Below are 230686 nucleotides of genomic sequence, written 5' to 3'. Positions count from 1 at the left end.
GTGTCTAATTTTTTTACCAACTCTTCATCATTATTAAATAAATTCATAAAGCTTGCCTGAGTTCCAGTAGTTCCTTTTACTCCTCTAAACTTTAGTGAATCTATTACATATTGTAAGCTTTCTAAATCTATCATAAGATCTTGAATCCACAAAGTCGCCCTTTTTCCTACTGTTGTAAGTTGAGCTGGTTGAAAATGTGTAAATCCAAGAGTAGGAAGCTCTTTATATTCTATTGCAAATTTAGACAAAGAATTTATTATATTTAAAATCTTCTTTTTAATAAGATTAAGTGCCTCCTTCATTATTATAAGATCCGTATTATCTCCAACAAAACAACTGGTAGCCCCTAAATGTATTATTGCTTTTGACTCTGGACATTGCAGTCCATAAGCATAAATATGGCTCATAACGTCATGTCTTATTTCTTTTTCCTTAATTATAGCATCTTCATAATTTATATTATGTATATTTTCTTCTAATTTTGAAACTTGATCTTCAGTTATCTCAAGTCCGAGTGCCCTCTCGCTTCTTGCTAATGCCACCCATAACTTTCTCCAAGTAGTAAACTTATACTCTTCAGAAAATAAATAGCTCATTTCCTTAGAAGAATACCTGCTATTAAGTGGTGTAGAATATTGGTTTCTCATAATTACCTCCATACGAACGTATTTGTTTTTAATTATATCATTATTCGTATTATATCATATTTATTTAAATAGTTCTATTTTAGTTTTTAATTAATAAACTAATATTAGATATTATAAGGAGGATGCTATGTATAAATTAAATGTTTTTGATAAGATATCATTCATATTAGTTATAATAGGATCAATAAACATGGGTTTAATCGGTGTTACCAATACTAATATATTTTATTTGCTTTTTAGTTCTTTTGACTTTATAGAAAGGTTTTTATATATTATCATAGGAATTTCAGGCTTGAATCTTTTAGTTTTTATTTTTAAAACTAGATTGATAAGTTTTAAAGAAAAATAAAAAGATACTCCTTTATGGAGTATCTTTTTATTCTTTTCTTCTTATTCTTCTAATGATTTAATTAGCTTAGCTATTTCTTCTACTGCATGAGTTTCGTCGTCCCCTGACGCCATAACTGTAATTGTAGAATCCTTTGTTACGCCAAGAGATAAAACTCCTATTAAACTTTTAACATTAGCTTTTTTCCCATTAAACTCTATGCTCACGTCTGATTTAAATGAAGACGCCTTTTTAACAAGCAATGTAGCAGGTCTCGCATGAAGTCCAGTGCCATTTTTAACGATTACCTCTTTTGAAATCATTATATTCACCTCTTTAATTCAAATTTTAATTAGCTACTATATTATATCATGTTTATTTCATAGTTCAAGGTTTTAAAGTAATATCCATAATTACATCCCCTACTTTATAGGCTTTATAATTAAATGATATGTTGGAAATAAGTTCTGAATTCGTTATTACCACAGGTGTTGTAGTTGATGCATACTTTTCTATATATTCTCTATCAAAAAATAAAATTTTATCTCCTACATCGACATGGTCTCCTTTATTTACATAATAGGCAAACCCTTTACCGTTTAACTTAACAGAATCTATTCCTACATGTATTAATACTTGAAGTCCCGAATCTGTTTTTATAGATAAAGCATGCCGTCCTTCATAAATCAAAGTTATTTCTCCTGATACAGGAGCGTATAAAAAATTTCCTTTTGGTTCTATGGCGATGCCTTCACCCATTATCTTTTTATTAAATAAATAGTCGTTCACCTCAGATATTGGTTTTACTACACCCTCAACTGGTAGATATAATTTCAAATTCTTTTCCATAATAACACTCCTTATCTAAAGTTCATACTATCAATATAACACTAAATCATCTTTTTAAAACAAACTGTTTAAATTATCTTAGCTATAAATGCTTCTATTCTATCTAAACCCTTATTTATATTATCTAAAGAGGTAGCGTAAGATAGTCTTATGTAATTACTAACTCCAAAAGCGTCCCCTGGTATAACAGCTACTCTTTCTTGTTCTAGAAGTAATCTTGAAAAATCTAATGAATCCTTTATAACCTCATTATTAATCTTTTTATTTAGTAAATCTTCTATATTTATCATTACATAAAATGCGCCATCTGGATTTATTGCAGATATACCTTTTATCTTTTCAATTCTATTAACCATATAATCTTTTCTATTGCTAAATTCCTTTACCATAAAATCCATAGTATCTTGATTCCCAGAAATAGCTTCAACGGCCGCATATTGAGCTATGGAGTTAGGGTTAGAGGTTGTATGGCTTTGTATGTTAGACATAAGCTTGATTATCTCTTTTGGGCCAGCAGCATATCCAATTCTCCATCCAGTCATTGCATAGGATTTAGACACACCATTTATAACTATAGTTCTATTGTAAGCATCTTCAGATACACTAGCTATGCTTATATGCTTTTTGTCTCCATATATTAATTTTTCATATATCTCATCAGAGATTATTATTATATCATTTTCTTTACAAAAGTTAGCTATAAAAACCAATTCTTCTTTACTATACAAAGTTCCTGTAGGATTATTAGGACTATTAATTATAATTGCCTTTGTTTTGCTTGTTACTGCACCTTTCAATGATTCTAAAGTGTACTTAAAATTGTTTCCTTTTCCACTATTTACGTATACCGGTACCCCGTCTGCAAGCCTTATTAGTTCAGGGTAGCTCACCCAGTATGGTGTAGACACAATAACTTCATCACAAGGGTTTAATATAGCTTGAAATACATTAGCTAAACATTGCTTTGCACCTGTAGATATGATTATTTGTGATGAATCATAAGAAAGGTTATTATCTTTTTTAAACTTCTCAACAATAACATCCTTAAGTTCAATAATTCCTGATGCTGGTGTATATCTTGTTAATCCTTTTTTCATAGCTTCTATAGCGGCATTTTGAATATTTTCTGGAGTATCAAAATCAGGTTCTCCTGCTCCAAAGCCAATGACATCTATACCTTCTGATTTCATTTTTTTAGCTTTAGCCGTAATGGCTAAAGTTAAAGATGGTTCTATTTGTTTTGCTTTTAAAGAAAGTTTCATTTATGTTTCCCCCGTTTTAAATATATTTTGTGTTTATAATTTTATATCTATAAAAAATCTAATACAATTTGAAACCCTTTACTAAACTCATTATAGCAAAAAACAAAATGATTTCGTAGTTGCAAGTCCTTTTATAATTACCTACATTGGATAATTAATTTGATTGCAGTTCTCTCTTCTCCATCAATTTCAATATCTGTAAATGCAGGCACACAAATAAGGTCTTTACCACTAGGAGCCACAAACCCTCTCGCTATTGCTATAGCTTTGATTGATTGATTAACAGCTCCAGCTCCTATAGCTTGAATTTCTACGGTATCTTTTTCTTTTAATATGGCCGCTAAGGCCCCTGCTACAGAGTTAGGATTAGATTTAGTAGATACTTTTAATATTTCCATTAATTTTACCCCCTAAATATAAAATCATCTATTGCATTTAAACAATAATAGTTAATACATCTCTATAACTACTATAATTCTACACATATGTAAAAAGTCCTTTCTATATAGCAATATATTTAAAAATAAAATACACCTTGCTAAAGCAAAGTGTATTTTATTTTTGTGTAACTATTTAGCATAATCGATAGCTCTAGTTTCTCTTATTACATTAATTTTTATTTGACCTGGATATTCTAATTCGCTTTCTATGGTTTTGACTATATCTCTTGCCATTTCAATAGCTCCAGCGTCATCAACTTGATCAGGCTTTACAATTATACGTATTTCTCTTCCCGCCTGTATAGCATAAGATTTTTCTACTCCCTCATGACTATTTGAAATCTCTTCAAGCTTTTCAAGACGTTTAATATAAGTTTCTAATGTCTCTCTTCTAGCTCCTGGTCTAGCAGCAGATATAGCATCTGAAGCTTGAACCAATACTGCTTCAAGAGATTGCATTTCTACATCACCATGATGAGCTGCAATAGCATTAACTATTATAGCAGATTCATGATACTTTTTAGCCATATCTGCTCCTATTAGAGCGTGTGGCCCTTCTATTTCATGATCCAAAGCTTTCCCAATATCATGTAATAATCCTGCTCTTTTAGCAATAGTAGGATCAAGTCCTAGTTCTGATGCCATAAGCGCAGCTAAATAGGAAACCTCTATAGAGTGTTTAAGTACATTCTGACCATAACTAGTTCTGTATTTTAGTCTTCCTAAAAGTTTAATCAATTCAGGATGTAATCCGTGAACAGCTGTCTCAAAAGTAGCTTGCTCACCTTCTTCTTTTATGTCATTTTCTACATCTTTTTTAGCTCGTTCAACCATCTCTTCGATTCTAGCTGGATGAATTCTTCCATCAACAATTAGTTTTTCTAGTGCTATCCTTGCAACTTCCCTTCTTATAGGGTCAAAGCAAGATAATATAACTGCTTCTGGTGTATCATCGATAATTAAATCTACACCTGTCAATGTCTCAAGAGTTCTTATGTTCCTACCTTCTCTGCCTATAATTCTACCCTTCATTTCATCGTTAGGTAAAGCTACTACATGTACAGTTGATTCAGATACATGATCTGCAGCACATCTTTGTATAGCACAAGTTATTACCTCTCTTGCTCTTTTATCTGCTTCATCTTTAGCCTTCAATTCAATATCTTTAATCATTAATGCAGTCTCATGTTTAATTTCTCTACGCACTTCTTCAAGTAATATCTGCTTTGCCTCTTCTGCAGATAATCCTGAAATTCTTTCAAGTTCTTGTCTTTGTTGTGAATATAAATCTTTCACTCCGCTTTCAAGTTCTTCCACTTGTTGAGCCTTTTTACTTAAGTTCTCTTCTTTTTTCTCTAATGAATCACTTTTTTTGTCTAAAGTTTCTTCCCTTTGGATTAGTCTTCTTTCAAATCTTTGTACTTCATTTCTTCTTTCACGAGACTCTTTTTCAAAATCACTTCTTAATTTGTGAACCTCTTCTTTAGCTTCTAAAATTGCTTCTTTTTTTAAGTTCTCTGATTCTTTTTTACTGCTAACAAGTATTGCTTCAGCCTCTTTTTCCATATCTAGAAGTTTACTTTTAGATTCTTTTATTTTATTATGGAATAGAATATATATAGCAATGCCAGCTAATGCTAGTATAACAATAGTTATTAGTAAAATTTTAAAAGTTGAATCCATGTCACAACACCTCCTTAATTTCTATGTGAATTTAAGCTTTAGTCAACCTATCTCATAGAAAAGGTGTTTAATTCTTTTTTATAAATACTATTTGATTATATCAAACCAGTATTTGTCTATATTATATTTTAAATTCAAATCTATGTCAAGATGAATTGATGCATAAAAACTGCAAGAACTATTCTTGCAGTTTTTAAAAGTACCTTTATTTTTTCTGTTTTACATTTTTTGATTCATCATCTTTATTTGAATCCACTGTTTTTGAATCCACTGTTTTAGATTCTTTGTTTACTGATTTAGCTTTTTCCGCGTCCACCTTACTCAATGGCAAATTAAACTTTTCTCTTATAAGAACTTCTATTTCTTTCATAAGTTCAGAATTTTCTTTTAGGTATTGCTTGGCATTTTCTCTACCTTGACCAAGTCTAACATCCTTATAAGAAAACCAAGATCCACTTTTTTGAACAATATCTTCTTTTGAGCCTATATCTAGAACGCTACCTTCTTTTGAAATTCCACCATTATACATGATATCAAATTCAGCTTGTTTAAAAGGAGGCGCTACTTTGTTTTTTGTAACCTTTACTCTAGTTCTATTTCCAACCACATCATCGCCTTGTTTAATTGAATCAATTCTTCTTATATCAAGTCTTACAGATGAATAGAACTTAAGAGCTCTTCCACCTGGAGTAACTTCTGGACTACCAAACATTACTCCAACCTTTTCTCTTAGTTGATTAATAAATATAGCTACACATTTTGATTTATTAATACTTCCAGAAAGTTTTCTTAATGCTTGAGACATAAGTCTTGCTTGTAAACCTACATGAGAATCTCCCATTTCGCCTTCTATTTCTGCCCTTGGAACTAAGGCAGCTACAGAATCCACTACAATTACATCAATAGCTCCTGATCTAACTAAAGCTTCAGTTATTTCCAGTGCCTGTTCACCAGTATCTGGTTGAGACACAATTAAATTATCTATATCTACTCCTAGTCTTTTAGCATAAGCTGGGTCTAATGCATTTTCAGCATCTATATAAGCTGCCGTTCCTCCATTTTTTTGTGATTCTGCAACTATATGAAGGGCAACAGTAGTCTTACCAGAAGATTCTGGGCCATATATCTCAACAACCCTTCCCTTAGGTACCCCACCTATTCCTAGTGCAATATCAATATCTAAACATCCTGTAGAAATAGAGTCTACAGTTAGTAAGCTTCCGCCACCTAGTTTCATTATAGATCCTTTACCAAATTGTTTTTCAATTTGAGTCATAGCAGTTTCAATTGCTTTTAATTTTTCATTATCCACATTACCCATTAGGGTCACCAGCCTTCCCGAACATTAGTTCTATTATATTATAAGATAGAATATTCCAATAGTCAACATCTATTAATTAATAAATTTAAAGATATGTATATATTTAATTATTACCATATTTTACTTTCTTAATCAATATATTATTTATCTATGCTTATAGCATTCTTATTTTTTATAAAATAATCTAAGCCTGATATTATAGTTATAATTACTGCAAGATATAAAAATATCTCAGGTGCCCAGTTAAAAAATCCTTTAAGTAAATTGCTATTATAAACTTTATCTGTAAGTTCTGGTTGAGCTGCAATATTTACTTTTAATAACAATAATATTATTGCTATTATTTGAATAACAGTTTTAAGCTTACCCCAATAACTAGCTGCAATTACATTTCCATCCGAAGCTGCAATGGTTCTAAGTCCCGTTACTGCAAATTCTCTTGCGATTATAACTATTGCAGCCCATGCAGGTACTATTTGATATTCAACTAAGGATATTAGAGCTGCGGTAACCAAAAGTTTATCAGCTAAGGGATCCATAAATTTTCCAAACTTGGTTATCTGATTCCTACTTCGTGCTATATATCCATCTAATTTGTCGGTCAGTGCAGCTATTATAAATATAACTGTTGCTATTATTGTGCCATAAGGTATATCTTGTGCAGTTATAAATATAAGAAATATGGGTACTAAAAATATTCTTACTATTGTTAATTTATTTGCAAGATTCATTTAAAACAACTCCCATTAAATCATATTCAAGACAACTTTTTATTTTAACTTTAACTATATGTCCATTTTCTAGTGGAATATCACTTTCGATGATTATAGCTCCATCAACATCTGGAGCCATTTCGGTACTACGGCCGTAATAAATTCCATTGTCGAATCCTTCAATAATAACATCATATACGTTGTTTAGCTTCTTAGAGTTAATATAATTAGACACATCTTTTTGTATTAGCATTAACTCCTCCTCCCTTAAAAGTTTAACCTCCTCTTCAATTTGTTCTTCCATAATAGCAGCAGGAGTACCTTCTTCTTGGGAATAGGTAAATACACCTAATTTATCCAATTTATATTCTTTTACAAAAGTTTTTAATTCTTCGAAGTTTTCTTTGGTTTCACCAGGAAATCCCACTATAATTGAAGTTCTTAAAATAATTTCTGGGATATTAGATCTTAACTTTTCTATAACATTAATTACCTGCTCTTTATTAGTTTTTCTACCCATACGTTTCAAAATATCACTACTTATATGTTGAAGTGGTATGTCTAAATAATTACAAACCTTTTTATTGTTTTTAATTTCCAATATAAGCTCATCAGTAATTTGTTCTGGGTAACAGTAAAGAACTCTTATCCACTCTATTTCTTCAATTAAACTAAGCTTTTGCAATAATTTTGGTAACATCTTTTCATTATAAAGATCCTCACCATAGCGAGTGGTATCTTGCGCTACTAATATAATTTCTTTAACACCACTTTTAGCTAATCTTTCTGCTTCATCAAGAATATTTTCTAGCTTTCTACTTCTAAAACTTCCTCTTATTTTAGGTATTATACAATAAGTACAAAAGTTATCACAGCCTTCTGCTATTCTTATATAAGCAGTATGACCTTGTGTTGTTATTATTCTTTCACCTTCGTTTATATTTTGGTTACTAAAATTAAAGCTTGTTATTTTTTTATTGTCTTCCATAAAATCCTGTATATATGAGATAAGCTTATCGTAATCATTAACACCCATTAAAATATCTATTTCAGGTATTAATTCTGTTATGTCTTTTCCGTACCTTTGAGTTAAGCACCCTGTTGCAATTAATAACTTGCAATTGTGCTTTTTCTTAAATTCTGCCATCTCTAGTATAGTATCAATAGACTCTTGTTTTGACTTTTCAATAAATCCACAGGTATTTACCACTATAATATCTGCTTTTTTAGGATCATTTGTAATCTCATATTGGTCATTTAATTTGCTTAAAATTATTTCGGAATCAATTCTATTCTTATCGCAACCTAGACTAACCAATCCTACCTTATATTTGTTCAAAATTCTTCCTCCTAGTCGTTTAGATATACACATTAATTTTAAATCTTCTTTAACTATTAAACAAGGGCTTTTATATATTTTATAGTATGTCTTCTCTTGATAATAATACTTCTCTTGGTTTACTACCATCTTTAAGCGAAATTACATTTTTGGCCTCTAATTGTTCCATGATTCTAGCTGCTCTATTATATCCTATCCTTAATCTTCTTTGAAGTAAAGATGTAGATGCTTGTCTTGATTCAACTACAATTCTTATAGCTTCTTCTAAAAGTTCATCTTCATCTGTAGATGTTCCATTACTTATTTCTTCATTAATATGGTCTAATATCTTCGCTTCATAACTTTCTTTATTTAATTCTTGATCTTTTATAAAACTTACAACTCTTTCTACCTCTTCTTCAGATATAAAAGCACCTTGAATCCTGATTGGTTTTGATTCACCTACAGGATAAAATAACATATCACCTTTACCAAGTAGCTTTTCTGCTCCAGCTGAATCTAGGATTGTTCTAGAATCAATTTGACTTGACACAGAAAAAGATATTCTAGAAGGTATATTAGCCTTTATAACCCCTGTTATAACATCTACAGATGGTCTTTGAGTTGCTATAACTAAATGCATACCTGCAGCTCTTGCCATCTGTGATAACCTTGCAATATAGTCTTCTACATCATGTGGACAAACCATCATAAGGTCTGCAAGCTCGTCTACAATAATAACTATCCAAGGAAGTTTTGTATCAATCTTTTTCTTATTAAATAACTCATTGTAAGTTTCTATATTACGAACTCCACACTCTGCAAATAGCTTATACCTTCTAGTCATTTCATTAACTGCCCAGTTTAAAGCCGCAGCTGCCTTTTTAGGATCTGTAACTACAGGTATCAAAAGATGTGGTATGCCGTTATATACATTAAGTTCTACCATTTTAGGGTCTACCATAAGTATTTTTACTTCTTCTGGTGAATATTTATATAATAAGCTTATTATAAGTGCATTTATGCAAACACTTTTACCAGAACCAGTAGCTCCTGCAATTAGTAAATGTGGCATTTTGGTCAAATCAGCTACAACGCAATTTCCACCAATATCTTTACCTAAAGAAAAGGCTAAGTTTTTGGTGCTCTTTGTAAATTCTTCTGATTCTACAACTTCTTTTAAAAATACAGATGTTACATCCTTATTTGGCACTTCAATACCTACAGCTGACTTACCTGGAATAGGAGCTTCTATTCTTACTCCACTTGCAGCAAGACTTAATGCTATATCATCTGATAAATTAACAATCTTACTTACCTTTACGCCAGGGCTTGGTTGAAGTTCATATCTTGTTACAGATGGACCCTTTGTAACCTGAATTACCTTTGCCTCTACACCAAAACTATTTAAAGTTTCTTCTAATTTAGACGCACTTGTAAGTAAATCTTTTTTATCATCTTTATTAAGCTTTAAATTAGCATTTATATTAAGAAGATCTATTGATGGAGCTTTATACTTCACATCTTTTTTATTATTTTCTATTTTTGATGATATTTCTTTATTAATAACATCCTTAACATCATTATCTAATTTAGGTTTAGAACTTGTTTCTTCATATGTATCAATAAGTATGTCTTTGTTTTTATCTTCTACTATAGGCTCGGAATCTACAGAAGAGTTTTTCATAAAATCTAATATCTTAATTTTATTGTTTATACCTTTAATAAACTCTTCCTTATCTTTCATTGCTTCTGGTGCGGTTTCTTGTTTATATATCTTTGATGTATTATCTTTATCAATAGATTGTAAGTTTTTAGTTTTAGTTTTAGTTTTAGTTTTATGTTTAAAATTATTTGCAAAGGTATAAAAGGAAAAATTAAAAATTATTATTATACTTATAATATAAAGAGATATAAATACCAATATAGACCCTGTTTTACCTATTAACTTGTATAAAGGTACATCTATTGCATAAGCAATAATACCACCATGAAACTTATTGCTAGTATTAATTATTGTTTTAATACCTTCATAAAAGCTTTCTTTGTAATACTCTTCTATGTAAATAATTTGCACAAATAATATGGAATTAATTATAAATAGATAACAACCCACAAGCCTTCTATTTAGAGAATCTTTCCTTAAGATTATGCTTATTCCATAAAATATAAAAATTAAGGGTACACAATAAGTCCCAATACCTATCAAGGCCCAAGATACTTTATTTAAAGCTTGTCCTAGGATCCCTAGAGAAGAAGTTAAAGCATTTATAAATAAAAATATTCCTATGGTTATAAATACTATACCTATGATCTCTTTTCTAAATTCCTCATCATATTCTTTATCTTTAGTTTTCTTTTTATTTGCCATACTTTTCACCCCATAGTTATATTCTACGAAACAAATAAATATCCCTCTAATAGTACTTAGATAATAATAAACCATAGGAATAAGCCTATGGTTTATTATTACTCTTTACTATCAATTAAGGATCTTAATTTTCCAATAGAATCTTTTATTCCACCGACTTCCTTTATAAGACCATACTTTACAGCCTCATCTCCAACTAGTATTGTTCCCATGTCATTTAATAATTCGTTGGTTTCCATCATAAGTTTTTTTAGTGTTTCTAATTCCATGTTTGAAGTCCTTAAGATAAAATCATTTACTCTTTCTTGCATCTTATTAAAATAATTAAAAGTTTGCGGTGCACCAATAACTAATCCATTCATTCTTATAGGATGAATTATCATAGTAGCAGAGGGTGATATAAAAGAATAGTCCGCAGCAGTAGCTAAAGGAACACCAATTGAATGTCCGCCACCTATAACTAATGATACTGTAGGTTTACTTAATGTGTTTATCATCTCTGCTATAGCAAGGCCTGCTTCAATATCACCACCTACAGTGTTTAACACTATCAAAACTCCCTTAACCTTATCACTTTGTTCCATTGCTATAAGTTGGGGTATTACATGTTCGTATTTAGTGGTTTTACTTTGAGGTGGTAATACTCCATGACCTTCTATTTGACCTATTATAGGTAACACTTGAATTTCTTCGTTGAAATCTGAAACCTCAACTTTACCTAATTCTTTAATCTTACTCATTTCACTTTGTACACCATTTCGTTCTATATCTTCGTCTTCTTCATACTCTTCTTCATCATTATTTTTAATAATCATCTACATACCTCCATATATGAATATCTTGTTCATATATGGAGTGTTTTATACTTGTTATTTTAAAAAGTTTTTATGAAGTAAGTTAATAGCTCTCTCTAGGTCCTTATCATATATTAAACACCATATAGTAGTGTGTGAGTCTGCTGTTTGTAATACTTCAATATTAGAATCCTTAAGTATCCTTAATATTTTAGCCATTACACCTGGTACACCTTTTATTCTATTACCTATAATAGCAATTTTACTACAACCTTCTATAAAGGAATATTTTAAATCTGATTTATCCATTATATCTTTTAGCTTTAATAAGTCTTTAGCATCAATAGTAAATATTTTTTCATTTGGAAAAACATTAATTAAATCAATACTTATATGATTTTCCGCTAATACTTCTAGTACATTGCCATAATCCATATTATCTTTGTTTTCGCTTAACATCAATTGAACTTGAATTCTATTTGTCATATGCGTTATGCCTGTAACTATTGTACCTTCAGTCTTTTCTCCTAAATTGTTTATTAAAGTTCCCTTACACTTACTTAAAGTATTTTTAATTTTTATAGGAATATTACCCTGCATAGCTATTTCTACAGCCCGAGGATGTATTACGTTAGCACCTTGATCTGCAAGTTGAAATACTTCATTATAGCTTATACAGTGTATTAGGTTAGGATCCATGACTATTCTAGGGTCAGCAGTCATTATACCGTCTACATCTGTATAAATTTCTATTTCTTCAGATTTTAGAGCAACTCCAAGTAAAGATGCTGTAATATCGCTTCCTCCCCTACCAAGAGTAGTAAAAAAGCCATCCTCATTATATCCTTGAAATCCTGTAATAACGGGAACTGTATCATTTTTTAGTAGATCTAATATATTTTTCGTATCAACTTTAATCATAGAGGCATCATTATATATATCATTAGTAATGATCCCTGCCTGACCTCCTGTTAAAGGTGACGCTTTTATTCCCACTTTATGAAATTCATCACACATAACAACGGAACTTATTATCTCCCCACAAGACATAAGTAAATCTGTTGCTAAATGATTTTCACTTTTAAATGTATCTGTAACTAAAAAGCGGAGACTATCTGTTGCATAAGGCTCACCCTTCCTACCCATAGCAGAAACCACTACCACAGGGCTATAACCTTTTTGTTTTGCCTCCATAACCTTTTGAACAACTAACTTTCTTCTATCTATAGTTGATACAGAGGTACCACCAAATTTTTGAACTAGTATTTTCATAAACTCATCCTCTCAAAAGGGTATTTAGATATTAAATAAATATTAACCTATATTTTAGTCTTTTTAATAATCTTTTCTTCAATATCTATTATTATAGTTTTAGCACCTATTTTTTTAACATAATCCCAGGGTATTTCATAAAATTCTTCATTATTAAAGAAATTAAATTTCCCCTTAGAATTATGTATTATTAAAACTTTAAACTCACCATTGGTATCAATAATTATATCATTATTACCTAAATAATTGTACTTTTCTCCGTCATTAATATTTATAATTTCATATCTTTCCATCTCACTATAAAGCTTAATATTATCTCCCATAATAATAACCCTCCAATAATTTTATAAATTGTGCTTTTATAATTTATGAAATTATTTATATCTTTATTACTATAAGAAAAATAGATTATAATACCTCTTTAATATTAAGTCCTGTACCTTTAGCTAATTTATCTATGTCTATATTCCCTACAAAAGCAGAATTCAATATACCGCCTTTAAAACAATTATCAAAAACATCTTGTATTGTATTGTTATTTATTGAATCTATTTTTTTTATTATATCCTCTGGAGTATTTACTTTATTCAAAAATAGAACTGATTTACCATTACTAAACATTCTACTACTAGTACTCTCCAGTCCCAGCATATAACTTGCTTTTATTTGAATCTTACTTTTAGATAACTTTTCTTTTGTGATTCCAGTTAAAATAAACTTTTTAAGTTCTTCATTTATAACTTGAATGGCCTCTACACCTTGCTTTGGATTTACTCCTGTGTAAATATTTAGCGCCCCAGTATTATTATATGATGAAGTATAGGAATAGACACTATAACATAATCCTAATTCTTCTCTTACTTTTTGAAATAATAAGGAAGACACCCCACCACCAAAAATATTATTTAAAAGAAGTAATGTATATATATTATCTTCTCCTAAAGGTATTCCTTGAAGTCCTAAATTTATATGTAGTTGTTCTATTGGCTTTTTCTTACACCAGTGATGTTTTAATATATCAGGAGAGGAATAAGATACCTTTTTTGTATTCTTAAAATTCCAATTCCCGAAATACTTTTCAACCAAATCTTCAATTGAATCAATTTCAAAATTACCACATATGGATATAACTGCATTTAAAGGTGTGTAGTAGTCTTCCATATATTCTCTAAGCATATTGCTATCAAAAGAGTTAACGGTGTCTACGTTCCCTAGAATAGGGTAGGATAATGGGTCTTTCCCCCAAGTAGAAATACTATGAATATCAGAAAGCACATCTTCTGGTGAATCTTCACTCATATTTATCTCTTCAATAATCACTTTCTTTTCTTTTTCGATATCTTTATCCTCTAACTTACTATTTAAAATCATATCTGATAATATATCAAGACTTAATTCTAAATTAGAGTCTAAAGTTTTAGTATAAAAGCAAGTAGCTTCTTTACCTGTAAAAGCATTCATTTGTCCCCCGATGTCTTCAATTTCTTCTGCAATTTCTTTAGCGGTTCTTTTATATGTTCCTTTGAACAGCATATGTTCTATAAAATGAGAGATCCCGTTATTGTTTAAGGTTTCATTTCTTGATCCATTTTCTACCCAAAGACCTACACTTACGGATCTCACATAATCTATCTTTTCTACAACGATTCTAAGACCATTATTAAGTTTAAATAACTTATACATAAAAAAACCTCCGTAAAAAATAAAAAGGCTTTAAGCCCTTCTATTTTTATTTATCATCATTATTTTCATTATTCTTTTTATCTTCAGTATCTTTTATTGCATCTCTTCTAGATAAATTTACCCGTCCTTGGTTATCAACTTCTGTAACCTTTACTAGTATCTCATCGCCTACAGATACAACATCTTCTACTTTATTTACTCTATTTACATCTAGTTTAGATATATGAACCAGACCTTCTTTGTTAGGAAGGATTTCAACAAAGGCTCCAAATGCAGTTATCTTAGTTACTTTTCCAAGATAAATTTCGCCAACTTTGATTTCTTTTGTTAAGTCCTCAATAATCTTCATAGCCTGCTTACCACTAGCCGCATCATTAGATGTTATAAATATTGTTCCGTCTTCCTTTATGTCAATCTTAACACCGGTTTCAGCTATTATCTTATTAATAGTTTTACCACCAGCACCTATTACGTCTCTTATCTTATCTGGATGTATACTCATATTGTATGCCTTAGGTGCATACTCAGAAACTTCATCTCTTGATTCAGATATACAATCATTCATAACACTTAAAATATGTGTCCTTGCTTTTTTAGCAGCATCAATACTGTTTTTGATACACATTTGTGATATACCTTTTAGCTTAGTATCAATTTGTATAGCTGTAATACCAACTTCTGTTCCTGCAACTTTAAAGTCCATATCGCCAAAGAAATCTTCTATACCTTGGATATCTGTAAGAATTTCTTCTTGTGACAAATCATCGCTTGTAACAAGCCCTATAGCTATTCCAGCTGCTGGTCTTTTTATTGGAACTCCTGCATCAAGTAGTGCAAGTGTGCTAGCACATACGCTTGCTTGTGATGTAGATCCATTAGAGCTTAATACTTCTGATACAACTCTTATTGCATACGGGAATTCTTCTTCTGATGGAATTAGAGGCTCTAATGCCTTTTCTGCCAAAGCACCGTGACCAATTTCTCTTCTTCCAGGTCCCCTTAAAGGTCTAACTTCTCCTACACTGTATGATGGGAAGTTGTAATGATGCATATATCTTTTACTTTCTTCTTCACCAATACCATCAAGTATTTGAACGTCACCTAATGCTCCAAGTGTTGCAACACTCATAACCTGGGTAAGTCCTCTAGTGAAAAGTCCAGTTCCATGAGTTCTTGGAAGTATATTTACTTCTGCGCTTAAAGGTCTTACTTCGGTAAATGCTCTTCCATCAGGTCTTTTCTTTTCTAAAAGAATCATATTTCTAACTGATTTCTTTTGTATCTTATATATTATATCAGCAATATCTGAGCTGCTTTCAGGATATTTTTCACCAAACTCAACATTGATTTTATCCTTTATTTCAGATATACTTTTATTTCTAATGTCTTTATCTGTTATATGCATAGCTTCATTTATCATATCAGTGCTAAAGCTTCTTATTTCGTTTTCCATATCCTCGTTTACTTTATGTAAAGTAGGCATAATCTTTTCTTTACCAAACTTTTCTCTAGCTTCTTCCTGGAATTTAACCATTTCTTTGCACTTTTCAAATCCAAATATTATTGCATTATACATAACATCTTCTTCAATTTCTTCTGCTCCAGCTTCAATCATTATAACCTTATCTTTAGTTGCGCATACTGTTAAATTTAAGGTACTAGATTCTCTTTGTTTAGATGTTGGATTTAATATGAATTCTCCGTCAACAAGACCAACAGATACTGCACCTACTGGATCTACGAAGGGAATGCTAGATATGCTTAATGCTGTAGACGCAGCATTAATTGCTAATATTTCTGGAATATTATCTTTTTCTACAGACATAACTGTACATATTATCTGTACATCATTTCTATATCCTTCTGGAAATAATGGCCTTAAAGGTCTATCTATAGCTCTACCATGTAGGATAGCTTTTTCTGAAGGTCTTCCTTCTCTTTTTATAAATCCTCCTGGTATCTTTCCTGCAGCATATAACCTCTCTTCATATTCAACGCTTAAAGGGAAAAAATCTATACCCTCTCTAGGTTTTTCTGAGGCATTTACATTTACTAATACAACTGTATCTCCATAACTCATCAATATTGCAGCATTTGATAACATTCCAACTTTTCCATACTGAAGTTTTAATGTTCTTCCTGCAACTGATGTTTCAAGTATATGGTTCATACAAGTACCTCCTTTCGATTAAACATATTTTATTTTACTTTTTAATTTAATATTTTAAAATAATAGAGCGGTTAAACCGCTCTAAGATTACTTTCTTAATCCAAGTTTTAAAATTAAATTAAGATTACTTTCTTAATCCAAGTTTTGCAATTAAATCACGATATCTTTGGATATCTTGTGATTGCAAGTAATTTAAAAGGCCTCTTCTTTGACCAACCATCATAAGTAATCCTCTTCTTGAGTGATGATCTTTTTTGTGAACCTTTAAATGTTCTGTTAATGAGTTTATTCTTTCAGTTAAAAGCGCTATTTGTACTTCTGGAGAACCAGTATCTCCTTCATGTCTTGCGTGTTCTTTAATTATTTCTTCTTTTCTTGCCTTTTCCATGTTTACACCTCCAAGTATTTATCCCCTATATCCAAGATTTAAGTTGGCGTTCTATAATCGTAGATATAGGTTCCCAACAGTCATTATAACAAAGATTTTAACTGTTGTAAATTATTTTCTATTTATATTATATATTTTTTTGGCTCTAGCATTATCCTCATCTTTTTTCAATTGTATCTTTAATTCTTCTAAAGATGAAAATTTTATTTCTTCTCTTGTTTTTTCTATAAAATACAATTCAATTTCTTCATCATAAATCTCTTTATTAAAATCTAAAATATAAGTTTCTATAGTTAGTTTTTCACCCTTTACTGTAGGGTTATTACCAACACTTGTGATACCCTTATATATTTTATTATCATATATAACATTTGTATAATATATTCCTATGGCTGGAATTACATAATTATAATCAACTTTAAGGTTTGCCGTAGGATATCCTATTTTCTTTCCTACCTTTTTACCATGCTCTATTGTGCCTCTTAACATAAAGGGAGCTATTAAAAGCATGTTTGCTTTTTCCACATTACCATCTTTAATAAGTGATCTTATACTAGAACTACTTATTATATTTTCTTCTGTGGTTTGTGGCTCTATAATTACGAGCTCTACTTTATACTCTTTACATAGTTTTTTCAAAAGTTCTACATCCCCAGCATTTTTATGCCCGAATCTGTAGTTAAACCCAATTACCATACCTCGAACATTATACCTTTTATAAAGATCTTTAAAAAAGTCTTCAGGTGATATTTTCATAAAATCTTCATCAAATTTAACTAAACAAGTTATATCAACGCCCATGCTTTCTAGTAATTGAAGTTTTTTCTTGTTATCCATAATAAGTTTAGGCGCTATTGCTTTATTTACCACTGTAAGTGGATGATTTTCAAATGTATAAACCATACTTTTGATATTCATTTCTTTTGCTTTTTTAATAGCTGAATCTATTAGCCTTATATGACCATTATGTAAACCATCAAAGCTTCCGAGAGCTATAACTGTTTCTTCTTTTAAATCATTATTAAAAAAATCAATTATTTTCATAATAAATACCTCTTATATCAATAACTTAACTATTTTAAATCCACTAGTAAATTTACTTCCGATACCTATAAAAATTAAATTGTTATAAACCTTATAAAGCTTGTTTTCTATTAGCACTTCTTTAGTTAATGATGGATCTTTTATTGAAACACCATTTATAAGAAGACTTGAAAATTTATCACTTACCTCTATAGTAGGATAATCCAATACAGCTTCCATAGGTAATAGATATTCCTTAATATTTTCCTCTGTTAATTCTAACACATTTATAGATTTAGATTTCACAAAGTTCCCCGTAGATTCTCTCTCTAATTTAGACATCATAGCACCACAATTTAATAGGCTTCCAATATCTTTACATAAGCTTCTAATATATGTTCCTTTTGAACAAACAACTTTAAATGTTACAAAAGGTCTATTAATTTCTTCTATCTCAATACACTCTATGTTTATCTTTCTTTTTTCTCTTTCTATCTCTATTCCTTCACGAGCTAAATCGTAAAGTTTTTTACCATTTACTTTAAGAGCAGAGTACATAGGTGGTTCTTGATAGCTTTCTCCTATAAATGATTCTATAACAGTTCTAATATCTTCTTCTTTAATATGTTCTGTAGATTTCCTAGAAGTAATTTTACCTTCTCTATCGTAGGTATCAGTTTCTAATCCTAATTCTAATTCCACATTATAAACCTTAGACTCGCTCATAAGATATTCAACAATTTTCGTTGCTTTTCCTACACATATTGGTAGTACACCTTTAGCTAAAGGGTCCAAAGTTCCGATATGCCCCACCTTTTTTTCTTTACTTATATGCCTAACTTTTCTTACCGCATCAAAGGAGGTCATTCCTTCTGGCTTGTAAATATTAATAACCCCATTCATTATATCAACTCTTTTTCTAAAATGTTTATTAAAGTCTTTTTAGCCTTTTCTATATCATGAACATCTCTTAACAAAAGTCCAGATGCCTTTTCATGTCCGCCACCGCCAAAAACTTCAGCTATAGCTCGTACATCAACTTTATCTTTAGATCTTAAACTTATCTTTATACCATCCTCTACTTCTTTTAAAAATGCTCCAACTTCAATAGTATCTATTTGCATTTGAAGAGATATTATCTCAGAATTATCTTCTAATAAAGTAGATTGCTCCTTATTCATGGCAATAATTGCTAATTTGTCATTTAAAAACAGTTCAACCTTCTCTAATAGCTGACCATAGAGTTTTAACTTCCTAAGTGGCTTATTTTCAAATATAGTTCTATGAATTAGTGGAAAATCAATACCAGTTTTTATAAGCTTACCTGCAATTTCATGTGTACTCGCAGTTGTACTTGAATACTTAAAAGAACCAGTATCGGTTATTATTGCTGTATATAAACATTTTGCAATATCTGTATCAATAACTACATCTAAGCTTTTTAAAAGAGTATAAACTATTTCGCCTGTAGCAGATGCCGTAGTATCAACATAATTAATATCACCATATTTACTGTTTGAAAGATGATGATCTATGTTAATGACAGGATTAATTTTAGATTTATCTATTTTTCCAGAAATTCTTTCTACATTTCCACAATCTAACACTATTACACAATGAGTATTCTTCTTAGGGCAACTAACATTATCTTTTATTTCTTCGGTATTAGGCAGAAACCTATATATACCAGGAACTTTGTCCCTTGATATAATATAGGCTTCTTTACCAATTTTTCTTAGTCCAAGCATCAATCCAAGAGCACTACCTAAAGCATCTCCATCTGGTGACTGATGATAAGTTATTGCAATAGAATCTGAATTTAAGATACTTTCAACAATTTTATTCATTTTTATTTTCCTTTATCTTTTGTAGTAAGGATTCTATATGCATTCCATGTTCTATACTTGTGTCTAGTTCAATCAAAATTTCTGGGTTATGTCTAAGGTTAATCCTCTTACCTATTTCTCTTCTTATAAATCCAGAAGAGCTTTTTAGTGCCTCTAAAGTTTCCTTTTCTTCCGTCTCATTCCCGAAGATACTAATATAAACTTTAGCATATTGTAAATCTTTGGTGACATTAACACCTGTAACACTTACCATAGCATTTATTCTAGGATCTTTAAGATGATTTCGGATTATATCACTAATTTCCTTTTTCATCTCTTCGTTAATTCTTCCACCTCTGTAATTAGCCAATACAATCCCTCCTCTTATAATTTATCTTTTTTTATTTCTTGCATAGTAAAGGCTTCTATTATGTCGCCTTCTTTAAGGTCATTATATTTTTCAATACTAAGTCCACATTCATATCCTGTATTCACTTCTTTTGCATCGTCTTTAAATCTTTTTAATGATGCTAATTTAGATTCAAATATAACTATTCCGTCTCTTATTATTCTTACATCACTACTTCTTGTTATTTTACCCTCTGTTACATAACAACCAGCTATAGTACCAAGATTAGATACTTTATAAATCTGTCTAATTTCAGCTTTCCCAAGTACAACCTCTTTATATTCTGGTTCAAGCATTCCAATCATTGCTGTTCTTATATCTTCAATAGCATCGTAGATGATTCTATAAGTCTTTATATCCACATCTTCTTTTTCTGCTAGAGTAATTGCATTTCCATCTGGTCTTACATTAAATCCAATTACCAATGCATTTGAAGCTGCTGCAAGACTTATATCAGTTTCTGTAATAGCACCTACTGCTCCATGAAGAACTCTTACTTTAACAGTTTCTGAAGATAATTTCTCTAAGGATTGTTTTATGGCTTCTACAGAACCTTGCATATCTGCTTTTACTATAACTCCTAGTTCTTTTATTTTTCCTTCTTGAATTTGACTATATAAGTCTTCTAAAGATACCCTATGATTTGCTTGAAGGTATTTTTCTTTATCCTTATCTTTTCTTGTTTGAGCCATATTTCTAGCTGTCTTTTCATCTTTTACTTCATGGAACCTATCTCCTGCTGATGGTACTTCAGAAAGTCCTAAGATTTCTACTGGAATTGAAGGTCCTGCTGATTTAATGTTTTTACCCTTATCATCAAACATAGCTCTTATTCTTCCATAAGTACTACCAACTAATATAGCATCTCCTACATTTAAAGTACCATTTTGAACTAACAATGTAGCAACTGGTCCTCTTCCTTTATCTAATTGGCCTTCTATAACTGTACCTATAGCTTTTCTCTTAGAATTTGCTTTTAATTCTAAAATTTCAGAAGAAAGTAATACCATTTCAAGTAATGTATCTATACCTTCCTTTGAACGAGCCGATACAGGAACACATATAGTATCTCCACCCCATTCTTCTGGAACTAAACCATGATCTGAAAGTTCTTGTTTTACTTTGTCAAGATTTGCTGAAGGTTTATCCATTTTGTTTATAGCAACTACCATAGGAACATTAGCTGCTTTACAGTGATTTATAGCTTCTTTTGTTTGAGGCATTATTCCATCATCTGCTGCTACTACTAATATTACAACATCTGTAACCTGTGCTCCACGAGATCTCATTGCTGTAAAAGCTTCATGACCTGGGGTATCTAGAAATGTTATCTTTTCTCCACTTACCTCTACAGTATAAGCTCCTATGTGCTGAGTTATTCCACCTGCTTCATTTTCAGTTACCTTTGCTTTTCTTATAGCATCTAATAAAGAAGTCTTACCATGATCAACGTGTCCCATTACAGTAACTATAGGAGGTCTTTTTTCTGCTTCTGTATCTTCTTCTATATTTACTTCCTCTAATTTTTCTAATTCCTCTTCTTTTAATACTAGTGTTATATCAAGCTTTTCAGCTGCCTTTTCTGCAGTTTTAAAATCAATTTCTTGATTTATTGCCGCCATTACCCCACTAAATATTAAAGCTTTTATAACCTCCACTATAGGTTTATCAATCTTCTCTGCAAAATCTTTAACCGTGATATTGTTTCCTATTTCTATTATAATCTTATCTTCAACTGAATTTTCTTCCATATTTGAGCCTTCCTCTTCCGAATATTGAGGACTCTTATCGCCTCTTTTATTCTTAAATTTAGATTTTTTAACTTGTTTATTTATTTCTTCTGAAACTATTTCTTCATATTCTTCTACTATATTCTTTGACTTATTTTCTTCACTAGCTTTATTAGTTTCTTTATCTTTTTCAGCCGTTGCTCTTTCTTCAATCAACTCTTTTATTAAATTAGCCTCTTCATCCTCAATGACACTCATATGATTTTTAACTTCTACGCTAAATTCATCCATTAATAACTTTATAAGCTCTTTACTTGTAATTTTCAATTCCTTTGCTAATTCATAAATTCTTATCTTTGACAATTCATTCACCCCCGAAATTAATTTTTTAAAAGATTACGCATAATTTATTATTTATAAGAGTCCATTAATTTATCACTCATGTTTTTATTCAATACTGCTAGAATATTTATTTCTTGCCTTCCAACACTACTTCCAAGCTCTTCTTTTGAGTAACATTCAATACACTTTATACCTTTTTCATGGCAATATTTTAAAAACTCTTTTCTACTTTTAGGAGAAAGATCCATTGACAATATAATCAGATATATCTTCTTGTTTTTTTGTATAGCTTCTTCACATCTATTATATCCTTCTAGTAAATTTCCTGACCTTTTTACTAGACCTAGAAACTGTAAAAAACTATCTGCCATTTGTTACTTCTTGTTTTAAAGTTTCATATATATTTTCATCAATATTAGTTTCGAGATTTTTATTTAATCTTTTGTTTTTAAAGGCTTTTTCTAAGCATGATGAACTTTTACAAATATATGCGCCTCTACCGGATTTTTTGCCAGTTAAATCTACAGAAACTTCTCCTTCAGGACTCTTAACAATTCTAATCATTTCTTTTTTGGGGTTCATCTCCATACACCCGTTACACATTCTTAGTGGTATCTTTTTAACTTTCATATCACAACACCTCTTTATGATTATTGTGAAACACTTGATATGCTTTTAATATCTATTTTCCAGCCTGTAAGCTTAGCTGCGAGTCTTACATTTTGACCTTCTTTACCTATAGCTAAAGACAATTGATTATCTTCTACTACAACTTGAGCACATTTAGTGTCTTCTTCTATTTTAACATCTACTACCTTAGCAGGACTTAATGAATTAGAAATATATTCTTCTGGAATCTTACTCCATTTAATTATATCTATCTTTTCATTTTTTAATTCATTTACTATTTTTTGAACCCTTATACCTTTAGGACCAACGCATGCTCCCATGGCGTCTATTGCTTCATCTTTAGAGTAAACTGCAATTTTAGTACGTGCACCTGCTTCTCTTGCAATACTTTTAACTTCTACTATGCCTTCATATATTTCTGGCACTTCCAGTTCAAACAATCTTTTTATAAGTCCTGGGTGAGTTCTAGATACAATAACTTGGGCCCCTTTAGTAGTATTTTTAACTTCAACTATATATAGCTTTAATTTTTCATTAAAGATATACTCTTCACCTGGCATCTGCTCATTAGGTCCTAGTACTGCTTCTATTTTTCCAAGGTCTACAAAAACATTACCCTTATCTTTTCTAATTACAGATCCTGTTATTATGTCAAATTCTTTTTCTATAAACTCATTATACACTATATTTCTTTCGGCTTCTTTTATTCTTTGTACTACTACTTGTTTCGCTAGTTGAGCCGCCACCCTACCAAAAGTTTTAGGTGTAACTTCTATTTCTACTGTATCACCAATTTCATAGCGCGCACTTAATTCTTTTGCATCTTCTACTGAAATTTCTATTACTTCATCTTCGGTAATTTCCACTACAACCTTTTGAGCATAAACATGGATTTCTCCTGTTTCTCTATTCATAGTAACCCTAACATTTTGTGATGATACACCCGAGTTCGCATAATTCTTCTTGTAAGCAGCAACTAAGGCATCCTCAATTGTAGTAAAAAGCATATCTGAACTTATACCCTTTTCTTTAACTATTTCTTTTAATGCATCTATAAATTCATCATTCATCTTAATAGACACCCTATATCTCCCCTTCTATATTCATAGCTTTAATTATATCTCTTGGTATACTTAAAGCTTCATCTTCTATTGATAAAACTATATTTTCATTATCAAAACTTACTAAAGTACCCTTATATAATTTATTATCATTTAACTTTTTATTTAATCTAACTAGAACTTCTTTATTAATACTATCCCCATAATGTTTTTCTGTATGTAAACTCCTATTTAGTCCTGGTGAAGATACTTCTAGATAATAAGATTCTGCGATTGGATCCTTTTCATCAAGCATAGTGCTAATAGGTCTACTTACCTTTTCACAATCTTCCAAAGATATGCCATTTTCACTTTCAATATATACTCTTAAATAATTTTCTCCATCATCTTTTACGAATTCTAAATAATACATTTCATAACCTTTATCTTCTACTATTGGTCTTATTAATAAATCTAAGTTTTCAATTAAAGGATTAAGTTTCATTTTACCCCTCCTTTTGTTTTGGTACATTAATCTTTATTTTATGTACTTATACTAACTTTATTCAATATAGTAGTCTATATTGTAGTAAAAACGCAACAGACGTTGCGTTTTACCCATACACAAATATAAAGAGCGGGTTTTCTGACCCACTCTGTTTGAAGCTAATATATTAAGTAAACTTTACAATAATATATTATCATAATAAAAAGTTTATTACAAGCAGTTTTTTCAAATATGGTGGTTTTATAAGGTAAATAGACTTAACTGATTAGTTTCAGGAAGTCCCCTTAAACATCCATGCACACTTAAAGTCTCTATAACTGTTTTTGAAACCTTTGTTCGAGTCCTAAGATCTTCTTTAGAAATAAACTCCCCATCATTTCTAAATGTAGCTATGCTTTTAGCTGCATTATCACCTACACCTTGAAGTCCATTTAAAGGTGGCCTTATACCATCTTCTTCAATTAAAAATTTAGTTGGATGTGATTTATAAAGATCTACCTTTAAAAAGGTTATATTTCTTTTATACATTTCATAAGAAAGCTCTAATATGGTTAAAAGTCCTTTATCTTTTTGAGTTAGGTTATTTCCAAGCTTACCAATTTCAGAAATCTTAGCTTTTATAACTTCTTCTCCTTTTATAATAAGATCTGCATCAAAGTCGTCAGCTCTAACAGTAAAGTAAGTGGCATAATAAGCTTCAGGATAATATACTTTAAAATAAGCAATTCTAACTGCCATCATTACATAAGCTGCAGCATGGCCTTTAGGAAACATATACTTAATTTTTTCACAAGATTCTATATACCAATCAGGAACATTGTTTTCCTTCATAACCTTTATATCCTCTTCTTTAAGCCCCTTACCCTTTCTAACCTTTTCCATTATAGTAAAAGCTATTTTAGGAGGTACGTTTTTATGCATTAAATATATCATTATGTCATCTCTAGTAGATATACAATCCTTAAGCGTTGTAAAGCCTTCTTTTATATAGTATTGTGCATTATTAACCCATACATCAGTACCATGAGAAAGGCCAGATATTCTAACCAAATCAGCAAAGGTTTGTGGCTGAGTATCAATTAACATCTGCCGTACAAATTTAGTACCAAATTCCGGCAGTCCATAAGTTCCAACCTCGCATCCTAACTGCTCTTTTGTTAACCCCAAAGCTTCTGTAGATGTAAATAAGCTCATAACCTTTTTATCGTTTAAAGGGACGCTTTTAGGGTCTATTCCTGTAAGATCTTGAAGCATCCTTAAAACTGTAGGATCATCATGACCTAAAATATCTAATTTAAGCAGCCTTCCACTAATAGAATGATAATCAAAATGCGTAGTTATTATATCTGTACTATTATCATCTGCTGGATGTTGTATTGGAGTAAAGTTAAATATCTCATTATCCCTTGGAACAACCATTATTCCACCAGGATGTTGCCCTGTAGTTCTTTTTATTCCGGTACACCCAAGTGTAAGCCTATCTATTTCAGCTTGAGTTACCATAATATCTTTTTCTGCTAAATATTTTCTTACAAAGCCATAAGCAGTTTTTTCTGCTATAGTTCCAATAGTTCCCGCTTTAAATACATAACCCTTACCAAATAATACTTCTGTATACTTATGGACTACAGCTTGATATTCCCCAGAAAAATTTAAGTCAATATCTGGTTCCTTGTCTCCTTCAAATCCTAGAAAGGTTTCAAAAGGAATATCGTGGCCATCTTTTATGTATAGACTTTCACATATCTCACAATTCTTGTCTGGTAGGTCTACTCCCGAACTTATAGATCCATCTAAAATAAATTCACTATGTTTACATTTAGGGCATACATAATGAGGAGGCAATCCATTAACTTCTGTTATATCACACATAGTAGCAACTAGTGATGAACCTACAGACCCCCTAGACCCTACAAGATATCCATCTTCTAAAGATTTAGCTACTAATTTATGAGCAATTAAATAAAGCACAGCATACCCGTTACTTATTATAGAGTTTAATTCTTTATCTAATCTTTTTTGAACAACTTCTGGTAACTCATCACCATATAAATCATGAGCTCTTTTAAGAGTCATGGTTTTAACCTCTTCCTCAGCACCATCTATTTTAGGTGGAAAAGTTTCATCCGGAATAGGTTTTACATATTCAATAATATCTGAAATCTTTTGGGTATTATATATAACTACTTCTTTCGATTTTTCTTCCCCTAAATATGAAAATTCTCTTAACATCTCTGTCGTTGTTCTAAAATATAATGGTGGCTGGTTATCCGCATCACTAAAACCTTGCCCTGCCATTATTATTCTTCTAAAGACTTCATCTCTTGGTTCAAGAAAATGTACATCTCCAGTAGCAACCACAATTTTTCCTTTTTTCTTTGCAAGCTCGCATATTTTTTTATTTATTTGAATTAATTCTTCTTTATCTTTTACTCTTCCATTTCTTATTAAAAACTCATTATTTTCTAAGGGCTGAATTTCTAAATAATCATAAAAATCTGCGATACGCTCTAATTCTTCATCATTTTTACCCTCTAGGATTGCTCTATAAATTTCTCCAGCTTCACAGGCTGATCCCACAATTAAGCCTTCCCTATATTTGGATATTAAGGTTTTAGGAAGCCTTGGATGCTTAAAAAAGTTATCTAAATGAGCTTCTGATATAAGTTTATATAAATTTTTAATACCTACCTGGTTTTTAGCTAATAAAATTATGTGGTATGTAGGTTGTTTTTTTATATTTACGTTTTTTAAAAACTCATCATTTAAATCATTCAAATTAAAAATCCCTTTTTCTTCTAAGTCTTCTATACCTTTTATAAGAATATCCGCTGTAGCCTTTGCATCATCTATAGCCCTATGATGATTATCAAGGGCTATTCCTAGATGTTTTGCAACTACATTTAATTTATATCTTTTTAATTCTGGATATAAAAACCTTGCAAGAGGTATTGTATCTAGAACAGAATTATTTAATTTTATATTCATATCTCCACAATTTTTTCTTATAAAAGATATATCAAAAGGTGCATTATGTGCTACTAGTACAGCATCGCCGGCAAAGTTCATAAACCTTGGCAAAACATCTTCTATATAATCACTATCCCTAACCATATCATCAGTTATACTTGTTAATTCAACAATTTTTGAAGGTATTATTCTTTTAGGATTTACAAATTCACTAAACCTGTCTATTATTTTACCTTCTTTAATTTTAACCGCACCAATTTCAATTATACTATCATTTTTACTAGAGAATCCTGTGGTTTCAAGGTCAAATACCACAAAAATATCTTTGGAATTTTGTCCTTTTTCTTTTTCAACTATTGGTATACCATTGTCTACTAAGTATCCTTCAACACCATAGATGATTTTTATACCATGTTTTTTACCTGCTTCCATAGCTTCAGGATAAGCTTGAACTACACCATGATCTGTAATGGCAATTGCCTTATGTCCCCACTTTGCAGCTCTTTCTACCAATTTACCAATAGGTGTTATAGCATCCATAGCACTCATAGTAGAATGCAGGTGTAATTCCACCCGTTTTTCATCATTAGTATCCATTCTCTCTATCTTAGGAACCTTAACAATATTTCTTACCATTATAACTATTTCTTTTGCATAAGGATCATTTGTAACTTCACCTTTTATCTTACAATGTAATCCTGTTTTTATATTTTCCAATACTCTTTCTGTATCCTTTGGTCTTAGAAAACACTTAACCGTAATAGAACTCGTATAATCTGTTAAAGCAAATGTTACTATTTTTTTACCCGTTTTAGTTTCAATTACCTCACTTTTAAAAATGTCGCCTAAAACAGTCACCACTCCAGAAGTTTGATCTAAAGATTCAATAGGCACACTATCTTCAGTAATATTTCTTCCAAGTATTACATTTTCATTTGAATAATCATTACTATTTTCATTATACCTAGTACTTTTATTAGCAGTACTTTGTTTAGATGGTTTTTTTGTTATATCCACATTTTTAAATGCTTTTTCTATCATAGTTATATTTTCTTTTTGAGTTGATTTTATATAATCCTTCTCTTTTAGACTTTCATCATAAATTATATCTATTCCACATTGTATTCCAAAAAGACCTTCTATACTATTTTTCATAAATTCATTAAATTTACGTCTTTTAATCATTTTGCACATAAATTCATTACCATAATGTATTTCTATTTTGTTACCATTTACACTTTTTTTACCTGAAATTAATATATCTTTAAATACCGGCATCTTGTCTACCACATCTGTCATTAAATCAACCCAATGTGTTGTTATTACATCTTCTAATGAAGCATTCTTAATATCTTTATAACAAACTAATTCTATATTAAAATTTAATCCTAATTCTTTTTGTATTATTGACTTAATTTCTTTTTCTTTTGATACATCTAATTCATAAGGTGATTTTAATATAATCTTTAAATTATTGCTTTTTTTATAAAATTGAATCTTTAATAATTCCATGTCTTCAAATATTTCTTTATCGAATAATCCTTTTTTTAAAACAGGAGTATCTTGAGTTATATCTATACTCATTTTTCTTCCGTTACCAAAATCTTATAATAATCTATAAAGTAGTTATGAATTTAATATTAATTATAAATTTTGGAACAGTTCACCTCCTTTAATATGATAGTAGTTAATAGAAAGTATGTAGGATTTAACCTACATACTTTCTATTTCTTTTATTAGTGCTTCTACGAGTTCATTTTCTTTTACTTTTTTTATTATTTCACCTTTTTTAAATATTAAACCTTCGCCATTACCTCCAGCAATGCCTATGTCTGCTTCCCTTGCTTCTCCAGGTCCATTAACTACGCAGCCCATAACAGCAACTTTAATGTTTTTATCTAAATTAGAAATCCTGTCCTCAACCTGTTTTGCTATATTTATAAGGTCTATTTGAGTCCTACCACAAGTAGGGCAAGATATAAATTCAATTCCACCTTTAATTAGTCCAAGTGATTTCAAAATTTCTTTACCTACCTTTATTTCTTCTAAAGGATCACCAGTAAGTGATACTCTTATAGTATCTCCAATACCTTCCGATAACAGTGCACCTATTCCTACAGAGGACTTTATGCTGCCTCTCCATATAGTCCCTGCCTCTGTAACACCTAAATGAAGAGGGTAATCTGTGGCTTTTGACATTAATCTATAACTATCTATCATCATAGGTACATCAGAAGACTTAATAGATATAACAATATCATTAAAATTAACCTTTTCTAATATACTTATATGACTAAGAGCACTTTCTACTAATGCCTCCGATGTAACTTTCCCATATTTAGCTAAAAGTGTTTTATCTAAAGATCCACTATTTACACCTATTCGTATGGGTATGTCTTTTTCCTTAGCCTTTTTTGCTAATAATTCTACCCTATCTAAACTTCCAATATTGCCAGGATTTATTCTTAGGGCTGATATACCATTATTTATAGATTCTAAAGCTAATCTATAATCAAAATGTATGTCTGCAACTAGAGGAATATCAATTTGTTTTACTATTTCCTTTATAGCTATTGCAGCTTCCATATCTGGAACTGCACATCTTATTATGTCACATCCTGCTTTCGTTAATTCATTAATTTGAGCTACTGTGGCTTTTATATCTCGAGTATCTGTATTAGTCATAGATTGAATAGTTATAGGAGCATCTCCTCCTACATATATATTTCCAACCTTAACTTTACGAGTAGTTTTTCTATCCATTTTATTCATCTCCTAAAAACTTATAGGGCGTAATATGTCCTTTATAGTTACTAATATCATTATCACTATAAGACATGAGAACCCAATATAATTTAATGTGCCTATTATTTTATCACTTATCTTTTTACGAGTTATAAGTTCTATAAACAATAAGAAAATCCATCCTCCGTCTAAAGCTGGGAATGGTAGCAGATTAAATATACCTAATTGTATACTTAAAAACCCAGCAAAAAGCAACAAATTCCATATTCCAGATTTAGCTGCTGCACCGGTTGCCTTGATTATAGTAACAGGTCCTCCTACATCATTTAATGTAGCCTTTCCTGTGAATATAGTTTTTAAAGCTCCAAATGTTTGATTAATTAATGACTTACTTTGTAACACTCCATAATTAACAGATTGAATGAAATTCGGTTTTTCCATTATGGCAGGTGATATACCTACAGCATATTTATTTAATTCTTCATTAAATCTAGGGGTTATAATAAGATCTTTAATTTCTCCACTTCTTTCAATTTGTAAGTTTATATTTTCGCCCTTTCCTAAAGATACACCCATAGCAAAATCTTCCCATGTTGAAATCTTTTTTCCGTTAAGACTTTTTATATTATCTCCAGAAATAAGTCCTGATTCCATAGCAGGTGAGTTATCAATAACTTCATTTATCTTAGGTAACACAAAGCCATTATTCATAGCTATAATTGCAAATAAAAGTAAAGCTAGTATAAAATTCATTATAGGTCCTGCTGCTATTACACTTATTCTTCTTAAAGGAGATTTAGATGAAAATGCTCTTTCATCATTTACATTATCCTCTTCTCCAAGCATTTTTACATAACCACCAATAGGCAAGGCCTTTATAAGATATTCTGTTTCTTTACCCTTAAACCCAAAAATTTTAGGACCCATTCCTAGTGAAAATTCTTCAACCTTTATTCCATTAAGCTTTGCAAGGGTAAAATGTCCTAATTCGTGTCCAACTATAAGCATACTAAATGCTAATACAGCCCAAACTATATACATATATTATATTCCTCCTAATTATATTTTAAGTTTATATATGACCTTACTTCTTTATCTGCATCTTTTATGTTTTTTAAATTTAATTCTACATTAAAATTAAATTTTCTCATGCATTCTTCTATTATAACAGGTATCTCTAAGAAGTTTATTTTCTTACTTATAAAAAGACTAACGCATACTTCATTTGCAGCATTTAATATAGTTGGCATAATTCCTCCCATTTTACCTACTTCAAAAGCTAAACTTAAACATCTAAATGTGTTCATATCAGGCTTTTCAAAGGTTAAAGGTTTTAAAGAAAAAAAGTCTAGTGTATCTACTACAGCTTCCTTTCTCTTTGGATAATTTAAAGCATATTGTATAGGCAGCCTCATATCTGGATTACCCATCTGTGTAATAACAGATCTATCTTTAAACTCTACCCCAGAATGTATTATACTTTGTGGATGCACTACCACATTTATGTCTTCATAGTCCACATTAAATAAATGATGTGCTTCTATTACTTCTAAACCTTTATTCATAAGTGTTGCTGAATCAATAGTTATTTTGCTTCCCATTTTCCAATTAGGATGATTTAATGCTTCTTCCAATGTAACCTTTTTTAAATCTTCTATGCTTTTCCCTCTAAAAGGACCTCCAGATGCAGTTAAAATTATTTTATTTATTCTATTCTCTTTATTTCCTTGGATACATTGAAAAATCGCACTATGTTCTGAATCTACAGGCAGTATACTAACATTATTTATTCTAGCCTCTTCCATTATAAGGTCCCCAGCTACTACTAGAGTTTCTTTATTTGCAAGTGCTATATTTTTACCAGATCTAATAGCTTTAAGTGTAGGTTCTAGCCCTATCATTCCAACTATAGATGTAACTACTGTATCAATTTCATCTAAAGATGCAATATAATTTAATCCTTCTATATCATTTAATAATAAAGTTTTCTTTTTTTCTTTATCTACAAATTGATTAATTGCTTTATAAGTTTCATAATTATTCACTACCATATATTTAGGCTGGAATTCTTCTATTATTTCAATAGCTTTTTCATAGCTTTTATTTAAAGATACTGCTACAAGATTAAAATTGTCCCTGTCTTTTCTAATTACATCTAAGGTTTGCATACCTATAGATCCTGTAGCTCCAATTATAGTGATATTTTTCATTAACCTTCCTCCTAAGTTTTAACTAAATCTTAGTATATAATTCTTATAAAATTTAATATACCATATTTATTCTTTTATATAAAGTAAGTTTGTTAAACAGAGTAATTATTATTATTTTATTAATATATCTTTTTAATTATTCCTTTTGGTAATTTTTATAATTTTAATTTTAGTTTACGTTTAAATTTAGGTTACATAATAATTGTTATGTAACCTTTATCTTTGAATAAAAGAAATTTATCAAAAAAAAGCTGCCTTTTAATAAATTTCTTTTATTATTCTTTGTTTTAATATTCATCTATTTCATTTTCTGTTATTACATCTATTCCATTATTTATAAGCAATTGTGCAGTTACGCCATTACCTTTAACTAAGGTTTTATCAAAATCTCCGTTATAAATTGTATTAAGCCCACAAGATGGACTTTTAGATTTTAAAATAGCTTTTTTAACATCAAAAGTTTTTGCTATCTTTAAAGTCTCTTCTGCACCTTTTATAAAGTAGCTTGTGAAATCTTCACCCTTTGATGACTTAACTTTACACAAACCATTCAACACCTCTTTACCCGTCCCCTTATATATCTCACAAGGGGTTCTTGGTGTCTTAAGCCCACCCAATTCTTCCGGACACACTAAAATAATTTGGTCTTCTTTAAAAGCATTAATTATTTTAGCATTTTCGCTAGATTTTCCATCATATCTACAATTTACGCCATAAAGGCATGCACTTACTATAATCAAAAAACTCACCCTTTACTACTTTAATTGTACCATGGTTACCCCATCGCCACCTTCTCCATATTCACCAAGCCTAAAGTTTTTAACATGAGGATGCCTTTTGAGCATGTCATTTATAGCCTTTCTGAGTACTCCTGTACCCTTTCCATGTATAAGAGAGACTAATCCAAGACCTCCTAAGTACGCCTCATCTAAGTACTTATCAGCATTATAACAAGCCTCTTCAGAATCTTGTCCCCTAAGGTCTACAGATGCACCTACACTTTTTAAATTTAAATTAACTTGTTTTTTACTATTCCGTCTTTCTTTTGAGCTTTTATTATTATTTATTTTTCTAAGGTCTTCGAGTTTAAGATTTATCTTCATTATACCTGCTTCAACTTGGACCTCTCCCTTATTATCTGGATTTGTAAGCACTATAACATTTTGATTTAAAGATGGTACAAATACTTCTTCTCCAAGTTTAACACTTACTAATTTTTCACCCTTATGTTCTTTTGGTATAAGTGTGGTGCTTTGTTTATCTAATTCCTTAGCTAATTTATTTCTATGTTCCTCTATATCTTGTCTTGCCTTAGAGGAATACCCCATTTTTTCAAGTTCCCTAATGTTTTTTAATATAGCATCTGCTTCTTCTTTGGCATCTTTAAGAGCAATTTTAGCCTTTCTTTTGGATTCTTCTAATATCTTTTCCTTTGAAGTTTCTAAAGCTTGAAGCTTTTGTTCATATTTTTCCTTTAGCTTTTCGCTTTCTTCTTTTAATAACCTAGCTTCTCTCTCAAATTTATCTGCATCAACACTTTTAGATTGTAAGCTTTCAATTAAATCCTCAAATTCTAAACTATCTTTTGATATAAGCTCTTTAGAGCTTTGAATAATATAATCAGGAAGCCCAAGTTTTCTTGATATCTCAAAGGCATTAGACTTTCCTGGTATTCCAATAAGTAACCTATAGGTGGGTCTTAATGTTTTAACATCAAATTCTACAGATGCATTCTCGACGCCCTTAGTATTAATAGCATAAACTTTTAGCTCGCTATAATGAGTAGTTGCAATTATTTTTACATCCTTAGATTTAAGATGCTCTAATATAGACATAGCTAAAGCTGCTCCCTCTGTAGGGTCTGTACCAGCACCAAGTTCATCCAAAAGCACCAAAGAGCCTTTATTAGCTTCCTTTATTATGCTTACTATATTAGTCATATGAGATGAGAATGTAGATAAACTTTGTTCAATGCTTTGTTCATCTCCTATATCTGCAAATACTTCATCAAAAAAGTTAATAGAAGAATTATATGCAGCTGGTATCATAACACCACTCATAGCCATTACATGCAAAAGGCCAACTGTCTTTAAAGTTACAGTTTTCCCTCCAGTATTAGGTCCTGTTATAACAATTGAAGTGAAATCTTTACCTAAATATATATCTGAGGGTACAACTACCTTTGGATCTATAAGCGGATGTCTTCCTTGTATTATATTGAAGCTTCCATCTTCGTTTACCTTTGGCTTTATAGCATTTATTTCACTTGCATACTTAGCCTTTGAAAAAATGAAATCTATTTCCCAAATAATTTGTGCATTAACTTTTATAACTTCAATCTTTTCATAAATTTTAAAACATAATTCATCTAGTATTCTTTCAATTTCTGCTTCTTCTTTTAACATAAGCTCTTTTATATCATTATTTAAATTTACAAGCCCCATAGGCTCTATAAACAAGGTGGCTCCTGATGAACTCTGATCATGTACAAGCCCTGGGACCATACCCTTATGCTCTGCCTTTACTGGTATTACGTATCTATCCCCTCTTACTGTATAAAGATTTTCTTGTAAATATTTAGAGTATGTTTTTATTAAAGAATTAACCTTATCTTTTAATGAACTATTTTTATCTTTTAAACTTCTCCTTATGGTGTATAAAGTATCACTTGCCCTATCTGAAATTTCTTCATCACTAACTATAATTCGAAATATTTCTTCTTCTAAATATTTTAATGGGACTATACCCTCACATATATTTTCAAGCATAGGAAAAGATTCTTCTTCCACCTTCCTATTTACATAATCCTTAATACCTCTGCTACATCTTAGCATTTGAGCTATTTTCAATAAATTAGTGGCTAAAACTCCACCACCTTTTTCAATCCTTATTAAATAATCTCTAACATCATATAAACCATAAAATGGTGGTGGCCCTTTTTTTACCATGCTATTGAAGGCCTCTTCAGTTTCTTTTAAGCTTCTATTTACTTCATATACATTGGTATATGGTACTAAATCATCTATAATATCTTTTGCAGCTTTAGTAGATGCATATCTTTTAATTTCATCTTTTACTTTGCTAAATTCTAATATCTTTAGCGCTCTGTTATTCATAAGTAATCAACTCCTCTTTATCTACAAACTATTTTACTTAACCTTTAAAATAGCCTAAACTTATTATTCTACTCCCCTTTTATAATGCCCTCTAGTATAATCTGCCATGCCCTCTAATAGCTCTTTATTTTTTAATGTGGATAATACTGAAATTACTTTTTCATAATCTTCATCAATAAAATCCAGCCTAAAAGAATCTGCTCCAAACCCTTTTAACTCTTCTATTTTATCTATTAGATTTATAGGCACTGTATTATATATATGACTTCTACAAAACTTATCAGTCTTAACTAAAAAGTCCATGTTCTTCCTGTCCCTTAGTACATACTCACCCTCTAAACATTTTGGTTTATTATTAGAGGATATGTTTCCTAAAAGCCCACATTGATTTACACTTCCTATGGGACAATATTCACTTACCATAAGCTCAGGCTTTCCATAAACAAATACTTGACAATTATTTCTCTTCTTCTTAAGCACTTCTTTTATTTCTTTTCTATTAAGTTCTATGCTTATACAATTTAAATCTGTAAATTCATCCATTACGTTTAAAGCTAAATTATTATATAAATTTAATTTGTAACTTCCAATTATATTAATACTATTTTTAAATCTGTTTATTATTCCAAGATTTGATGTAACAATTCCTGCTATATTTTCTTTATTATTTTCAATAAAGCTTACTATAGAATTAAATTCTTTTCTTACTATAGTAGGAATCTCTATATATACTTTTGTATCCTTAGCTATTTTAGAAAAATCTATCGATGTTATACACTTAATTCCTCTAAAATAAGGATTTATAATTATATCTTTAACATTGCTATCCATTGCAGCTTTTAACTGAATAAGAGTATTTACACCTACCATTATTTCTGGTGCTTGTTCTATCTTTTTCTCTTTTAAAATATAATTGTTTTCCGCTACCTTATCTCTTCTATAGCCTTTTATTATTTCCTCTTCTAATTCCCTTAAAATATTTCTTCTAATTTCATTTATTGCAGAAATAGGAATAAACCCTTCTTCATAAACTTCAAACTTTATATCAGATATTTTTAATACGTTATCTGAAGACTTTTGAAGGTTTTCTACTATCTTTTCCTTAGTTAAAGGTCTATTTTTAGCTTTTTCTACAATGGCGCCTTGTAATGTTTGTACCTTATCTTTATAGGTAATCTCTAAGGAAAAAGGCTTCCCTATTTCAAATGTCACCTTAGCTTTTATTGAAATATTTGTCTTTTCCTTGTAATATTCTTCGTAGCCTTTCATTAATTCTATATCTAAAGTTTTAAATAATTCCGTTGACTTTTTATATTCTGAAGGATAAAGCATAACCTTTTCCCCAATTTTAGCTCCTAAGACCTCTTTACCCTTTAAAATTATTTTAGATATAGTAAATCCTTTATCATCATATCTTATTCCATCTTTTAAATTTATATTTTCTTTTAATGTTATATACCCTTCTTTATCAACAATACCTATGGATATGCCTGTATTTTTAGGATAATTATAAGACATCATATCTTTTCCCTTATTTCCATAAAGATATGACTTTGAAAATCCTTCTCTGTTAAATAATTGTAATAGCTTTTTCTTTTCTTTTTCTAAACTCACTCTTGCCTTATGTTTTAATATATCATCTATAGCATTTTTATAAGTTTCTACGACTCCAGCCACATATTCTGGCCTTTTCATTCTTCCTTCAATTTTTAAAGAAGATGTTTTGGTATTTATTATGTCTTCTAAATCTTCTATGGTACACATATCTTTTGGGCTTAATAAGAATGCACTCTTTTCTTCTTTAGTATCTTTATTAATTAAAGTATAGGGCATTCTACAAGGCTGAGCACATCTTCCTCTATTTCCACTTCTACCACCAATAATGCTACTCATTAAACACTGACCTGAATAACATATACATAAGGCGCCATGGATAAACACTTCAGTTTCTATATCTAAAGTATCTGATATATACTTTATCTCTTCTAAAGATAATTCTCTTGATAGTACTACTCTTTTAAAGCCTAAATCCTTAAGACATATTGCACCATCGCCATTGTGTATTGTCATTTGAGTAGATGCGTGAATTTCAAAATCTTTGAATCTATCTTTAACTATATAAGGTATGGATAGATCCTGAGTTATAAGTGCATCCACACCTATTTCATATAAAAACCCTATATATTCTATCACTTCTTTTAATTCACATTGTTTTATTAATGTATTTAATGTTATATAAACCTTCTTTTCATTTAAGTGTATATAATCTACGGCTTTTATCAATTCTTCGTTATCAAAATTAGTTGCGTATGCTCTTGCTGAAAATTTGCTTCCTCCCATGTATATAGCATCAGCACCACTTTTTATAGCAGCATATATGCTTTCCATACTACCTGCTGGAGCTAAAAGTTCCACTTTTTGCATTTTTATCCTCCTAGTTTAGCTCATTTACGAAATTAGAGTGCTGACATGGTCAACACTCTAATCTTGTATAGGCTTATGTTTTTACTTGACTTTATCTGCTATTAATGGATTCTTTTCTTTTTTTATTTTTACTAAATCAATTTGATTTTCTAAAAGTCTATGTTGCATATCTATAAGTTTATACTTAGCAGATTGTAGTTGAAACTTTAATTCCTTGTTATTTACCTTAAGTTCACGGTTTTCTTTTAAATAGCCTTTACTATTTTCTTCCAAAGTCTTGTTTTGATTCTTTAATTCAATTACTTCTTCCTCATCAATTTTATCATGAGTTTCAGATTCTAATAAAATTATCTTATTTTTAAGTTCATAATTATAATTTTCCATATGAATCAACTGTTTCTTAAGAACTTCTAGTTGTTCTGTAAGCTCTAGCTCTCTTTGTTCAAGTTTTGATATGTTTTCTGTGAGACTTAAAAGTTTAGATTGAGTTTTAAAAACATCATCTACTACATTCATTGCTGTTAAAATAGATGCAGATGAAACGCTTAACTTTTTATTATTATCCATTAAAGCTTTTAACCTTTTATCTACATAACTTGCAATCTCATTTAAGTATTCTTCATTTTCTTCGCCTTTTAAGTTATAATCTATTCCATTTATTTTTATAGTGATCACATTCATGCAAAACACCCTCTTAGATAAATTCATATTTTAATTAATATATATTTATATTCTATCACATAATTTACTTTCAGGAAATACGAAATTTTACCTTAATTTACACCCTAACTTATATTCTAATGCTCTAACTATCTTATCATGTACTTTATTTACTTCATTATCTGTAAGGGTTTTTGTTTCAGATCTATAGGATATAGCATATGCAACACTTTTTTTGCCATCCTCTATTTGTTTTCCTTTGTATACATCAAAAAGATTAATGCTTTCTACTAAATTCCCTCCAGTATTTTTTATTACTGATTGAATTTCTTGAACAAAAGTATTTTCATCTACTATTAAAGCAATATCCCTCGTAACTGCTGGAAACTTTGGTAACGCTTTATATCTTTTAATTATATTAGCATTTTTATATAGTATATCTAAATTTATTTCAGCTATATAACATTCAGTATCAATACCGTACTTTTCAGTAATATTAGGATGTACTTCTCCTAATATTCCAGCGCATTCTTTACCTATAAATAAGTTAGCTGTTTTACCAGGGTGAAATGTTGGATTTTCACTTTGTCTTTCATAATGTGTTTTTTCTATTCCTAAAGCTTCCACTAAATTTTCTATAGCACCTTTTAAATTAAGATATTCTACTTCACCATATAGGCCTATCACCAAGGTATTTCTTTCTTCTGGTAAATCCTTATTAGTTTTTATATATACATTTCCTATTTCAAACAAAGAAACTTCTTCATTGTTTCTGGAATAATTTCTAGCCAAAGATTCCATCATAGATGGAATACAAGTAGTTCTCATAATACTATAATTTTCACCTAAAGGATTTTTAATTGATATTGTATCTCTTAAAACATTTTCTTTAGATACATTAATCTTATCAAAAACCTTAGGGCTAACAAAAGAATAGCTTATAGATTGATTTAACCCACTATTAAGAAGTACTGATATAGTTTTATCATCTAATTTTTGCTTTAGATTTTTGCCATCCTTTAGGGTTACAGTTTTATTGAATGTAGAAGGTATATTATTGTAACCATAAATCCTTGCAACTTCTTCAGCTACATCTTCTTTTATGTTTATATCTCTTCTAAATGTGGGCACATTTATTATTAACATATCTTCTTTTACTAAAGTCTTTAACTCTAGCCTATCTAAATATCCTTTTATATCTTCTTTGCTTAAAGATGTTCCTAAAAACTTATTAATCCATTTATAATCTACAGCTAGTTCTTTTTCCAATACTTTATCTTCGTAGTAATCTATAGTTCCACTTATAATTTCGCCAACCTCTAGCTCTTCTATTAAGCTACAAGCTCTATCTAATGCTATTTTTGTTAGATTAGGATCTAAATCCTTTTCGAATAAAGAAGAAGACTCTGTTCTAACCCCTAACTTTTTAGCATTTACCCTTATATTAGTTCCATCAAAGTTTGCACATTCAAGTAATACTACCTTTGTATCTTCTTTTATTTGTGAATTTAACCCCCCAATGATTCCTGCAAGAGCAATTGCTCTTTCCTCGTCTCTTATAGTTAAAACATTTTCGTTTAAATCTCTTTCAACTTCATCTAAAGAAATAAACTTTTCTTCTGATGTAGCTCTTTCAACTATTATAGAATTTCCTTTTATATACCTCATATCAAAAGCATGCATCGGCTGACCTAACTCTACCATTACAAAATTTGTTATATCCACCACGTTATTTATAGGTCTAATTCCAGCCTCTAATAATCTTTCTTGCATCCAAGATGGTGATGATTTTATCTTTACATTTTTAATAGACCTTGCCATATATCTTTTACATAATGAATCCTTTACTTCAACCTTTATCATATCTTTAATATTTTCTTCCTCTGAAACCTTATAATTTGTATTAGGCATTTTGTATTTTACATCAAGAGTGGCTGCTGTTTCTCTTGCTATACCGACTACACTCATACAATCCGTTCTATTGGAGGTTATTTCAAAATCTATAATTGAAGTATTTAAACCTAATACCTCTTTAATATCTTCTCCAACTGGTGTATCTGTAGGTAATATCATTAACCCAAGAGCAGTGCCTTCTTCTGCAAGTCCTAGTTCTTCTTCTGAACACATCATTCCATTAGAAGGTATTCCTCTTAATTTACCCTTTTTTATCTTAAGTCCATTAGCTAAAGAAGCGCCGTGAAGGGCCGATGGAACAATATCTCCCTCTTTCATATTTTTAGCCCCAGTAACTATTTGCAAATACTCATCCTTTTTTATATCAAGCTGACAAATAACAAGTTTATCTGCATCTGGATGTGGTTCAATTTTAACTATCTTTGCTGTTACTACATTTTTAATTTCATCTCCAGTTGTTATAACCTCTTCAACTTTTGATCCCGAAAGAGTCAACCTATCTGCTAATTCATTAACATTTATATCTATATCTACATAATCCTTAAGCCACGTAAATGGTACTTTCATCCACTATTCCTCCTCGATTAATTTTTTTAATATGTTTTTATTAAAATCTTTTAAATTAAAATTCTTTTAAGAACCTTATATCACTTTCATATAACAACCTTATATCATCTATTCCATACTTTAACATAACCATTCTATCTACTCCAAAACCAAAGGCAAATCCACTATAAACCTCAGGATCTATACCACAGTTTCTAAGCACATCTGGATGTACCATTCCACCGCCTAAAAGTTCAATCCAGCCACTATTTTTACAAACATTACATCCCTTACCCTCACATACAAAACATGTAGCATCCATCTCTGCTGAAGGTTCTGTAAATGGAAAGTGATGTGGTCTAAATTTAGTTTTAACATTACTTCCGAACATCTTTTTAGCAAATATATCTAAGGTACCTTTTAGATCTGCAAAGGTTACACCCTTATCTATAACTAGCCCCTCCATTTGATAAAATATAGGTGAGTGAGTAGCATCTACAGCATCAGACCTATAAACCTTTCCTGGAGAAATCATTTTTATAGGTGGTTTTTGATTTTCCATAACTCTTACTTGAACTGGTGATGTCTGAGTTCTTAAAACCACCTTTTCATTTATGTAAAAAGTATCTTGTTCACTTCTAGCAGGATGATTTTTAGGTATATTAAGAGCCTCAAAATTATAGTAGTCAAGCTCCACTTCTGGACCTTCCTCTATTGAAAATCCCATAGACATAAATATTTCTTTCATGCTTTCTAATGTAAGGTCTAAAGGATGCCTTTTACCAATTATCTGTTTCTTTCCTGGAAGTGATATATCTATAGTTTCTTCACTTAATTTTTCTAATCTTTCTGTTTCTTTTATGTTTTTTGCCACATTGTTTATATAAAGTTCTATTGATTCTCTAACTTCGTTTGCTAGCTTTCCTATTATGGGTCTTTCTTCGTTAGGTAAGCCTCCCATTCCCCTTAATATACCAGTAAGTTCACCTTTTTTACCTAAATACTTAATTTTTATTGATTCAATATCATTAGTAGAATTAACTTTCTTTAATTCTTCTATTGCTCTTTCCTTTATTAGCTTTAAATTTTCTTTCATCTTATTTTCTCCTTTCTATCTTTGATAATTATGGGTAAATAAAAAACCGTCCCAAAAAAGGGACGGAATATCCGCGTTACCACCCTAATTAGTAGTTTGCAACACTACTACCTTAGTTAAATTTAACGGTTTTATCCGCTAACTACTACTTATATTTCACAGTTAGTGCTCCGGAGTGAACTTCAATATAATTATATTTAAAGAGGCTTTCAGTCTTTGACCCCTTCTCCCTGAAAATATATTCATGAATATCTAACATCATATTTTATATTTACTTTCTCTTTCATTGCCATTATTTATTTAGTTAAAATCATTATACATACTAATTTAAATAAATTCAATACTAGAATTTATTTGTCTTATAACTTCAAACATCATTATAGAGGCTGCTATAGATACATTTAAAGATTCTGCGCCACCTGGCATAGGTATTTTAACTTTAATATCACTTAATTTATAAATATCTTCACTAATTCCATTACCTTCATTTCCAACGCATATAACTAGATTTTTAGTTAGTTCTATATCATAAAAGTTTTCTTCTGTATCTAAACTACTAACTAAAAATTTAAACCCTTTAGCCTTTAGTTCATTTATATATTCAGACCTCTCATCTTCTATTATTGGTATATAGAAAATAGAACCCATAGTAGATCTAAGCACCTTAGGATTATATAAGTCTACTGTTCCTTTAGTTAATATAACTGCTTTTGCACCACTTGCATGGGCAGATCTTATTATAGTTCCTAAGTTACCAGGGTCTTGTACCTTGTCTACAAGAATATAAAACCCATCTGTAATATTAAATTTTTCTTTAGTTATATTACAAACCGCTATTATTCCTTGGGGACTTTCTGTATAACACAAGGATTTAAAAATATTATCCTCAACTACAAAAACTTTTTTTTCATTTATTAGATTATTATCTAATAAATAATTATATTTATCCACATAATTTTTACTTATAAATAAGGAGTCTGTTAAATAACTTTTATTTAAAGCTTCCTCTACAAATCTAAGACCTTCTACTATGAATTTTCCCATTAAGAGTCTATATTTTTTTTCATGAAGTTTTTTTACTTCTTTAATTAGCGGGTTATTTTTACTTTCAATTAGGTTCAAAGCTCTTATACCCCCTACCTTAATCTACAGATATAGTACTTTCTAGTCTTGACAGATCATCCTCTGCACCTATAACAATTAATACGTCCGTAGGCTCAATTATATCTTCTGCCATTGGAGAAATATTGATTTCATTTTTCTTTCTTACAGCCATTATATTAATGCCATGATTAGCTCTAACATTTAATTCTGATAATGTTTTACCTGCCCACTGTTTAGGACATTTAACCTCAATTATACTGTAATCTGGTGAAAGTTCAATATAATCCAATATATTAGAAGAAACTAGGTTATGGGCAACTCTCATCCCCATATCCTTTTCTGGTAATACTACTCTATCTGCACCAATCTTATATAGTACCTTTGCATGTAATTCACTTTGACCTTTAGCTATTATATATTTTATTCCTAGCTCTTTCATCAAAAGAGTAACCATTACACTAGCTTGAATGTTAGATCCTATAGTTATAACAGCTACATCAAAGTTTCTTACACCTAAAGTTCTTAATGCATGTTCGTCTGTAGCATCCATTTGAATAGCGTGGGTAACATCATCTGATATTTCCTGTACAACATCTTCATTCATATCTATTGCTAAAACATCATGCCCCATTTCATAAAGAGTTTTAGCAACAGATGTTCCAAATCTTCCAAGCCCAATAACTACATATTGTTTATTATTCATAACTCTCACTCCTATCCAACCATTATCTTTTCTTCAGGATATCTAATTGCATTATTTCCTTTTTTATTCGTCAAAGCTAAAACTACAGTCATAGGACCTACTCTTCCAAGATACATAGTTAATGCTATAAGCACCTTCCCTATTGACGTAAGCTTAGTTGTAAGCCCAAGAGTTAGCCCCACCGTTGCAAATGCTGAAGTTACTTCATATAGTAAGTGTTCAAAACTAGCTCCAACTTCTGTTATAGAAAGTATCATAGTCACAACAGTAACTAATGCAAGTCCAAGAGTAGTGACAGCAAAAGCTCTATAAACTATTTCTTTAGAAATCCTTTTATGGAAAACCTCTGTATCATTTCTTCCTCTAATTACAGAAATTACTGTCATAAGCAAGATTCCGGCTGTAGTAGTTTTTATACCTCCTGCTGTAGATCCAGGGGAACCTCCTATAAACATCAAAATTATAGTTAAAAATTTACCTGCTGTACTCATAGCATCTGTTGGTATAGAATTAAGCCCAGCGGTTCTAGGTGAAATTGATGCAAATATAGAAGATAATACCTTTCCTTTAAATGACATACCCTTCATAGTTCCAGGATTATTAAATTCAAATATAAACATTAATATACTACCAGCTATTATTAAAAATAATGTCATTGAAACTACTACCTTTGTATGCAAAGATAGCCTTTTAGACTTCTTATAATTATATAACTCTGCCCAAACAGCAAAACCTAATCCTCCTATGGCTATTAATCCTGCTATAGTAAGTATTATAACAGAGTTATTAGCATAACCTGTTAAACTCGAAAAGTTACCGATCAAATCAAAACCAGCATTACAAAAGGCTGATACAGCATGAAATACACTATAATATATTCCCTTTCCAACACCAAACTCTGGTATAAACTGTGTGGATAATAAAAGGGCTCCAGAAAATTGAACTGATAAAGTAAATATAAGTAAATATTTAGCAAGCTTTACTAGTCCTTGAATATTAGAAGCGTTAAGTGCCTCTTGTAATAATAATCTTTCTTTTAATGTTATCTTTTTGCCCATAAGTAATGCTATTAAAGTAGCAAAAGACATAAATCCAAGACCACCTATTTCAATTAATAACATTATAACAGTTTTTCCAAAATAACTCCAATGTGTTCCAGTATCCACAGTAATTAGCCCTGTTACACAAACTGCTGATGTAGATGTAAATAAAGAATCCAGGAAATTAGTAACCGTACCATTTGAAGATGATATTGGTAATGTAAGCATTACAGCACCTATAAATATAACTATTGCAAACCCTATTGCTAATATCTGTACTGCATTTAGACTTATCCTTTTTAAAAAGCTTATTTGCATTGTTATCACCTCAAAAGAATTTTTATATTATCATCCAACATATAGTAGCATTATCTTATAAGATAATGCTACTATATGTTGGATTTAATATAAATAAAAATGCGACTATAGTCGCATTAATATAATTATTTATTATGCATTTATATGTTGTTTAGCTACTGCTACTAAATCTGAAAAAGACTCAGGATCATTTATAGCTATTTCTGATAACATTTTTCTATTTATATCAATTCCAGCTAATTTGATTCCATTCATAAATTTTGAATATGAAAGTCCATTCATTCTAGTACCCGCATTTATTCTTGCGATCCAAAGTTTTCTATAGTCTCTCTTCTTAAGTTTTCTTCCTACATAAGCATTTCTTTGTGCTCTTATAACTGTTTCATTAGCAGTTTTAAATAACTTACTCTTACCACCGTAATATCCTTTTGCAAGCTTTAATACTTTCTTGTGGTTTTTGCGAGAATTTACTGCTCTCTTTACTCTTGCCATGTTATAAACCTCCTATCGTGTGATGTATATTATAAATATGGTAATAATTTTTTCATTGTTTTCTCTTGAGTATTTGATACATATCCTGTTTTTCTTAAGTTTCTTTTTCTCTTAGGTGATTTTTTAGTTAATATGTGGCTTTTGAAAGCCTTAGCTCTCTTTAGTCTTCCACTTCCTGTTAACTTAAATCTTTTTGCTGCTCCTCTATGAGTTTTCATTTTTGGCATTATAAGATCCTCCCTCCAGAATTACGCTTTTTTAGGTGCCAAAACCATAGCCATGTTTCTTCCTTCTAGTTTGGCAGGCTTCTCCACTACGCATATATCTTCCATTTTTTCCAAAAAACTTTTTAATATCTTATTTCCTACATGAGCATAATCAGCTTCTCTGCCTCTAAATCTTACGGTTACTTTTACCTTATCCCCATCCATTAAGAAACCTCTAGCTCTTTTAGCCTTTATAGAAATATCATGTTCTTCTATAGTAGGGCTAAATCTTATCTCTTTAACATTAACAATCTTTTGCTTTTTCCTAGCTTCTTTTTCTTTTCTGGTTTGTTCATAAAGATACTTGCCATAGTCCATAATTTTACAAACAGGTGGGTTTGCATTAGGAGATATCATAACTAAATCAAGTTCTCTTTCTTCAGCTATTTCTAATGCTTCTTTAGATGACATAATACCTAATGGGCCATTATCATCATTTACCCTTATTTCTTTTTCTCTGATTTTTTCATTCATAATTAAGTTTTTATTAATACTTTTCACCTCCATGTAATTCAAAATATATAAGATCTAAAAAAGACGGCATAAATGCCGTCTCAATTAACAAATCAACTTTATATATTAAAGTTAAGCTTAATTACCTTACTAGCAATGCTGTAAGGTGAGAAACGGCTGTTTCTTCTTTACTACGTTATTCTAACATTATATTTTTATGATGTCAATAAAAATATAATGTTAGACATTAAAATTTATATTTTTAAATATTATGTGGAAAATATAAGTGGTTTTCCCTTACATTCATTGCATCCATCACATATTTCCACCCTATAGGTAAATACTTTATTTATAGTTTCAATAAATTCTTTATTTAAGCAGTAAGAAATTCCATGAATTATTATAGAATTTGGCACATTTGTTATTAGCCCGCTTATTATAATATCTTCAGTATTAATTGAGGGGTCATTAAATTCATTTTCTAATACATCAGCTACAAAGGTGTTTAATATACTATTACCTTTATCATCTTTTACATCATAAGTGCCCTCTTTTGATATTATTATATTAACCTTATCTATCTTACTTTCTTGAATATCTACAAAGTATTTAAGAAGCCTTATAAATTCATTATATTCTCTTTCTATCATATAATTCTCTACAACCTTATTGGATATATCCTCTATATCTACCATTAAGTCCTTAACCCTAAATGTAATATATCCATCTATATTAATCTGCCTATTTTCTTCTAGGCAGGATTTAATTTTTAGTAATATATGATTTTTTCTGTTTTCATAGTAAATACTTGTTTCTTCCTTTAGGGAGTTATTATATTTTAATATATCAATTATTTGTTTTTCTATATCCTTTATTTCTTCTTCATTTAAAAAGAAATAATTATCTAGAATAAAATTATAAATATCTTCTTCACATATAAGCCTTATTATTATATCATATATACAATCGCTTATATAATAATTAACCTTTTCCACTAGCGATTCACTGTATATTTTATCATCACACATTATTTTAATGAAGTGAGTATTGTTATTTTGACTTTCACAAATACCAAGATTAATGTCTTTATTTTTAAAGATTTCAACTACATCTTGTATATTTGGTGCAATATCTAAACCACTTTCATAAATTATAGTAAGTAGAACCATGATATCACTCCCTTCTTAAACATAGTATGTGTTTTAAACTAATGTATATACAAAAATTTTATAACAAATATCGACATATCTATAAACTACATAAATATATCTTTAAACACATTACATTGTATCCAAAATAACAATTTTAAAATACATAATAGAAAGTAGGTCCAAAATGAAGGTTGCTATAGTAGATTTTAGGATTTCCAAAGAGGAGATTAAAAGTTTGGAAGGTTTAAATATAAAAGTTTTAAAATGTCCTTATTACAGTGGGGTTTATGAGTCCATATGTGGTCATCCTGATATACAAATTAATATATTATCTAAATCTGATATAATGGTCCATCCTAAAATTAATGAAAACTTTATAAAAGAGCTTTCTAAATTAGGATACAATGTACATTTTTCATCTAAAGACATTGGATTTAATTACCCTGAAAACATAATATTAAATGCCCTAAATACAGAAAGATTCTTTTTGCACAATCTAACTTATACAGATAAAAACTTATTGAATTATATAGATGATAAAAAGCTTTTAAATGTATCTCAAGGTTATACTAAGTGTTCTACTGCTATAATTTCCAAAGAAGCTTTTTTAACTAATGATATTAAAATAAAAGAATCCTTAGAATCCTTAGGTGCAGACGTATTATTATTGCCACCTGGAGACATAGAGCTTCACCCATTGAATTATGGCTTTATAGGTGGCGCTTGTGGTCTTATAGACAAAAACACACTGGCCTTCTTTGGAAGCTTAGATAAGTATATTTATGGTGATAAAGTTAAAAGCTTTTTAAAAAAGCATAATATAACTCCATTTTATTTAAAAGAAAGCGGTTTAACCGATAGAGGTAGCTTATTTATACTAGAAAGTAAATAGCTATAACTTCATTTGACTTTTTAGTCTACTTTCATTTAAATATAACTATGACTATAATTAAATAAAAAAGATATCTATAAATATAGATATCTTTTTTAGATTTATGGAAGACTTAATAAGTTTTATCTTTTAGTTCCTCTATTATCTTTAATAACATTTCTTGATCCTTTTTATACTGCTCTTGCTGGCAGATAAGAAGATCAATTTTATTATGTAAGTCTTCTACTATTATCTCTGATTTTAAATTAACAAGATAGTCATTGGAAGCTGTTAATCTATCTTTTTCTGTTTGACGATTTTGTGACATCATAATTACGGGGGCCTGTATCGCTGCAAGACAAGATAAAATCAGATTTAAAAATACGAAAGGGTAGGCATGAAAAGAATTGTTCCTTTAAAAATTAAAAGACCTTAGATAGATAACTATCTAAGGTCTAAAACATTTATTAACTAGATAATAGTAATGTTTTCTGCTTGTGGTCCTTTAGGTCCTTCAACTACATCGTAAGAAACTTTTTGTCCTTCTTCAAGAGCTTTGTAACCTTCTACATTTATTTGAGAAAAGTGTGCAAAAACATCTACTCCGTCGTCTCCTGTGATAAATCCAAATCCTTTTTCTGTGTTAAACCATTTAACTGTTCCGTTCATATATTGTGTACCTCCGAAATTTTATTTTTCTTAAACTCTTTGTATTCGTATTTTACTACTTACTATTAAATTTAAGCTATTAATTAATCATAGGCTAGTTTGCTACATAAATCAAGCTATTTTTAATTATTTTTTCAATTATTTAAAAATTAGTTGAAATTGCATCCTATATCAGTCCATATCTTACATAATATGTTTTCATTTTATGTTTAAAATTCATTTTATCTTTTTATTTATTCAATTTCATTTTACAACTAGGCTAAAATATATCTAACAGTTTTTCTTTTTTATATCTTACTTCTAAAGAAACTACTCCTATTAAAACCATAGCTGATATAAATCTAAATACTAAAAATTTAGGTATATCTATGGAACCAATTCCAAGCATTATGGTATTACTAGTTATTATTTTACTTGAAATTATTACTAGTAAAAGTGATATTCCTGTGAAAGTTATATATCTATGCGATTTTCTTGATACGTAAGAAATTATAAGGGCTAAGGCAAAAGCTAAGATATATACAATAATAATTGATAAAATAATATATTGAATTAGTGTTAAATCAAACCAATTAGCCCCATATTTAAAACAGGAATTTATGTTTGAATTATAAAAAAGCTCTACAGTATTTTTTCTTGTTAAAAACAAAGTAAATAGTATGCTTAATTCTAAAGTAACTATTATAAACGCAGATATTAATACTGCAGCCATTTTATCCTTATATAATCTTCTTCCTCTTCTCGTAGTATACTGAAGCACCTCCATATTCACCACTTCATCTTTAGTAAATATAGGTCCGAAAATAAATATTATAGATACTATTACAAGTAAAGTACTATTAATTATAAAACTGTTATAATTTTCAAATATAAACCAAGGTAGAATGTCATTATTTACTTTAGTTTTATTTATTTCTGTTAATCTATCTTTTTGTGCTCCGCTTTCAATATATGAATTATTGTTTTTATTTTCAAAGTTATCAATAAGATATTCCATAGATCGGATCTTTGAAAGTGACTCTTCTATCTCTTTAAAAGATATGTTATTAGATAACTCATCCAGCTTTTTAACTTCCCCTTTTAGATTTGAATTAAATTTTTGGAATTTGTCATAACTATCAGCCCCCAAATCCTTAGCATATTCATTTTCCTTAAGATAATTATCAGCTTCTTTTTTAAAATTCAGTTCTAAATTTTTAAGATATCCTAAGTCCTCATCCTCTAAATGATTACCTTTTTGCTTTATCATCTCTTTAGCTATTGTATAAATCTCTTCGTCTCCACGACTAGGAAATAGATTTATTTCAGAACTTATAAACATGTAATACATAACAAAACTTATGATACATAGAACAAATATACTTTTTATATTTAAAATCTTTTTAACTTCATTAAAAATAATTCTCATGGTTCCCCCTAACTTATACATTGCTTTTTAAAGCTTTTTATTGAATACCACATAACTATTATCATTATAATGCTCCAATTGATTATAGTTATTAGTTCATAATGTTTAAAAATAGTTAATCCCCCGCTTTCCATAAACCTAAGTTCTAGATTGAAAATCAAGGTAAAAGGTGTAAATGCAGAATAAATCCTAAATCTACTACTACCACTTATAAAAGACGGTAGCATAAATCCAATACCACTTATAATAAAAAAACTAACGAATCCTATAAAGCTATTTTTTATAAATCTTCCAATTACAAAAGCTATACTAGTAAAAAGCAAAAAACAACTGTAGGTTAATAATATCATCAACATTAAATACTGTTTAACTGTTAAGTTAAACCAACTCATATAAAGGTTCTTGCCTCCCGAGTAAAAAAAACTGCTTATAGATGTATTCCAAACCCTACTATAATCATATACAAAGAAAAATGTTATCAAAACAATAGTTAAAAGCACCGTGCCTAAAATCAAAACAGCTACTGTAATAGCTTTTAATTTATCGCAAATTAAATTTCTTCCTCGCTTTGAGCTATAGGCTACTAAGCTAGTATCATTCTCAAATTCATAATTCATAAAAAAGGTGGCTATCAGTGGTATCAATATCATAATCTGAATAATAATGTTTCTAAGTATGTCCTTATACAAAAATCCGTGCATATCATAGTTCTTACCATTAAAAAATAGGTACATTTGCTCTTCATTTTCTTTGATTTGTGTAAATCTATTATTAAACTTTTCAAACCCTTGTTTAGACATCTCTTCGGCTTCACCGGATAAATTAAGAAATTCAATAGATTTTCCAGCGATCTTAGTGATATCAATATTATTATAACTTTCAATAAGGTTTGGTATTGCCATATAATAATCTTCTATTTCAGCAGTAGCTTTTATTATTTGCTCTTCATCTTTATTATATTTCCCTTTATAAAAAGCAGCTTTATCCTCATTTAAATAATCTGAAATAGAATTATAGTTTTTTCCTTCCTTTTTATTTATTATTGTCATAGCTTCATCTAGGTTTTGCTTATAATACACTTTAAATTTAGCCATCATTTCATCATCAATTTTATATCCTACTTCATCTACAATATTATTTAAAACACCTAGATTATTTCTAAGTTTATATCCATTAAAAACTGTAAATAAATCAAATGCTAAAAAAACTAAAAAAACCACTATTACTATTGGAGATTTGAAGATCTTTTTTATTTCGTGTTTAAAGATTTCACTGCAGTCTAACATCTATATGCCATCATTGTATTGATACAAAAATACGTCTTCTAGGTTAGGACTAACAGACTTCCAATCTTCATTTCTATCTGACTCTTCTATAAATCTAAGCTTCATCCTGCCATTTTCCTGTTTTTCCGATAATGAAATATGGCATTCTCTAAACCTTCTAACTTCTGAAAAATCTATTTCCGTTTCATATACCTTACCTTCAAGAGTTCTACAAATGTTCTCTACAGTATCCTTATATAATATCTTCTTATCTTTAAGCATAACAACTTCGTTCGCAATAAATTCTATGTCACTAACTATATGAGTGGATATAATCACTATTCTATCCCTACTTAAGTCTGTTAATATATTTCTAAATCTTACTCTTTCCTTTGGATCTAGACCTGCTGTAGGTTCATCTAAGATTATGATTTTAGGATTATTTAATAAAGATTGCGCTATACCTACTCTTTGTATCATACCACCCGAGAACTTCTTCATCTTTTTATTAGCTACATCCTCTAAGGCTACTAACTTTAACAAATTTTCTATGTTAAATATAGCTTCTTTCTTATCTACTCCCTTTAGTGCTGCTAAATAAAGTAGAAATTGCTTTGGTGAATAGTTTTTATAATAGCCAAATTTTTGTGGCAGATAACCTAAAATACCTCTATACTCTTCATCTAAAGCTATAATATCAGTGCCTTCATAAAGAATTTCACCCTTAGTTTGGAATATAAGTGTAGTAAGAAGCTTTATTAAAGTAGTTTTTCCAGCTCCATTAGGAGCAAGTAATCCATAAACCCCATTTTTAAATTCTAGATTTATATCCTCTAAAACAATATAATCATCAAAACTTTTAGTTAAATTATTGATTGTAAGCATTTTTAAATTTCTCCTCTCTTAACCTTTATAAGCTTTCTTAAATTCTTTATATATATTAATGCCGTTATAAAAGTGATTATTAGATGAATATATAAGGGTATTTCATCTAATAATTTTATAGGTTTATTAGTAACATCAAGTACCATTAGCATAGGTAAACATAACCATAATGACATTATTAAGTACTTATATGACCTACCTTTAAAATTTATTAAAACTAATATATATAATGTAGAAAATATAAACAAGGCTGATATGGACACTATTATAATCTCCATCACATTGAAATTTCTTTTTACCAAAAACATCATAACTACAATCAAGGTGTTTATAACCATAGCTACTATGCTAAAAATAAACATTCTTATAGCTGTGATATTATAAAAGTTATATTTACAAGTAGCCTGAAGTTCGTAAATTCCATGAACTCTACTACTTATAAAACTATAGGAACAAATAAAAAAGTAAAAGATAGGAGAAGTAGAAAAGGTGTAAACTTTGAGCCTATAATCAAAATATATTTCACCGCTGTTACTCGTATTAAATTGTAAACCAAAGAAGCTAAAGGCTAACACTAAAAGTATAATAATAAATATTAACTCACTTTTATCATGAAATATATATTTAAAACCTAATTCCTTTCTAATAGCTTTCAAATAGGAAAAGAAACCCTCTTTTCCTTTTAAACCTTTGTCTAAAATTTCATCCATATTGATTTCTAAATCACTCATTATGAGTTTCCTCCATATACATTATTCTAATCTTTTTTAGCATGCTATAATACTTCGTTTTTACAGTAGATTCATTTAAATCCAAAGCATTTCCTATATCTTTAAAGGTCATATCAGCAAAAATCTTCATTCTAAAAATTTGCTGAAGATTAGCTTCAAAATTATTAACTATAACTAAAATATCTTTTACTTTTTCTCGTTTTATAAAATCATCCTCTATATCCCCTTTAGCCTTAAGTTCTATGCAATCTATAGTCGTTGAGCTTGTCCATTGTTTATAGTTTTTTGACCTATAGTAGTCAATTATTTTATTACTAGCTATCTTATATATCCAAGTTCTAAAAGAACATCTTTCCACATTATAATTGTCTATAGACCTAATCATACTAATAAAAATCTCTTGGGTTATATCTGCCGCTAATTGTCTACAGGAGGTTTGCTTAAAGACATAGCCATAAATTTCACTATAATAGCCTTTAATAAGTATATTGGCAGATTCTCTGTGGCCTTTTTTTTGAATGTTTTTTATAAGCTTCAGTTCATGGTCTAGCATCTTTACCTCCTTTTATAAATCTACTGTATATATATATTTATTTGTTTATTACCGGTACATACTAGTATTCGTAATCCCTTTAAAAATAGTTTTAAAAAACTTATATTTTCTTATCTTTTTGTTTTGATATATTATAAAACCCTATCACCTTTATTATAAAGGCACTACGCTATCATTTACCATCATTAGCCTTAGAGAATTTATTAATAGATGCGATATTCGTGATACAACAAAAAAAGCCCTTGAAATCAAGGACTTTACATTGTATCACAATATAAGTGATTTTATGGAGGCGCCACCCGGATTTGAACCGGGGAATAAAGGTTTTGCAGACCTTTGCCTTACCACTTGGCTATAGCGCCTTATTGGAGCGGAAGATGGGATTCGAACCCACGACGTTCACCTTGGGAAGGTGACGCTCTACCACTGAGCCACTCCCGCAACATATTTTTTTTTGGTGGCTAGACCAGGAATCGAACCAGGGACACGAGGATTTTCAGTCCTCTGCTCTACCGACTGAGCTATCCAGCCACTTTATGGCGACCCAGAAGGGACTCGAACCCTCGACCTCCGGCGTGACAGGCCGGCACTCTAACCAACTGAGCTACTAGGCCATAAATTAGAATTCCTAATTAGAGTAAAGTTTAAACTTTATCAAAAACTTAGAATTCTAGTCCAATATCGTCACTATATAAAACTTAGTCTTAAAAGACTTATGTATAAATATAGTAGATATAGGATAAAAATAAAATGGTGGGCACAACAGGGCTCGAACCTGTGACCCTCTGCTTGTAAGGCAGATGCTCTCCCAGCTGAGCTATGCGCCCTCAACCATTTTTATTATAATACTATTATTAAAGGTTGTCAATATATAATTTTACAGTTTTCTATTTCTGATCTATTTTTGTATTTATGGATATATTTATAGATTCACGTTCTATATTTATGTATAAATTATGATAACTTTATAAGTTTATTGTTTTGTACATATATATAAGATATAAATATATCTTATATATATGAAACATAACTGCTTTTGTGATTATATATTTTGTAGTAATTCTCCTATATCTTCATGTTTGAATAAATATGTTTTATTACAAAAGTGACATTTAAGCTCTTCTGTTTTTCCATCATCATATATTTCTTCTAAGTCTTTCCTTCCAATACTAATTAATGCTTTTTCCACTCTTTCTCTAGAGCAATCACAATTAAATTTTGGTGTAAGAGAATCAATAATTTTTAAATCCATGTCTTCAAATATATATTTAATTATCTCTTCAATGTTCATACCTTTTGATAACATTTCTGTTATTGAATCTATTTCTTCTAACCTATATGTTAGAAGGTCCGCTACAAGTTCATCCGCCCCTGGCATCATTTGTATTATAAATCCACCGGAAGCTTTTATACTGTAGTCAGTATCTACTAATACCCCTAAAGCCACAGCAGAGGGTGTTTGTTCTGAAACTGTAAAGTAATAAGCTAGGTCATCTCCTACCTCACCTGTATATATAGGCACTTGTCCTACATAGGGTTCTTTAAGCCCTAGGTCTCTTATTACTGTAAGATTACCATTTTTACCTATAGCTGACCCTACATCTAATTTTCCTTTATCGTTAAGAGGAATATCAATATTAGGGTTCCCTATATATCCTTTAACAGTTCCATCACTATAAGCTGTAACTGTTAAACTTTCAGCAGGTCCCCCTCCTGACATTTGAAGAGTTAATTTATCTTCCTTTGATTTTGACATTACTCCCATAAGTGTCCCTGCAGTTAAAAGTCTACCAAGGGCTGCTGCTGCTGTAGGCGTACAATTATGTATTTTTGTAGCCTCATCTACAAGATTCGTAGTACTTGCAGCTATTATTCTTATCATACCATCTTTTGCTATACCTCTAATCAATCTATCTTCCATTTTGTTCCTCCATATTCTTTTTAACTACATATACTATTCTTTCTGTGTAGTCATCTATTTTTTTTGTTGAATAACAATCTAGCTTGTCCTTTACCATTAAATTAGCATTATGAAGCATCTCTTCTATTTTTGAATCGCTATAAGCCCTTTCAAAATGAGTTTCCTCAAATCTTTCATAAAAATTATCCTTTTTTAAGAAAAATGTAAGGTACATATCTAGTATGTCTTCTTCAAAACTATTTTCCCATGTATAAAATATATCTTCTTCATCATATACAAATGTATTGTTTCCTAAAACATTACTTAACTTATAATACGAATTTATGTCAAAAATAAATATTCCACCTTCATTAAGATGCTTATATATGTTATTAAAGAACCTTTGAAGATCTCCCTCTTCTATAATATAGTTCACTGCATCTAAGGTGCAGGTAATAAGATCAAATTTATGCTTAAGGTTTAGATCACACATATCTTGACATATTATCGTTGGCTTCAAGTTTTTATCTTTAAACTTGTTAAAAGTTTCCGATAACATAGATGATGAGTAGTCAACAAGCCAGGTATATTTAAATTTAGGGGATATAATCAGTGATAAATTGCCTGTTCCGCAACCCACATCAAGATAATCCCCTTTGTTTATATTTAATTTTTCTACCACTTCCATTATTTTATCCGAAAATAAGTTATAGTCTACATCTTCCTTTATAAGTTTATCATAAACTTCGGACATCTTTGTGTAACTCTCCATATTCATGCGTTATTTAAAACTTATATAATATATAAAAATTAATACTTATTCTAATTATTATATAATCTAGGTTTTATTATAACTCCTCCCCATCTATCTTTTTATATTTAATCAATACTACAAACAATTTATTTAAGTAAGTCTTATCATCTGTATTATATAAAATCATATTAATCATTATCATATATAATTTGTTATTTAGTCAACTACATTTTAATATTTTATCTTTTTATTTCTTCAACCTTTCTAATATCTTATCTTTTTCTAGGTTTTCCAGTATTTCTTTATTAGTGGGTATTTTCATTTCTTTTTTTCTTTTAGTCATTATACCACCTATTCTACCAGTTTCTTCTGAGGTAAGTGATGACCAGCCTAATGATGTAACTTTATTTTTAAGACCTAGCTCTTCTGCTATTTCATATTTTAATTTTTCTCTTAACTTTTCTGCAGTGCTAAGTTCTTTGTTAGATTTTATTTTTGATTTTATAACCTTTTTCAATTCAGGTTTTCCCATATGATATCTCCCCTTTTAAGTATATATTTTCTATATTAGCTTTTCCCAATACAAAAAATATATTCATAACGGAATTTACCTTAACCTATACTTTATATGCTACTAAAATTAACTGTCAAAGTGTACAAATAGCATTAAAATCAAAAGAAAGTATATATTTTTATCACTATTAACTATATAATGTAATATAAAGAAAGTATAAAAGATATATCTTTTATATAAATAAATATAAAAAGTGAGGGATCTTTATGGCGTTATTCAAAGGCTCTGGAGTAGCTATTGTTACACCATTTAATGAAAAAGGCGTAGATTTTGATAAATTAAAGGAATTACTAGAATGGCATGTAGATTCTAATACAGATGCCATAATTATTTGTGGCACTACTGGTGAAGCTTCGACTATGTCTACCTTAGAAAAAAAAGAAGTTATAAAATTTACAGTAGATACTATAAATAAGAGAATTCCTGTTATTGCAGGTACAGGTACTAACGATACAAAAGCTTCCATAGAAATGAGTAAATGGGCTGAATCAATAGGTGTAGATGGCCTTTTGGTTATAACACCTTATTACAACAAAACTAGTAACAAAGGTCTTATAGCTCATTTCACTGCTATTTCCAATGCGGTGAATACACCTATAATACTTTATAACGTTCCTAGCAGGACTGGTATGAATATCTCACCTACTACATTATTAGAACTTGCAAAACTTAAAAATGTGGTTGCAATTAAAGAAGCTAGTGGTGATATTTCTCAAGTAGCTAAATATAAGGCTCTTTGCAAAGATAAAATAGATATTTATTCTGGAAATGACGATCAAATAATACCTATATTGTCATTAGGAGGCATAGGTGTAATATCAGTTTTAGCTAATATAATTCCAAAAGATGTACATGATATGTGTCATCTATATCTAGAAGGTAAGGTAGATGAGGCTTTAAGTTTTCAGCTTAATTCCTTAGATTTAACTAACTCTTTATTTATAGAAACAAACCCTATTCCAGTAAAAACTGCCCTTAATTTAATGGGCCTGAATGTAGGAGATTTAAGATTACCTCTATGTTCTATGGATGACAATAATTTAAAAACTTTAGAAAATGAAATGCATAAATATGGTTTGTTGAAATAAGGAGAGATTTTATGGTTAAATTAATACTAAATGGTTGTAATGGCAAAATGGGCAAAGTGGTTACTAGCTGCCTAAGCGACTTTAAAAATATTGATCTCGTTGCAGGTATAGATAAAAATGATTCTAAGTGTTCTTATCCTGTATTTTCTAGTATTGAGGATTGTAATATTACTGCCGATGTAATACTAGACTTTTCTAGGAAAGAAGCCTTAAAGTATATTCTTAAATATTCAAGGTCAAAAAAAATGGCTTTAGTTTTATGCACTACAGGATACTCAAAGGAAGATATTGATTTAATAAATGAATATAGTAACTATATTCCTATATTTAGATCTGCTAATATGAGTATAGGCATAAATGTAATAAATAATATTCTAAAAAATATTGCTCCTTTTTTATATGAAAATTTTGATATTGAAATTATAGAAAAGCACCATAATCAAAAGATTGATTCCCCTAGTGGCACAGCCCTTTTATTAACTCATACCATACAAGAATCAATTAAAGATTCAACAGAACTTATTCATGGTAGAGAAGGCAATAAAAAAAGAGATCCTAAAGAAATAGGTATGCATTCTATAAGAGGTGGAAATATTGTAGGAGATCACGATGTTATTTTTGCTGGTTCTGGCGAAGTAATAGAAATTAATCACAAAGCAATTTCAAGAGATGTCTTCGCTGTTGGAGCATTAAGAGCTTGTGAGTTTATTTCTAATAAGTATAAAGGCTTATATAATATGGATGATATGATAGATCTTTAAATTCATGATTTTGTAGTAAAATTCCCAGCTAATTTATTATAATAAAAAGAAAAAAATACAAAGAGCACTTTTTAGTGCTCTTTATATTTTTATTATCTTTTATTTTTCTACATAAGCATTTTCAAAGAATACAAAACCTAGAGGTGATTTTACTACACCTTTAACATAATCTTTTTGGCATATAATATTTGTGTAGTAATAAATAGGTACTATAGGCATATCATTCATTAATATATCCTCTGCTTCATGTAAAAATGCCATTCTTTTAGCTGGATCTAATTCATTTTTCGCATTATTTAATGCTTTATCATAGTCTGGATTATTATAAGCTGCATCATTATTTCCAGAAGTTGATGACCACATATCTAAAAATGTCATAGGATCTGAGTAATCTCCTATCCAACCATGTCTTGCAATTATATAATCTTTATTGTTTCTAGATTCTTGGAAAACCTTCCATTCCTCATTCTTTAATTCTACTTCTATACCTAAATTTTTTCTCCACATATCTTGAACTGCTTGAGCTATATTTTGATGCCCTTGATTAGTATTGTATGATAGAGGTATTGTAGGGAATCCCTTTCCTTCTGGATATCCAGCTTCATCTAATAACTTTTTAGCCTCTTCTATATTTCCTTCTGGTTTGTAATATTCTTTGTTTTGGAAATCTTTATCTCCACTTTCTTTTATACCCTTAGGTACAAAACTAACTGCAGGTATTTGTTCACCTTTAGTTACATTTTCAACTATGTCTTTTCTATTTATAGCTAATGTTAAAGCTTTTCTAACCTTAGGATCTTTTAAAGCTTTAGCTGCTTGTTTATCTACGCCTTCAGCCTTATCAGACAAGTTTAAACAGTAGAAATAAGTTCCAAGGCTAGGATATATCTTAGCTGTGCCATCTTTTAAAAGGTTAGGTAGTTCTTGAGCTGGTGGTGATTCTATTATATCAAATTGGCCAGTCTTAAATGCTGACAATGCTGCTGTAGCCTCATCAATCATTTTATACTCTATTTTATCTAATTTAATTTTACTTGCATTCCAGTAATTTTCGTTCTTTACAAAAGTTATAGTATCTTTAGGTTTCCATTCTGACATTTTAAATGGTCCGTTAGAAATATAACTACTTACTTCGTTAGCCCAAGCTGTTGGGTTTTTATCTACTATATCTTTTCTTACTGGAAAATAAGTAGGAAAAGCTGTTAGTGATAAAAAGTATTTTGTTGGATATTCAAGTGTAACTTTAAGGGTACTATCATCTACAGCCTTTACCCCTATTTCATCTACAGTAGCCTTTGCCTTGCCATCTTTAGCTTCTTTACTATTATAAGACTCAGCATTTTTTAGGTAATATAACTGATAAGCATATTCTGCTGCAGTATTAGGGTCTAATGCTCTCTTCCATGCATATTCAAAATCAGAAGCTTTTACTGGCTCTCCATCAGACCATTTTGCATCTTTTCTAAGATGAAATGTATATTCTAACTCATCCTTAGAAACATCCCACTTTTCAGCTACTCCAGCTACCGGAGCATCTTTATCATCTAATTTAGTTAATCCTTCAAAGGCATTTGACAATACAGTAGCACCATCTACTGCGGCATTCAAAGCTGGATCTAAAGTTTTAGGATCCGCTCCTAGGTTATAAACTATTACTTGATCTGTTTTCTTATCTACGCCCTCTTCTTCTTTTTTAGAACATCCTGCAAATATAGTTGAGCCTACAGCAAAAGCTAGTAACAAACCTATTATTTTAGTATTCCTTCTTAACATTTTCCTTCCCCCTTTATAATAAATTTTATATAATCCATTAGCCCTTCTTAACGTCACCTCCTAAAATTAATAGCGATTAATATAGATGGCATGCAACAAAATGGTTGTTTTGGACTTCTTTTAAATCTGGGTCCTCTTCAGAACATATTGGTTTTGCATATTTACATCTTCCTTTAAATCTACATCCTGGAGGCGGATCTATTGGCGATGGGATTTCTCCCTTTAAAACAATTCTCCTTTGTGCTGCAGATGCTTCAGGATCAGGTATAGGTATTGCAGAAAGAAGAGCCTGAGTATATGGATGAAGAGGATGATCATAAAGTTCGTTACTTTCTCCAACCTCTACAAGTCTTCCTAAGTACATTACTCCTATATTATTAGATATATGCTTAACCATAGATAAATCGTGAGCAATAAAAAGATAGGTTAATCCTAAATCCTGTTGTAAATCCTCTAGCATGTTCACAACCTGTGCTTGTATAGATACGTCCAATGCTGAAATAGGTTCATCACAAACTATAAATTCTGGTTCTACTGCAAGAGCTCTTGCAATACCAATTCTTTGTCGTTGCCCTCCTGAAAATTCATGTGGATACCTACTTATATGATCTCCATTTAACCCAACCTTATCTAAAAGACTTCTGATCTTATCTAACCTTTCTTTTCCCTTTCCAAGGTTGTGTATATCTATAGCTTCACCTATTATATCTCCTACTGTCATTCTTGAATCCAAGGAGGCATAAGGATCTTGAAATATCATCTGTAATTTTCTTCTATAGGGTAACATCTGCTTTTGACTATATTTAGCTAAATCTACGCCCTTATATATTATTTCTCCTGCTGTAGTATCATAAAGCCTAACTGCAGTCCTCCCTAGAGTAGTTTTTCCACAACCTGATTCTCCTACAAGACCTAAAGTTTCTCCTCTATTAATTTTAAAGCTTACCCTATCTACAGCCTTAACATAGCTTTTACTTCCTAAAAAACTTCCTTTCTTAACTGGAAAGAATTTAGTTAAATTATTTACTTCTAATAACACTTCTTTTTTTTCAGACATTTTTGATCGCCTCCCTACCAACTGGTGCCATTACTTTAATAGAGTTTGGATGATTTAACCAACAGGCCGAAGTATGATATTCGTTAATCTTAAAAAATGGAGGCCTTTTAGCTAAACATATTTTCATGGCATATTCACATCTAGGGGCAAAAGGACATCCTACAGGAGGCTTTAATAAATCTGGCGGCTGACCATCAATAGGTTTTAACCTTTCCTTTAATTGAGCTTTAGGATTTGGAATGCTCCTAAGTAATCCCCAAGTGTATGGATGCTTTGGATGATAAAAAATATCCTCTTTGCTGCCCTTTTCAATAATAAGTCCTCCATACATTACATTTATATCATCACACACATCAGCAACTACTCCAAGGTCATGAGTTATTAATATAATTGATGTATTAATCTTTTCTTTAAGATCTTTCATAAGTTCAAGTATTTGAGCTTGTATAGTTACATCGAGAGCTGTTGTAGGCTCGTCTGCAATCAATAATTTTGGATCACACACCATGGCCATGGCTATCATAACTCTTTGTCTCATTCCACCTGAAAACTCATGAGGATACTGTGTCATTCTTTTTTCAGGACTTGGTATTCCAACAATTGATAACATCTTTAATGCAGTATTGTAAGCTTCAGTTTTAGTCATTGATTTATGTTTCATTAAAGGTTCAATTACCTGTTTTCCTATGGTATAAACAGGATTTAAGGAAGTCATCGGGTCCTGAAATATCATTCCTATATCATTTCCTCTTATTTTTTCCATATCCTTTTCTTTTAGTTTCACTAAATCTTTATTATCAAATATTATTTCACCATTTATAATCTTTCCGTTATCAGACAAAAGTCTCATTAAGGACATCATACTTACACTTTTTCCACTGCCAGACTCACCTACTATCCCTACTGCCTGACCTTTTTTCAAACTAAAAGATATGCCCCCCACAGCTTTAACCTCGCCCACATGGGTGAAGAAGCTAGTCTTTAAGTCCCTTATTTCTAATAAGTTTTCCATATATATCACCCCTTAATCAGCTTATTTTCTTAATTTTGGATCCAAAGCATCTCTAAGTCCATCTCCTAAAAGGTTAAAAGCTAATATAGTAAAACAGATGGCTAGTGACGGAAATATTAACTGATAAGGATATATGGTATACCCTTGAAGTGCTTCAGAAGTTAAAGTTCCCCAAGATGCTTTTGGTGCTGGAATTCCGAGTCCCACAAAGCTTAGAAAGGCCTCAGTAAATATGGCTGAAGGAATTAACAAGGTTAGTGTTACAATTATAGATCCCATACTATTAGGTATTAGGTGTCTTAATAATATACGCTTCCCATTAGCTCCTAGAACTCTAGCTGCAAGAACAAATTCTTGTTCCTTAAGCTGTAATATTTCTCCTCTTACAATACGAGCCATTGAAAGCCAATACGAAATAGCAAGTGCCACTATTATACTTTTAAGTCCAGGTCCAATAATAACCATAAGTAATATTACATATATCATCATTGGTATAGAATATATAATATCTACAATTCTCATCATCACACTGTCTACAGTTCCTCCCACATATCCTGCAATACCTCCGTATAAAACTCCTATAACAAAATTAAGAAAAGAGGCTACATAAGCTATAGTTAAAGAATATCTAGCTCCATACATAATTCTCACAAATAAATCTCTTCCAAATTGATCTGTTCCAAACCAATGAATTGAACTAGATCTTTGATTAGCCACGCTAAAATCATTACTGAAATAATCAAACTTAGAAAACATAGGTACAAAAATTGCTCCTAGGGTAATTGCTATAATAAAACCTAAAGATACTATTGCAAGTTTATTTGCTTTTAGTCTTCTCCACGCATCTTGCCAATAGGTAACACTTGGCCTTACTATCTCATCTTTTATCTTTTCTTCATCAGAAACCTTATTAAACATTTCTATATCTATTTTTTCATTAATCTCCATATTAGTCACCCCCCCAACTATTCAGTCTTTAAATTATCAAGCTTAATCCTTGGATCTATGATTACATATAAAATATCAACAATAAAATTACATACAACTAATAAAACACTATAAAAAACTGTAACTCCCAAAAGAGTGGTGTAATCCCTATTATTAATGGAATTTACGAATTCTCCACCAAGTCCTGGTATACCAAATATTCTTTCAACAACAAAACTTCCTGTAAGTATTCCAGCAACTAGTGGTCCTAAATAAGTAACAATAGGTATTAATGAATTTCTTAAAGCATGTTTGTATATAACAGTATTTCTACTTAATCCTTTAGCTTTAGCTGTTCTCACATAATCTTGCTGCACCACCTCTATTAGTCTAGACCTTGTAAGCCTTGCTATAAATGCTATGGAGTATCCACCCAGTGCTATTACAGGCATTATATAATTTTTAGCACTTCCAAACCCTATTACTGGTAAAAGCCCTAATTTAACTGAAAACACCAGTATGAGCAATGTGGCCATTACAAAACTTGGTACAGTAACACCCAAGGTAGCTAAAATCATACAAAGATAATCGGGCCATTTCCCTTGATTCAAAGCCGAGATTACCCCCATATAAACCCCCAAACCCAAAGCTACTATAACTACAACAATACCTAGCTTAGCTGAGGTTGGGAATGAATAACCAATAACCCATCTAACGGTTCTACCTTCATATTTCATAGATGGACCAAGATCTCCTTTTAAAAGATTTTTCATATATATTACATACTGCGTCCCAAGAGGCTTATCCATCCCAAATTTTGCTTCTAAGTTAGCTTTAATTTGTGGTGGTACCTTTTTTTCCCCATCAAAGGGTCCTCCTGGCATTAATCTCATTAAAAAGAAAGTTAACGTAATAACGATCCAAATAGTTATAATACTTGCAAATAACCTTTTTAAAATATACTTTATCAAGATATTTCCCCCCTTCTTTAAGTTTAAATCTAATGTTGCGCCCCCTCTCATATGTCACAATATTCAGACTAATCTTTGTAGGATTATATATAGTAAATACTTAAATAGCATGTTAGGTAATTTATTGACGTATACATAGAATGAAGTATACTACACTTATTTTTGAAAGGTAATTTCATTGATTTTTTAAATTATAGGTTTAATCTATAGGTTTGATTTAGTTTACTGATAATTGATTAATAATTAAATGTGCGTTTCATTTTTTATAATATTACCACAACTTATTTTTTATGTCAATTACATTTCTTATATACTTTTAAATTCTATTAATTATATACTCACTTAATTTGCAAATTATTCTATATTCTTTTATATAATTACTAAAAAGTATGCTCATATACATTTTGTAATATAAAGCAAATAACCTTACTACCTAGAAACTAAATCTAGACTAATAAGGTTATCTCCTTTACCTACCTTTTAAATGTTTTTAAAATTATTTTTTAGCCACACTTCTAATAAATCTAAAGACTTTTTTAAGGTATCCATACTATATGAATAAGAAATTCTTACATATCCCTCTCCAGCTGATCCAAATGCAGACCCCGGAACCAATGCTACCTTTGATTCTTTCAGCAACCTTAAGCAAAAATCTTCACTACTTAGTCCATATCTTTTTATTGAAGGAAATATATAAAAAGCTCCTTTGGGTAGATTACTTTCAACCCCCATAGATATCAGTCTATCATATACATATTCAGATCTTTTTTTAAATTCATCTCTCATAATCTTTACATATTCCATACCCTCTTCAAATCCCTCATATACACCCCACTGTACAATTGACGGTGCAGAAGATGCATTATATTGATGAATCTTAGTAATTTCTTTAATGTATTTTTCTTTTGCACATACATAGCCTATTCTAAGGCCTGTCATAGAAAACATTTTAGAAAATCCACTTATTAAAATAACTCTATCCAAAATATCTTCATATTGAGATATAGAATAATAATTTCCCTCAAAATTTATAGAACTATATATTTCATCGGAAATTATTATAGTTGAACTTTTCTTTAATATATCATGCAACTCTTTTAAATCTTTCTTACTTAAAACTGTACCTGTTGGATTAGATGGGAAAGATAATACCATGGCCTTTATATTATCTTTTTTTAATTTTTCTTTGATGTCTTCTATATCTATAGATAAATCTTCTTTTAAATTATAATAGCTAACATCTGCTCCTAGTATTTTTGATATGGCTTCATAAGAGGGATACGCTATTGATGGTATAAGTACTTTATCACCCTTATTTAATATAGCTGTAAAAAGACAAAATAAGCCTTCGCTTCCTCCAGCTGTAACACAAATTTCCTGTTTATCGTAATGAATATTCATTGTAGATAAATACTTACTTATCTTTTCTCTAAGCTCTGGAATTCCATTATTAGGTGTATATTTAGTTTTATTTTCATTTAAGGCCTTTATTATGCCCTCTTTTATAGGCACTGGAACCGCGAAGTCAGGTTGCCCTAATGTTAAAGATATTGCTCCTTCAACTTTTGTTACCTTATCAAAAAACTTCCTTATACCCGAAACTTCAACATTTTTAAGGTTTTCATTCATGTAGATTACCCTCTTTTCTCAGAATAATAATTATATAATATGATATAATATGATATAATCTATTATATTATATTAAAGAAAAAAATACATCAAAGTTTGAAAGGATGATTTAATTATATGAACTATGATTTAACTGACCCTTATGAAATTGCAAGATACATAAAAGAATCAAAAAAATCTACGCCGGTAAAAACTTATGTAAATGGTACCCTTGGCACATTTCCTGAAACTATAGAATGGTATGGCTCTGAGGGAATTTATATACTTTTTGGTGAAAGTGATGAGATTTCCAATTTCATATTAAACAATAAAGAAACAATTAAACACTTTAGAATGGAAAACGATAGAAGAAACTCTGCAATTCCTCTTATAAACCTTTTAGAAGTTGATGCAAGGATAGAACCAGGTGCAGTTATAAGAGATAAAGTTTCTATAGGCAAAAATTCAGTTATAATGATGGGCGCAATTATTAACATAGGCGCAGAAATAGGCGAAGGTTCTATGGTAGATATGAATGCTGTAGTAGGAGCCCGTGGAAAGCTTGGTAAAAGTGTCCACCTTGGAGCTGGAGCTATAGTTGCAGGTGTCTTAGAGCCACCAAGTAAAACACCTTGTGAAATTGGAGATAATGTATTAATAGGAGCAAATGCTGTTATCTTAGAAGGCGTTAAAATAGGCAAAGGATCTGTAGTTGCAGCTGGTTCAGTTGTAGTTGAAGATGTTCCTGAAAATGTAGTTGTTGCAGGCACTCCAGCTAAAATTATAAAAGTTGTTGATGATAAAACTAAAGATAAAACCAAACTTTTAGATGATCTTAGAAAATAATTAATTTTCATAAATAAAAATCACTGCTAAGGTAATTCTTATATGTTTACCCTAGCAGTGATTTTTTAAACTACTTTTTCATCATGATTTGATTCATCCACGTCCGAATCCTCTTTAACAACCTTCTCCATTTTAGATGTGGATACTTCATAGGCTACCTTCTTCACATATTCATTTTCAGATACTTTTTTTTGATATTCCCTACTCTGAAGTCTTCCCCAAATCCTTATATTATCTCCAACACTCAAGGTTTGGCAAAATCTTGAGTTTCTTCCCCAAGCTATTGTTGGTATATAGTCAGATTTATTATAGGGTCTATTAACCGCTATTAATATATCTGCTATTTCACGACCAAAAGGAGTGGTTCTATATACTGGTTCCTTGCATATAAATCCATCTAAGAATATTTCATTAGGATTTTTGCTTTTTTCAAGACAAAGCTCTATATTCCTTGCAAATACCGTCAATATAAGTCTATTGCATCCATCTATAAATTTATTATAAGACCTTAGTTGTCCTTCTAATGCCACTTCTGTACCAATTTCAAATTTTATACCACCCATTAGTCTTTCTGATATAGTTATAGACAAAATATCACTTGCATCACTTAGTCTTGTAGACTCTAAATAAAATATATAAAACCCTTCTCCATACATTTCATGACTAAACTCTAGATCTGAAACAATCTTCCCCTCTAAATAAATCTTATTGTTCAACATCAAATTATCCATATTAGCCCCTCTCTCCCTTTGTTTTTTTATCATCTTATATAACTAAAATATTCTACTACGCATACAATTATTACTATTTTCTACAATACACATTCATTTATATTACATTTACTTAAATCTTCATCTTAATTATTTTACTGATTCATTAGCTTTTGCACTCCTAAACTATCAATCTTATAATTTTCTTTATATATAAGGTCACCAACCTTCACTATTTCATAACCTTTAGATTTAAAGTATTGAATAACCCTTGGAATGTTTTTAGGTGTATATTTTGCATCATTATGGAATAAAAGTATAGATCCAGCTTTAGTTTTATCTATAACTCTATTATATTCAATCTCAGGCCCCTCCGACTTCCAATCTATACTATCTACATCCCACTGAATAACATAATAATTAAGCCCTTGTGCTGTATCAATTAGAAGATTATTATATGCTCCACTAGGACATCTAAAAAGTTTTACATCTTCATTAGTTATATTTTTTATCTTAGCACTAGTAGCTTCTAACTCTTTTATAATTCTATCTTTAGATATTTTACTCATATCTGGATGCATGTTACTATGATTTCCTATTTCATGACCTCTTTTATGTATTTCTTTCACCATTTCTGCATTTTTTAAATCATAATCAATCCATCCACCTACAACAAAAAATGTGGCCTTTACATTATATTCATCTAATACATCTAGTATTTCTTCCACATTGTCTAACCCCCAACTTATATCAAAGGTGAAAGAAATCTTTTTCTCACTGGTTTCTACTGAATATATAGGCACCTTTTTCTGAACTTTTGAATCAACTAAAAAATTTCCATTACCTAAAGTAATATAAGTGAAAATTACTACAGTTACTAAAATCAAAGAAATTATCCCTTTCTTAATTATTTTTTTCTTAATAACCTTCTCCATATTAAACCTCCCCTACCCCTCTCATATATTAATTAATATTAATGTTAACTCACATATATTCAGAAGTTTAAAATATCTTTTTTAATTTTAAAATAATAAAGGGATAAAGATTTTAAATGCTTTTTATGCTATAATATATAAGTACACTTTCATTTATAAAGGGAGGGTGGGAATAGTAATGTATGAAAGCACTTTAGAACTAGCGGAAAACAAATTAATGGTGCTATATATATTGAAAAGTATAAAGATACCTATATCTAATAGTCAATTAACAGAAATGATTCTAGAAAATGGTTTTATAAACTACTTTACACTACAACAATATATAACAGAATTAATTTCATCGTCTTTTATTAGCTACGACAAAAAAAACGAAAAAAAAGTCTTAGTATTATCTGCTAAAGGAGAAAAGGTACTATCTATGTTTCAAGATAGAATATCTCCTTCTAAAACAGAAGTTATAGAGGCTTATATAAAAGAAAGATTAGACACCATAAAAAGAGAACTTACCCTAACTTCTGACTATACCATTGACGACAATGGTAACTTTATAGTAGACTTAAAAGCTATAGAAAACGACTTTATGCTTATGGATTTAAAAATAAATGTTACTTCAAATAAGCAAGCTATGTCACTTTGTGATAAATGGAAATCAAATTCTTCTGAAATATATAATAAAATAATGCAACTTCTTATAAACAGTTAAGTTTATACTAATGCCATTCCATTAGGTTCTTTATCTATGGTAATGGCATTTTTATTGCCCTTATATATGTCATATTTAATAAGCACATTATTATAGTTGTCTCCTACATATAAAAATTTCTTATGTTGCAATATTCCCCTTGGTGTTCCACCTAGATATACCCTTTTTATCTCTTCCATATGCTTTAAATCTAAAATACTTATAGTTCCTTCAGAAAAATTAGATACAAATCCTAAATTCTTTTTAAAGTCTACTGACATATCTACAGGACATCTGCCTGTTTCAACAGTAGCTACAGATTTGCCTTGATTTATAGCTAAAATGTTTATTCTTCCATTTCTATCAATGCCCATATTACTTTCACATACTATTATATTTTCTCCATCCTCACTAAGTATTACTTTTGTTGGATAAGATTCAAAAAGATTTATGGTTTTTATTACCTCATTTTTATTACAATCTATAATAGATATTTCATGCCCCCCCATATTAGCCACCGCAGCTACACCACTGTTTTTACATATATCAATACTATGAGGCATGTTTCCACAAGGAAGTTCTCTTATAACTTTTCTACTTATTAAATCAAATATAACTAAAGTATTAGATTCCCCACAAAGCACATAAGCATATTCCTTAAATACCTTTAAATCATTACAATGGGACCCTATATAATAGTTTGCCACCTCTTTATCTTCTATAATATCCAATATAGATATTGTATCGTTGTAATTATTAGCTACTATTACGTAGCTTTTCCATGGACATATCCCATGTGGTCCAACTAGTTCACTTTGCCTTTTAATATTAATTTTTGTTTCTTTTAAGTCTTTTAGACATACTTTAGAAACAGAATCAGATCCCGTATTGCATATATAGAGATAATCCATAATAACACTACTCCTTTCCTATAGTAATAGTTTTCATATACTTACCTAATTGATATAATAATTATTATATGTACTTTATATCAATTGGGTAGTATTCAAAAATAATTTAATTTAATAACTACTCTATTAAATATAACTAATACAATTTATAAACAAATATAAAAAGATGTGAATATATTCTCCATATAGGAATATATTCACATCTTTATTTTTTTATTTTAATAATATAATTTTCTTTATAGACTCATATTTTTTATTATTCTTCTCATATCTCCAACCATATAAAGCGACCCTGAAATTACTATAATATCATTTGGAGATGCATATGTTAAAGCCTTTTCGTAGGCCTTTTTATAATCTTCTATTGACTCACAATTTTCATTGTACCTTTTTACATGCTCTTTTAATTCTAAGGCTAGTTCTGCCCTTTTGCTATGTGGAGTTACTGTTATGATCTTTTTGCTCATAGGTGCTATGACACTTAGCATTTCATCAACTTGCTTGTCCGCAAGGATTCCTAATATTAAAATCATTTTGTCGTATTTAAAATAGGTGGTTATGCTCTCTTTAAGCTTCATAATCCCATCTATGTTATGAGCTCCATCTATAATTACCTTACCTTTATCATACTTTACAACTTCAAGTCTAGCTGGCCACTTAACATCTTTTAGAGCCTTAATTATAGTATTACTTTCTATTTCAATATTTTCAATGCTACAAAGTTTTTCTATAACGAAGATAGCAAGTGAAGCGTTTAATATCTGATGTTGTCCTAAAAGAGATAATTCTATAAAATAAGTATCTTTGTTAGTATTTATTTCTAAAGCTTGAGTTAATGAATTTTCTTTTTCTATAACATTTATTAATTTAGATGAATCTTCTTTAACTAATATAAGTTCCGAGCCCTCTTTTTTACATTTGGTTTTTATTACTTCTAAAGCTTCCTCATTTTGCGGATAACATACTACAGGTATTCCTTTTTTAATTATACCTGCTTTTTCTGTGGCAATTTCTGTTAAAGTTGATCCTAATATATCCATATGATCATAACTTATAGATGTTATAACTGATATTAGCGGTGTTATAACATTAGTAGAATCAAGTCTTCCTCCAAGTCCTACCTCAATTACAGCATAATCAACCTTTTCTAAATAAAAATATAAATACATAGCACAGGTTATTATCTCAAATTCTGTAGGATGCTCATAACCTAATTTAATAACTTCATTTACTACTTTCGCTAATTCTGATATTACTTTTCTTAAATTATCTTTTGAAATATTTTCTTTATTAATTTGCATCCTTTCTTCAAATTCCTCTAGGTATGGGGATGTGTACATTCCTACTTTATACCCAGCTTTGAAAAGCATTTCATTTATCATTGCTGTAGTAGATCCTTTTCCATTAGTACCTGCTACATGTATACATTTTATCTTTTTATGAGGATTTCCAAGAAGTTCTAAAATCTTTTCAGTTCGTGATAATCCATAGTTGTTTCCAAACTTCGCTGTGTCATCTATATAACTTCTAGCTTCTTCATAACTCATAAAATCTACTGCATTATTCCAAGTCAACTATCTCAACTCCTTTAAGCTTATGTAAAATATTTATATTAATTAAAGACCCCGGTAAGAAAATGATTTTTCATTTTCTTACCTTTAAAAGTTTTGTTAACTTTTAAAATGTCTTTATATGAATCTATACTTAAGGCCTTTATAATTTTAGTTTAAACTTTCAATTCTAAGTAAAATAGCCTCTAACATAGATTTATATTTTTCTCCCTTAGCTTTTTCTTCCTCAACTACAGATTCTGGTGCCTTAGACACAAATCTTTCATTTGAAAGTTTCTTTTGAACTCTTTCTATTTCAGATTTAAGTTTATCTTTTTCCTTATTTAATCTTTCTAGTTCTTTTTCTTTATCAACTAAATCTAGTAAAGGTATAAATAGTTCTCCACCTTTAACTACTAATGAAACTAAGTTTTCAGGAAGATTTTCCTTATCTTTTATTATTTCAACTTCACTTACAGAAGCTAACTTTTCAAAGTAAGTCTTCCCCTTATCAAAGGCCTCCTTAGCTTCGTCTAATACATAAGCAAGAACTTTAGTCTTTCTTGATGGTATAACATTCATCTCAGCCCTTACATTTCTTAAGGACTTTATACCCTCTACTATATAAGTCATTTGAGTTTCAGCCTTATCATCTACTAAGCTTTCCTGATACTCAGGCCAGGAAGATATAGTTATAGACTCATACTCACTATCTAAGTGAATATATATCTCTTCTGTAATAAAAGGCATTACAGGATGAAGTAGTTGTAATGAAACAGTTAAAACTTTCTTTAATACATTTAATGTGGTAGCCTTTTGTTTTTTATCTTCACCATAAAGTATAGGCTTCACAAGCTCAATATACCAATCACAAAATTCTATCCATATAAAATCATATACCTTTTGAAGAGCAATTCCAAGTTCAAACTTATCCATATTTTCTGTTACTTCTTTTATAAGCGAATTCATTTTAGATAATATCCATCTGTCAGCTAAAGTATATTCTTTAGAATCTTTATATTCATTCATTAACTCTTCATCTAAGTTCATCATGACAAACCTTGATGCATTCCAGATTTTATTTGCAAAGTTTCTTGCAGACTCAACTCTTTCAGGATAAAATCTTATGTCATTTCCTGGAGCATTTCCTGTAACAAGCATAAATCTTAATGCATCTGCACCATACTCATCTATAACTTCTAAAGGGTCCACACCATTTCCAAGAGATTTAGACATTTTTCTACCTTCTGAATCTCTTACCATACCATGGATGAATACATTTTTAAAAGGTACCTCTCCAAGGTTGTGTATTCCTGAAAACACCATTCTAGCTACCCAGAAGAATATAATATCATATCCTGTAACTAAGGTGTCTGTAGGGTAAAAGTACTCTAAGTCTTCAGTCTTTTCTGGCCATCCAAGTGTTGAAAAAGGCCAAAGGGCTGAACTAAACCAAGTATCTAGAACATCAGAGTCCTGCTTTAAATTATGGCTTCCACATTTAGGACAGCAATTTACAGTTTTTTCACTAACTGTTATCTGTCCACACTCACAGTACCAAACTGGAATTCTATGTCCCCACCAAAGTTGCCTTGATATACACCAATCCTGTATATTTTCCATCCAGTTATAATATGTCTTTTCAAATCTTTCTGGTATGAATTTAGTTTCGCCATCCTTTACAGCCTTTATAGCAGGCGCTGCTAAACTTTCCATCTTTACATACCACTGTTTTGATATTATAGGTTCAACCACTGTACCACATCTATCATGAAATCCTACATTGTGTACATGTTCCTTTATCTTAACTAGGTATCCTTCTTTTTTCAAATCCTCTACTATAGCCTTTCTAGCTTCATATCTTTCAAGGCCCTCGTATTTTCCTCCGAACTCATTTATATTACCCTTATCATCCATTATCCTTATTTCTTTTAAGCTATGCCTTTTACCTACCTCATAATCATTTGGATCATGTGCTGGTGTTATTTTAACAGCTCCAGTTCCAAATTCCATATCTACATATTCATCAGCTATGATAGGAATTTCTCTATTTACTAAAGGTAATAATAACATTTTCCCTACTATATCTTTATATCTTTCATCCTTTGGGTTTACAGCAACAGCAGTATCTCCAAGCATTGTTTCAGGTCTTGTAGTGGCTATTTCTAAAAATCTATCTGTTCCAACTAAAGGATATTTTATGTGCCAGAAGTTACCTTGTTGTTCCTTATGTTCAATTTCAGCATCTGAAATAGCAGTAACACATTTTGGGCACCAGTTAGTAATTCTATTTCCTTGATATATAAGACCTTCATTATAAAGTTTTACAAAAACATGTTTTACAGCTTTATCTAGTCTTTCATCCATGGTAAAACTTTCTCTAGTAAAATCTACAGAACATCCCATTTTCTTAATTTGTGATCTAATATTATCTCTATACTCATCGGTCCATTCCCAAACCTTTTCTAAAAATGCTTCTCTACCAATCTCTTTCTTTTTGATACCTTTTTTTAATAATTCGTTTTCCACCTTAACTTCAGTTGCTATACTTGCATGGTCCTCTCCTGGAAGCCATAGAGCATTGTACCCTTGCATTCTTTTAAATCTTATAATCATATCTTGAAGTGTATTATCCAATGCGTGACCTAGATGCAACCTTCCTGTAATATTAGGTGGTGGCATTATTACAGTATAAGCCTTTTTGTTAAGATCCACCTTAGGAGTAAAGTATCCTTTTTCTTCCCAGTTTTTATATATCTTTTCTTCAAAATCTTTTGGACTATATTTCGTCTCTAAGTTTTTCTTCTCATCCATAATTATATCCTCCTTTTAAATTTCAAACTAATATTTTGTGTAATAGATAAAATCTGATTTTAATTGTTTTTGAATACAAAAAAAGAGCCTCCTCCTATAAAAGGACGAAGACTCGTGGTACCACCTTTTTTCCCATTTAGCGGTTAACTAAATGGCTCTTAAATAATAACGGCAAAGCACCGTTTTTGCTTACTAAATTTTCAGCAAAAATGCTCAAAAGCTACCTTCAAGAATAAGTAACATAAAAGACTTTTCAACCTATGAGTCTTTCTCTCTTAAAGCACTATATTCTTTACTCCTCTTTATCACTGCAACATATTCATTTTAATAATTATATTATCTTACTTATACCTCTAGTGTCAAGCTTTATAATTTATTACATTGATCTGCCAATTGCTTTTCTTCTATTTCTTCTATTTCCTTTGGTTTAATTGGTTTTTCAAGATTCTTAAAAGCTGCAGAAAGCATTAATTTTATTCTATTTAGTTGATTTACTTCGCTAGCTCCCGGATCATAATCCACAGCCACTATATTAGCTTTTGGATAATTTGCTTTAAGTGCTTTTATCATTCCCTTACCAGTTACATGATTAGGTAGACATGCAAAAGGCTGCATACAAATTATATTTTGTGTTCCACTTTCTATAAGTTCTATCATCTCTGCTGTTAAAAACCAACCTTCTCCTGTTTGATTACCTAAAGATATTATCTTTGAAGCTTTAAAAGCTAGTTCTTTTATATGTTTTGGCGGTTCAAATCTTTTACTTTCCTCTAATGCTTCTCTTAAGGTTTTTCTGTAATATTCCATAGCTTTTATAGCAGCATTCCCTAGTACTTGAGACATTTTACTCCCTGAAAGATATTTATATTTATAATCTTGATCATAGGAAGAATACAAAAAGAAATCTAACAAGTCTGGCATAATAGCCTCAGCACCTTCTTTTTCAATAAGTTCTACCACATTATTGTTTGCTGAAGGATGGAACTTAACTAATATTTCACCTACAAGGCCAACCTTAGGCTTCACTACATGATTTATTTCTAAATTATCAAAGTCATATACTATATCTTTAATATTTTGTCTAAACTCTTTATGATTTCCATTTGATACATTAATGTTAATCCTTTTTACCCAATTATTATATAATTCATTAGAAGATCCCTTGATTTTCTCATAAGGTCTTACTTTATATAAAACTCTCATTAATAAGTCTCCATAAACTATACCCATAATGCCTTTGTTAATTAACCCTGGAGTTAAAGAAAAACCAGGATTTTTTTCTAGGCCTCCTGCATTTAATGAAATTACAGGAACATTTTTAAATCCAGCTTCTTTAAGAGCTTTTCTTAAAAATCCTATATAATTAGTTGCCCTACATCCTCCCCCAGTTTGGCTTAAAATAATAGATGTATTGTTAATATCATATTTTCCGGACTTAAGGGCCTGTATTAACTGACCTACAACAATTATAGAAGGATAACAAGCATCATTGTTTATATATTTTAAGCCTTCTTCTACAGCTGCACTATCTACTGTAGGTAGTATTACAAGATTATACCCACTAGCCCTAAACGCTGTTTCTATAAATTGAAAATGAATAGGTGACATTTCCGGTGCCAATATAGTATGATTTTTTCTCATTTCCTTTGTAAATGGTATTCTCTCTTGAGTTTCATTGCTAATTACTGGTACGTATCCGGATCTTTCCCTTTCCTCCATAGAAGCTTTTAAGGATCTTAATCTTATTTTTACAGCTCCTAGATTGTTTCCTTCATCTATTTTAAGTAATGTATATATCTTGCCTTTTTTAGCTAATATTTCTTGCACTTGATCTGTTGTAACTGCATCAAGTCCACATCCAAAGGACGTTAATTGAACAAGTTCTAATGAGTCCTGTGTTGCAACAAAACTAGCTGCTGCATATAACCTGCTATGGTACATCCATTGATCTACTACTCTTAGTGGCCTTTCTACCTCTCCTAGATGACTTACACTGTCCTCTGTAAACACTGCCATATCATAGGTATTTATAAGTTCAGCTATACCATGATTTATTTCTGGATCTATATGATAAGGCCTTCCACTTAAAACAATACCCTTTTTGCCTGTTGTTTTTATATATTCTAATGCTTCTGCCGATTTTATTCTTATATCTTGCTTAAAGTTGTCCATTTCATCCCAGGCCTTGTCCACTGCAGATATAACTTCTGCATAACTTATAGAAAACTCTTTTAATTCATCATAAAGCCTTTTTGCAAGTCGTTTTTTGTTTTCAAGAGATAAAAATGGATTTTTGAAGTTTATATTCTTTTCTTTTATTACATCCATATTGTTTTTTATTACTTCACCATAAGATGTAACTATAGGGCAATTATAATGGTTATTAGCCTCTTTAATTTCATTTCTTTCATAAGCTATACATGGATAAAATATAAAATCAATCCCTTTATTTATAAGGCTCATAACATGTCCATGTACTAATTTTGCTGGATAACAAACTGATTCTGATGGTATAGTTTCCATTCCTAAATCTAGTATGTTTTTAGAAGATCTTGGAGATAATTCTACTCTAAACTTAAGTTCCGTAAAAAACTTATGCCAAAATGGATAATTTTCATAAACATTAAGAACTCTCGGTATCCCTACTCTTCCCCTTTTTGCTTCTTCTAGTGGTAGCGATTTGTAATCAAATAATCTTTTATATTTATATTCATATAAATTAGGAAGTTCTGTACTTAAACTCTCTTTTCCTGCCCCTCTTTCACACCTATTACCCGATATAAATCTTTCGTTATTTGGAAAACTATTTATTGTAAGCAAACAATTATTTGCACAAAGCCCGCACCTTCTCATGGTGCTTTCCACTTTAAAGTTTAAAAGTTCTTCTTCTTTTAACAAAGTACTTTCTTGATTTTCTATATGTCTTTCCTTAGCTATTATAGAGGCTCCATAAGCTCCCATAAGACCTGCTATATCCGGTCTTATAACTTCTCTATTAGAAATTAACTCAAAACTTCTTAAAACTGAGTCATTATAAAAAGTACCACCTTGAACAATTATCTTTTCACCCATATCTTTAGGGTCTCTAATCTTTATTACCTTAAAAATAGCATTTTTTATAACAGAATAGGAAAGTCCTGCAGAAATATCTGCTATAGTAGCCCCTTCCTTTTGAGCTTGTTTCACTCTAGAGTTCATGAACACAGTACATCTAGATCCTAAATCTACAGGCGCTCTTGATTCAAGTGCTTCCTTTGCAAATTCTTCTACTGTAAGTCCTAATGATTTTGCAAAAGTTTCAATGAAGGATCCGCAACCAGAAGAGCAAGCTTCATTTAGAAGTATACTCTCTATAACCCCATCCTTAACTTTTAGGCATTTCATGTCTTGTCCACCAATATCTAATATAAATTCTACCCCTGGTAGAAAATTATTTGCTGCTTTATAGTGAGCAATAGTTTCTATTTCCCCAATATCTATTTTAAATGCAGACTTCATTAAGCCTTCACCATATCCAGTAACTGCTGAATTTATAATTTTAGCCTCTTTTGGGATCTTAGTATATATATCTTTTAATATCTCTGTAATAAGTTTTAATGGATTTCCTTTATTACTTCCATAAAAAGAATATAATATTTCTTTATCTTCCCCCATTAATACAAGCTTAGTTGTTGTAGATCCTGCATCTATTCCTAAATAGCAGTTTCCTTTGTATTTAGAAAGGTCCCCTCTTTTGGTAGCTGCTAAGTTATGTCTTCCATCAAAAGCTTTTTTTTCATCTGCATCTTTGAAAAGAGGCATCAATCTTTCAACTTCATGACTTTGATTTATATCTAATACATCTAATCCTTTTATGATCTTAGAAAAACTAATTATTTTAGATTTACCAGAATATAAAGCTGCTCCCATAGCTACAAATAACTGTGAATTTTCAGGGAATATAACCTGATTATCTTCTAGTTTTAATGTTTCTTTAAATCTGTCTCTTAATTCAGATAAAAAATACAAAGGTCCGCCTAAAAATGCTATATTTCCCCTTATAGGTTTACCGCAAGCAAGTCCGCTTATAGTTTGATTTACTACTGCTTGAAAAATTGAAGTTGCTAAATCTTCTTTTCTAGCACCTTCATTTAAAAGTGGTTGAATATCTGTCTTTGCAAATACTCCACACCTAGCTGCTATAGGATATATGAGTTGATGATTTTTGGATAATTCATTCAATCCTGTAGCATCTGTTTGCAAAAGTGAAGCCATTTGGTCTATAAAAGCACCAGTACCCCCTGCACAAGTTCCATTCATTCTTTGTTCTATTCCGCCTTTAAAGTAGGTGATTTTTGCATCTTCTCCACCAAGCTCTATAGCTACATCTGTTTGTGGAATTAACCTTTCTACTGTGGTTGTGGATGCAACAACTTCTTGAACAAAATCTATATCTAACCACTTTGAAACTGAAAGTCCACCAGATCCTGTAACATTTATAGTAACAAAGCTATCTTTATACTCATCTTTTATACTAGTCAAAATTTCTTTAATTGAATTTTTAATATCTGAATAGTGCCTTCTGTAATCACCATATATTAAATTATAGTTTTTATCCATAATTGCTACTTTTACTGTAGTAGATCCTACATCTAGACCAATGTGTAATACATCTTTCATATCTATACCAACTCTTTCCTTAAATAATTATAAAACTGTATGCATACACTAAATAACTCTATCTAGAAATCATATCATTATGCAATAACCTAGTCAATTATCTTAGGTTATTATTTACCTTTTTTTATATATTATTTTCGCTTTTATTTCTAAAATAAATCATTATATTATTTGTAATTTTCACTATAAGTTTAATAAAGCTTTTTTCTTGTATATTATATGATTTATTAGTTAAGAATGTAAATATAATCTTTAATTTATTATATACACTAAAATATATATTTTGGAGGATTAAAATGAGTTATTTTCAAAAAGCAAACGAATTATACAACAGCCACTCCTACAAGCAAGCAATAAATCTATATAAGAAGGCTATTGAAAACAAAGAAAATGAGGCTTGTGCTCATTATAATTCAGCGGTTTGTCTTATTAAATTAAAAGAATACGAAAAAGCAATATTACACCTAAAGTCCGCCCTTACTTTAAAGCAAGATAGTAAATATTATTTTAATCTTGCCTATTGCTATTCTATGATTGGCAATACCCCTAAATCCTTATTATATTTTAATACCTCTTGGGCGATGAACCACGAAGATGAAGATTGTAATAAAGCCATAAACTTAATTTTAAATACTCACTTTAAATGATCTTGTATTTTAAAAAAGTATATTGATTAACCAAGGGTGCCTTTATAACTAAAGACACCCTACCATTCCCCTATTATATTTTCTCCTCTATGGTCTAAGTCAAACTTTTTACTATTAAAATAATTTCCACCTTTATAAAAAGTAGTATCTATATTTATCCACTTATCTTCTTCCTTAATATATACCTCATTCCAAGAATGACTTACCCAATTTACTCCATTGTAGCCTTCCCCAGTCACTAGCCTAACCTTTAAATTATTAGCTCTACACATAGCTACAAAAAGGCAAGAAAAATCAAAACATATCCCCTTTTTAGTATCATAAGTAGGTATTGCTCCAGATTCTATTTTAAAATTATTAGTATATATTTTATCAGCTTTTTCATAATCATAATCTATATTGGTCCCAATGAAATTATATATAACTTTTGCTTTAGCTTTATCTGAAGTGTGTCCTTTAGTAATGTTTACAGAAAACTCATCTATAGCATCGTTAGATTTTATTCCATCTTTTAATGTGACCCCATTATAGTAAACCAAAGTATTAGGTTTACCACCTTTTTCTTTTGTAAGATTAGGTTCATCATATTTAACCTCTACTTTAAAGGAGTTCTTTATTGTGTTTGGAATCTTACCTAAAAACTTTGAATTTATAACAGGTTCTAATGTTTTTTTATTTATATCATTATATAACTTTGAACTTTGTACATAATCTTGAAACTTATCCTTTTGATAAAAATAAGATAAAACATGTATAGTACTTGTAATTAAAAGAGCATAAAAAACACCTTTAGGTATTGATATTATCATAGCTATCAATCTATTAACCCATGACTTTCTATAGCCTTCCTTATCTTTTAAAGATATAATTATAGGATTAAATATTATTTTATTTATAATATTATAAATAAGCATTTGAAACTTATAAATTAAAAATATACTAATCAGAAAAACTATTATGGAATATAACTTACTATATTTATCAATATAATAAGTTATATTATAAGGTAGCTTTGTAATTACTGTATTCATAAATTTATTTATAATATCTCTAACATTCACCCAAATAGGAAAACAAATCAAAAAGGATATTGTCTTTTCCATGTTTTTTAAATCAGATTTTAAATTTTCGTAATTGACCTTAAATATTACCCCTTTTACAACAGGATATAAAAATATTAGGACAATTAGCAGTGTAATTGGATTTTTCAACATAAGGTTATCTCCTTTTATAAACTATTATCCTTAAATATATTTTCTATTACAAATTTAATACATTCACTTGAGTATCCTTTTCCTATTAGGAACTGGTATAGCTTTCCTTTGATTTTATATTTATCGGTTTCTCTTTTGGATATTAAATTAAACTTTTTAACTGCAATCTTTTCTGCTATTTCTCTATCTTTATCTTCATCATAAATATCTTGAAGAACAACTTCTATTACATCTTTTTTAATTCCTTTACTTAAAAGCCCATACTTTATTTTATTTTTTCCGTTAGACTTTATCTTTTCTTTTGCATACCCCTGTGCGTATCTTTTATCATCAATAAGTGTATAATCTTTTAAAAATTCTATTACCTTATCTATTGTTTCTTTACTATATTCCTTTTTGAAAAGTTTGTCTCTTACAGCCTTTTCTGGTTTTAATCCTTTTTCTACTAGCCTTAATGCATAGTTTTTAGCCTTAGAAAACTCTTCTTTTAATAATATTTCATTTAACTGTTCTAGGTTAATTCTATCACCTTTTTTTATGTTTTGTTTATATACAACCTCTGCAAAGCAGGCTAATGCAAATTCTTCATCTACAAATATATTAACCCTATCTTTATTTCTACTTTGCACTTGAATCGAAGTTATTTTACCTTCCATTTGTTTAATTCACCTTATTCTTTTTCATTTTTTAATATGTGTATAGTCGGATTTTTTAATACTATATTAGCTACCTCATATATGCTTTCTTTATTTATCTTCTCTAAAGCATCCATATCTTCTAAATATCTTTGTATATTATCTTCTTCTAGCGCTTGAAACAGTACATAGCTTCCAAGATCCATAGAATCCTCTATTGTAGACACTACTGCTGTTTTATGAACTTTACTCATAAGTTTTACGGTATTGTCATTAATTTTTATCCTTTTATTTTTAATATCTTCTATACATTTATCAATTGTTGTTATAGCCTTATCAATATTTTCTTCTGATACTGAGGTATAAATGCACATAGTTCTTATCTTTGACGTCATATCTAAATCCGTATATGCATCATAGGCTAATCCAAGTTTTTCTCTAAGTTCCCTAAATAAAATAGAATTAGAACTTTCACCAAGCTTATGATTTAATATTTTTAAAGAAAGTTCTTTTTCCTTTGGTAAATCATGAAATGTATATAAGTACGCTATAGAACTTTGTTCTAAATCCTTTTTAATAGTTGTCTTTATTATAGGCTTATTATTTTCTACTAATACAACTTTTTTTTCTACATTAATCCCTTCCCAATCTAAAAATTTATTAGCTATCTTTTCTAATGCTTCTTCATGGGGCAAAGATGACACCATAACTATAATAGCATTTTTAGGTGTATAAAATTTATTATAAAAGTCTATAAGATCCTCTCTATTAAAAGAATTAATGTTTTTTTCATCACCACTAACTTCCCACTTAAGTGGACTATTATCAAATGCTATTTCATTTAACTTTTTGAAGGATAAATTTTCAACATCATCTAATGAACCTTTAATCTCAGATAGTATTACTCCTCTTTCTCTTTCTATTTCATCTAAAGGAAATGTAGAATTCATAACCATATCTGATAATAAATCTAAAGAATTTGTAATTTCTTCTTCTAAAGCACTTATACTATAAACTGTAGATTTATAATCCGTATAAGCATTATATTCTCCACCTAAGAACTCTAAGTCATTATTTAGTGTTTCATTATCTCTAAATTTAGTTCCTTTAAACAACATGTGCTCAATAAAATGAGAGATGCCTTTTTCCTCTATAGATTCATACATGGACCCAATTCTTACCCCTACTTGTATAGACATAATTTGAGTATCCTTTTTTATTGTAATCACCCTTAGTCCATTTTGAAGTAAGGTATCTTTAGCATCAAAAAATGGTTTTTTCATTAAAATATCTCCCCATCCCTATTATCATTATTATATTTAGTCTTTAATTGCTCTTACTACTGTAGCATAGGAATCATAAGTATAAGACGACTTATTAAACCCACCATAAAAGTTTATATTTTTGAATCCTGAATCTAATAGCATATACTCTAACTCTTCCTTCATAATTGGAAGTAATTCTACACTATTTTTATAACTAATCTTTTCATTATCTTTTTTTATTGTTAATTCCGAATTAAAATTTATTATTTTCTTTTTTTCATTGTGCTTGTATTTTCTTGCAAATTCTAACCCTTTATCTTCTCTCTTAATTATAGGTAATTCGTTAATATCATACTTTATTATTCTATCATAATTTATTATTTGTACAATAAATTCTCCACCTGCATCCAGCATATTATATACGTCTTTAAATAAAGTCTTAATTTTATTTTTATCTGTAATATGAACCAAAGAATTTCCTATACAAAATATGCTATTATACTTCATATTAGATATATCTTTTAAATTTAACATATCAGAATTTATAAAACTAACCTTCTCTATACCTATTGACTTATCCTTTGATAAATTTATCATACTTTCATCTAAATCTATACCTAAAACTTCTATATTCATTTTCCCAAGTTCTATAGCATATGTTCCACTGCCACAGGCTAAATCTATTGCTCTATAATTTTCTTTTAAATTTTCAGTTAAAAACTTTAACGTCATATCACTTTTTTCAAATATTGTATCATAATAATTACTTAACTCTTCGTAAAAACTCATAATGTGCCTCCTTAACTAATATAAAATTTAGTGTTTTTAAAAATATACTGATTCTTATTTTATTTTTATTAATTTTATATACATATTATCTTATTATAATATATCTGACTAGATTTTAGTAATAATTATTCTTTTAAGTTTTAAAAAATATATGAAACTTCTAGACATATATATATATAACTACTTAAAATAAATTTAATAAAAACTATTTTTTATATAAAAAGGTTTGTAGCTATACAAATCTTTTATACACTAGTACAAAACTTTGTTTTTATATGATATACTTTATAAATAATAAAAACTGTATTTATATATTTAAAACTGTATATGTTTTAAAATATTTATATTCCAAAATTTTTATATAAACAGAAATGGGTGAGTATTATTACAAAATACGAAATTATTATAAACTACGTAAATCATGAAATAGAAATTGGCAACTTTAATGGTAAATTACCTTCTATAAGAGCTCTTGCTATAAAATTTAGTTGTAGTAACTCTACAGTTATAAGAGCTTATTCTGAACTTGAAAAGCAAAACCTTATATATGCCTTACCTAAAAGCGGATACTTTGTAGTAGACAACAAGTTGAAATATTATAATACAAACGAATCAAACAATATAGATTTTTCTTCTGGAGAGCCAGATAGCAAAATTTTACCTTATGAAACTTTTCAAAAGTCATTTGAAAAGGCAATAGGGGAATATAAATATAATATCTTTGGATATTCTTTATCCTCTGGTTTTACACCTTTAAAAGAAAGTGTTCTTTCACTATTTAAACAATCTAACTTAGACTGCTCTCTTGATAAAATTTTTATTACCTCTGGAGCCCAGCAAGCTCTTTCAATATTATCTGTTTTAAATTTAGGCCAAGATAAAGAGTCTATTTTAGTAGAACAACCTACATATAATATATTTTTAAAATGGCTTGATATTAATAAATTTAATGTTATTGGAATAGAGCGAGATTTTAATGGTATAGATTTAAATAAACTAGAGTACATATTTAAAACTAAAAAAATTAAATTTTTCTACACTATGCCCCGTATGCACAATCCATTAGGTACTTCTTTATCTGAGGATGATAAAAAGCAAATTGTATATCTTGCAAATAAGTATGATGTTTATATAGTTGAAGATGATTACTTAAGCGATTTAAATGATGATTCTTGTCATGCTCTATATAAATATGATAAAAATGAAAAAGTCATATATATTAAAAGTTTCTCAAAAACCTTAATACCTGGCATAAGATTAGCCGCTTGCATAATACCTCAAAAAATTATAAATGAGTTTAGTAATTATAAGGTAAGCTTTGATTTAGTTTCCACAGTACCAATGCAAGGAGCGTTAAGTTCTTTTATAGATAGTGGACACTATAATAACTATATTTATAAACTTAAGAGCTTTTATGGCAGTAGAATGAGGCTTCTTAAGCATGAATTAGAAGGCTTTTTAGATTTTAATCTAGAACACAGGGTTCCAAACAATGGAATGTTCTCTCTAATAAAATTACCTAATACTAATATAGAAGAATTTATAAATATAATGAGTACAAAAGATATATCTATTAGAGATGGTTCCCACTTTTATCTTAAAGAATTCAACCACGTACCTTCTCTAAGAATAAGCCTGTGTAATGTAAATGAGGATAAGATAATTAAAGGTATGAACTATATATTTCAGGAACTAAAAAATTCCCAATATAATTCTCCTTTAAATTCTTGCCAGCAATTAGAACTATAATAAGATATCTGTATTTACTTAATCTTTTTTAATAGTTTTTGGAAACATATATTATAAAAATATTGAAATCCATTGATACATAAAATATAAAAATGAGGATATTCTAATGCAGAATATCCTCATTTTTATATGGACAGCAAAAATATTAGAGCTACTAGTTCTACTATCTCGTTAATGGCACCTAAATTATCTCCCGTTATACCCTCAATTTTATCTTTACATAGCTTATAAAATAATAAAGTAACTATACAGGATATACCAAAAAGTAAGATCTCATAAGTCACATGCAAATATCCACTAGCCACATAAAAAAATATAGCAACTATTATAAATATTATGCCCATCTCCCTATTTGAAATATTATTTATAATAAGATTTCCTGATCCTTCTTCTTTAGCACCCTTGCCTACATATGCTAAGAGTACAAGAGATACCCTTCCCACAAATGGTGCTAAAATTATTATATATCCAGAGTTTATATTTATTATTTTAACATAGGCAATATATCTAATTAAAATATCTATAATTACTGCTATAGTAGAATAGGTACCAACCCTACTGTCCTTCATTATTTCTAATATCTTATCTTTTCCACCTTTAAATGCAAAAAAGCCATCACAGGTATCTCCAAGGCCATCTAAATGAAATCCACCTGTTATAAATACATATACTATTATCATAATTACAGATAGAAACTCTGCAGGTATTAAATTAAATAACAACTTATAAACTATAAATTGTGACATTCCAACTATTATACCAATCAAAGGTATATAAGCTGAAGCCTTCTTAAAATTTTTATTTTCACAAGGAAGAGCTTTATTTATAGGTATCCTTGTCATAAATTGTATCATAAGTAAAAAGCTTTTTACTTCTTCCATAAAGTCATACACATCCTATTATTATTTTATTTTTAAAGGTATTCCACAAGTAACTAAATAAACCTCTTCACTATTTTTAGCTAAAAATTGATTTATCCAGCCAGCAAAATCTCTAAATATTCTTCCTAATTTATATTCTGGTACAAGACCCATACCAACTTCATTAGTTACCATAATTAAATTACTGTTTCCTTTTTTTACTTCATATAAGAGCATTTTAAATTCATTTTCTATATCCTTATATATTAAATCTAAGGTTTCTCTTGAAATATCTTCTTCTAAATTTTCTTCTCTATTAAAAAGTAAGTTTGTCATCATTACTGTTACGCAATCTAAAAGTATATAAGGCTTATTGTTTTCTTTAACTGCTATATGTAAATCTTTAAATCCTTCATAAGTTGTCCATTTATGATTTCTAGACTCTCGATGCCTATCTATCCTTTCTTTCATCTCATCATCTGTTACTATAGCCGTAGCAATATATAATACTTCATCTTCTTCTTTTAAAATATCTTCTGCAAATGTACTTTTTCCACTTCTACTGCCTCCAGTTACTAAAGTTATCTTTCCCATATTTGCCTCCTTATAATACTATCTTATATCTACATAGTTTTTTTTATCTAAATTTGCCGCCTCAAAAGTCCCCATATTATTCATTGTGTATAAAGATGCTTCTATTATGCTAAAAGCTATAGGACAGGCAGATCCTTCTCCAAGTCTCATATTCAAATTCAATATAGGTGAAAGTCCAAGTTCCTGCATTATATAAGAAGCTCCTGGTTCTGCTGATAGGTGGGACGGAAACATATAATCCTTACAAAAAGGATTTAACCTATAAGCGCAAAGTGCTGCAACAGAAGATATGAAGCCATCAATAACTATTGGTATCTTATATCTTGCTGCAGCTAAGAAGCATCCACACAATGCCGCAATATCATATCCACCAACCTTGCTTAATACATCTATTACATCTTCTTTATTGGGATCATTTATTTCTATTGCCTTTTTTATTACTCTCTTTTTATTTTCATACTGAAGTTCTGTAACCCCGCCACCCTTACCAACTATTTTATCAACCTTTGAATCTGTTAATGCACAAAATACAGCTGCACTAGTAGCAGTATTGCATATGCCCATTTCACCTGTACCTATTATATCTACATTCTTATCTTTTAAATCTTCAACTATTTCCATGCCTATTTCTATAGCTTTTAAAGTTTCATCAATAGACATGGCTCTTCCCTTCATCATATTTTTAGTTCCATAACCTATCTTTTTATTAATTATCTTAGGATTGTTAAAATCATGATTTACTCCAACATCCACTACAGTGAGTTCTGACCCATAATAATTTGAGAGAACTTTAACTCCTGTAATTTCTTTTGTAAAATTTTCAGTAACTAAAGCTGTGGTCTTTTCTGGGCAAGAACTTATATTTTCTTCTACAACACCATTATCAGAACACATAATTATTATTTTTTTATTTTTTAGTTCTTTTGGCATAAATCCCTTTATACTTGCTATTTTAGAAGCCATAAGCTCCATATATCCAAGACTTCCAATTGGCTTTGTTAAATTATCTATATATGTCATAGCATCTCTAAAAGCTAATTTATCTGCGGATTCAATAGACGTTATTATTTGATTTAATTTTGCTTTATTCATAGCATACCTCCTATAGTCAAATTAAATTATCTCATTTTTATCTTCGTAATGCAAAGATTATTCTTTGTAATGATAATGAATGAATATTAAAATTATAAATTCTCTATAATTTCATGTTTATTTAACATAAAAAGCTCACTTATCATTAAATTCATTATTCTTGTAGGTAGATTAAGTTAACAGTATAATAATAATATATGTTAATACCACTGTAAAGGAGGATCCATTTTGAAAAAACAAATTTTAATAGTTGAAGATGAAATTAGAATGAGAATGCTTTTAAAAGATTATTTCGAGAAAGAGGATTTTAATATACTAGAAGCTGATAACGGAATTACTGCCCTTAATATTTTTAAAAAAGATGAAAAGAGTATCTCATTAATTATCTTAGATTTAATGATGCCTCTAATGGACGGATTTACCCTTTGTAAGTCTATTCGGGATATATCCTATATACCTATAATAATTTTAACTGCAAGATCTAGTGATGATGATAAGCTTCTTGGCTATGATCTTGGTGCGGATGATTATGTAACTAAACCCTTTAGCCCCAAGATATTAGTAGCTAAGGCCAAAGCATTATTAAAAAGAAGCACATCTTTAGAAAACAATAATATCACTTATAAGAACATACATGGATTAGTAATAAATACAGCTTCACATGAAGTTTATGTAAATGAAGAAGAAATTTATCTAACACCAAATGAATATAATCTATTGTTATATTTAATGCAAAATCAAGGTATATCCTTAAGTAGAGATAAAATATTAGATAATGTTTGGGGCATAGATTATTATGGAGATCCTCGAACTGTAGATACAACTATTAAAAGGCTTAGGGAAAAATTAAAAGAAAAATCTTCTTTTATTTCTACTGTAAGAGGAAGTGGATACAAATTTGAGGTGAAAATATGAAAAAAAATTTAACTTTAAGATTATTTGTTATAACCTCTATATTTATAAGTATTATTTTAATACTTATACTTTCCTTGCAATCTATATTTTTTGAAAAGTTTTATATAAATAAAAAAATGAATACCCTAAAATCAGAAATAACTAAATTTAAAATAGCTTATTCCTATAATTATGATAATAAGCCAGAATTATTTAAAAGTATGCAAGATTTTGAGATAAATAACAATGCTAAAATTGCTATATTTTCAAATAAGGGTGAAATTATGTTTTTATCTGATCCTAATAAACAAATGGATGATATAGTCCTTCAGATGCTAAAAGAAGCCTTTAAAAAATCATCTAAGACCACAGATTTTTCTTCTACTCTTAATGAAGGTAAGGTTACAGCAAATATATTTGCTAGTGAGAATAAAGATATTAAAAATATTGTATGCTTAGCCCCAATATCACTTGAAAGTATTAATGATAATATAATAATTTCTGTGTCACCTCTTCAAACCATTAAAGAAGCTTCTTTAGTAATAAAGGACTTTTATCCCTATGCACTTTTTCTAGGTGTCTTAGGCATAGTATTTCTATCTATTATATATTCAAATTTAATATCAAAACCTTTAAAAGATATTAATAAAACTGCCTTTAAAATGGCTAACCTAGATTTTTCTGAACAATGTACAGTAGATAGGGAAGATGAAATAGGAAATCTTGCAAAAACTTTAAACTTTTTATCTTTAAACCTTAGTAATTCATTAAATGCTTTAAAAAAGTATAATAATAAACTTAAGGATGACATTGAAAAAGAAAAGCGTATTGAAAATATGCGTAAAGATTTTATAGCTAATGTATCTCATGAACTAAAAACCCCAATAAGCCTTATAGAAGGGTATGCTGAAGGTTTAAAAGATAATATAGCAAAAGAAGATCAAAAAGACTTTTATGTTGATGTGATAATAGATGAAGCGCACAATATGGAAAGTCTTCTAAATGACATGCTAGATCTTTCTCAACTAGAATCTGGTTCCTTTAATCTACATATAGATTCCTTTAATATTAAGCCTTTAATAAATCATGCTTTAAAAAAGTTCAAAGGATTAATGGAAACTAAAAACATTAATGTTGCCGTAGACGTTAGTGATAATTTAGTAATTGGTGATAAAATAAGAATTGAACAAGTTTTAAATAACTTTATATCTAATGCCATAAAAAACACTATTGAAAAAGGTAGTATAAGTATATCTTCAAGAATAGAGCAAAAACCTTACAAATCGAATATTGATAATGATTATAAGACTAAGGATTATTTATTTGTTGAAGTATTTAATACAAATTCTAATATTCCAAAGGAAGAACTAAATAATATATGGGATAAATTTTATAAAATTGACAAGTCAAGAGATAGATCTAAAGGTGGTACAGGACTTGGTCTTAACATAGTGAAAAATATATTAGAAAAGCATAACAGTGTATATGGTGCTTTTAATAAATTAGATGGGGTTTGTTTTTATTTTTCTTTAGAAATAGATTCTATAAAATGTTAATTAATGTTTTAACAAAAATATCTTGATTTTATATAGTAACTATTATATAATAATAATTGTCAACATATTGACATAATATTAATTAACATAATATAGGAGGATGGTTTTATGAAAAAATTTGTCTGTACAATTTGTGGATTTGTTTACGAAGGTGAAACTGCACCAGAAAAATGCCCTCAATGTGGAGCTCCAGCTTCAAAGTTTATAGAAAAAGTTGAAGGTGAAATGTCCTGGGCAGATGAGCATAGAATTGGAATTGCTAAAGATGTAGACCAAGAAATAATTGAAGGTTTAAGAGCTAACTTTACTGGAGAATGTACCGAAGTTGGAATGTACCTTGCTATGAGTCGTCAAGCTGACAGAGAAGGATTTCCTGAAGTTGCAGAAGCATACAAAAGAATAGCTTTTGAAGAAGCAGAACACGCTGCTAAATTTGCTGAATTATTGGGAGAAGTTGTTGTTGCTGATACAAAAACTAATCTTCAAGTAAGAGTAGATGCAGAACACGGTGCTTGCCAAGGCAAAAAAGACTTAGCAACTCTTGCAAAAAAACTTAATCTAGATGCAATACATGACACAGTTCATGAAATGGCTAAAGATGAAGCTAGACATGGTGCTGCATTTAAAGGATTATTAAATAGATATTTTAAATAAGATAAATTAGTATATACCACATAAAGTGAATATTAAAAATGAAAGATAAGGAGCCTTATTTTACTAAAGGCTTCTTATCTTTTATCATAATCATACATATTTATATAAATATCAGCCATTGTTTATATAAATTTATACAAGGCCTCCATCTAAGGTTATTATTTGGCCTGTAATATATTTTGATTCATCAGAACATAAAAAACATGCTAGATTAGCTACATCTTCTTGTTCTCCAAATTCACCCATTGGTATATCCTCTTTTAAAGCAATTATTTCTTCTTCTGTAAGCCAATTATTCATTGTGGTCTTTATAACCCCTGGTGATATAGCATTTATCCTTATATTAGATGGTGCGAGCTCCTTAGCTAATGCTTTAGTAAAAGAGTTAACACCACCCTTTGAAGCTGAGTAAATAACTTCACAAGATGCCCCAACATTTCCCCATATAGAAGATATATTTATAATACTACCAGACTTTTCACCTATCATATACTTTACAGCTGTATGACAAGTATTAAACATTCCTTTTAGATTTGTATTTATTAAAGAATCCCAGTCACATTCTTCCATATCCGTAAATAATCCCACCTTAGAAATTCCAGCATTATTTACTAGTATATCTATCTTTCCGAAAGTCTTAAAAGTATCTTCTATAAGTATCTTAGCCTCATCATATTTTGATACATCTGCCTTATATTTAATTGCATACCCACCTGCATCTTTTATTTCATCTACCACATTCATAGCTGAAGCATCATCACTCTTATAATTCACTACAACTAAGGCCCCTTCTGTAGCAAGTTTTTTAGCTATAGCTCTTCCTATACCTTTTGAAGATCCTGTTACTACTGCTATTTTGCCCTTAAGTATATTCATTAATTCACCTTTTCTCTCAGAATAATAACTTTTAATATCAATCTTAATTTAAGATTAATACTAAAAGTCTTCATTATATTTAATACATTTACACTATATTCTGTTTAGTATAGCAGAAAAAAATATTTTTACATAGTTATAATTATACAAAACCCTTTTTTAAAAACTAAAAGGCTTAAAAAATATATTATATCTTTTAAGCCTTTTAATATTAAATAATCATAATTACACTTACAAAAAGTAAATACATACCTATAAATAACATATGCTTAACATTAATCTTATTGTAATTTGCGGTATAATTTAAAGTTCCATTATAACATCTGCTATTTATAGCATCCTTTATATTATTCCACCTTCTAAGTGTGTTTACAAAAAGTAATCCAGCTATTTTAGCGCTATTTTTAATTTTAAGATTAAAGGTATCAAATCCATTTCTACTTTTAACTGAACTAGTCATTATAATAAGTTCCTCTTCTAAAAGTAATATAAATCTTTCCATACTTTTTGCTATATCACAAAAGTCCTGTAAGTATTTAGATTTATGAAGCAGATTCAAAATATCATCCATAGGGGTGGTAAGTGATAAATAACCTACACAAAGCCCACCAGAAAAAGACTTAGCTATTATTAAAAAGGTAGCTTTAGCCCCATAATCAAAGAAAAAGGTTATGGACGAAATTAAAGCAAATGCTGCTGTACCTAATGAAAATTTCATTACTATATTAAAATAATGCTTATTTTTAAAATGCATAAATCCAAAAAATATTATGTTTATTATTATTGGTAAATAGCTTTTGCTAAATCCTAAAATTATAATAGCACCTAATGATATAAATATCTTTTCTAAAGGATTTACTATTGATTTATCATTGACTTTAGAAAGAAGTATTACTTCTTTGAGCATACAGTTTTTCTACCAATATAGTAACCTATGAATCCAGCACCTGCAGCTGCTTGTAATGCAAATAAGAAGCTTTCTATTTCCCCTGATGGTGGCTCCCATATATGGCTAAACCATGGTTCATAAGAAGCATCTATTTCCATTATAGCCTCTTCAGCCATAGAATCAGCCCCTTCAAATTCACCATTTCTTCCAATTACAAGTGCTCCTACTATTATGATGAAGCATAAAACTATCATAGTTATCATTTTCTTTTTCATATTATTTCACCCCGCCTAATGATATTAATTCTTCTTTAGAATGCTTTTCAATGAATTCAAATATACCAACAGTTAAAATTCCTTCTATTACAGCAAGTGGAATTTGTGTTATAGCAAATATTCCTATAAACTTTATAAAAGAGGCTAAAACTCCGCCATCTGTGGCTGGGAATGCTAGTCCTAGTTGTAATGAGGTAACTATATATGTGACTAAATCTCCTAAGGCTGCTGCTAAAAACACAGCTAATCTTTTATTCTTATTTTTTAGTGCTCTATAAATAACATAAGATATTATAGGTCCTACAATACCCATAGAAAATACGTTAGCACCTAAAGTTGTAATACCACCATGTGCTAAAAATATTGCTTGGAACAGTAATACTATACTTCCAACAACACTCATAACATAAGGTCCAAATAAGATAGCTCCAAGTCCTGTACCTGTAGGATGAGAACTACTACCACTAACTGACGGTAGCTTCATTGCTGACAGTACAAATGCATAGGCTGCAACTAAGGCTAATAACATCTTTAAATCTTTGTTATCTTTTGTTTTACTTTTTATATCCCTGAGCCCTAGTATGAAAAATGGTGCACTTAATGCAAAGTAAACCACACACCATAAAGGACTTAAAAATCCTTCTACAATATGCATTGCATTTGCCATATAGGTACCTCCCAAAAACATTAGTAACGATAAGATAAAAACACTCTTTTTCTTCATTTCTTTTCCTCCTATTAAATTTATATTTATACAAAAAATGACGCCCTAAGGGCGTCATTAGTATACAAAATCATTAATTACTTTGATTTTTCTAATACCTTCCCTCCGAAAGTTTGTTTATTTGTTTAGGCAGGTCTCCTGGCTTATGAATCATCCTCCCCTTACCCTTCCCTCATTTAAAGAAGTGGCATGTAAGGTTTGTACTCAAATACAGTAGCGGGGGCTGCTGTGGCTTTTACCACATTCCCTTTTCACCTTTACTAAAAAAGGCACCTAAACTTTTATTAAATTTTTAATTATATCCTATAAACTATTCTACCTATCTACTCAGATATCCTCTAGGTGTAAGAAACTTATCTCCCTTTATATAACTTTCACTATTTCCTATAATTACAATAGTAAACATATCTACATTAGTATCTTCGAAAGTATCTAAGGTAAATATCTCCTTTTCTTCACCATCTCTAAGAGCATTTTTCACAATAGCTACAGGTGTACTTCCTTTTCTAAAAGTCTTTATTATATCTATACATTCTCTTAGATAATTTGGTCTCCCCTTACTTTTAGGATTATATAATGAAATTACAAAGTCTGCATTTGCAGCAAGTTCTACTCTTTTTTTAATTAGTGAATATGGTGTCATAAGATCACTTAAACTAATATTGCAATTATCATGCATTAAAGGTGCGCCTACCATAGATGCAGCAGCTGAAGCCGCTGTTATACCTGGTACAACCTCTACACTATCCATATCTTCTTCTTTACATAACTCTAGTATAAGTCCAGCCATACCATATATTCCGGCATCTCCAGTACTAACTATAGACACAGTCTTACTTTCTGCCATACTTAAAGCTTGCTTACATCTTTCCTCTTCGCCCTTCATTCCTGTTGCATAAACTTCTTTACCTTCAATTAAGGACTTAATCATATCTATGTATTTTACATAACCTACAATAACTTCACTTTCCTCTAAGGATTTTCGTGCCTTTATTGACATATGTTCAATTCCCCCTGGGCCCATTCCAATTACATATAACTTTTTCATACTTATCCCTTCTTTCTATATCTATCAATAGAATCTAACGTCTTTATTCCATAACATCTATAATCTTTAATCTTTATATTTAAGTCTAAACCTTTTTTAAGACCTTCTTCATCTTCATATATTATGCCTAAAATATCTCCACTATGACCCCCTATTATCCCAAGTCCTTTAGTGTCTTCACATATTTTAATAACATCATTTAAAATGGAGTAATGAAGTCTTCCTTCATTTAAAACAATACTATCTGTACTTACTTTTGCTAACTTTCTAATACTTTTCTTATTAAAGGCTTCCATTAGGTCTTTTTCTAAATAATCTAATTTAGCTAAATCACCTATTGATGTTTTATTAAAATCTATGGTATTTATTAATCTTTTCCCTTCATATACCATAACATAAAACTCCATATAATTCCCAAGTTCTAAAGAAAATTTGCCATCTTTATATTGAAATAATGTAGCCTTTTCAAATATTATACTATCTGTAGGCTCTATAGATACAGCTAACTTTATAAGTTCTTCCTCCGAAAAGCTTTTGTTAAAACACTTTAATAAAGAATTATATAAGGCACATATATCTGCAGTGCTACTAGCAAATCCTTTTCCTCTTGGTATATCTGATTTAATGTCTATTATAAAGTCTTCATAAAACCTTTCATATCCCCAAATTTTAAGGGCAGCTTTTAAAAATTCATAGCATTTATTATTATTATTATCTAAATCTTTTCTTTTTTCTTCTTTTAAGGTAACCTCAGTATAAATATCACAAGGAAAGGATAAGAGCAAATCTCTATCTTTCATCTTTCCTTGGAATATTTCCCCAAGGCTACCAGGATATTTGCTTACATAATTCATAAATACTCCTATAGAATAGAGCTTAGGTACTCTGAAAGCTTAGTCTCATCATTAAAACAAATACCAGTGGGTTTGTCTTTACGCCCTATAACAACAACCCATAAATCTAGTTCTATTGCAGCTTCTATCTTTTCTATAGTTCCACCTTGAACTCCACTATCCTTCATAACTATAATTTTAGCGTCAAAGGCCTCTATAAAAGCTTTATTTAAAGCTTTATCTAAGGGTCCTTTTATAGCGATTATATTCTCTACAGTAGCTCCTGACTTTAAACAAATATCTATAGATTCTATAGTAGGTAACACTCTATGAATTATCCTATTTTCTATATTCATTGAGGTAAACTTATTTACATTTCTACTTCCCGTTGTATTTAATATGTTTCCCTTTAAATACTTTAGTTCTTCTTCTAATATTTGATAGTCCTCTACTAATATAAGCTTATGATAATCTTTATATTTATCTATTGTAGATTTTCTCTCATACCTTATATAAGTTATATTTTGCTTTTCACAAACTTCCATAGCATTTTTCGTAACTACCTCAGCATAAGGATGTGAAGCATCTATTAATATTTTTATATTATATTTTATCATCATAGCTTCAAGCTTATCTTTATCTAAAGGTTTAGTGTTTATATGTTTATACTTATATTCCTTTAATAATTCGCCACCATATTCAGTAGCCGTAGACACAAATATATCTTCCGTATACTTATTTATTAAAGATAATAATTTCTTTCCTTCAGAAGTGCCTAAAATTAATCCTATCATTACACTATCCCTCCAATTCTCCTATGCATAAGGTCATACCCTCTAAGGATAATCTTTTTGTAAAGGCTGTAGCTCCTGTAAGCTCTACCACAGGTTCCGCTACAGATCTAACTCCAATTGTTTTTTCTACAAAATCACTACCAGGATATTTACGATGAACCTTTTTTATTTCCTCTAAGGTAAATATTTTAATATCACATTTGAGCTCTTTACCTAAATGATTTATTGCAAGTTCATTCTTTTTCACTTCCACTGTAGATATATATCTTACTGCTCTTTTATCAATATTATAATGCTCTAATTTTTCTAAAACTTTATCTATCATCTCTTTAGGATCATAATCCTTTTTACAGCCAATTCCTAAAACTATATCCCGTCTTATAAGCTTTAAACAAGGCTTATTATATGATTCCACTTTATTTTTATTAGTTATAATAACAGACCCTAGGCTTTGTAATAAATCTTTTGTGTATCCTTTAGGCATATCTATAAAAGATCTTTCATCTTTAAAGTATACCTTCTTATCCTCTACTAGTAAGGAGGATATAACCTTAGCTTTGTCTAAATCTTCAATAACTAAGTTGTTATTTTTAGCAATGGTGTCAGGAGCTACTTTTCCTAAGTTATCAGTTGCTGTAGTTATTATAGGTTCTGCTTTTAATATTTCTGCAAGTGTTATACAAAGATCATTAGCTCCACCTAAGTGTCCACTTAAAATACTTATTACATATTTACCTGCATTATCTACTACTACCACCGCTGGATCCTTATCCTTAGTTGTAATATTAGGTGCTATTGCCCTTACTGCAATACCTATAGCACCTATAAATACTATACCTTCATAATCTTGCATCAATGTTTTAGTTAATTTATAAACATCAAAATCTTCTTCACCCTTTTTATAATAATGATCTAATGATATATGATCTTTCAACTTATTTACAATAGCTTTTCCCTTAGATGTAAAAGTTATTATAGCAAGTTTCATTATTTTCCCTTTCTATACATATGAGAAAAACTCTCATCATAAAGAAGACTCTTTTCATAATCACAATCTATAAAATCACCAACTAAAATTTGTGCACATTTAACTATATTAGCTTCTTTAACCTTTTCTGATATATTGTCTAACGTTCCAAGCAAAATTCTTTCATCTTCCCATGTAGCTCTTTCCACTACTGCAATAGGCACATCTCCCCTGCCATAACCTTTCTTAAGTTTAGCTACTACCTTATCTATCATAGATATAGAAAGGAATATTGCCATAGAAGCATTAGTCCTTGCAAGTATTTCTAAGTCTTGGTTAGCTGGAACTGGAGTCCTTCCCTCAACCCTTGTTAATATAACGGTTTGACTTACAGATGGTAATGTAAATTCTTTTTTTATAGCTGCGGCTGCCGCTGAAAAAGAGCTTACTCCTGGTATAACTTTATACTCAATATCATACTTTTCAAGCTCATCCATCTGCTCTTTTATAGCTCCATATATAGCTGGGTCCCCTGTATGAAGCCTTACGATTGTTTTATCCTCTCCATGAAACTCTCTAATAACTTCAATAACCTCAGGTAAGGTCATAGAAGCTGAGTTATATATCTTCGAACCTTCCTTGCAAAACTTTAAATGCTCGGAATTCACAAGAGATCCTGCATATATTACCACATCTGCTTTTGAAAGTATTTCTCTTCCCTTTACAGTTATAAGATCCACATCTCCAGGGCCTGCGCCAATAAAATAAACCATATTATTTTCTCCTTTTAAATTATATTTTGTTTGCAATTATTAATGACATATATTCTTTTTGTTTTAATATCTCAGCCTTATCTTTAAGAACAGTTTGCCCTTCTCTTCCAGCTCTTTTTATGTATACATAATCATAACCTTTTTCTTCTAAAAGGTTTATAACTTCTTCTTCTATCTTATAAACCTTCATTATAACTATATACTTTTCATCTTTTATAGCGTCTAATCTATTGGCCGGTAATATTAAAAGTGGCTCATCACCAATTACCAAAGGCTGTTTTGCAATGCTTGCACAAGCACAAAAAGATGTTATTCCAGGTACAGTCTCAGTTTCATACCCCTTTTCTTCTACATACTTTAATAAATATATATAAGTGCTATATACAAAAGGGTCCCCTATAGTTAAAAAAACTACGTCCTTACCTTCTATAAGCTTTTCTTCAATAGATTTAAAGGCCTCATAAATCTTTTCTTCTTGATCCTTTGATCCCATAGGAAAATGTTTTACCAAAACTTCTGCATCTTCATTTATGTAATCTTCAGCAACTTCATGAGCTATGCTTTTACCACTAGACATGGCACTTGGAACTACAATAACTTTTGCATTTTTAATAATATTCATAGCTTTTATAGTAAGTAGCTCTTTATCTCCAGGTCCTACTCCAACCCCATACAATTTAGCCATACTCTTTCCTCCTAAAAATCTTAATTACACTTTATCTTGTAGCCTCTAATATGAAAATAGGGTTATTTGCAAATAACATAGAAGCTTTTCCCTTAGTCTTACTTACAGATATTTGACTACACTCCACCTTAAACCCTAAAGATCTTAAGGTACTCATTGATTTGTATAAATTATCTATAGTTATAAAGTTTAAAACCATCTTACCATCTTCTTTAAGTAATGCTGAATAATTTATTATAATCTCTTCAATGTTTCCGCCACTACCACCTATAAATATTCTATCAAACTCTCCTTTTATATCATTAAAAGCCTTAAGAGCTTCACCTTCTACAATTTTTATATTTGAAGCTTTAAATTTATCTATATTCTTATATATAACCTCTAAAGCTACTGGATCTTTCTCTATACCTATAACTTGTCCTTTTGGGCACATTTTAGCTGCTTGAATGGTAACACTGCCTGTACCAGCACCTATATCTAAAACCCTATGTTCTTCGTTAATATCTAGCTTTGCTATGCTTAATATTCTTATCTCTTCTTTTGTCATAGGGCAATCGCCTCTTAAAAATTCTTCATCTTTTATAAATTCCATATTTTAATCCTCCTAAAATGATTCTACCATTATCACACATAGAGAAGAAAACTCTTTATCTAGTAAATTATAATTATAATCTATAGTTATAACCTCATTATCATAGGAAAGATCCTCACCCACATAAACCTTTGATTTAATATTATTGTCATTAAGCTTTTTACATAAAGTAGAAGGAGTATTATTCCTATCTGTTAACCAAAAGGAACGATTATTTTCTTTAACCTTATTTATAAAATCCTCTTCTCTTCCATGAACGCTTCCTAAGTACGCGTGATCTAAGGCTTTATTAATTTTTGATGCAAAGTATTGAAAGGAGCTAATACCAGTAATTATTTCAACTTGACCTTTATAGCTTCTATTTATAAAGTCACTTATTCCATAAAAACAAGGGTCTCCTGAGGCAATTATAGATATGTTTTTGCCATGATACTTTTCTAGAATATCTAAAACTTCACTTAAAGACTTTATACCAATCTTTTTATCTTTTGAAACATCTATACCGTCTAATGCCCTACTAAAGCCTATTATAATATCACTTTCATTTAAAACCTTTATGGCCTTTGGTAATATATAATCCTTATGACCTGGTCCAATGCCTACTACATAAACCATTATTTCACCTCACTAATCATGGATTTCACACAATACTTTTCTGTTTTTTGTGTCACAAAACATTATAACTTCTGCCTTTAATGTTTTATAACAATAAGTTTCTACTCTATTTTTAATCTTTTTACCTATGTTATAATAAACTTCATTATATTCATCTGGAATTAACTTAATAGCACCATCTGTGGTCTTTTGAGAATATATAAGATTTACTAAATCTTTATTTGCTCCAATTAATGCAAGTTCTAGAGCTAAAACCTCAAGCCTTACATCACAAACCCTGCTGTGAGTTTGAAAACATCCAGCGGATATCTTAGAAAGTTTCCCTATATGTCCTACTATTAATACGTTTTTCACAGAATGTTCCATGCATATGTCTAAGGCAAAACCTATATAATTTGATATTATAACTATATCTTCCAGGGAATATCCTTCACTTAGTGCTTCTTCTTCCCCTATGTTACCAAAAACTAAAACCAAAACTTTGCTTCCCTTTTTAATTTTTTGTTCTAGCTCAATCTTTATAGATTCTTTTATAGCATCCTCTGACATAGGTGTTACTATACCCGTGGTACCTAATATAGATATACCACCTACTATTCCAAGCCTTGGATTAAATGTTCTTTGTGCTATTTCTTCTCCCTTTGGCACAAATATAGTTATCTCAACACCAGAACCTTTCGGAAGTACAGCTTTAACTTCTTTTTCTATCATAGTTCTTGGTATTGGATTTATAGCAAAGCCACCTTTTTCTATAGGTAGACCTATTTCCGTAACTACACCGACACCTTTTCCAGCCTTTAAAATGTAACCACTGTCTTTTAAAGTAGCCCTAGCCCAAATTTCCATTCCATTTGTGGCATCTGGATCATCTCCACCATCCTTTAGAACACAACACTCTACATAATTTTCTCCTCTATTAAACTTTTCAATTGGTATATTAAGCTTCATAGATCTTGGTGTATCAATATTTATAATAGAAATATTGTCTTTATTGTTAAATAACATCACAGTTGCAGCCTTAGCTGCAGCTGCAGCACAGGAACCTGTTGTATATCCACACCTTAGACTCTTTCCATTAAAATTAACATATAGGTCGAGCAATATTTTCACCTCTTTAAATGTCTCATTTTGTACCACTTCTATATTAGATAAGATAACATTATCTTTCCGTTATCATATATAAGAGTGCATTTACTATGGATGCAGCCACACCGCTTCCACCTTTCCTACCTCTTATAGTTATCATAGGTAGATCCATTTTTTCTATTTCTTCCTTTGATTCACTAGCCCCTACAAATCCTACAGGTGCTCCTATAATAAATGCAGCTTTTCCGATTCCATTTTCTGTAAGTTCCTTTAGTTTAAATAAGGCTGTAGGTGCATTTCCAAAAACAAAGAACTCTACTCCCTCATCTAAAGCTGTTTCTACTGCAGCCATAGATCTTGTTATTCCTTTTTCCTTAGCTAACTTAAAGGTTTCTTCTTTATTTACATAGCATATTACCTTACACCCTAATTGTTCTAAAGCCTTTTTATTAATTCCAGATAAGGCCATATTAGTGTCAGTATATATTGTTATGCCCTTTTTAAATAATTCTTTTGCCTTCTCTATACAACCTTCTCTTATATATATTAAATCCTTATATTCGAAATCTGCTGTAGTATGTATAACTCTTTTTACTATTAATAGTTCTTCCTTTGAAAAACTACTTTCTCCCATTTCACTGCCTATTATCTCAAAACTCTTTTTTTCTATATCCATTGGTACCTTTATATAATCCATTTAATCACTTCCTCCATATTTTTAGTAACCATTGTTTAAAAGTCTACCTTTACTATATTAAATTTTTAATAATTTTTATTATATATTTTTCTTAGTCTTTACCCTTTTTAATAAATTGTCTATAAAATCTATATTGTTATAAAAGTGTAAGTGAGCATAAGATCCTAATGTATTATTTTTATAATAACCACAATTCCATACCCTTGTATTACCATTGTAAAGAATCTTTTTTAATTCATAAATCTTTTCTTCCTCTAAGTTTACAGAAGACTTATGAAACTCGTGACAATTCATTGTAAATCCTTTTGGTAATAATTCATTACCTTCAGTAACTTTAAGGGTAGCATACCCAAAATTTTGAAGTCTTTTGTTCATAACTGCATCGCCCTTAAAGAAACCAACCATGTCACTGCCTTCTATAGAATCACAAAGATACATAAGACCTCCACATTCAGCATAACAAAATGTTCCGGATTTTAGTGCTTTATTTATACTAATCCTCATAGACTCATTTTTACTTAATTCTTCTTTAAATATTTCTGGATATCCACCACCTATATATAAAAGGTCCGTATCCTTTGGTATACACTCATCATTAAGAGGACTAAAAAACTTAACATTTGAAGCCTTTTTTAATATTTCAATGTTTTCTTCATAATAAAAAGAAAATGCCTTATCTCTAGCTATAGATACATTAATATTACTATATTTTATATCTCTTATTGGTTCGTAGCTTAAGGTTACTTCCTTAAAACTTTCTAGTAAAGATTCCATATCTATATGCTTATAAGCAAGATCGCTTATATAATCTACCTTTTCCTTAAGATCATGTATTTCGCTGCTTTGAACAAGTCCTAAGTGTCTACTGTCAAGGTTAATATTTTCATCCTTTGGTATATATCCAAATACTTTTAAATCACAATGCTTTTCTATGGCAAGCTTTAATATTTGATAATAACTTTCGGTTATATTATTAAGTATTATGCCTGCTATATTTACATCATCAAAGTTCTTTATACCATTTATTTCTGCACAAAGAGTAAGACTTTGCCCACTAGAAGATATTATAAGAACCACAGGTAAATTTAAGGTTTTTGCTACATGAGCTGTAGAATATATATTATCTATTCCTTTACCATCATATAGCCCCATAACTCCTTCTATTATGCCTAAATCTTTTTCTTTGGAATTTTCATCATATATTTGTTTTACTGCGTCCTCTCCTGTTAAAAACAAATCTAGATTTCTAGATTTATTTCCAGTTATATAACTATGAAAGGCTGTATCTATATAGTCTGGTCCCACCTTATATGGCTGAACCTTGTATCCTTTTCTTATAAGACTATTGATTATACCTAAGGTTACTGTAGTCTTACCTCCACCACTTTTATTAGATGAGAATATTATACTTTTCATATTCTTACACCTCTTTTTCTATAACTTTTAGCTCTTTTTCTATGGCCTTTAACTCTTTTACTAAAATAGAATTTTTATAACTATCCTTTACTGCAAATCTTACATTATATTCGTCAAGACCCTTGTAATTATCACAAACTCTTATTAGTATATCTTTTTTTAAACAGTATTCGTAAAGCCTTTTTCCTGTTATACCCTTTAATCTACACAATAAAAAATTTCCTGAAGATTTATAAATAACCTCTATGAACTCTATATCCTTTAGTGATCTTACAAGTATTTCTCTAGAAGACTCTATCCAATTTAAGCTATCTTTAATATAATCTTCATCTTTTAATACTTCTAAAATAGCCAGTTCTCCAAAACAATTTATATTCCAGGGAATTTGCTTGTTTTTTAAGGTGTCTATTAATTTTTTATTCTTACTTACTCCATATCCTACTCTTAAGCCAGGTAGTGCAAAAAACTTAGTTAAAGCTCTTATTATAAATAGACAGTTATAACTTTTAACATCTTCTACAAGACTTAAGGATTGGTCCCCTGCAAATTCAATAAACGCCTCATCAACAATAACTGTTATAGAGTTTTCCTCACAGATATCCAATATTTCATAAAAGCTTCTTTTATCTATTAGCCCTCCATTAGGATTATTAGGATTTCCAAGTATTAAAGCATCATAATTTAATACATTACTTTTAATATCTTTATAATCTAACTCCATATTACTATCTAAATAAGAATATCCTATTTTAGAAGAAGACTTTTCTGCACATTCTTCATACTCTATAAAAGAAGGTACTACTATTAGAATTTTATTAAAATTACTAATGGTTAGCTGGATTATTTCTGCTGCTCCATTACCAAGTATTATTTCTTCCTCTTCTACTAAACCTTTTAGATATTCTTTTATGGCCTTTTTTGATTCCCTATAATGTATATCCGGATATCTTTCAATTGCGTTTATAGCCTTACCCATGTTTTTTATAAAAGACTCCGGAACCCCTAAAGGATTTACATTAGAACTAAAATCTAAAAGATTTCTATTTTTAAATAAGCCTTCTGTATATATATCTCCACCGTGCTTTGCTACAGGTTCATCTATTTTCAAATTTATCCACTCCTACTACTTAAAAAACTAATGAGTTCTTAATACATCTTTTTTAACTTAATAGTATATCCCCTTAATATTTTATAATTATAACTATAGTACATTAATTAAAATTAAAAATTAAACTTAATGTAGGAGCCACAAATTATTAAATAAAAAAGATAAAAAATCACTTCACTAAAATACATAATTTTAATAGTATCTATTATATGTACTGATTCAAGTTCTATTTTCGCATCTCCAATAGTAGGCTTTTCTACAATCTTACCAAAATAATTGTTAGCGCCACCTAATTTAATATTTAATGCTCCAGCCACAGCACCTTCAGGATAAGCACAATTAGGACTCTTATGATTTTTTCTATCTCTTATCATTATTTTAAATGAATGTTTAATATTTCCCTTAACTAATGGCGATACAAGACACATTAGCACTCCTGTAATTCTTGCAGGTATATAGTTAAATGCATCATCAATCTTTGCTGGAAAGTACCCTATATATCTATATCTATCATCCATATACCCGAGCATAGAATCCATTGTATTTATAGCCTTATATAACATAGCTAAAGGAGCTCCACCAAGAACTGCGTAAAACAGTGGTGCAATCACTCCATCAGCAGTATTTTCTGCTACTGTCTCTATATCTGCTCTTATAATTTCTTTTTCATTTAAACCTTCTGTATTTCTTCCTACTATATAAGATAGGTGAAGTCTTGAAGTTTCAATATCATCCTTTATTAAATCATCATGTATCTTTTTACCTTCTTTATGAAGGCACCTAGCGGCTATTGTTGTCCAAAGGAAAAATATATTAATTATATGATAGATTATCTTATAATGACTTATTGCTCTTAAAATAATATATGGAATTCCAAAGCTTAAAAGACATAATACAATTACTATAAACAATCCATAACCTTTTAATTTCTTTTCGTTCTTAATTGTTTTTCTTCCTTTGTTTTCTAAAAACTTTATAACCTTCCCCATATATACGGTTGGATGAGGAAATGAATATGGGTCACCTATTATCCAATCTATTATTATAGCCAAAGCTAAATCTATTAAAATCAACTTTTTACCTCCGCTATTTAAGATTTATTATTTTATATATCTTATTCATATCTAAACTTTCTCTTACTATTTTAGCCAACTTATCTAATTCTTTTTCACGAAGGCTTTCATAGCTTGGAGATTCTTTTTCTTGTAATAATTTCTTTTTCCTTATAGGGTTTAATATATGTTGTCTAAAGGTTGGAGCATCAAATATACCATGGATATAAGTACCCATTATATTCCCTTTTAAGTTAACTCCTCCATCATACCCTACCTCTTCTTTATCATTAACTTTATTTATCTTTATTATAGGTTTGATTTGTGGAGATTTTATAGTTTTCCCAAGATGTATTTCATAGCCATATATATTGTTTTTACTTTTAGAGGTATTAATCAAAGATCCTTCTACCCTAGTCATAGTTTTTTCTTTTTCAAATATAGTTTCTATATCTAAAAGCTCTAAAGCTTTAACTTCTTTTTCATCAGTTTCTATACAATAAGGATCTTTTATAGTGTTTCCAAGCATTTGATAACCACCACATATGCCTATTGTCATATTGTCATTACTATAATCTTTTATTACATCTTCAAGCCCTGTATTCCTTAAAAAGAGTAAGTCCTCTATAGTATTTTTGCTCCCTGGTATTATAACAAGGTCTGGACTCCCAAAATCCTTCTTATCTCCTACAAATCTTATGGATACGTCCTCTTCACAGCTAAATGCATCAAAGTCGGTGAAATTAGATATATGAGGAAGTTTTATTACCACTATATCTATATCTTTAGTAGACTTATTATTAAAGGTAATGGCGCTATCTTCATCCTCAAGTTTTAAGGTAAAGTGAGGCACAACTCCAAGACAAGGTATTTTTATTATATCTTCAATCATATCTATACCTGGCTTTAATATGTCAACATCGCCTCTAAATTTATTTATAACAAAGCCTTTAACCCTAGACTTTTCTTCTTCTTTTAATAACATCATAGTTCCTGCAAGAGAAGCAAAAACACCACCTTTATCAATATCACCTACTAAAATAACCGGTGCATCTACAAGCTCTGCCATACCCATGTTTACTATATCTCTATCTCTTAGGTTTATTTCAGCAGGGCTTCCAGCCCCTTCCATAACTATTGCATCATATTCACTTTCAAGTTTCATAAAATCTTCTTTAAGCATATCTTTAAATATAGGCTTTAATTCGTGATATTCCATAGCTGAGGTATTTCCATAAACCTTTCCCTTTACTATAACCTGGCACCTTTTATCTGTAGTAGGTTTAAGCAATATAGGATTCATATATGCCTCTGGTTCAAGTCCTGCAGCATAAGCTTGAAGTACTTGAGCACGGCCCATTTCCTTTCCATCTAAGGTTATATAGGAATTTAAAGACATATTCTGTGATTTAAAAGGACAAATTTTATATCCATCTTCTTTTAATATTCTACAAAGAGCTGTTACCAAAATACTCTTCCCTACTGAGGATGCAGTACCTTGAACCATAATTTTTGACATATTATCTTCTCCTACCCAAACAAATTTTTTCCTTTTGAAGTTTTACCTAAATTATCATATCTTTTATCTATAGCATCTTTTATGTGATCTACATAAACATCTTGAAACTCAGATATTTCACCTAGTCCATGCATATGTATATTCACTTCAAATCCTTCTGCCTCTAAGATGCTTTTCCATGAATCATCTTCATCACTTGCCATATCGTTCTTTGCATGATCACCTGCTACAACCATCAAGGGTGCTAAAGTTAATTTGTTCATGTTTTTAGCCTTTAATTTTGGGATAACATCTTCTAACGTAGGATATCCTTCTACATTAGCTACTATAACTTTGTTATATCCTTTATCTTTTAAGACTTGTTGAAAACAAGTATATGCTGCATTAGAGTAATGACTTGTGCCATGCCCCATAAGAACTAAGTTGTCATAAGAATTTAAAAGTTTATCTATAGCTTCTATTAAAATACTATAATCATCTGGTATCTCTTCTTCATGACCTTTAAAATAAAGCATAGGTCTTCCTACCTTAATACTGTTGAAATATTTTTTAACAGTATACTGATCTACCACATCTTTTATATAATCAAATTCAGCACCTGGTATTATATGAAGTGACTGAACTATTATATCTTCATAACCATCTTTATATAACTTTTCTAAGGCTTCCTCTGGTGTAAGCTCTATTATGCCGTCTCTTTTCTTTAAAATATTTATTATAATATGAGCTGTAAAAGCTATCCTAACTTCGTAATCTTTATAAGCTCTCTTTACCTTTTCCTCTATAGCATCTATAGTAACTTTTCTAGTATCATAATAAGTTGTTCCAAATGATACTAAAAGGATTGCCTTTTTCATAATTTCACCTCTAAAATTTATTATTTATTTTTCATCTGTAAACCTTTATAATATATTATTTACAGCTAGAATCCCAACTTCTTAAAGCATCTAAAAACTTTTCTATGTGACATTCTTCCATCTTTACATTTAAGAATAACGCTTCAAATTGTGAAGGTGGTAAGTTAATACCCTTTGTAAGCATATGCTTAAAATATGAAGCATATAATTTAGTATTACTTAGCTTTGCATCATCATAATTTTCTATCTTATCTAAATCGCTAAAAAATATAGTAGACATAGCGCCACATCTATTTATTACTACATTTATATTTTTCTCTTTAGCTACTTGTTTTACACCCTTTTCTAATAAGGCTCCTAACTCTTCCATTTTAGAATAATACTCTGGATTATTATATAATTTAGTTAAGGTAGTATATCCTGCTGCCATAACTAAAGGATTTCCAGACATAGTTCCAGCTTGATATACGGCACCTAAAGGAGATAGCTTTTCCATAATATCAGCTCTTCCACCATAAGCACCTGAGGGTAATCCACCACCCATTATCTTAGCGAAAGTAGTTAAGTCTGGCTTTACTCCATAAAGGCTTTGAGCTCCCCTGTAAGCTACTCTAAACCCACTCATGACTTCATCAAAAACCAAAAGAGTTCCATTTTCTTTACATATGCTGCTAAGTTCTTTTAAGAATTCTTTCTTTGCAGGTATTACTCCCATATTACCAGCTACAGGTTCAATTATAACTGCAGCTATATCTGTGCCACAGGCATTAAATATGGACTTTATACTTTCTATATCGTTGTAATTTGCAATAAGAGTGTTTTTTATACTATCTTGTGGTACCCCAAGTGATCCGGGTATACCTTCTGTCATAACTCCAGAACCTGCACTTACTAAGAATCCATCAAAATGTCCATGATAACATCCTGCGAATTTAATTATTTTATCTCTACCTGTATATCCCCTAGCAAGTTTTATAGCACTCATAGTAGCTTCTGTACCGGAATTGACCATTCTTACCATCTCTAGATTATCCAAAGTTGTACACATATGTTTTGCTAGTTTTAATTCAAGGTTTGTAGGTGCACCAAAAGCTATAGCATCCTTTACAGTATCCTGTATAGCCTTTACTACATCTTCATCACAGTGACCTAGTATCATAGGTCCCCACGCCCCTACAAAATCTAGATATTCTTTTCCTTCTTCATCATATACATAAGTGCCACTACCTTTTTTTATTACAGGTGGTGTTATATCTAAATCTTTAAATGCTCTAACAGGACTATTAACTCCTCCTGGCATATATATTTTAGATTCCTCAAAAATCTCTTCGTTTTTATTCAATTTAAAAATCCTCCTTTATCCATTTAGCCGCTTCAAGTGCATAATATGTTATTATCATATCTGCTCCAGCTCTTTTTATAGATAATAACATTTCTAAAGCAATTGCCTTTTCATTTACTAGACCCTTTTCAGCTGCTGCCTTTATAAGGGCATATTCACCACTTACGGAGTAAGCTGCTATAGGGTAATCAAATCTATCCTTTGCAAGTCTTATAACATCTAAGTATGATAGGGCAGGCTTAACCATTATTATATCCGCACCCTCTTCAATATCTCCTTCAATTTCTCGCATAGCTTCCTTTACATTTCCGGGATCCATTTGATATGACTTTCTATCTCCAAATTGTGGAGCAGAGTTAGCAGCTTCTCTAAAAGGGCCATAAAAAGCTGATGAGTATTTAGCACTATAACTCATTATAGATACGAAAGTATAATCTTCTTTATCTAAAGTTTCTCTTATAGCACGAACTCTTCCATCCATCATATCAGAAGGTGCAATCATATCAGCCCCAGCTCTAGCATAGGACAAAGAAATTTTCGCTATAATTTCTACTGACTTATCATTTACTATTTTAGTTCCTTCTATAATTCCACAATGACCATGGTCTGTATACTGACACATGCATACATCTGCTATAACCCATAAATCTTTATTAAGCTCTTTAACTTTTCTAATAGCTCTTTGAACTATTCCATTATCATCATAAGCAGAAGAACCACAACTGTCTTTGTGATCTGGAAGCCCAAAAAGTATAATGCCTCTTATAGATGATTCTTTTATCTCTTCTAATAGCTCTTCTAATTTATCAATTGAGTAATGATAGGTACCTGGAATAGAAGTTATTTCCTCTTTTATATTTTCTCCCTCTACTACAAATACAGGAAAAATTAAATCTTTAACAGATAATGTAGTCTCTCTTACTAAATCTCTTATTTCTTTTCTTTCTCTTAGTCTTCTATTTCTTTTAATCATTTAAAAATCTCCATTCTACTATTTATTACTATATAACTCTAAAAGCTTATTTATTATTCCATCTTCAGAGTATTCATCACAGCTTACACATTTTAATCCCTTATCTAATATTGACTTTTCTGTAATAGGACCAATAGCTACTATGTGTTTTTTACTTATGTCATGAAGCCCAACTAAAGTTACCATATTATTAAAAGTAGAAGGACTTGTAAAAATAACTGTATCTACATCTTCAAAGGAATTTATGTTTTTATTATCTCCAAGTGTTGCATCATATATATTTACTCTATCTACATTTGCTCCAAGCTCTTTTAGACTATCTGTAATATAACCCCTGGATTTTAAAGAACAGGGTATAAGTACCTTATCTCCTGTTTTAATTACCTTTGATAACTTTTGAACTAAATCCTCTGCAACAAATTGATCAGCTATTATGTCAGCTACAACGTGGTTACCAAGTAAAGCCTTATAGGTTCCATCACCTATACATGCAAACTTTCCATTTATATTTCTTATATCTATAACATTTTCCTTTAGATACCTAAAAAATAAGTCTACTGCATTTACACTTGTAAAGACTACATAGTTATACTCTGATAATTTCTCTTTATACTTATCTAACCTGGATATATCTTCTTCGATCTTTATAGAATTTATTTCAGTTATATCAGCTCCTAAAGCTTTTAATCTTTCCCCTATAGACTTAGACTGCTGTTTTGTTCTAGTAATACATATATTCTTACCGAAAAGAGGTTTTTTTTCCTTCCAGTTCAATTTACTACTAAGTTCCACTACAGAACCTACCATTATAATGCAAGGTGATACCAATTTAGCTTCTGTTACTCTTTCTAAAATGTTACTAAAATCACCTATAACAGACCTTTGCTTTGAAGTTGTACCTCTCATAATAACTGCGCAAGGGGTAGCTTCATTCATACCTTCTTTTTGTAAGTTTTCGATTATTATCTCAAGTTTATTAAGTCCCATTAAAAATATTATTGTTCCTTTAAGCTTAGACACTGTATTCCAATCTATATTTAACTTATCTTTAGCCATAGCTGTAAATACATGAAAGCTTTGACTTATACCTCTATGAGTTACTGGTATACCAGCATAGCTAGGCACTGCAATAGCAGAGGTTATTCCAGGCACTACTTCAAAACTTATATCTTCTTCTATTAAAGCTAAAGCTTCTTCACCGCCTCTACCAAAAACATAGGGATCTCCACCTTTAACCCTACCTACAATATGCCCCTTTTTAGAAAGCTTTATAAGCATCTCATTTATTTCTTCTTGGGTTTTATAGTGGCTTCCAGGCTCTTTTCCACAATAATATATTTTACAATCTTCATTTAGATACTTTAAAATATTACCTCCAATAAGTCTATCATATAATACTGCCGTACAACTTTTCAAAGCATTAACAGCCTTTATAGTAAGTAAATCTTCGTCTCCAGGTCCTGTTCCAATAAGAAAAACTTTTCCGTATTCCATCATATTCCCTCTTTTCTATGCTTTAATAATTTTTTCTCCTAAGTATCTTCCAAGTTTTAAATAGTCTTCTTTATTTCCTACAATATCTTTTTTTACTATCCTTCCCCCTACATCATAAAGTCCTACAATATACATTATCTGTCCTTCTAGATGTGCATAGGCCCCTATACAACTATGGCAGTTTCCATTAAGAGTTTTCATGAATTCTCTTTCAGCATCCACACAAATTTTATCATCATCGAAGTTAAGATTTCTAAATATATTAGCGCTTTGTGATTCCTTTAAAATTTCAATGCCTAAGGCACCCTGACCTATAGCTGGTACAAATTCAAAGGGATCGAAATAATCAGTTATTATGTTTTCCATATCTAATCTTTTAAGTCCCGCTGCTGCTAATATTATTCCATCTAACTTTTCATCTTCCATCTTTTTAAGTCTTGTCTGTACATTCCCTCTTATTGGTACTATATCTAAATTAGGATTTAATATTCTAAGTTGAGCAGCTCTTCTTATGCTGCTAGTACCTATTTTCAAAGTCTTATTTCCCGAAAAAAAGCTTTCTCCATTGCAAGATATATAAGCATCCCTTACGTCTTCTCTCTCTGGTATTGCAGCTATTTCAAAACAAGGTTCTAAAGCAAAGGGCACATCTTTCATACTGTGAACAGCGGCATCTGCCCGTCCTTCTAGTAAAGCAATTTCTATATCTTTTACAAATACACCCTTACCACCTATTTTATCTAAACTAACATCAAGGTTTTTATCTCCTTTAGTTTCTATTAATAATTTTTCGCTTTTTATATTAGACCTTTTATAAATAAGTTCCATTATTATTTCTGTTTGAACTTGAGCTAAGTTACTTTTCCTTGTAGCAATTTTCATATTCAATCAATTCCACTCCTAATAAATTAATTAACCTAGGATAAAACATTACCAATACTTCCCTTGAATAACCTTTATCAAAATAAAATTCGAAATCTTCATTTGAAATAAATTTTAAGATTTCTTTTTTAAAGGTTTCTCCCTTAACTATTTCCCTTATATAATTTGCAAAATCTACAAACCCATCAAGATCATTTAAAGATTTTACTATTGAGCCTGCCATGTATCTAGATATACTAGGGTTTCCTTTTTTTACATTCAATGCAAAGGTAACTTCCTTTGAACTTAGTTGCATAGGCACAACAAAGTTTCCATCTCTAAAATTATGACAAGTAACATATAGCTTACTTAAATTTTCACATTGCTTTTGTATTATTTTTGTAATATCACATTCCTCAATAGCTATAACAATTAAATGTTTATCTAAAATATAGCTTTCTTTATATGTATCTTTTATAATATTTATGCCATTTCCATGGAATTCATCAAATCTTTCATCAAAACTTGTAGCTAATACCCATACATTACAACCTTTAGCTATAAACGATTTAGTTTTAATGTATCCAGCTTCTCCTCCACCAACTATAAGTACACGGATCTTATTTGAAATTAATGATATAAAAGAAAAATCTAACGTTTCAAGGGAAGACTTTAACTCATCTTTTGAGTTAATTAAATTAGAACTTAATTCTTTAGAAGAAAAATCTTTTCTATTATCTCCTGACACTGACTATCACTTCCCTTTAATTTTTCTTCTTTCAATATTTCCATAGCTCTATGCACGTAATACTCTGAAGTGCTTTTTAGTAGTACCTCTACTAATTCCTCATTATTTTTTGTATATTTTTTTCTATTATAGCTTTTAAGTCTTTCTTTATATACATTGTTACTTGACTTAGATATTTCTTTAAAAAGTGGAGCTAACTCTCTTAACTTTTCCCAGTTCATGAATTCTTTAATGTGATCTTCTATTATATATCTGCACTTTTCCATTTGGATTTTTCTTTTATCCTTATTAGACTTATCCATTTTACTTATATCATCAATGTTATAAAGTTTAATATAATCTAATCCTTCTATTTTTGGATCTACATCTCTTGGTATGGATAAATCAAATATAGTAATTGGTTTATCTTTAACTTCATCCTTATATATAACTATATGAGGTGCTGAAGTACAACTTACTATTATATCTATATCTTTTATGAATTCATTTTTCTCGCTATAGGATATAACCTTAACTCTAGGATCATTTAAGGATATTTTATTTGGTTCTCTTACCACAATAAATAACTTAGAAAACTCAAAGTTATTTATGTATTTATAAATACGCTTTCCAACTTCACCAAATCCTATTAACATTATATGCTTTTTATTTTCTTTGATTATTTCTTTTGCTACTATAGATGCTGATGATACCGGTATTTTATATAACTTAGCTTCACTTCTAAACTTTTTACCACAGGCTATAGCCATTTGAAATAACCTTTGAAGAGAGCTCCTAATAGTATTACATTCTAGAGATACCCTGTAAGACCTTTTTACTTGACCTAATATTTGATCTTCTCCAAGGATTTTAGAATGAAAGCCACTACAGACCTCCATTAAATGCTTAACAGCATTGTATCCAGTAATCTTAAAAACATGTTCTATATATTTTTCATCCAACTCTAATAAATTAAAAATACTTTCTATTTCAATATCATCTTCATTGTTTGAATCTAAATATATTTCTGTCCTGTTACAGGTGTTTATTATTACAGCCTCTTTTGATACTTTCATCATATTTTCTAAAGCATCTTTTTCCTTGTATACCATTATAGAAAGCTTTTCCCTTATTTCAATGGGGCAACAGCTTTTTATGCCTACCATTTGAATCATTAAAATCATCTCCGAATGTCTATTTGAAAATATATAATTTTATAAAAAAATCAACATAAAAAAACCCACAGGAACTGTGAGTTTATAACTTTTATATGAAAATCAATAAATTACAAACGCCACCTCCTTCCCTCCGAAGGACTAGCTAAAGATTAAGGCAGGTCTCCTGACTTACGTTTCATTCTCTTCCAACCTTCCCAGCTTCATTGCCAGTGGCTTGGATTCGTCTTCGTATACAGTAGCGGGGGCTGTAGTGTTTTACACTTTCCCTATTAAACTTATTAAAAGTACCCTAATCTTATTATTAAATTTTACATCTATCATTATATAGTTATTTAACTAAACTTTCAAGAAGATATTTGTCTTCGAAATTTAACACGCTTACAATTTTTATAATTATTTAAATCTAAGACCTTTTATAAAGGTACTAATTTAACTTACAAATAATAATTATTGATAGGAATGTGTTTAAATGTTATAATTCTATTAACAAAAATTTAATAAGAGGTGATTTCATGTTAAAAGAGTTCAAAGAATTTGCTATGAAAGGCAATGTAACTGACCTTGCTATCGGTGTAATTATAGGTGCTGCCTTTGGTAAAATAGTTAATTCATTAGTAGCTGATATAATAATGCCTTTACTAGGACTTATTATAGGTGGTGTTAACTTTACAGACCTAAAAGTTGTTTTACGCCAATCTGCTGATCCCGAGAAAATACTAACCCTTAATTACGGTCAATTTATTCAAAATATTTTCGACTTCCTTATTATAGCTTTTTCTATTTTCTTAGTAATTAGATTAGTTAATAAATTCAAGCGAAAAGAAGAGGTTCAAGAAGAAATCAAAGAAGAACTTCCAACAACTGAAGAGGTTTTACTTACACAAATCAGAGATCTTTTAAGCAAAGATGCAACTAAAGAAATTTTATAATAATAATTTATAAAATTAAATTTAAAAAACCTATAAATATAGGCCTAAAAGTCTATACTATAGGTTTTTATTAATTATTTATATTAATCCTATATCTTTTCTATAATACATATCTTTAAAATTTATTTTGTTTACTTCCTTATAACAACGTTTTATACTATCTTCTAAATCATTTCCAAGTGTAACTAACGAAATAACCCTTCCGCCTGAAGTCTTTAAATCTTTTCCTTCTAACCTCCCACCTGATATGAATATATTTCCATCTATATTTTCATCTAAAGTTATATTAAACCCAGTATTATATTTACCTGGATATCCTAAAGATGCAATGACCAATGCGCAACTATTTTTATCTTCCCACTTAATTTCAAAACTTTTAAGTTTGCCACTGTATGCACTACAAATAACATCATAAAAATCACTCTTCATTAAAGGAAGGACTGCCTGTGATTCTGGATCTCCAAGTCTCACATTGTATTCTAATAAATATACACCTTTTTTAGTAATCATCAATCCAAAAAATAAGAATCCTTTAAATTCTATTCCTTCTTCCTTTAATCCCTTAAGTGTAGGTTTTAAAATACCTTCATTAAATTCTTTCATAACATTGTTTGTAACAAATGGATTTGGAGCTATAACACCCATCCCACCTGTATTAGGACCTTCGTTGTTATCAAATATTTGTTTATGATCCTTTGCAGATATAAAAGGAATTAATGTATCTCCATCGGTAATTGAAAGTATAGAGGCTTCCACACCTTCTAAGAACTCTTCAATTACAACCTTTTTACCAGAGCCATTAAATATATCATCAATCATAAAATCATAAATTACTTTTTCTGCCTCTTTAAAAGAATTACATATAACTACACCTTTACCAGCTGCCATGCCATCTGCCTTTATAACGCAAGGATACCTACAATCTTTTAAATACTCTAATGCCTTTGGTGCAAGGGTAAAACTTTCATATTCAGCTGTAAGTATTCCATGTTTTTTCATAAATCTTTTTGAAAAATCTTTACTTCCTTCTAAGCAAGCTGCTTTTTTTGAAGGTCCAAATATTTTAAGTCCTTCTTTATTAAACTCATCTACAATTCCCTTTATTAATAGCTCTTCTGGACCAACTATGGTAATATAAATTTCATTTTCTTTGGCAAATTTTAATAGCTCTTCTATGGTCTTTTCCCTTATGTTTTCGCATTTATTTTCCATTGCAGTACCACCATTTCCTGTGGCACAATATATCTTTTCTACCTTAGGATTTTGTGATAGCTTAAAGGCCATGGCATGTTCTCTTCCTCCAGAACCAATCAATAATATATTCATATTAGCCTCCTTTTTTAATGCTTAAAATGTCTTATGTGAGTGAGCACCATGGATACTCCAAGTTCATCACAAGCCTTAATTGAATTTTTATCTTTAATAGATCCTCCTGGTTGAATTATAGCTTTTATGCCATGGCTTGCAGCTTCTTTTACTACATCATCAAAGGGAAAGAATGCATCAGAGGCTAATACTAAAGCTCCCTTACCTCTTTCTAAAGCTTCCTGTGCTGCCCAAATCCTATTAACCTGTCCTCCGCCAATTCCTAAGGTTTTACCACCTCTTGCTACTACAATAGCATTAGACTTAACGTACTTAACTACCTTCATTGCAAAATCCATATCCTTTAATTCTTCTTCTGTAGGCACTATTTTAGTTACCACATCTAGGTCTTTAATTAAGTCCTTATCCTCTTCTTGAACTAAAAGACCACCATCTACAGATACTAAAGCATTAGTGCTTATAGGCTTATTATTACATTTAATAACTCTTAAATTTTTCTTTTTCCTTAAAACTTCAAGTGCTTCATCTTCAAAGTCAGGAGCTACAACAATTTCTAAAAATATCTCTATTAACTTTTCAGCAGTAGCCTTATCTAACTTCTTATTAAAGGCAACTACACCGCCGAATATAGATATATCATCACATTCATAGGCCTTTGTATAAGCTTCTAAGTTATCACGTCCTAAGGCAACTCCACAAGGACTATTGTGTTTTAATGCACAGCAAGCTATATCAGAAAATTCCATTACAACCTTAAAGGCGATGTCTAAATCTTTTATGTTATTATAGGATAGTTCTTTACCATTTAGTATTTCTATATTATTCATAGTACCTTCTTCTAATAAAGAATCATAATAAGCAGCCTTTTGGTGAGGATTTTCTCCATATCTTAAATCCTTAGATTTTTTATATACTAAATTTATATATTCTGGATACTCATTACTATCCTCTAATAAAAACTTACTTATAGCTCCATCATAAGCACTAGTTAAGTTAAATACCTTTCCTGCTAAAGTTTTTCGAGTATTATAACTTACATCTCCACTTAAATCTAATTCCTCTATTATAGTCTTGTAATCCTTTTTATCTGAAACTACTATTACATCCTTAAAATTCTTAGCTGCAGCTCTTAACATTGTGGGTCCACCAATATCTATAAACTCCACCTTTTCTTCAAATGTTATATTTTCTTTATACTTTTCAAAAAATGGATATAAATTAACTACAACTATATCTATTAGTTCTATATCTTTTTCCTTTAATGCTTTTATGTGAGAGGGTTCTTCCCTTTTTGCGAGTATGCCACCATGAATACTAGGATGCAAAGTTTTAACTCTTCCTTCTAGCATTTCAGGAAATCCCGTTACTTCCTCAACATCTATAGCTTCGATATTATTTTCTTTTAAATATTTTAATGTTCCTCCTGTAGATATTATCTCCACATTAATGCTCTTTAAAAACTTAGTAAAATCCACTATACCGTCCTTATCATATACACTTATTAAAGCTCTTTTCATGAAATTAAATCTCCCTTCTAATCCAAGATAACTGTTATAACCTTACTTTAGCTTTAAACTCTACCCTCACTTATAAGTCTAATACCTTCTAAAAGGCATCTATGTTCTTGTTTAAGTACTTTTTCTTGTAATGTTTTAGGGCTTTCTTCCCCAGTTATATTTAAAGATTTTTGAAGAATTATAGTACCCATATCCACGTCACGGCTAACAAAATGAAGTGTACACCCAGTAATTTTATCCCCTGAGTTCAAAACAGCTTCATGAACCTTTATTCCATACATACCCTTACCACAAAACTTAGGTATTAAAGAAGGGTGTATGTTTATTATCTTGCCTTTATACCTATCTAATATTTCTCCTTTTAATATAGAAAGAAATCCTCCAAGAACAATTAGATCTACCTTATCTTTTATAATTTTTATTATTTCATCACCTATATTTTCTCCATAAGTGTTTTTATCTAATACATAAGACGGAATACCTTGAAGGTTAGCTTTGGTAAGTCCTATAGCTTTTGGGTTATCGCTAATTACCATTTTAATTACACAATCAAGTTCTTTTTCATTTATTTTATCTATTATATATTGAAGGTTAGTCCCAGTACCGGAGATGAGAAAAGCTATTCTAAGCAAATCCCATCACCTCCAGAAATAATAGACCCTATTACATAAGCTTTTTCTCCCATCAAAGACAATTCTTTAACTACCTTTTCTTTTAAATTATCTTCTACACATAATATAAAACCTATTCCCATATTAAATGTATTGTAAGCATGCCCTTCATCTACACCTTTTTCCATTAAATATTTAAATATAGCTGGGATTTCATAGCTGTTTTTATTTATCTTAGCTGAATATCCCTTTGGAATCATTCTTGGAATATTTTCAACAAATCCACCACCAGTTATATGAGCCATACCTTTAATTTCAAACTTTTCTAGGATCTTAAGTACTGGCTTTACATATATTTTTGTAGGTGTTAATAAAATATCCCCTAACTTTTCTCCTTCTAACTCTACTTCAAGATTATCTACAATCTTTCTTATAAGTGAATAACCATTGCTATGTGGTCCTGAAGATGATATTCCTATTAGAGCATCACCTTCCTTTATATCTTTTCCATTTATTATTTTATCCTTTTCTACAACCCCTACAGAAAATCCAGCAATATCATATTCTCCATCCTTATAAAACCCTGGCATCTCAGCTGTTTCTCCTCCAACTAAGGAACATCCAGAAATTAAGCAACCGTCAGATACTCCTTTAACTATATCGGAAGCTACGTTAGCATTTAGCTTTCCACAAGCTATGTAGTCTAAAAATAATAAAGGCTTTGCTCCGTGGCATAAAATATCATTAACACACATAGCCACACAATCTATACCAAAAGTGTCATATTTATTCATAGCAAAAGCTATTTCTAGCTTTGTTCCAACCCCATCTGTTCCTGAAACTATTACAGGATTTTTATACCCTTTCGGAATTTCAACCATAGATGCAAAGCTACCTATACTATTTAAAACTAAACTACTCATAGTTTTCTTAGCATGAGACTTTATCTTTTTTACTGCCTCATAACCCTCTTCTATATTTACTCCTGCTTCTTTATATGTGATCATAAAAACACTACCTTTCAAGATAATCTTTTGCGGTTTCTATAGGTGTATCTACAGGGTAAATACCACTAAAGCACCCAAGACAAAACCCTTCTTTTTCACCAAAGGACTTTACTACTCCCTCTTCACTTATGTAGCCTAAGCTGTCAGCTCCTATTTCTTTTCTTATTTCCTCTATGGTTAGATTTGCTCCTATAAGATCCTTTCTATAAGGTGTATCTATGCCAAAATAACATGGATATTTAACTACTGGAGATGAAACTCTAAAATGCACTTCCTTAGCTCCTGCTCGTCTTAGCATTTCTACTAGTATTTTACTAGTAGTGCCCCTAACTATAGAATCATCTACAAGTACCACTCTCTTGCCCTTAATATTTTCTTTTAAAGGATTAAGTTTTAATGAAACAATTCTTTCTCTCATTTCTTTTGAAGGTGCTATAAAGGATCTTCCAACATATCTATTTTTAATAAATCCTATACCAAAGGGTATAGATGAGGCCTTTGAAAATCCTACTGCAGCTGCAAGTCCTGAATCTGGAACACCTACAACTATGTCTGCCTCTACAGGACACTCTTCAAATAATATTTCTCCAGCTTTTCTTCTAGACTCATATACACTTATACCATCTATAACACTATCAGGTCTTGCAAAGTATATATATTCAAAAGCGCATACCTTTGACTTTATCTTTTCTGAATAACTTATACTTTCTATTCCGTTTTCTCCAATTATTACTATTTCACCAGGTCTTATATCTCTAACAAATTCAGCACCTACCGTATCAAAGGCACAGCTTTCAGAAGATAAAATATAGCTGTCCTCAAGCTTTCCAAGACATAAAGGCCTAATACCATTAGGATCCCTAACTCCAATCAATTTATCCTCAGTTAAAATAACCATAGCAAAGGATCCTTTTATAGCTTGAACTGCTGATATAACCGCCTTACCTATACCCTTTTTATAAGCTCTTGCAATTAAACTTAATACTACTTCTGAATCAATAGATGTCTGAAAGATGTTTCCTCCATCTTCTAATAATTCTTTTATAACCTCTGCATTTACTAAATTTCCATTGTGAGCTATGGCCATAGATCCAAACTTACAATTAGTTAGTATTGGCTGAGCATTTATTATATTGCTAGAACCTGTAGTAGAGTATCTTACATGACCTATAGAAGCATTCCCCTTAAGTGAAGATAAAGACTTTTCATCAAAAGCTTCGGATACAAGACCCATACTTTTATGAATATTCATATTCTTCCCATCACTAACAGCTATACCTGCACTTTCTTGGCCTCTATGTTGAAGTGCATATAATCCATAATAAGTAACCTTTGCAACATCTAAAGAGCTTTTAGAGTATACCCCAAAAACACCACACTCCTCTTTAAACTTGTCTTTTATTTCTTCTATCATAATTAGATCTTCCCCTCCATAAGGCATGTTTAAATCTTTAAATATACCAATACCCTTATAACTTGCCCTTTATATTTATAAATATCTTTTATTTAAACTATTTATTTATTCTTTTTAATATCTCTACATAAGCCTCTGTAACATTTCCAAGATCTCTTCTAAATCTATCTTTATCAAGCTTTTCTTTAGTTTTACTGTCCCAGAACCTACAAGTATCTGGTGAAATTTCATCTGCTAGAAGTATCTCTCCTTTGTATCTCCCAAACTCTAATTTAAAATCTATTAAATCTATACCTTGCTTTAAGAAAAAGTCCTTTAATATATCGTTTATATTTCTAGTAATTCCATATATCTTTTTAAGTTCATCAAAGGTTGTAAGACCTAGAGCTACAGCATGATAATCATTTATAAGCGGATCTCCTAAATCATCATCCTTATAACAAATTTCATAAACTGTAGTTTCAAGCTTTGTTCCTTCTTTTATACCAAGTCTCTTAGCCATGCTTCCTGCCGCTACATTTCTTACTATAACTTCTAAAGGCACTATATCAACCTTTAAGCAAATTTGTTCTCTTTCACTAATTGTTTTTATATAATGAGTTTTTATTCCTTTACTTTGTAGAAGCTCAAATAACTTTGAGGATATACTATTATTTAAAACCCCTTTGCTTTGAATTTCGCCCTTCTTCTCCCCATTAAAAGCAGTAGCATCATCTTTGTAATAAATCACCACTTGATCTTCCTTTTCATCTTGATAAACCTTTTTAGCTTTTCCTTCATATAAAAATTCTCTACTCATTACCACTCCACCCCTTCTTTATTATCATTTATAAATTTTTCCTTCATGTCTTTTCTATATTTATTAAGACTTTCTTTTACCTTTGGATATTTTATAGAAAGAATTTGTGCTGCAAGTATGCCTGCATTATAGCTATTATTAATTCCAACAGTGGCTACAGGTATTCCTTTAGGCATCTGTACTATAGAATACAAAGAATCTTGTCCACCTAAAGCTGCATTTATTGGCACCCCTATTACCGGCAAAATGCTATGGGATGCTATAACTCCTGGAAGATGGGCAGCAAGGCCTGCTCCAGCTATTATGCATTGAAAGTCTTCTTTTTCTAAATCTTTAATAACTTCTAAAAGCTTTTCTGGTACCCTATGAGCAGATAAGATAAATGCCTTATATTCTATTCCAATCTCTTCTAATGCAGTAACAGCTCCCCTCATTATTTCTTTGTCTGATTTACTTCCAAATATAATTGCCACTTTCATCTATAAACACCCCTATCTTTTATTTAAAGTAATTAACTCCGGATTTAAATATCTTTTGGTCCATATTTCCTTCTATATTTTTATAAAGTCCTTCACCTATTCTCTCACTATGAGCCATCTTACCGAAAACTCTTCCATCAGGACTTAGTATTCCTTCTATAGCCCCTAAAGATCCATTGGGATTATAATCCACTTCCATAGATGGGTTACCAAGTCTATCTACATATTGTGTAGCCACTTGCCCATTTTTAAATAAATCTTCTATTACTTTTCTAGGTGCCACAAATCTTCCCTCTCCATGAGATACCGGTAAAGTGTGGATATCCCCTATTTTTGTCTCTTGTAACCATGGTGAATTATTTGATACTATCTTTGTTCTTACCATAGTGGATACGTGTCTTCCTATACTGTTATAGGTTAAAGTTGGCATATTTTCTTCTATGTCTAGTATTTCACCATAAGGTACAAGACCTAGCTTTATAAGCGCTTGAAACCCGTTGCAAATACCAATCATTAAGCCATCTCTTTTATTTAAATGTTCCATTATAGCTTCTTTTATATAAGGATTCCTAAATACAGTAGATATAAACTTTCCGGATCCTTCTGGTTCATCTCCTGCACTAAAGCCCCCTGGTATCATTATTATTTCACATTGTTTTATTTCTTTTGTCATTTCTTTTATTGACTCTTTTATTAAACCTTCAGTAATGTTTTTAAAAACTCTTTCATTTACTATAGCCCCTGCCTTTTCAAAGGCATTTCTTGAATCTTCTTCACAATTAGTACCAGGGAATACTGGTATAAATACTCTAGGCTTTGGAACTAAAATATTTAAGCTATTATAAGTTTTAGTGTACTTATTATCTTTTACATTAGCCGCACTGCTTTTTTCTTTGAAACTACCCCCAAATAATTCTTCTTTTTTTGTCTTAGTTTCAAATATACTTTCAAGAGGGCTCTCCCAGTGTTTAATTAAATCTTTTAAACTTATCTTTTCTCCAAAACCTTCTATACTACTATTATCCATAGTTATTCCTATAACCTTGCAATTATCAGAGTCTAAAATCTTAAATGCCTCTTCATCATCTTTAACTTCAATAACTATAGATCCATAAGACTTTTGAAGTAATTCTTCTTTACTTATATCTTGAATTTTTACTCCTATCTCATTTCCAAAACTCATCTTACAAATAGTCTCTAATGCTCCACCTTGCTTAACGCTCATAGCTGATAATATTAAATTTTTATCATTAAGCTTTTTAATGCTTTCAAAATTATTTTTAAGAACTTCTATATTTAAAGTTTTATCTTTATTCATAGGAGTCTTTATTAAAATCACCTTGCTACTGGTTTGTTTAAAATTTTGAGATATAACGCTTTTATAATGTGGTTCTATATCTACTGCAAAGCTTACAAGAGTAGGTGGAACGCTTATATCTTCAAAGGTTCCTGACATACTATCTTTTCCACCAATAGCTGCTATTCCTAGTTGTTTCTGGGCATATAAAGCTCCAAGCAAAGCTGAAAATGGTTTACCCCATCTTACCTTGTCCTCATAAAGCTTTTCAAAATACTCTTGAAGAGTTAATTTAATATTTTTATAATCTCCTCCTAAAGCTACAATCTTAGCTACAGATTCTATAACAGCAAAGTAAGCTCCATGGAAAGGACTCCACTCTGAAATTTTTGGATTATAGCCAAAGGTCATTAAACTTACACAGTCTGAATGTCCTTTAGTTAGTGGTATTTTACTAACCATTCCTTCTGATGGTGTCCTCTCAAATAGTCCTCCGTAAGGCATTAATACTGTTCCCGTTCCGACAGTGCTGTCAAATCTTTCAATTAATCCTTTTTTACTACAAATATTTAAATCTTCTAGTACTTCTATTAATGTATCTTTAAAACTTTCTTCGCCTTTAAGATTAAACCTTTCACTTTCAATATCTTCTAATATGTCTTTTGGGTTGTTATCTAGCTTATAACTATCTAAATATGACTTTTCTTTTGGAGCCTTAATTAGGACGTCCGCATAACTTTTAGCTCCATTAGAGTCTAAAAAACTTCTATCTAAATCTACAAAAACTTCATCTTTGTAAAGCATTCTTAGTCTATTATTATCTGTAATTTTAGCCACCATAGTAGCTTCTAAGTTTTCTTCTAAGGCAAACTTCACAAAACATTCTAAATTTTCATTAGATACTACCACTGCCATTCTTTCTTGAGATTCGGATATAGCTATTTCTGTAACCTGTAATCCTTCGTATTTTTTGGGAACCTTATCTAAATATATATCTATACTTTCACTAAGCTCTCCTATTGCTACTGATACCCCACCAGCTCCAAAATCATTACATCTTTTTATAATTTTACTTACCTTGGGATTTTTAAATAATCTTTGTATTTTTCTTTCTACTGGAGCATTACCCTTTTGAACCTCTGCTCCACAGTATTCTATAGAGTTTTCTGTGTGCTCTTTAGATGATCCTGTAGCTCCTCCACATCCATCTCTACCTGTTCTTCCACCTAATAAAACTATTACATCTCCTAAGATAGGTTCTTCTCTAATTACATCTGAAAAGGGTGCTGCACCTATAACTGCGCCTATTTCCATTCTTTTCGCAATAAAGCCTTCATGATAAATTTCCTCTACTTGACCTGTAGCAATTCCTATTTGATTTCCATAAGAGCTATATCCATTTGCTGCTCCTAATGTTATAGTCCTTTGTGGTAATTTACCCTTTAAAGTCTTCTCTATATCTCCCCTTGGATCTCCGCTTCCTGTAACCCTCATTGCCTGGTATACATAAGCCCTTCCTGAAAGAGGATCTCTTATAGCTCCTCCAAGGCAGGTAGCTGCTCCGCCAAAGGGTTCTATTTCAGTAGGATGGTTATGAGTTTCATTTTTGAATAGTATTAAATATTTTTCTATACCATTTTCAGTATTTATATCCACCTTTATTGTGCAAGCATTTATTTCATCAGATTCATCTAAATCCTTTAAAAGTCCTTTTTCTTTCATTTCCCTCATAGCTATAGTTGCTATTTCCATCATAGTTATATCTTTATCTTCTCTTTTTAAAAGATTTCTCATCTCTTTGTATTCATCAAAGGCAATTTTTATTGGCTCTGTATAGATTCCATCTTCCATTTCTATATCCTTTATAGCTGTAGAGAAGGTGGTGTGTCTACAATGATCTGACCAATAGGTATCTATAACCGCCATTTCTGTATAAGTAGGATTTCTATTTTCTTTTTTAAAATGTTCTAAACAAACCCCTAAGTCATCTCTAGTCATAGCCATATTTGATTTTCTATAAAAATCTTCTAATTCCACTCCTTTTAAATTAATAAAATCTTTGATGATTTCCTTTTCTGTTTTAACTTCATTCTCTTCATTTTCTTCTTTTAAATTTACATCGTTAAATATATTAAACTCCTTAGAATCTACAGGGTTTATGTAATGTTTCTTTATCTTTTGTATTTCATCTTTTGTAAGTGACCCCTTTATTTCTAGTATCTTAAAACACCTTATACTAGGACGCTCTCCCTCAGATAATATCTCTACACACTCCTTTGCGGCATCTGCTCTTTGATCAAATTGACCTTTAAGATATTCTCTACCTATATAGGTATAATCTTCATTTATAAAAGATTTGTCTTCATATAAATTATCTATATTTTTTTCTGCAAAAATTGTGTATTTTGATTTATTATAAACATCCTCGCTTATACCTCTTATGCTATAGCCATTAATTATTCTTACTTCTTCTATACTATTTATTCTAAGAATCATTATAAATTCTTCTAAAAGCTTTTTGCCCTCTAGATTATACTGTGATTTTTTTTCTACAAATATATTTTTAGTGTTCATCTTATCCCCCTATGATTTCAATCCATAAAATCTAATAGTTTATAAATAAAAAACATGAAGTACGGCTTATAAGTAAACCTTTCTTCATGTTTTATCTTACAGAAATAGTTATGAATGTATAAATTAAGTTCAAAATATACTGCCCGTCATAACTATATCCTTAAATTTACCCATAGAAGAAAACTTTACGGTTTTTCAGTAGAAACTCTCAGACCTTATTTCTAAGATTATATGGATTAATATTTAATTCTATATATAGACTAGCATCCTTTTGAAAGTAAGTCAACATTATTTAGTATATCATTTTAAATATTCGTCAATAAACGAACATTACTTGTGATATTGCTTTACATCATACGTATATTCTTTAATTATGGAGCTATCTGCCAATATGGGCGTGATATCTATTTTAAATATAATTTCGTCTTCTACCCCCTTCATATTAACCATAGTCATATTCATATTAGGCTTTCCGATAATTTCAATAGGTTTATTATTACAAAATATGCAGTATTGTTTTCGTAAGTGATGGTAACATGCCTTTAAAATGTCATAAAAAATATTATGCTTAACATCTTTATTGAATCCTAGATGTTCAATATTTCCAATACCTAAAATTCCAATCAAAGTGTCTTCCTTTGCTTTATATTTTTCTCCATAACCTATTTTACAGCCCTTTTTAACTTTAAACTTATTTATCACCTTAGCTTTGTAGGAAAATATCTTTTTAAAACCCTTATCACTACCTTCATAACCATACAACAGATTTCCAACTCTTATATTATTAGTGAAACTTGCCTCATTTTTGTACTCCTCATTTAAAAACCCACTAGAATTTAAGCAGTGGATGTTAGGTATTATATCTAAAAAAGGTGTTACTTCATTCTTAAACATATTTATTTGATTTAAAGTACCTTTTCTACTTTTTGTATTATGTAAATGGGTATATACACCATCCAATATCATACTCGGAAAATTGTTTTCTATATATTCAACTACATATTTAAGTCTTCCTATCTTTATTCCCATTCTATTCATACCTGTATCTAAGTATATATGTACCTTATTACTAAAATCCTTTGGTATCTGTTCTAAAATTTCTTCATTATCTATAGTATATATTACGTTTTCCATTGGATTTATAATATCTTCTATATCTACCAATGGGGTAAGTAACAATATTTCTTTATCTCCTACCACCCTTTTGGCTTCCGATATTTCTGCTACTGCAAAATAATCTATCTTATCTTGTAAAAATTCAGTTATACCTTCTATTCCTAAACCGTAAGCATTTCCTTTTACAACAGCAATTATCTTTTTATCATCCATCTTCCTTATATTACTTATATTTTCCTCTAGCCTATCTAAAAACACCTGACACCATAAATATTTCATCTTATAGTTTCCCTCCATTAACAATTAAACTCTTTTTATAAATTATATACATATATTAAGATTCATACTCAAAATTACTTAGGATATAATTTATAAGGTATTTATAATATTATTATAAATATTAAGATACATGTTCAATAACCCTACCTATTGAAAGCTTGAACCAATAAGTATATCTTTTAGGAAACTCTTTTATATCTTTATTAAGCTCCTTTAAATCCATCCATTTAGATTCTTCTATTTCTTTTGGATTTATTGTTACATCTCCATCATATTTTCCTATAAAAACATGATCATATTCATTTTCATGTAAATCTTCATTAAATTCTATGTCATATGAAAATTTGAATATTTCTTCAAGTTCAGTATCAAACCCTAATTCTTCTTTAAGTCTTCTATGTGCAGCTTCATTAAGATCTTCTCCCATTCTTTGATGACTACAACAAGTATTTGTCCAAAGACTTGGTGAATGATACTTACTCTTTTCTCTCTTTTGAAGGAGTAACTCACCCTTTGAATTAAATATGAATATTGAAAAGGCCCTATGGAAAATACCTTTTTTATGGACTTCTGCCTTTTCTCCATAGCCTATTTCTTTATCATCTTGGTCTACTAATAATATCATTTCTTTATTACTCATAAATATAAATCCTCACTTTAACATTTTTAGTTTTATTACATGATTACTTAATAATATCTTTTATATAATAATCCATTAACTACAATAACATTTTAACCTTATATATAAGCATTATCAATTAACTGTTAAAAATCTTTTAAATCATTCATTATCATATTATATCTTTTTAAAAACTTCAAATACAGTTAATGATTTTTTAAATAAATAAGGAGCTATCTCAAAGTTTATTTTGAGATAACTCCTTATATTTAAGTGTAAATTTACTTGTTATTTAAAACATCAGCTAATGCAGCAATGCTTCCAAGTGAAGATACCGCATCTGTAGGTATTATAAGCTTGTTTGATGGACCTTTTGCAAGTTCCTTCAATGCATCTATTTGCTTTAATGCTATTACTGTCTCATTAGTTCCTGATTCTATAATAGCTCTATTAACCATGTGTATAGCTCCTGCATCTGCCTTTGCAATAGCTTCTATAGCTTTTGCCTTACCTTCTGCTTCTAAAAGTTGAGATTCTTTAAGTCCTTCTGCTCTTCTTATATTAGCTTCCTTTTCAGCTTCTGCTTCTAATATTTTGGATTGTTTTGCACCTTCTGCTTTAGCAATTTCACTTTGCTTTTGACCTTCAGCTTGTAGTATTAAGGCTCTCTTATCTCTTTCTGCTCTCATTTGTTTTTCCATAGCTTCTTGTATTTCATTTGGTGGAATTATATTTTTAATTTCAACAGAAAGTATTTTGATACCATAGGCATCTGTTATTTGATCTACAACCATTAAAAGTTCTGAGTTTATTTTATCTCTTCCAGATAAAACCTCATCTAAAGTCATATCCCCCACTATATTTCTCATATTAGTTATAGTTGAGTATATAATACCTGCTTTATAATTTTCTATATTGTATGCTGCATCCCTAGAATTAAGTACTTTATAGAAAATAACATTATCTATAGAAATCTTAACATTATCTTTTGTTATAACATTTTGAGGGTCTATATCCAATATCTGTTGTTTAACTGAAATTTTCTTTCTAACAAAGTCTACGAAAGGTATAGTTAAATGCCAACCCGGTTCTAACACCTTATAAAACTGACCAAATCTTTCTAATAAATATACATATCCCGTATTAACAACTTTAATAGAAGATAATATACTTATAAGAACTAGCACCAAAATAACGATAATTGCAATCTTTCCCATTTAATAACCTCCTCTTAATTATATAATTTAATATTAAGCATCTTTAAACTTTTATTAGATGTCTTAATCAATGCTTTTTATGAGTACTTTATTCCCATCCATAGATTCAACTTTAAACTTTTCATCTTTTCCAATACCTCGACTCCCTATATTTTTAACAGTCCAGTATATTCCTTTAATCTTAACATGGGATTCTATTTCTCTTTCTATTTCTTTTTCTGAAATAAATTCTTTTCCTATAAATTCACTATCTAGTGAATTTAGTGCTTTTGTCTTTTTCATCTTATCTTTTATAATAGGGTATACTGTAAATATTAACAATAAACTTACTGATAAGAAGAGTATAAATTGAACACTTAAACTTAATCCAATTACAGCAGCTAAAATAGCTACCATTCCTCCAACTGTAAACCAAACAAAAAGTAAACTACTTGTTAATAAATCTACCACTAGCGCTACCGAAGCTATGATTAACCACATTATGATATCACCTGACATATCGTCACCCCCTAATTAATTATATAACAATATTATAATTACTTCTATACATATAATGTATTTATCCTATATATAGAAATAAATATTTTTTTATCTACTATAATTTTATTATACACTATATATATACTAATTACAAGTTTAACTTAATCTCTTTAAGAGTTATTTTATACCTCATGATATTTTATTGTATGAGACTTGTTTTTTTTATATTATATACATATATGTATATAATATATGCTATGATGTTAATCTAGTTAATATTTAAGAATATGTTCAAATTAATAATATTTATTGAGGTGATAATATGAATTTTATAAGGGTTGGGTCAGCGTGCCCAATAACTAAAGTATCCGATGTTAATTATAACTTAGAGAATATTAAAATATGTATAGACAAGGCTCTAAGTGAAAATTGTAAAGTTCTTATATTTCCAGAACTTTCAATTACCTCTTACAGCTGTGGCGATCTTTTTCTACAAAATCAATTGCTAAATAAATCTGAAGAAGCTTTAGAAAGCTTATGTATTTATAGCAAAGGTAAAGACATATTGATTGCAGTTGGAGCTCCCCTGCACTATAACAGCAAATTATATAACGCAGCTTACATAATTTTAGATGGAAAGGTTCTTGGAATAGTTCCTAAAAGTTATCTTCCAAATTATAGTGAATTTTACGAAGGAAGATGGTTTACAGAAGGACTCGGCATTGAAACTACTAATATAAATTTAAAATTTCAAGATTCTATTCCTTTTGGAACTAATATTATATTTACTGATGGCACATATAAAGTTGCCTTTGAAATATGTGAAGATCTTTGGGTAACTATACCTCCAAGTTCTCTTCTTGCACTAGAGGGTGCAAATATAATAGGTAACCTTTCTGCTTCTAATGAAATAATAGGAAAATATGATTATAGAAAAACCTTAGTTTTGTCTCAAAGTGCTAAAGGATTATGTTCATATATATATTCTTCAAGTGGTGTCCATGAATCCACTACAGATTTATTATTTAGTGGTCACCTTTTAATATCAGAAAATGGTACTCTTTTAAAAGAAAATGAGAGATTTCAAAGAGAAAACCAGGTTATTACATCTATCGTGGATATAGATAGAATAGAAAATGAAAGACTAAAAAATACTAGTTTTAAGAAAAATCCTAACTTAAAAGAACCCACTCTAACAACTATTCAATTTAAATTTAATGATTTGTCTTATGGAAGCTTTGATAGATTTGTTGATAAACACCCCTTTGTTCCAAAGGATGTTATAGAACGAAAAGAAAGATGCAGGGAAATATTTAATATTCAAACCTCTTCCCTTGCTAAAAGATTAGAACATACAGGTTCTAAAAAGGTAGTCATAGGAATTTCTGGTGGCCTTGATTCCACCCTAGCGCTTTTAGTAATACTTAAAACTTTTGACATGTTAAATATCAAGAGGGAAAATATACTTACAATTACTATGCCAGGCTTTGGAACTACTGATAGGACTTATAACAATGCTAAGGATTTATGTGTTAATCTAGGGACAACTTTAAGAGAAATAAATATAGTAGAGGCTTCTCTTTTACATTTTAAGGATATAGGTCACGATGAAAAAAAACATGATGTTACTTATGAAAATGTTCAAGCAAGAGAAAGAACACAAATATTAATGGATATAGCAAATAAGGAAGGCGCTCTTGTAATAGGTACTGGTGATCTATCAGAGCTTGCACTTGGATGGTGTACTTATAATGGTGACCATATGTCAATGTACTCTGTAAACTGTTCTATACCTAAGACATTAGTCAGGTATTTAGTACGATATGTAGCTGAATTCGAGGTAAAAGATGAGGTATCAAAAACTTTAATAGATATATTAGAAACCCCAGTAAGTCCTGAGCTTTTACCAAAGGATAAGGATGGGAATATAACTCAAAAAACTGAAGATATAGTAGGTCCTTACGAACTTCATGATTTTTTCTTATATTACTTTATAAGGCAAGGAATGGCTACAGATAAAATATTGTTTTTAGCAAAAGAAAGCTTTAAGGATTCTTATAATGAAGAGACAATAAAGCTTTGGTTAGATAAATTTATAAAAAGATTTTTCACACAACAATTTAAGCGTTCTGCCCTGCCTGATGGCCCTAAGGTTGGAACTGTAAGCTTGTCTCCAAGAGGCGACCTTAAAATGCCTTCTGATGCTAGCTTTAATAGTTGGATAATTTAAGAATTATTATAATCACAAATATATAAATAAAAATAGATAACTTACAGTAAATTTTTACAGTAAGTTATCTATTTTTATTCCAATCTAATTAGAAGTTAAATATTTGTTTTATTTATCAGTTTAACATATGAATCTACCTAATCTGTTGATTTTAAATATTTTATCTTACCTATATATATCTAAAACCAATCCTTGTATTTCGTCAATAGTTGCTGCAATATCTATATTTTCTCTTTCTTCCCCAAGTAAAAGTTTAGTTAATTCCTCTAACTTCTCATCTACAGTTTCAACTGTAATAAAATATTGTGTCTGCCAAAAGCTTATATCTTTTTTTACTCTATACATATAAGCCATTACAGATTCAAGATATCCTTTTATCATTTTTTTATATGCTATTACATCAGAGTAACACTTTGTTGCAACTAATCTATTACCCTTCTTTTTTATATCATCTAACATGTTTTTTAAATCTTCTTCAGATTTTCTTTCCCTTGCAAAGCTAAAACTTCCAGAAAAGTCTTTTCTGCCTTCAACCTTTTTTCTTTCTTGTGTGATGGAAGTCTTTTTGCCAACTCTTCCTATTTCCAAGGACTCCACTCCTTTACTACTTAATTATATTATTTTTCTTAAACTGTTATCCTTTTAATATATCTAATTGTAACAGTTATCTAAAATAATTATACTATATATTAATAATATATTCCTCTAAACCTTTAAATTAATATCTAGCTTATATTAGAAAGTTCATTGACATCATATATTATTTTATGTATAATCAAGATATTAAAATTTAGTAAGATATCATAAGGGAGTAGCTTGCAGGTTATCCTGTTGCAAAGCCAACAGCCGATGTAAAACATCTGGTTTTGTATTAAATAGTAAGACTTATGTGTAACATTTCAGTTATGCATAGGTCTTTTTTAATGATATTTATGATGTTTACCATTTATACTATTAAGTTATTAATAGGTTATAATAGCTATAGGATGCTTTTATAATAAATAAATTTATGATTTTCAGAAAGGAGATTAAAAATTCATGTGGTTTAAAAAAACAATTGAAGATACCCTTAAAGAACTAGAAGTAGACCCATCTAAGGGTTTATCCTCCAATGAGGCTAAGTCTCGCCTAGAAAAGTATGGTGAAAATAAACTAGCTTCTAAACCTAAAAAAACAGGAATCCAAATATTTATGTCTCAACTTAAAGATCCTATGATATTTATACTTTTAGTAGCTGCTTTAGTTTCTGGTATAATGGGGGAAATAAGTGATGCCATAATAATTTTATTGGTTATATTCATCAATGCCATTGTAGGAACTGTTCAAGAATCCAAGGCTGAGAAGGCTCTAGAAGCATTAAAAAAGCTTTCTACACCAAAAGCTATTGTTAAAAGAGATGGGGTTTCAACAGAAATACCTTCCGAAAATGTAGTACCTGGTGACATAATAATACTGGATGCTGGAAGATACATACCAGCCGATTTAAGATTAATTACTACTGCCAATATGAAGGTGGAGGAATCTGCCTTAACTGGTGAATCGGTGCCAGTAGAAAAAAATTGTGAATTAGTATTAGAAGGCTCTGACATAGCCTTAGGCGATCAAAAGAATATGACTTTCTCGTCAACTTTAGTTACCTACGGAAGAGGTACTGGTGTAGCTGTTTCCACAGGTATGAACACTGAAATAGGTAAAATAGCTAAGATGCTAGATGAAGAAGGAAATGAAATGACTCCTCTTCAAAAGAAACTAGCTGAACTTGGAAAAGTTCTTGGTATAGGTGCCCTTGCTATCTGTGCCATCATGTTTATAATATCTGTAATACAAAAAAGAGATGTTTTTGAAATGTTACTTACAGCCATTAGTCTTGCAGTAGCAGCAATCCCTGAAGGCCTTCCAGCTATTGTAGCTATAGTTCTTGCTATGGGTGTACAAAGAATGATAAAAGAACATGCAATAGTAAGAAAACTTCCTGCTGTAGAGACATTAGGTTCTGTTAACGTAATATGTTCAGATAAGACAGGTACTTTAACTCAAAATAAAATGACTGTAACTAAGTTTTTCACAATAGATGGACTAAAACCTATAAATGAATTAGACATAAATAAGTCTTCTGAAAAGCTGTTAATAGATGCATTAGTATTATGTAATGATGCTACCTATTCTAAAGACTCAAGTACTGGAGACCCTACAGAAATAGCTCTTCTAGTAGCTGGAAATAATGTAGGAATGCTAAAGGAAGAATTAGATTCTACTTATGAAAGAATAAATGAACTTCCATTTGAATCTGACAGAAAACTAATGACTACAGTAAATAAATACAATGGAGAAAACTATGTATTTACAAAAGGTGCTGTAGATAACCTATTAAAAGTAAGCACTAAAATTTATATAAATGGTGAAATAAAAGATCTTACAGATGATCTAAAATCCCAAATAATGGAATCATCAAATTCCATGTCTAACAATGCTTTAAGAGTATTAAGTGCTGCATGTAAAGTTATTCCAAACAAGGATATTAATGTAGATCTATTAGAGTCAGACTTAATTTTCATAGGACTTGTAGGTATGATAGACCCACCAAGACTTGAAGTAAAAGATTCTATAGCAATATGTAAAAAATCTGGAATACGAACTATAATGATAACTGGAGACCACAAAAACACAGCTTTTGCTATAGCAAAAGAATTAGGTATCGCAGAAAACTTAAATGAATGTATTTCAGGTCCTGAAATAGAAAGGTTGTCTGAAGGAGAACTAAATGCTCAAATAGATAACTATAAGGTTTTTGCTAGAGTTTCACCTGAACATAAGGTAAAAATTGTTAAAGCTTTCAAATCAAAAGGAAACACAGTTTCTATGACCGGAGATGGAGTTAATGATGCACCTTCATTGAAAGCCGCTGATATTGGTGTTGCTATGGGGATAACTGGTACAGACGTTGCTAAAGGCGCTGCTGATATAATTCTTACAGATGATAATTTTTCTACCATAGTTTCAGCTATTGAAGAAGGTAGAAACATCTATAACAACATCAAAAAGTCTATAATATTTTTACTATCTTGTAACCTTGGTGAGATAATAGCATTATTCGTGGCTATATTACTAGCCTGGGAAACTCCTTTAAAACCAATACACATACTATGGGTAAATCTTATTACAGATACGTTACCTGCTCTATCCTTAGGTGTAGATCCTGGTGACAAAAATGTAATGGATAACCCACCAAGAAATCCTAAAGAAAGCTTATTTTCTGGTGGAACTCCTATATTCTTAATTTTAAATGGTATTTTAATTGGTTCGCTTACACTATTTGCATTTAAATATGGTGAAGCGAAATATGATACTCTTCAACATGCTCAAACTATGGCCTTTGTTGTATTAAGTGTATCTCAATTATTCCATTCACTTAACATGAGACATCCAGAAAAGTCCATCTTCCAAGTTGGATTATTTACAAATAAATATTTAATACTTTCTATAGTATTTGGTATATTCTTGCAAGATGTAATAATAACAGTTCCCTTCCTTGCAAATGTATTTGATGTCTTTGATCTTACTATGAATGATTGGTTATTTGTAGGAGGATTATCAATAATACCACTAGTACTAAATGAAATTTCTAAAATCTTTATAAGAATGAAGAAAAAATCCGCATAAAAAAAGGACCCTAGTGGTCCTTTTTTTTATATAATCTATTATCTTTTTTATTACTTTTTTAAATATATTTTACTAGCTTTTCTACTGTCTTTTTCAAATAAGTCTCTTCTAGTTCGCTAAATCTACCAACCTCTGGACTATCTATATCTAATACTCCATATATCTTTTCATCCTTTATTATTGGAATAACTATTTCAGAATTAGAAGCTGAGTCACAAGCTATGTGTCCTTTAAATTCATTAACATTTTCAATTCTTAAAAGTTTTTTCTCCTTTATAGCAGTACCACAGACACCTTTTCCAAAGTCTATCCTATTACAAGCTGGACGCCCTTGAAAAGGTCCTAGAACTAAAGACATCTCTTCCTCTTCATAAAGATAAAACCCTACCCAATTACACCTATCTATAGTGCTATTAATTATAGCAGAAATATTACAAAGACTCGCTATAATGTTTTTTTCAGAACTAAGTTGTCCCTCTATAAGTATTAGCATATATTTATATTTTTCTTCTTTAGTCATCTTTTTCATTACATCTAATTTTATCATCGAAAGCTGCTCCTTAAGTTATTTATATTGTTTTGAAAGTTTAATATAATTTTCTGCCGAAACTATAAGTTCCAATTTTTCTTCTTCTGTAAGGTCTCTTAAAACTTTCACAGGTGATCCCATACATAAAACGCCTGAAGGTATAATCTTGCCTGGAGGAACTATGCTCCCTGCCGCAACGATTGTATTACTACCTATCTCAGCCCCATCTAAAATTATAGCTCCCATACCTATAAGACAGTTATCCCCTACCTTGCAAGCATGAACTATAGCACTATGACCTACAGTTACATTTTTCCCTATATAGGTAGAAAACTTCTCATTATGAATATGCACTACACAGTTATCTTGAATATTTGTGCCTTCTCCTACATAGATTGGCATTCCGTCAGCTCTAAGCACAGCTCCAAACCATATATTAACATTCTTTTCTAATGTTACGTCTCCAATTATATCTGCGCTATCAGCTACAAAAACTTCTTCATGTATATTGGGTCTTTTATCTTCAAAATTTCTAATCATAAAACTTTCTCCTCTCATACTATAAATCATCCTATTATAAAAACCATTTTAGCATATTATATCGAAACAAACCATGTATAAATAATTTTTAAAATAAAGAGCAATAACTACCTAAATAAAGATAAAACAGTCTACTCATATATAAATGCCCTATGTCTTTAATATATAAATTGATTATAAAATAAATATTGTATATAATGAATAAGTACTATATATAGTGATGTATGCAGAATTGTCACACTATATATAGTTTTCTATTGTAATGTTAAAAAACTATATTATTAGATTTTTGATTTTATAAATTACCTGGAGGTGTTTTAAATAAATGGAATCAATTAAAGATGTCTTTAAAAGATATTACACAAAATCCTTAGAAAAAGACAGTACTAAAACTGTGTACGATTTATTTCAGTGGAAAAAAGTTAACGTACTTTTAAAAGATCATAAGTCTGGAAAAGTACTTACAGATATGAAAGACTTAGAATTTCCTATAGGCTATTCTCAAAGTGCTTGTGATATAATTGCTTCAAAGTATTTTAGAAAAGCTGGTGTTCCAAATGAGCTAGGGGTAGAAACTAGCATGAAAATGGTAGCCCACAGAATGGTTAGTTTTTGGGTAGAGTCTTTAAAAGAAGAAAACTTAATCAAAACTAAGGAAGAATCTGAAATATTTTATGATGAAATGGTTTATGGACTATTAAATCAAATGTATGCACCAAATTCACCTCAATGGTTTAACACAGGACTTGCTTTAAGTTATGGAATAAAAGGCTCACCTCAAGGAAATTTTTATTATGATAAAGAAACAAAGGCTGTAGTTTCATCACCTGACTCTTATACAAGAACTCAAGCTTCAGCATGCTTTATAGTTTCAATCGAAGATAAACTTTTAGGAAAGCACTCTATCTCAGATCAGTATGTAACTGAAACAAAGCTATTTAAAGGCGGTTCAGGTACCGGTACTAACTTCTCTAGCTTAAGAGCTGAAGGAGAAAAACTTTCTGGTGGTGGATATTCCTCTGGATTGATGAGCTTTTTAAAAGGTTTTGATAGAAATGCTGGTGCTATAAAGTCTGGCGGAACTACAAGACGTGCAGCTAAAATGGTGTGTCTTGACATAGATCATCCTGAAATAGAACAATTTATATCCTGGAAGGCTAAAGAAGAAGACAAAGTAAGAGCCCTTGGTAAAATGGGATATGATGCAGACTTTGAAGGTGAAGCATACCAAACTGTCTCTGGTCAAAATAGTAACAATTCACTAAGAATAAATGATGAATTTATGGGAAAAGTTTGCGATTTAAACAAAAATCCTGAAGCTACTATAGAATTAAAGGGTAGAGTAGATTCAAGAGTGAATAAAGAAATTCAAGTACAAGATTTATGGAATCTATTTAATGAATCTGCTTGGAAATGTGCAGATCCTGCTCCTCAGTTTTCTGATACCTTCAATGCATGGCACACATGCCCTGGTGGAGAAGATGGCGTATTAAACGCACCTTATAACAGATTGAATTCAACTAACCCTTGTGGGGAATATGCATTTTTAGATAATACCTCTTGTAATCTTTCATCAATAAATATTTATAAATTTTATGATACTACCACTAAAAAATTTGATTTAGATGGATATTTACATATTATAAGTTTAAATCAGCTATTACTAGAAGCTTCAATAAATTGGGGACAGTTCCCAACAGAAGACATTGCAAGAAGAACGCACTTATTTAGGACTACAGGACTTGGTATTTCTAACATAGCTTCTTTATTTATGGTAATGGGATATCCTTATAATTCAGAAGAAGCACGTAACATTGCAGCTTCTTTAATAGGTATAATGACAGCTCGCTCTTACTCAATTTCTGCTTTGATGGCAAAAGAAATAGGAGCATTTGAAAAATATGAAATAAATAAACCTTATATGCTTAAGGTAATAAAAAATCATGCACGAGTTGCTGGAGCATTAAAGTCTCCTTATGAAGGTCTTAACTATTTACCTTTAGAAGTAAATCATAGTTTACTTCTAAATAATAAACTAAAATTTTTAAGTGAAAACTTAAAGAAAGAGTGGTCAAAAGCTGTTTCTCTTGGCGAAAGTCATGGATATAGAAATGCACAAGTTTCCGTAATAGCACCAACAGGAACTATTTCCTTTGCTATGGACTGTGCTGCAACTTCTATTGAACCCTTCTTTAGCCACATAGTTTATAAAAAACTATCTGGTGGAGGTTACATGACACTTGGAAATCCTATTATAGAAGAATCTTTAAGAGCACTTGGCTATAGTGAAACAGAGGTTTTAGACATACTAGAGTATATAACTAGAACTGAAGAAGTTTTTGAAGGTGATTTTAAATACGACAAAATAGTAGATGGAAAAATTGAAGGTGCACCTCACCTTAAAAAAGAACATCTAGCTATATTTGACACTGCCAATACTTGTGGTACTGGTGAGAGATATATTGCCTCAGAAGGACATGTTAAAATGGTGGCTGCTATTACCCCCTTAATTTCTGGTGCAATTTCAAAAACTGTTAATCTACCTAAAGATGCTTCTATTGAAGACTTTAAAGACATTGTTATAACTTCTTGGAAACTAGGTGTAAAAGGTATTTCTCTTTATAGAGACTCTTCTAAAGCTAGTCAGCCATTAAATACTTCATTATTTAGTGATGCAAATTTAAACCTAGAAGATCTTAGTTACAAAGAGCTATTACAAAAAGCAAATGAAATGAATTTATATTTAAATGTATCAAGAAGAGATAAACCAGAAGGAATAAGAACTGGAACTACACACCCTGCTCAAATAGATGATGTTAAGGTATATACTACAGTTAATAGAAACGCTAATGGAGAAATTACAGAAATATATATAACCACAGATAGAGAAGGCACAATAATCACAGGACTACTTAACTCTTTATCTAAATCAATATCTGTAATGCTTCAATATCATGTTCCTGCTACAGACATAGCAAGAATGCTTAGAGGTCAAAAATATGAACCTTATGGATTCGTTCAAAAACATCCATATATAAAATATGTATCCTCTATTTCTGATCTTATAAGTAAAGTTATAGATATTGAAAATGATGACTACTCAAGATGTCAAATAAAACCTACTGGTTATGAGAATTTAAATTTACCAATCTCTACACCAATAGATGTACCTGAAGTTTTAAACACAGCTTCAGATAGTGATGTTAAGTCCCATACCCACGGTGGAGAAAGAGTCTATGGAAGTACCTGCCCTACTTGTTCCAGCACTAGAATGATGAGAAATGGAACTTGCATGGTATGCCTAGATTGTGGATCCACTACAGGATGTAGCTAGAAATATTAAAAGACCACTATTTATAAATAGTGGTCTTTTATGTTCAAGTGTAGTTTTAAAACAAGTCTTATCTATTGTTTAATAAAAAAGATTATTAGGTTTATTGCATTTTGTACATCTTCTATTTTATCTTTTAAAGTCACCGCCATAAACAAAGTGACCTTTTGACACTTCAAATAACTGATCTTCTTCTTTTACACAGTTATCAATAGCTGGATTATACTTAATATAAGATCGCTTCCCCTGGCAGCTTGGATTAGCAACAAGTATTGATGAAAATAGTGCTTTGGTATAAGGATGAATGGGATTTTCATATAGTTCCTTAGTTTCAGCAAGTTCAACAATTTTGCCATGATACATAACTGCTACTCTATTACAGACATACCTTACCATTGCTAAATCATGTGAAATAAATAAACATGTGAGCCCCTTATCTTTTTGAAGTTTCTTAAATAAATTAATAATCTGAGCTTGCATTGAAATATCTAAAGATGCAATAGGTTCATCAGCAATGATGAATTCAGGATCAAGACTAAGAGCCCTTGCAATTCCTATACGTTGTCTTTGTCCCCCTGAACATTCATAAGGGTATTTGTCCTTATAACTCTTATCTAGTCCAACTAAATCCATTAGCTTATAGACCTTTTCTAATCGCTCTTCTTTCTTTTTATACAGTTTTTGAATTATAAGAGGTTCCTCAATGATTTCTTTTACCGTCATCCTTGAATTCAAAGAGGAAGTTGAATCTTGAAATATAATTTGCATATTTTTATTTATTAAATTTCGCTCTGTCTTATAAATTTTAGAATCTGAAATAAGCTTTCCCCTATAATAGACCTCTCCACTTGTATGTTTATACATATTAATAATACTTCTACCCGTGGTCGATTTCCCTGAGCCTGATTCACCAACTAAACCAAATATTTCTCCTTTGTAAATATCAAAAGATATATCATCAACTGCTTTAATTATAGTATTTCTATCTACTTTAAAGTATTGTTTTAAGTTTTTCACCTCTAATATCTTTTCACTTTTCATTTTGTATCACTCTACATTCTTCAAATTTAATAGGAGGCTCTATTTTCGGGGCATTTTTATGTAAAAGCCAGGTTGCAGCGCTATGGGTATCACTTATTTTAAACATAGGTGGTTCAAGTAAATAATCTATCTTCAAAGCATACTTATTTCTACTTGCAAAAGCATCACCTTTTGGAGGGCTTAATAAATTAGGTGGCGTCCCTTGTATATAATTTAAAAATTCATCCTCTGAATCTATCTTTGGTAAGCAAGACATAAGTGCCCAAGTATATGGATGTCTTGGATCATAAAAGATATCTTTAACTGTACCTATCTCAACAATCTTTCCAGCATACATAACCGCAATTCTTTGAGCCACATTAGCAACTACACCTAAATCATGGGTTATGAAAATCACAGATATATTAGTTTTTTGTTGTAATTCGAAGATAAGCTTTAATATTTGTGCTTGAATAGTCACATCTAAAGCAGTGGTTGGTTCATCTGCAATCAATACCTTTGGGTCACAAGCAAGAGCTATTGCTATAACAACTCTTTGTCCAATTCCTCCAGATAAATGATGTGGATATTGATTAAATCTCTTTTCTCCATAATCAATTCCTACAAGTTTCATAAGTTCTATGCTTTTCTTTTTTGCTTTAACCTTACCTATCTTTTCATGGACTAGTATGGCTTCCATAATCTGATTACCAATAGACATGGTAGGATTTAAAGAAGTCATAGGATCTTGAAATATCATAGATATGTCCTTACCTCTAACCTTATCCATATCTTTTTCTGATAGGCTTGTTATATCTTTTTCATTAAAAATAATCTCTCCACTTTTTATAAATCCATTACTCGGGAGCACATGTAATATACTTTTAGATAATACAGATTTACCGCATCCCGATTCACCAAGTATTGCTAGAACTTCTCCTTCTTTAAGCGTAAAAGAAACATCTCTTACCGCTTGCAACTCCCCTTCTTTAGTTCTAAAACTTACAGATAAATTATTTACCTTTAGCAAATCCTCCATAATCACACCTACCTATTAAAAACTACAAAATCACCTAAAATGACTTTGTAGTTCCATTTTATATTTTATATTGTTTACTCAAGTGTCCAATCTGTTATATTCCAAAATATGCCCACACCATGATGCCCTAATATTGTTTCTTCTGTCACACCTTTTAACTTAGGTTTTGAAACATATAATGCATCCATATAAGTTATAAATGTATATGGCATATATTTAGCCAACTCCATTTGGAATTCTTTATAATACTTTAATCTCTCATCATTTACATCTGTTTCTCTTGCTTTAATTAATAATTCATCAACTTTATCATTTGAATAGCTGTTGTAATTATTCCCCTTATCTGTTCCAAATACCTTATACGTATGATCATCTGGATCAAAAGGACTTCCCCAACCAATAAGGAATGCATCTTGGTTTTCCCAATCAATTTTAGGTAATACAGCAACTTTCATATCTACACCAATTTCTTTAAATTGTTGACTACAGATATTTGCTATATCTATTCTTACCTGATCTCCCTCACTACAGTTTATGGTAAATGATAATTTAGTACCATCCTTTTCATATATACCATCTGTTGAAATCTTCCAGCCTGTATTTTCAAGCATTTCTTTAGCCTTGTTTGGGTTATAGTCGAACTTCTCCATATTAGTGTTGTTATATTCTCCGCCCTGAAGTGGTGAATAAGCTATCTCTCCATATCCTAATACAACACTATCTAAAATAGCCTTTCTATCAATAGCATAACTTAAGGCATTTGGTAATCCCTTATTATTTTTAAATATAGGACTATTAAAATTATACATAATCCCTCTATAATCTGATGTCTTTATATCATATACAAGAAAATCTTTATTGTTTTTAAATTGTTCAACATCATGAGGTGTAACCTGTGCTAAATCTAACTCTCCAGACTTTAATTGAAGCGCTCTTGCTTTAGTATCTTCCACAATTTTAAAGATTATTTTATCAATTTCAGGTTCCTTATGGTAGAAATCTTTATTTTTTGCCAGAGTAATACTTTGTCCTTTATCCCAAGCTTCCATTTTAAAAGGACCTGTCCCAATTGGAAATTGATTAAACTCATCTGTTGCAATGTCTTTTCCTTCTAAAAGATGCTTTGGTAATATACCTATTGTCAAATAATCAAGCATTGCTACATTAGGTGCTTTTAATCTTATTTTTATTGTATTTTTATCTTCAATTTCAATTTCTTCAATATCTTCATAATTTGATGCTATTTCTGAATCATTTTTAGGATCCATAATTGTTTCTAGAGTAAATTTTACATCCTCTGCAGAAAAAACTTTCCCATCATGCCATTTAACATTGTCTTTTAACTTAAACGTATATGTATTTGTAGCTTTGTCATTGTCCCAGCTCTTTGCTAGTGAGGGCACAATATTATTATCTTTGTCATGAGCCGTAATACCAGTAAAAATAAGAGAATTAATTTCCCCATGCTCATATAATGCTGGATTAATACTTGAATAGTCCCCACTTCCATAAACTAAAACCTTTTCCTTTGATGCTGTTTTGTTTTCAGTATTACAGCCCACCATTAAAACCATACTCATAGTCAGGGCACAACCTAAAATCATCAACTTTTTAAATTTCATAATTATCCTCCTCATATAGTAAAATTAATTTATATTAAATTACAATATTGCAATTAATATTTCACTTTATATCTTTATAAGTTACTAAATTCTTTATTGTTTTTCTTCCTAATATAATTTCCTATGTTTGTAATGCACACTAGTGTAACTACTAAAAATATACCTGGGATCAATATAATCCACCAATAATTCGATAATAATGCTTTTTCTGCTAAAGAGAGCATGCTCCCCCAGGATATAATTTCAATAGGTAGTCCTATTCCTAAAAAGCTCAAAGTCGACTCTGTAGCAATAACACTTCCGATATTGGTTACTACCATAAACATTATTGATGAAATAAAATTTGGTAGCAAATGCCTCTTTAAAATATAAAAGAACTTACCTCCAGAATATCTTGCAGATAAAATATATTCACTATTTCTAATTTGTCTTACTTCGCTTCGTACTATCTTAGAAATATTCATCCAACTAGTAATTCCAATTACAATGGATATAGATACTGGATTTGCTTGTCCTATCATTGCCTGAATAAAAATTACTATTAAAATGGATGGTATGCTAATGGCTATTTCAGTAAACCGCATCATCATATCATCTACAACTTGCGGTGCAAAACCACTAATACTTCCATATATAACCGCAATAGTTGTTGATATAAATGTCGCAAGTACTCCAATAAATAAGGACACCCTGCCACCATACCAAATCATAGTAAATATATCTCTACCTAAGGAATCTGTACCAAAATAAAAAGTACCATTTGGGGCCACATTAATATTACTAAGGTCCATATAAGTAGGATTTAAATTCGTCATTACCCTTGGAAAGATGCAGCCTAATACAATTAGAAAAAGTATTCCTACAGATATATAAGGTTTCCCCTTTAAATCTTTTTTAAAACCTTTTCTTTTATCAATGCTCCTATCCTCTAAAAGATAATTTTCTCCAACTATTTCAAAGTCACTGCATTTTTGTTCCATTCGTCCTCACCCCCACTATGCTTCATTCTGGGATCTATTTTATCGTTAATAACCTCTGCCATAATATTTGCAAAAACAACTAATATCCCTGTTATAAGGCAGAGCACCATAAGCATGTTATAATCATGATACTTAGCACTCTCAAAAGAAAGCGTTCCAAGCCCTGGGTAAGAGAAGACCTTTTCTACAACATAAGTTCCTCCTAAAATATGCGGTACAGACATTGCCATAAGGCTAATATAAGAGGGCATAATATTTCTTAAACAATCTTTATAAATAATTTTCTTTTTACTTAAACCTTTAACTTTACATAATAGTACATAATCCTGTCTTATTTCTTCTACCAGCTTATTTCGAATAATATATGTATAATACCAAAGGTGACTTAATATCATAACAGTTAAAGGTAGTACAAGATGTTCTATTCGACTTACGTGATTTTTCGATTGACCCATTGCGTATGCGCCACTTGAAGGTAATATTTTTAAATTAATACTAAAAATTAATATAAGCACCAGCGCTATCCAAAATGGTGGAATAGAGGTGGTCACAGTACCTACTTTACAGATAACTTTATCAATAAGCTTATCTTCATGTAATGTGCAAAATATACCCAAAAGCAGAGCAAATAAAAATGTGAGCACATAAGAAAGCCCACCTAGAATAATTGTATTTTTGTACACGTTTTCAATTACTGTTACAACATCTTGCTTATATTTATAGGATATACCGAATTCTCCATGAGCAGCATTTGATAACCAGCTAATATATTGTTTATATATAGGTTCATTTAATCCTAACCTTTTCATTGCCTCTAGTTTTTGTGTAGTATTCATCCTTTTAACCCCTTCTCCATAATAAGATACTAAAGGGTCACCAGGTGATAATCTTGCCATATAAAATACAGTTATAGACAACAAAAATATAATTAAAATAAACTGCACTCCTTTTTTCATTGCATAAGTTATATTGTTCACAAATCATATCCTCCCCTAAACATGATAAAAACATAAAAACCACGAAAAACTAAGCTCCTTCTTCAAAACAAAAAAAGATGCTAAAACCTTCGTGGTTTAATATTAATAGTTATTAAATTATGTAAATTTAAGAAAGATAAATTTTACTACTAATACTTTAAGTAAGATTCGACTTACTTAAAATAGTTTAAATCATATTACCATTTTTGTCAAATAAACTCACCTTATAGTTCATCTAATATTTATTTATCTTAAAATTAATTGTTCTTTTCAGGTACTGAACTAACTTTTCTATCCCCTCACCTGTTCTTGTAGATATTCTGAATACTTCAGCACTTGGATTATAGCTATTAGTAACCAACTCAACCTTATTATCATCAAATTCAAAATGTTCAATCATGTCATATTTACTTATTATTACTGCATCAGTTATTGTGAACATTAAAGGATACTTTTCTGGCTTATCGTCTCCTTCTGGAACACTTAAAATAGCTATTTTAAAATCTTCACCTACATCAAATTCTGCAGGACAAACTAAATTCCCAACATTCTCAATAAAAATAAGATCTATTTCATCTAAATTAAAATACTGGATAATGTTTCTAATTGACAAAGCTTCAATATGACAAGCACCCTCAATATTAAGCTGAACCACTGGAATTCCTAATGAATCAATCTTTTCAGCATCAATTTGTCCTGCTATGTCCCCTTCAATAACACCTATGTTATACTTATCTTTCAGTGCGTTAATTAATTTAATTATTATACTAGTTTTCCCAGCTCCTGGTGAACCCATTATATTTATCATATATACCCTTTTTTCATTTAATAATTCTTTAATTTCATCACTACAATCTTCATTTCCATCTAACCCTTGTGTTACTCTCTTTATTTTCATTATTACACACTCCAATAAATTATTCTATTGTACTTTATTGCATTTTGCATTTATAATTACATTATACAAAATATTAGTACAATTAACCATTGCATTACTTTTTAATATTATTACTTGGAGGCTTTGCTTATTATGAAAATCGCAGTTATTGATGCTCAAGGTGCAGGACTAGGACAAACAGTTATCAAAAGAATCCGTAAAGAAATCCCAAAAGAAATATACATAATTGCTTTAGGTACTAACACTATTGCTACATCTAACATGGTTAGAGCTGGAGCTAACGTTGGTATTACCGGTGAAAAAGCCATATGTTCTTTTTGTGATAGACAAAATATAGACTGTATCATAGGACCTATTGGAGTTATATGCAATGGTGGAGTTAATAGTGAAATACCTGCATCAGTAACCCAATCTATTTTTCAAATGGATTGTATTAAATATATCATTCCACTACGAAAACATAATATTTTTATTCCTGGCACAAGAAATCTTGAAATAAAAGAAATAATTAATGAAATTATTATAGATATCAAAGAAACTTTAATAATTTAAGGACTATTTTATATTTACATTATTTAATAAGCAATTATTTCCTTTATCATAAACTCTTTTCCGCTTAATAAATCCCAGTATCCACCTTCACAATTTGGACATTTGCTATTATTTTCAAGCAAATTAAATACTTTATTGCAACTTTTGCAAATACAATTTCCTGGCAATATCTCAATTCTCAATTTCGTATCTTGAAGTAACGTTCCATCTACTGCCGCTGGGTAGCACGCTTCTATATATCTTGGAATCATTGAGGAAAGCTCTCCAATTTGTAGCACTAATGTATCAATTTTTGTGAGTCTATTTACTTTTGCTATATTTTCAACCTTTTTTACAACTTCAATTAAAACTCCCACTTCATGCAATAAAATCACCTCTACACTTTTAATTTTAAAGACTGTAGGGGACTTATCATCCCCCGTTGTCTTTTAGTTTGCTCTCTCCTTAGAAAAAACACCATTCACAAAATTGTTGACCTTTTTAATTGTAATTCTGCCTTTACGCTTAACCATACTTTTAAGTATTATAGGTTTTAGCTTTTCAAGTGGCACACTTTCAGCTTCATACTTTTTCACAAGTGAAATTGCATCAAACTTACATCTAGTTGTGCATGCACCACACCCTACACACAAGTATTCATCTACAGTTGTAGCGCCACATCCTAGGCAACGCTTTGTTTCAAGTTCAATTTGTTCTTTTGTGAATGTGTTACGTAAATCTTTAAAGGACTCTTTAGATTCAGCTCCATCTACATGATCTATCTTTTGTCTTGGAATCCTATCATAGCCTTCAAGGTTCAAGGTTTCTTTATCAAAGGCATGAAATTCTCTTCTATCACGTCCATTGACTAAACTTTGTCCCTTTTGAACATAACGATGTATTGAAATTGAGCCTTCTTTACCTAATGCAATAGCATCAATAGCAAATTTAGGTCCTGTCATAGCATCTCCGCCAGCAAACACATCCTTCTCTCCTGTCTGAAGCGTAAATAAGTCTACTTTTATTGTCTTATTTAGATTAAGTTCTATCTTGCTTTCTTCTAATAGGTTTGACCAATCTATTCCTTGTCCTACTGAAATTAAGATATTATTAGTCTTTACAATCTTAATTTCATTTTCGTCAAACACAGGACTAAATCTTCCATCCTTATCGAAAACTGAAATACATTTTTTAAACTCTATACCTGTAACTTTGCCATCTTCTTTAAGGATTCTTTTTGGTCCCCAAGAATTGTTTATTACAATACCTTCTGATACGGCATCTCCAATTTCTTCTTCAAGAGCAGGCATTTCTTTTAAGCTTTCTAGGCAATACATATCTACCTTTGAAGCCCCAACCCTTGTAGCAGTTCTTGCAACATCAATAGCAACATTGCCACCACCGATTACAACAACATTATCTTGAAGGTTTACATCATTACCTAAGTTTACCTCTCGAAGAAAATCAACTCCTGTAATAACGCCTTTTGCGTTTTCACCTTCTATGCCAAGATTTCTGCCTGTTTGAGCACCAATTGCAAGATAAAATGCTTCATAGCCTTTACTTCTTAAATCTTTAAGACTTACATCTTTACCTACTTCCACACCCATTTTAAATTCTACACCTAATTCTTTCAAAATATCTATTTCTGCATTTACTACTTCTTTTTCAAGTCTGTAGGATGGTATTCCAAGTGTGAGCATACCACCAAGAGCTTTTTGTTTTTCAAATACAGTTACCTTGTAACCGTCAATTGCTAAATAGTAAGCACAAGAAAGCCCTGAAGGTCCTGAACCAATAACTGCAATTTTCTTTCCATAGTCATGTCTTATTTTTGGTATATATCGATTCTCCATATTTAGATCTTGCTCTGCAATAAACTTTTTGATTTCATCTACAGCAACTGGATCGTCAATATCACCTCTTGTACATTCAGTTTCACATTTTCTTGGGCATATACGTCCACACACAGCTGGGAATGGATTTTCATGTTTGATAAGCTCAAGAGCTTCATTATATCTTCCCTGAGATGCTAGCTTGATATATCCTTGAACCGAAATATGTGCTGGGCAATTTGTTTTGCAAGGGCTTGTTCCTGTATCAACCACATTTTCTCTATTAATACGATAATCTTTATTCCACTTATCTGGTCCCCATTCCGTATTGGATGGAAGCTCATCTCTTTCTTTCTTAATTATCGGAGTTTTAGAACATACTTTTTGTCCTAGTTTTAATGCATTTACAGGACAGACCTCAACACATTCTCCACAGGCAACGCACTTATCTTGGTCTACCTTAGAAACATAATTTGAACGTATCATATCATTATTAATGAACATCCCTGCAATTCTTAATGCAAAACATGAACACCCACAACAATTACAAATAGCATGAGTCTTTCCTGGACCGTCTGTGTTTGGTATACTATGCATTAATCCATTTTCTTCAGCTTTTCTAATAATTTCAAAAGCCTCTTCACGCGTGATTTCTCGGCCTCTTCCTGTACGTATATAGTATTCAGCTGCATGTCCCATCTGAATACACATATCTTCTTTTAGATGCCCGCAGCCTTCCCCCATAGCTTCTCTTGCTGTACGGCAAGAACAATCAGAAACAGAAAAAATAGTGTTCTCATTAAGATATTTTGAAACCTCTTCATAAGATGCTCTTCTAGTCTCTCCTTCTATTGATGTCTCAATTGGTATAACTCTCATAGGTCCTACACCTACAGGAAATACACCTGCTGCCATAGGCCCCTTTTTTATTCCATATTCATCGAAAGCCCGAGCAATTTGAGGATACTTTTTTACATTTTCCTTGTTATTAACCATCATTTCCATATGTCCTGGAACCCAAATATCATGCCAATACTTGTCAACCCCATCAATTTTACCTACAAAGGCTACTCCATCAACAGCTAGCTTCCATAAAAGTTTCTCGGTTTCCTCTACAGATTTACCACACCCTAATGCAATTTCCTTAGCACTCTTTGGTTTACGAAGTTCAAGACAAAGTCCTGCTTCCGCCATTTCTTCTGTAACAACAGGTTCTTAAATTTTATATTCTGAATGTTCAGGCGTGATTTCTAATTTTGTACCACGTTTTACCCTACTAATCTTATTTGCAAGATCTAGTACCTTTTCATTAACCATATCTATTACCCCAAAATTTTAGTTTTATAATGATTATATTATTCGTTCCAATTTTTAACTTCAGTACGAAGCCATTGAGCCCATTCTTCAATTCCCTCGCCTGTTTTAGCTGAAATTGGTATAATCTTAATGTTTGGGTTTAACTTTTTAACACGGGTTTTTACGGCTTTTAAATCAAAGTCGAAATAGTCAATAGCATCAATCTTATTAATTAATAAAACATCAACAATGGAGAACATTAAAGGATATTTTAAAGGCTTATCGTCTCCTTCTGGAATGCTCAAAATCATAGCATTCTTTGATGCGCCAGTATCAAATTCTGCTGGACATACTAGGTTTCCTACGTTTTCTAATATAACGCAATCAATATTTTCTGTACCTAACCCTAATAATCCTTGCTTAGTCATATCTGCATCAAGATGACACATTCCTCCTGTGTGCAGTTGAATTACCTTTGTACCTGTCTTTGAAACCGTTTGAGCATCTACATCTGAGTCAATATCTGCTTCTAAGATTCCAATGCGCATCTCATCTTTCAATACTTCAATTGTTCTAACAAGAGTTGTGGTTTTCCCTGAACCTGGTGATGACATCAAATTGAGTAAGAATGTCTTTTCTTTTTTTAAATTTTTCCTAAGCAATTCTGCTTGTTTATCATTGTCTTTGAAAACGCTTTCTTTGATTTTAAGAATTTTAAATTCATCCATGTTTTATCCCCCCATTTTTATAAAGTTTCTATTAATATATAATTATACTGAGTAGTATTCTTACAATTCTCTTGTAAAATTGTACTACTCAGTATATGCAATAACAAATTATAACATGAATTATGCTTTTATACTATACTTTAAATGAAAGTTGTCCCCATTCTAAATATTCTCTAAACTGAATAATATATTAAATCTTTTAATACCAATTATTTGTTTTCTGTTATAATTGTGAGTATACTAGTCTTAATAAATATATAATACAAAACAATAATTATAAGGTGGTACATTATGAAGGAAGAAACATTAGACTATGAAGATTTTAAGTCAGACCTATCTTCAAAATACATAGGTAGAAATGTTTACTACTTTGATTCTATAGATTCTACTAATACTAAAGCAAAAAAGCTTGCTTCTAAGGGTGCAAAAGAAGGCACCGTTATTATTAGTGAAGAACAAACTGCTGGGCGTGGAAGACTTGGTAGGAGTTGGATTTCGCCTAAACATAAGGGATTATGGATGTCAATTATTTTAAGACCAAATATAGCTCCTATAAATGCTGTTAAAATCACTCAGATAGTTGCTGCTGCAATTCATAAGTCTATAAATTGCTTAGGTATAAAGTCTTTAATTAAATGGCCTAATGATATAGTTTTAAACGATAAAAAGCTTTGTGGAATACTTACAGAAATGAATGCTGAACTAAATAGAATAAATTATGTAGTAATAGGTATTGGTATAAATGTAAATCTAAATGAAGATGAAATTCCTAAGGATATTAGGGCTATAGCAACTTCACTTAAAATTGAAAGTAAAGATACTGTAGATAGAAAAGCACTTTTATGTAGTATTTTAGCTAACTTTGAGATATTTTATGATGAGTTTTTAAAGAATTTTAATATGGAAACAGCGCTTAAAATATGCAGAGAAAATTCTGCTATTTTAGGAAAGGAGATTCAAGTTATAAAAAAAGACTCTTGCCTTTGTGCAAAAGCCATCGATATTACTAATGATGGACGGTTACTCGTTGAATATGAGGATGGCTCTAAAGAATATTTAATATCTGATGAAGTTTCAGTACGAGGACTTATGGGTTACATTTAATTTTACTCCACTACTTTATTTGTCCCCATATTTCTAAACTTCTCATATCTTTCCTGAACTAAATTACTTATATCCTTATTTTTTAATTTTAAGATAGATTTTATTATGTTATCTTTTAGTCTTTGAGACATTTTATCTACATCTTTATGAGCTCCACCTAGGGGTTCTTCTATTATTTTGTCTATTATTCCAAAACCTTTTAGATCTTCGGCAGTTATTTTCATGACCTCTGCTGCCTCTCTCGCACGGGAAGTGTCTTTCCATAAGATGCTGGCAAATCCTTCTGGAGATAATATTGAATATATTGAATGCTGAAGCATCCACACCTCATCAGCAACTGCCATAGCAAGTGCTCCTCCACTTCCACCCTCTCCTATAATTATTGATATAATTGGTGTTTTAAGTTCTGCCATATTTATAAGGTTTTTTGCAATAGCTTCTCCTTGACCCCTCTCTTCTGCACCTATACCACAAAATGCTCCTTTAGTATCTACAAAACATATTACTGGACGCTTGAACTTTTCAGCTTGTTTCATAAGTCTTAAAGCTTTCCTATATCCTTCAGGATTTGGCATACCAAAATTTCTATTTATGTTTTCTTTCGTATTTCTTCCTTTTTGTTGTGCTATCACTGTTACAGGGGTTTCATTTAATTTTGCTATTCCAGCTACAATTGCACTATCATCTCCAAAGTTTCTATCCCCATGAAACTCAATAAATTCGTCAAAGATCCTATCTATATAATCTAATGCTGTAGGTCTTTCTACCATTCTAGAAATAGTAGTCTTCTCCCAAGGTGATAAATTTTCATATAGATTAACTTTCATTTTATTTAACTTCTTTTCCATTTCATAAATTTGCATTGATAAATCTATATTTCCTTTAATAGAACTTTGCTTTAGCTCTTCAATAGCATATTCTAATTTTTCAATCCTTGTTTCTGCCTCTAAGCTAGCCATAAAATTCACCTTCTCCTATTACTATTATATTTTCTACATAAACCTACCACCATATAATGCCTCTATTTATATAATCAATTCTTTACCACTTTTTACTCTCCATCTGAATGTAATTTTATAATTCTACCTAAGGTTTCTTTTAATTCATCTCTTTTTACAATTTTATCTATAAATCCATGATGTAATAAAAACTCTGCCTTTTGAAATTCTTTTGGTAATTCTTGTTTTATAGTTTGTTCTATAACTCTTCTTCCTGCAAATCCTACTAAGGCATCAGGTTCTGCTAAAATAATATCTCCAAGCATTGCAAAACTTGCTGTAACCCCTCCTGTAGTTGGATCTGTAAGTACGGTAATATATAAAAGCCCTGATTCATTGTGCCTTCCTAAAGCTGAAGCGGTTTTTGCCATTTGCATAAGTGAAAATATTCCTTCTTGCATCCTTGCGCCGCCTGAAGCTGTAAAAATAACCATTGGAAGTTTCTTCAAAGTTGCATATTCTATAGCTCTAGTTATCTTTTCTCCCACAACTGTACCCATGCTGCCCATAATAAAATTACTATCCATTACAGCAATTACTGTATCTTCATTTTGTATTTTACCTTTTCCCGTTACAACGCCTTCATTATTACCTGTTTTTTGTTCCATTTTAAATATTTTTTCTTCATATTTAGGATAATCAAGAGGATTCGAGGCCTTCATATCTTTATCAAATTCTTCAAAGGTTCCTTTATCTATCGTTAATTCTATTCTTTCTTTAGGTGTCATTCTAAAATGATAACCGCAATAAATACATATCTTATTTTTCTTTTCAACGTCCTTTTTATAAAGTACTTTACCGCAACCTTCACATTTAACCCACATGCCTTCTGGAATATTAGAAGTATTTTCTAACTGTTGCGCCTTATCTTTACTATTCTCTAAATTTAGGTTACTTACAGTTATATATTTCCTCTTCTTAAATAAATTCATTTAATTCACCCTCATTATTTCCTATTTAAAATTTCTTTTTCTATAAAACTTGTATCAAATTTACCTTTTTCAAAGTTTTTATTGTTTAATATTTTAAGTTGGAAATCTATATTAGTATCTACCCCTTCTATTACAAATTCTTCCAAGGCTCTTTTCATCTTACTTATAGCTTCTAATCTATCTTTTCCATGCACAATAAGTTTAGCTATCATGGAATCATAATTCGGAGGAATAATATAGCCTTCATATACTGCACTATCAATTCTTACTCCATTTCCTCCTGGTACATATAACCGCTCTATCTTTCCTGGAGATGGCATAAAACCTTTGTCTGGATTTTCTGCATTTATTCTGCATTCTATGGAATGACCTTGTATTTTTATGTGACTTTGATCATAACTTAACTTTTCTCCACTAGCTATACTTAGTTGTTCTTTCAATATATCAATACCTGTAACCATTTCTGTAACTGGATGCTCCACTTGTATCCTTGTATTCATTTCCATAAAATAAAACTCACCATGTTTATCTAACAAAAACTCTATTGTTCCTGCATTTTTATAATTAACGGCTCTAGCTGCTTTTACTGCTACCTCACCCATTTGTTTTCTAAGACTATCTGTAATTATAGCTGAAGGAGCTTCTTCTACAACCTTCTGATTCTTTCTTTGTACTGAGCAATCTCGCTCCCCTAAGTGCAATATGGTCCCAAAGTTATCTCCTAATATTTGAAATTCTATATGTTTAGGATTTTCTATGAGCTTTTCTATATATAAGCTGTCATCTCCAAAGGCTGCCTTTGATTCTGTCTTTGCTGTTTCATATGCATTCTTTAATTCTTCTTCTTTTCTTACTATTCGTATTCCTCTTCCACCACCACCAGAAGATGCTTTTATCATTACCGGATAGCCTATTTTTCTTGCTTCTTTTAGGGCATCTTCTACTGTCTCTACTACGCCTTCGGTGCCTGGTATTACAGGTATCCCTGCATTTATCATAATTTCTCTTGCTCTAGATTTATTACCTGCCTCTTCTATAGTTTCAGGATCTGGACCTATAAATTTAATATTACAATCTGTACACATATGGGCAAAGGTACTATTTTCAGATAAAAAACCAAAGCCTGGATGAATAGCCTGAACTCCTTTAAGTACTGCTGCACTTAATATATTTTGCATATTTAAATAACTATTCTTTGCCTTAGCAGATCCTATACAAACTGATTCATCTGCTAATTGGGTATGAATGGCGTCTTTATCTATATCGGAATAAACAGCAACTGTTCTTATTCCCATTTCCCTGCAAGCTCTTATAATTCTTACTGCAATTTCTCCACGATTAGCTATTAATATTTTATTAAACATATAATCACCTCTTAAATAAAAACTTAGGTTTATCCAATGATAAACATAAGTTCAGCTTCTACTGCCTTTTTACCTTCAACATATGCAACTCCTCTTCCAACACCTGCGGAACCTTTTAACTTTGTAATTTCCACTTCTAATCTTAGAGTATCACCTGGTACTACCTTTCTTCTAAATTTTGCTTTATTTATTCCCGCAAAATATGCTATTTTACCTTTGAATTCTTCAATTGAAAGAATAGCTACCGCTCCTGCTTGAGCTAAAGCTTCTATCATAAGTACTCCAGGCATTACAGGTTCTACAGGAAAGTGTCCTTGAAAAAACTGTTCATTTATAGTTACATTCTTTATAGCAACTACCCGTTTACCAGGTTCCATTTCATCTACTCTATCCAAAAGTAACATTGGGTATCTATGAGGAATTATTTCTTGAATTTCCTTTATATCTAACATTTTTTCCTCCTTACTATTATTTTTAGGATCCCACTTTTTTATAAAAGCTACTTTACTTTTAAACAAATATAACTTATTGGTTAATACATAAGTTGTATTTTATTTTAATCAAAGGCTCACCGTATTCTACCATTTCACCGTCTTTTGCAAGTATTTCTACTACTTCACCTTCAAATTCACTTTCAATTTCGTTCATAAGTTTCATAGCTTCTACTATGCAAAGTACCTCTCCCTTTTTCACCTTATGGCCAATCTTAACAAAGGGATCTTGCTTTGGACCTGAGGACTTGTAAAAGGTTCCTACAATAGGTGATTTAACTACATTGAAGTTTTCTTCAACATCAGTAATTATCTTATCTTCCCTCTTATCCTCTTTATTAAAATTTTGAATTTGTATTTTTTTTGTATATTCCTTTGAATCTTCTAAGTTCAGATTTTCTTTAACTACTATTTTTTCACATTCTTTTTTCATATTTATCTGTGTTCCATCACACTTGAATTCAAAACTAGTTAAGCTAGATTCACTTACTGCCTTTATAAGCTCTTGTATTTTGGAAAAATCCATGTTAATTACCTCCCACTCCATTTCTTAAATAGAAGCACTGCATTATGGCCTCCAAATCCTAGTGAATTAGAAAGTACATACTCTAATTCTTTCTCTCTACCCTTATTCGGTACATAATCTAAATCGCACTCTTCATCAGGTGTGGTATAACCTATTGTTGGTGGCACAAAGCTATCTTCTATAGCTTTTACACAAATTATTGCTTCTATAGCTCCTGCTGCACCTAATAAATGTCCTGTCATTGATTTAGTTGAACTTACAGGTATTTCATAAGCTTTTTCTCCAAAAACCGATTTTATAGCTGCTGTTTCAAATTTATCATTATATGGTGTACTTGTTCCATGTGCATTTATGTATGATACCTTATCTTCTTTTATATTTCCTTCTTTTAATGCCATCTTTATAGCTCTAGCTGCACCTTCTCCGTTTGGTGCTGGGGATGTTATATGATAGGCATCACAAGTAGTACCATAGCCTACTACTTCGGCATATATTTTCGCTCCTCTTTTTTCTGCACTTTCAAGACTTTCAAGTACAACCATACCAGCTCCTTCTCCCATTACAAATCCATCCCTATTTTTATCAAAGGGAATAGATGCCTTATTTTTATCTTGGTTTTTTGTTAAAGCTGTAAGTGATATAAATCCTGCCACTGATAATGGTGTTATGGCCGCTTCCGTTCCCCCTGCTATTATAATATCCGCCATACCTAACTTAATACTATGGAAGGCTTCACCTATTGCATTAGTTCCGGAGGCACAGGCTGTTACTATTGTATTACATAAGGCCTTTGCACCATATTCAATAGCTATATTTCCAGCTGCCATATTACTTATAATCATAGGGATTAACATTGGAGATACTCTACTCGGTCCCTTCTTTAATAGTCTTTCCTCTTGAGTTTCTATAGTACTCATACCACCTATACCACATCCAACTATAACCCCTAATTTTTCTTTGTCTATGTTTTGTAAATTCAACTTTGAATCTTCTACTGCTTCTTTTGAGGCTACCATTGCTAACTGGCAAAACCTATCCATTCTTTTTACTTGTTTTGCATCTATATAATCTTCAGGCTTAAAATTTTTAACTTCTCCTGCTAACTTAACTTTAAAATCTGAAGTATCAAAAGTTTTTATAAAATCTATTCCACATTGGCCTCTTTTTATTGAATCCCAAAAATCTTTAACATTGTTTCCTATAGGTGTTATTGCACCCATACCAGTTATAACTACTCTCTTCATATACTTCACCTTCTCTTTATATGCTTTAAATTATTATTTTTATACTACACAAAATCCCTTTAAAATTACATAACCATTCCACCATCCACATTTATTACCTGTCCTGTTATGTAACTTGCCATATCTGAAGCTAAAAAGCTTACTACATTAGCCACTTCTTCAGCCTTGCCTTGTCTTTTAAACGGAATTCCTTCTTCCATGACCCTTTTAATCTTATCTGATAAAATAGCTGTCATATCAGTTTCTATAAATCCCGGTGCTACTGCGTTTACATTAACACCCCTGCAAGCTAACTCTCTTGCAACCGACTTAGTAATTCCTATTATCCCAGCTTTAGATGCTGCATAGTTAGATTGACCTGCATTTCCTACTATTCCAACTACAGATGCTATGTTTATTATTTTTCCACTTCTTTGTTTCATCATAACTAAACTGGCATGCCTTATACAATTAAAGGCGCCCTTCAAATTCACATCTATTACATTATCAAAATCTTCTTCTTTCATTCTCATAATTAAACCATCTCTAGTAATTCCCGCATTGTTAACTAAGATATCTAGAGATCCAAAACTTTCAGTAGCAGCTTTTATTATATTTTCTGCCTGTTTAAAATCACTTACATCCCCTTTTATTGCTACTACCTTTACCCCCTTTGCTTCTATTTCTTTAATTACTTCCTGCATTGCTTCTACATCATTTCTATAATTTAGAACTATATTTACTTCTTGCGACGCAAGATTAAGGGCTATTGCTCTTCCTATACCTCTGCTTGCCCCTGTAACTATAGCTGTTTTTCCTTTAAGCATACCCTTCCTCCTCACCTTATTAAGATTTAAAATACTCTATAGCCTTTTCTAAAGACTTTATATCCTCAACATTTATTATATTTACTTTTCTATCTACTCTTTTTACAAATCCACTAAGTGCATTGCCAGGCCCTATTTCTACAAAAGTATCTACTCCATTTTTAACCATGGTTTTTATAGTATCTTCCCATCTAACAGAACTTCTTACCTGCTTTATCAAAAATTCTTTTATATCTTCTTTTTTATTTATATATGACCCTGTTACATTTGTTACCACAGGAATGTTCATAGTATTAACTTTAACGCCTTGAAGCTCTTTTGATAATTTTTCTGAAGCTTCTTTTAACATAGATGTATGAAAAGGTCCACTAACCTTAAGGGGAATAACCCTTTTAGCTCCTTTTTCTATGGCCATTTCAGATGCCCCTTTTACGGCTTCTACTTCTCCAGCAATTACAATTTGTCCTGGAGAGTTATAATTTGCCACTTCAACTATTCCAAAGCTACTACAATCTACACATATTTGTCTTAATATTTCACCTTCTAGCCCTAAAATAGCCGCCATAGTTCCTAATCCTTTTGGTACAGCTTCCTCCATGTATGTTCCTCTTTTTTTTACAAGCTTTACTGCATCCTCAAAATTTAAACTTCCACTACATACATGAGCTGAATATTCTCCAAGACTTAATCCTGCAACCTCATCAGGTTTTATTTCAAATTGCTCTAAAACTTTTAGTATAGCTATACTAGTAGTAAGTATTGCAGGTTGTGTATATTTAGTTTGGTTAAGACTTTCTATTGGTCCTTCAAAGCACAAATTGCTTATATTAAAATTTAATGCCAAATCAGCTTTAGTATATACTTCCCTTGCAATGTCATACTTTTCGTATAGTTCTTTTCCCATACCTACATATTGTGCCCCTTGACCTTGGAAAAGAAATACTACCTTCATAAAAGATACCTCCAAACTTTATTTAAATCTATTTATTGTCTCTTCTGCCTTTGAAAACATCTCTTCTATTATTTCCCTGCAGCTTTGCTCTTTATGTATAAGTCCTGCTATTTGTCCTGCCATTACAGAGCCATAATCTACATCTCCCTCTTTTGCTGCTTTTGGAAGAGCACCTCTACCAAGCTCCTCATATTTTTCAATAGGTTTACACTCTTTTTCTAAAAGTGTAAACTGTCTTGTAAGTTTATTTTTTAATACTCTTACAGGGTGTCCTGTTGCTCTACCACTAACAACTGTATCTATATCTTTTGCACTTATTATTTTATTTTTATAATTTTGATGTACTGTGCACTCCTTTGCAACTAAGAATCTAGTTCCTACTTGTATTCCTTCTGCTCCAAGCATAAATGCTGCTGCAACTCCTCTTCCATCACCAATACCCCCTGCACCTATTACGGGTATATCCACTGCATCTACTACTTGAGGTATTAGTGCCATAGTTGTAAGTTCACCTACATGACCTCCTGCTTCATAGCCTTCAACTACAATAGCATCCGCTCCGCTTCTTTCCATTCTTTTTGCTAATGCTACAGATGCTACTACAGGTATAACTTTTATATCATGCTCTTTCCACATCTTCATATATTTCCAAGGGTTGCCTGCTCCAGTAGTTACTACCTTAACCCCTTCTTCGCAAACAACCTTAGCTAATTCTTCTGCATTATCACTTAAAAGCATTATATTTACTCCAAAAGGATTATCCGTAAGACTTTTAGTCTTTCTTATTTCATTTCTTATATAATCTACAGGTGCATTAGCTCCTGCTATTATTCCAAGTCCTCCTGCATTAGACACCGCTGCTGCTAAACTACTGTCAGCAATCCAAGCCATCCCTCCCTGTATTATAGGATATTCTATTCCAACTATATTACAAAGTATAGACCTTAACATTTTGCTCCTCCTAAAATAACTTTATTGTTCAATCTTTCTTTTAACATAACTCACAGCATCTTCTAGGGTTACTATATCTTCTGCATCTTCTATTTGTATATTGAATTCCTCTTCCAACTCCATTATTATCTGAAAAAGATCTAAAGAATCTGCACCCAAATCATTTTGAAATGACATATCAATTTTAATAGTATCCTCTTCTATTCCTAATTCCTCAGATGTAACTTTTCTTATTTTTTCAAAAATCATTATTAAGCCCTCCATTTTTTTATAAATTATTTTTTACCACTTAATTAAGGTTGATCCCCAGGTGAGTCCACCACCAAATCCTACAAGTATTATTTTGTCTCCTTTTTTAAGTAAACCATTTTTATTCATTTCATCTAATGCTATAGGTATACTTGCACTTGATGTATTTCCATATCTATCTAGATTTACGTAAAACTTTTCTATATCTACTTTTAGCTTTTTTGCTGCAAATTCTACAATTCGTAAATTTGCTTGATGTGGAATTATATATTTTATATCTTCTAATCTATTATTAGTATCTTTTAATATTTGCTCTATGCTTTTAGGGATAATTTTTACTGCAAACCTAAAGACTTCTTTACCATTCATAGATATAAAACTTTCTTCTTTCTTTTCCACTTTTGTATAAGGATTACTTAGTTGCACAGCAGTACAATTTAAAGATTCCTTTCCATTAATTCCGTCAGATCCTATATTATTATATAATATACCTTGCTTCTTTGAAGCTTTAAGAATAGCTGCGCCTGCACCATCTCCAAATAATACACAAGTATTACGGTCCTTAAAGTCCACTATTTTAGATAAAACCTCTGCCCCTATTACAAGTGCATTTTTCATCTGTCCAGCTTTTATGAATTGATAAGCGGTATTAAGTCCAAATATAAACCCTGAGCAAGCTGCCGAAATATCAAAGGCTACTGCATTAAAAGCACCTATACTTTCTTGTACCATACAAGCTGTAGAAGGTGTAAAGCTATCACTTGTAATAGTAGCTACAATAATTAATTCTATATCTTCTGCTTTCATATTGGCATCTTTCAGAGCATCTATTGCTGCTTTAGATGCTAATTCAGATGTATTTTCTCCTATGGATAATCGTCTTTCTTTTATTCCCGTTCTACTTGAAATCCACTCATCGCTAGTATCTACCCACTTTGATAAATCATCATTAGTTGTAATTCCCTTTGGGATATAACTTCCTGTACCTATTATCTTTACCTCACTCATATAGCTATTCCCTCTTTTTCCCGTTTTTCAAGTTATATTTTTCTCTAAAAAAGCTATTAAGATTTTCTAAGGATTTAACTAAGGTTTCCTCTTCTTCTTTTGTTAATCCTTCAATAGTTGCTTTAACCATATCTGAATGAAACTTTTCATGAATCCTATATGCTAATTTTCCTTTTTTAGTTAGCTGAACCATTACTAACCTTCTATCTTCTGCTGACTTTTTTCTTTCTACATATTCTTTTTTTACTAAATTGTTTATAGCTATAGTAAGTGTCCCTACAGTTATATCTAGCTCTTTTGCAACTTCAGTCATGGTTCTTGGTTCATACATTCCTATAGCATCTATAGTGTGTACTTCTGTAACTGAAATATCTTTAAACGCACCACTATTAATAGCATTTTGCTCTATGGTTAAAATATCATTAAAAGTTTCAACTAAAAGTTCATTAATTGTGCTTATTGATTTATTCATTATTCACCTCTCCATTTGCTTTGACATTCAAATACTTTGACTTTCAAAGCACTTGTTAAAATTTTATAAGATCTAATTATATATAATTAAGCTCTGCCTCTGTCAAAAGTTCACTAATTAAATCTTTTACTTTAACAATTTTATTTATTCTAGTACAATTTTCCCCTGTAAAAATAAGCCCCTTATCTATATTCCCCTTTACCGCTTCTATTAATGCATTAGATATACAGTAAGGTGCAATTTTAGGATTACAATGTTTTAAACATTTATAACATTTATTTATTGGTTGTTTACCCTCTTTAATAACTTTACAAGCAAACTCATTTTTTATAGCTCTTCCTGGCATTCCCACAGGGCTAACTACAATTTCTAAATCTTCTTTTTTTGCATTTACATAGGTGTTCTTATATCTTATATCTGCATCGCATTCTTCTGTAGCTACAAATCTAGTAGCCATCTGAACTCCTGCTGCTCCTAGTTTCATGAATCTTGCTATGTCTCTCCCATCAAAAATTCCGCCTGCTACAACCACAGGTATAATCTTATTATATTTAATTTCAAAAGGTTTTATAACCCTTATAACTTCTATTACTATATTTTCGAAGTCCTCCTCTTTTATTATTTTTAAATCCTCTAATGAAAATCCTAAATGTCCTCCTGCCTTTGGCCCCTCTACAACTATTAAATCCGGTATTCTATTATATCTTTTATCCCAAAGGCTGCATATAATATTAGCTGCCTTTGCAGAAGATACTATAGGTGCTATCTTACAATTTGACCCTTCCACTATTTTAGGCAATGATGTAGGAATCCCTGCTCCTGATATAATTAAATCTATACCACTTTCTACAACTATCTTTGCTAATTCATTATAATCATTCATTGCACATAAAAAGTTAACTCCTAATATACCTTTGGTACTTTCTCTTGCCTTTTTTATTTGTTTTTTCAATGCTCTAATATTTGCTTCTTTATTATTAGTTTCAAAGTCTGGTTCATCATATCCTATTTGTACACCAGATATAATACCAACGCCACCTTCGTTTGCTACTGCAGAAGCTAATTTTGATCTTGATACTCCAATTCCCATTCCACCTTGAATTATAGGCACTCTTGCTACTAAATCTCCAATTTTTAAAGGAGGTAATTTCATATTATCCTCTCCCATTTTATTTGACTATCAAATACTTTGATAGTCAAAGTATATCTTATGAATAAAAAATAGTCAATATTAATATTTTTTAAGTTAATTCATTTAGCGACCTAATTATAGGATATTTACTTTTGAGGTCTCTTATGTCATATCTATCTATTAATATAGGTGCCATTCCAAATTCTTTTGCTGCATCAAGGTTTGATTCGCTGTCATCCACAAAGATGGCTTCTTGTGGTTTAATTCCTAATTCTTCAATAGCTATTTTAAATAAAGTCTTTTCAGCTTTATATGAACCATAAATAGATGACATTATAAAAGTTGAAAAATATTGTTTTAATTTTTTATTAATGAATACCCTTTCTAACGATGGCCATGTATCTGAAACTACTCCTAGTAAGTATTTTTTCTTTAGACTTCTTAATGAGTATTCTACATCATCAAAAAATAAAAACTTTTCGTCATTATAGACATTATCCTTTGCTAATAATTCAATAATTTCATTATTAATATGAGGATAATTGATTTCTTTTAATACAATTTCATAAAACTCCTTAAACATAAAAAACTCATGCTCTTCGGATTCTACTAATAGTGTTTTATTAATATGCTCACAGACTTTTTCCATTGCTTCATTTAGCTGTTTATCTGTATACGAAATTTGAGCATTTCCAATTATTTGGCAAAAGTTGGGTGTGATAAACCAATGTCCTGTTCTAGGCACATTAAGAGTACGTCCTGAATCAAATAAAATTGCTTTAATACCATTCATATCCATTATAAATCCCCCTAACAACGATTATAATTGTATCTTTTTCAATCTAATTTTTTCAACTTACTATAAATTTTCTCTGTATCTATTAAATTGTATTGTTCCGTTTCGATATTTCCATCTGCATGTGCTGCAACTACTATATATGCTCTATTATTTACTTCTCCTGAGCTTACTAAACACAATCCTGCCGCTTTTGTATATCCTGTTTTACCACATTTTATATGATCTTTATCTATATTTAACATACTTCTTTAAAAAAAAAGATTATTATTTATAGTACGTTTAGTAAATAAGCCATTTATACCACGTACTTCATACTCTTTTGATTCAACTACTTTTTTGAATTGTCTATTTCCTAAGGCATATTTAAAAAGTATTCCTATATCTTCTACTGTACTATAATTTTCAATATCTGTTATACCTGTAGAGTTCGAGAAATGTGTATTTTTCATCCCTAATTCTCTTGCTTTTTGATTCATTAAATTAACAAATTCTTGTTCAGTACCAGAAACATATCTAGCTAAAGTTATACTTGCCTCTCCTCCTGATTCTAAAAGTATTCCATATAACAAATCTATTATTTTGGGATTATCTCCTGGTTTAAAGCCTGAAACACTTAATCCATTGGTAATACAATAATCTATAATATCTTGTGTAATCTTTGTTCTTTTATTCAAGTTGCTAACATTTTCAATACCTACTATCGCTGTCATAACTTTAGTCATTGAAGCAGGATGTATTTTTTTATTATAATTTTTCCCCATGATTATCTGTCCTGTAGTCTTGTCTATTACTATAGCATTTTTAGATACTATATCTTCTATATCCATGTATTCATTATTTAAGACAAGAGGGTCTGTTTTTGTCTCACTTCCCAATATATTACTTAGATCTAAAAATGTAATTAATTTAAATAATACCATTATAATTAAGATTCCTATTACCAATTTTTTTAAATATCTTTTTTTCTTCAATTAAATCACCTCTAATAAAAGGCTACTATATGAAAGTGATTTTTACGTGACATTATAAAATTTCACTTCAAAAGTTAATCCATTATCATTAAAGGCTATTATATCCCCCTTATGATCCTCTATAATTGATTTTGACAGATTTAGACCTATTCCGTATCCTGGCAATGATGTCTCTCCTCTATAAAACCTATCAAAAATCCTCTTTAATATCTCTTCTTCTACTCCACTACCATTATCAGATATTTTTACAACCTTATAAATAGGATTAGAAGTAAGCTCTATACTTACAGTATCTAATGTATGCTCTAAGGAGTTTTTTATTATATTTAGAAAAGCTTCATAAAGCCATACCTCATCTCCTAATACATAAAAATCTTCTCCATTATATTTTATATTTACCTTTCTATTTCTATTTAAACTATTGAATATATCTTCTATTATCTCTAAAATAGAGAGTTCTTTAAATTTATATTCTATAGCATTAGAATTTATTTTTGAAAGCTTTAGAAGTACCTCTATAAAGTTTTTAAGCTTTTCTAACTCTGAATAAAGCTTCTCTAAATATATATCTGAGTTTTCTCTATCTTCATTTATTAGCTCTACCATAAATCCAATAGATGTTATGGGTGTTTTTAATTGATGAGCAATATTTGAAAGATCTTTTTTCAATGTTAATTTCTGCCTCTTAGCTTCTTCTTCTAGGGATTTTAAGTTTATGATTATTTTGTAAATTTCATCTCTTAGTGAGCTATATTCATCATCTTCTTTAATATCTATTGAATAGTCCCCACCATTTATTCTAATTAAATCATCTTCAAGTTTTTTTATCTTCTCTTTATATTTTTCTTGTTTTTTCTTTTCATTGTAGCTATATAGTCCATATATAAGAATCAATATGAATATACTAAGTAATACACCATGCAGTTTATTTGTAAATATACTCTTGTTATAATAACCTAATGAATTTAAAACCACTTCACTGTTTATATTTTTAAATTCTAAAATATTAGAAATTGTTATATAAAAATATCTATCTAATCCAAATATTAATATAGTTATTATTAAAAAAATTATTAAAAAGTAAAGCATTTAATCCCTCACAAATCTATAGCCTATACCTCTTATAGTCTCTATAGTATAGCCATATTGTTTTAGTTTCTTTCTAAGTCTTTTTACCGCTGCTGAAAGAGTATTATCCTCTACAAATTTCCCTCTTATATCCCAAATATCCTCTAATATCTTTTCCCTGGTTAATGTATTACCTCTATTTTTTAAAAGAAGTCTTAAAAGTTCATATTCTTTTACAGTTAATTCTATCTCGTTGCCATCTAAAAAACATATATAGTTTTTCTCATCTAAAACTAATCCTTTATAATTTAATTTTTTATCCTTCTCTTCTACCCTTCTTAATATACTTTCTATTTTAGCTTTTAATATTGATAATTTAAAAGGCTTCGTAATGTATGCATCAGAAACATTTAATCCCATAACAATATCCTCTTCCGAATCATTAACAGTTAAAAATATTATTGGAGTAGTTTTTATATCATATATTTTTAGAAAATCAAAACCTGTACCATCTGGTAAGTTTACATCTAGTATTATTAAATCAAAATCATAATTAAATTTTCCCTTTGCTTCGTTTAAAGAGCTTGCATGTATCACAGTGTAATCACTATTTTCTAAATATGTTTTTATTCCAAATCCTAAAGTCTCATCATCTTCCAGTAAAAATATTTTCAATATATCACCTCAAAGTTATTATATCAATAAATCTAGTATATAATTAATTTAAAGAAAATATTAGATTAAATTATTTAATTGTCACTTAAAAATCACTTTCGTATTGTATTCTCTTTCTAGGAGGTAAGATATATGGAAATATTAAAAGTTATGAACTTAAAAAAAATATATGGTGAAGGAGAAATTAAAGTAGAAGCATTAAAAGGAATCAACCTTTCTATTGAAAGAGGACAAATGGTTGCTATTATGGGGCCTAGTGGGTGTGGTAAGTCTACACTTTTAAATTTATTATCAGGTGTAGATGCTATTACATCTGGAGAAATTAAAGTCGATAATACAGATATATCAAATTTAGATGAAAATCATCTTGCTCTTTATAGAAGAAGACAATTAGGGGTTATTTATCAATTTTTCAATCTAATTTCTAACCTTTCTGTAGAGAACAACATAAAATTACCTGTTTTAATGGATGATAAAAATGTGGACCAGGAACATTTTGATGATCTAATAAAAAACTTAGGTATTGAATCTAAATTAAAAGTATTCCCTGATAAACTTTCTGGTGGACAACAACAAAGGGTAGCAATTGCTAGAAGTTTAATTTATAAGCCTAGTATAATATTAGCAGATGAACCAACAGGTAATTTAGATAAACAAAATGCTAGGGATATAATAGAAATCTTTAGGCTTTCAAACTTAAAATACAACCAAACTATTATAATAGTTACTCATGATGAAGAAGTTGCCCTATCTGCTGATAGAATAGTCCGTATGGAAGATGGGCTAATCATTAGTGATGAGGTGATAAGATGATTTTACGTGAATATGTAAAAGGAGATATAAGCTTAAATAAAAAGTCTTATATTTCAACAATCATTACAATATTTCTAGCTGTAGTTATTCTTTCTACTTTTGTTTTTGGTGTTTCATCATACTATAAATCTTATAGGGATATAATAGGTAAAAGTACAGGAGGCTATCACTTTAGAATCGTAAATACAATTTCAAGCAATGATGCGAAAAGTTTACAATCAAATAGATATATAAAAAAACTAGGATTATTTAATAATAAAGTTATAGAAGAAGGTTTTGGATCCAAAGAGAAAACTGAATTATTCGAAATGGATGAGAACTCTCTTTCTACTATTGAATCTTGGTTGAAAGAAGGTAGTCTTCCAAGCCCTAATGAAATTATGATAAGTAATGATATGGCAAGAGAGATTAATAAAAATATTAATGATAATCTTGAAGTAAATGGTAATAATTATATGATCTCAGGTATCTATTATGATACAACTTATGAATATGAAGAATTTTACAATATATTTTTAAATGTAGAACAAGATAAACTTTTAGAAAGCGGAGAAGAACTTTCTCCATTTATATGGTATAAAAACATATTCAAAACTTATAGTTTAAGTGAAGAAATAGTAAACAATCTAGAAACAAAGGATATTACATATAATTACAACTTAATGTATTTAGATAGATCCTTTGTTTTTGATCCTCAAGATAATTTATTAAAAGATCATACTTTTCAAGTAATTGTATTGGTTTTATTCTTCATATTAATAATACTTTTTTACTTTATTATTACAAACTTATTTTTAGTGCAAGAGGCAAAGTCTATACAAGAATATTCCAAATTAAGAGCTATAGGTGCTACTAGTAGCGATATTAATAAAATAATAAAACTAAAAGCATTATATATCTCTCAAATACCAATACTTTTAGGTATAGTTTCATCTATTGGAATAATCAAACTATTATTTCTTGCTATAAATAAGGTTGAAATGTATTTTTCTAAATCTAAAAACATTCTTGAAAGTACTATTGATTTAAATGTAAGCTTAAACTTTAAATTTGCAATACTTATTTATATTTTAAGCTTAGTAATAATCTATCTAAGTACAAAGAAACCTATAAACAAACTTAAAAAAAGTTCTATTTTAAATGGATTAAAAGGAGAAATAAAATCTAAATCTTATAAGAAATATGACCTTAAATATAAGGGTAATATAGAAAAAGATTTATCTAAACAATTTTATAAAAATGGTAAGAAAAGCTTTAAATTCACAGGAATAACTTTAAAATTAGGATTTGCTTTAATGGCTTTTATAATAATAATAATAACATACTATTCTATAGAGGAGAGATATAACAATATTGATAGATACACAACTTATGGTATTCAAGGAGAATATTCTACTATAAGTCCTTTAAATCAAGATTTAATTAATGATATAAAATCACTTAATATTGATGACTTTATAAACTTTAGAAGTGAATGCGTATATATTGATTATAATGAAGATTTAATTGATGATAACTTTAAAAACTCTGGCAGTTTAAATAATCTAGAAGAAAATATTATATCTTTAAAAAATACACGACTTAATATAATTGGATTAGAAGATAATAAATTCAATGAATTGGTAGCTAAAAGAGGATTAGATCCAAGTAAATATAAGGGTAACAGAGTTTTATTATTAAATACTGTTGGAGATAATTTTAATATTCCAACATCAAGGATTACAGATAAACAATTCCTAAAAGAAGATATAGAAACTCTTTACCTTTCAGAGTATGGAAATATTCTAGATACTAGAGGTTATGAGTTTGCTTTAAATGTAGAAGATAAAATTGATACACCACTTTTTGATTATCCTATATATAAAAATAGATTAAATTGTTATATGCCTAAATCTGAGTATATAAAACTATTTAGTAATTTTGAAAAAATCGCTAGTTTAGATCAATTTGAATATATTGCTATTAAATCCGATAATGTTGAAAAAACTCAGACTGTGGTAAAAGGTAAGTCTCTTGATTATTTTAAAGATGGACATTTTAGTTTAGAATCAAAAGTAGACGAAGATAACTTGATTAAAAAAAGAACTATAATAGGAAATATACTAGCTACATTCTTTAGTGTATTCTTTATTGTAGTAGGATTCTCTAACTGCTATTTCGCCTTTTATAATTTATTTTTAAAAAGAAAGGATGAATTAATACTATATAAATCTATCGGAATGGATGAGACGTTACTTAGGAATATATTAAAACGAGAAAAAAATAAGATATTATTTAGTTTTATATCTTCAATGCCTATTATATTAATTATACTAGCTATTATAGTGTCTAAGTCATCCAAAGTATTTACTGTTATAGACATATTAACAAATATAAATTATATATTTATATTCGGATATGTTGTTCTAATATATATATCTATTTCAAAAATGTATAATAACTATAAAAAAGAAATAATATGAAAATAAAAGGGCTATTTCACAACTAATTAATTTTAGCTATGGAATGCCTTTTTCTATTTTATCGTTTACTTTTGCCTTAGAATTATTAAGGGAGCTAGGTTAATCAAATTTAGGTTACAAAGCAATTCTTTAACATTTTCTATTGTGTTAGGATCTGCACTCTCTAAATCTAAAGGATATAGGCAATTATTACCTTTCAATTAAATCTCCCCTTTTCCCACCTATAGTTAATAATATTTTACAAGGTTTCACTAATTCTAAAGCCTTGGTTAATACTGCCTTTAAGAAACTTTCATATACTTTAAAATTTCATCTTCACTTATCTCTATGCCATTATAACCTAATGCTCTTTTAAAAACATACACCATTCCTGAGTATGTATCGAATAAGGTGCCATCAAAATCCCAAATAATATTTTCAAACAAAACTACTCCCCCTTTAAAATAAAAGCTACTAAACTATTCTGATATTTTTCAATGTCTTTCTATAATTAATTATAGAAACAAATAATTAATTTGTTTATTGCTTATTGCATTTTTCTTTTTAGAAATTTTATTATAAGAGATATCAATATAAGAATAACACTACCAGCTAGCAGCCAATATTTTTCATTAAAACCCTTATGCCCCATAGACATTATATAAAATTTACCTACATACTTATTTTTAGTCATTATATTTAAGATCAAATAGACAATGGAACCCATATATCCAAATATTGTACTTCCTGATATAGCAGAAGTAAATAATCCTACGCTGCCTAGAAATATGGCAGATAGAAAGGTTCCTAATATATACTTTAATAATGGGAAGTCACAATTATTGTGTTTTAACATCAATGTAAAAGCGGTAACTAAAATAAAGATACTAATTAATCCTATAATAATTCTAACTCCATAAATCTTACACTGTGACATGGACTTTGATGTTACTATTTCATTAATTTCCGTTGCTTCCTCAGGAGCAAAAATTGGTACAAGAAGTATTATGCCAATTACAGATACATAGTTTTCAAGACAAATTGCACTGGATACTGGGTCAAGATTTTCTACTCCTTGAATAAATGGCAGTATAAATAGTAAAACAGCAGCAACTCCAATGTTATTTAATGTGACTAGTTTTATATTTGCTTTTACTAAATCTAAACGATTTTCCCATCTTTGTACCAATGTCAAGTTTCCCACTCCTTTTCTTTTCATATATATAGCTAGTTGCTATCACTATGAATAGTGATATTCCCGTAATCAATAGACGATTAGCCATGATTTTGCTTAAATTTTCTTCTATTAAAGCTCCACCTAAGGCTCCACCTCTATCTATATTGTGACGAATAAACAATCCCATGAGTGGATAATCTCCGGAAAGTTTTATATGACTTAAGTTGAAAAACCAGGTAAATAATCCTACTAGAATAACCAGTGGTGTGTCTGTTAGTATTGTTAAAAACATACCCATAGATGTAACCATCATAAGCGTAGGCATTATCCACCATATTATATACTTTATAAATGCAAACATATTTATACTAAGATTATTTGAGTTTGCATATAAAATAAATACAATAGTTTCCTTGATGCCCAATGCTATAACTGGGATTATCATCATAAAAACAAGAGCAAAGTATCTAGAAAAAATCAACTTTAATGAAGATGTATTTCTTGAATAAACTAAATTACACATCTTAGTTTTTTTATCTTTAATAGACATAAATGTAGCTACAAATATTGGGAATATACCAATGATAATTCCTATATAATCACAAAACAAACGTGCATAGAAAGAAGTTAACCTATCTTTATTAATGGTATATTCATAATCCTCCATTGCTTCTTCATAGGTAATAGGAACCCTAGCAAATCTTCCTATGAAACTTTTTCCATAGGCAGAACCGACACCTAATATTTCATCAGTATTTATCATTAATTCTTGAAACCGTTCAAAGGTTATATTCTGGTTATGGAGTGGTTCACTAACCTTATTACTATCCCACATTTCATCTAACTCTTTTATTGTCCTTCCTGTTATTTCTTCTAAAACCAGTTCAATTTTCTTTGTTTCATCGATATTTAACTTAACCTTTTTATAAATTCCTGCTGGATATGTACCATATGAATTATCCTTATATTCTCTGTATAATTCAGCTGATACCTTTGGTATCATTGCCTTTGAAGGTTCAGATTCCCTCTCCCCATAAGGCGCATAAACTTCTTCAATACTTACTTTTTTTGGTGGTGAAAACATTTTTTCTAAATCTTTCGGCACAGCCATTCCCATTTGAGAAATATAAAATAATACTACTACAGCAATAAAAACATAATATATATAGCTCTTTAATATATTTTTACACTCTTTAAAAAATAGACTCATTACATCTTTCCTCCCATGATTAACATATAACCGTCTTCAATGGTAGGCTCACATACCTTAGCATCTTCAAAGGGTTTATTGTCTGCCAAGATTCTAAGGATTGCATTGTTCCCATGAGAAACCATAGCTATAATCTTATATTTGTCTTTAAATTTATCTAATTCTTCACTACTTACTGTAACCGTATAAACCTTGCCTTCTGCAAGTTTTGCAAGTTCTTCAGTTTTACCTTTATATATAATTTTGCCTTTATTTAAAATGGCAATATTTTCACAAGTTGCTTCTATGTCTCCTACAATATGTGTTGAAAGAATAACAATTCTATCCTTTGCTATTTCAGATAACAAATTTCTAAATCTAATTCGTTCTTCTGGATCCAGTCCTGCTGTTGGCTCATCAACTATCAATACTTTTGGAGAATGCATTATAGCTTGTGCTATACCTAGTCGACGCTTCATTCCTCCTGATAGGGCCTTTACTCTAGTGTTTTGATAATCTAACAAATTAACCTTACCTAATAAACTCGGGATAATTTCCTGCCGTTTTTGTTTAGGTATTTTAGAAAGAACCCCTAAATAATCCATGGCCTCATATACTTTCATACTTGGATACATAGAAAAGTCTTGAGGCAGATATCCTACAATTTCCCTAATATCTTTTGTATTTTCAACCGTCATACCACATATGGTTATATCCCCTGAATTTTTAGTTAGAAGTGTTGCAATTATCCTCATTAGTGTTGTCTTACCTGCACCATTTCTCCCTAATAGTCCAAACATTCCACTTGATATTTCAAGGTCTATATTATCAAGCACGGTGCTAGTTCCAAATTTTTTAGTAAGATTTGATATTTGAATTTTCATAGCTCTTATCCCCCATTTCTTTCATTGATAGGTATTCAAGAGAGAAGGTAATAACTAGTACTCCAAAGGTAATAGGATATATTAATTCAGTAATATATTGATTATATATTGCAACAAATACAAAGGTTATTATACTAATGGTACTAATGCATGTTGTTTTTATAGTAAGTTTCCTATTAATTTCTTTTATTCGGGCTTTTTCTAGCTCTTCACGTTCTAGTATACTAACCTTATGCCACATTTCATTTAAAAACTGCTTTTCAGTTTCCATACCCTATATCCTCCTTCAAAAATTCTCGTAGTTTTTTTCGTGCTCTATAAATGGTGATTTTTATTTGTGGTAAAGACTTATGCATTATTTCTGCAATTTCCTTATAACTAAATCCCTCTACTTCATAAAGATAGAATGCAATGCGATAATCTTCATTTAATTTGTTTAATACTTCTATTGAATGTTGTAATTCTTCTTTTTGCTGAAATAACTCCTGTGGCTGAAGATCTGTACTTAAGACGGAAATATCATCTAAATTTACAGCTGAATAGTTTTTGTTTTTTCTTATAAAATCTATACATTTATTTCTAATTATTGCGAACAAAAATGTTTTAAATGTATTTTTAGACTTGTAGCTATGTCTATTAATATATATTGAAGCAAAACTTTCTTGCACAATATCTTCTGCCATATATATATCTTTTAGAATCCCATAAGCAAATCCTACTGCATTCTTCCTATGTTTTAATACTAGCTTTTCAAAGGATTCTTTATCACCATCTTTTGTTTCTTCCATTAAAATGTTGTCCTCACAAATTAAAATCACCCCCTTTCTTTCTCTCTATAAGCTTACACGAAAAATCCTTAGAAAGGTTACACTTTTAGAGGTAACTTTTTATTCATTCATATTTCAACCACAGTATTGTATTCATACTTTTTCACCCCATATAACTTAAAACATAATAGCAATTCCCACCCTTTTATCTATTATATTAATAAGAAAGATTTTTAAGGATGTGCTATATGGGAAAAAGCAAAAAATCTAAAGGATCTCTAAAAAAAAAGCATAGTATAATCTATGGGATACCTCACTGCCATACTGAAAATTCTACAGGTACAGGAGATGTAAAGGTAGCCTTAAAGTATGCTAAAAATAAAGACTTAGATTTTATTATAATAACAGATCACAACAACGCTTTAAATAACAATAAAAAACGTAAAGATAAAAACAAATGGGAAGAGGCTCTAAAGGATATACAAAAGTTTAATAAAAAACATGATAATTTCATTGGTATTTTAGGATTTGAATTTACCTTAAAGCCTTACGGTCATTTTAATATATTCGCCTCAGAAAATTTCTTTTCAGGCGATATATGGGATATTAAAAAGCTCCTTTTATGGAACTCTGTAAATAATCCTATAATGGCTATAAATCATCCAAGTAAAAACATAGAAAAGCTTGATTTTAATCCTTTATTAAATAATCACCTATCTTTAATTGAGGTGGGAAATGGTCTTTACCCTGCTAAATCCTATAATAGATATGAAAAGCGTTATTATTCCCTTCTTGATAAAGGTTGGAAGCTTGGTGCTATAAACTCTCAAGATAACCATAAGATAAACTTTGGAGATAGCGATAATTTAACTGCGGTACTAGTTGAAAAAAAAGATAAGAAAAACCTTTTACAATCTTTAAGAAATAGGAATACCTACTCTACTGAATCTAGAACCCTTAAGGTTCATTTTTATATTAACGGCAGCTTAATGGGCGATGTGCTTAATTGCAATAGAAATGACACTTTAAAATTCTCTTTATATGCTGAAGATAGGGAGGATAAGATTACAAAAATTAAGCTTATATCTTCTAAGGGAGTATGTATAAAAGAAATGGACTTTCCGCCCCAAAAGGACATTAAATATTTTTGTTCTCTTCCCTTTAAGGAAAATGAAAAATGGTATGTAGCTAAGATATTTTTGCAAAGTGGAGCTACAGCTCTTACCTCTCCAATATTTTTAAATGAAATTTAAAAAGTTAAAAGTTTTAACCATCTATGGCTAAAACTTTCAACTTTTTTCAAATCTTTTATTCTTAATATCTTTCTTTTAAGAAACTATTTTTTATTTTCACTTTTTTTATCTTTTTCATTTGTTATTATTGAATCTTTAGGCATAGTTTTTAATTTATTTGGCTTTGCTTTAGTTTTTATCTTTATCTGTTTCTCTTTTTTTATTGGTCCCTTTGAGTTTAAATCAAAAAACCATAACAGCAATATTACGAAAAGCATTGATTGTACTATAGACATTACATTTGGGCTAAACTCAAACCTACTAAGCGCTATAGGTAAAAAGAAAACTAATATAGCAACACCTAGTACTATCCACTTGTTAACATTTATCTTTCTTAATAAATATACATTTAATAAATTATATAATATAACACCTACCACTGCAGCTATCAAAATTAATAAAACATATGGCATATCTTTCCCCCCTTTAATTTTATACCTATAAAGTATCATATTTCATATTTAAGATTTTTTCAATAAAAATCTCATAATATATATAATAATTAATATAAAAGGTTAATACTTAAAGTTAATAATTTAAAAACTAATTACTTTTTCTCTTTGAATAATTTTAATTTTTTAAAAAAACTCACTATAAGTATTAGCTAAAATTGTTGTTATTAGTTGAATTCTGTAGTAATATTAAAAATGTAATATGCTTGTATTTATGAATTTAACATTTAATCCTTTAAAATTTATGTTATTATTATATTTGTAATGGTTTTTAATGAAAATTTTATAAGTTCATAAATATTCTAGTACATTGCTATAAAAAAATTTTTACATATATGGGGTGATTTCGTGTCTCTTGTGGTTAATTCTCAATTAGATGATTTAGATCTTCAAATCCTTGACATCCTTATTAAAGATTCAAGAACACCATATTTAGAAATAGCTCGTATCTGCCATGTAAGTGGTGGTACTATCCACGTAAGAATGAAAAAAATGGAGGATATCGGCATAATAAAAGGTACGAAACTTATGTTAGATATGCCTAAGCTCGGATATGATGTATGTTGTTTTGTTGGGGTATTTGTAGACAAAAACTCTTCTTTTAGTAATGTTATGGATGAAATGGCAAAAATAAAAGAAATTGTAGAATTGCATTATACTACTGGTCAATATTCAGTTTTTGCAAAGGTTATATGCAAGAGCATATCAGACCTTCAAGATATATTGATGCATAGAATAAATACAATTATAGGTATACAAAGTACAGATACCTTTATTTCTCTTTCTCAACCCATTGATAGAAACATAAAACTTTAATAATTTATTTATTAGCTTATTAAAAACCTTTTATTTTTTATAAATAAAAGGTTTTTTTTATTATCTTAGAGTTTCTTCTATCTTAGTATATTCATTTCCACAAGTATCTAAAACTTTTAATTTTTCATTATTACATTTAACATTTAGTATGATATAAGGATAAGTAATAGCTTGTATAACTACTTCTCCATTAGAAGGTGATTTTTCTTCAATAGTTATCACTGTAGTATTATCTGTTTTCTCCACGGAACTTACAGAAATAGAATGTCCTCCTGAAGTCTTTTTTCCTGATAAAATTATAATATAATTATCCTTATCTTTACTATATATAAAATATCCCTTTTTACCTTTATACTTAGATACTATATTATTTATGCCTTCTGGCGCTTTATCCCAAGATGTAACTTTATATTCTACAACACAATTATTATCAATGTTTTCGGCAGATGGTACCTTTTCTAAAATACCCTCTTCTTCTTTTGCCACATCTTTTTTATACTCATTTTCATTTATACTCATATTTTCACACCCCGTAAATGTGAGACTGAAGATAAGTATAGGTACAAACATCAAAAATTTTTTCATGTAAAAACTCCTCACTAAACTATTTTATAAGTATATAATACACTACAAATTAAGTTAATAATTTAAGAAAGAATTAAATATTAGTTATAAAAAATAGATTTTATGTTAATACTAACAAGAATAACTTATAAAAGGAGATGATCTGATGAAATCATTTGATTTTGTTGCGCTTTTATTAGTAATAATAGGAGCTTTAAATTGGGGACTTATTGCATTATTCAAGTTAGATCTAGTTGCATCAGTATTTGGAACTATGTCAGGTTTTTCTAGAATCATTTATGGCTTAGTTGGCCTTTCTGGTATTTATGCTATATCCTTTTTTACCAAAGATAGCCGTAACCATGTTGATTAATGACTCTATCAAGTGATTCTTAGACTCAGGTGGAGTTTGCTTATAAGGAATACATCTCTCCATCTGAGTCTTAGAAGAACTTATCCAGGGGAGTAGCAGCCGTCATCCCCCACCTTGAAGAGGATAGGGGTGTTACGGATGGTAGCCATCGGATCAATATAGTTGATTTAAGAAAAGCACTCTCAATACAATTGAGAGTGCTTTTTATTATAAAATTGAATTATTAATTAACTTTATAATATATTATTGATTACTCCCTAAATTACTACTAAACTTATATTAGTAATAAATAAAACTGATTATTAAATATCAGTTCATTCTATTCTATTCTTTAATTTTTAAAATAAAGTTATTATGTTATAATTCTTATTATGTTATTATAATCTAATAACATAATAAATATGACAACATTAAAAATTATAAGGAGGACTATATACACATGTTGCAACTTAGCATTTATAACTTATTATTTTACTTTGTAATATACTCGTTTTTAGGATGGACCTTGGAAGTAAGCTATGCCTTTTATTCTCAACATAAATTTGTAAATAGGGGATTTTTAAACGGTCCCTTTTGTCCTATTTATGGATTTGGAGGATTAATATTAATAATATTCTTAAATTCTTTTAAAAATAACCTTATGCTATTATTTGTTTTCTCCGTACTTTTAACCTCTATTCTTGAATATATAACTGGATATATTTTAGAGACAGTTTTTAATACCCGTTGGTGGGATTATGATGATAATGCATATAATATCAAAGGTAGGGTATGCCTTAGCTTTTCTCTAATGTGGGGAGCAGCATCCGTCTTTATAGTTAAATTTGTACACCCTTACGTTGAAAAATTCACAAACAAAATACCATCAAGTTATGAAAAAGTATTATTTTACTTATTTATTACATACTTTATAGTTGATCTTACGGCTACTATAATCTCATTAATTGAATTTAAAAAAATTATTATTCAATTAGAACAAATATCTAAAGAAGTAAAAGAAAAATATTCTTATCTTCTAGAAAAGACCGATGTTATAGAAGAACCTATAAAAGATCTTAAAATTAAATATGACAATGCTATTACTAGCATTAAAACTAATCATAAAAGGCTTCTAAGTGCCTTTCCTAATTTAATGTCTAAAAGTTTTGATAATCTAATAAAAGAAATACAAAATAAACTTAAATTAAAAAAATAATCAATGGAGCCTTTGGATACTTAATATCCAAAGGCTTTATTGATTATCATATACGTTTTTATAATACTAAACTACTTAAATACTTATACTTATTAATTTAAATTAATATAATTTATTTATTATTTAAATCTATTGCTTTAGATATGTACCCTTCACTATCTTTTAATAACTCTTCACTCTCTTCTTTACCTTTGTTAGTTTCAATCATCAATATACTTAATTTAACATCATATTCTGTCTCTTTAAGATACCTTTCTGCTTCTTCTATAGATACACCTGTCGCTAACATAACTATCCTTTTAGCTCTAGTAATTAGCTTTTCATTGGTAGATTGTACGTCTACCATAAGATTACTATATACTTTACCAAGTTTAATCATGGTTCCTGTAGTTAACATATTTAAAACCATCTTTTGAGCAGTGCCAGCCTTCATTCTAGTAGAGCCCATTATAACTTCTGGACCTACAACTACAGATATTGGAACATGGGCTATTTTAGACATATCACTGCTTGGGTTCATTGTAACACAAAGTACCTTTGCCCCTAAAGACTTTGCATAATTCATTCCGCCTATTACATAAGGTGTCCTTCCTGAAGCTGCAATACCACAAATTACGTCATTTTCATTTATATTTTTATCTTCAAGATCTTTCTTTCCTAGTTCCATACTATCTTCTGCACCTTCCACAGCTTTAAAAATAGCAGTTTTTCCTCCGGCAATTATACCTTGAATTAATTCAAAATCCACACCAAAGGTAGGTGGGCATTCTGATGCATCTAAGATACCAAGTCTTCCACTAGTCCCAGCCCCCATGTAAATAAGTCTTCCACCCTTTTTTATACCCTCAGTTATTATATCAATAGCTTTAGCTATTTGCTCTGATTCCTTTGACACAGCTTCAGCTACCTTTTTATCTTCTTCATTTATCCTTTTTATCATATCTAATGTTGAAAGCCTATCTATATCCATTGTATTTATGTTTCTTTCCTCAGTTACCAAACATTCTAATTTCTTAATATCCATTATATATCCTCCTATAAAAATATTCTACATTCCCATTATAATGTTTACTTTCACAAATATCAATATTTTGTGAAACTTTATTTCTTACCCTTATTTAAAGTTTTTTTAGCATATTTCTATAAAGTTTTATATATTTAGATTCTTACACATTAAATTTCTCAAATCATCAGATAGTTTATTTTCTTCTTCTTTAGTTAAATCTTTTGTATATATAGGTTTGTCTATTATAATCTTAACAGAGGCTCTTTTAAGTAATCCCGTTTCTTCAAAGGCTTTGTAAGTCCCATTAATAGATATAGGAACTATAGGAACCTTAGATTTTGTAGCAAGTTTTAAGCTTCCTTTTTTAAATTCCCCCATATGTTTTGATTTACTTCTAGTACCCTCAGGAAATATACCCATGGAATAACCTTCCTTTAAATACTGAACCCCTTCATTTATAGTTTTTATAGCTTCTCTTGCATTATTTCTATCTATAAATACGCTTTTTATATCTAGCATCCAACTCTTATATACTGGTATCTTTTCTAATTCCTTTTTAGCTACAAAACCTATAGGTTTATCAATAGCATAAATAAGTGCTGGAACATCAAAATAGCTTTGATGATTGGCCACAAATAAGCAGGCTTCCTTTGGGATATTATCCTTTCCTATTACCTCTATCTCCATACCAATTATTTTTATAGTTTTTATAGACCAGTTACTTACAACCTTTTTAGTATATTGAAATGCTGCCTCTTTACCTTTGAATACCCTAATAAAATGAAACTTTATTCTCTTAAGTCCTATAAATATCATGTATAATCCGTAGTATATTTCTACAAAAAAAGATTTCATCCCACCACATCCTTTTATAAGTTAGTCAAAGTAATTATACTCACTTATAAATTAAAATTCAACATAAACACTTTTATAGTAGCAATAAAAATGATAAACTATTGTAATAAGTTATTAAACTTACTATACAAGGAGTGATACATTTGAAACCAAGGCATTTTAAAATTTTATTTCCTATCTTTCTAGCCCTTATGTTAATTTTTACATCCTGTGCTAGTATTAATACTTCAGGTGATGGTGTAAATAATTCTAATACTGATAACCTTAAAGTACACTATATAGATGTAGGACAAGGAGATTCTATATTAGTTCAGTATAAAGACAAAAACATGTTAATAGATGCAGGTCCTAAATCAAGTTCTGATAAATTAATTAATTATCTAAAGAGCGTTGGAGTAAAAAATATAAACATATTAATAGCTACACATCCTCATGAAGATCATATAGGAGGAATGGTTGCTGTATTAAATACCTTTCCTGTAGAAAAGTTTTATGCTCCTAAAAAAACAAATACAACAAAGGTATTTGAAAATATGGTATCTAAGCTAAAAGAAAAGGACCTTAAAATTAATGTAGCTAAAAGTGGAGTTGTATTAGATTTTGATGAAGATATAACCGCAACATTAATAGCACCAAACAGTACAGACTACGAAAACATAAATAATTATTCTGCTGCCTTAAAATTAACCTATGGAGATAATAGCTTTTTATTTATGGGAGATGCTGAAAAGGTATCTGAAAAGGAAATTCTTCAAAAAAACTTAGATATAAGTTCAGATGTGATAAAACTAGGGCACCATGGAAGTAGTACTTCTTCGTCAAAAGACTTTTTAGACAAGGTTAATCCTAAATATGCTGTTGTAAGTTGTGCTAAAGAAAATGATTATGGTCATCCTCATAAAGAAATAATTAAAGATATGGAAAAAAGAAATATTACAGTTTATAGAACAGATTTACAAGAAAATATAGTAATATCTAGTGATGGCAAAAATATAAAAGTGAATAAATAAAATTAAAAATGAATTTTTGAAAAATAAAAGAGGACTCATATTTCAGAGTCCTCTTTTAGGCATGGTAGCTTATTCCAATTTGTATATATGTGGAATAGATTTACCACATCTTGTTCGTTATATAATAAAATTCTTTGTATTTTATCTTCCGGCATTCTTTTTATATAATCTTTATCTTTCACAACTTTGCTAAAAGTCTTTGCAAGATTAGCTCCGTTGACAATTTCGCCTTCTCTTTCTATACCCATTAGCTTTTCTAAATTCTTTAATCCTATACTTTCTTTAAACTTTTTCTCATATTCTTTTTGCAAATCTATATGAACAAAATGATCTTCAAAGTTAAAGTCTATATTATGCTGAGTAAATAAATATTTAATTACAGAAAAGTCATTATTACCAGAAAAGGTTACTATATAGCCTTTTTTTTCTCTCTCTGCCATTACTTTAAAATAACTTTCTGCCATAAATAGTACATCTATTGCTTCTTTTTTATTTTCTATCATATATTGTGTAACATTTATAGATGAATCTTCTTTATTATAGTAAGAACATCCAAAGACACCTATACACACTGGCTTTTTATAAACATAGTGTTCTAAATCAAAAAATAAAGCCGATTCATAACAATCTCTTTTTTCTTCTACTTCTAATACTTTGCTAAAATCTATGTCTTCTACATAGATAGTATTTTCACGAATTATCACTTTACCCACTCTTTCTACAAGATCTGTAAACAATCTGGATTTATACTGTAAACAACATCTTTTCTTTCTACTATTATTTTTATCTTATCTCTTACTTCTTCGTGTTCTAAGACCTTTTTTGTTAACTCTCGAGTTGGGTTTATACAAATAGGATGACCTACTGATTTAAACATAGAAAAATCTCCTGCAGTATCCCCATAGGCATAACTATTATCTACATCTATGAAATACTTGTCCTTAAAGTGCAAAATTGCCTTTCTCTTGCTATTGCTATCCCACATTGGAACTACTTCACCAGTATATTCTAGATTATCGTCCATAAGATAATCAGCTCCTTTATAGTCATCAAATCCATATTTTAAAGCCATTTCTCTAACCAATTCTTTAGGGCTACCAGATATTATTATTATTTTATGTCCCTGAGCTTTATGCCAAACTATTCGATCTCTTGTGTAGGTATATACTCTATCACCTTTTTGGTTTACAACCTTTTTAGCAATAAATTCAACCTGAGATTTATGAAGGCCTTTAACTGCTTCTATATATATATCTGCCATCTTTAAAAGATAATTATCATAATTACCTTGCCTTTTATCCCATTTTTGGTATTCAGGTCTCACTTCATTATACCACTTTTCAGGTTCTATTATTTCATATTTAACTAATTTTTTAAAAAGCTCTCCTATAAGACCTTCCCTATATAATGTACCATCAATATCAAAAAATGCTGCAATATTGGTACCTTTGTCTAAAGCCATGATATTCACCTACCTTTCTTAATAATTAATTATTTACTTTTACATTTATATTTGCCTCTTTTTTATTTTATCATAAGAAACTTATATTTATAGTATAATATCATGAAATTAATATAGGTTCAACTTTAACTGACATCATTATTAACGGATAGTTATTTTTTTATCAGCACTTATAATAGTATTGACTTGTTAATAACAAGATGGTATTATAAGAACATGGTATTGATAATGATTTTCAACGGGGGTGTTTTAATGTGTATTTGTGATTTAAAAATAGGTGAAATTGGTACTGTAATGTCTATCTGTGGTGACGATAAGCTAACTAAGAGGTTACTTGCATTAGGTTGTGTTGAAGGTACAGAGGTTTTTGTAAAACGCTTTGCTCCACTTGGTGACCCTATTGTAATAAACTTTAGAGGCTTCGATATGGCCATTAGAAAAACAGATGCTAAAAATATATATATAAATAATTTAATATAGTTTTTTAAGGAGGACAAGTATGATAACAGCAGCTTTGTTAGGTAACCCAAATGTAGGTAAAACTACACTATTTAATGCATTAACAGGTTCTAACCAATATGTAGGAAATTGGCCCGGAGTTACTGTGGAAAAAAAAGAAGGTTTCGCTTACAAAAATTTAAAGATTGTTGATTTACCGGGAATTTATGCTATGGATACCTATTCTAATGAAGAAAAAGTTTCTAAAAGTTTTTTAGAAACCGGTAATGTAGATGTAATAATAAATATTGTAGATGCTTCAAATTTAAATAGAAATTTATACCTTACAACGCAACTAAAACAATTCAATAAACCAATAATTTTAATTTTAAATATGATGGATGTAGCTGAGTCTAAGGGTAAAACTATAGATATTAAATCTCTTTCTAAAGCTCTAAATGTTACTGTAATACCTATGATTGCAAGTAAGAGAAAAGGTATAAAATCTATACTAGAAACTATCGAAAAAAAGGAATATGTAATGCCTTCTGCTGATAATGATTATTATTTTCCCAGTGAAAAATCCACATACAAATATATAGAAAATGTTTTATCTACATGTGTATCTAAGGCTTCTTCTAAAAATACTATAAGCACTTCAGATAAAATTGATAAAGTAATATTAAATCCATTTTTAGCTTATTTAATATTTATAGGCATTATGTTTTTAATTTTTAAGGTTACCTTTAATTGGATTGGACAACCTTTATCGGACATGTTAGATAATTTTGTTTCAAATAGCTTTTCACCTTTTATAGAAGGTTTATTAGAAAGCTCTAGCCCTTGGTTTTCTTCCCTTATAGTTGAAGGAATTATAGCAGGTGTTGGATCGGTAATAGTTTTTATACCTATAATCCTTACATTATTTTTCTGCATATCCATATTAGAAGATAGTGGATACATGGCTCGTGTCGCTTTTATAATGGATAAACTAATGAGAAAAATGGGACTATCCGGTAAAGCCTTTATTCCTTTTGTTATAGGATTTGGTTGCTCTGTACCCGCTATAATGTCAGCTAGAACCTTAGAAAGTGAAAAAGATAGAAAGCTTACAGCTCTTTTAGTTCCACTTATGTCTTGTAATGCAAGGCTACCCGTTTATGCTGTATTTGCTTCAGCCTTTTTTCCTAAAAATGCTGATATACTAGTTTTATCCCTTTATTTATTAGGTATTGTTATGGCCTTTCTTTTAGGTATATTATTTAAAAATACTATATTTAAAAAGGATGAAGAACCTTTCATAATTGAATTACCTGAATACAAATTACCTGAGATGAAAAATTTATTAAGACATACCTGGGATAAAGGTAAAGGCTTTGCAAAAAAAGCTGGTACTATAATATTTGCAATGTCCGTAGTAATTTGGGTATTATCTAAGTTTAGTTTTGGTGGATATACTGAAACCATATCTGAAAGCCTTTTAGCTAGCATAGGTAGTGTTATAGCCCCTTTGTTAAAGCCTTTAGGCTTTGGAAACTGGGAGGCTGCTGTATCGCTATTAACAGGCTTTGTAGCCAAGGAATCAGTAGTATCAACTATGGGAGTTATATACGGGGATCAACTTTCAGCAATATTACCCCTTCACTTTACATCTATTGCAGCAATATCTTTCTTAGTATTTGTATTGTTATATACCCCTTGTGTAGCTGTTATCGCTACTTTAAAGAAAGAATATGGTCATAAGATAGCTATCTTCTCCATAACTTATCAGCTTGCATTAGCTTGGATAATGTCTTTCATAGTATTCAACATTGGAAATTTAATATTCTAAAGAGGTGTATTTTATGATAGAATTAATAATAACAGCAGTAATAATATCATTCACTGCATATATAATATATAAAAATTTTAAAAATGCTAAGAAAGGCAAAGGCTCTTGTAGCAATTGCCCTTCCTCATCCTCTTGTTCAGGTTGTAGCATAAATAAAATAGAAATAAAAAACAACAAAAAGTAAGTCTTAAAATAATTTGAATCTACAAAAAATAACTTAATAAGCTTTAATTAATGAAAAGTCCTATAATCTTTTAAAAAGATTATAGGACTTTTTATATTTTTCTAATTATCCTACTATTTCACCACAAGCTAGCTTTCTTCCAGAATTACCTGAAGGCTCTGTTCTATAATCATCAGGATTTTCATGTATTATTATAGATTTTCCTATTATATCTTTAACCTTAAATTTATTCGTAAAAAAGCACATATTAGCTATTCCATGATTCGAAAATAACACCGGAAAATCACCTGCATGATTTCCATGAGGCTGGTTATAAGGATTCCAATGATTTCCTACAGATTTAAACGGGTCATTTTTATCACCTACCTCACAGTTTCCAAATTCATGTATGTGAAAACCATGTGGACCTATTGGACTTCTGTTTCCTTCTGCTTTCTTATATTCAGGTAATCCTATAACTGAAACACAGACATTAGTTCCATAAGGAACATCCATGAAATATACATATCCCTTTATATTTGGAGCAAATGGTCCCCCCTTTATGATTGCTGTAGCCATAGAACCCTTAACATTTCTATAGTCAGAATTAGAATTGGTATAAGGTAAATATCTATAATAATTATAAAAGTCGTATATATATTGATTATTTATCATGTTAAAATCCCTTCATCAATACTTTATAATCCATATTATGACAAGCATCAAATATTTGTGAACTAAAAAAGACTTAGTTATTATATAAACTAAGCCCTAATTTTAAAATATATTTAATTATGGCAGCTAAAAATAACTAGTCTATATCTTCACTGTCATTTTTTTGGATACCTACTTCTCCTATATTTATTACATTTTTTCTACAGTTTCTACTCCTAGTAGTTTAAGCCCACTATTTATTACTATACAAGTAGCCTCAACTATATTAAGTCTAGCATTTTTTAAATCCTCATCCTCTATATTTAATATTGAATTAGAATTATAAAACTTATTAAAACTCTTAGCTACTTCTATAACATATCTAGTAACTATTGAAGGTTCAAGCTTATCTATAGCTGAAATTATGGCTTCATTAAATCCTTCTAAAGTCTTTACAAGTTCAAACTCTTCTTTAGTTTTAAGCTTTGAATAGTCCACATTATCGCTTCTTATGCCTTCTGCCTTTCTTAGTATGCTTTTACCCCTTGCATAAGTGTATTGAACGTAAGGACCTGTTTCACCTTCAAAGCTTAACATATCATTCCAATCAAAAACTATATCCTTTTCTCTGTTATTTTTAAGATATGCAAATATTACAGCTCCTATTCCAAGCTTTTTAGCTACATCTTCTTTATCTTCAAGGTTTGGATTTTTTTCATTTATTATCTCTAATGTCTTCTTTTTTGTTTCATTTAATAAATCTTCTAGTAATACCACATCACCTTTTCTTGTAGACAACTTTTTATCAGCAAATTTAACCATTCCAAATCCTACATGTTCACAATCATTTGCCCATTCGTGTCCCATAAGCTTTAATGTGGTAAATATTTGTTTGAAATGAAGTTTCTGTGGGCTACCCACTACATATATATTTTTATAAAAATCATAAGTCTTTTTTCTATACATTGCTGCTGCAAGATCTCTTGTTGCATATATAGTAGCTCCATCTGCCTTTTTAATCATACATGGTGGCATATTATATTCATCTAACATAACAACCTTTGCCCCATTGCTTTCAACAAGTAGTCCCTTACTTTCTAATTCTTCTACAACTGCATCCATTTTATCTCCATAAAAGCTTTCACCTGCATAAGAATCAAACTTAACGCCTAACATATCATAAACCTTTTCAAATTCTTTTAAACTAAGATCTCTGAATCTTTTCCAAAGTTCTTGCTCCTCTTTTGATCCATCCTCTAATCTTTTAAAATGCATTCTAGCTTCATCATCCAATGAAGGATCAATTTTTGCTTCCTCATGAAACTTTACATATATTCTTAAAAGTTCATCTATAGGGTTTTTAAGAAGAGCCTCTTCATCTACCCATTTTTTATAAGCAACTATAAGCTTTCCAAATTGAGTACCCCAATCTCCTAGATGATTTATTCCTATGGCATTATATCCTTGTGATGCTAAAATCTTATATAATGAGTTTCCTATAGCTGTAGTGAATAGATGTCCTACGTGAAAAGGCTTTGCTATATTTGGAGATGAATATTCTACTATAACATTTTTACCTTTTCCAATGTCTGAAGATCCATAGTCTTCCTTTTCCTTTAATATCTTATCTAAAGTTTCTTTCATAAAACTTTCTTTTTCTACAAAAAAGTTTAAATAAGGTCCTAAATTTTCAATCCTTTCAAAATCTTCTTTTTCTATTTTATCTTTTAGTTCGATAGCTATAGCTAAAGGTGCTTTCCTTAGAGCCTTAGCTAATTGGAAACAAGGAAAAGCATAGTCCCCCATATCAGCTTTAGGTGGTATTTCTATAAGTCTTTCTAGCTCCTCGACTTTCATATCTACATGCTTTGAAATTCTTTCTGCTATGATCTTTTTATAATCCATTTTTATTTTCCTCCCTAACCACTTAATTATTTTTAAAAATAATTAGTTAAATTGCCTTTTAAAATGTTGCTTTTCAACATAACTTAATATATTTATCTTTGTTATACTATTAAATCCTAAAATATAGAATTAAGTATAAAATAAAATCCGTCTCTTATTAAAATAATAAGAGACGGATTCCTCCGCGGTACCACTCCTGTTGATTACTTAAATTAAATAATCCCCTCAAAAACTTAACGCATTTAGCGGCCACCTGTTATTTTAGACAGCTTCTCTGAGTTTCTCTTCTTTTTATATATCTTATAAGGCTTCCACCACATCCTTAATCGCTGTAAGAAATTCTATAAAAGTACTTCTCTCTTCTTTGAATTTTCATATTAAATTACATTACATTATACACCTGTAACCCTATATTGGTCAATATCAAACAATCTTTAAATATAAAATTATTTACTTTTTAATACCATACCCTCCATAAACAGTTTTAGTATCTGCAATAGATATAACTGCCTTTGTATTGGTATCCTCAATTAATTTTATAACTTCTTTTTTTCTCTTTCGTTTTACATGTACAACTATCATCTTTTTCTTTTCATTTATACCTTCAGCCTCTACTAATGTAACTCCTAAATTATCTTTTCTAAGTTTTTCTGCTATTATAATAGCATCATTAGCTGAAGCCACTATGCTGATAGTTAAAAGCCCTATTGCTAACTTTTCCTCTAAAAATGACCCAACATAGTTTCCAACAGAGAATCCAAGAGCATAAACTACCATTTTAATAGGATCTTCACTTATTCCTACAAGAACAGTACTAACTAAATAAAGCCATATTATAACTTCAAAAAACCCAATGATAGATCCAACTACCTTCTCGCCTCTAGTTATAAGTACGGTTCTTAATGTCATAAGTGATACTTCAACTATTTTTGCCAAAAATATCAATACATATAACACCATAATATAATCATATACCTCCTACTACTTTAAAATTATTTACACACCATCATATCTAAAATAACTTTATCTGTATCCACCATACCAGCTGTGGCTAGATTTCCTAAATTTTTTATAGTTTGTTCTACACATTCATGTATTATACCATCTTTACAGGATACTTCAATACCATTTGTAGCAAGTACTGCAGATTGAATAGCTGAACTCACTGATGTAGAAATTTTCAGTGCACAGCCTTGCTTTGCTCCATCACATATCATTCCCGAAAGTCCAGCTACCATGTTTTTAACTGCATGGGAAATTGATTCATAGTCTCCACCTAAAAGATAGGTTATGCCACAGCTTGACCCTACTGCTGCTGCCACTCCACACCCACATAAAGCAGACAGCCTTCCAAGATAACTTTTTATATGAATTGTAACTAAATTACTTATAGCAAGGGCTCTACAAAGTTCTTCCTCGCTACTCCCTAACTTTTCAAACACAGCAACTACTGGCAGTGTACACGTAAGTCCTTGATTTCCACTACCTGCAGTGGTCATAACCGGTAGTGCACACCCATCCATTCTAGCATCCACTGCCGCTGCTGTTATAGCAATAGCATGAGATTCAATGCTATCTGCAAAAATCCCCTTTCCTATGCTTTCATGAAATGTCTTTCCAACCTTTAATCCATATTCATGTTCAATTCCTTCTTTAGCAACTCTTCTATTCATTTTAGCACCATCTAAAAGAAACTTTATATCTTCAAAGTCTACATTAGTTGCAAAGTTATGTATATCCTTTATACTGATTTCTACCTTATCATTGGATTTTGTAATTTCTTCATTTACTTCATCTTCCACTTTATTTTCTTCTTTTTCTTCCTTTTCATAAAGAATCTCACTATTTAAGGATATGTAAACTATATTAGTATGTTCATCTTTTATAATAACTTTAGATTCATCTTGTCCTTTTTTGCATATAACCTCTATGTAAAGCTTACTTTTAGTATCCTTTAGTTTTATCTTCAAATTATTATCTTTTAAATACTTTACTGCTTCATCTATATGTTTGTCTTCTATATCCTTAAGAACTTCAAGCTTTGCTTCTGGATTTCCACCAATAACCCCAAGCGCTGCTGCTATATCAAGTCCTGTCATTTTTGTCTTTGGTATTCCAACTCCCATACCATTTTTAAGGATATTCCCACTTACTAAAACTTCTACCTTATCTGGCATAAATCCTAATACCTTTTTCGCCTTAGCACTAGCATAAGCTACTGCTATAGGCTCTGTACATCCTAATGCAGGTGCGAGTTCTCTCTTAAAAAGCTCTATATATTTTATAAAATTCATAAGTATTCCCCCTAATTTAATTACATAGTGTTAACACTAACATAACCCGATGTAAATGTTTGCTACCATTATAATAACAAATGCATTAGTTATATTCAATTTATATTATAGATTAATGTAGAATTTATTTATTTTTTATAATATTATTGAAAAAAACTGTATTATAAAATAATATAGTATATACTTATATTTGATTGAAATTCATTAAAAGGAGTATGTGTATTATGGAGAAACTGGGCATCATTGATATAGGCTCTAACTCAGTAAGATTGGTCCTAGCTCAAATAAACGAGAGTGGTTCTTTTCATATTATAGATGAGATAAAAGAAACCATAAGACTTGGTGAAGATATTGAAATAAATCAAGTTCTCTCTGAAGATAAAATTATCAAAACTATTAAAACCTTAGACACCTTTAAAGCCATTTGTAAATCCTTAAATACTTCAGATATTATAGTAATTGCTACAGAAGCTGTAAGGCAATCAAAAAACGGGGATTATTTTATTAATAAGGTAAAAAAAGATATTAATTTAGATATTAGGGTCTTAACTGGTATAGAAGAAGCTAATTATGATTGTATGGCTATAATTAACAGTATGGACACTGATAATTCATTAATGATAGATATTGGTGGCTCTAGTACTGAAATTGCTTGGATAAAGGAAGGCCATTTAAAGGAAAGCATAAGTTTACCTTTTGGAACTGTAAATCTTACTAAAAGATTTAATTTAGAAGATATTGTTAGATCTGAAGATGATCAAGCCTTTAAGGGATTTGTTATAGAAGAATTAAACAAAATTCCTTGGATTTTCAACACAAAATTCGATAACATTATTGGTATCGGTGGTGCTATAAGAAATATGGGCAAAATAGATAGAGCCATTAAAAAGTACCCATTAGATATAGCTCACAATTATAAAATGGATTCTAAAGATATAAACTATATTTATAACTTAGTTAAAAGTAAAAATTTAAAGCAAAGATTAAAAATAAATGGGCTATCTGCTGATAGGGCAGACATATTTGTAGCGGCAGTATCTTCACTAAATGTTATTATTAATTTACTTCACATAGACGAAGTAATTGTAAGTGGTAAGGGACTTAGAGAAGGGGTTTTAGATGAGTACATCGAGGTTAACTACAATCCCAAAGAGGACATGCTTGAATCATCTATAGAGGGAGTGCTCGAAAGTCATTATGTTAATAAAGACCATGCTTATAATGTTTATAACTTAACCCATAAGTTATTTGATGATTTAAAAGGTCTTCATAAATTAAATGATGATTTCGTAAATATATTAAAAACAGGCTCGCTTCTTCATGACTCTGGTATCAGTATAAGATATTATAATCATCATAAACACTCTTTTTATATAATAATTAATTCTCAGCTAAGAGGTCTTACACATAGAGAATTAGTACTAAGCGCATATATGGCAGCCTATCACAGAAATAATGACTACGAAATAAACTTATGTGGGTTTAGCAGTATAATAAACAGACTGGATTTAGCTAACATTAGAAAAATAGGCATCCTTTTAAGAATATCTGAAGGTTTAGATAGAACTATGTTAGGTTCTGTAACCTCTGTTAATGCGGTAATTGATGCTGAATCCGTAACTTTGAATCTAAAATCTTCAAGAGATATAGATTTAGAAATAGACGAGGCTTTAAAGTGTAAAAGTAAATTCTACGAAATTTATGGAAAAGAATTGTTTATAATTCAAGAATAACCTTTAAGGGAAGTCTAATTAAACTTCCCTTATTATATTTTAGCCTACAACTTATAGTATGGTACCTTGCAATGCACACTACCATATGTTATATTATAGTAAAGTTATAAATTAGAGGTGATTAAATGAATGTCCAACTAAAGAAGGGTGTTTTAGAGCTCTGCGTTCTGTCTGTACTTTCAGAAAAAGATTGTTATGGCTATGAACTAGTAAATGAAATATCTAAAAATATTAAAATTTCAGATGGAACCATCTACCCTATCTTAAGAAGGTTAACTGAGGAAGGCTATTTTACCACATACCTTCAAGAATCGCAGGAGGGCCCCCCAAGAAAATATTATAAGTTAACTGATTTAGGGCATGAAACCAAACACAAATTAACCGCAGAATGGTTTGACTTTGTTAAAGCAGTAAGTTCCATTGTAAAGGAGGATAAGCAATGAACCAAGATGAATTCCTAAGAATATTAGAAAAAGGTCTTCAAGGATTCTCTACAGATGAAAAAAAAGAAATTCTTTATGACTATGAAGAGCACTTTTGCTTAGGTAAAGAAAATGGCAAAACTAACAATGAAATAATTGAAGAACTTGGGAACCCTTTAGATATAGCAAAACATTATAAGAGTAACAGGGTCGCAGCAATTAATGAAAACCAAAAAAATAACTATCGTGAAAATGCTAATAGCCAAAATTCAAATAATAATTATACTGAAAATAGTAATACACAAAGATCAAAAAAGTCTAATCCTATGAATGATGATAATTTTAGCTACTCATACACTCCAAACAAACTCCCTAAGTTTCTAATATTTTTACTTTTAATTCCTTTTGTAATCTTGCCTTCAATAGGTATTATATTAGGTTTATATGGTACTATATTAGGCTTATTTGCAACATCTTTAGCCGTTGTAATTTCAGGGGTTGCGCTTTCTTTAGGTGGTATATTTGGCACTACTATACTTGGACTTCAGATAATATCTTTCCCTAATATATCCATGATACCAATGCCTGCACTTTTATTTGCTGGAATTGGTACCATAGCTCTAGGAGCACTATTTTTCATAGGAACCCTATGTTTAATTAAACTTTTAAACCGTGGAACATCAAAGTACTTTTCCTTAATATTAAGTTTACTAAAATAATAGAAGGGAGGCTAATCAATGTTTAAAAATAGTAAATTAGTTAAAAAGATCACCCTATACCTTTTATGTACTGTTCTCATTTGTTTCTGGACTACTAAAATGATTCTTAGTTCATCTGGATTTGATTCTAATAATCTGTTTAATGGTTTTGATTCAAACTTCAATATCGGTGAGCATTGGAATGGATTTAACTATAAATACAATTATGATGTAAATGAAGAAAAGTCTATAGATTCCTCTAATATAAATAGCATAAAAATAGATATGGTTAGTGCAGATATCAAAGTGTTAATATCTGAGGATGACAATATAAAAGCCACATTAAAAGGTTATGTAAAATCAAGTGAAGAAGCGTCCGATCCTAAATTAGATATGACAAGTAAAGAAGGTACCCTATATATAACATCACCAAATAACACCTTCAAAGGTTTTTCTTCCTACTCAAGAGATTTAAAACTAGAGATATTTATACCTAAAAGCTATATTAATGACTTATATATAAAATCAACATCTTCTGATATTTCTATAAATCCCTTAAACTTAAATAATCTAAATATAATTACAACCTCTGGATTTATGGAAGCAGAAGAAATTACAGTTAAAAACTTTAATTTTACTTCTACTTCAGGAGACTTGGATATTAATAAATTAAACAGTACGCAAAATGAAATTCAAACAGCTTCTGGAAATATTGAAGTTAAGTCTATTGAAGGTAACTCATCCATAAGTTCTACTTCAGGTGATTTAAATATTGATAGATTAAGCAGTAACCAAAATCAAATTCGAACTACTTCTGGCAATATTGAAATTCACTCTATAGAAGGGAGCTTAACCCTAAACTCTACTTCAGGAGATTCTTATTTAAAGTATAGCAAAATGCCAAGTGGAAACATTGACATAAGCTCTATATCCGGTAATTTAGAACTACTTACCCCAAATAATGCGGAATTCTTCATTAACGCTTCCAGTACTTCTGGTAATATAACATTAAATAAACCTATACTAGCAGATGTAAAAAAAGAGCATCAGATAAAAGGTGTTGTAGGTTCTGATAATTGTAAAATAAATATAAAGACTACCTCAGGAGATGTAACCATCAAGTAATAAAGTAGCCTCAAATATACAGATTTGAGGCTACTTTTCATATAAAGATGTTATAATCTAAGTAACACTTAGAAAGATTGGAGGTGAATTCATTGGAAAATAAATTAACTAAATATGTGATATCTAGATTAATTATTCTAAATCCTCTACCCTACTTTTAAAAATCATCTTAGGAAATTTCTTTTCTTTAATTTGAATTACTGACTTTTCATAAAGTTCTTGTATTACATTTTTCTTTTGTACAAATACATAGTCATCAAAAAGTATAACTGGATCTTCAATATCTATATAATTCATTATAATACCTTCTATAAATTCAATTTCAAAATCTGAGACTAATTGCTTTTCACTAAAGCTTAGTAGTGCTAATTGATATATCAATTCTTCTCTATTATCTTTAATTTTCTCATACTCCTCTATGTCAATAGTCAAATCCAGATTTTCCACTATATTTAGTATAAATTGATAATTCACTTCAGATTTTAATTCTACATTATCTTCTATGTATAGTAGCCCCTTTTTCTGTAGGCTTTTCATTGCTCTTATAATACTCCTCAAATTTTCATCCATTATATCCACATCCCTTACCAATATGTTCTACTTAGGCGCCTATAATTATAATATCATGTTACGTAAAATAAAACTTGATATTTTGTATTTATAGAGAATTTTAGGTATTAAGTATCCTGAATGTATTTATTTAAATATGTAATAATAGTATTCTAGTAATAAGTGCTATTATGTATTTGCTATGTAACATAAGATTGGAGATTTAATAATGAAAATAGAACTAACTACCCCCGCAGTACTCTTTACATCCATTTCATTACTTATATCTGCCTATACAAGTAGATTTCTATCCTTAGCTCAATTAGTTAGGCAGTTAGATAATCAGTATAAACAAGATAAAAGTGAAGATATTTTAAAACAAATAAGGAATCTGCAGCTTAGAATAAGTATAATAAGATACACTCAAATAATGGGAGGAGTCAGCTTCTTTCTTTGTGCATTATCCACATTTCTTATATTTAAAGATAAAAACTTTGCAGGAGAAGTTGCTTTTGGAGCGAGTCTTATTGCACTCATGATATCCCTTTTACTATTAATAATAGAGGTTCAAATATCTGTTAAAGCATTAAATGTGCAGCTAGTTTTATGTATTATGCATTCCTAATTAATCTTTTAAAAACGATTATCTTCCACTTCATCATTTTCTTCAATAAGATTAATCATTTTCTCTTTAATATAAAACTTATTACAATTAGCCACTTTATCCCCACTAACTTACCCTTCTAAATTTTCACCAAACATTAAGTAATTATAAAATAAGCTGCCAATGATAAATTGACAGCCCACCTTTAAGTTCTAAGCACCATTCTCTATAATACATATTTTCCCATTGCAATTGCTACTCCACTCTCTTCATTTGACAATGTTATATCATCTGCAATGTGCTTTATAGAATCTGTGCCATTTCCCATAGCAATAGATAATCCAGCCACATTTAGCATATCCATATCATTGTTACTATCACCCAATGCCATAACCTGTTCCATCTGTATTCCAAGGTATTGTGCAAGCCATTTTAAAGCAAACCCTTTATTTGCATTGATATGATTGATTTCCATATTATTATTCAAAGAAGATGTCACGGAAATCTCCAAAATACTTTTTAATTTTTCTTCCACCTGCTTTCTCATATCCAGGTTTTGAAAGAATAAATTTATTTTTTCTATATGAAATCCATTTGTCTTAACAAAGTCCAAAATATCATCAACACAGGTCCTAGTATCATAAATATATTGAATCATATTAAGTGGAATTAGGAAATTATCAAGTCGTTCCATATTCCTATTCTCCGTAAATATTTTACCCTCAGCAAATATATCTAAAATTGGATCTAAATGACGAAGAGCTTCAATTACCATAATAGCTATTTCCCGTTTTAAATAACAATGGAATATAATTTCCTTTTTTATTAAGTCTATTATGGATGCTCCATTAGAACAGATAGCATATAAAATATTTTCATTTTCTAAAAGTTCTTTGGGAATTCCTTCCATAGGCCTCCCGGTAGCCGGTACAATAAGCACGCCTTGCTTTATCCCCTGATTTAGTACCTGCTTATTCTTTACTGATAATGTCTTATCATTTGATAGCAAGGTTCCATCCATATCAATTGCTACAAGGCGAATATTTTTACCATTCTGCTTTTGTTCCATCATAGTTCTTCCAATTTGGATTAGTCCACTGTAATCCTTCTGCGGAAATCGCCTTAACTTTTTCCTCATCTATTATTAATCCTAAGCCAGGTTTAGTTGGCAGGTTAACAAACCCATCCTTATATTGAAATACTTCTTTGTTCTCAACAAAGTCAAGAAGATCAAATCCCTTATTATAATGAATACCAAGTGACTGCTCTTGAATAAACACATTAGGACTGCATGCATCTATTTGTAGGGTTGCTGCTAAAGCGATTGGCCCATAAGGAGCATGTGGTGCAACTGCAATATCATAAGCTTCAGCCATAGCAATAATCTTTCTTGTCTCTAAGATACCACCAGCAAGAGCAACATCTGGTTGTATAATATCAATATAACCAGTATTTAGCAAATCTTTAAATTCCCACCTTGTATATAATCTTTCACCCGTTGCAAGAGGAGTCGTAACATGATGAGCTACTTCCTTAAATGCTTCCGGGTTATTGCATAGCACAACCTCCTCTAAGAACATAGGGCGGTATGTCTCTAATTCTTTTGCAAGAACCTTAGCCATTGGCTTATGCACTCTTCCATGGAAATCAATACCAATATTCAAATTCATACCAAATTTTTCACGAAGTGCTGCTACCCGTTCTACAACTGCATCTACTTTCTTAAAGCTATCAATATAATGCAGTTCTTCAGTTGCATTCATCTTTATTGAATCAAATCCACGATCTACTCTGTCCTGTGCATCCTTGACTACATCACTTGGGCGATCTCCCCCAATCCAAGAATATACCTTTATCTTATCTCTTGCTGCACCGCCAAGTAACTCATAAATAGGTGCATTGTAATATTTACCTTTAATATCCCATAACGCCATTTCAAGACCTGAAATGATAGTCATATTGATTGGACCACCTCTGAAAAATACACGGTATAATTCTTGCCAGATTTTTTCAATTTCAAAAGGATTACGTCCAATTATCCTTCTTGCCATTTCATTTGCTCCCGCTACAACTGTTTCTGTCTTTGTACCAGATACCATTTCTCCCCAACCTTCAAGTCCATTATCTGTAGTTATTTTAACGAATATCCATCTAGGTTTAACTGTATATACTTTAACTTCTGATATAATCATTTTTATTTCCTTTCTATCCACTTATTTTAAGAGAAAATTATATATCTTTTTTTTATAAAGCAATTATAATTTTATCTAGCTTATGCTTGACTTGTTTCTTTTGTCGCTAAAATACTTGCTCTCTTTTTACTTAATTTGCTCATAAATACCCAAACGCTTCCAATAACAAGAACAAGAATTGGAATACTTATTACTAAATTACTTATAAATGCTTTGTACACAAGGAAACTTACTGTTAAACTTGTTGCTGCAAAGGAACTTATTAAACTTCCATTTGTAGAAAGATCAAGACCTGTAGATGTAGCTAACTGTGTTAATACAGGAGCTGTTACTGTACCTGCTAAGAGAACTGCTGCCATGCAAACGCCGCCAATTATAATACTCTTAAATAGGTTGCCACGTGCAATTGCTACGACTAATGCAACTCTAAATGTTATAACTGCTAAGTCAGCGAAAGGCAATACACGATTTCCTGGTAATATTGCTGCAATTAATATAGTCAATGGTGTAAGAATTAAAGCTGTTGTAATAACGTCTTCATTTCCTACCACAACTGCTGCATCAAGACCAATTAAAAACTTTCTGCCTTTAAACTTCTTTTGTGTGAATTTCTGTGCTGCTTCAGAAATAGGCATTAAGCCTTCCATAAATAAAGATGTCATCTTTGGGATTAATACCATTACTGCTGCCATACTAACACCAAGAGAAAGAATTTTAGATACAGGATATTTTGCTAAAACACCAATTATACTTCCAAGTATTAGACCAAGTATCATAGGCTCTCCGAAGAACCCAAGATATTTCTGAGCATCTTTAACTTTAAAATCAATTTTATTAATCCCAGGAATCTTGTCTAATAACCAATTTAATGGTGCCGCTATTACGACAGAAGATAATGCTGACATAGTTGGAATTGAAACACCTGGAATTCCGAAGAAATCTTCAACAAGCGGTGCTGTCCAGTCAGATAATTTAAATGTAATAATAGCCATAACCACAGTTGCTGCAATACTTAATCCTACGTTCTTTGTTACAAAATAAACCATGATACCTACGATAGCCATATGATGGTAGTTCCAGATATCAACATCCAGTGTATCTGTTGCTTTTAATACAAGCATAACAATGTTCGTTGCTAAGATACAAAAAATTAAGATAGCGATAATTGGAGAACCCCAGGTAACTGCTGCTATGGCGCCCCACCCTACATCCAAAATATCTAATTTAATGCCGAAATTTTCAACCATAGCTTTTGATGCTGGACCTAAGTTTGATTTCATCATGTCAATTACTAATATGATACCTGCAAAACCTATGCCAATTGTTAACCCTGAACGAAAAGCCTTTGCTAATTTCAATCCGAAAATTAGCCCTACTATTGTAATAATTATTGGGAGTATAACAGTAGGACCAGCTTTCATAATAACATTAAATACGCTATAAATAATTTCCATTTTGCATTCCTCCTATTTTATAATTGTTTTATAATTATTTTAAATAAGATAAAATCTTATCTAATATTGCATCCTGTCCAATACCTGTTAACAATGATATAGCACCTATAATAGGTGTAGATATTTTCCCTGCATAATTACCTGTGGTAACCACAATATCATAATCTTCTGCTTTGGAAGGTACTTCTAATAACTTACATTGTGTTATTAGTACCGGAATTCCCTCATCTGCACATTTTTCTTTAATTTTAATTGCTACAACTGTTGATGTTGCAATTCCATTCCCACATGCTACTAGTATTTTCTTCATTTTTTTCTCCCCTTATAATTTATTTTTATAATAATTCTTCTTTAATAATTTGGTATATTGTTTGTGAATCCCTTGATTTTATAACCTTCTTTACCAATTCTTGATTTTGAATCAACTTTACAACCTTTTGAAGCATATCAATATGACCATGAGCTTCTGTTAATGCCATCATAATAACTAAACTTACATCTATTTCGTTGGTTGGCTCATCCATTGCATTAAATTTTACTGGGTTTTCTAAAATCCCTACACAGATAGATGCTTGATTTACATGTTTAATATCAGCATGTGGAATTGCCACATTAGCTTCTCCTATAAATAATCCTGTTGGATATTGTTCTTCACGATCAAGAATTGCTTTCTTATAAGTATCTTTTACTAGCCCTAGCTCACATAAACGACTTGCAAGTAATGTTAATACCTCTATATCTGTCTTTTCCTGATTCATTCTCAAAATCAGTGATTTGTTAAATGTGATTGTGTCCATCTTCTTCTCCTTATTAATAATTTTTTATTTCAATTTTGTTTCGAAATACTCAATAGATTTTCTCAAACCTTCTTCATTTTCGTTTAAAATATCTTCTTTTTTAAAGATACCAGATGCAATTCCTGCGAATTTAGCGCCTGCCTCAAAATATTCATGAACATTTTCTGTATTTACTCCCCCAACAACCATAATTGGTAACTTTCCAAGTGGTGCCTGAACGTCAGATATGTATTTACTTCCAAGTATTCCTGCTGGAAATAGTTTTATTATATCTGCTTTACGATCAAGAAGTGTATTAATTTCTGTAGGTGTAAATGCTGCTGGAATTGATACGACATTGTTTTTTCTGCATAAGTCTATGATTTCCTCACTTAACATAACTGGTGATAAGATAAACTTAACACCTTCTTTTATAACTAACTCTGCTTGTTCATAGGTAGTAACTGTTCCTGCTCCTATTTTTATAGATTCGCCAAATTCACGGTTAATTTTTCCAATCACACTAACAGCATCTGGTGTATTCATAGTAATTTCAACTGCTTGAAGCTTTGTGCCCACCAAATTTTTCACAACAGTTCTAATTTGTGAATAACTATAGCCTCTTAATATAACTGTAATTTTAGGGAATTTTTCAAGGTTCATTATATCAGCTCCTTTCTTTCTCTATTTTATAAAGCAAGAATGAAGCCAACATTCTGACTGATTATGTATTTTTACATAATCTATTTAGAATTTCCTTTTTAGATATGCTACCACGAATGTCTGAAAGCAAGGATTCATCAGAGATTAGCTTATATAATTGATCAAAATATTTTTTTGAATCTTCATTGAGAGCCAATACAAAAATTATATCAACTGCATTCACTCCATCCCAAAGGATAGGTTTGTCCAATTTCGTAATAGATATGACTGGTTTTATAATAAGATCCGTGCCGCCATGAGGTATCGCGATGCCCCCTTGTAGATAAGTTGTCATAAGACTTTCTCTTTTATAAACACTAAGCAAGAATTCTGAATTAACATAACCATTTTTTATCATACTGTTGATAGCATTATCCAATACTTCATCTTTATATGTATAACCTGTGTCTATAAATATGTTTTCTTCATGTATGACTTCATTTAAATAGTTTTCTGTAAGCATAGTATGGTGTTTGACTATCTTCCTAAGCTTACCTATCCCTTTTGATTTGAATATTTCAATAATCGTTATAAAGGGGTATTTATCAATTTTGGGATTAATAGTCCCTACAATTGCAATAATTTCATATTTTTTTTCTACTGACTGGATAATATCTTCAATTTTATTCCCTTCTATATACCCTTTTGTAAGTATCTGAACATTACCCAAATTATCTTCCAAACGGCTTCTTATATGATTACTAATAGTCTTAGCTGCACCTTCACCCGTAATACAAAGGCAAAGAACCAATTTTTGTTTAGGCTTCTCCTCCAGCTTTTCCTTCATTTGCAAGGTACTCTTATTCTTCGTATCCAGTTCATCTGCAATCTCATCTATGGATTTTTCTGACCATAATATTTTTTGAATTCCTTCTATTACCATAAGGGTATCGGTTCTTCCAAGAATCCGGATGGGAATTCCAGTTTCATTCTTAACTTTTTCTCCCATGGTGATAAGAGACCCCATATCTGCAAGTATGATACATCCCTTTCCCTGGTCAATCTGTTTTACTACATTAATTACTTTATTAATCATAATAGAGGGGGAATCATGAAAGTCCATTTCCAAACCAACTGCATGCTTTGTCGCCATGATTGTATTTGCAATTTCCACCATTCCATATGCCACTTTGCCATGTGATACAACTAATAGTCCTATATTCCCATCTTCTATCTGCCTATAGTTTTGAAATCTATTGAAATACATGGTGATAAATTCAATCTCTTCTTTTGGAAGATTCGTATAATATTTCCGTTCAATTATTTTAACTGTTTCCTTTGCCATGGCATATTCTTTGGAAGATTGATCTATATTTACATTTAATCTTGGATGTTTTATTTTATAATTATTTCCGGCACGTTCTATTGCCATATTAATGTGAATTGCCAATGGAAATATTATAGTATTTTTTAAAGATGGTAAGTCCTTTCTTGCATTTTCGTATATTTCATTTGTGATATTAAGTGTTTTATCTCCTACAATATTAGATATCTCTTGATGACTAAATTTGGAATCCTCTACATTCTTTATATATCGAAATAGATACTTTTCCACTTCATGAGACAATGTTTTCGTAATTATAGTTTCTGACATACCTTCTTTTTTCAGTTCTTTATATCGGCAATCTAATTCATCATACATATTCTTACTTTGCTCAACATCGGAATGCTTATATACACTATTTTCATCAGGCAAATAAGAAGTATCCCCCTGAACCATTATGTTTAATTCTTTTCCTTTTAGTCTTACATCATATCCGTCTCTTATTATTTCAGGTAAGCTCTCCATTCTTACTACAATCTTTTCTTCACGAGTTATCTTCGCATCTAGAAATGCCTTTGCACAGCATACCTGTATATCTGACTTTAACTGTCCTATATTTCCTTCATATTCAGCACCCAATATACATTTAATTGCATCTTCTTTAACCTGAACCTCACGTCCAATTCTCCTGCTTTCCATCATGAAACAAGTATGAATGAACTTAACTTTTTCATTTAATGGTCTTTCTTTCAATGGTGGTATTTCAATAATCATGGGAATTCTTCTTCGAAAGGTTAATAATAAAGACATTTCTGGATTCTCAGTGGTAGCTGCAATTATCATGGCATTACTCTTTCGTTGCGTATCAGTTTCTCCTAGTCTTCGGAATTTACCTTTATCTATCAAATAGAGTAGAATTTCCTGTCCTTCCGCAGGTAGCCTGTGTACCTCATCAAGAAATAAAATTCCATCGTTACATAGCTCCATGATTCCTTTCTTGCTTTCCGTAGCACCTGTAAATGCACCCTTGCTATACCCAAATAATTGTGCAAGTAATAGTTGTGGGTTATCTGCATAATCCGCACAATTGAATTCAAAAAATGTAATATTCTCACCAAAATTACCAGTTTGAACTGCATATTTAAACATCAATTCCGCAAGAAAGCTTTTACCAACGCCAGATGGCCCATATATTAAAGTGTGCAACCCATGAGGCGGATAAAATACAGCAGCTTTTGCTCTACTTATCTGCCCCTTTAAACTACCATCATATCCTATGAATTTACTGAATACGTCTTCTTTATCCTGAGATGTCCCCTCTTGTATTTCAATATTTTGGTTATCCTTATTCCGAATATCTGTTTCACTAGTTTCCTCTAATTTATTATTATCTTTTTCTTTATTAGCAGGCTGCAGTTCTTTCTTTTCTTCCAATTCACTTTTTAGTTTTCCTACTGCATACTTACCAACATCATATCCTTCATTATTTAAAAGTTTAGTCAGCCTGCGCTCTGATAAGTCTCCATGTGTAGCTATTAAGTGTTTAATTTCCTTAATTAATAATGGACGCCTTCTTGTTCTTGAATCTGATATATCATATTCTCTCCTCACATTAGTTACATTTTCTCTAAATATATGGAGTTTTATTGCAATCTGCTCATCTGTAAAAGGATTTTTCTTATCTTCATCTTTCATTAATTGAATTATTCTCTCTTCCATAATATTCGCCCTCCTTATTATCTAGTCATAGAATTTCACTTTATATCAATTTGAATCTTCTCACATAACTTTATATATCTGTATTATTCTTTTTGTAATAAATCCGGAAAATCCATGTATTTATCTTTACTTTATCTACTCATATTTTATCACAATGCATAACTTTTCGCTAAAGGCCCTAAAATGTTGACAAAAAATAAGATAAGCTCTACTCTTTACTCTGGTACTTTAACAATAAACCTAAAAGGTATCTAATGTTTTTTTAAAAGTTTCTTCTGTTTTCATATTTTATATTTATGTTACTTTTATATATTAAGTATCCTGAATATATTTACTTTAATATGTAATAATAGTATTCTATTAATAAGTGCTATTATATATTTACTATATAACATAAGATTGGAGATTTAATAATGAAAATAGAACTAACTACCCCCGCAGTACTCTTTACATCCATTTCATTGCTTATCTCTGCCTATACAAGTAGATTTCTATCCTTAGCTCAATTAGTTAGGCAGTTAGATAATCAGTACAAGCAAGATAAAAATGAAGATATTTTAAAACAAATAAGAAATCTACAGCTTAGAATAAGTATAATAAGATACACTCAAATAATGGGAGGAGTCAGCTTCTTTCTTTGTGCATTATCCACATTTCTTATATTTAAAGATAAGAACTTTGCAGGAGAAGTTGCCTTTGGGGGAAGTCTTATTGCACTCATGATATCCCTTTTACTATTAATAATAGAGGTTCAAATATCTGTTAAGGCACTAAATGTACAGCTAGAAAAATATAAGTAGTATATGAAAGTTCATAGCATTTTCAAAAATATTTATTTCATGCTAAACTTATATAGAGGTGTTGATTATGAAAAGATTAGTAAAAGTTATTGGTGCTATTGTGGAAAATGAAAATAATGAAATACTCTGTGCTCTTCGTTCTACCAAAATGTCTCTACCAAACCTATGGGAATTTCCCGGTGGAAAAATAGAAAAAAACGAAACTTTTAAACAAGCTATAGAAAGAGAAATTAAAGAAGAATTATCTTGCACGGTTGAATTTATAGGTGTTTTTCATGATACTACTCACGAGTACCCTGAAATTATAGTAAATTTAGTTACAGCTAAATGTAAATTAACTGCTGATACACCAAACGCAATTGAACATTCAAAATTAATATGGTTACATAGAGAAAATTTGCTTTCCCTAAATTGGGCTCTAGCAGACATTCCCGCTGTAAAAAAGCTTGTATCAGAAAAGGTATAGCAAATTATTGCTATACCTAAAATCCAGTTCTTTAACATAACTTAAATCATATCTTCAGCATCTGTTATACCAATTTAATATATAATCCTATAGATTATCACATTTACCTTCTTACTTCACACTCTTATTTATTTTGCATACTTAACAATAATGTCTCTTAATGTTATAACAGCTTTTGCTCCACACCTATCATTATAGTAGTTTCTAAACCTTTCATCTTCAACATACATTCCAACTAATCCAACATGAGCCTCTCCTGAATAACTTGACCAAGAAAAGCTTAACCATTCTTTGTGTTTTTCATAAACATTCTTTGCATCTTTTGAATCTAAATCCTTTGCTTTTATAACTTCAGCTAAAGATTTAAACATCTCACTTTCAATAGTTTCCATGCTTTTAAAATTTTTCTCGCTCATATTCATAAACCTTTTATTAAATTCTTTAATGGTCTCTTCACCATACTTTTCTCTAATTTCTTCACCATATTTAGTCTCATTTTCTTCTAGTTTCTCTTTTTTTAATCCTTCAAACTTTTGTTTGTTTGTCATTTCAATCCCTCCTTTATTATAATCTAATGTCTTTTCCACTGTAAGAATTAATTGTTCTAACTGATTTTTTCTAGAAATTAGTTTATTATGATGTTCAATTAAAGATTCATGAATATCAAAATCCGGTTTAGAAATAATACTTTGTATATCTTCTAATTTCATTTCCATTGATCTATAAAGTAAAATTTGTTGTAGTAAATCTACTTCTTTTTCTCCATAGATTCTATACCCAGAAGAATTAATCCTACAAGGCTTTAACAATCCTATTTCATCATAATACCTAAGAGTTCTTGAACTTATTCCTGCTAATTCAGCTAGCTTCTTAATTGTATATTCCACATCATTACCTCCTTACAATTTTATAATAAAGGATTACGCTACGTTAATGTCAATATAAAAAATACATACTAATAAAACTTATTTCATCAGTATGTATTTTATTTCCAGCACCTCAGAGGTGCTTACATTAAATTACAGATTGTTTGTTTTGCTTTTTTAGAACTATTATTCCAGAAATAATAAGAAGTATTGATATTGCTATTAAGGCTTCGAATCCTATCACACTACCAGTTTTAACAAGTTCCTTTTTATTAGTTTTAGATTGGGATTCTATATCATTATTTAATTTATCTTCATTTATAATTGTACTATCTGCATCTTTTATTTCTTTCTTTGCATCACTATCACCTTTAAAATCTGTATCTTCGGTCTTTTCGACAACTGCCTCTTCTTCATTTCCTATAAGGGTTATAGACTCATAAACAGATTTATTGTTGTATATGTCTATTAAAGCTAAGGCTGCTTGTACAGTACTTATCTTAGAATCTGTTCCCCACTGACTCTTAAATTCAAAATGATCTCCAGTTTTAAATGTTAAAAGGGCATCTAAAAGTGTATTACCATTTTTAACCCACTTATTTGAAAATATATTTTCTTTATTAGCTATAAGAGCTTATATTACTGCTGATAATGTATATGGATTTTCATTTCCATAAGATTCAAAACCAGCACTCTTTAATTGTTTACTATTTATATACTCTATAGAAGACTTTATTATTTCTTCTACGCCTTTTATATCCTTATACTTTGATAAGGCTGTAATAACCATAGCTGTAATATCTACATCTCCATAATAGCCATTCTTTGACTTAGACAATAAATAATTTACAGCTTTTTCTTTATCATAATTTGCTATATAGCATTTGGTGCTTTAAAATTCACTTTTCCATTATCATCAGTTTTAAAGTTTCCTATACCTTCTATGTTAATATCAGTATTTTTTAAAGCTCTTTTATCTATCGCCCTTAGCAATGTTATTTCGTGATTATCATCTAAAGATTTTAAAGACACCTTTGGTATATCTGTATATAATTTAAATTCTCCATAATACTCAAAATGAGTCATATAGAATACTATCTCATCATAATTAAATTTACCTTCCGCATCTTTTATATCAGTAAATGCACCTGGACCTACTTCGGGTTGTTGAATTTCCAAACCCTTTTTTACATAATAGCTCCATCCAAAATTTTTACTTTGATTTTCTCCAAGTATTCCATTTACAAAATAACTTTCTCCCCTTCCAGCCCCATTAACATTTTCTTCTCCTGCAGCTTTCATTAAAATTTCAAGAACACTACTTTGAGAAACTCCAGACTCTACAATATCATTAAATAAAGTTTTTTCATTACCTTCAACTCTTACCCTTACCTTTTCATAAGGAGGCATATCCACTATGAAATTCACTTCTTTTTCTGATTTAACACCCTTTAGGTCTGCTACAACCTTTATTGTATATCTTCTAGCCTTATTTATAACCCCTCCTAAGAAGGGTTCTCCATTTAATGTAGCATTCCATGTTTCTTCATCTGTAGATATATCTACATTTACAGCCTCTGTATATACCTTCCCTTCTTCTATTCCCTTAATAGATATAAATGCTGACTTCTCCACTTGACCCATAGAAGTATTTTTTATTCCAAATATAGATTCGGCATAATAAAGATCCACTAATGCAGCAAATCCATGATAGGTTACTGTCATTTCATAAGATCCGCCTTCTGACTTAGAAAACCCACCATATTTATTATTGCTGTTCCTTGGCTTAGATTTTAATTTTAGAAGTGCCTCTAGCATACTTTTGTCTTTAATCCACTCTTTAGAAATAGGATTTATATTATTAGCAACTAACCCTTTAATACTATTTAATTTTATATACCTATACTATTTCAGGCCTTTTCTGTTTTTCCCGTTCTTCCACTTTTCAACTTTTCATTTAAAACCCATCCAATTATACCATCCTTCTTAACTATGGTTTGACTGCTTGATTTTTCTATTATGGAAACTATATCGCCTTTTTTAACTGAAAGAAAATAATCTGTACAATCATAACAGCATACTCCATCTTTAGTTTTAAAAATTTTATCATTTTTAATCCAAAGTTCATGATTTGATGATATATGCCTACATAAACTGAATTCTTTTTCCTCTTTTAATACTTGCACTGCATTATCCATCCATGAAATCTGAATTGTATTTGAATTTGAATGCTGATATTCTATAATTTCATCAGTTAAGAAATCATCAATTGAATCAAAAGTAATATTTTCATCGTCTTTAATTATTAGTGCATTTAACTGTCCTTCTGATTTAATCATATTTCCACCATCAATACTTATAATTTTTTGTTCCTTGTCTATAATTGGGTTGCAGCAACCCTTTTCTCTTCCATAATTAGCTGTTGGCCAATGTCCAACTATCACATATTTTAAAAAAGCTAAACCTCGCTCCATAAACGCATCATTTTTTATAACCTCACTAACATTTTGTTCTTCTAAATTATCCGAGGTAATACCTGCATGAACAAATATAAATTTCTCAGTTTCAATAATATGGGGTAATTGTTCTAGCCAGTTAAGCTCATCGCTAAAATTTCGCCTTATCTGTTCCTTTATAAACTTAATATTTGATTTTTCATTAACTTCAATTGATAACTCCTTACACATTTCATTTAAGATACTGTTTTTTCTAAATATCATATACCTTAAAAGGTTTTCATCATCAACTTCGCTTTTTATATCTTCCCATAGGGTGTCACAATTTCCACTAACAACATAGACTTCTTTTGTTTTTGATAGCTCCATTATGTACCTTAAGGTCTTTAAACTCATGTCTCCTTTTTCAATTAAATCACCAACTAAAATTAAAACATCATCTTTTGTATACCCTATTTTTTTCAACAACCTTTTAAAAAGACTTAAATTTCCATGTATATCACTTATTGCTATGATTCTTTTGTTTTTTTCAATTGAAATTCTTTTTACTACAGCTTTCATAACTTTGCCCACCTTATCCATATCTAAATTAAAACCTTAATCCAAAACTCTATTCTTTATTTATCACTCTTTTCTACTCTATACTTTTAAAAACAAAAAACTCATATATTATGATGATTGCTTGTTCTTAATTAACCAATCATTTTTTAAAATTGCATATACAGCCAAGTCATAAAACTCTTTATTATCACGTGTTTCAACTTGTCTTAATGTTCCTTCATAGTTCATTCCACTTTTGAGCATTACCTTACCTGACGCAACATTATTTGTGTCGTGTTTAGCAACAATTCGATTAAACCCTACTTCAAAAAATAAATAGTCAATTACCGCTTTTAGCGATTCACTCATTATGCCCTTGCCCCAGTATATTCTTGACATACAATATCCTATTTCACAAGAATAGTTTTTTTCATCTACCTTAACTATGCAAATGCTACCGATAACTTCTCCTGTTTCTTTTAATTCAACAGTCCAATTATAGATATTATTATTCTTATACTCATTTACCCACTTCTCTAGAATTTCTTTAGTAGCTTCTACACTACTATGTGGTTTCCATGATACAAATTTTGTTACTTCACTGTCATTTGCCCAGTTTCTAAACATGTCATATGCGTCATTAAGTTCAAATCTTCGCAGTAAGAGTCTATTTGTATTTATTGCTTCTGTACCTTTATGTGATAGCACAAGAATCCCCCCTTGATTTTAAGTTTGCATAATACTTATTCATATAAATTGGTAAAGTTTTATTATTCAATTATAAAGAAAATTCAACTTATTTACAACTATTTTACATAATTATATATAAATCACCTTTTTAAATCCGTAAATTGAAAAGTTAAGTTCCGTTTTTATTGATAAACAGAAGTTAGTATTACAAAGTGTTTGATATAATTAATTTGATATTTGTCCTAAGCATATTAGGAGGATTAATTATGTCAAATAAAGAGTTATGCAAAGGAAAACACCTTATAATAGAAGATCGCCTTATAATTGAGTATGGTTTAGATCAAAATTATACATTAAAAGAAATTGCTGAAATAGTTAAGAAAGACCCAACTACTATCTCCAAAGAGATTAGAAGAAATAGATTTCTTAGAGTAAGTAAGAGAAAAGAAAATGATGTGCAACCATGCCAACATCGGAGAAGTTGCACTAAGACAAACTTGTGTAATAATAGGTGTGGTAAGCAATGTAAGAAGTGTAGCTTTATAAATTGTTATCGAACTTGCAATGAATATTCCACTAAGAAATGTACCAAGATTAACCGTTACCCATATGTTTGTAATGGTTGCAGCACAGTAACTACGTGTATGGCTGAAAAAAGCTACTATAAAGCTAAAGTTGCAGATTCAAAGTATAGAGATTTATTAACATCATCTAGAGAAGGTTTGAATATAACCTCAGAGGATTTGAAAAAGATAGATGATATAATTTCACCACTTATTTCTAAAGGACAATCACTATCCCATATTTTGACCCATCATAAGAATGAAATAAACTGCTGTGAAAGAACTTTATATTATTATTTTGATAAAAATGCTTTTACTGCTAGAAGCATTGATTTGCCTAGGAAAGTTAAATATAAACCTAGAAAAAAACATAAACAACCTGTGACTAAAGAATCTACAGATAGAGTTGGAAGAACATTTGATGACTTTGTTAAATTTGTTGAAGATAATCCTAATATTCCTGTAGTAGAGATGGATACTGTCCACGGCACACGAAGTGGTAAAGTTCTTCTAACATTTCTTTTTAGGAATTGCTCATTAATGCTAGCTTTCATTATTGAAAGCTGTAGCCAGGTAGATGTAAAGGAAGTTATAGATAAGCTATATGCGTTATTAGGACATGAAGTATTTAATAAATGCTTTCCTGTTATTTTAACAGACAACGGCTCAGAATTTAAAAAACCTGAAGCTTTAGAATTAGATGCTGAAGGAAATCAAAGAACTAAGATATTCTACTGCAATCCTATGGCTTCTTATCAGAAGCCATATGTGGAAAAAAACCATGAATACATAAGGTATGTAATACCTAAAGGAATATCATTTAATAATCGTACTCAAGAAGATATAACCTTAATGATAAATCATATTAATAGTACAGCAAGAGCTAGTTTAAATGGGAATACACCATTTAAACTGGCCCAAATGTTATTAGATAACTCACTGTTAGAGAAACTGTCATTAAAACATATCTCAGCAGATGAAGTACATCTAAAACCTGCACTTTTTAAAAAATAAGATATCAAAAATTTAGGGCAATTATCAGCGGAACTTAATCATGCAAAAATAAAGCAAACGGAAGTTAGTTTTGCAAGCCAATTCCGTAGGCTTAATAAGCATACTTAAAAACCCCTAAAAAATGATTATCTTATATAAATTATAGCCTATTTTAGGTATTTTAACTACTAAATTTAACTCAAAAAACTGACTTAACCCTTGCAGTTCCAATTGCTTATGCTAAAACGGAAGTTAGTTTTTCATTCAACCTTTAATTAGCATTGCAATATCTGTACATATTTTTTATCATATATAAAAGCTAATATAACTTTAACAATATACAATTGTAACACTAAGCTTAATTAATATTTAAAGATACCTTTTCTCAAAAGATGTTAACCCATCTAAAGAGCTGCGTGGTTTTTTATGATGATAATATCTCAAAACATCTAAAAAGACATCTAACACAGAATTCCAATTGATTTAACTCAATGAACTTATAAACTAATTGTCTATCTCTTCGACTACTTCAAATAGTCTCCTATTTTTATACTAGGAGACTACCAAAGCTTAAATATTTATTTAAGTTAAACATTATTTGAAATAATAGAATCAGTTTACTTGTTTTTTATATGATCAAACATTAAAGAAACATTCCAATTGAACATTCTGTCTGTTGATAAAATTTATACCCTACACTCTCATAAACTGATAATGCTCTTTTATTGTCACTCCATACTTCCAATCTTGACTCTTTAACATCTAAAGCCATCAATTCCTGAAATGCTTTAAGAATTAGATTTTTACTAATACCAAATTTTCTCCATTCTTTTGAAACAAATAAATCATCCACCCAACCATATTTAACATTTGCTTCATCTTCTTTTATAACTATAACAATGTTACCTATAATCTCTCCTTTATGCTTAGCTGCTATACTAAACCATTGATTTTTATTTTTCAATTCTTTTAAATCTTCCACCGAATATCCATTAACAAATACTTTATTTTGTTTTTCTACTAATTCCATCATCTCATGTTCGTTTTCAAATTGAAGCTTACAAAAATCAATACCTTTAATTTCTTTAATTTCTAGTTCTTCGTTTGTTAATTCTTTTTTAATTATATACATACCTTCATCATTCTTGAAACCTACTTTAGAAGAATAATATTCAATACTTTCTTTATTATCTGAAAAACAACAATGGTAAACTCTCACTAAAAAATCTTTATAGTTCTCCTTTATAGTTCGTGAACATTTTATTATTTCATCAAACATTTTATCTTTTAATTCATTTCTGCCTTCAATATTATTAACGTTAATATCAAAATAAATGTTAATTCTAGGTTTCTCATGTATGTCTGAAGCCTTAAAAGGAGAAAATATCGCTTCTCCTACAAGATTCCCTTCTTCATCATAAGCCTCTATAGTATTTTTTCTTTCACTATCTTTAATTATATACATAATATATCCCCCCTTATTTACGCATAGATGGACGTTCAAACAATCTCCGTGATGATTTATTATAAGCATTACATTTTGCAACTGCTGTATGAATTCCTAGTTTTTCAAAGCCATATTGTAAAATTTTATTACAAGCTTTTGTGGCATATCCTGTCTTAAGACCTTTACACTACCTAGAAAGTATCGTAAAAAATGAGTCAAAGGCAATTAGCGCAGTACCAAGAATGAGGATAAAATAAAAAGAGGTATTTCGAGTGAGCATGTTTGTGTATTAAAAGTATATAGTGATAGATTTATCGCATAAAATAATGCCTATATCTTATTTTACTATACTTATAAATTACCTGTTCAAAAAAATATTTAAAAATAAGAGGAGGCACATATTATACATATATAATGTGTGCCTTCTTTATATAATTTGTTGATGACTTTGTTTATAACTTTTAATTCGTAAAATATGAATATTGTGAATTAATATAACTTCTGATTATGCTTATTTTGCGGGAGTTAGAGTAACTTATTCATTGATGTATAATTTGATACTCGAAATCCAAGGTTTCCATATAATGGTTTCCCTTTTTCAGTCGACATTAAATCAACTGCGGCAACGCCTAATACCTTTGCTTCCGATAAAAGTTCAGTCATAACTTTCGTTGCAATGCCTTTTCCTCTATATTGAGGGTATGTAAAAACATTGTATACCGTACCGACAAGATATGATGAAAACGCTATTAGAGGAGGTCTTTCCACGATTGACATAAATGCAGTTGCTAATACTTCATTCTCATTCTCGGCAATGATAGCAATAAATCCCTTGTTAAGGTGTTGAGTAAAATATTCTTCTAACTTTGTTCTAATATCTTGCACTTCTTCCGAAGAAGACACACCTTTTTCTGCAAACAGGTATTGCATACGAATCTTTATGAGGAGGTCAATATCTTCTTTAACCGTTTTTCTTACTTTCATGTTTTGCACCACCTTATATTTATAATCTTCAGTTCGCACTTTTTTACGATTATGAAACAACTGATATGGTAAATCATAACACTATTTACTGTACCCTTATGTATTTTTTATAAATATATTTGAGTCAAGTAAAAGTGGGGAACAAAGTGACCCTCTTCTCATCTTTAAATTACTTAAATTCTTATTTCTAAATTTCCTCAATATATTTACACTCAAACCTTTTCCACTCTTCACTTAATATTGAATAAATATATTCATCCCACCATATTGGCTGTCCAGCCTCTGTTGTTTTTATAGTAACAGCTTTTTTACATAACCCTTCTTTACGCATAGATAAACGTTCAAGTAATCTCCATGATGTTATATTGTCAGGATTGCATTTTGCAACTGCCCTATGCATTCCTAGTTTTTCAAACCCATATTGTAAAATTGCATTACAGCCTTCTGTGGCATAGCCCTTTCCATAGAATAAAGGATTAAAAGTATATCCTAGATCCCATGTTAAAAAGTGCTCTGGTTTAGCCCTATTAAAATATATATGTCCTATGACTTTTCTACTATCCTTTAACTCAACAGCCCAAAAAGTATCTCCTTTTGAAAAAAACTTTGTATAACTTTTGCATCCTTCATCAGAAGTGTCCCAGTCTTCCTCATATTTTATAACCTCTTCATATGAAACATACTCTTGTAAATCCTTCCAATCCTCAGGTTTGAAATTTCTTACTATCAACCTATCTGTTTCTATTCTTTTCACTTTCTATATCCTCCCTTTTTATTTTATCCATGACATTGTGTATTCCATGAAACCAGAATCTTCATTTGACTGTTCTCCTTTTATCTGGAAGCAGCAATGTTTATAAAAATTAACTGAAGATATATTTTCAGTATAAACTGCTAATTCTAAAATTGAATACAACGATTTACAATGATTTAATAGACTTTTTCCTATACCTTGTCCTTGATAATCTTCTAATACAAATAATGCACCAATAAATGAATTATCTATAATACTTATAAATCCTTTAATTATATTATCTTCTTTATAAACAAAAGTTGTAGAAATGGGAATATACTCTTCTTTAACAAGGTTATAATTTTTAATCCAATACTGCTCTTGTATGAAACTATGAGCAGAAATATTAGTCTTTAACCAAATATTCATAATTCCTTCAATTTCAAACTTTTCTAATTTTTCAATCATACTTTTTACTCCCTTTTTATACATTAATAAGGTTTAGTCCTAGGCCTCTTCTTCTATGCCTTGATATTTATTTTAAATTATAGACTATATATAATCAACATTAACTCAATATCCAAAGTGCATAGCTTGTATTAAAGCTAATAAGTTTCTTCTAGAAAACGATATAGTCTTTGAAGATAGACATATAGTTGAAAATAATCCTACTGTAGATTAACTTACTAAGTTGTTTTAAAAAAGTGATTTAGTAATTAAGAAGCTTTTTAATACTTCAGGCAAACTTTATAAAGAATTTTATATCCTCTATAACAAAATAAGTATTGAAAATATATTATTGAATGCATCTAAACTTCTGGACCTCTCAGGCTATTGTTAATTCCTTTCATATACATTGGATACTACTGTGTCATAAAATCCTGTTTTACTATAAAGGTTAGAAGCCTTATTATCAATTCCTGTACTTAAATATATATTTTCCATCTCATTTCCTCTTGAATCGTTAATAATATAATTTATCATAGACTCTCCTATACCCTTTTTTCTATACTTCTCATTGACAACAATATATTCTAATCTTGAAAAATCTACATCTTTTAAATATGACCAAACAACCAAACCAATGATTTTTTCATCATCCTCTTGAATACATGCAACCTTATATTCATCTCTTAATAATTCATTATAATTTTCTCTATTTCCATCCCAATTAAAAGCTTTATCTAAAATTTTAAAAATTTCAGCGCATTCTGAAACTTTATCCTTGCTAAATTCATTAACTTTGCACTTAACTTCTTTTATTGTATTATCTAAATCATAGCACATTTCTCTTTGAGTATTTTTATATTTCCATCCAGTATTCAAGTAGCATTTATTTAATATCTCATTTCTATCCGTACATACACCTGTTAAAACTTTAAAGTTGTATTTCTTGCTTTCCAAAATTAAATTTATAATATTTTCAACATTTTCTTTATTAAAATATTCTTTTATTACTATGGGACCTATGAAATATCCTTCACTTTCTCCCTCAGTATATAAAAATCCACCAATGCCTATTGGTTTCTCTTCATAATATATGATACATATACTATTGTTTAATATGTTGTCATAAATTTGCACCTCGGATATCAACTCTCCTAAATCATTGCATCTAGGATAACCTATACCCATCTCACAATTTTCATTTGAATATTTTAATATTTCATTAATAAATTTATAATTATCCTCTGCATTATATTTAATAATAAAATTCTTCATAACTAACTCCTCTCACATAATTCAACAAATCTTCTATTTATCTGACTTTAAAACGGTTACCAGAACTTTTATTATTGTACCATATTATTCAAATCTATAGTGTCCTGTAATAGATAAGCTCTTAGAATAGCTTATTAACGCATCTTCTTCTCTTTTAGGCTGTGCTGCATTATGAATGATGTATGATACGCCTTCACTATTTCGTTTATCTGATACAATGGCAATATGAGAATAATCTTCCCCAAATATAACAATATCCCCTGGTTGCCACTGACTTATTTCATAAGGATCTAAGCTATATGAAGCAGCATTATTATCAAAGTAAACCTTTAAATTAGGTACTCTTCTAAAATCAATATTCTTTTCTGACTTTCCCCCTACCCTTGGATACATCAATAAGTTATTATTTATATCTTCATCTACCATATCTTTAAGAGAGTATCCAGCATTTTCAAAAGCTCTCCATATAACATCTGAGCAAACCCCCTCTTTTTCTGGAGGATAGCCACCGTCATAATAAACACTTTTATACACTGGTTTATTCAGAGCATCCTTTCTAGCACCTAACAAAATATCAGTATAATCGTCTATGCCATTTTCATTATAGTCATTTTGGCTTTTTATAATTTCAATGCCAAAGTCCTTTGCTGTATAAGCTTTTTTAGGAATCAAGTTCCAATAGGATAAAGTAACATAACATCCTACTAGAATAGCTATTATACCCATAAAAATCAGTAGCTTTTTTCCCTTTCTTTTCATGTTATTCCCCCTATTATAATTCATTGCATCATATTTACTACGTATACAAAAGTCATATTGTTTAATTTTCCGTGTAATATTTTTAAAATTAACTTAAATAGAACTTTCAAACAAAAAACAGTGCAATAAAAAATAGTTTTCATTGCACTGTTTTTTAGATTATATCTTCTTTTGAAAATGTTTTAAGCTCTTCTAATGCTTTACCTATTTATTTTTCTTATTACTGGAACAATTTTCACACCTAAGATAGCCACAATAACAGATTTTATAATATCTCCTGGAATAAATACTAAGAATCCAATTTTCATGACTTTACTGAATGTCATGGTAATTTTCAATACATTATTAAGTATAATATACATATAAGGTACACCTATAATATATATTACTACAACACCTAATATTGAAGCTAAAAATATTCTTAAAAATGATGGTTTTTCACTTTTTCTTACTATCTTACCTATAATATATGAGGCAAAAACAAAACCTATAAGATAGCCAAATGTTGGATTGAAGATATAAGAAGGTCCTCCTCCTGATGTGAATATAGGAATTCCAAAAAGTCCAATAATTATATATAACAATTGGGATAAAGAACCCAAAAATGGTCCTAAAAGTACACCAGCAAGTGCTGTAAATAAATACTGAAGTGTAATAGGTGCAGGCCCTATAGGTATTTTTATGAATGCCCCTACTGCTGTAAGTACAGTAAATAATGCTACCAAAATCATATCTTTTGTTTTAATTTTCATTAGATCTCCTCCAAAATTATCTACAAATAAAAGTTTTTTTATAATTATTGTATACCTTCAATTTCAACTTGCTTTACAATAACTTATTATATATTAAATACAGCTTTATTGTAAAATGAATTTGAACTAATAAAAATATATCCATAAAAATCTATATTATATGATTTAAACTAATACTGTGTGATCTAATATAAATATCCAGCAACTATTAAAACTTGTGCTAAAACATAAGTTAGCATAATATATAGGTTTCCATTCTTGAGTTTGCCTTTAAAAGTATCAAATGCTAACATAGTATCTGAACATAAAAAGAGTAATGAGCCTATAAATGGTAAGAGAAACGATATATTTATATCCATAACCCAAATACGTGCTAAACTAGTAAAGCTCATTAAAATAATAATGATCATATAAATAAAAACAGGTATCTTCATATCTCCAAGATAATTTATTAGTTTTTTCATTATAATTGCGGCAACTACACCATATATAATAAGCATTAAATAAAACCATATAGGGATGTCCTTTACAAAAGATATACTTTGTTTAAAAAGTAGAACATAAGAAATGTGTCCTATCAAAAAAGCAATTAATCCAAATATAAAATTATTTTTCCTATCTGGCCATAGTAAAAAAACATCTCCAATAAAACCAAACGCTAATGCAATTATAATGAACTTATTAATATTCTCTGCACCTATTATATAAAAAGTTGCCAGTAGTGGCATTAAAAATGGTTTAGTATAGCAGCGCCCCTTTTTATTTTCATTCTTAATAAAAATCATATGCATAACAAAAATCAATAGAAATGCTCCGCCTATTATTACCTTGTATATCATAAGATCCTCCTTATATTAAATTTCTATTTAAAGACTCACTTCAAAAATTTATATAATTACCAATTGCATACAACACCCATATATGAACTGGATAGAATATATAAAAGAAATATTTAGCCTTTCTTCCCCTCTCACCATTATACATAAGTATAAATGGCAGTGAAAATACCATCATCCATTGATAATTTTGTACAAATAAGCTTTCATAAATGCTATTTGCTGGATTTGTTAATATTAAAAGTGAACATAAAATATACCAAAAACACATTTTAATTTTATTTTCTCTATTAAAATAAAATATAAGCGTCATAGCAGTGGCAAAAATTGAGCCTTCCGCAAAAAGGGTAAGAAAAAATGAAATGCCGATACTTAAGTTAGCTAATCCTTTATCACTGGTTTCTTTTTTCCATTCAATAGATGAAAGTAAAATTAAGTTTAATGCCATAGAGATTAATATATTATTTGTGATTTTTATTGGTCTATTAAATATATACATCAATATAGATGAGCCTATTAACATTATTATCCCACTAATAGCCAGTCTTTTTATATAGCTTTTTTTACTGCTTGTATGAAAAAATCCTTCAACTAGTAAATAAAAAAACACAGGTGCTGCAATTCTACCTATATAATGAAACCATAAGGGTGTTCCTTGAATGAACTCTGCAACATGGTCAATAAACATTGCTATTACCATTATTATTTTTAGCTGAAAACTGTTAAATTTCTTCATTATTAATATCCTTCCGAATCTTAAATTTAATTATTATCAATTATTCTTCTTATACTATTCTCAAAAATATAATTATATAACATATTTAATTTTGATATATAGTTAATATATAATTCTACAAAATATTCCCTTTTCCTTCTTATGAGCATTTAATTATCTATCTCCTCCTACTAGAGCGTTTGTCTCTTCATCTATAACCTTTTTATCAATCCTTTGAAACAATATATTAAACTCACTGATTTCTTTTCCTTCTTTAATCTCTATATCCTTCCACTGGTTGCATTCTATACCTAACCACTCTTCAATCTTACTAGATGACTTAGGTAAAAATGGATTTAATAAGTTAGCAATATTTATTATTGAATATAGGCAGTTATATATGGTATTACTACAATCTTTTATATCAGAATTAACTGTTATCCATGGCTCTTTTTGGTCAAAATATTTATTTACACTTCTTATAAATTCGAAAATTACTTCAATGCCAATCTTTAAATTACCACTTTCAATATGTTCGCCAACTTCCTTATATAATCTTTTAATGTCAACTTTCCTATCATTAACATTTCCTTTTGGAATGGTATTATTAAAATATTTTTTAACAAATACTAAGGTTCTATTTACCAAATTTCCATAGGCACCTAATAACTCGCCATTATTACTATTTATGAATTCCCTCCAAGAAAAATCAGTATCTCTCTTTTCAGGTGCATTTATCAATAAAAAGTATCTTAAAGAATCCACATTGTAACGCTCAATTATATCAGGTACCCACACTGCCCAGTTATTACTTGTAGATATTTTCTTTCCTTCTAATGTTAAGTATTCACTAGATATTATTCTATCTGGTAACCTTTCATATCCTATTCCACTTAGTAAAGCTGGCAGTATTATTGTATGAAATGGTATATTATCCTTTCCATGTACATAATAAGAAATGGCTTTTTCATTCCAAAAACTTTCATAGGATTCTCCTTTTTCTATTGACCACTTTTTACTTGAAGAAAGATATCCAAGCACCGCATCTATCCATACATATACCTTTTTGTCCTCAAAACCTTTAATTGGAATATCTATTCCTAATGATAAATCTCTAGATATAGCCCTATCTAATAGCCCTTCCCTTAAATATCTTTCTGTATTATTTACTGCATTGACTCTCCAGTTGTCCTTTGACTTTTCTAAGTTACCTTTAATTTCATTTGCTAATTTATATAGGGCTAAATATAGCTGTTTTGTTGCTTTTACTATAGGTTCATTATTGCATAGCTTACATTTCCTTTCTGATAATTCAAGTGGTTCTAATAGCTCACCACAACTGTCACATTGATCTCCTCTTGCTATAGCATTGCATTTAGGGCACTTTCCTTCTACATATCTATCTGGCAAAAATTGATTGCAATGTTCACAATAAATTTGCTCAACATCCTTTTCATAAATTAATCCCTTTTTATGGAGCAACCTTATTACATCTTGAACTTCATCTTTATGAAATTCATCATCTGTTCTAGAATAATAATCATAAGAAAAGTTTAATTTATCAAAGCAATACTTAAATTCATTATGATATTTATCAGCAATATCTTTTGGTGATACTCCCTCATTTTTTGCTCTAATTGATATTGGCGTGCCGTGACAATCACTTCCGGAAACATATAACACCTTTTCTCCCTTTGCTCTATAATATCTTGCAAGTACATCACCTGGTAACAGTGCAGCTATATGTCCTATATGCAATGATCCATTAGCATAAGGCCATGCTCCCCCAATAAAAATATTCATAATAATTCCTCCTCTAATTGATAATTTTAGATAATAAAAAAACTCCCGTCCTAAGAAACTAATCTTAGGAACGAGAGTAAAACTTCGTGATACCATCCTATTTCATATATACTTCACAATATATATCTCTTCAAGTACGTCATAAAATAATTTATATGATTATACTCTATCACTATAACGGGTGAATCCGTTGCAACCTTAATTTATAATCAAATCTCAGTGCACCGCTCCAAGGCCATTTTCACTTTAATATCCTCTGCTCCCTCTCACCAATGGGAACTCTCTGTATAAGTATTCTTAAAATTACTTTCCTCTTCTTTGCATTTATACTTTATTATACTCTATCAATTTATATTGTCAATATTATTAAATTTATTGCATCCAATTTTATTTAAAATAACCTTTGCTTATGCCAGTATTCTTCGTATTAGTTGCAAGTTAGATCTTTCTAGTTTATTCTTCTGTAAATTCTATTCATATCCATCTGAATGTTCAACACTTTGAAGTTTCTTTTTTTATTTCTTTTAGTACCTTTTTCGAGCCTCTCTCAATATCTTTTTCTAACTTTCTTTCCTTATAGCTTATGAATAACTGATTTAAATCATAACCCTCTGGATAAAGTTCACTTGCCTTTAATTCTAGTTTTATTCTTTTATAGTTAACCTCAATAAATTCCTTATTGTATAGTATAGTCACATTATTTAATCTATCTCTTTCTTTATATACAATGGCTGATTCATTATTTTCTAAAAGAATAATTTTATCACCTACAGAGTATTCATAAAAATCTTCCTTTACTTGTAACTCTTTATTTTTTATAACCTTACTACCTTTTATTAAAGCATAATTATAACTTTTAGTATCAATATATTCTCTTGCTTTATCAATAATTGAATAATGTAATCCCATCTTTTTAGAAATATATAAAGCATTACTATGGCCTACTTTTCCTATACTAAGCTTATATAGTGGTTCTAGGGTTTCTTTTTCAAACTCCATAGCTGCATTTTCAAAATCAGGATGTTCTTTTGAAAAATTTTTTATTTCTCCATAATGAGTAGTTGCTATAGTTATTGAGCCCTTATGATACAGTTCTTCTAATATGGCAATAGCCAAGGCAGATCCTTCATTTGGTTCTGTTCCACTGCCAATTTCATCAAACAATAGCAGTGTTGCCTTTGTACTTTCTTTAATTATTTCAGCTAGATTTTTTATATGAGATGAAAATGTACTTAACGCATTTTCAACACTTTGATCATCACCAATATCAACAAATAACTTTTTAAATACTGAAAGCTCTGTCCCTTCTTCAGCTTCTATATGAAATCCTGATTGTACTCCCAATGTTAACAAGCCAATTGTCTTTAATACTACAGTTTTACCCCCTGCATTTGGTCCTGTTATTATTAAACCTCTGTAATTTTCACCAATTTCAAAATCTAAGGGTATACTATTTTTAATAAGAGGATACTTTCCTTTAATAATCTTTATATATCCATATTCATTGAGTTTAGGTTTAATTCCCTTTATTCTTTTACTATATTTAGCTTTTGCCCAGATCATATCATATTCAGATATAACATCAACATTCATCTTCAAATCTTTTATTCTTTCAAAAAGCATATCTGTTAACGTAGCCAATATTCTATATTCTTCCATACCTTCTTCTACTTTTAATACTACTAAATCACTTGTATTCTTTGAAATAACATTTGGCTCTATAAATACTGTTGATCCCTTTGAAGATGTTTCAATAATTGTACCTTGAACTTTATTTTTATGTGCTGCCTTAATTGCAATTGTGTATTTTCCATAACGCTTACTAATGAAGAATTCTTGAATATACTCTTTATTTTCACTACTTTTAAGGAACTTATCTAACTTTTCCTTTATTTTACTTTCACATATATCAATATGCCTTCTTATTTTTTTAAGATCCTTACTAGCATTTGAGTCAACAATACTTCCTCTAATAGCTAGGTTTATTTCATCTTCAATATAGCTCAAATCAGAAATGTTTTGCCCATAAGAACTTAATGTAGGTGCATATCCTTCTTTGTCCTTTATAAATAACTTGACCTTCCTACATCCTCTTAAAAAATTTGATATCATAGTTAAATCAGCTGCATCTAAAGATGCTCCTTTTTCAATCTTCTCAATAATAGGATATATATTGAAAATACCTTCTAATGGTATATTATAAGATGCATCTAATAATCTTCTTCCTTCTGATGTTTCATTTAGTCTTTGATTTACAATTTTTATATTATCACTAGGTTCTAATTTATCGATTAATCTTTTGCCTAATCCACTAATGCAATATCCTTTTACTATTTCTTTTAACTCATGGTAATGTAATTTTTCTAATGTTACTTTATTCATATTAATAATCCTTCCTTTTATCTTTTATTACATTACAAGTCTACGAAATCTTGATAGATTTCTATTTTTATATAATAAAAAAAGCTATGGATACTTCCACAGCTTAAAATTCAACAATTAATAAAGGTAATTTTATTACCCCTTTAAAGTAAATTCGTGGACTTGTATCTTTAATAGTACAAATTAATTCCATAACAAATAAAAGGTATAAAACACCCTATTTTTTTGGAATTAATATTAAATTAACTATTTTAGATACTAAACACTCACAAAAATACCTCTCTCTTCTTGAAATCTATCTTAATTCAATATACATTAAATTTAATCTAATTGTCAATGTTATTATCCATATTTATACCAACCTTTGTAACTATAAGTTTTTTGTTATAGTAAATTTTAATTATAAAAACTCAAATCACTTTAGATTTAGATTCATTCTATTAAAGTATTGTGTTATTTTATACTGTAATAATTCATTTCCTTAATTCCTGAAATTCTAATGAGTCCATTTTTTTTCTATGTATTTTATATAAATGACCCCTAACACAAACCAAGTGAATACAATTACTGATTGTAATAGTAAAACTGTATTATCTGCCATAATTCCATTCATTATTTCTGCGACACTTATACTTGGAATCATAATCATGAATTTACCAATCCACTCAGGAAAACTTTCATATACAGATACAATTAAAAATAGTAATACCATAACTATTGATGAAACCGCTGAGCCCTCTTGAGATGTTCCTACTTTTAGACCTATTATTTCACCAAGTAAAATAAAAAGGCTTCCTCCTATTAACATAGGTATAATCAAAACAAAAAGCTCACTTGTTATTCCACGGTTAATTATATAAACATTTATTTGAGAAAACATTGATAAAATCAAAATTGCTAATCCTTTTGAAAACATTATTTCTCTAAAAGTAAGGGGTGTACACAAAAGTGCATCAATTGTCTTAGCTTCTCTTTCTTCGATAATATTAGGTCCGGTTAACATTATTCCTACCATAACCTGAGCAAATAATATCCATACTGATAATAAGAATATCTCTTGTCCTCCAATATTCATTGCTTGTGTACTAATAATAATAGTAGTGCCTTCCGAATTAAGCTTTTTGATATAATCACGTATTAAAGTCACAGTATTAGGATCAAGTCCACTAGTAGGCTCATCTAGAATTAGAACCTTAGGTTTGTGGAGTAATGCCCTAGCTATTAACACTCTCTGTTTCCAACCCTTTGATAGTTTTTCAACCTTCATATTCTTTTTATCTATTAATTGTAAATCTTCCATAACCTCATCTACTCTTGATGATGGTAATTGATAAATTTTAGAAAACATTTCTAAATTCTTTTGAATTGTTGCTTTCATATACAAATTAGGTAATTCAAATACAACACCTATATCACTATAAATATCATTTTTATTTTTAACATTATGCTTTCCATTAATAAAAATTTCTCCAGATGTAGGCTCTAACAAACCTATTATCATTTTAATTGTAGTAGTCTTCCCAGCACCATTTGGTCCTAGAAATCCAAATATATCACCTTCATTAACTTTAAATGTAATATTATTAATAACCTTTTTATCAGCAAATGTTTTCGATACTTGTTTTATTTCAATCACTAATACACCTCCTAATTATTGACTTTACTTTTTACTTTTCCATTATTATGATATTGCTTGCATTTTTTGAAATATACATTATTTCTCTTTGCCTAAAGGTAGTCCTAATTTAAAACATTGAACATTATATTTTATTAATATAATCTTTATAAATCTTATTCTTTTCAATCACTTCTTCTTTTTCAATATATGTGACATCAATACTTACAAACTTTCCTGTTTCCAGCCATACATCAATTACATTCTTTACTGTCTGATCATCATTTTATTTGACCTTTTTCTACCTATTATGGATAATAATGATTTAAGATCTTTTGCATGTCAATATGTGTAAACTTTATTTTTTGTTTAATTCTAGTTTTTTTATAATTTAAAATCATTTTCTTCTCTACTTTTTGATGTAAAGGTTCCAGCATTGATTAAATTTTTAGGCCTAGTAAACCTCCTGTGGCAAAACTTTCACCTTATCTTGGTTTTTAAAATAACCAATCTCTATCATCGCTATTACCTTCTTGAAAAATAAAAATACTCTTACCCATATTTTAAGGTAAGAGTTTTCACTATAATAATATATATTTACAATTTTTATTACAAAATTATATTTTTATAAGTAAAAAATTCAATTAACGTGCTACAATTCTTTTCTGATTTATTTATTGAACGGCTTATAATCTTACTAAAATCGGACTATAAAAAGTCATCCATTTTCCCCATTACCTTTTCAAAATAAATATTTGATTAGGATAATTAAACTTATCTACTAAGCCATCTTTAACAATTCCAATAATCTTCATCCAAGGAATTACATCTTGTGATTCTGCAAAATGAACAACAAATTTATTAACCATTTGATTCCCCTCCTTGATTTTCCATATACACAAAATGTTCTATATTATCAGATAAACTCATTAATTTTTCCTTAGTACCTAATGGATATAATTCAATATATTTTAAATCTTCTAATGGAATCCACGAAAACTTTACATTAATCCTTTGCCTTTCTAATTCATCTACTATGAAAAAGCTGCTAGCCGATTGAATTTGAGTTTCATCACACAAAGTAATTAAAAAGTACATACATATCTGATGGCATGGCTTAGTATTCCATGGAAAAAATACCTCTCCAATCCATAATAACCTTTCAGGTTTAACATCAAATCCTGTTTCTTCTTTAAATTCTCTAACAATACTATCCTTACTAGTTTCACCAAAGCTTACATGTCCACCAGGAATTGCATAATCTTTTTCCTCATTACATTGCTGGAGCAATACCCTTCCCTCATGTATTAATATTCCTCCAGTACGATAACTAAACACCCCATCTTCATTTTTAAATAGTATATCTTATTTATCCATTTATATCTCTTCCCCCAAACTATATTTTTTAAGCATATAATTAAATCTAGTTCACAATCATATTATGTTAAACCTAAAAAATTAATGCTAGACTTATGTATAATATAAAAAACCCACTAGTCTAAATAATCAAGGTTTTCATTGTGGACATTAGATTTACCTTACTATCACATCCTTATCCAGATTTAGTAAAACCCTCATTTACTTATGGTACGGTTCATCTCACCGTAAGTAAAAAAATTTAGACTTTACCATATACATAATAATCAGTAATATTTGAAATTCAAGTTTCTATTATAATTTTTTATGAAAAATAAGATACTTCTAGTTAAATAATTTCTTATTTGTTAACTAAAACTATCTTATTCAAGGCTCTCACCATACACTTATTTTATTAATTTCATCCTCATGTAACGGTAACTATTATAAATCTTCTGTCTTATAAACAGTATATCCTTCATAATAATAACTCGTATCAATACCCTTCATATAAATTTCTCTATCATTAACTTTATCAGTTAATGCCTCTTTCAAAAGGTGCTTAATCTCTATGTCTTTTATAGGACTACGTTCCATTGCAAGAAAATAGTCATTCTTGTCAACTTCACTCCAGTTCACTACTTTACCTAACTCTTTTTTCAGTATTAAATCAAGCCAAATTCGAGCACTTCTCCCATTTCCTTCTCTAAAAGGATGAGCAATATTCATTTCAACATACTTTTCAATTATTTCATCAAAACTTGATTGCGGCATTGACTCAATATGCTCTAAGGATGCTTTCAAGTACATAACAGGAGCAAACCTAAAATTCGCCTTTGCAATATTTACATAACGTATTACTCCTGCAAATTCATATATATCTTCAAATAAATATCGATGAATTTGGGCTAATGTATTATATTTCCCAGCTTCTAAACTATCTAAATATCCACTTTGAAATAATTTAACTGCTTTCTTCTTACTTATTTTTTCTTCTACCCTAGCAAGTTCAACTGAGTCTGTAATTTGCAATTTATTATTAAGTGCCATAATACCTCCTATATCATAAACCTCCATAGGTTTCTCTCATCAGTTAATTGCTTTTTAATTGTTTATTATCACTTCTTCTTTTTATTATAGCATTGATTTTAAATTTCTTTAATAGAAACTTGATTTCAATTTTTATTTACTTATAATAAAGATATATTTTGAAAAGTAAAATGTTCTTTTAAAATTAAATACTAATCCTTAATATTTTTTTCTAATAATTTTGGTTCTCCACAGATAAGCTTCATCTCTTATTATTTAATTCTGTTACCTTTTCTATTGAAAGTCCCATTTCTTTGCATAAAGTTTCAATGTCAACTCCTAATCTCAAAAAGTTAATTTATTCAATTAGATTATAATACCTTCAAAATGATCCATTTCATGTTGAATTATTTGTGCTGTAAATCCAGTAAATACCAATATATGCTTCTTTACTCCAATCATGTTCCCAGCTAATCCAACACAATGCTCTAAATTTGCTTTTAATGTATCTATTAAATCATCAATTACTATTATATCATTTTTAGTTGCATCTTCTGATTTTTGTCCTAAAAACAATATATCTTTTACAATTGGTTTTATCATAATTTATACCTCTTTTTCGGTTATATTTTTTATAAAACATAATATATCATTATATTATAAACATTAGCCATTTGTTTCACTTAATACACATAGACCTAATTGCAAAGAGAAAAAGCACTCATTAACATACCTACCTAGACTCGCCAAGTAGCTTTTGAATTTCCACTTCTGTAAGGGATCTATACTGGCCTTTTTCCAATGATTCATCTAACATGAGTCCCCCAATTGAAACCCTCTTTAAGTATACCACATAGCAGCCTACTGACTTTAACATACGCTTTACTTGGTGCTTACGTCCCTCTTTTATAGTAAGATATCCCGAAACAACGGGCTGGTTATAATGATCTGAGTCTATATTTTGTAAATTTTTATTAGGCATTTCATGTTTAAATTCTTTGTACATTCCGGATTTTTGTAGTTCTATTTTTGCAGGTTTCGTTAGTATTTCACCTTTTCCTATGTATATCCCTTGTTCTAATTGCCTCATATCTTCCTCATCTAAAAATCCCAAGGCCCAAAAAAAGTAAGTTTTTTCAATATGCTTTTCTGGATACATTAATTGGTGTTCAAATTCACCATCATTGGTAATTAGAAGCAACCCTTCTGTATCTTTGTCCAATCTTCCAACATGAAATACTCCATTCATATTAGCGTCATGAAAAAAATCAAATACGGTTTTGTTAACTGTATCTTTTCTTGCAGTAATATATCCAGCAGGCTTATTAAACATATAATATACTTTTCCAGTATACTGGACTACTTTACCTAGATATTCTATAACATCGGAACTTTCATTAATTTCTATTGCAGGCTTTGTTATTACCTCTTTGTTTACCTTTACCCTACCTTCTTTTATATAAGTCCTAACACTTTTCCTTCTTCCAAGGGATGATTGTGCTAGAAATTTATCTAATCTCATATTTTGTCACTTCTCTTTCTTTGGACAAAGATTTTTTTGGTAGCTATATTAGCACCCCATACTTAATTTGCTTTAGCAAAAGTGTATTAATACCTTATTATTCATTCTACTGTTTTCTAAAATTTAATGTGTTAAGCTCTTTATATTTAAATACTTTAGCTATTATATAAATAACTACCATTATAGTTACTAATACTATACCTGTATATAGGGCATCTACGTTTATAACGTAACTTGTGAGTAGGAGATAATTTAAAACCGCTCCTGGTATTAAGAATAAAATATACAAAAATAATACATTGATAATTTTTTTCACATCACCTTTTCCTTTTAATATTGCCTTTCTTAATCCTCTGGTAAAAATAAATGTACAGAAAAGATAATCAATTATAAACATAAATATCACATTTAATGTCATCTGGCTATTAATTAAATAATAGCCAAATGCTATTATTGCTGACATAAATAATGCCAAATTAATACTCTTAACTACATTAAATAATGTTTGATTCTTAAATTTCTTTGTCTTTATTATTTCCTTGCAAAAATCTTCAATATCATTACCGATAATATCTTTTACATCCATTTCATCATTTTGTGCATTTACTAATAAGTCTTTTACATCTTCACTCACTTCACTTATAAAATCATTAGGTATATTACTACTTGATAAGTACAATAATATATTTGTATATGCCTCTTTATATTCACCTTTCAACATACTATTAATCATCCCCCGCCCCTCCTAAAATATTATTTACATCAACATATAACTTATTCCAATAATCTATAAAACTTTTAAGTTCCATATCTCCCACCTCTGATAATTTATAATATTTTCTATTTATTCCTGTGGGTGATTTCTTTTTTTCAGCAATTATTAACTCATTTTTTTCAAGCCTAAGCAACAATGGATAAAGTGTGCCCTCTACAATATCTTCAAATCCACTTTCTTTTAACTTTTTTAATAGCTCATATCCATAGGTCTCTTGTCTAGAAATTATACTTAGTATA

The 230686-nt window shown here is 30.0% G+C and carries 221 protein-coding genes, 5 tRNA genes, 3 pseudogenes, 3 riboswitches and 5 other annotated features (2 of these 237 cut by a window edge); of the genes and pseudogenes, 36 read left to right on the top strand and 193 right to left on the bottom strand.

Going from position 1 to position 230686, the window contains the following annotated elements:
* A protein-coding gene (gene purB / locus BV55_RS0112040) for an adenylosuccinate lyase (RefSeq protein ID WP_029453065.1) crosses the window boundary here: on the bottom strand, positions 1-647 show its beginning. Its footprint begins 784 nt before the window's first position; 647 of the gene's 1431 nt are visible here — the first part of the coding sequence; its start codon is at positions 645-647; the stop codon falls past the left edge of the window.
* Between the two features lie 127 nt (positions 648-774).
* On the opposite strand from purB, the gene BV55_RS0112035 reads away from it, so the two are divergent.
* Complete coding sequence (locus BV55_RS0112035; protein ID WP_029453064.1) at positions 775-996, top strand: DUF378 domain-containing protein; 222 nt, start codon at positions 775-777, stop codon at positions 994-996.
* A gap of 41 nt (positions 997-1037) precedes the next feature.
* Here the strand turns inward: BV55_RS0112035 and BV55_RS0112030 are convergent, their stop codons facing one another.
* The 41 genes from BV55_RS0112030 to ytxC form a co-directional block, all read right to left on the bottom strand.
* Positions 1038-1298: an HPr family phosphocarrier protein gene (locus BV55_RS0112030; RefSeq protein ID WP_029453063.1), complete on the bottom strand. Its 261-nt coding sequence runs from the start codon at positions 1296-1298 to the stop codon at positions 1038-1040.
* 64 nt (positions 1299-1362) lie between these two features.
* Complete coding sequence (locus BV55_RS0112025; RefSeq protein WP_029453062.1) at positions 1363-1824, bottom strand: PTS sugar transporter subunit IIA; 462 nt, start codon at positions 1822-1824, stop codon at positions 1363-1365.
* A 68-nt stretch (positions 1825-1892) separates the two neighbouring features.
* On the bottom strand, positions 1893-3086 hold the full coding sequence (locus BV55_RS0112020; RefSeq protein WP_029453061.1) for a pyridoxal phosphate-dependent aminotransferase: 1194 nt from the start codon (positions 3084-3086) through the stop codon (positions 1893-1895).
* A 137-nt stretch (positions 3087-3223) separates the two neighbouring features.
* A complete protein-coding gene (locus BV55_RS0112015; RefSeq protein WP_029453060.1) occupies positions 3224-3484 on the bottom strand; it encodes a stage V sporulation protein S in 261 nt (86 codons plus the stop codon).
* Positions 3485-3655: 171 nt separating this feature from the next.
* Positions 3656-5209 carry a ribonuclease Y gene (gene rny, locus BV55_RS0112010; RefSeq protein WP_029453059.1) on the bottom strand — a complete coding sequence of 518 codons (1554 nt, stop codon included), beginning with the start codon at positions 5207-5209 and terminating at the stop codon, positions 3656-3658.
* A gap of 205 nt (positions 5210-5414) precedes the next feature.
* Positions 5415-6530, bottom strand: a complete 1116-nt coding sequence (recA, locus tag BV55_RS0112005; RefSeq protein ID WP_029453058.1) for a recombinase RecA — start codon at positions 6528-6530, stop codon at positions 5415-5417.
* Between the two features lie 140 nt (positions 6531-6670).
* Positions 6671-7261, bottom strand: a complete 591-nt coding sequence (gene pgsA, locus BV55_RS0112000) for a CDP-diacylglycerol--glycerol-3-phosphate 3-phosphatidyltransferase (RefSeq protein ID WP_029453057.1) — start codon at positions 7259-7261, stop codon at positions 6671-6673.
* Positions 7245-8582 carry a 30S ribosomal protein S12 methylthiotransferase RimO gene (gene rimO / locus BV55_RS0111995; protein WP_029453056.1) on the bottom strand — a complete coding sequence of 446 codons (1338 nt, stop codon included), beginning with the start codon at positions 8580-8582 and terminating at the stop codon, positions 7245-7247. Before rimO ends, pgsA begins: the two co-directional genes overlap by 17 nt.
* A gap of 79 nt (positions 8583-8661) precedes the next feature.
* Positions 8662-10932 (bottom strand): FtsK/SpoIIIE family DNA translocase, encoded by a 2271-nt coding sequence (locus BV55_RS0111990; RefSeq protein ID WP_029453055.1) that lies wholly within the window; start codon positions 10930-10932, stop codon positions 8662-8664.
* Positions 10933-11030: 98 nt separating this feature from the next.
* A complete protein-coding gene (locus tag BV55_RS0111985) occupies positions 11031-11672 on the bottom strand; it encodes a ClpP family protease (RefSeq protein WP_051652560.1) in 642 nt (213 codons plus the stop codon).
* A 129-nt stretch (positions 11673-11801) separates the two neighbouring features.
* Positions 11802-12998, bottom strand: a complete 1197-nt coding sequence (dapG, locus tag BV55_RS0111980) for an aspartate kinase (RefSeq protein WP_029453053.1) — start codon at positions 12996-12998, stop codon at positions 11802-11804.
* 47 nt (positions 12999-13045) lie between these two features.
* A complete protein-coding gene (locus BV55_RS0111975; protein ID WP_029453052.1) occupies positions 13046-13321 on the bottom strand; it encodes a YlmC/YmxH family sporulation protein in 276 nt (91 codons plus the stop codon).
* Between the two features lie 85 nt (positions 13322-13406).
* Positions 13407-14681 carry a M16 family metallopeptidase gene (locus tag BV55_RS0111970; protein ID WP_029453051.1) on the bottom strand — a complete coding sequence of 425 codons (1275 nt, stop codon included), beginning with the start codon at positions 14679-14681 and terminating at the stop codon, positions 13407-13409.
* A gap of 46 nt (positions 14682-14727) precedes the next feature.
* A complete protein-coding gene (locus BV55_RS0111965; RefSeq protein WP_029453050.1) occupies positions 14728-16851 on the bottom strand; it encodes a polyribonucleotide nucleotidyltransferase in 2124 nt (707 codons plus the stop codon).
* A gap of 124 nt (positions 16852-16975) precedes the next feature.
* The gene (gene rpsO / locus BV55_RS0111960) at positions 16976-17239 is read right to left on the bottom strand and encodes a 30S ribosomal protein S15 (RefSeq protein ID WP_029453049.1); all 264 of its coding nucleotides are present in this window, start codon (positions 17237-17239) and stop codon (positions 16976-16978) included.
* A 111-nt stretch (positions 17240-17350) separates the two neighbouring features.
* Positions 17351-18283 carry a bifunctional riboflavin kinase/FAD synthetase gene (locus BV55_RS0111955; protein ID WP_029453048.1) on the bottom strand — a complete coding sequence of 311 codons (933 nt, stop codon included), beginning with the start codon at positions 18281-18283 and terminating at the stop codon, positions 17351-17353.
* 12 nt (positions 18284-18295) lie between these two features.
* Positions 18296-19165 (bottom strand): tRNA pseudouridine(55) synthase TruB, encoded by an 870-nt coding sequence (gene truB / locus BV55_RS0111950; RefSeq protein WP_029453047.1) that lies wholly within the window; start codon positions 19163-19165, stop codon positions 18296-18298.
* Entirely contained in the window at positions 19165-20109 is a 945-nt protein-coding gene (locus BV55_RS0111945; protein ID WP_157469656.1) for a DHH family phosphoesterase, read from the bottom strand. The genes truB and BV55_RS0111945 overlap by 1 nt, the downstream gene beginning before the upstream one ends.
* Positions 20102-20458 carry a 30S ribosome-binding factor RbfA gene (gene rbfA, locus BV55_RS0111940; RefSeq protein WP_029453045.1) on the bottom strand — a complete coding sequence of 119 codons (357 nt, stop codon included), beginning with the start codon at positions 20456-20458 and terminating at the stop codon, positions 20102-20104. The genes BV55_RS0111945 and rbfA overlap by 8 nt, the downstream gene beginning before the upstream one ends.
* Positions 20459-20472: 14 nt before the next feature.
* Positions 20473-22590: a translation initiation factor IF-2 gene (infB, locus tag BV55_RS0111935; protein ID WP_029453044.1), complete on the bottom strand. Its 2118-nt coding sequence runs from the start codon at positions 22588-22590 to the stop codon at positions 20473-20475.
* Between the two features lie 47 nt (positions 22591-22637).
* The gene (locus BV55_RS0111930; RefSeq protein WP_029453043.1) at positions 22638-22940 is read right to left on the bottom strand and encodes a ribosomal L7Ae/L30e/S12e/Gadd45 family protein; all 303 of its coding nucleotides are present in this window, start codon (positions 22938-22940) and stop codon (positions 22638-22640) included.
* Positions 22930-23199, bottom strand: a complete 270-nt coding sequence (gene rnpM, locus BV55_RS0111925; protein WP_029453042.1) for an RNase P modulator RnpM — start codon at positions 23197-23199, stop codon at positions 22930-22932. Before rnpM ends, BV55_RS0111930 begins: the two co-directional genes overlap by 11 nt.
* 20 nt (positions 23200-23219) lie before the next feature.
* On the bottom strand, positions 23220-24269 hold the full coding sequence (gene nusA, locus BV55_RS0111920; RefSeq protein WP_029453041.1) for a transcription termination factor NusA: 1050 nt from the start codon (positions 24267-24269) through the stop codon (positions 23220-23222).
* A 13-nt stretch (positions 24270-24282) separates the two neighbouring features.
* A complete protein-coding gene (rimP, locus tag BV55_RS0111915) occupies positions 24283-24744 on the bottom strand; it encodes a ribosome maturation factor RimP (protein WP_029453040.1) in 462 nt (153 codons plus the stop codon).
* 243 nt (positions 24745-24987) lie between these two features.
* On the bottom strand, positions 24988-29301 hold the full coding sequence (locus BV55_RS0111910) for a PolC-type DNA polymerase III (protein ID WP_029453039.1): 4314 nt from the start codon (positions 29299-29301) through the stop codon (positions 24988-24990).
* 129 nt (positions 29302-29430) lie between these two features.
* Positions 29431-30480 carry a flavodoxin-dependent (E)-4-hydroxy-3-methylbut-2-enyl-diphosphate synthase gene (gene ispG / locus BV55_RS0111905; protein ID WP_029453038.1) on the bottom strand — a complete coding sequence of 350 codons (1050 nt, stop codon included), beginning with the start codon at positions 30478-30480 and terminating at the stop codon, positions 29431-29433.
* Positions 30481-30492: 12 nt separating this feature from the next.
* Positions 30493-31503, bottom strand: coding sequence for an RIP metalloprotease RseP (rseP, locus tag BV55_RS0111900; RefSeq protein WP_029453037.1), 1011 nt, complete (start codon positions 31501-31503; stop codon positions 30493-30495).
* Positions 31504-31517: 14 nt separating this feature from the next.
* Positions 31518-32672: a 1-deoxy-D-xylulose-5-phosphate reductoisomerase gene (gene dxr / locus BV55_RS0111895; protein WP_029453036.1), complete on the bottom strand. Its 1155-nt coding sequence runs from the start codon at positions 32670-32672 to the stop codon at positions 31518-31520.
* Positions 32673-32959: 287 nt separating this feature from the next.
* Positions 32960-33412: a 2-thiouracil desulfurase family protein gene (locus BV55_RS0111890; RefSeq protein ID WP_029453035.1), complete on the bottom strand. Its 453-nt coding sequence runs from the start codon at positions 33410-33412 to the stop codon at positions 32960-32962.
* 15 nt (positions 33413-33427) lie between these two features.
* Positions 33428-35788: an endonuclease MutS2 gene (locus BV55_RS0111885; protein WP_029453034.1), complete on the bottom strand. Its 2361-nt coding sequence runs from the start codon at positions 35786-35788 to the stop codon at positions 33428-33430.
* Between the two features lie 63 nt (positions 35789-35851).
* Positions 35852-38212, bottom strand: coding sequence for a U32 family peptidase (locus BV55_RS0111880; protein ID WP_029453033.1), 2361 nt, complete (start codon positions 38210-38212; stop codon positions 35852-35854).
* 81 nt (positions 38213-38293) lie between these two features.
* A complete protein-coding gene (locus tag BV55_RS0111875; RefSeq protein ID WP_029453032.1) occupies positions 38294-38893 on the bottom strand; it encodes a cell division protein ZapA in 600 nt (199 codons plus the stop codon).
* 87 nt (positions 38894-38980) lie between these two features.
* A complete protein-coding gene (gene pheT / locus BV55_RS0111870; RefSeq protein ID WP_029453031.1) occupies positions 38981-41353 on the bottom strand; it encodes a phenylalanine--tRNA ligase subunit beta in 2373 nt (790 codons plus the stop codon).
* 55 nt (positions 41354-41408) lie between these two features.
* Complete coding sequence (pheS, locus tag BV55_RS0111865; protein WP_029453030.1) at positions 41409-42428, bottom strand: phenylalanine--tRNA ligase subunit alpha; 1020 nt, start codon at positions 42426-42428, stop codon at positions 41409-41411.
* 55 nt (positions 42429-42483) lie between these two features.
* Positions 42484-42724, bottom strand: a binding site (T-box leader).
* A gap of 31 nt (positions 42725-42755) precedes the next feature.
* Positions 42756-43550 (bottom strand): TrmH family RNA methyltransferase, encoded by a 795-nt coding sequence (locus tag BV55_RS0111860; RefSeq protein WP_029453029.1) that lies wholly within the window; start codon positions 43548-43550, stop codon positions 42756-42758.
* Between the two features lie 19 nt (positions 43551-43569).
* Entirely contained in the window at positions 43570-44235 is a 666-nt protein-coding gene (locus tag BV55_RS0111855; protein WP_029453028.1) for a potassium channel family protein, read from the bottom strand.
* 11 nt (positions 44236-44246) lie between these two features.
* On the bottom strand, positions 44247-45593 hold the full coding sequence (locus tag BV55_RS0111850; RefSeq protein ID WP_029453027.1) for a TrkH family potassium uptake protein: 1347 nt from the start codon (positions 45591-45593) through the stop codon (positions 44247-44249).
* 132 nt (positions 45594-45725) lie between these two features.
* Positions 45726-46085, bottom strand: a complete 360-nt coding sequence (gene rplT / locus BV55_RS0111845; protein ID WP_029453026.1) for a 50S ribosomal protein L20 — start codon at positions 46083-46085, stop codon at positions 45726-45728.
* A gap of 29 nt (positions 46086-46114) precedes the next feature.
* Positions 46115-46312, bottom strand: a complete 198-nt coding sequence (gene rpmI / locus BV55_RS0111840; RefSeq protein WP_029453025.1) for a 50S ribosomal protein L35 — start codon at positions 46310-46312, stop codon at positions 46115-46117.
* Positions 46313-46333: 21 nt separating this feature from the next.
* The gene (gene infC, locus BV55_RS0111835; RefSeq protein ID WP_242850878.1) at positions 46334-46825 is read right to left on the bottom strand and encodes a translation initiation factor IF-3; all 492 of its coding nucleotides are present in this window, start codon (positions 46823-46825) and stop codon (positions 46334-46336) included.
* Between the two features lie 49 nt (positions 46826-46874).
* Positions 46875-46999, bottom strand: a sequence feature (ribosomal protein L20 leader region).
* Between the two features lie 74 nt (positions 47000-47073).
* Positions 47074-47973 (bottom strand): putative sporulation protein YtxC, encoded by a 900-nt coding sequence (ytxC, locus tag BV55_RS0111830; RefSeq protein ID WP_029453023.1) that lies wholly within the window; start codon positions 47971-47973, stop codon positions 47074-47076.
* Positions 47974-48139: 166 nt separating this feature from the next.
* Here ytxC and BV55_RS0111825 point away from each other — a divergent pair, with 166 nt between their 5' ends.
* Positions 48140-48847 (top strand): DUF6873 family GME fold protein, encoded by a 708-nt coding sequence (locus BV55_RS0111825; protein WP_029453022.1) that lies wholly within the window; start codon positions 48140-48142, stop codon positions 48845-48847.
* A gap of 112 nt (positions 48848-48959) precedes the next feature.
* Here the strand turns inward: BV55_RS0111825 and BV55_RS15405 are convergent.
* The 15 genes and pseudogenes from BV55_RS15405 to BV55_RS0111750 form a co-directional block, all read right to left on the bottom strand.
* Positions 48960-49238, bottom strand: a pseudogene (locus BV55_RS15405) (DUF1003 domain-containing protein); the annotation flags it as partial.
* Between the two features lie 59 nt (positions 49239-49297).
* Positions 49298-49495 carry a cold-shock protein gene (locus BV55_RS0111815; RefSeq protein ID WP_029453020.1) on the bottom strand — a complete coding sequence of 66 codons (198 nt, stop codon included), beginning with the start codon at positions 49493-49495 and terminating at the stop codon, positions 49298-49300.
* Positions 49496-49754: 259 nt separating this feature from the next.
* Positions 49755-50903 carry a hypothetical protein gene (locus BV55_RS0111810; protein WP_029453019.1) on the bottom strand — a complete coding sequence of 383 codons (1149 nt, stop codon included), beginning with the start codon at positions 50901-50903 and terminating at the stop codon, positions 49755-49757.
* An 8-nt stretch (positions 50904-50911) separates the two neighbouring features.
* The gene (locus BV55_RS0111805) at positions 50912-52189 is read right to left on the bottom strand and encodes a hypothetical protein (RefSeq protein ID WP_029453018.1); all 1278 of its coding nucleotides are present in this window, start codon (positions 52187-52189) and stop codon (positions 50912-50914) included.
* On the bottom strand, positions 52190-53053 hold the full coding sequence (locus tag BV55_RS0111800; RefSeq protein WP_029453017.1) for an ATP-binding cassette domain-containing protein: 864 nt from the start codon (positions 53051-53053) through the stop codon (positions 52190-52192).
* A 2-nt stretch (positions 53054-53055) separates the two neighbouring features.
* The gene (locus tag BV55_RS0111795; protein WP_029453016.1) at positions 53056-53784 is read right to left on the bottom strand and encodes a hypothetical protein; all 729 of its coding nucleotides are present in this window, start codon (positions 53782-53784) and stop codon (positions 53056-53058) included.
* The gene (locus tag BV55_RS0111790; RefSeq protein WP_029453015.1) at positions 53777-54337 is read right to left on the bottom strand and encodes an RNA polymerase sigma factor; all 561 of its coding nucleotides are present in this window, start codon (positions 54335-54337) and stop codon (positions 53777-53779) included. The genes BV55_RS0111795 and BV55_RS0111790 overlap by 8 nt, the downstream gene beginning before the upstream one ends.
* A 287-nt stretch (positions 54338-54624) precedes the next feature.
* A tRNA-Cys gene (locus BV55_RS0111785) sits at positions 54625-54699 on the bottom strand.
* Positions 54700-54703: 4 nt separating this feature from the next.
* Positions 54704-54778, bottom strand: a tRNA-Gly gene (locus BV55_RS0111780).
* A 14-nt stretch (positions 54779-54792) separates the two neighbouring features.
* Positions 54793-54868, bottom strand: a tRNA-Phe gene (locus tag BV55_RS0111775).
* Between the two features lie 6 nt (positions 54869-54874).
* Positions 54875-54951 (bottom strand) — tRNA-Asp (locus BV55_RS0111770).
* A 137-nt stretch (positions 54952-55088) separates the two neighbouring features.
* Positions 55089-55164, bottom strand: a tRNA-Val gene (locus BV55_RS0111765).
* Positions 55165-55379: 215 nt separating this feature from the next.
* Complete coding sequence (hslO, locus tag BV55_RS0111760) at positions 55380-56258, bottom strand: Hsp33 family molecular chaperone HslO (protein WP_029453014.1); 879 nt, start codon at positions 56256-56258, stop codon at positions 55380-55382.
* On the bottom strand, positions 56248-56991 hold the full coding sequence (locus tag BV55_RS0111755; RefSeq protein WP_226104258.1) for a class I SAM-dependent DNA methyltransferase: 744 nt from the start codon (positions 56989-56991) through the stop codon (positions 56248-56250). The genes hslO and BV55_RS0111755 overlap by 11 nt, the downstream gene beginning before the upstream one ends.
* 247 nt (positions 56992-57238) lie before the next feature.
* Positions 57239-57523 carry an alpha/beta-type small acid-soluble spore protein gene (locus BV55_RS0111750; RefSeq protein WP_029453012.1) on the bottom strand — a complete coding sequence of 95 codons (285 nt, stop codon included), beginning with the start codon at positions 57521-57523 and terminating at the stop codon, positions 57239-57241.
* Positions 57524-57771: 248 nt separating this feature from the next.
* On the opposite strand from BV55_RS0111750, the gene dapA reads away from it, so the two are divergent.
* Both dapA and dapB read left to right on the top strand, forming a co-directional pair.
* Positions 57772-58653, top strand: a complete 882-nt coding sequence (gene dapA / locus BV55_RS0111745) for a 4-hydroxy-tetrahydrodipicolinate synthase (protein WP_029453011.1) — start codon at positions 57772-57774, stop codon at positions 58651-58653.
* Positions 58654-58664: 11 nt separating this feature from the next.
* A complete protein-coding gene (dapB, locus tag BV55_RS0111740; protein ID WP_029453010.1) occupies positions 58665-59414 on the top strand; it encodes a 4-hydroxy-tetrahydrodipicolinate reductase in 750 nt (249 codons plus the stop codon).
* Between the two features lie 99 nt (positions 59415-59513).
* Here the strand turns inward: dapB and BV55_RS0111735 are convergent, their stop codons facing one another.
* From BV55_RS0111735 to BV55_RS0111710, 6 genes are all read right to left on the bottom strand, one after another.
* The gene (locus BV55_RS0111735) at positions 59514-61187 is read right to left on the bottom strand and encodes a peptide ABC transporter substrate-binding protein (protein ID WP_029453009.1); all 1674 of its coding nucleotides are present in this window, start codon (positions 61185-61187) and stop codon (positions 59514-59516) included.
* A 76-nt stretch (positions 61188-61263) separates the two neighbouring features.
* Positions 61264-62244 carry an ABC transporter ATP-binding protein gene (locus BV55_RS0111730; RefSeq protein WP_029453008.1) on the bottom strand — a complete coding sequence of 327 codons (981 nt, stop codon included), beginning with the start codon at positions 62242-62244 and terminating at the stop codon, positions 61264-61266.
* The gene (locus BV55_RS0111725) at positions 62237-63256 is read right to left on the bottom strand and encodes an ABC transporter ATP-binding protein (protein WP_029453007.1); all 1020 of its coding nucleotides are present in this window, start codon (positions 63254-63256) and stop codon (positions 62237-62239) included. The genes BV55_RS0111730 and BV55_RS0111725 overlap by 8 nt, the downstream gene beginning before the upstream one ends.
* Before the next feature lie 21 nt (positions 63257-63277).
* Entirely contained in the window at positions 63278-64204 is a 927-nt protein-coding gene (locus BV55_RS0111720) for an ABC transporter permease (RefSeq protein WP_029453006.1), read from the bottom strand.
* A 17-nt stretch (positions 64205-64221) separates the two neighbouring features.
* Positions 64222-65154, bottom strand: coding sequence for an ABC transporter permease (locus BV55_RS0111715; protein ID WP_029453005.1), 933 nt, complete (start codon positions 65152-65154; stop codon positions 64222-64224).
* A 480-nt stretch (positions 65155-65634) separates the two neighbouring features.
* Positions 65635-66783, bottom strand: a complete 1149-nt coding sequence (locus BV55_RS0111710) for a pyridoxal phosphate-dependent aminotransferase (RefSeq protein WP_029453004.1) — start codon at positions 66781-66783, stop codon at positions 65635-65637.
* A 117-nt stretch (positions 66784-66900) separates the two neighbouring features.
* Here BV55_RS0111710 and dapD point away from each other — a divergent pair, with 117 nt between their 5' ends.
* Positions 66901-67608 carry a 2,3,4,5-tetrahydropyridine-2,6-dicarboxylate N-acetyltransferase gene (dapD, locus tag BV55_RS0111705; RefSeq protein ID WP_029453003.1) on the top strand — a complete coding sequence of 236 codons (708 nt, stop codon included), beginning with the start codon at positions 66901-66903 and terminating at the stop codon, positions 67606-67608.
* Positions 67609-67673: 65 nt separating this feature from the next.
* On the opposite strand, the gene BV55_RS0111700 is transcribed toward dapD, so the two are convergent.
* Both BV55_RS0111700 and pdaB read right to left on the bottom strand, forming a co-directional pair.
* On the bottom strand, positions 67674-68339 hold the full coding sequence (locus BV55_RS0111700) for a single-stranded DNA-binding protein (protein ID WP_029453002.1): 666 nt from the start codon (positions 68337-68339) through the stop codon (positions 67674-67676).
* 134 nt (positions 68340-68473) lie between these two features.
* Positions 68474-69241, bottom strand: a complete 768-nt coding sequence (pdaB, locus tag BV55_RS0111695; protein ID WP_029453001.1) for a polysaccharide deacetylase family sporulation protein PdaB — start codon at positions 69239-69241, stop codon at positions 68474-68476.
* A gap of 190 nt (positions 69242-69431) precedes the next feature.
* Here pdaB and BV55_RS0111690 point away from each other — a divergent pair, with 190 nt between their 5' ends.
* Entirely contained in the window at positions 69432-69959 is a 528-nt protein-coding gene (locus BV55_RS0111690) for a DUF4364 family protein (RefSeq protein WP_029453000.1), read from the top strand.
* Positions 69960-69961: 2 nt separating this feature from the next.
* On the opposite strand, the gene BV55_RS0111685 is transcribed toward BV55_RS0111690, so the two are convergent.
* The 4 genes from BV55_RS0111685 to BV55_RS0111670 form a co-directional block, all read right to left on the bottom strand.
* A complete protein-coding gene (locus tag BV55_RS0111685) occupies positions 69962-70849 on the bottom strand; it encodes a YncE family protein (protein WP_029452999.1) in 888 nt (295 codons plus the stop codon).
* Between the two features lie 236 nt (positions 70850-71085).
* Entirely contained in the window at positions 71086-72396 is a 1311-nt protein-coding gene (locus BV55_RS0111680; RefSeq protein ID WP_029452998.1) for a bifunctional folylpolyglutamate synthase/dihydrofolate synthase, read from the bottom strand.
* A gap of 174 nt (positions 72397-72570) precedes the next feature.
* The gene (locus tag BV55_RS0111675) at positions 72571-75213 is read right to left on the bottom strand and encodes a valine--tRNA ligase (protein ID WP_029452997.1); all 2643 of its coding nucleotides are present in this window, start codon (positions 75211-75213) and stop codon (positions 72571-72573) included.
* Positions 75214-75310: 97 nt separating this feature from the next.
* Positions 75311-75531: a binding site (T-box leader), on the bottom strand.
* A 48-nt stretch (positions 75532-75579) separates the two neighbouring features.
* Entirely contained in the window at positions 75580-79872 is a 4293-nt protein-coding gene (locus tag BV55_RS0111670) for a 2-hydroxyacyl-CoA dehydratase (protein ID WP_029452996.1), read from the bottom strand.
* A gap of 296 nt (positions 79873-80168) precedes the next feature.
* Here BV55_RS0111670 and BV55_RS0111665 point away from each other — a divergent pair, with 296 nt between their 5' ends.
* Entirely contained in the window at positions 80169-80519 is a 351-nt protein-coding gene (locus tag BV55_RS0111665; RefSeq protein ID WP_029452995.1) for a tetratricopeptide repeat protein, read from the top strand.
* 59 nt (positions 80520-80578) lie between these two features.
* Here BV55_RS0111665 and BV55_RS0111660 read toward each other — a convergent pair whose 3' ends face one another.
* Genes BV55_RS0111660 through BV55_RS0111645 form a run of 4 tightly spaced genes read right to left on the bottom strand, consistent with a single transcriptional unit; the run spans position 80579 to position 84422 of the window.
* A complete protein-coding gene (locus BV55_RS0111660; RefSeq protein ID WP_029452994.1) occupies positions 80579-81733 on the bottom strand; it encodes a transglutaminase-like domain-containing protein in 1155 nt (384 codons plus the stop codon).
* A 14-nt stretch (positions 81734-81747) separates the two neighbouring features.
* Entirely contained in the window at positions 81748-82389 is a 642-nt protein-coding gene (gene recX, locus BV55_RS0111655) for a recombination regulator RecX (protein ID WP_029452993.1), read from the bottom strand.
* 14 nt (positions 82390-82403) lie between these two features.
* On the bottom strand, positions 82404-83651 hold the full coding sequence (locus tag BV55_RS0111650; RefSeq protein WP_029452992.1) for a M16 family metallopeptidase: 1248 nt from the start codon (positions 83649-83651) through the stop codon (positions 82404-82406).
* A 36-nt stretch (positions 83652-83687) separates the two neighbouring features.
* Positions 83688-84422, bottom strand: a complete 735-nt coding sequence (locus BV55_RS0111645) for a class I SAM-dependent methyltransferase (RefSeq protein WP_029452991.1) — start codon at positions 84420-84422, stop codon at positions 83688-83690.
* Between the two features lie 375 nt (positions 84423-84797).
* Here BV55_RS0111645 and BV55_RS0111640 point away from each other — a divergent pair, with 375 nt between their 5' ends.
* Positions 84798-86171 carry an aminotransferase-like domain-containing protein gene (locus tag BV55_RS0111640; RefSeq protein WP_051652497.1) on the top strand — a complete coding sequence of 458 codons (1374 nt, stop codon included), beginning with the start codon at positions 84798-84800 and terminating at the stop codon, positions 86169-86171.
* Between the two features lie 125 nt (positions 86172-86296).
* On the opposite strand, the gene cobS is transcribed toward BV55_RS0111640, so the two are convergent.
* From cobS to cobT, 3 genes are read right to left on the bottom strand one after another with little or no spacing between them, the layout of a single operon-like run.
* Positions 86297-87052 (bottom strand): adenosylcobinamide-GDP ribazoletransferase, encoded by a 756-nt coding sequence (gene cobS / locus BV55_RS0111635; RefSeq protein WP_029452989.1) that lies wholly within the window; start codon positions 87050-87052, stop codon positions 86297-86299.
* 21 nt (positions 87053-87073) lie between these two features.
* Positions 87074-87625 (bottom strand): bifunctional adenosylcobinamide kinase/adenosylcobinamide-phosphate guanylyltransferase, encoded by a 552-nt coding sequence (gene cobU, locus BV55_RS0111630; RefSeq protein ID WP_029452988.1) that lies wholly within the window; start codon positions 87623-87625, stop codon positions 87074-87076.
* A gap of 18 nt (positions 87626-87643) precedes the next feature.
* Entirely contained in the window at positions 87644-88717 is a 1074-nt protein-coding gene (gene cobT / locus BV55_RS0111625; protein WP_029452987.1) for a nicotinate-nucleotide--dimethylbenzimidazole phosphoribosyltransferase, read from the bottom strand.
* Between the two features lie 228 nt (positions 88718-88945).
* Here cobT and BV55_RS0111620 point away from each other — a divergent pair, with 228 nt between their 5' ends.
* From BV55_RS0111620 to BV55_RS0111610, 3 genes are all read left to right on the top strand, one after another.
* Positions 88946-89632, top strand: coding sequence for a response regulator transcription factor (locus BV55_RS0111620; protein ID WP_029452986.1), 687 nt, complete (start codon positions 88946-88948; stop codon positions 89630-89632).
* Positions 89629-91167, top strand: a complete 1539-nt coding sequence (locus tag BV55_RS0111615; RefSeq protein ID WP_029452985.1) for a sensor histidine kinase — start codon at positions 89629-89631, stop codon at positions 91165-91167. Before BV55_RS0111620 ends, BV55_RS0111615 begins: the two co-directional genes overlap by 4 nt.
* 108 nt (positions 91168-91275) lie before the next feature.
* Positions 91276-91821, top strand: coding sequence for an NADH peroxidase (locus tag BV55_RS0111610; RefSeq protein ID WP_029452984.1), 546 nt, complete (start codon positions 91276-91278; stop codon positions 91819-91821).
* A gap of 132 nt (positions 91822-91953) precedes the next feature.
* On the opposite strand, the gene ymfI is transcribed toward BV55_RS0111610, so the two are convergent.
* The 25 genes from ymfI to hemA all read right to left on the bottom strand — a co-directional run bounded on the left by ymfI (position 91954) and on the right by hemA (position 115199).
* Entirely contained in the window at positions 91954-92697 is a 744-nt protein-coding gene (ymfI, locus tag BV55_RS0111605) for an elongation factor P 5-aminopentanone reductase (protein WP_029452983.1), read from the bottom strand.
* A gap of 211 nt (positions 92698-92908) precedes the next feature.
* Positions 92909-93604, bottom strand: a complete 696-nt coding sequence (locus tag BV55_RS0111600; RefSeq protein WP_029452982.1) for a CbiQ family ECF transporter T component — start codon at positions 93602-93604, stop codon at positions 92909-92911.
* Positions 93589-93861, bottom strand: a complete 273-nt coding sequence (locus BV55_RS0111595; protein WP_029452981.1) for an energy-coupling factor ABC transporter substrate-binding protein — start codon at positions 93859-93861, stop codon at positions 93589-93591. Before BV55_RS0111595 ends, BV55_RS0111600 begins: the two co-directional genes overlap by 16 nt.
* A gap of 1 nt (position 93862) precedes the next feature.
* A complete protein-coding gene (locus tag BV55_RS0111590) occupies positions 93863-94585 on the bottom strand; it encodes an energy-coupling factor ABC transporter permease (RefSeq protein WP_029452980.1) in 723 nt (240 codons plus the stop codon).
* Between the two features lie 111 nt (positions 94586-94696).
* Positions 94697-94877, bottom strand: a riboswitch (cobalamin riboswitch).
* A gap of 27 nt (positions 94878-94904) precedes the next feature.
* Positions 94905-95633, bottom strand: coding sequence for a precorrin-3B C(17)-methyltransferase (gene cobJ / locus BV55_RS0111585; protein WP_029452979.1), 729 nt, complete (start codon positions 95631-95633; stop codon positions 94905-94907).
* 2 nt (positions 95634-95635) lie between these two features.
* Entirely contained in the window at positions 95636-96487 is an 852-nt protein-coding gene (locus tag BV55_RS0111580; RefSeq protein WP_029452978.1) for a GHMP family kinase ATP-binding protein, read from the bottom strand.
* Between the two features lie 8 nt (positions 96488-96495).
* The gene (locus BV55_RS0111575; RefSeq protein ID WP_029452977.1) at positions 96496-97260 is read right to left on the bottom strand and encodes a cobalt-precorrin-6A reductase; all 765 of its coding nucleotides are present in this window, start codon (positions 97258-97260) and stop codon (positions 96496-96498) included.
* Positions 97261-97264: 4 nt separating this feature from the next.
* Positions 97265-98248: a cobalt-precorrin 5A hydrolase gene (gene cbiG / locus BV55_RS0111570; RefSeq protein WP_029452976.1), complete on the bottom strand. Its 984-nt coding sequence runs from the start codon at positions 98246-98248 to the stop codon at positions 97265-97267.
* Complete coding sequence (gene cobM, locus BV55_RS0111565; protein WP_029452975.1) at positions 98248-99000, bottom strand: precorrin-4 C(11)-methyltransferase; 753 nt, start codon at positions 98998-99000, stop codon at positions 98248-98250. The genes cbiG and cobM overlap by 1 nt, the downstream gene beginning before the upstream one ends.
* 19 nt (positions 99001-99019) lie before the next feature.
* The gene (locus tag BV55_RS0111560) at positions 99020-99685 is read right to left on the bottom strand and encodes a cobalt-factor II C(20)-methyltransferase (RefSeq protein ID WP_029452974.1); all 666 of its coding nucleotides are present in this window, start codon (positions 99683-99685) and stop codon (positions 99020-99022) included.
* Positions 99686-99716: 31 nt separating this feature from the next.
* On the bottom strand, positions 99717-100277 hold the full coding sequence (gene cbiT, locus BV55_RS0111555; RefSeq protein ID WP_029452973.1) for a precorrin-6Y C5,15-methyltransferase (decarboxylating) subunit CbiT: 561 nt from the start codon (positions 100275-100277) through the stop codon (positions 99717-99719).
* A gap of 12 nt (positions 100278-100289) precedes the next feature.
* Positions 100290-100892 (bottom strand): precorrin-6y C5,15-methyltransferase (decarboxylating) subunit CbiE, encoded by a 603-nt coding sequence (cbiE, locus tag BV55_RS0111550; RefSeq protein ID WP_029452972.1) that lies wholly within the window; start codon positions 100890-100892, stop codon positions 100290-100292.
* A 12-nt stretch (positions 100893-100904) separates the two neighbouring features.
* Entirely contained in the window at positions 100905-101993 is a 1089-nt protein-coding gene (cbiD, locus tag BV55_RS0111545; RefSeq protein ID WP_029452971.1) for a cobalt-precorrin-5B (C(1))-methyltransferase CbiD, read from the bottom strand.
* A gap of 58 nt (positions 101994-102051) precedes the next feature.
* A complete protein-coding gene (locus BV55_RS0111540) occupies positions 102052-102675 on the bottom strand; it encodes a precorrin-8X methylmutase (protein ID WP_029452970.1) in 624 nt (207 codons plus the stop codon).
* Positions 102676-102753: 78 nt separating this feature from the next.
* Entirely contained in the window at positions 102754-104091 is a 1338-nt protein-coding gene (locus BV55_RS0111535) for a cobyrinic acid a,c-diamide synthase CobB (protein ID WP_029452969.1), read from the bottom strand.
* Between the two features lie 4 nt (positions 104092-104095).
* Positions 104096-105199, bottom strand: coding sequence for a pyridoxal phosphate-dependent aminotransferase (locus tag BV55_RS0111530; protein ID WP_242850877.1), 1104 nt, complete (start codon positions 105197-105199; stop codon positions 104096-104098).
* A 113-nt stretch (positions 105200-105312) separates the two neighbouring features.
* Positions 105313-106272 (bottom strand): adenosylcobinamide-phosphate synthase CbiB, encoded by a 960-nt coding sequence (gene cbiB, locus BV55_RS0111525; protein ID WP_029452967.1) that lies wholly within the window; start codon positions 106270-106272, stop codon positions 105313-105315.
* A gap of 13 nt (positions 106273-106285) precedes the next feature.
* Positions 106286-107770 (bottom strand): cobyric acid synthase, encoded by a 1485-nt coding sequence (locus BV55_RS0111520; RefSeq protein ID WP_029452966.1) that lies wholly within the window; start codon positions 107768-107770, stop codon positions 106286-106288.
* 11 nt (positions 107771-107781) lie between these two features.
* Positions 107782-108627 carry a sirohydrochlorin cobaltochelatase gene (locus BV55_RS0111515; protein WP_029452965.1) on the bottom strand — a complete coding sequence of 282 codons (846 nt, stop codon included), beginning with the start codon at positions 108625-108627 and terminating at the stop codon, positions 107782-107784.
* A gap of 55 nt (positions 108628-108682) precedes the next feature.
* The gene (hemL, locus tag BV55_RS0111510) at positions 108683-109969 is read right to left on the bottom strand and encodes a glutamate-1-semialdehyde 2,1-aminomutase (protein ID WP_029452964.1); all 1287 of its coding nucleotides are present in this window, start codon (positions 109967-109969) and stop codon (positions 108683-108685) included.
* Between the two features lies 1 nt (position 109970).
* Positions 109971-110942 (bottom strand): porphobilinogen synthase, encoded by a 972-nt coding sequence (gene hemB / locus BV55_RS0111505; RefSeq protein ID WP_029452963.1) that lies wholly within the window; start codon positions 110940-110942, stop codon positions 109971-109973.
* Between the two features lie 18 nt (positions 110943-110960).
* The gene (cobA, locus tag BV55_RS0111500; protein WP_029452962.1) at positions 110961-112436 is read right to left on the bottom strand and encodes a uroporphyrinogen-III C-methyltransferase; all 1476 of its coding nucleotides are present in this window, start codon (positions 112434-112436) and stop codon (positions 110961-110963) included.
* A gap of 15 nt (positions 112437-112451) precedes the next feature.
* Positions 112452-113324, bottom strand: a complete 873-nt coding sequence (gene hemC / locus BV55_RS0111495) for a hydroxymethylbilane synthase (protein WP_029452961.1) — start codon at positions 113322-113324, stop codon at positions 112452-112454.
* Positions 113293-114045 carry an NAD(P)-dependent oxidoreductase gene (locus tag BV55_RS0111490; protein ID WP_084170558.1) on the bottom strand — a complete coding sequence of 251 codons (753 nt, stop codon included), beginning with the start codon at positions 114043-114045 and terminating at the stop codon, positions 113293-113295. The genes hemC and BV55_RS0111490 overlap by 32 nt, the downstream gene beginning before the upstream one ends.
* Positions 114003-115199: a glutamyl-tRNA reductase gene (hemA, locus tag BV55_RS0111485; protein ID WP_029452959.1), complete on the bottom strand. Its 1197-nt coding sequence runs from the start codon at positions 115197-115199 to the stop codon at positions 114003-114005. The genes BV55_RS0111490 and hemA overlap by 43 nt, the downstream gene beginning before the upstream one ends.
* Positions 115200-115338: 139 nt before the next feature.
* Positions 115339-115509, bottom strand: a riboswitch (cobalamin riboswitch).
* A 205-nt stretch (positions 115510-115714) separates the two neighbouring features.
* On the opposite strand from hemA, the gene mscL reads away from it, so the two are divergent.
* Positions 115715-116131: a large-conductance mechanosensitive channel protein MscL gene (gene mscL, locus BV55_RS0111480; RefSeq protein ID WP_029452958.1), complete on the top strand. Its 417-nt coding sequence runs from the start codon at positions 115715-115717 to the stop codon at positions 116129-116131.
* 78 nt (positions 116132-116209) lie between these two features.
* On the opposite strand, the gene purD is transcribed toward mscL, so the two are convergent.
* The 12 genes from purD to BV55_RS0111420 form a co-directional block, all read right to left on the bottom strand.
* Positions 116210-117457 carry a phosphoribosylamine--glycine ligase gene (gene purD / locus BV55_RS0111475; RefSeq protein ID WP_029452957.1) on the bottom strand — a complete coding sequence of 416 codons (1248 nt, stop codon included), beginning with the start codon at positions 117455-117457 and terminating at the stop codon, positions 116210-116212.
* Between the two features lie 14 nt (positions 117458-117471).
* The gene (purH, locus tag BV55_RS0111470) at positions 117472-118974 is read right to left on the bottom strand and encodes a bifunctional phosphoribosylaminoimidazolecarboxamide formyltransferase/IMP cyclohydrolase (protein ID WP_029452956.1); all 1503 of its coding nucleotides are present in this window, start codon (positions 118972-118974) and stop codon (positions 117472-117474) included.
* 53 nt (positions 118975-119027) lie between these two features.
* Positions 119028-119606, bottom strand: a complete 579-nt coding sequence (gene purN, locus BV55_RS0111465) for a phosphoribosylglycinamide formyltransferase (protein ID WP_029452955.1) — start codon at positions 119604-119606, stop codon at positions 119028-119030.
* Positions 119594-120592 (bottom strand): phosphoribosylformylglycinamidine cyclo-ligase, encoded by a 999-nt coding sequence (gene purM / locus BV55_RS0111460; RefSeq protein WP_029452954.1) that lies wholly within the window; start codon positions 120590-120592, stop codon positions 119594-119596. Before purM ends, purN begins: the two co-directional genes overlap by 13 nt.
* Before the next feature lie 7 nt (positions 120593-120599).
* A complete protein-coding gene (gene purF, locus BV55_RS0111455) occupies positions 120600-122006 on the bottom strand; it encodes an amidophosphoribosyltransferase (protein WP_035794396.1) in 1407 nt (468 codons plus the stop codon).
* A 97-nt stretch (positions 122007-122103) separates the two neighbouring features.
* A complete protein-coding gene (gene purC / locus BV55_RS0111450; RefSeq protein ID WP_029452952.1) occupies positions 122104-122805 on the bottom strand; it encodes a phosphoribosylaminoimidazolesuccinocarboxamide synthase in 702 nt (233 codons plus the stop codon).
* A complete protein-coding gene (gene purE / locus BV55_RS0111445) occupies positions 122805-123284 on the bottom strand; it encodes a 5-(carboxyamino)imidazole ribonucleotide mutase (RefSeq protein WP_029452951.1) in 480 nt (159 codons plus the stop codon). Before purE ends, purC begins: the two co-directional genes overlap by 1 nt.
* Before the next feature lie 19 nt (positions 123285-123303).
* The gene (locus BV55_RS0111440; RefSeq protein WP_029452950.1) at positions 123304-127155 is read right to left on the bottom strand and encodes a phosphoribosylformylglycinamidine synthase; all 3852 of its coding nucleotides are present in this window, start codon (positions 127153-127155) and stop codon (positions 123304-123306) included.
* 153 nt (positions 127156-127308) lie between these two features.
* Positions 127309-127410, bottom strand: a riboswitch (purine riboswitch).
* 75 nt (positions 127411-127485) lie between these two features.
* The gene (locus BV55_RS0111435; protein WP_029452949.1) at positions 127486-128550 is read right to left on the bottom strand and encodes an alanine racemase; all 1065 of its coding nucleotides are present in this window, start codon (positions 128548-128550) and stop codon (positions 127486-127488) included.
* Positions 128551-128671: 121 nt separating this feature from the next.
* Positions 128672-129190 (bottom strand): isopentenyl-diphosphate Delta-isomerase, encoded by a 519-nt coding sequence (gene idi, locus BV55_RS0111430; RefSeq protein WP_029452948.1) that lies wholly within the window; start codon positions 129188-129190, stop codon positions 128672-128674.
* A gap of 260 nt (positions 129191-129450) precedes the next feature.
* Positions 129451-130386, bottom strand: coding sequence for an SPFH domain-containing protein (locus BV55_RS0111425; protein WP_029452947.1), 936 nt, complete (start codon positions 130384-130386; stop codon positions 129451-129453).
* A gap of 63 nt (positions 130387-130449) precedes the next feature.
* Positions 130450-130884: an NfeD family protein gene (locus BV55_RS0111420; protein ID WP_029452946.1), complete on the bottom strand. Its 435-nt coding sequence runs from the start codon at positions 130882-130884 to the stop codon at positions 130450-130452.
* A gap of 304 nt (positions 130885-131188) precedes the next feature.
* On the opposite strand from BV55_RS0111420, the gene BV55_RS0111415 reads away from it, so the two are divergent.
* Complete coding sequence (locus BV55_RS0111415; protein WP_029452945.1) at positions 131189-133096, top strand: NAD(+) synthase; 1908 nt, start codon at positions 131189-131191, stop codon at positions 133094-133096.
* Between the two features lie 165 nt (positions 133097-133261).
* Here BV55_RS0111415 and BV55_RS0111410 read toward each other — a convergent pair whose 3' ends face one another.
* A complete protein-coding gene (locus tag BV55_RS0111410) occupies positions 133262-133684 on the bottom strand; it encodes a YaaR family protein (RefSeq protein ID WP_029452944.1) in 423 nt (140 codons plus the stop codon).
* Positions 133685-134134: 450 nt separating this feature from the next.
* Between BV55_RS0111410 and BV55_RS0111405 the strand changes: the two genes are divergently transcribed.
* The gene (locus BV55_RS0111405) at positions 134135-136756 is read left to right on the top strand and encodes a calcium-translocating P-type ATPase, PMCA-type (RefSeq protein WP_029452943.1); all 2622 of its coding nucleotides are present in this window, start codon (positions 134135-134137) and stop codon (positions 136754-136756) included.
* A 58-nt stretch (positions 136757-136814) separates the two neighbouring features.
* On the opposite strand, the gene BV55_RS0111400 is transcribed toward BV55_RS0111405, so the two are convergent.
* Both BV55_RS0111400 and BV55_RS0111395 read right to left on the bottom strand, forming a co-directional pair.
* On the bottom strand, positions 136815-137303 hold the full coding sequence (locus BV55_RS0111400) for a GAF domain-containing protein (protein WP_029452942.1): 489 nt from the start codon (positions 137301-137303) through the stop codon (positions 136815-136817).
* A gap of 18 nt (positions 137304-137321) precedes the next feature.
* Complete coding sequence (locus tag BV55_RS0111395) at positions 137322-137825, bottom strand: gamma carbonic anhydrase family protein (RefSeq protein ID WP_029452941.1); 504 nt, start codon at positions 137823-137825, stop codon at positions 137322-137324.
* A 325-nt stretch (positions 137826-138150) separates the two neighbouring features.
* Here BV55_RS0111395 and BV55_RS0111390 point away from each other — a divergent pair, with 325 nt between their 5' ends.
* A complete protein-coding gene (locus BV55_RS0111390) occupies positions 138151-141159 on the top strand; it encodes a vitamin B12-dependent ribonucleotide reductase (RefSeq protein ID WP_029452940.1) in 3009 nt (1002 codons plus the stop codon).
* A 126-nt stretch (positions 141160-141285) separates the two neighbouring features.
* Here the strand turns inward: BV55_RS0111390 and BV55_RS0111385 are convergent, their stop codons facing one another.
* The 6 genes from BV55_RS0111385 to hypB (BV55_RS0111360) all read right to left on the bottom strand — a co-directional run bounded on the left by BV55_RS0111385 (position 141286) and on the right by hypB (BV55_RS0111360) (position 147692).
* A complete protein-coding gene (locus BV55_RS0111385; protein ID WP_029452939.1) occupies positions 141286-142197 on the bottom strand; it encodes an ATP-binding cassette domain-containing protein in 912 nt (303 codons plus the stop codon).
* Positions 142187-143215, bottom strand: coding sequence for an ABC transporter ATP-binding protein (locus BV55_RS0111380; protein ID WP_029452938.1), 1029 nt, complete (start codon positions 143213-143215; stop codon positions 142187-142189). The genes BV55_RS0111385 and BV55_RS0111380 overlap by 11 nt, the downstream gene beginning before the upstream one ends.
* A 74-nt stretch (positions 143216-143289) precedes the next feature.
* Complete coding sequence (locus BV55_RS0111375; RefSeq protein WP_029452937.1) at positions 143290-144837, bottom strand: ABC transporter substrate-binding protein; 1548 nt, start codon at positions 144835-144837, stop codon at positions 143290-143292.
* Positions 144838-144911: 74 nt separating this feature from the next.
* Complete coding sequence (locus tag BV55_RS0111370) at positions 144912-145817, bottom strand: ABC transporter permease (protein WP_029452936.1); 906 nt, start codon at positions 145815-145817, stop codon at positions 144912-144914.
* The gene (locus tag BV55_RS0111365) at positions 145787-146794 is read right to left on the bottom strand and encodes an ABC transporter permease (protein WP_341349703.1); all 1008 of its coding nucleotides are present in this window, start codon (positions 146792-146794) and stop codon (positions 145787-145789) included. The genes BV55_RS0111370 and BV55_RS0111365 overlap by 31 nt, the downstream gene beginning before the upstream one ends.
* A 235-nt stretch (positions 146795-147029) precedes the next feature.
* On the bottom strand, positions 147030-147692 hold the full coding sequence (hypB, locus tag BV55_RS0111360; protein ID WP_029452934.1) for a hydrogenase nickel incorporation protein HypB: 663 nt from the start codon (positions 147690-147692) through the stop codon (positions 147030-147032).
* 132 nt (positions 147693-147824) lie between these two features.
* Here hypB (BV55_RS0111360) and BV55_RS0111355 point away from each other — a divergent pair, with 132 nt between their 5' ends.
* On the top strand, positions 147825-148244 hold the full coding sequence (locus BV55_RS0111355; protein WP_029452933.1) for a DUF3842 family protein: 420 nt from the start codon (positions 147825-147827) through the stop codon (positions 148242-148244).
* 23 nt (positions 148245-148267) lie between these two features.
* On the opposite strand, the gene BV55_RS0111350 is transcribed toward BV55_RS0111355, so the two are convergent.
* The 3 genes and pseudogenes from BV55_RS0111350 to hypB (BV55_RS0111340) all read right to left on the bottom strand — a co-directional run bounded on the left by BV55_RS0111350 (position 148268) and on the right by hypB (BV55_RS0111340) (position 152082).
* Positions 148268-148609, bottom strand: a complete 342-nt coding sequence (locus BV55_RS0111350; protein ID WP_029452932.1) for a hydrogenase maturation nickel metallochaperone HypA/HybF — start codon at positions 148607-148609, stop codon at positions 148268-148270.
* A gap of 63 nt (positions 148610-148672) precedes the next feature.
* Positions 148673-151375: pseudogene (locus BV55_RS14925) on the bottom strand (FAD-dependent oxidoreductase).
* 38 nt (positions 151376-151413) lie between these two features.
* Positions 151414-152082, bottom strand: coding sequence for a hydrogenase nickel incorporation protein HypB (gene hypB / locus BV55_RS0111340; RefSeq protein ID WP_029452931.1), 669 nt, complete (start codon positions 152080-152082; stop codon positions 151414-151416).
* Between the two features lie 291 nt (positions 152083-152373).
* Between hypB (BV55_RS0111340) and BV55_RS0111335 the strand changes: the two genes are divergently transcribed.
* Positions 152374-153186, top strand: a complete 813-nt coding sequence (locus BV55_RS0111335) for a biotin--[acetyl-CoA-carboxylase] ligase (protein WP_051652496.1) — start codon at positions 152374-152376, stop codon at positions 153184-153186.
* Positions 153187-153188: 2 nt separating this feature from the next.
* Here the strand turns inward: BV55_RS0111335 and BV55_RS0111330 are convergent, their stop codons facing one another.
* From BV55_RS0111330 to BV55_RS0111250, 18 genes are all read right to left on the bottom strand, one after another.
* Positions 153189-154145 (bottom strand): acetyl-CoA carboxylase carboxyltransferase subunit alpha, encoded by a 957-nt coding sequence (locus BV55_RS0111330; RefSeq protein ID WP_029452929.1) that lies wholly within the window; start codon positions 154143-154145, stop codon positions 153189-153191.
* 92 nt (positions 154146-154237) lie between these two features.
* Positions 154238-155116 carry an acetyl-CoA carboxylase, carboxyltransferase subunit beta gene (gene accD / locus BV55_RS0111325; RefSeq protein WP_029452928.1) on the bottom strand — a complete coding sequence of 293 codons (879 nt, stop codon included), beginning with the start codon at positions 155114-155116 and terminating at the stop codon, positions 154238-154240.
* Between the two features lie 14 nt (positions 155117-155130).
* Positions 155131-156480: an acetyl-CoA carboxylase biotin carboxylase subunit gene (locus BV55_RS0111320; protein ID WP_029452927.1), complete on the bottom strand. Its 1350-nt coding sequence runs from the start codon at positions 156478-156480 to the stop codon at positions 155131-155133.
* Positions 156481-156509: 29 nt separating this feature from the next.
* Positions 156510-156932 carry a 3-hydroxyacyl-ACP dehydratase FabZ gene (gene fabZ, locus BV55_RS0111315; protein ID WP_029452926.1) on the bottom strand — a complete coding sequence of 141 codons (423 nt, stop codon included), beginning with the start codon at positions 156930-156932 and terminating at the stop codon, positions 156510-156512.
* A 73-nt stretch (positions 156933-157005) separates the two neighbouring features.
* Positions 157006-157497 carry an acetyl-CoA carboxylase biotin carboxyl carrier protein gene (accB, locus tag BV55_RS0111310; protein ID WP_029452925.1) on the bottom strand — a complete coding sequence of 164 codons (492 nt, stop codon included), beginning with the start codon at positions 157495-157497 and terminating at the stop codon, positions 157006-157008.
* A 5-nt stretch (positions 157498-157502) separates the two neighbouring features.
* Complete coding sequence (gene fabF / locus BV55_RS0111305; RefSeq protein WP_029452924.1) at positions 157503-158741, bottom strand: beta-ketoacyl-ACP synthase II; 1239 nt, start codon at positions 158739-158741, stop codon at positions 157503-157505.
* 65 nt (positions 158742-158806) lie between these two features.
* Positions 158807-159547, bottom strand: a complete 741-nt coding sequence (gene fabG / locus BV55_RS0111300; RefSeq protein WP_029452923.1) for a 3-oxoacyl-[acyl-carrier-protein] reductase — start codon at positions 159545-159547, stop codon at positions 158807-158809.
* Between the two features lie 19 nt (positions 159548-159566).
* Positions 159567-160499: an ACP S-malonyltransferase gene (gene fabD / locus BV55_RS0111295; RefSeq protein ID WP_029452922.1), complete on the bottom strand. Its 933-nt coding sequence runs from the start codon at positions 160497-160499 to the stop codon at positions 159567-159569.
* A gap of 18 nt (positions 160500-160517) precedes the next feature.
* Positions 160518-161450 (bottom strand): enoyl-[acyl-carrier-protein] reductase FabK, encoded by a 933-nt coding sequence (gene fabK / locus BV55_RS0111290; protein WP_029452921.1) that lies wholly within the window; start codon positions 161448-161450, stop codon positions 160518-160520.
* Positions 161451-161471: 21 nt separating this feature from the next.
* On the bottom strand, positions 161472-161699 hold the full coding sequence (acpP, locus tag BV55_RS0111285; RefSeq protein ID WP_029452920.1) for an acyl carrier protein: 228 nt from the start codon (positions 161697-161699) through the stop codon (positions 161472-161474).
* Between the two features lie 33 nt (positions 161700-161732).
* Positions 161733-162707, bottom strand: a complete 975-nt coding sequence (locus tag BV55_RS0111280) for a beta-ketoacyl-ACP synthase III (protein ID WP_029452919.1) — start codon at positions 162705-162707, stop codon at positions 161733-161735.
* Positions 162708-162711: 4 nt separating this feature from the next.
* Complete coding sequence (locus tag BV55_RS0111275) at positions 162712-163179, bottom strand: MarR family winged helix-turn-helix transcriptional regulator (RefSeq protein WP_029452918.1); 468 nt, start codon at positions 163177-163179, stop codon at positions 162712-162714.
* 76 nt (positions 163180-163255) lie between these two features.
* Positions 163256-164332: an NAD(P)H-dependent flavin oxidoreductase gene (locus BV55_RS0111270; protein WP_029452917.1), complete on the bottom strand. Its 1077-nt coding sequence runs from the start codon at positions 164330-164332 to the stop codon at positions 163256-163258.
* An 88-nt stretch (positions 164333-164420) separates the two neighbouring features.
* Positions 164421-165110 (bottom strand): HAD family hydrolase, encoded by a 690-nt coding sequence (locus BV55_RS0111265; RefSeq protein ID WP_029452916.1) that lies wholly within the window; start codon positions 165108-165110, stop codon positions 164421-164423.
* Between the two features lie 38 nt (positions 165111-165148).
* Positions 165149-165352: a hypothetical protein gene (locus tag BV55_RS15165; protein ID WP_051652495.1), complete on the bottom strand. Its 204-nt coding sequence runs from the start codon at positions 165350-165352 to the stop codon at positions 165149-165151.
* A 6-nt stretch (positions 165353-165358) separates the two neighbouring features.
* Complete coding sequence (locus tag BV55_RS14920; RefSeq protein ID WP_051652494.1) at positions 165359-166081, bottom strand: D-alanyl-D-alanine carboxypeptidase family protein; 723 nt, start codon at positions 166079-166081, stop codon at positions 165359-165361.
* Positions 166082-166123: 42 nt separating this feature from the next.
* Entirely contained in the window at positions 166124-167170 is a 1047-nt protein-coding gene (locus tag BV55_RS0111255) for a sensor histidine kinase (RefSeq protein ID WP_029452915.1), read from the bottom strand.
* Entirely contained in the window at positions 167171-167824 is a 654-nt protein-coding gene (locus BV55_RS0111250) for a response regulator transcription factor (protein WP_035794388.1), read from the bottom strand.
* Positions 167825-167956: 132 nt separating this feature from the next.
* Here BV55_RS0111250 and BV55_RS0111245 point away from each other — a divergent pair, with 132 nt between their 5' ends.
* Both BV55_RS0111245 and BV55_RS0111240 read left to right on the top strand, forming a co-directional pair.
* Complete coding sequence (locus BV55_RS0111245) at positions 167957-168637, top strand: ABC transporter ATP-binding protein (protein ID WP_029452913.1); 681 nt, start codon at positions 167957-167959, stop codon at positions 168635-168637.
* Complete coding sequence (locus BV55_RS0111240) at positions 168634-171099, top strand: FtsX-like permease family protein (protein ID WP_029452912.1); 2466 nt, start codon at positions 168634-168636, stop codon at positions 171097-171099. Before BV55_RS0111245 ends, BV55_RS0111240 begins: the two co-directional genes overlap by 4 nt.
* A 65-nt stretch (positions 171100-171164) precedes the next feature.
* Here the strand turns inward: BV55_RS0111240 and BV55_RS15905 are convergent, their stop codons facing one another.
* The 7 genes from BV55_RS15905 to BV55_RS0111205 all read right to left on the bottom strand — a co-directional run bounded on the left by BV55_RS15905 (position 171165) and on the right by BV55_RS0111205 (position 175116).
* Entirely contained in the window at positions 171165-171299 is a 135-nt protein-coding gene (locus BV55_RS15905) for a hypothetical protein (RefSeq protein ID WP_278246646.1), read from the bottom strand.
* 81 nt (positions 171300-171380) lie between these two features.
* Positions 171381-171524: an HAD hydrolase-like protein gene (locus tag BV55_RS15400; RefSeq protein WP_084170555.1), complete on the bottom strand. Its 144-nt coding sequence runs from the start codon at positions 171522-171524 to the stop codon at positions 171381-171383.
* A gap of 101 nt (positions 171525-171625) precedes the next feature.
* The gene (locus tag BV55_RS0111225; protein ID WP_029452911.1) at positions 171626-172273 is read right to left on the bottom strand and encodes a hypothetical protein; all 648 of its coding nucleotides are present in this window, start codon (positions 172271-172273) and stop codon (positions 171626-171628) included.
* The gene (locus BV55_RS0111220) at positions 172200-173465 is read right to left on the bottom strand and encodes an ABC transporter permease (RefSeq protein WP_029452910.1); all 1266 of its coding nucleotides are present in this window, start codon (positions 173463-173465) and stop codon (positions 172200-172202) included. Before BV55_RS0111220 ends, BV55_RS0111225 begins: the two co-directional genes overlap by 74 nt.
* A complete protein-coding gene (locus tag BV55_RS0111215) occupies positions 173465-174328 on the bottom strand; it encodes an ABC transporter ATP-binding protein (RefSeq protein ID WP_029452909.1) in 864 nt (287 codons plus the stop codon). Before BV55_RS0111215 ends, BV55_RS0111220 begins: the two co-directional genes overlap by 1 nt.
* Positions 174300-174599 carry a hypothetical protein gene (locus BV55_RS0111210; protein WP_029452908.1) on the bottom strand — a complete coding sequence of 100 codons (300 nt, stop codon included), beginning with the start codon at positions 174597-174599 and terminating at the stop codon, positions 174300-174302. Before BV55_RS0111210 ends, BV55_RS0111215 begins: the two co-directional genes overlap by 29 nt.
* A complete protein-coding gene (locus BV55_RS0111205) occupies positions 174589-175116 on the bottom strand; it encodes an RNA polymerase sigma factor (protein ID WP_029452907.1) in 528 nt (175 codons plus the stop codon). Before BV55_RS0111205 ends, BV55_RS0111210 begins: the two co-directional genes overlap by 11 nt.
* 227 nt (positions 175117-175343) lie before the next feature.
* Between BV55_RS0111205 and BV55_RS0111200 the strand changes: the two genes are divergently transcribed.
* The gene (locus BV55_RS0111200; protein ID WP_029452906.1) at positions 175344-176348 is read left to right on the top strand and encodes a CehA/McbA family metallohydrolase; all 1005 of its coding nucleotides are present in this window, start codon (positions 175344-175346) and stop codon (positions 176346-176348) included.
* 83 nt (positions 176349-176431) lie between these two features.
* On the opposite strand, the gene BV55_RS0111195 is transcribed toward BV55_RS0111200, so the two are convergent.
* Positions 176432-176800, bottom strand: coding sequence for a hypothetical protein (locus BV55_RS0111195; RefSeq protein ID WP_029452905.1), 369 nt, complete (start codon positions 176798-176800; stop codon positions 176432-176434).
* Positions 176801-177187: 387 nt separating this feature from the next.
* On the opposite strand from BV55_RS0111195, the gene BV55_RS0111190 reads away from it, so the two are divergent.
* On the top strand, positions 177188-177655 hold the full coding sequence (locus BV55_RS0111190) for an Lrp/AsnC ligand binding domain-containing protein (RefSeq protein ID WP_029452904.1): 468 nt from the start codon (positions 177188-177190) through the stop codon (positions 177653-177655).
* Positions 177656-177715: 60 nt separating this feature from the next.
* Here the strand turns inward: BV55_RS0111190 and BV55_RS14915 are convergent, their stop codons facing one another.
* Complete coding sequence (locus BV55_RS14915) at positions 177716-178174, bottom strand: protease complex subunit PrcB family protein (protein ID WP_198023218.1); 459 nt, start codon at positions 178172-178174, stop codon at positions 177716-177718.
* A 211-nt stretch (positions 178175-178385) separates the two neighbouring features.
* On the opposite strand from BV55_RS14915, the gene BV55_RS0111180 reads away from it, so the two are divergent.
* The gene (locus BV55_RS0111180; RefSeq protein WP_029452902.1) at positions 178386-178592 is read left to right on the top strand and encodes a DUF378 domain-containing protein; all 207 of its coding nucleotides are present in this window, start codon (positions 178386-178388) and stop codon (positions 178590-178592) included.
* Positions 178593-179031: 439 nt separating this feature from the next.
* The gene (locus BV55_RS0111175; RefSeq protein ID WP_029452901.1) at positions 179032-179787 is read left to right on the top strand and encodes a putative ABC transporter permease; all 756 of its coding nucleotides are present in this window, start codon (positions 179032-179034) and stop codon (positions 179785-179787) included.
* 112 nt (positions 179788-179899) lie between these two features.
* Here BV55_RS0111175 and murQ read toward each other — a convergent pair whose 3' ends face one another.
* Together murQ and BV55_RS0111165 are read right to left on the bottom strand one after the other, a co-directional pair.
* A complete protein-coding gene (gene murQ / locus BV55_RS0111170; protein WP_029452900.1) occupies positions 179900-180811 on the bottom strand; it encodes an N-acetylmuramic acid 6-phosphate etherase in 912 nt (303 codons plus the stop codon).
* 126 nt (positions 180812-180937) lie between these two features.
* A complete protein-coding gene (locus BV55_RS0111165) occupies positions 180938-181648 on the bottom strand; it encodes a lysophospholipid acyltransferase family protein (RefSeq protein WP_029452899.1) in 711 nt (236 codons plus the stop codon).
* A 137-nt stretch (positions 181649-181785) separates the two neighbouring features.
* Between BV55_RS0111165 and BV55_RS0111160 the strand changes: the two genes are divergently transcribed.
* Positions 181786-182658 (top strand): ComEC/Rec2 family competence protein, encoded by an 873-nt coding sequence (locus BV55_RS0111160; protein ID WP_029452898.1) that lies wholly within the window; start codon positions 181786-181788, stop codon positions 182656-182658.
* Between the two features lie 35 nt (positions 182659-182693).
* On the opposite strand, the gene BV55_RS0111155 is transcribed toward BV55_RS0111160, so the two are convergent.
* Positions 182694-183362, bottom strand: coding sequence for a ribonuclease H-like domain-containing protein (locus BV55_RS0111155; protein ID WP_029452897.1), 669 nt, complete (start codon positions 183360-183362; stop codon positions 182694-182696).
* Between the two features lie 14 nt (positions 183363-183376).
* Positions 183377-184120 (bottom strand): HAD-IB family hydrolase, encoded by a 744-nt coding sequence (locus tag BV55_RS0111150; protein ID WP_029452896.1) that lies wholly within the window; start codon positions 184118-184120, stop codon positions 183377-183379.
* A 252-nt stretch (positions 184121-184372) separates the two neighbouring features.
* On the opposite strand from BV55_RS0111150, the gene BV55_RS0111145 reads away from it, so the two are divergent.
* The 3 genes from BV55_RS0111145 to BV55_RS15395 are packed head-to-tail and all read left to right on the top strand — an operon-like array spanning position 184373 to position 186573.
* Entirely contained in the window at positions 184373-184600 is a 228-nt protein-coding gene (locus tag BV55_RS0111145; protein ID WP_029452895.1) for a FeoA family protein, read from the top strand.
* A gap of 19 nt (positions 184601-184619) precedes the next feature.
* Positions 184620-186389 carry a ferrous iron transport protein B gene (feoB, locus tag BV55_RS0111140; protein ID WP_029452894.1) on the top strand — a complete coding sequence of 590 codons (1770 nt, stop codon included), beginning with the start codon at positions 184620-184622 and terminating at the stop codon, positions 186387-186389.
* Between the two features lie 13 nt (positions 186390-186402).
* Positions 186403-186573: a FeoB-associated Cys-rich membrane protein gene (locus tag BV55_RS15395; protein WP_084170553.1), complete on the top strand. Its 171-nt coding sequence runs from the start codon at positions 186403-186405 to the stop codon at positions 186571-186573.
* A gap of 105 nt (positions 186574-186678) precedes the next feature.
* Here the strand turns inward: BV55_RS15395 and BV55_RS0111130 are convergent, their stop codons facing one another.
* The 4 genes from BV55_RS0111130 to BV55_RS0111115 form a co-directional block, all read right to left on the bottom strand.
* Entirely contained in the window at positions 186679-187131 is a 453-nt protein-coding gene (locus tag BV55_RS0111130; protein WP_029452893.1) for a superoxide dismutase family protein, read from the bottom strand.
* Between the two features lie 285 nt (positions 187132-187416).
* Positions 187417-189111, bottom strand: coding sequence for an arginine--tRNA ligase (gene argS / locus BV55_RS0111125; protein ID WP_029452892.1), 1695 nt, complete (start codon positions 189109-189111; stop codon positions 187417-187419).
* A 165-nt stretch (positions 189112-189276) separates the two neighbouring features.
* Positions 189277-189485, bottom strand: a binding site (T-box leader).
* Positions 189486-189561: 76 nt separating this feature from the next.
* Positions 189562-190074 (bottom strand): DUF2179 domain-containing protein, encoded by a 513-nt coding sequence (locus BV55_RS0111120; RefSeq protein ID WP_029452891.1) that lies wholly within the window; start codon positions 190072-190074, stop codon positions 189562-189564.
* 29 nt (positions 190075-190103) lie between these two features.
* Positions 190104-191405: an L-cysteine desulfidase family protein gene (locus BV55_RS0111115; RefSeq protein WP_029452890.1), complete on the bottom strand. Its 1302-nt coding sequence runs from the start codon at positions 191403-191405 to the stop codon at positions 190104-190106.
* A 224-nt stretch (positions 191406-191629) separates the two neighbouring features.
* Here BV55_RS0111115 and BV55_RS0111110 point away from each other — a divergent pair, with 224 nt between their 5' ends.
* From BV55_RS0111110 to BV55_RS0111095, 4 genes are all read left to right on the top strand, one after another.
* Positions 191630-193138, top strand: a complete 1509-nt coding sequence (locus BV55_RS0111110) for a Ppx/GppA phosphatase family protein (RefSeq protein WP_029452889.1) — start codon at positions 191630-191632, stop codon at positions 193136-193138.
* 125 nt (positions 193139-193263) lie between these two features.
* Entirely contained in the window at positions 193264-193581 is a 318-nt protein-coding gene (locus BV55_RS0111105; RefSeq protein ID WP_029452888.1) for a PadR family transcriptional regulator, read from the top strand.
* On the top strand, positions 193578-194279 hold the full coding sequence (locus BV55_RS0111100; protein WP_029452887.1) for a DUF1700 domain-containing protein: 702 nt from the start codon (positions 193578-193580) through the stop codon (positions 194277-194279). Before BV55_RS0111105 ends, BV55_RS0111100 begins: the two co-directional genes overlap by 4 nt.
* An 18-nt stretch (positions 194280-194297) precedes the next feature.
* Complete coding sequence (locus BV55_RS0111095) at positions 194298-195383, top strand: DUF4097 family beta strand repeat-containing protein (RefSeq protein WP_029452886.1); 1086 nt, start codon at positions 194298-194300, stop codon at positions 195381-195383.
* A 132-nt stretch (positions 195384-195515) separates the two neighbouring features.
* On the opposite strand, the gene BV55_RS0111090 is transcribed toward BV55_RS0111095, so the two are convergent.
* Positions 195516-195953, bottom strand: coding sequence for a hypothetical protein (locus BV55_RS0111090; protein ID WP_029452885.1), 438 nt, complete (start codon positions 195951-195953; stop codon positions 195516-195518).
* A gap of 208 nt (positions 195954-196161) precedes the next feature.
* On the opposite strand from BV55_RS0111090, the gene BV55_RS0111085 reads away from it, so the two are divergent.
* Positions 196162-196557: a DUF2721 domain-containing protein gene (locus tag BV55_RS0111085; RefSeq protein WP_242850876.1), complete on the top strand. Its 396-nt coding sequence runs from the start codon at positions 196162-196164 to the stop codon at positions 196555-196557.
* Between the two features lie 205 nt (positions 196558-196762).
* Here the strand turns inward: BV55_RS0111085 and BV55_RS0111080 are convergent, their stop codons facing one another.
* The 7 genes from BV55_RS0111080 to BV55_RS0111050 all read right to left on the bottom strand — a co-directional run bounded on the left by BV55_RS0111080 (position 196763) and on the right by BV55_RS0111050 (position 204643).
* Positions 196763-197605, bottom strand: coding sequence for a Cof-type HAD-IIB family hydrolase (locus BV55_RS0111080; protein ID WP_029452883.1), 843 nt, complete (start codon positions 197603-197605; stop codon positions 196763-196765).
* Positions 197583-198728, bottom strand: coding sequence for a galactonate dehydratase (dgoD, locus tag BV55_RS0111075; RefSeq protein WP_029452882.1), 1146 nt, complete (start codon positions 198726-198728; stop codon positions 197583-197585). Before dgoD ends, BV55_RS0111080 begins: the two co-directional genes overlap by 23 nt.
* A gap of 80 nt (positions 198729-198808) precedes the next feature.
* Positions 198809-200149 carry a PTS galactitol transporter subunit IIC gene (locus BV55_RS0111070; protein ID WP_341349712.1) on the bottom strand — a complete coding sequence of 447 codons (1341 nt, stop codon included), beginning with the start codon at positions 200147-200149 and terminating at the stop codon, positions 198809-198811.
* Between the two features lie 67 nt (positions 200150-200216).
* Entirely contained in the window at positions 200217-200492 is a 276-nt protein-coding gene (locus BV55_RS0111065) for a PTS sugar transporter subunit IIB (protein WP_029452880.1), read from the bottom strand.
* Between the two features lie 25 nt (positions 200493-200517).
* On the bottom strand, positions 200518-200979 hold the full coding sequence (locus BV55_RS0111060; RefSeq protein ID WP_029452879.1) for a PTS sugar transporter subunit IIA: 462 nt from the start codon (positions 200977-200979) through the stop codon (positions 200518-200520).
* Positions 200980-201003: 24 nt separating this feature from the next.
* A complete protein-coding gene (locus BV55_RS0111055; RefSeq protein ID WP_029452878.1) occupies positions 201004-201621 on the bottom strand; it encodes a bifunctional 4-hydroxy-2-oxoglutarate aldolase/2-dehydro-3-deoxy-phosphogluconate aldolase in 618 nt (205 codons plus the stop codon).
* 61 nt (positions 201622-201682) lie between these two features.
* Positions 201683-204643 (bottom strand): sigma 54-interacting transcriptional regulator, encoded by a 2961-nt coding sequence (locus tag BV55_RS0111050; protein WP_029452877.1) that lies wholly within the window; start codon positions 204641-204643, stop codon positions 201683-201685.
* Positions 204644-205056: 413 nt separating this feature from the next.
* Here BV55_RS0111050 and BV55_RS0111045 point away from each other — a divergent pair, with 413 nt between their 5' ends.
* Together BV55_RS0111045 and BV55_RS0111040 are read left to right on the top strand one after the other, a co-directional pair.
* Positions 205057-205443: a DUF2721 domain-containing protein gene (locus tag BV55_RS0111045; RefSeq protein ID WP_029452876.1), complete on the top strand. Its 387-nt coding sequence runs from the start codon at positions 205057-205059 to the stop codon at positions 205441-205443.
* A 67-nt stretch (positions 205444-205510) separates the two neighbouring features.
* Positions 205511-205909 carry a (deoxy)nucleoside triphosphate pyrophosphohydrolase gene (locus BV55_RS0111040; protein ID WP_029452875.1) on the top strand — a complete coding sequence of 133 codons (399 nt, stop codon included), beginning with the start codon at positions 205511-205513 and terminating at the stop codon, positions 205907-205909.
* Positions 205910-206037: 128 nt separating this feature from the next.
* Here the strand turns inward: BV55_RS0111040 and BV55_RS0111035 are convergent, their stop codons facing one another.
* Positions 206038-206796: a MerR family transcriptional regulator gene (locus tag BV55_RS0111035; protein ID WP_029452874.1), complete on the bottom strand. Its 759-nt coding sequence runs from the start codon at positions 206794-206796 to the stop codon at positions 206038-206040.
* Between the two features lie 143 nt (positions 206797-206939).
* Here BV55_RS0111035 and BV55_RS15715 point away from each other — a divergent pair, with 143 nt between their 5' ends.
* Positions 206940-207218 (top strand): hypothetical protein, encoded by a 279-nt coding sequence (locus tag BV55_RS15715; protein WP_198023217.1) that lies wholly within the window; start codon positions 206940-206942, stop codon positions 207216-207218.
* 191 nt (positions 207219-207409) lie between these two features.
* Here the strand turns inward: BV55_RS15715 and BV55_RS0111030 are convergent, their stop codons facing one another.
* From BV55_RS0111030 to BV55_RS0111015, 4 genes are all read right to left on the bottom strand, one after another.
* A complete protein-coding gene (locus BV55_RS0111030; RefSeq protein ID WP_029452873.1) occupies positions 207410-207613 on the bottom strand; it encodes a hypothetical protein in 204 nt (67 codons plus the stop codon).
* Positions 207614-207648: 35 nt separating this feature from the next.
* Positions 207649-208593: a hypothetical protein gene (locus tag BV55_RS0111025; protein WP_029452872.1), complete on the bottom strand. Its 945-nt coding sequence runs from the start codon at positions 208591-208593 to the stop codon at positions 207649-207651.
* 92 nt (positions 208594-208685) lie between these two features.
* On the bottom strand, positions 208686-209792 hold the full coding sequence (locus BV55_RS0111020; RefSeq protein ID WP_029452871.1) for a metallophosphoesterase: 1107 nt from the start codon (positions 209790-209792) through the stop codon (positions 208686-208688).
* A 108-nt stretch (positions 209793-209900) separates the two neighbouring features.
* Positions 209901-210479 (bottom strand): GNAT family N-acetyltransferase, encoded by a 579-nt coding sequence (locus BV55_RS0111015; protein WP_029452870.1) that lies wholly within the window; start codon positions 210477-210479, stop codon positions 209901-209903.
* A 248-nt stretch (positions 210480-210727) separates the two neighbouring features.
* Here BV55_RS0111015 and BV55_RS0111010 point away from each other — a divergent pair, with 248 nt between their 5' ends.
* A complete protein-coding gene (locus tag BV55_RS0111010) occupies positions 210728-212038 on the top strand; it encodes an IS30 family transposase (RefSeq protein ID WP_029452869.1) in 1311 nt (436 codons plus the stop codon).
* A 622-nt stretch (positions 212039-212660) separates the two neighbouring features.
* Here BV55_RS0111010 and BV55_RS0111005 read toward each other — a convergent pair.
* From BV55_RS0111005 to BV55_RS0110895, 20 genes and pseudogenes are all read right to left on the bottom strand, one after another.
* Complete coding sequence (locus tag BV55_RS0111005; RefSeq protein WP_029452868.1) at positions 212661-213482, bottom strand: GNAT family N-acetyltransferase; 822 nt, start codon at positions 213480-213482, stop codon at positions 212661-212663.
* A 13-nt stretch (positions 213483-213495) separates the two neighbouring features.
* Positions 213496-213624: pseudogene (locus BV55_RS15960) on the bottom strand (GNAT family N-acetyltransferase); the annotation flags it as partial.
* Between the two features lie 365 nt (positions 213625-213989).
* Complete coding sequence (locus BV55_RS0111000; protein ID WP_029452867.1) at positions 213990-214448, bottom strand: GNAT family N-acetyltransferase; 459 nt, start codon at positions 214446-214448, stop codon at positions 213990-213992.
* A 187-nt stretch (positions 214449-214635) separates the two neighbouring features.
* Positions 214636-215202, bottom strand: coding sequence for a GNAT family N-acetyltransferase (locus BV55_RS0110995; protein WP_029452866.1), 567 nt, complete (start codon positions 215200-215202; stop codon positions 214636-214638).
* Positions 215203-215220: 18 nt separating this feature from the next.
* A complete protein-coding gene (locus BV55_RS0110990) occupies positions 215221-215649 on the bottom strand; it encodes an N-acetyltransferase (RefSeq protein ID WP_029452865.1) in 429 nt (142 codons plus the stop codon).
* 369 nt (positions 215650-216018) lie between these two features.
* Complete coding sequence (locus BV55_RS0110985; protein ID WP_029452864.1) at positions 216019-216903, bottom strand: GNAT family N-acetyltransferase; 885 nt, start codon at positions 216901-216903, stop codon at positions 216019-216021.
* A gap of 84 nt (positions 216904-216987) precedes the next feature.
* Positions 216988-217662: a DUF1287 domain-containing protein gene (locus tag BV55_RS0110980; RefSeq protein ID WP_029452863.1), complete on the bottom strand. Its 675-nt coding sequence runs from the start codon at positions 217660-217662 to the stop codon at positions 216988-216990.
* Positions 217663-217862: 200 nt separating this feature from the next.
* Entirely contained in the window at positions 217863-218414 is a 552-nt protein-coding gene (locus tag BV55_RS0110975) for a biotin transporter BioY (protein ID WP_029452862.1), read from the bottom strand.
* Positions 218415-218599: 185 nt separating this feature from the next.
* On the bottom strand, positions 218600-219217 hold the full coding sequence (locus BV55_RS0110970) for a lysoplasmalogenase (RefSeq protein ID WP_198023216.1): 618 nt from the start codon (positions 219215-219217) through the stop codon (positions 218600-218602).
* 76 nt (positions 219218-219293) lie between these two features.
* Complete coding sequence (locus tag BV55_RS0110965) at positions 219294-219986, bottom strand: TraX family protein (protein WP_029452860.1); 693 nt, start codon at positions 219984-219986, stop codon at positions 219294-219296.
* A 153-nt stretch (positions 219987-220139) separates the two neighbouring features.
* Positions 220140-221768 carry a methionine--tRNA ligase gene (gene metG, locus BV55_RS0110955; protein ID WP_029452859.1) on the bottom strand — a complete coding sequence of 543 codons (1629 nt, stop codon included), beginning with the start codon at positions 221766-221768 and terminating at the stop codon, positions 220140-220142.
* Positions 221769-221831: 63 nt separating this feature from the next.
* Positions 221832-222096 (bottom strand) — a binding site (T-box leader).
* Between the two features lie 164 nt (positions 222097-222260).
* Positions 222261-224150 (bottom strand): endonuclease MutS2, encoded by a 1890-nt coding sequence (locus BV55_RS0110950; protein ID WP_029452858.1) that lies wholly within the window; start codon positions 224148-224150, stop codon positions 222261-222263.
* A gap of 496 nt (positions 224151-224646) precedes the next feature.
* Positions 224647-225786 (bottom strand): ABC transporter ATP-binding protein/permease, encoded by a 1140-nt coding sequence (locus tag BV55_RS15160; protein ID WP_051652492.1) that lies wholly within the window; start codon positions 225784-225786, stop codon positions 224647-224649.
* A gap of 713 nt (positions 225787-226499) precedes the next feature.
* Complete coding sequence (locus BV55_RS15900) at positions 226500-226634, bottom strand: hypothetical protein (RefSeq protein WP_278246645.1); 135 nt, start codon at positions 226632-226634, stop codon at positions 226500-226502.
* The gene (locus BV55_RS14910) at positions 226627-227103 is read right to left on the bottom strand and encodes an NUDIX hydrolase (RefSeq protein ID WP_278246644.1); all 477 of its coding nucleotides are present in this window, start codon (positions 227101-227103) and stop codon (positions 226627-226629) included. Before BV55_RS14910 ends, BV55_RS15900 begins: the two co-directional genes overlap by 8 nt.
* A 462-nt stretch (positions 227104-227565) precedes the next feature.
* Positions 227566-228171, bottom strand: a complete 606-nt coding sequence (gene fic, locus BV55_RS0110920) for a protein adenylyltransferase Fic (protein ID WP_029452857.1) — start codon at positions 228169-228171, stop codon at positions 227566-227568.
* A gap of 345 nt (positions 228172-228516) precedes the next feature.
* Positions 228517-228753, bottom strand: a complete 237-nt coding sequence (locus tag BV55_RS0110910; RefSeq protein WP_029452856.1) for a peptide deformylase — start codon at positions 228751-228753, stop codon at positions 228517-228519.
* Between the two features lie 130 nt (positions 228754-228883).
* Complete coding sequence (locus tag BV55_RS0110905) at positions 228884-229672, bottom strand: pseudouridine synthase (protein ID WP_029452855.1); 789 nt, start codon at positions 229670-229672, stop codon at positions 228884-228886.
* A gap of 106 nt (positions 229673-229778) precedes the next feature.
* The gene (locus BV55_RS0110900) at positions 229779-230405 is read right to left on the bottom strand and encodes a DUF1048 domain-containing protein (RefSeq protein WP_029452854.1); all 627 of its coding nucleotides are present in this window, start codon (positions 230403-230405) and stop codon (positions 229779-229781) included.
* Positions 230398-230686 carry the 3' portion of a PadR family transcriptional regulator gene (locus BV55_RS0110895; protein WP_029452853.1) on the bottom strand. It continues 44 nt past the right edge of the window, so 289 of the gene's 333 nt are visible here — the last part of the coding sequence; its start codon lies off the right edge, out of view; the stop codon is at positions 230398-230400. The genes BV55_RS0110900 and BV55_RS0110895 overlap by 8 nt, the downstream gene beginning before the upstream one ends.

This window comes from Clostridium algidicarnis (assembly GCF_000703125.1).
GTDB lineage: Bacteria > Bacillota > Clostridia > Clostridiales > Clostridiaceae > Clostridium_L > Clostridium_L algidicarnis.
This window is presented reverse-complemented; position numbering and strand designations above follow the sequence as displayed.

What these genes read in the sequence shown, in the direction of transcription:
- BV55_RS0112035 (WP_029453064.1), top strand. Translation starts at nt 775, where the DNA reads ATGTATAAATTAAATGTTTTTGATAAGATATCATTCATATTAGTTATA.
- BV55_RS0112030 (WP_029453063.1), bottom strand. Translation starts at nt 1,298, where the DNA reads ATGATTTCAAAAGAGGTAATCGTTAAAAATGGCACTGGACTTCATGCG.
- BV55_RS0112025 (WP_029453062.1), bottom strand. Translation starts at nt 1,824, where the DNA reads ATGGAAAAGAATTTGAAATTATATCTACCAGTTGAGGGTGTAGTAAAA.
- BV55_RS0112020 (WP_029453061.1), bottom strand. Translation starts at nt 3,086, where the DNA reads ATGAAACTTTCTTTAAAAGCAAAACAAATAGAACCATCTTTAACTTTA.
- BV55_RS0112015 (WP_029453060.1), bottom strand. Translation starts at nt 3,484, where the DNA reads ATGGAAATATTAAAAGTATCTACTAAATCTAATCCTAACTCTGTAGCA.
- rny (WP_029453059.1), bottom strand. Translation starts at nt 5,209, where the DNA reads ATGGATTCAACTTTTAAAATTTTACTAATAACTATTGTTATACTAGCA.
- recA (WP_029453058.1), bottom strand. Translation starts at nt 6,530, where the DNA reads ATGGGTAATGTGGATAATGAAAAATTAAAAGCAATTGAAACTGCTATG.
- pgsA (WP_029453057.1), bottom strand. Translation starts at nt 7,261, where the DNA reads ATGAATCTTGCAAATAAATTAACAATAGTAAGAATATTTTTAGTACCC.
- BV55_RS0111990 (WP_029453055.1), bottom strand. Translation starts at nt 10,932, where the DNA reads ATGGCAAATAAAAAGAAAACTAAAGATAAAGAATATGATGAGGAATTT.
- BV55_RS0111985 (WP_051652560.1), bottom strand. Translation starts at nt 11,672, where the DNA reads ATGAGTAAGATTAAAGAATTAGGTAAAGTTGAGGTTTCAGATTTCAAC.
- dapG (WP_029453053.1), bottom strand. Translation starts at nt 12,998, where the DNA reads ATGAAAATACTAGTTCAAAAATTTGGTGGTACCTCTGTATCAACTATA.
- BV55_RS0111975 (WP_029453052.1), bottom strand. Translation starts at nt 13,321, where the DNA reads ATGGGAGATAATATTAAGCTTTATAGTGAGATGGAAAGATATGAAATT.
- BV55_RS0111970 (WP_029453051.1), bottom strand. Translation starts at nt 14,681, where the DNA reads ATGTATAAGTTATTTAAACTTAATAATGGTCTTAGAATCGTTGTAGAA.
- BV55_RS0111965 (WP_029453050.1), bottom strand. Translation starts at nt 16,851, where the DNA reads ATGAACCATATACTTGAAACATCAGTTGCAGGAAGAACATTAAAACTT.
- rpsO (WP_029453049.1), bottom strand. Translation starts at nt 17,239, where the DNA reads ATGGAAAAGGCAAGAAAAGAAGAAATAATTAAAGAACACGCAAGACAT.
- BV55_RS0111955 (WP_029453048.1), bottom strand. Translation starts at nt 18,283, where the DNA reads ATGAAAATAATTGATTTTTTTAATAATGATTTAAAAGAAGAAACAGTT.
- truB (WP_029453047.1), bottom strand. Translation starts at nt 19,165, where the DNA reads ATGAATGGGGTTATTAATATTTACAAGCCAGAAGGAATGACCTCCTTT.
- BV55_RS0111945 (WP_157469656.1), bottom strand. Translation starts at nt 20,109, where the DNA reads ATGAATAAAATTGTTGAAAGTATCTTAAATTCAGATTCTATTGCAATA.
- BV55_RS0111930 (WP_029453043.1), bottom strand. Translation starts at nt 22,940, where the DNA reads ATGGCAGATAGTTTTTTACAGTTTCTAGGTCTAGTAAAAAGGTCAGGA.
- rnpM (WP_029453042.1), bottom strand. Translation starts at nt 23,199, where the DNA reads ATGAAAGTTAAAAAGATACCACTAAGAATGTGTAACGGGTGTATGGAG.
- nusA (WP_029453041.1), bottom strand. Translation starts at nt 24,269, where the DNA reads ATGAATGATGAATTTATAGATGCATTAAAAGAAATAGTTAAAGAAAAG.
- rimP (WP_029453040.1), bottom strand. Translation starts at nt 24,744, where the DNA reads ATGAAACTTAATCCTTTAATTGAAAACTTAGATTTATTAATAAGACCA.
- BV55_RS0111910 (WP_029453039.1), bottom strand. Translation starts at nt 29,301, where the DNA reads ATGAGTATAGATATAACTCAAGATACTCCTGTTTTAAAAAAAGGATTA.
- ispG (WP_029453038.1), bottom strand. Translation starts at nt 30,480, where the DNA reads ATGGATAGAAAAACTACTCGTAAAGTTAAGGTTGGAAATATATATGTA.
- rseP (WP_029453037.1), bottom strand. Translation starts at nt 31,503, where the DNA reads ATGTATATAGTTTGGGCTGTATTAGCATTTAGTATGCTTATAGTTGGA.
- dxr (WP_029453036.1), bottom strand. Translation starts at nt 32,672, where the DNA reads ATGAAAAATATCACTATAATTGGAGCTACAGGATCTATAGGTATGCAA.
- BV55_RS0111885 (WP_029453034.1), bottom strand. Translation starts at nt 35,788, where the DNA reads ATGAATAACAGAGCGCTAAAGATATTAGAATTTAGCAAAGTAAAAGAT.
- BV55_RS0111880 (WP_029453033.1), bottom strand. Translation starts at nt 38,212, where the DNA reads ATGCAAAAAGTGGAACTTTTAGCTCCAGCAGGTAGTATGGAAAGCATA.
- BV55_RS0111875 (WP_029453032.1), bottom strand. Translation starts at nt 38,893, where the DNA reads ATGAATGTGATCACTATAAAAATAAATGGAATAGATTATAACTTAAAA.
- pheT (WP_029453031.1), bottom strand. Translation starts at nt 41,353, where the DNA reads ATGAAAGTACCATTTACGTGGCTTAAGGATTATGTAGATATAGATATA.
- pheS (WP_029453030.1), bottom strand. Translation starts at nt 42,428, where the DNA reads ATGAAAGAAAATTTAAAGCTAATAAAGGAAAGAGCAATAGAAGAATTA.
- BV55_RS0111855 (WP_029453028.1), bottom strand. Translation starts at nt 44,235, where the DNA reads ATGAATAATAAACAATATGTAGTTATTGGGCTTGGAAGATTTGGAACA.
- BV55_RS0111850 (WP_029453027.1), bottom strand. Translation starts at nt 45,593, where the DNA reads ATGCAAATAAGCTTTTTAAAAAGGATAAGTCTAAATGCAGTACAGATA.
- rplT (WP_029453026.1), bottom strand. Translation starts at nt 46,085, where the DNA reads ATGGCAAGAGTAAAGAGAGCAGTAAATTCTCGCAAAAACCACAAGAAA.
- rpmI (WP_029453025.1), bottom strand. Translation starts at nt 46,312, where the DNA reads ATGCCAAAAATGAAAACTCATAGAGGAGCAGCAAAAAGATTTAAGTTA.
- infC (WP_242850878.1), bottom strand. Translation starts at nt 46,825, where the DNA reads ATGAATGAAAAAATCAGAGAAAAAGAAATAAGGGTAAATGATGATAAT.
- ytxC (WP_029453023.1), bottom strand. Translation starts at nt 47,973, where the DNA reads ATGGTTCTACTTACTATAATTTATGAAAGTGGTTTAGATATTGCACCA.
- BV55_RS0111825 (WP_029453022.1), top strand. Translation starts at nt 48,140, where the DNA reads ATGAAGGTTGCTATAGTAGATTTTAGGATTTCCAAAGAGGAGATTAAA.
- BV55_RS0111815 (WP_029453020.1), bottom strand. Translation starts at nt 49,495, where the DNA reads ATGAACGGAACAGTTAAATGGTTTAACACAGAAAAAGGATTTGGATTT.
- BV55_RS0111810 (WP_029453019.1), bottom strand. Translation starts at nt 50,903, where the DNA reads ATGAGAATTATTTTTAATGAAGTTAAAAAGATTTTAAATATAAAAAGT.
- BV55_RS0111805 (WP_029453018.1), bottom strand. Translation starts at nt 52,189, where the DNA reads ATGTTAGACTGCAGTGAAATCTTTAAACACGAAATAAAAAAGATCTTC.
- BV55_RS0111800 (WP_029453017.1), bottom strand. Translation starts at nt 53,053, where the DNA reads ATGCTTACAATCAATAATTTAACTAAAAGTTTTGATGATTATATTGTT.
- BV55_RS0111795 (WP_029453016.1), bottom strand. Translation starts at nt 53,784, where the DNA reads ATGAGTGATTTAGAAATCAATATGGATGAAATTTTAGACAAAGGTTTA.
- BV55_RS0111790 (WP_029453015.1), bottom strand. Translation starts at nt 54,337, where the DNA reads ATGCTAGACCATGAACTGAAGCTTATAAAAAACATTCAAAAAAAAGGC.
- hslO (WP_029453014.1), bottom strand. Translation starts at nt 56,258, where the DNA reads ATGGAAGATAGATTGATTAGAGGTATAGCAAAAGATGGTATGATAAGA.
- BV55_RS0111755 (WP_226104258.1), bottom strand. Translation starts at nt 56,991, where the DNA reads ATGTCCGAAGTTTATGATAAACTTATAAAGGAAGATGTAGACTATAAC.
- BV55_RS0111750 (WP_029453012.1), bottom strand. Translation starts at nt 57,523, where the DNA reads ATGGGAAAACCTGAATTGAAAAAGGTTATAAAATCAAAAATAAAATCT.
- dapA (WP_029453011.1), top strand. Translation starts at nt 57,772, where the DNA reads ATGGCGTTATTCAAAGGCTCTGGAGTAGCTATTGTTACACCATTTAAT.
- dapB (WP_029453010.1), top strand. Translation starts at nt 58,665, where the DNA reads ATGGTTAAATTAATACTAAATGGTTGTAATGGCAAAATGGGCAAAGTG.
- BV55_RS0111735 (WP_029453009.1), bottom strand. Translation starts at nt 61,187, where the DNA reads ATGTTAAGAAGGAATACTAAAATAATAGGTTTGTTACTAGCTTTTGCT.
- BV55_RS0111730 (WP_029453008.1), bottom strand. Translation starts at nt 62,244, where the DNA reads ATGTCTGAAAAAAAAGAAGTGTTATTAGAAGTAAATAATTTAACTAAA.
- BV55_RS0111725 (WP_029453007.1), bottom strand. Translation starts at nt 63,256, where the DNA reads ATGGAAAACTTATTAGAAATAAGGGACTTAAAGACTAGCTTCTTCACC.
- BV55_RS0111720 (WP_029453006.1), bottom strand. Translation starts at nt 64,204, where the DNA reads ATGGAGATTAATGAAAAAATAGATATAGAAATGTTTAATAAGGTTTCT.
- BV55_RS0111710 (WP_029453004.1), bottom strand. Translation starts at nt 66,783, where the DNA reads ATGAATGAAAACCTTAAAAATGTTGAAGTTTCGGGTATAAGGAAGTTT.
- dapD (WP_029453003.1), top strand. Translation starts at nt 66,901, where the DNA reads ATGAACTATGATTTAACTGACCCTTATGAAATTGCAAGATACATAAAA.
- BV55_RS0111700 (WP_029453002.1), bottom strand. Translation starts at nt 68,339, where the DNA reads ATGGATAATTTGATGTTGAACAATAAGATTTATTTAGAGGGGAAGATT.
- BV55_RS0111690 (WP_029453000.1), top strand. Translation starts at nt 69,432, where the DNA reads ATGTATGAAAGCACTTTAGAACTAGCGGAAAACAAATTAATGGTGCTA.
- BV55_RS0111685 (WP_029452999.1), bottom strand. Translation starts at nt 70,849, where the DNA reads ATGGATTATCTCTATATATGCAATACGGGATCTGATTCTGTTTCTAAA.
- BV55_RS0111680 (WP_029452998.1), bottom strand. Translation starts at nt 72,396, where the DNA reads ATGAGTTATGAAGAAGCTAGAAGTTATATAGATGACACAGCGAAGTTT.
- BV55_RS0111675 (WP_029452997.1), bottom strand. Translation starts at nt 75,213, where the DNA reads ATGGATGAGAAGAAAAACTTAGAGACGAAATATAGTCCAAAAGATTTT.
- BV55_RS0111670 (WP_029452996.1), bottom strand. Translation starts at nt 79,872, where the DNA reads ATGAAAGATGTATTACACATTGGTCTAGATGTAGGATCTACTACAGTA.
- BV55_RS0111665 (WP_029452995.1), top strand. Translation starts at nt 80,169, where the DNA reads ATGAGTTATTTTCAAAAAGCAAACGAATTATACAACAGCCACTCCTAC.
- BV55_RS0111660 (WP_029452994.1), bottom strand. Translation starts at nt 81,733, where the DNA reads ATGTTGAAAAATCCAATTACACTGCTAATTGTCCTAATATTTTTATAT.
- recX (WP_029452993.1), bottom strand. Translation starts at nt 82,389, where the DNA reads ATGGAAGGTAAAATAACTTCGATTCAAGTGCAAAGTAGAAATAAAGAT.
- BV55_RS0111650 (WP_029452992.1), bottom strand. Translation starts at nt 83,651, where the DNA reads ATGAAAAAACCATTTTTTGATGCTAAAGATACCTTACTTCAAAATGGA.
- BV55_RS0111645 (WP_029452991.1), bottom strand. Translation starts at nt 84,422, where the DNA reads ATGAGTTTTTACGAAGAGTTAAGTAATTATTATGATACAATATTTGAA.
- cobS (WP_029452989.1), bottom strand. Translation starts at nt 87,052, where the DNA reads ATGGAAGAAGTAAAAAGCTTTTTACTTATGATACAATTTATGACAAGG.
- cobU (WP_029452988.1), bottom strand. Translation starts at nt 87,625, where the DNA reads ATGGGAAAGATAACTTTAGTAACTGGAGGCAGTAGAAGTGGAAAAAGT.
- cobT (WP_029452987.1), bottom strand. Translation starts at nt 88,717, where the DNA reads ATGAATAAAGCAAAATTAAATCAAATAATAACGTCTATTGAATCCGCA.
- BV55_RS0111615 (WP_029452985.1), top strand. Translation starts at nt 89,629, where the DNA reads ATGAAAAAAAATTTAACTTTAAGATTATTTGTTATAACCTCTATATTT.
- BV55_RS0111610 (WP_029452984.1), top strand. Translation starts at nt 91,276, where the DNA reads ATGAAAAAATTTGTCTGTACAATTTGTGGATTTGTTTACGAAGGTGAA.
- ymfI (WP_029452983.1), bottom strand. Translation starts at nt 92,697, where the DNA reads ATGAATATACTTAAGGGCAAAATAGCAGTAGTAACAGGATCTTCAAAA.
- BV55_RS0111600 (WP_029452982.1), bottom strand. Translation starts at nt 93,604, where the DNA reads ATGCTCAAAGAAGTAATACTTCTTTCTAAAGTCAATGATAAATCAATA.
- BV55_RS0111595 (WP_029452981.1), bottom strand. Translation starts at nt 93,861, where the DNA reads ATGAAAAAGAAAATGATAACTATGATAGTTTTATGCTTCATCATAATA.
- BV55_RS0111590 (WP_029452980.1), bottom strand. Translation starts at nt 94,585, where the DNA reads ATGAAGAAAAAGAGTGTTTTTATCTTATCGTTACTAATGTTTTTGGGA.
- cobJ (WP_029452979.1), bottom strand. Translation starts at nt 95,633, where the DNA reads ATGAAAAAGTTATATGTAATTGGAATGGGCCCAGGGGGAATTGAACAT.
- BV55_RS0111580 (WP_029452978.1), bottom strand. Translation starts at nt 96,487, where the DNA reads ATGAATTATGTAAGCAAATATCCTGGTAGCCTTGGGGAAATATTCCAA.
- BV55_RS0111575 (WP_029452977.1), bottom strand. Translation starts at nt 97,260, where the DNA reads ATGATAGGATTAATTTTAGGCACTTCTGAAGGAAAGAAATTATTATCT.
- cbiG (WP_029452976.1), bottom strand. Translation starts at nt 98,248, where the DNA reads ATGAAACTTGCTATAATAACTTTTACATCTAAGGGAAAAGCTATTGTA.
- cobM (WP_029452975.1), bottom strand. Translation starts at nt 99,000, where the DNA reads ATGGTTTATTTTATTGGCGCAGGCCCTGGAGATGTGGATCTTATAACT.
- BV55_RS0111560 (WP_029452974.1), bottom strand. Translation starts at nt 99,685, where the DNA reads ATGGCTAAATTGTATGGGGTTGGAGTAGGACCTGGAGATAAAGAGCTA.
- cbiT (WP_029452973.1), bottom strand. Translation starts at nt 100,277, where the DNA reads ATGGAATTTATAAAAGATGAAGAATTTTTAAGAGGCGATTGCCCTATG.
- cbiE (WP_029452972.1), bottom strand. Translation starts at nt 100,892, where the DNA reads ATGGTTTATGTAGTAGGCATTGGACCAGGTCATAAGGATTATATATTA.
- BV55_RS0111540 (WP_029452970.1), bottom strand. Translation starts at nt 102,675, where the DNA reads ATGGATTATATAAAGGTACCAATGGATATAGAAAAAAAGAGTTTTGAG.
- BV55_RS0111535 (WP_029452969.1), bottom strand. Translation starts at nt 104,091, where the DNA reads ATGAAAAGTATAATATTCTCATCTAATAAAAGTGGTGGAGGTAAGACT.
- BV55_RS0111520 (WP_029452966.1), bottom strand. Translation starts at nt 107,770, where the DNA reads ATGTCAAAAATTATGGTTCAAGGTACTGCATCCTCAGTAGGGAAGAGT.
- BV55_RS0111515 (WP_029452965.1), bottom strand. Translation starts at nt 108,627, where the DNA reads ATGAAAAAGGCAATCCTTTTAGTATCATTTGGAACAACTTATTATGAT.
- hemB (WP_029452963.1), bottom strand. Translation starts at nt 110,942, where the DNA reads ATGATTAAAAGAAATAGAAGACTAAGAGAAAGAAAAGAAATAAGAGAT.
- cobA (WP_029452962.1), bottom strand. Translation starts at nt 112,436, where the DNA reads ATGGAATACGGAAAAGTTTTTCTTATTGGAACAGGACCTGGAGACGAA.
- hemA (WP_029452959.1), bottom strand. Translation starts at nt 115,199, where the DNA reads ATGATTCAAATGGTAGGCATAAAAAGCTGTTGCCCCATTGAAATAAGG.
- mscL (WP_029452958.1), top strand. Translation starts at nt 115,715, where the DNA reads ATGTTAAAAGAGTTCAAAGAATTTGCTATGAAAGGCAATGTAACTGAC.
- purD (WP_029452957.1), bottom strand. Translation starts at nt 117,457, where the DNA reads ATGAATATATTATTGATTGGTTCTGGAGGAAGAGAACATGCCATGGCC.
- purH (WP_029452956.1), bottom strand. Translation starts at nt 118,974, where the DNA reads ATGAAAAGAGCTTTAATAAGTGTATATGATAAGGACGGTATAGTGGAT.
- purM (WP_029452954.1), bottom strand. Translation starts at nt 120,592, where the DNA reads ATGATCACATATAAAGAAGCAGGAGTAAATATAGAAGAGGGTTATGAG.
- purF (WP_035794396.1), bottom strand. Translation starts at nt 122,006, where the DNA reads ATGATAGAAGAAATAAAAGACAAGTTTAAAGAGGAGTGTGGTGTTTTT.
- purC (WP_029452952.1), bottom strand. Translation starts at nt 122,805, where the DNA reads ATGAGTAGAGAATTTTTATATGAAGGAAAAGCTAAAAAGGTTTATCAA.
- purE (WP_029452951.1), bottom strand. Translation starts at nt 123,284, where the DNA reads ATGAAAGTGGCAATTATATTTGGAAGTAAATCAGACAAAGAAATAATG.
- BV55_RS0111440 (WP_029452950.1), bottom strand. Translation starts at nt 127,155, where the DNA reads ATGAACACTAAAAATATATTTGTAGAAAAAAAATCACAGTATAATCTA.
- BV55_RS0111435 (WP_029452949.1), bottom strand. Translation starts at nt 128,550, where the DNA reads ATGAAATATTTATGGTGTCAGGTGTTTTTAGATAGGCTAGAGGAAAAT.
- idi (WP_029452948.1), bottom strand. Translation starts at nt 129,190, where the DNA reads ATGAGTAATAAAGAAATGATATTATTAGTAGACCAAGATGATAAAGAA.
- BV55_RS0111425 (WP_029452947.1), bottom strand. Translation starts at nt 130,386, where the DNA reads ATGGGAAAGATTGCAATTATCGTTATTTTGGTGCTAGTTCTTATAAGT.
- BV55_RS0111420 (WP_029452946.1), bottom strand. Translation starts at nt 130,884, where the DNA reads ATGTCAGGTGATATCATAATGTGGTTAATCATAGCTTCGGTAGCGCTA.
- BV55_RS0111415 (WP_029452945.1), top strand. Translation starts at nt 131,189, where the DNA reads ATGAATTTTATAAGGGTTGGGTCAGCGTGCCCAATAACTAAAGTATCC.
- BV55_RS0111405 (WP_029452943.1), top strand. Translation starts at nt 134,135, where the DNA reads ATGTGGTTTAAAAAAACAATTGAAGATACCCTTAAAGAACTAGAAGTA.
- BV55_RS0111400 (WP_029452942.1), bottom strand. Translation starts at nt 137,303, where the DNA reads ATGATAAAATTAGATGTAATGAAAAAGATGACTAAAGAAGAAAAATAT.
- BV55_RS0111395 (WP_029452941.1), bottom strand. Translation starts at nt 137,825, where the DNA reads ATGATTAGAAATTTTGAAGATAAAAGACCCAATATACATGAAGAAGTT.
- BV55_RS0111390 (WP_029452940.1), top strand. Translation starts at nt 138,151, where the DNA reads ATGGAATCAATTAAAGATGTCTTTAAAAGATATTACACAAAATCCTTA.
- BV55_RS0111385 (WP_029452939.1), bottom strand. Translation starts at nt 142,197, where the DNA reads ATGAAAAGTGAAAAGATATTAGAGGTGAAAAACTTAAAACAATACTTT.
- BV55_RS0111380 (WP_029452938.1), bottom strand. Translation starts at nt 143,215, where the DNA reads ATGGAGGATTTGCTAAAGGTAAATAATTTATCTGTAAGTTTTAGAACT.
- BV55_RS0111375 (WP_029452937.1), bottom strand. Translation starts at nt 144,837, where the DNA reads ATGAAATTTAAAAAGTTGATGATTTTAGGTTGTGCCCTGACTATGAGT.
- BV55_RS0111370 (WP_029452936.1), bottom strand. Translation starts at nt 145,817, where the DNA reads ATGGAACAAAAATGCAGTGACTTTGAAATAGTTGGAGAAAATTATCTT.
- hypB (WP_029452934.1), bottom strand. Translation starts at nt 147,692, where the DNA reads ATGAAAATAAAGAGAGTAACACAAGGGTTAGATGGAAATGAAGATTGT.
- BV55_RS0111355 (WP_029452933.1), top strand. Translation starts at nt 147,825, where the DNA reads ATGAAAATCGCAGTTATTGATGCTCAAGGTGCAGGACTAGGACAAACA.
- hypB (WP_029452931.1), bottom strand. Translation starts at nt 152,082, where the DNA reads ATGGATGAATTTAAAATTCTTAAAATCAAAGAAAGCGTTTTCAAAGAC.
- BV55_RS0111335 (WP_051652496.1), top strand. Translation starts at nt 152,374, where the DNA reads ATGAAGGAAGAAACATTAGACTATGAAGATTTTAAGTCAGACCTATCT.
- BV55_RS0111330 (WP_029452929.1), bottom strand. Translation starts at nt 154,145, where the DNA reads ATGGCTAGCTTAGAGGCAGAAACAAGGATTGAAAAATTAGAATATGCT.
- accD (WP_029452928.1), bottom strand. Translation starts at nt 155,116, where the DNA reads ATGAATTTATTTAAGAAGAGGAAATATATAACTGTAAGTAACCTAAAT.
- BV55_RS0111320 (WP_029452927.1), bottom strand. Translation starts at nt 156,480, where the DNA reads ATGTTTAATAAAATATTAATAGCTAATCGTGGAGAAATTGCAGTAAGA.
- fabZ (WP_029452926.1), bottom strand. Translation starts at nt 156,932, where the DNA reads ATGTTAGATATAAAGGAAATTCAAGAAATAATTCCTCATAGATACCCA.
- accB (WP_029452925.1), bottom strand. Translation starts at nt 157,497, where the DNA reads ATGGATTTTTCCAAAATACAAGAGCTTATAAAGGCAGTAAGTGAATCT.
- fabF (WP_029452924.1), bottom strand. Translation starts at nt 158,741, where the DNA reads ATGAAGAGAGTAGTTATAACTGGTATGGGTGCAATAACACCTATAGGA.
- fabG (WP_029452923.1), bottom strand. Translation starts at nt 159,547, where the DNA reads ATGCTTAAAGGAAAAACAGCTATAGTTACAGGGGCAAGCAGAGGTATA.
- fabD (WP_029452922.1), bottom strand. Translation starts at nt 160,499, where the DNA reads ATGAAGGTAGTATTTCTTTTCCAAGGTCAAGGGGCACAATATGTAGGT.
- fabK (WP_029452921.1), bottom strand. Translation starts at nt 161,450, where the DNA reads ATGTTAAGGTCTATACTTTGTAATATAGTTGGAATAGAATATCCTATA.
- acpP (WP_029452920.1), bottom strand. Translation starts at nt 161,699, where the DNA reads ATGATTTTTGAAAAAATAAGAAAAGTTACATCTGAGGAATTAGGAATA.
- BV55_RS0111280 (WP_029452919.1), bottom strand. Translation starts at nt 162,707, where the DNA reads ATGAGTGAGGTAAAGATAATAGGTACAGGAAGTTATATCCCAAAGGGA.
- BV55_RS0111275 (WP_029452918.1), bottom strand. Translation starts at nt 163,179, where the DNA reads ATGAATAAATCAATAAGCACAATTAATGAACTTTTAGTTGAAACTTTT.
- BV55_RS0111270 (WP_029452917.1), bottom strand. Translation starts at nt 164,332, where the DNA reads ATGAAATTACCTCCTTTAAAAATTGGAGATTTAGTAGCAAGAGTGCCT.
- BV55_RS0111265 (WP_029452916.1), bottom strand. Translation starts at nt 165,110, where the DNA reads ATGGATATGAATGGTATTAAAGCAATTTTATTTGATTCAGGACGTACT.
- BV55_RS15165 (WP_051652495.1), bottom strand. Translation starts at nt 165,352, where the DNA reads ATGTTAAATATAGATAAAGATCATATAAAATGTGGTAAAACAGGATAT.
- BV55_RS0111255 (WP_029452915.1), bottom strand. Translation starts at nt 167,170, where the DNA reads ATGCTTTACTTTTTAATAATTTTTTTAATAATAACTATATTAATATTT.
- BV55_RS0111245 (WP_029452913.1), top strand. Translation starts at nt 167,957, where the DNA reads ATGGAAATATTAAAAGTTATGAACTTAAAAAAAATATATGGTGAAGGA.
- BV55_RS0111240 (WP_029452912.1), top strand. Translation starts at nt 168,634, where the DNA reads ATGATTTTACGTGAATATGTAAAAGGAGATATAAGCTTAAATAAAAAG.
- BV55_RS0111220 (WP_029452910.1), bottom strand. Translation starts at nt 173,465, where the DNA reads ATGAGTCTATTTTTTAAAGAGTGTAAAAATATATTAAAGAGCTATATA.
- BV55_RS0111215 (WP_029452909.1), bottom strand. Translation starts at nt 174,328, where the DNA reads ATGAAAATTCAAATATCAAATCTTACTAAAAAATTTGGAACTAGCACC.
- BV55_RS0111210 (WP_029452908.1), bottom strand. Translation starts at nt 174,599, where the DNA reads ATGGAAACTGAAAAGCAGTTTTTAAATGAAATGTGGCATAAGGTTAGT.
- BV55_RS0111205 (WP_029452907.1), bottom strand. Translation starts at nt 175,116, where the DNA reads ATGGAAGAAACAAAAGATGGTGATAAAGAATCCTTTGAAAAGCTAGTA.
- BV55_RS0111200 (WP_029452906.1), top strand. Translation starts at nt 175,344, where the DNA reads ATGGGAAAAAGCAAAAAATCTAAAGGATCTCTAAAAAAAAAGCATAGT.
- BV55_RS0111195 (WP_029452905.1), bottom strand. Translation starts at nt 176,800, where the DNA reads ATGCCATATGTTTTATTAATTTTGATAGCTGCAGTGGTAGGTGTTATA.
- BV55_RS14915 (WP_198023218.1), bottom strand. Translation starts at nt 178,174, where the DNA reads ATGAGTATAAATGAAAATGAGTATAAAAAAGATGTGGCAAAAGAAGAA.
- BV55_RS0111180 (WP_029452902.1), top strand. Translation starts at nt 178,386, where the DNA reads ATGAAATCATTTGATTTTGTTGCGCTTTTATTAGTAATAATAGGAGCT.
- BV55_RS0111175 (WP_029452901.1), top strand. Translation starts at nt 179,032, where the DNA reads ATGTTGCAACTTAGCATTTATAACTTATTATTTTACTTTGTAATATAC.
- murQ (WP_029452900.1), bottom strand. Translation starts at nt 180,811, where the DNA reads ATGGATATTAAGAAATTAGAATGTTTGGTAACTGAGGAAAGAAACATA.
- BV55_RS0111165 (WP_029452899.1), bottom strand. Translation starts at nt 181,648, where the DNA reads ATGAAATCTTTTTTTGTAGAAATATACTACGGATTATACATGATATTT.
- BV55_RS0111150 (WP_029452896.1), bottom strand. Translation starts at nt 184,120, where the DNA reads ATGGCTTTAGACAAAGGTACCAATATTGCAGCATTTTTTGATATTGAT.
- BV55_RS0111145 (WP_029452895.1), top strand. Translation starts at nt 184,373, where the DNA reads ATGTGTATTTGTGATTTAAAAATAGGTGAAATTGGTACTGTAATGTCT.
- feoB (WP_029452894.1), top strand. Translation starts at nt 184,620, where the DNA reads ATGATAACAGCAGCTTTGTTAGGTAACCCAAATGTAGGTAAAACTACA.
- BV55_RS15395 (WP_084170553.1), top strand. Translation starts at nt 186,403, where the DNA reads ATGATAGAATTAATAATAACAGCAGTAATAATATCATTCACTGCATAT.
- BV55_RS0111130 (WP_029452893.1), bottom strand. Translation starts at nt 187,131, where the DNA reads ATGGCTACAGCAATCATAAAGGGGGGACCATTTGCTCCAAATATAAAG.
- argS (WP_029452892.1), bottom strand. Translation starts at nt 189,111, where the DNA reads ATGGATTATAAAAAGATCATAGCAGAAAGAATTTCAAAGCATGTAGAT.
- BV55_RS0111115 (WP_029452890.1), bottom strand. Translation starts at nt 191,405, where the DNA reads ATGAATTTTATAAAATATATAGAGCTTTTTAAGAGAGAACTCGCACCT.
- BV55_RS0111110 (WP_029452889.1), top strand. Translation starts at nt 191,630, where the DNA reads ATGGAGAAACTGGGCATCATTGATATAGGCTCTAACTCAGTAAGATTG.
- BV55_RS0111105 (WP_029452888.1), top strand. Translation starts at nt 193,264, where the DNA reads ATGAATGTCCAACTAAAGAAGGGTGTTTTAGAGCTCTGCGTTCTGTCT.
- BV55_RS0111100 (WP_029452887.1), top strand. Translation starts at nt 193,578, where the DNA reads ATGAACCAAGATGAATTCCTAAGAATATTAGAAAAAGGTCTTCAAGGA.
- BV55_RS0111095 (WP_029452886.1), top strand. Translation starts at nt 194,298, where the DNA reads ATGTTTAAAAATAGTAAATTAGTTAAAAAGATCACCCTATACCTTTTA.
- BV55_RS0111090 (WP_029452885.1), bottom strand. Translation starts at nt 195,953, where the DNA reads ATGGATGAAAATTTGAGGAGTATTATAAGAGCAATGAAAAGCCTACAG.
- BV55_RS0111085 (WP_242850876.1), top strand. Translation starts at nt 196,162, where the DNA reads ATGAAAATAGAACTAACTACCCCCGCAGTACTCTTTACATCCATTTCA.
- BV55_RS0111080 (WP_029452883.1), bottom strand. Translation starts at nt 197,605, where the DNA reads ATGGAACAAAAGCAGAATGGTAAAAATATTCGCCTTGTAGCAATTGAT.
- dgoD (WP_029452882.1), bottom strand. Translation starts at nt 198,728, where the DNA reads ATGATTATATCAGAAGTTAAAGTATATACAGTTAAACCTAGATGGATA.
- BV55_RS0111070 (WP_341349712.1), bottom strand. Translation starts at nt 200,149, where the DNA reads ATGAAAGCTGGTCCTACTGTTATACTCCCAATAATTATTACAATAGTA.
- BV55_RS0111065 (WP_029452880.1), bottom strand. Translation starts at nt 200,492, where the DNA reads ATGAAGAAAATACTAGTAGCATGTGGGAATGGAATTGCAACATCAACA.
- BV55_RS0111060 (WP_029452879.1), bottom strand. Translation starts at nt 200,979, where the DNA reads ATGGACACAATCACATTTAACAAATCACTGATTTTGAGAATGAATCAG.
- BV55_RS0111055 (WP_029452878.1), bottom strand. Translation starts at nt 201,621, where the DNA reads ATGAACCTTGAAAAATTCCCTAAAATTACAGTTATATTAAGAGGCTAT.
- BV55_RS0111050 (WP_029452877.1), bottom strand. Translation starts at nt 204,643, where the DNA reads ATGGAAGAGAGAATAATTCAATTAATGAAAGATGAAGATAAGAAAAAT.
- BV55_RS0111045 (WP_029452876.1), top strand. Translation starts at nt 205,057, where the DNA reads ATGAAAATAGAACTAACTACCCCCGCAGTACTCTTTACATCCATTTCA.
- BV55_RS0111040 (WP_029452875.1), top strand. Translation starts at nt 205,511, where the DNA reads ATGAAAAGATTAGTAAAAGTTATTGGTGCTATTGTGGAAAATGAAAAT.
- BV55_RS0111025 (WP_029452872.1), bottom strand. Translation starts at nt 208,593, where the DNA reads ATGCTAGAGGCACTTCTAAAATTAAAATCTAAGCCAAGGAACAGCAAT.
- BV55_RS0111020 (WP_029452871.1), bottom strand. Translation starts at nt 209,792, where the DNA reads ATGAAAGCTGTAGTAAAAAGAATTTCAATTGAAAAAAACAAAAGAATC.
- BV55_RS0111010 (WP_029452869.1), top strand. Translation starts at nt 210,728, where the DNA reads ATGTCAAATAAAGAGTTATGCAAAGGAAAACACCTTATAATAGAAGAT.
- BV55_RS0111005 (WP_029452868.1), bottom strand. Translation starts at nt 213,482, where the DNA reads ATGTATATAATTAAAGATAGTGAAAGAAAAAATACTATAGAGGCTTAT.
- BV55_RS0111000 (WP_029452867.1), bottom strand. Translation starts at nt 214,448, where the DNA reads ATGAAAGTAAGAAAAACGGTTAAAGAAGATATTGACCTCCTCATAAAG.
- BV55_RS0110990 (WP_029452865.1), bottom strand. Translation starts at nt 215,649, where the DNA reads ATGATTGAAAAATTAGAAAAGTTTGAAATTGAAGGAATTATGAATATT.
- BV55_RS0110985 (WP_029452864.1), bottom strand. Translation starts at nt 216,903, where the DNA reads ATGAAGAATTTTATTATTAAATATAATGCAGAGGATAATTATAAATTT.
- BV55_RS0110980 (WP_029452863.1), bottom strand. Translation starts at nt 217,662, where the DNA reads ATGAAAAGAAAGGGAAAAAAGCTACTGATTTTTATGGGTATAATAGCT.
- BV55_RS0110975 (WP_029452862.1), bottom strand. Translation starts at nt 218,414, where the DNA reads ATGAAAATTAAAACAAAAGATATGATTTTGGTAGCATTATTTACTGTA.
- BV55_RS0110965 (WP_029452860.1), bottom strand. Translation starts at nt 219,986, where the DNA reads ATGAAGAAATTTAACAGTTTTCAGCTAAAAATAATAATGGTAATAGCA.
- metG (WP_029452859.1), bottom strand. Translation starts at nt 221,768, where the DNA reads ATGAATATTTTTATTGGGGGAGCATGGCCTTATGCTAATGGATCATTG.
- BV55_RS0110950 (WP_029452858.1), bottom strand. Translation starts at nt 224,150, where the DNA reads ATGAATAAAGTAACATTAGAAAAATTACATTACCATGAGTTAAAAGAA.
- BV55_RS15900 (WP_278246645.1), bottom strand. Translation starts at nt 226,634, where the DNA reads ATGGTTAATAAATTTGTTGTTCATTTTGCAGAATCACAAGATGTAATT.
- fic (WP_029452857.1), bottom strand. Translation starts at nt 228,171, where the DNA reads ATGGCACTTAATAATAAATTGCAAATTACAGACTCAGTTGAACTTGCT.
- BV55_RS0110910 (WP_029452856.1), bottom strand. Translation starts at nt 228,753, where the DNA reads ATGATAAAACCAATTGTAAAAGATATATTGTTTTTAGGACAAAAATCA.
- BV55_RS0110905 (WP_029452855.1), bottom strand. Translation starts at nt 229,672, where the DNA reads ATGAGATTAGATAAATTTCTAGCACAATCATCCCTTGGAAGAAGGAAA.
- BV55_RS0110900 (WP_029452854.1), bottom strand. Translation starts at nt 230,405, where the DNA reads ATGATTAATAGTATGTTGAAAGGTGAATATAAAGAGGCATATACAAAT.